General features: G+C 70.6%; 204 protein-coding genes, 5 tRNA genes and 3 pseudogenes (1 of these 212 cut by a window edge). 96 read left to right on the forward strand and 116 right to left on the reverse strand.

All coding sequences use genetic code 11. The features are described from left to right. Window positions 1-761, reverse strand: a 761-nt coding sequence (locus GA0070612_RS00005) for a PfkB family carbohydrate kinase (protein ID WP_088986021.1), incomplete at its 3' end; no start/stop codon positions are given. 24 nt (window positions 762-785) lie between these two features. After that, on the reverse strand, window positions 786-1,628 hold the full coding sequence (locus tag GA0070612_RS00010; RefSeq protein ID WP_088986022.1) for an ABC transporter ATP-binding protein: 843 nt from the start codon (window positions 1,626-1,628) through the stop codon (window positions 786-788). A gap of 131 nt (window positions 1,629-1,759) precedes the next feature. On the opposite strand from GA0070612_RS00010, the gene GA0070612_RS00015 reads away from it, so the two are divergent. Continuing rightward, window positions 1,760-2,767, forward strand: coding sequence for an ABC transporter ATP-binding protein (locus tag GA0070612_RS00015; RefSeq protein WP_088986023.1), 1,008 nt, complete (start codon window positions 1,760-1,762; stop codon window positions 2,765-2,767). Continuing rightward, window positions 2,764-3,774, forward strand: a complete 1,011-nt coding sequence (locus GA0070612_RS00020) for an ABC transporter permease subunit (RefSeq protein ID WP_088986024.1) — start codon at window positions 2,764-2,766, stop codon at window positions 3,772-3,774. Before GA0070612_RS00015 ends, GA0070612_RS00020 begins: the two co-directional genes overlap by 4 nt. Before the next feature lie 109 nt (window positions 3,775-3,883). Here the strand turns inward: GA0070612_RS00020 and GA0070612_RS00025 are convergent, their stop codons facing one another. Continuing rightward, complete coding sequence (locus tag GA0070612_RS00025; RefSeq protein WP_088986025.1) at window positions 3,884-5,059, reverse strand: ROK family transcriptional regulator; 1,176 nt, start codon at window positions 5,057-5,059, stop codon at window positions 3,884-3,886. A gap of 168 nt (window positions 5,060-5,227) precedes the next feature. On the opposite strand from GA0070612_RS00025, the gene GA0070612_RS00030 reads away from it, so the two are divergent. Further along, window positions 5,228-6,682, forward strand: a complete 1,455-nt coding sequence (locus GA0070612_RS00030) for a glycoside hydrolase family 3 N-terminal domain-containing protein (protein ID WP_088986026.1) — start codon at window positions 5,228-5,230, stop codon at window positions 6,680-6,682. Between the two features lie 268 nt (window positions 6,683-6,950). On the opposite strand, the gene GA0070612_RS00035 is transcribed toward GA0070612_RS00030, so the two are convergent. After that, window positions 6,951-7,613, reverse strand: coding sequence for a GNAT family N-acetyltransferase (locus tag GA0070612_RS00035; protein ID WP_088986027.1), 663 nt, complete (start codon window positions 7,611-7,613; stop codon window positions 6,951-6,953). A gap of 171 nt (window positions 7,614-7,784) precedes the next feature. Between GA0070612_RS00035 and GA0070612_RS00040 the strand changes: the two genes are divergently transcribed. From GA0070612_RS00040 to GA0070612_RS00055, 4 genes are all read left to right on the forward strand, one after another. Then, window positions 7,785-7,976 (forward strand): DNA repair protein, encoded by a 192-nt coding sequence (locus GA0070612_RS00040; RefSeq protein WP_088986028.1) that lies wholly within the window; start codon window positions 7,785-7,787, stop codon window positions 7,974-7,976. 63 nt (window positions 7,977-8,039) lie between these two features. Then, window positions 8,040-8,294 carry a type II toxin-antitoxin system VapB family antitoxin gene (locus tag GA0070612_RS00045; protein WP_088986029.1) on the forward strand — a complete coding sequence of 85 codons (255 nt, stop codon included), beginning with the start codon at window positions 8,040-8,042 and terminating at the stop codon, window positions 8,292-8,294. Continuing rightward, on the forward strand, window positions 8,294-8,713 hold the full coding sequence (locus GA0070612_RS00050; protein ID WP_088986030.1) for a PIN domain nuclease: 420 nt from the start codon (window positions 8,294-8,296) through the stop codon (window positions 8,711-8,713). Before GA0070612_RS00045 ends, GA0070612_RS00050 begins: the two co-directional genes overlap by 1 nt. A 110-nt stretch (window positions 8,714-8,823) precedes the next feature. Then, window positions 8,824-9,342: a hypothetical protein gene (locus GA0070612_RS00055; RefSeq protein ID WP_088986031.1), complete on the forward strand. Its 519-nt coding sequence runs from the start codon at window positions 8,824-8,826 to the stop codon at window positions 9,340-9,342. A gap of 4 nt (window positions 9,343-9,346) precedes the next feature. Here the strand turns inward: GA0070612_RS00055 and GA0070612_RS00060 are convergent, their stop codons facing one another. Beyond that, entirely contained in the window at window positions 9,347-9,661 is a 315-nt protein-coding gene (locus GA0070612_RS00060) for a hypothetical protein (RefSeq protein ID WP_088986032.1), read from the reverse strand. A 113-nt stretch (window positions 9,662-9,774) separates the two neighbouring features. Here GA0070612_RS00060 and GA0070612_RS00065 point away from each other — a divergent pair, with 113 nt between their 5' ends. Further along, window positions 9,775-10,002 (forward strand): hypothetical protein, encoded by a 228-nt coding sequence (locus GA0070612_RS00065; RefSeq protein WP_157742380.1) that lies wholly within the window; start codon window positions 9,775-9,777, stop codon window positions 10,000-10,002. A 93-nt stretch (window positions 10,003-10,095) separates the two neighbouring features. Here the strand turns inward: GA0070612_RS00065 and GA0070612_RS00070 are convergent, their stop codons facing one another. Then, a complete protein-coding gene (locus GA0070612_RS00070; RefSeq protein WP_088986034.1) occupies window positions 10,096-10,848 on the reverse strand; it encodes a Clp protease N-terminal domain-containing protein in 753 nt (250 codons plus the stop codon). Between the two features lie 59 nt (window positions 10,849-10,907). Continuing rightward, window positions 10,908-11,912: a glycosyltransferase gene (locus GA0070612_RS00075; protein ID WP_088986035.1), complete on the reverse strand. Its 1,005-nt coding sequence runs from the start codon at window positions 11,910-11,912 to the stop codon at window positions 10,908-10,910. Window positions 11,913-12,030: 118 nt separating this feature from the next. On the opposite strand from GA0070612_RS00075, the gene GA0070612_RS00080 reads away from it, so the two are divergent. Further along, the gene (locus GA0070612_RS00080; RefSeq protein ID WP_197699388.1) at window positions 12,031-12,846 is read left to right on the forward strand and encodes a DUF72 domain-containing protein; all 816 of its coding nucleotides are present in this window, start codon (window positions 12,031-12,033) and stop codon (window positions 12,844-12,846) included. Window positions 12,847-12,854: 8 nt separating this feature from the next. Here the strand turns inward: GA0070612_RS00080 and GA0070612_RS00085 are convergent, their stop codons facing one another. Beyond that, the gene (locus tag GA0070612_RS00085; RefSeq protein WP_088986037.1) at window positions 12,855-14,687 is read right to left on the reverse strand and encodes a glycoside hydrolase family 15 protein; all 1,833 of its coding nucleotides are present in this window, start codon (window positions 14,685-14,687) and stop codon (window positions 12,855-12,857) included. 306 nt (window positions 14,688-14,993) lie between these two features. Between GA0070612_RS00085 and GA0070612_RS00090 the strand changes: the two genes are divergently transcribed. Then, window positions 14,994-15,422 carry a VOC family protein gene (locus tag GA0070612_RS00090; RefSeq protein WP_088986038.1) on the forward strand — a complete coding sequence of 143 codons (429 nt, stop codon included), beginning with the start codon at window positions 14,994-14,996 and terminating at the stop codon, window positions 15,420-15,422. Between the two features lie 7 nt (window positions 15,423-15,429). Here GA0070612_RS00090 and GA0070612_RS00095 read toward each other — a convergent pair whose 3' ends face one another. Both GA0070612_RS00095 and GA0070612_RS00100 read right to left on the reverse strand, forming a co-directional pair. Beyond that, a complete protein-coding gene (locus GA0070612_RS00095; protein ID WP_088986039.1) occupies window positions 15,430-16,629 on the reverse strand; it encodes an FUSC family protein in 1,200 nt (399 codons plus the stop codon). A 63-nt stretch (window positions 16,630-16,692) separates the two neighbouring features. Further along, entirely contained in the window at window positions 16,693-16,989 is a 297-nt protein-coding gene (locus GA0070612_RS00100) for a DUF6582 domain-containing protein (protein WP_088986040.1), read from the reverse strand. A 138-nt stretch (window positions 16,990-17,127) separates the two neighbouring features. Here GA0070612_RS00100 and GA0070612_RS00105 point away from each other — a divergent pair, with 138 nt between their 5' ends. The 3 genes from GA0070612_RS00105 (at window position 17,128) to GA0070612_RS00115 (ending at window position 18,955) form a co-directional block, all read left to right on the forward strand. Further along, window positions 17,128-17,430, forward strand: coding sequence for an amphi-Trp domain-containing protein (locus GA0070612_RS00105; RefSeq protein ID WP_088986041.1), 303 nt, complete (start codon window positions 17,128-17,130; stop codon window positions 17,428-17,430). After that, entirely contained in the window at window positions 17,427-17,618 is a 192-nt protein-coding gene (locus tag GA0070612_RS32320) for a hypothetical protein (RefSeq protein WP_088986042.1), read from the forward strand. Before GA0070612_RS00105 ends, GA0070612_RS32320 begins: the two co-directional genes overlap by 4 nt. Window positions 17,619-17,743: 125 nt before the next feature. After that, entirely contained in the window at window positions 17,744-18,955 is a 1,212-nt protein-coding gene (locus GA0070612_RS00115; protein WP_088986043.1) for a DUF1996 domain-containing protein, read from the forward strand. A 45-nt stretch (window positions 18,956-19,000) separates the two neighbouring features. Here the strand turns inward: GA0070612_RS00115 and GA0070612_RS00120 are convergent, their stop codons facing one another. Together GA0070612_RS00120 and GA0070612_RS00125 are read right to left on the reverse strand one after the other, a co-directional pair. After that, window positions 19,001-21,697, reverse strand: a complete 2,697-nt coding sequence (locus tag GA0070612_RS00120; RefSeq protein WP_088986044.1) for an RICIN domain-containing protein — start codon at window positions 21,695-21,697, stop codon at window positions 19,001-19,003. A gap of 331 nt (window positions 21,698-22,028) precedes the next feature. Next, window positions 22,029-25,013: a glycoside hydrolase family 3 protein gene (locus tag GA0070612_RS00125; RefSeq protein WP_088986045.1), complete on the reverse strand. Its 2,985-nt coding sequence runs from the start codon at window positions 25,011-25,013 to the stop codon at window positions 22,029-22,031. 286 nt (window positions 25,014-25,299) lie between these two features. Between GA0070612_RS00125 and GA0070612_RS00130 the strand changes: the two genes are divergently transcribed. The 4 genes from GA0070612_RS00130 to GA0070612_RS00145 all read left to right on the forward strand — a co-directional run bounded on the left by GA0070612_RS00130 (window position 25,300) and on the right by GA0070612_RS00145 (window position 33,759). Further along, complete coding sequence (locus GA0070612_RS00130) at window positions 25,300-28,446, forward strand: NACHT domain-containing protein (RefSeq protein ID WP_088986046.1); 3,147 nt, start codon at window positions 25,300-25,302, stop codon at window positions 28,444-28,446. Between the two features lie 383 nt (window positions 28,447-28,829). Further along, a complete protein-coding gene (locus tag GA0070612_RS00135) occupies window positions 28,830-29,942 on the forward strand; it encodes a ricin-type beta-trefoil lectin domain protein (protein ID WP_088986047.1) in 1,113 nt (370 codons plus the stop codon). Between the two features lie 108 nt (window positions 29,943-30,050). Then, entirely contained in the window at window positions 30,051-33,173 is a 3,123-nt protein-coding gene (locus GA0070612_RS00140; RefSeq protein ID WP_157742381.1) for a hypothetical protein, read from the forward strand. Between the two features lie 217 nt (window positions 33,174-33,390). Continuing rightward, window positions 33,391-33,759 (forward strand): STAS domain-containing protein, encoded by a 369-nt coding sequence (locus GA0070612_RS00145; RefSeq protein WP_088986049.1) that lies wholly within the window; start codon window positions 33,391-33,393, stop codon window positions 33,757-33,759. Here the strand turns inward: GA0070612_RS00145 and GA0070612_RS00150 are convergent, their stop codons facing one another. After that, window positions 33,760-35,016, reverse strand: a complete 1,257-nt coding sequence (locus tag GA0070612_RS00150; RefSeq protein ID WP_088986050.1) for a PP2C family protein-serine/threonine phosphatase — start codon at window positions 35,014-35,016, stop codon at window positions 33,760-33,762. Between the two features lie 95 nt (window positions 35,017-35,111). Continuing rightward, the gene (locus tag GA0070612_RS00155; RefSeq protein WP_157742382.1) at window positions 35,112-35,627 is read right to left on the reverse strand and encodes a hypothetical protein; all 516 of its coding nucleotides are present in this window, start codon (window positions 35,625-35,627) and stop codon (window positions 35,112-35,114) included. A gap of 169 nt (window positions 35,628-35,796) precedes the next feature. Here GA0070612_RS00155 and GA0070612_RS00160 point away from each other — a divergent pair, with 169 nt between their 5' ends. Further along, the gene (locus tag GA0070612_RS00160; protein ID WP_088986052.1) at window positions 35,797-37,002 is read left to right on the forward strand and encodes a DUF418 domain-containing protein; all 1,206 of its coding nucleotides are present in this window, start codon (window positions 35,797-35,799) and stop codon (window positions 37,000-37,002) included. 46 nt (window positions 37,003-37,048) lie between these two features. Here GA0070612_RS00160 and GA0070612_RS00165 read toward each other — a convergent pair whose 3' ends face one another. From GA0070612_RS00165 to GA0070612_RS00195, 7 genes are all read right to left on the reverse strand, one after another. After that, a complete protein-coding gene (locus GA0070612_RS00165) occupies window positions 37,049-37,615 on the reverse strand; it encodes a kinase (protein WP_088986053.1) in 567 nt (188 codons plus the stop codon). A 15-nt stretch (window positions 37,616-37,630) separates the two neighbouring features. Next, a complete protein-coding gene (locus GA0070612_RS00170) occupies window positions 37,631-38,293 on the reverse strand; it encodes a pentapeptide repeat-containing protein (protein WP_088986054.1) in 663 nt (220 codons plus the stop codon). A 258-nt stretch (window positions 38,294-38,551) separates the two neighbouring features. Then, window positions 38,552-38,627 (reverse strand) — tRNA-Lys (locus GA0070612_RS00175). 56 nt (window positions 38,628-38,683) lie between these two features. Beyond that, window positions 38,684-39,646 carry an aldo/keto reductase gene (locus tag GA0070612_RS00180; RefSeq protein ID WP_088991169.1) on the reverse strand — a complete coding sequence of 321 codons (963 nt, stop codon included), beginning with the start codon at window positions 39,644-39,646 and terminating at the stop codon, window positions 38,684-38,686. A gap of 51 nt (window positions 39,647-39,697) precedes the next feature. Beyond that, on the reverse strand, window positions 39,698-40,846 hold the full coding sequence (locus GA0070612_RS00185; RefSeq protein ID WP_088986055.1) for a glycosyltransferase family 4 protein: 1,149 nt from the start codon (window positions 40,844-40,846) through the stop codon (window positions 39,698-39,700). A gap of 27 nt (window positions 40,847-40,873) precedes the next feature. After that, window positions 40,874-41,863 carry a UbiA prenyltransferase family protein gene (locus GA0070612_RS00190; RefSeq protein WP_088986056.1) on the reverse strand — a complete coding sequence of 330 codons (990 nt, stop codon included), beginning with the start codon at window positions 41,861-41,863 and terminating at the stop codon, window positions 40,874-40,876. Between the two features lie 28 nt (window positions 41,864-41,891). Continuing rightward, window positions 41,892-42,923, reverse strand: coding sequence for an NAD-dependent epimerase/dehydratase family protein (locus tag GA0070612_RS00195; protein WP_197699389.1), 1,032 nt, complete (start codon window positions 42,921-42,923; stop codon window positions 41,892-41,894). 444 nt (window positions 42,924-43,367) lie between these two features. Here GA0070612_RS00195 and GA0070612_RS00200 point away from each other — a divergent pair, with 444 nt between their 5' ends. From GA0070612_RS00200 to GA0070612_RS00230, 7 genes are all read left to right on the forward strand, one after another. Then, the gene (locus GA0070612_RS00200; protein WP_088986058.1) at window positions 43,368-44,537 is read left to right on the forward strand and encodes an endonuclease/exonuclease/phosphatase family protein; all 1,170 of its coding nucleotides are present in this window, start codon (window positions 43,368-43,370) and stop codon (window positions 44,535-44,537) included. A gap of 203 nt (window positions 44,538-44,740) precedes the next feature. Beyond that, entirely contained in the window at window positions 44,741-45,766 is a 1,026-nt protein-coding gene (locus tag GA0070612_RS00205) for a glycosyltransferase family 2 protein (RefSeq protein ID WP_157742383.1), read from the forward strand. A gap of 39 nt (window positions 45,767-45,805) precedes the next feature. Continuing rightward, complete coding sequence (locus GA0070612_RS00210; RefSeq protein WP_088986060.1) at window positions 45,806-47,680, forward strand: AfsR/SARP family transcriptional regulator; 1,875 nt, start codon at window positions 45,806-45,808, stop codon at window positions 47,678-47,680. 41 nt (window positions 47,681-47,721) lie between these two features. Continuing rightward, window positions 47,722-48,837, forward strand: a complete 1,116-nt coding sequence (locus GA0070612_RS00215) for a lysylphosphatidylglycerol synthase domain-containing protein (RefSeq protein ID WP_157742384.1) — start codon at window positions 47,722-47,724, stop codon at window positions 48,835-48,837. Window positions 48,838-48,892: 55 nt separating this feature from the next. Further along, window positions 48,893-50,035 carry a glycosyltransferase family 4 protein gene (locus tag GA0070612_RS00220; protein ID WP_088986062.1) on the forward strand — a complete coding sequence of 381 codons (1,143 nt, stop codon included), beginning with the start codon at window positions 48,893-48,895 and terminating at the stop codon, window positions 50,033-50,035. A gap of 22 nt (window positions 50,036-50,057) precedes the next feature. Beyond that, window positions 50,058-51,071 carry a glycosyltransferase family 2 protein gene (locus tag GA0070612_RS00225; protein WP_088986063.1) on the forward strand — a complete coding sequence of 338 codons (1,014 nt, stop codon included), beginning with the start codon at window positions 50,058-50,060 and terminating at the stop codon, window positions 51,069-51,071. Between the two features lie 43 nt (window positions 51,072-51,114). Next, the gene (locus tag GA0070612_RS00230; RefSeq protein ID WP_088986064.1) at window positions 51,115-52,053 is read left to right on the forward strand and encodes an oxidoreductase; all 939 of its coding nucleotides are present in this window, start codon (window positions 51,115-51,117) and stop codon (window positions 52,051-52,053) included. Between the two features lie 542 nt (window positions 52,054-52,595). Here GA0070612_RS00230 and GA0070612_RS00235 read toward each other — a convergent pair. The 11 genes from GA0070612_RS00235 to GA0070612_RS00285 form a co-directional block, all read right to left on the reverse strand. Then, complete coding sequence (locus GA0070612_RS00235; protein WP_197699277.1) at window positions 52,596-54,380, reverse strand: ABC transporter ATP-binding protein; 1,785 nt, start codon at window positions 54,378-54,380, stop codon at window positions 52,596-52,598. Continuing rightward, a complete protein-coding gene (locus tag GA0070612_RS00240) occupies window positions 54,373-56,205 on the reverse strand; it encodes an ABC transporter ATP-binding protein (protein WP_157742385.1) in 1,833 nt (610 codons plus the stop codon). Before GA0070612_RS00240 ends, GA0070612_RS00235 begins: the two co-directional genes overlap by 8 nt. Window positions 56,206-56,397: 192 nt before the next feature. Continuing rightward, window positions 56,398-57,342: a glycosyltransferase family 2 protein gene (locus GA0070612_RS00245; protein WP_088986066.1), complete on the reverse strand. Its 945-nt coding sequence runs from the start codon at window positions 57,340-57,342 to the stop codon at window positions 56,398-56,400. A 101-nt stretch (window positions 57,343-57,443) separates the two neighbouring features. Next, window positions 57,444-57,980 carry a hypothetical protein gene (locus GA0070612_RS00250; protein ID WP_088986067.1) on the reverse strand — a complete coding sequence of 179 codons (537 nt, stop codon included), beginning with the start codon at window positions 57,978-57,980 and terminating at the stop codon, window positions 57,444-57,446. Next, on the reverse strand, window positions 57,970-58,356 hold the full coding sequence (locus GA0070612_RS00255; RefSeq protein ID WP_088986068.1) for a carboxymuconolactone decarboxylase family protein: 387 nt from the start codon (window positions 58,354-58,356) through the stop codon (window positions 57,970-57,972). Before GA0070612_RS00255 ends, GA0070612_RS00250 begins: the two co-directional genes overlap by 11 nt. A gap of 239 nt (window positions 58,357-58,595) precedes the next feature. Beyond that, window positions 58,596-59,123, reverse strand: a complete 528-nt coding sequence (locus tag GA0070612_RS00260; protein WP_088986069.1) for an aromatic-ring-hydroxylating dioxygenase subunit beta — start codon at window positions 59,121-59,123, stop codon at window positions 58,596-58,598. Next, window positions 59,120-60,448 carry an aromatic ring-hydroxylating oxygenase subunit alpha gene (locus GA0070612_RS00265; protein WP_231924411.1) on the reverse strand — a complete coding sequence of 443 codons (1,329 nt, stop codon included), beginning with the start codon at window positions 60,446-60,448 and terminating at the stop codon, window positions 59,120-59,122. The genes GA0070612_RS00260 and GA0070612_RS00265 overlap by 4 nt, the downstream gene beginning before the upstream one ends. Further along, entirely contained in the window at window positions 60,445-61,611 is a 1,167-nt protein-coding gene (locus tag GA0070612_RS00270; protein ID WP_088986071.1) for a nucleotide disphospho-sugar-binding domain-containing protein, read from the reverse strand. The genes GA0070612_RS00265 and GA0070612_RS00270 overlap by 4 nt, the downstream gene beginning before the upstream one ends. 956 nt (window positions 61,612-62,567) lie before the next feature. Beyond that, window positions 62,568-62,643, reverse strand: a tRNA-Lys gene (locus tag GA0070612_RS00275). Window positions 62,644-62,708: 65 nt separating this feature from the next. Further along, complete coding sequence (locus tag GA0070612_RS00280; protein ID WP_088986072.1) at window positions 62,709-65,777, reverse strand: VWD domain-containing protein; 3,069 nt, start codon at window positions 65,775-65,777, stop codon at window positions 62,709-62,711. A gap of 150 nt (window positions 65,778-65,927) precedes the next feature. Next, window positions 65,928-66,003: transfer RNA gene (locus GA0070612_RS00285), tRNA-Lys, on the reverse strand. A 187-nt stretch (window positions 66,004-66,190) separates the two neighbouring features. On the opposite strand from GA0070612_RS00285, the gene GA0070612_RS00290 reads away from it, so the two are divergent. Both GA0070612_RS00290 and GA0070612_RS00295 read left to right on the forward strand, forming a co-directional pair. Then, the gene (locus GA0070612_RS00290; protein WP_088986073.1) at window positions 66,191-67,465 is read left to right on the forward strand and encodes a L,D-transpeptidase; all 1,275 of its coding nucleotides are present in this window, start codon (window positions 66,191-66,193) and stop codon (window positions 67,463-67,465) included. 250 nt (window positions 67,466-67,715) lie between these two features. Next, a complete protein-coding gene (locus GA0070612_RS00295; protein ID WP_088986074.1) occupies window positions 67,716-69,005 on the forward strand; it encodes a L,D-transpeptidase in 1,290 nt (429 codons plus the stop codon). A 164-nt stretch (window positions 69,006-69,169) separates the two neighbouring features. Here the strand turns inward: GA0070612_RS00295 and GA0070612_RS00300 are convergent. Both GA0070612_RS00300 and orn read right to left on the reverse strand, forming a co-directional pair. Next, window positions 69,170-69,245 (reverse strand) — tRNA-His (locus tag GA0070612_RS00300). Window positions 69,246-69,350: 105 nt separating this feature from the next. Then, window positions 69,351-69,947 (reverse strand): oligoribonuclease, encoded by a 597-nt coding sequence (gene orn / locus GA0070612_RS00305; RefSeq protein ID WP_088986075.1) that lies wholly within the window; start codon window positions 69,945-69,947, stop codon window positions 69,351-69,353. A gap of 66 nt (window positions 69,948-70,013) precedes the next feature. Between orn and GA0070612_RS00310 the strand changes: the two genes are divergently transcribed. Continuing rightward, entirely contained in the window at window positions 70,014-71,297 is a 1,284-nt protein-coding gene (locus GA0070612_RS00310) for a glycosyltransferase 87 family protein (protein WP_088986076.1), read from the forward strand. A gap of 174 nt (window positions 71,298-71,471) precedes the next feature. Here the strand turns inward: GA0070612_RS00310 and GA0070612_RS00315 are convergent, their stop codons facing one another. Next, on the reverse strand, window positions 71,472-72,209 hold the full coding sequence (locus GA0070612_RS00315) for a YcnI family copper-binding membrane protein (RefSeq protein WP_088986077.1): 738 nt from the start codon (window positions 72,207-72,209) through the stop codon (window positions 71,472-71,474). 17 nt (window positions 72,210-72,226) lie between these two features. Beyond that, entirely contained in the window at window positions 72,227-73,894 is a 1,668-nt protein-coding gene (locus GA0070612_RS00320) for a copper resistance CopC/CopD family protein (RefSeq protein WP_088986078.1), read from the reverse strand. Between the two features lie 202 nt (window positions 73,895-74,096). Between GA0070612_RS00320 and GA0070612_RS00325 the strand changes: the two genes are divergently transcribed. The 4 genes from GA0070612_RS00325 to GA0070612_RS00340 are packed head-to-tail and all read left to right on the forward strand — an operon-like array spanning window position 74,097 to window position 77,086. Next, window positions 74,097-74,720 carry a sigma-70 family RNA polymerase sigma factor gene (locus tag GA0070612_RS00325; protein WP_331716387.1) on the forward strand — a complete coding sequence of 208 codons (624 nt, stop codon included), beginning with the start codon at window positions 74,097-74,099 and terminating at the stop codon, window positions 74,718-74,720. A gap of 32 nt (window positions 74,721-74,752) precedes the next feature. Beyond that, window positions 74,753-75,268 (forward strand): MauE/DoxX family redox-associated membrane protein, encoded by a 516-nt coding sequence (locus GA0070612_RS00330; protein ID WP_088986079.1) that lies wholly within the window; start codon window positions 74,753-74,755, stop codon window positions 75,266-75,268. After that, the gene (locus GA0070612_RS00335; RefSeq protein WP_088986080.1) at window positions 75,261-75,977 is read left to right on the forward strand and encodes a DsbA family protein; all 717 of its coding nucleotides are present in this window, start codon (window positions 75,261-75,263) and stop codon (window positions 75,975-75,977) included. Before GA0070612_RS00330 ends, GA0070612_RS00335 begins: the two co-directional genes overlap by 8 nt. After that, window positions 75,974-77,086 carry a hypothetical protein gene (locus GA0070612_RS00340; RefSeq protein WP_231924412.1) on the forward strand — a complete coding sequence of 371 codons (1,113 nt, stop codon included), beginning with the start codon at window positions 75,974-75,976 and terminating at the stop codon, window positions 77,084-77,086. The genes GA0070612_RS00335 and GA0070612_RS00340 overlap by 4 nt, the downstream gene beginning before the upstream one ends. Here GA0070612_RS00340 and GA0070612_RS00345 read toward each other — a convergent pair. Genes GA0070612_RS00345 through GA0070612_RS00360 form a run of 4 tightly spaced genes read right to left on the reverse strand, consistent with a single transcriptional unit; the run spans window position 77,070 to window position 79,788 of the window. Continuing rightward, complete coding sequence (locus GA0070612_RS00345) at window positions 77,070-77,828, reverse strand: energy-coupling factor ABC transporter ATP-binding protein (RefSeq protein WP_088986081.1); 759 nt, start codon at window positions 77,826-77,828, stop codon at window positions 77,070-77,072. The genes GA0070612_RS00340 and GA0070612_RS00345 overlap by 17 nt on opposite strands. Then, window positions 77,825-78,595 (reverse strand): cobalt ECF transporter T component CbiQ, encoded by a 771-nt coding sequence (cbiQ, locus tag GA0070612_RS00350; RefSeq protein WP_088986082.1) that lies wholly within the window; start codon window positions 78,593-78,595, stop codon window positions 77,825-77,827. Before cbiQ ends, GA0070612_RS00345 begins: the two co-directional genes overlap by 4 nt. Window positions 78,596-78,613: 18 nt before the next feature. Then, a complete protein-coding gene (locus tag GA0070612_RS00355; protein WP_088986083.1) occupies window positions 78,614-79,075 on the reverse strand; it encodes a PDGLE domain-containing protein in 462 nt (153 codons plus the stop codon). Continuing rightward, window positions 79,072-79,788, reverse strand: a complete 717-nt coding sequence (locus tag GA0070612_RS00360) for an energy-coupling factor ABC transporter permease (RefSeq protein WP_088986084.1) — start codon at window positions 79,786-79,788, stop codon at window positions 79,072-79,074. The genes GA0070612_RS00355 and GA0070612_RS00360 overlap by 4 nt, the downstream gene beginning before the upstream one ends. Before the next feature lie 184 nt (window positions 79,789-79,972). On the opposite strand from GA0070612_RS00360, the gene bcp reads away from it, so the two are divergent. The 3 genes from bcp to GA0070612_RS00375 all read left to right on the forward strand — a co-directional run bounded on the left by bcp (window position 79,973) and on the right by GA0070612_RS00375 (window position 81,383). Continuing rightward, window positions 79,973-80,449 (forward strand): thioredoxin-dependent thiol peroxidase, encoded by a 477-nt coding sequence (gene bcp, locus GA0070612_RS00365; RefSeq protein ID WP_088986085.1) that lies wholly within the window; start codon window positions 79,973-79,975, stop codon window positions 80,447-80,449. 225 nt (window positions 80,450-80,674) lie between these two features. Next, window positions 80,675-80,748: transfer RNA gene (locus GA0070612_RS00370), tRNA-Leu, on the forward strand. A gap of 95 nt (window positions 80,749-80,843) precedes the next feature. Further along, window positions 80,844-81,383 (forward strand): GNAT family N-acetyltransferase, encoded by a 540-nt coding sequence (locus GA0070612_RS00375; protein WP_088986086.1) that lies wholly within the window; start codon window positions 80,844-80,846, stop codon window positions 81,381-81,383. 248 nt (window positions 81,384-81,631) lie between these two features. Here the strand turns inward: GA0070612_RS00375 and GA0070612_RS00380 are convergent, their stop codons facing one another. The 3 genes from GA0070612_RS00380 to GA0070612_RS00390 all read right to left on the reverse strand — a co-directional run bounded on the left by GA0070612_RS00380 (window position 81,632) and on the right by GA0070612_RS00390 (window position 84,389). Beyond that, entirely contained in the window at window positions 81,632-82,618 is a 987-nt protein-coding gene (locus GA0070612_RS00380) for an expansin EXLX1 family cellulose-binding protein (RefSeq protein ID WP_197699279.1), read from the reverse strand. Between the two features lie 114 nt (window positions 82,619-82,732). Beyond that, a complete protein-coding gene (locus tag GA0070612_RS00385) occupies window positions 82,733-83,551 on the reverse strand; it encodes an MOSC domain-containing protein (protein WP_088986088.1) in 819 nt (272 codons plus the stop codon). Between the two features lie 4 nt (window positions 83,552-83,555). Beyond that, window positions 83,556-84,389, reverse strand: coding sequence for a class I SAM-dependent methyltransferase (locus GA0070612_RS00390; RefSeq protein ID WP_088986089.1), 834 nt, complete (start codon window positions 84,387-84,389; stop codon window positions 83,556-83,558). A gap of 120 nt (window positions 84,390-84,509) precedes the next feature. Here GA0070612_RS00390 and GA0070612_RS00395 point away from each other — a divergent pair, with 120 nt between their 5' ends. Both GA0070612_RS00395 and GA0070612_RS00400 read left to right on the forward strand, forming a co-directional pair. Next, window positions 84,510-85,577, forward strand: a complete 1,068-nt coding sequence (locus tag GA0070612_RS00395) for an LCP family protein (RefSeq protein WP_088986090.1) — start codon at window positions 84,510-84,512, stop codon at window positions 85,575-85,577. 312 nt (window positions 85,578-85,889) lie between these two features. Continuing rightward, the gene (locus tag GA0070612_RS00400; protein ID WP_231924413.1) at window positions 85,890-87,191 is read left to right on the forward strand and encodes a sugar transferase; all 1,302 of its coding nucleotides are present in this window, start codon (window positions 85,890-85,892) and stop codon (window positions 87,189-87,191) included. A gap of 3 nt (window positions 87,192-87,194) precedes the next feature. On the opposite strand, the gene GA0070612_RS00405 is transcribed toward GA0070612_RS00400, so the two are convergent. Together GA0070612_RS00405 and GA0070612_RS00410 are read right to left on the reverse strand one after the other, a co-directional pair. Beyond that, on the reverse strand, window positions 87,195-88,463 hold the full coding sequence (locus GA0070612_RS00405; RefSeq protein WP_088986092.1) for a DUF1501 domain-containing protein: 1,269 nt from the start codon (window positions 88,461-88,463) through the stop codon (window positions 87,195-87,197). Window positions 88,464-88,482: 19 nt separating this feature from the next. After that, a complete protein-coding gene (locus tag GA0070612_RS00410; RefSeq protein WP_088986093.1) occupies window positions 88,483-89,751 on the reverse strand; it encodes a DUF1800 domain-containing protein in 1,269 nt (422 codons plus the stop codon). 426 nt (window positions 89,752-90,177) lie between these two features. Between GA0070612_RS00410 and GA0070612_RS00415 the strand changes: the two genes are divergently transcribed. The 7 genes from GA0070612_RS00415 to GA0070612_RS00440 all read left to right on the forward strand — a co-directional run bounded on the left by GA0070612_RS00415 (window position 90,178) and on the right by GA0070612_RS00440 (window position 99,064). Further along, a complete protein-coding gene (locus GA0070612_RS00415) occupies window positions 90,178-91,443 on the forward strand; it encodes a glycosyltransferase family protein (RefSeq protein WP_197699281.1) in 1,266 nt (421 codons plus the stop codon). A gap of 79 nt (window positions 91,444-91,522) precedes the next feature. Further along, window positions 91,523-92,944, forward strand: a complete 1,422-nt coding sequence (locus GA0070612_RS31740) for an O-antigen ligase family protein (protein ID WP_167393590.1) — start codon at window positions 91,523-91,525, stop codon at window positions 92,942-92,944. Continuing rightward, window positions 92,907-93,920 carry a glycosyltransferase gene (locus tag GA0070612_RS00420; protein WP_167393591.1) on the forward strand — a complete coding sequence of 338 codons (1,014 nt, stop codon included), beginning with the start codon at window positions 92,907-92,909 and terminating at the stop codon, window positions 93,918-93,920. The genes GA0070612_RS31740 and GA0070612_RS00420 overlap by 38 nt, the downstream gene beginning before the upstream one ends. After that, window positions 93,917-95,104, forward strand: a complete 1,188-nt coding sequence (locus tag GA0070612_RS00425; RefSeq protein WP_157742386.1) for a glycosyltransferase family 4 protein — start codon at window positions 93,917-93,919, stop codon at window positions 95,102-95,104. The genes GA0070612_RS00420 and GA0070612_RS00425 overlap by 4 nt, the downstream gene beginning before the upstream one ends. 1 nt (window position 95,105) lies before the next feature. Then, complete coding sequence (locus GA0070612_RS00430; RefSeq protein ID WP_088986096.1) at window positions 95,106-96,638, forward strand: lipid II flippase MurJ; 1,533 nt, start codon at window positions 95,106-95,108, stop codon at window positions 96,636-96,638. Between the two features lie 28 nt (window positions 96,639-96,666). Then, window positions 96,667-97,917: an acyltransferase family protein gene (locus tag GA0070612_RS00435; protein ID WP_157742387.1), complete on the forward strand. Its 1,251-nt coding sequence runs from the start codon at window positions 96,667-96,669 to the stop codon at window positions 97,915-97,917. A 10-nt stretch (window positions 97,918-97,927) separates the two neighbouring features. Continuing rightward, a complete protein-coding gene (locus GA0070612_RS00440; protein ID WP_231924414.1) occupies window positions 97,928-99,064 on the forward strand; it encodes a glycosyltransferase in 1,137 nt (378 codons plus the stop codon). 53 nt (window positions 99,065-99,117) lie between these two features. On the opposite strand, the gene GA0070612_RS31240 is transcribed toward GA0070612_RS00440, so the two are convergent. Further along, window positions 99,118-100,431, reverse strand: coding sequence for a hypothetical protein (locus GA0070612_RS31240; protein WP_157742388.1), 1,314 nt, complete (start codon window positions 100,429-100,431; stop codon window positions 99,118-99,120). A gap of 130 nt (window positions 100,432-100,561) precedes the next feature. Here GA0070612_RS31240 and GA0070612_RS00455 point away from each other — a divergent pair, with 130 nt between their 5' ends. The 6 genes from GA0070612_RS00455 (at window position 100,562) to hutH (ending at window position 108,682) form a co-directional block, all read left to right on the forward strand. Then, window positions 100,562-101,413, forward strand: coding sequence for a MurR/RpiR family transcriptional regulator (locus tag GA0070612_RS00455; protein ID WP_088986101.1), 852 nt, complete (start codon window positions 100,562-100,564; stop codon window positions 101,411-101,413). 17 nt (window positions 101,414-101,430) lie between these two features. Then, window positions 101,431-103,089 (forward strand): urocanate hydratase, encoded by a 1,659-nt coding sequence (hutU, locus tag GA0070612_RS00460; protein ID WP_088986102.1) that lies wholly within the window; start codon window positions 101,431-101,433, stop codon window positions 103,087-103,089. Further along, complete coding sequence (locus GA0070612_RS00465; protein ID WP_088986103.1) at window positions 103,086-104,288, forward strand: allantoate amidohydrolase; 1,203 nt, start codon at window positions 103,086-103,088, stop codon at window positions 104,286-104,288. The genes hutU and GA0070612_RS00465 overlap by 4 nt, the downstream gene beginning before the upstream one ends. A 316-nt stretch (window positions 104,289-104,604) precedes the next feature. Continuing rightward, on the forward strand, window positions 104,605-105,966 hold the full coding sequence (locus GA0070612_RS00475) for a formimidoylglutamate deiminase (RefSeq protein ID WP_088986105.1): 1,362 nt from the start codon (window positions 104,605-104,607) through the stop codon (window positions 105,964-105,966). Continuing rightward, window positions 105,963-107,147, forward strand: a complete 1,185-nt coding sequence (gene hutI / locus GA0070612_RS00480) for an imidazolonepropionase (protein ID WP_088986106.1) — start codon at window positions 105,963-105,965, stop codon at window positions 107,145-107,147. Before GA0070612_RS00475 ends, hutI begins: the two co-directional genes overlap by 4 nt. Then, entirely contained in the window at window positions 107,144-108,682 is a 1,539-nt protein-coding gene (gene hutH / locus GA0070612_RS00485; protein ID WP_088986107.1) for a histidine ammonia-lyase, read from the forward strand. The genes hutI and hutH overlap by 4 nt, the downstream gene beginning before the upstream one ends. Before the next feature lie 69 nt (window positions 108,683-108,751). Here the strand turns inward: hutH and GA0070612_RS00490 are convergent, their stop codons facing one another. From GA0070612_RS00490 to GA0070612_RS00535, 10 genes and pseudogenes are all read right to left on the reverse strand, one after another. Continuing rightward, window positions 108,752-108,958, reverse strand: coding sequence for a hypothetical protein (locus tag GA0070612_RS00490; RefSeq protein ID WP_088986108.1), 207 nt, complete (start codon window positions 108,956-108,958; stop codon window positions 108,752-108,754). A gap of 105 nt (window positions 108,959-109,063) precedes the next feature. Continuing rightward, complete coding sequence (rdgB, locus tag GA0070612_RS00495) at window positions 109,064-109,681, reverse strand: RdgB/HAM1 family non-canonical purine NTP pyrophosphatase (protein WP_088986109.1); 618 nt, start codon at window positions 109,679-109,681, stop codon at window positions 109,064-109,066. After that, on the reverse strand, window positions 109,678-110,406 hold the full coding sequence (gene rph, locus GA0070612_RS00500; protein ID WP_088986110.1) for a ribonuclease PH: 729 nt from the start codon (window positions 110,404-110,406) through the stop codon (window positions 109,678-109,680). The genes rdgB and rph overlap by 4 nt, the downstream gene beginning before the upstream one ends. 128 nt (window positions 110,407-110,534) lie before the next feature. After that, entirely contained in the window at window positions 110,535-111,278 is a 744-nt protein-coding gene (locus tag GA0070612_RS00505; RefSeq protein ID WP_088986111.1) for an MBL fold metallo-hydrolase, read from the reverse strand. A 223-nt stretch (window positions 111,279-111,501) separates the two neighbouring features. Then, the gene (locus GA0070612_RS00510) at window positions 111,502-112,467 is read right to left on the reverse strand and encodes a PLP-dependent cysteine synthase family protein (protein WP_088986112.1); all 966 of its coding nucleotides are present in this window, start codon (window positions 112,465-112,467) and stop codon (window positions 111,502-111,504) included. Window positions 112,468-112,655: 188 nt separating this feature from the next. After that, window positions 112,656-112,955 (reverse strand): annotated as a pseudogene (locus GA0070612_RS00515) (MoaD family protein); the annotation flags it as partial. A gap of 65 nt (window positions 112,956-113,020) precedes the next feature. Further along, entirely contained in the window at window positions 113,021-113,509 is a 489-nt protein-coding gene (locus GA0070612_RS00520; protein ID WP_088991173.1) for a Mov34/MPN/PAD-1 family protein, read from the reverse strand. Between the two features lie 52 nt (window positions 113,510-113,561). Beyond that, on the reverse strand, window positions 113,562-114,056 hold the full coding sequence (locus GA0070612_RS00525; protein WP_197699390.1) for a DUF2017 domain-containing protein: 495 nt from the start codon (window positions 114,054-114,056) through the stop codon (window positions 113,562-113,564). 2 nt (window positions 114,057-114,058) lie between these two features. Then, entirely contained in the window at window positions 114,059-114,349 is a 291-nt protein-coding gene (gene clpS, locus GA0070612_RS00530) for an ATP-dependent Clp protease adapter ClpS (protein ID WP_030487198.1), read from the reverse strand. Between the two features lie 148 nt (window positions 114,350-114,497). After that, window positions 114,498-116,048, reverse strand: a complete 1,551-nt coding sequence (locus GA0070612_RS00535) for a P-loop NTPase family protein (RefSeq protein ID WP_088986114.1) — start codon at window positions 116,046-116,048, stop codon at window positions 114,498-114,500. A gap of 196 nt (window positions 116,049-116,244) precedes the next feature. On the opposite strand from GA0070612_RS00535, the gene GA0070612_RS00540 reads away from it, so the two are divergent. From GA0070612_RS00540 to GA0070612_RS00555, 4 genes are read left to right on the forward strand one after another with little or no spacing between them, the layout of a single operon-like run. Then, a complete protein-coding gene (locus GA0070612_RS00540; protein ID WP_088986115.1) occupies window positions 116,245-118,923 on the forward strand; it encodes a LuxR C-terminal-related transcriptional regulator in 2,679 nt (892 codons plus the stop codon). Window positions 118,924-118,939: 16 nt separating this feature from the next. Then, window positions 118,940-120,226, forward strand: a complete 1,287-nt coding sequence (locus GA0070612_RS00545) for a nicotinate phosphoribosyltransferase (RefSeq protein ID WP_088986116.1) — start codon at window positions 118,940-118,942, stop codon at window positions 120,224-120,226. A gap of 34 nt (window positions 120,227-120,260) precedes the next feature. After that, window positions 120,261-120,842 carry an isochorismatase family protein gene (locus tag GA0070612_RS00550; RefSeq protein WP_088986117.1) on the forward strand — a complete coding sequence of 194 codons (582 nt, stop codon included), beginning with the start codon at window positions 120,261-120,263 and terminating at the stop codon, window positions 120,840-120,842. 40 nt (window positions 120,843-120,882) lie between these two features. Continuing rightward, complete coding sequence (locus GA0070612_RS00555) at window positions 120,883-122,130, forward strand: MFS transporter (protein WP_088986118.1); 1,248 nt, start codon at window positions 120,883-120,885, stop codon at window positions 122,128-122,130. 335 nt (window positions 122,131-122,465) lie between these two features. Here the strand turns inward: GA0070612_RS00555 and ctaD are convergent, their stop codons facing one another. Together ctaD and GA0070612_RS00565 are read right to left on the reverse strand one after the other, a co-directional pair. Further along, window positions 122,466-124,226, reverse strand: coding sequence for an aa3-type cytochrome oxidase subunit I (gene ctaD / locus GA0070612_RS00560; RefSeq protein ID WP_088986119.1), 1,761 nt, complete (start codon window positions 124,224-124,226; stop codon window positions 122,466-122,468). A gap of 130 nt (window positions 124,227-124,356) precedes the next feature. Beyond that, complete coding sequence (locus tag GA0070612_RS00565; protein ID WP_088986120.1) at window positions 124,357-125,463, reverse strand: FAD-dependent monooxygenase; 1,107 nt, start codon at window positions 125,461-125,463, stop codon at window positions 124,357-124,359. A gap of 300 nt (window positions 125,464-125,763) precedes the next feature. Here GA0070612_RS00565 and GA0070612_RS00570 point away from each other — a divergent pair, with 300 nt between their 5' ends. After that, entirely contained in the window at window positions 125,764-126,888 is a 1,125-nt protein-coding gene (locus GA0070612_RS00570; RefSeq protein ID WP_088986121.1) for a GH12 family glycosyl hydrolase domain-containing protein, read from the forward strand. Between the two features lie 176 nt (window positions 126,889-127,064). Next, window positions 127,065-128,630, forward strand: a complete 1,566-nt coding sequence (locus GA0070612_RS00575; RefSeq protein WP_088986122.1) for a SulP family inorganic anion transporter — start codon at window positions 127,065-127,067, stop codon at window positions 128,628-128,630. An 80-nt stretch (window positions 128,631-128,710) separates the two neighbouring features. Here the strand turns inward: GA0070612_RS00575 and GA0070612_RS00580 are convergent, their stop codons facing one another. From GA0070612_RS00580 to GA0070612_RS00590, 4 genes are all read right to left on the reverse strand, one after another. Beyond that, a complete protein-coding gene (locus GA0070612_RS00580) occupies window positions 128,711-129,304 on the reverse strand; it encodes a hypothetical protein (protein WP_088986123.1) in 594 nt (197 codons plus the stop codon). Between the two features lie 83 nt (window positions 129,305-129,387). Then, the gene (locus GA0070612_RS00585) at window positions 129,388-130,353 is read right to left on the reverse strand and encodes a golvesin C-terminal-like domain-containing protein (RefSeq protein ID WP_088986124.1); all 966 of its coding nucleotides are present in this window, start codon (window positions 130,351-130,353) and stop codon (window positions 129,388-129,390) included. After that, window positions 130,353-130,505 (reverse strand): hypothetical protein, encoded by a 153-nt coding sequence (locus tag GA0070612_RS31745; RefSeq protein ID WP_167393592.1) that lies wholly within the window; start codon window positions 130,503-130,505, stop codon window positions 130,353-130,355. The genes GA0070612_RS00585 and GA0070612_RS31745 overlap by 1 nt, the downstream gene beginning before the upstream one ends. Before the next feature lie 126 nt (window positions 130,506-130,631). Next, entirely contained in the window at window positions 130,632-131,420 is a 789-nt protein-coding gene (locus GA0070612_RS00590) for an aldo/keto reductase (protein WP_088986125.1), read from the reverse strand. 179 nt (window positions 131,421-131,599) lie between these two features. Between GA0070612_RS00590 and GA0070612_RS00595 the strand changes: the two are divergent. After that, window positions 131,600-131,863 (forward strand): annotated as a pseudogene (locus GA0070612_RS00595) (ATP-dependent DNA ligase); the annotation flags it as partial. A 13-nt stretch (window positions 131,864-131,876) separates the two neighbouring features. Continuing rightward, window positions 131,877-133,067 (forward strand): threonine synthase, encoded by a 1,191-nt coding sequence (locus GA0070612_RS00600; RefSeq protein ID WP_088986126.1) that lies wholly within the window; start codon window positions 131,877-131,879, stop codon window positions 133,065-133,067. Between the two features lie 14 nt (window positions 133,068-133,081). On the opposite strand, the gene GA0070612_RS00605 is transcribed toward GA0070612_RS00600, so the two are convergent. The 3 genes from GA0070612_RS00605 to GA0070612_RS00615 form a co-directional block, all read right to left on the reverse strand. Then, a complete protein-coding gene (locus GA0070612_RS00605) occupies window positions 133,082-134,881 on the reverse strand; it encodes a glycoside hydrolase family 15 protein (RefSeq protein WP_088986127.1) in 1,800 nt (599 codons plus the stop codon). Window positions 134,882-134,929: 48 nt separating this feature from the next. Next, entirely contained in the window at window positions 134,930-135,322 is a 393-nt protein-coding gene (locus GA0070612_RS00610; RefSeq protein WP_088986128.1) for a cupin domain-containing protein, read from the reverse strand. A gap of 410 nt (window positions 135,323-135,732) precedes the next feature. Beyond that, window positions 135,733-136,611, reverse strand: a complete 879-nt coding sequence (locus tag GA0070612_RS00615; protein ID WP_088986129.1) for a sulfotransferase domain-containing protein — start codon at window positions 136,609-136,611, stop codon at window positions 135,733-135,735. 91 nt (window positions 136,612-136,702) lie between these two features. Between GA0070612_RS00615 and GA0070612_RS00620 the strand changes: the two genes are divergently transcribed. Next, a complete protein-coding gene (locus tag GA0070612_RS00620) occupies window positions 136,703-137,770 on the forward strand; it encodes a beta family protein (RefSeq protein WP_197699282.1) in 1,068 nt (355 codons plus the stop codon). Window positions 137,771-137,779: 9 nt separating this feature from the next. On the opposite strand, the gene GA0070612_RS00625 is transcribed toward GA0070612_RS00620, so the two are convergent. Then, window positions 137,780-138,061: an adhesin gene (locus GA0070612_RS00625; RefSeq protein WP_088986130.1), complete on the reverse strand. Its 282-nt coding sequence runs from the start codon at window positions 138,059-138,061 to the stop codon at window positions 137,780-137,782. 570 nt (window positions 138,062-138,631) lie between these two features. On the opposite strand from GA0070612_RS00625, the gene GA0070612_RS00635 reads away from it, so the two are divergent. Continuing rightward, entirely contained in the window at window positions 138,632-139,348 is a 717-nt protein-coding gene (locus tag GA0070612_RS00635; protein WP_088986131.1) for an MIP/aquaporin family protein, read from the forward strand. Window positions 139,349-139,415: 67 nt separating this feature from the next. On the opposite strand, the gene GA0070612_RS00640 is transcribed toward GA0070612_RS00635, so the two are convergent. The 3 genes from GA0070612_RS00640 to GA0070612_RS00650 form a co-directional block, all read right to left on the reverse strand. Further along, entirely contained in the window at window positions 139,416-139,742 is a 327-nt protein-coding gene (locus GA0070612_RS00640; RefSeq protein ID WP_197699283.1) for a hypothetical protein, read from the reverse strand. Window positions 139,743-139,855: 113 nt separating this feature from the next. Continuing rightward, on the reverse strand, window positions 139,856-140,803 hold the full coding sequence (locus GA0070612_RS00645) for a hypothetical protein (RefSeq protein WP_197699284.1): 948 nt from the start codon (window positions 140,801-140,803) through the stop codon (window positions 139,856-139,858). 199 nt (window positions 140,804-141,002) lie between these two features. Continuing rightward, window positions 141,003-141,596, reverse strand: coding sequence for a pentapeptide repeat-containing protein (locus GA0070612_RS00650; protein WP_088986133.1), 594 nt, complete (start codon window positions 141,594-141,596; stop codon window positions 141,003-141,005). Between the two features lie 85 nt (window positions 141,597-141,681). Here GA0070612_RS00650 and GA0070612_RS00655 point away from each other — a divergent pair, with 85 nt between their 5' ends. Beyond that, the gene (locus GA0070612_RS00655; RefSeq protein ID WP_088986134.1) at window positions 141,682-142,914 is read left to right on the forward strand and encodes a serine hydrolase domain-containing protein; all 1,233 of its coding nucleotides are present in this window, start codon (window positions 141,682-141,684) and stop codon (window positions 142,912-142,914) included. A 24-nt stretch (window positions 142,915-142,938) separates the two neighbouring features. Here GA0070612_RS00655 and GA0070612_RS00660 read toward each other — a convergent pair whose 3' ends face one another. Both GA0070612_RS00660 and GA0070612_RS00665 read right to left on the reverse strand, forming a co-directional pair. Beyond that, entirely contained in the window at window positions 142,939-143,403 is a 465-nt protein-coding gene (locus tag GA0070612_RS00660) for a PPOX class F420-dependent oxidoreductase (protein ID WP_088986135.1), read from the reverse strand. A gap of 42 nt (window positions 143,404-143,445) precedes the next feature. Continuing rightward, on the reverse strand, window positions 143,446-144,084 hold the full coding sequence (locus GA0070612_RS00665; protein ID WP_088991176.1) for a DUF6642 family protein: 639 nt from the start codon (window positions 144,082-144,084) through the stop codon (window positions 143,446-143,448). Window positions 144,085-144,388: 304 nt separating this feature from the next. Here GA0070612_RS00665 and GA0070612_RS00670 point away from each other — a divergent pair, with 304 nt between their 5' ends. After that, entirely contained in the window at window positions 144,389-145,177 is a 789-nt protein-coding gene (locus tag GA0070612_RS00670) for a D-Ala-D-Ala carboxypeptidase family metallohydrolase (RefSeq protein ID WP_088986136.1), read from the forward strand. A 100-nt stretch (window positions 145,178-145,277) separates the two neighbouring features. Here the strand turns inward: GA0070612_RS00670 and GA0070612_RS00675 are convergent, their stop codons facing one another. The 3 genes from GA0070612_RS00675 to GA0070612_RS00685 form a co-directional block, all read right to left on the reverse strand. Continuing rightward, on the reverse strand, window positions 145,278-145,709 hold the full coding sequence (locus GA0070612_RS00675; protein WP_231924415.1) for a hypothetical protein: 432 nt from the start codon (window positions 145,707-145,709) through the stop codon (window positions 145,278-145,280). Window positions 145,710-145,950: 241 nt separating this feature from the next. After that, entirely contained in the window at window positions 145,951-146,751 is an 801-nt protein-coding gene (locus GA0070612_RS00680; RefSeq protein ID WP_088986138.1) for a response regulator, read from the reverse strand. Beyond that, on the reverse strand, window positions 146,739-147,989 hold the full coding sequence (locus GA0070612_RS00685) for a sensor histidine kinase (protein WP_088986139.1): 1,251 nt from the start codon (window positions 147,987-147,989) through the stop codon (window positions 146,739-146,741). The genes GA0070612_RS00680 and GA0070612_RS00685 overlap by 13 nt, the downstream gene beginning before the upstream one ends. Before the next feature lie 132 nt (window positions 147,990-148,121). Here GA0070612_RS00685 and GA0070612_RS00690 point away from each other — a divergent pair, with 132 nt between their 5' ends. The 4 genes from GA0070612_RS00690 to GA0070612_RS00705 are packed head-to-tail and all read left to right on the forward strand — an operon-like array spanning window position 148,122 to window position 151,157. After that, window positions 148,122-149,018: an ABC transporter ATP-binding protein gene (locus tag GA0070612_RS00690; RefSeq protein WP_088986140.1), complete on the forward strand. Its 897-nt coding sequence runs from the start codon at window positions 148,122-148,124 to the stop codon at window positions 149,016-149,018. Beyond that, complete coding sequence (locus tag GA0070612_RS00695) at window positions 149,015-149,809, forward strand: ABC transporter permease (protein ID WP_088986141.1); 795 nt, start codon at window positions 149,015-149,017, stop codon at window positions 149,807-149,809. Before GA0070612_RS00690 ends, GA0070612_RS00695 begins: the two co-directional genes overlap by 4 nt. A gap of 2 nt (window positions 149,810-149,811) precedes the next feature. Continuing rightward, a complete protein-coding gene (locus GA0070612_RS00700; protein ID WP_088986142.1) occupies window positions 149,812-150,561 on the forward strand; it encodes a YqeB family protein in 750 nt (249 codons plus the stop codon). A 32-nt stretch (window positions 150,562-150,593) separates the two neighbouring features. After that, window positions 150,594-151,157 (forward strand): SOUL family heme-binding protein, encoded by a 564-nt coding sequence (locus GA0070612_RS00705; protein ID WP_088986143.1) that lies wholly within the window; start codon window positions 150,594-150,596, stop codon window positions 151,155-151,157. Window positions 151,158-151,166: 9 nt separating this feature from the next. Here the strand turns inward: GA0070612_RS00705 and GA0070612_RS00710 are convergent, their stop codons facing one another. Further along, window positions 151,167-153,596 (reverse strand): ABC transporter permease, encoded by a 2,430-nt coding sequence (locus tag GA0070612_RS00710; protein ID WP_088986144.1) that lies wholly within the window; start codon window positions 153,594-153,596, stop codon window positions 151,167-151,169. After that, window positions 153,590-154,327: an ABC transporter ATP-binding protein gene (locus GA0070612_RS00715; protein WP_167393593.1), complete on the reverse strand. Its 738-nt coding sequence runs from the start codon at window positions 154,325-154,327 to the stop codon at window positions 153,590-153,592. The genes GA0070612_RS00710 and GA0070612_RS00715 overlap by 7 nt, the downstream gene beginning before the upstream one ends. 169 nt (window positions 154,328-154,496) lie before the next feature. Here GA0070612_RS00715 and GA0070612_RS00720 point away from each other — a divergent pair, with 169 nt between their 5' ends. From GA0070612_RS00720 to GA0070612_RS00730, 3 genes are read left to right on the forward strand one after another with little or no spacing between them, the layout of a single operon-like run. Continuing rightward, complete coding sequence (locus GA0070612_RS00720; protein WP_231924416.1) at window positions 154,497-155,654, forward strand: sensor histidine kinase; 1,158 nt, start codon at window positions 154,497-154,499, stop codon at window positions 155,652-155,654. Further along, entirely contained in the window at window positions 155,651-156,319 is a 669-nt protein-coding gene (locus GA0070612_RS00725) for a response regulator (protein ID WP_088986145.1), read from the forward strand. Before GA0070612_RS00720 ends, GA0070612_RS00725 begins: the two co-directional genes overlap by 4 nt. 29 nt (window positions 156,320-156,348) lie before the next feature. After that, window positions 156,349-156,891 (forward strand): DUF1697 domain-containing protein, encoded by a 543-nt coding sequence (locus tag GA0070612_RS00730; protein WP_088986146.1) that lies wholly within the window; start codon window positions 156,349-156,351, stop codon window positions 156,889-156,891. Between the two features lie 41 nt (window positions 156,892-156,932). Here the strand turns inward: GA0070612_RS00730 and GA0070612_RS00735 are convergent, their stop codons facing one another. After that, on the reverse strand, window positions 156,933-157,910 hold the full coding sequence (locus tag GA0070612_RS00735) for an MBL fold metallo-hydrolase (RefSeq protein WP_088986147.1): 978 nt from the start codon (window positions 157,908-157,910) through the stop codon (window positions 156,933-156,935). A gap of 153 nt (window positions 157,911-158,063) precedes the next feature. Then, complete coding sequence (locus tag GA0070612_RS00740) at window positions 158,064-158,969, reverse strand: serine hydrolase (RefSeq protein WP_088986148.1); 906 nt, start codon at window positions 158,967-158,969, stop codon at window positions 158,064-158,066. A gap of 52 nt (window positions 158,970-159,021) precedes the next feature. Here GA0070612_RS00740 and GA0070612_RS00745 point away from each other — a divergent pair, with 52 nt between their 5' ends. Together GA0070612_RS00745 and GA0070612_RS00750 are read left to right on the forward strand one after the other, a co-directional pair. Beyond that, entirely contained in the window at window positions 159,022-159,987 is a 966-nt protein-coding gene (locus GA0070612_RS00745; RefSeq protein WP_088986149.1) for a LysR family transcriptional regulator, read from the forward strand. A 100-nt stretch (window positions 159,988-160,087) separates the two neighbouring features. Further along, window positions 160,088-160,939 (forward strand): aldo/keto reductase, encoded by an 852-nt coding sequence (locus GA0070612_RS00750; RefSeq protein ID WP_088986150.1) that lies wholly within the window; start codon window positions 160,088-160,090, stop codon window positions 160,937-160,939. Here the strand turns inward: GA0070612_RS00750 and GA0070612_RS00755 are convergent. Continuing rightward, the gene (locus GA0070612_RS00755; RefSeq protein WP_167393594.1) at window positions 160,924-161,661 is read right to left on the reverse strand and encodes a helix-turn-helix transcriptional regulator; all 738 of its coding nucleotides are present in this window, start codon (window positions 161,659-161,661) and stop codon (window positions 160,924-160,926) included. The genes GA0070612_RS00750 and GA0070612_RS00755 overlap by 16 nt on opposite strands. A 102-nt stretch (window positions 161,662-161,763) precedes the next feature. On the opposite strand from GA0070612_RS00755, the gene GA0070612_RS00760 reads away from it, so the two are divergent. Next, the gene (locus GA0070612_RS00760) at window positions 161,764-162,516 is read left to right on the forward strand and encodes an SDR family oxidoreductase (RefSeq protein ID WP_088986151.1); all 753 of its coding nucleotides are present in this window, start codon (window positions 161,764-161,766) and stop codon (window positions 162,514-162,516) included. An 82-nt stretch (window positions 162,517-162,598) separates the two neighbouring features. Further along, a complete protein-coding gene (locus GA0070612_RS00765; RefSeq protein ID WP_088986152.1) occupies window positions 162,599-163,585 on the forward strand; it encodes an aldo/keto reductase in 987 nt (328 codons plus the stop codon). A 25-nt stretch (window positions 163,586-163,610) separates the two neighbouring features. Here the strand turns inward: GA0070612_RS00765 and GA0070612_RS00770 are convergent, their stop codons facing one another. Continuing rightward, window positions 163,611-164,126: a GNAT family N-acetyltransferase gene (locus tag GA0070612_RS00770; protein ID WP_088986153.1), complete on the reverse strand. Its 516-nt coding sequence runs from the start codon at window positions 164,124-164,126 to the stop codon at window positions 163,611-163,613. A gap of 131 nt (window positions 164,127-164,257) precedes the next feature. On the opposite strand from GA0070612_RS00770, the gene GA0070612_RS00775 reads away from it, so the two are divergent. From GA0070612_RS00775 to GA0070612_RS00785, 3 genes are read left to right on the forward strand one after another with little or no spacing between them, the layout of a single operon-like run. Next, window positions 164,258-164,812, forward strand: coding sequence for an NADPH-dependent FMN reductase (locus tag GA0070612_RS00775; protein ID WP_088986154.1), 555 nt, complete (start codon window positions 164,258-164,260; stop codon window positions 164,810-164,812). Between the two features lie 26 nt (window positions 164,813-164,838). After that, window positions 164,839-165,852 (forward strand): ATP-binding cassette domain-containing protein, encoded by a 1,014-nt coding sequence (locus GA0070612_RS00780; protein WP_088986155.1) that lies wholly within the window; start codon window positions 164,839-164,841, stop codon window positions 165,850-165,852. Further along, window positions 165,849-166,706, forward strand: coding sequence for an ABC transporter permease (locus GA0070612_RS00785; RefSeq protein ID WP_088986156.1), 858 nt, complete (start codon window positions 165,849-165,851; stop codon window positions 166,704-166,706). Before GA0070612_RS00780 ends, GA0070612_RS00785 begins: the two co-directional genes overlap by 4 nt. Before the next feature lie 53 nt (window positions 166,707-166,759). On the opposite strand, the gene GA0070612_RS00790 is transcribed toward GA0070612_RS00785, so the two are convergent. Continuing rightward, a complete protein-coding gene (locus tag GA0070612_RS00790; RefSeq protein ID WP_088986157.1) occupies window positions 166,760-170,026 on the reverse strand; it encodes an ATP-binding protein in 3,267 nt (1,088 codons plus the stop codon). A gap of 159 nt (window positions 170,027-170,185) precedes the next feature. On the opposite strand from GA0070612_RS00790, the gene GA0070612_RS00795 reads away from it, so the two are divergent. After that, complete coding sequence (locus GA0070612_RS00795) at window positions 170,186-170,659, forward strand: helix-turn-helix domain-containing protein (protein ID WP_197699285.1); 474 nt, start codon at window positions 170,186-170,188, stop codon at window positions 170,657-170,659. Next, window positions 170,652-171,020 carry a DUF4180 domain-containing protein gene (locus tag GA0070612_RS00800; RefSeq protein ID WP_088986158.1) on the forward strand — a complete coding sequence of 123 codons (369 nt, stop codon included), beginning with the start codon at window positions 170,652-170,654 and terminating at the stop codon, window positions 171,018-171,020. The genes GA0070612_RS00795 and GA0070612_RS00800 overlap by 8 nt, the downstream gene beginning before the upstream one ends. Here the strand turns inward: GA0070612_RS00800 and GA0070612_RS00805 are convergent. After that, window positions 171,003-171,647 (reverse strand): 8-oxoguanine DNA glycosylase OGG fold protein, encoded by a 645-nt coding sequence (locus GA0070612_RS00805; RefSeq protein WP_157742389.1) that lies wholly within the window; start codon window positions 171,645-171,647, stop codon window positions 171,003-171,005. The genes GA0070612_RS00800 and GA0070612_RS00805 overlap by 18 nt on opposite strands. A 146-nt stretch (window positions 171,648-171,793) precedes the next feature. Here GA0070612_RS00805 and GA0070612_RS00810 point away from each other — a divergent pair, with 146 nt between their 5' ends. Next, entirely contained in the window at window positions 171,794-172,885 is a 1,092-nt protein-coding gene (locus tag GA0070612_RS00810) for a helix-turn-helix domain-containing protein (protein WP_088986160.1), read from the forward strand. After that, window positions 172,882-173,496: a hypothetical protein gene (locus GA0070612_RS00815; protein WP_088986161.1), complete on the forward strand. Its 615-nt coding sequence runs from the start codon at window positions 172,882-172,884 to the stop codon at window positions 173,494-173,496. The genes GA0070612_RS00810 and GA0070612_RS00815 overlap by 4 nt, the downstream gene beginning before the upstream one ends. A 60-nt stretch (window positions 173,497-173,556) precedes the next feature. Here the strand turns inward: GA0070612_RS00815 and GA0070612_RS00820 are convergent, their stop codons facing one another. Continuing rightward, a complete protein-coding gene (locus GA0070612_RS00820) occupies window positions 173,557-174,447 on the reverse strand; it encodes a hypothetical protein (RefSeq protein ID WP_088986162.1) in 891 nt (296 codons plus the stop codon). Between the two features lie 207 nt (window positions 174,448-174,654). On the opposite strand from GA0070612_RS00820, the gene GA0070612_RS00825 reads away from it, so the two are divergent. Then, complete coding sequence (locus tag GA0070612_RS00825) at window positions 174,655-175,542, forward strand: fibronectin type III domain-containing protein (RefSeq protein WP_088986163.1); 888 nt, start codon at window positions 174,655-174,657, stop codon at window positions 175,540-175,542. A gap of 42 nt (window positions 175,543-175,584) precedes the next feature. On the opposite strand, the gene GA0070612_RS00830 is transcribed toward GA0070612_RS00825, so the two are convergent. Then, on the reverse strand, window positions 175,585-175,815 hold the full coding sequence (locus tag GA0070612_RS00830; RefSeq protein ID WP_088986164.1) for a hypothetical protein: 231 nt from the start codon (window positions 175,813-175,815) through the stop codon (window positions 175,585-175,587). A 97-nt stretch (window positions 175,816-175,912) separates the two neighbouring features. Between GA0070612_RS00830 and GA0070612_RS00835 the strand changes: the two genes are divergently transcribed. Continuing rightward, window positions 175,913-176,581, forward strand: a complete 669-nt coding sequence (locus GA0070612_RS00835) for a TetR/AcrR family transcriptional regulator (RefSeq protein ID WP_088986165.1) — start codon at window positions 175,913-175,915, stop codon at window positions 176,579-176,581. A 62-nt stretch (window positions 176,582-176,643) separates the two neighbouring features. Here the strand turns inward: GA0070612_RS00835 and GA0070612_RS00840 are convergent, their stop codons facing one another. Continuing rightward, window positions 176,644-177,717: an FAD-binding oxidoreductase gene (locus GA0070612_RS00840; protein ID WP_088986166.1), complete on the reverse strand. Its 1,074-nt coding sequence runs from the start codon at window positions 177,715-177,717 to the stop codon at window positions 176,644-176,646. A 223-nt stretch (window positions 177,718-177,940) separates the two neighbouring features. On the opposite strand from GA0070612_RS00840, the gene GA0070612_RS00845 reads away from it, so the two are divergent. After that, a complete protein-coding gene (locus GA0070612_RS00845; RefSeq protein WP_088986167.1) occupies window positions 177,941-178,459 on the forward strand; it encodes a flavoprotein in 519 nt (172 codons plus the stop codon). On the opposite strand, the gene GA0070612_RS00850 is transcribed toward GA0070612_RS00845, so the two are convergent. Both GA0070612_RS00850 and GA0070612_RS00855 read right to left on the reverse strand, forming a co-directional pair. Next, window positions 178,425-179,312: a hypothetical protein gene (locus tag GA0070612_RS00850; protein WP_197699286.1), complete on the reverse strand. Its 888-nt coding sequence runs from the start codon at window positions 179,310-179,312 to the stop codon at window positions 178,425-178,427. The two genes, GA0070612_RS00845 and GA0070612_RS00850, sit on opposite strands and share 35 nt — an antisense overlap. Window positions 179,313-179,378: 66 nt before the next feature. Next, entirely contained in the window at window positions 179,379-179,837 is a 459-nt protein-coding gene (locus GA0070612_RS00855) for a glycine-rich domain-containing protein (RefSeq protein ID WP_088986168.1), read from the reverse strand. Window positions 179,838-180,561: 724 nt separating this feature from the next. Between GA0070612_RS00855 and GA0070612_RS32325 the strand changes: the two genes are divergently transcribed. Both GA0070612_RS32325 and GA0070612_RS00865 read left to right on the forward strand, forming a co-directional pair. Further along, on the forward strand, window positions 180,562-181,446 hold the full coding sequence (locus tag GA0070612_RS32325) for a hypothetical protein (protein WP_231924417.1): 885 nt from the start codon (window positions 180,562-180,564) through the stop codon (window positions 181,444-181,446). A 23-nt stretch (window positions 181,447-181,469) separates the two neighbouring features. Next, window positions 181,470-182,384, forward strand: a complete 915-nt coding sequence (locus tag GA0070612_RS00865) for an aminoglycoside phosphotransferase family protein (RefSeq protein WP_231924418.1) — start codon at window positions 181,470-181,472, stop codon at window positions 182,382-182,384. 12 nt (window positions 182,385-182,396) lie between these two features. Here the strand turns inward: GA0070612_RS00865 and GA0070612_RS00870 are convergent, their stop codons facing one another. Then, the gene (locus GA0070612_RS00870; protein ID WP_157742390.1) at window positions 182,397-184,193 is read right to left on the reverse strand and encodes an AIPR family protein; all 1,797 of its coding nucleotides are present in this window, start codon (window positions 184,191-184,193) and stop codon (window positions 182,397-182,399) included. Between the two features lie 483 nt (window positions 184,194-184,676). On the opposite strand from GA0070612_RS00870, the gene GA0070612_RS00875 reads away from it, so the two are divergent. Beyond that, a complete protein-coding gene (locus GA0070612_RS00875) occupies window positions 184,677-187,760 on the forward strand; it encodes a DUF3427 domain-containing protein (protein WP_088986171.1) in 3,084 nt (1,027 codons plus the stop codon). Between the two features lie 26 nt (window positions 187,761-187,786). On the opposite strand, the gene GA0070612_RS00880 is transcribed toward GA0070612_RS00875, so the two are convergent. Continuing rightward, a complete protein-coding gene (locus GA0070612_RS00880; RefSeq protein WP_231924419.1) occupies window positions 187,787-189,907 on the reverse strand; it encodes an MMPL family transporter in 2,121 nt (706 codons plus the stop codon). Between the two features lie 453 nt (window positions 189,908-190,360). Between GA0070612_RS00880 and GA0070612_RS32770 the strand changes: the two genes are divergently transcribed. After that, a complete protein-coding gene (locus GA0070612_RS32770) occupies window positions 190,361-190,495 on the forward strand; it encodes a hypothetical protein (RefSeq protein ID WP_269458276.1) in 135 nt (44 codons plus the stop codon). Between the two features lie 4 nt (window positions 190,496-190,499). On the opposite strand, the gene GA0070612_RS00890 is transcribed toward GA0070612_RS32770, so the two are convergent. Continuing rightward, complete coding sequence (locus tag GA0070612_RS00890) at window positions 190,500-191,264, reverse strand: alpha/beta fold hydrolase (protein ID WP_088986173.1); 765 nt, start codon at window positions 191,262-191,264, stop codon at window positions 190,500-190,502. Between the two features lie 42 nt (window positions 191,265-191,306). Continuing rightward, complete coding sequence (locus GA0070612_RS00895; protein ID WP_088991181.1) at window positions 191,307-191,606, reverse strand: helix-turn-helix domain-containing protein; 300 nt, start codon at window positions 191,604-191,606, stop codon at window positions 191,307-191,309. Between the two features lie 73 nt (window positions 191,607-191,679). On the opposite strand from GA0070612_RS00895, the gene GA0070612_RS00900 reads away from it, so the two are divergent. Next, on the forward strand, window positions 191,680-192,117 hold the full coding sequence (locus GA0070612_RS00900) for a VOC family protein (protein ID WP_088986174.1): 438 nt from the start codon (window positions 191,680-191,682) through the stop codon (window positions 192,115-192,117). Between the two features lie 23 nt (window positions 192,118-192,140). Here GA0070612_RS00900 and GA0070612_RS00905 read toward each other — a convergent pair whose 3' ends face one another. From GA0070612_RS00905 to GA0070612_RS00915, 3 genes are all read right to left on the reverse strand, one after another. Next, window positions 192,141-193,352, reverse strand: a complete 1,212-nt coding sequence (locus GA0070612_RS00905) for a hypothetical protein (protein WP_157742391.1) — start codon at window positions 193,350-193,352, stop codon at window positions 192,141-192,143. Between the two features lie 94 nt (window positions 193,353-193,446). After that, on the reverse strand, window positions 193,447-193,980 hold the full coding sequence (locus GA0070612_RS00910; protein ID WP_088986176.1) for a WapI family immunity protein: 534 nt from the start codon (window positions 193,978-193,980) through the stop codon (window positions 193,447-193,449). Window positions 193,981-194,025: 45 nt separating this feature from the next. Next, on the reverse strand, window positions 194,026-195,171 hold the full coding sequence (locus GA0070612_RS00915; protein ID WP_088986177.1) for a hypothetical protein: 1,146 nt from the start codon (window positions 195,169-195,171) through the stop codon (window positions 194,026-194,028). Window positions 195,172-195,341: 170 nt separating this feature from the next. On the opposite strand from GA0070612_RS00915, the gene GA0070612_RS00920 reads away from it, so the two are divergent. Then, window positions 195,342-196,895 carry a gluconokinase gene (locus GA0070612_RS00920; RefSeq protein ID WP_088991182.1) on the forward strand — a complete coding sequence of 518 codons (1,554 nt, stop codon included), beginning with the start codon at window positions 195,342-195,344 and terminating at the stop codon, window positions 196,893-196,895. Between the two features lie 309 nt (window positions 196,896-197,204). On the opposite strand, the gene GA0070612_RS00925 is transcribed toward GA0070612_RS00920, so the two are convergent. The 6 genes from GA0070612_RS00925 to GA0070612_RS00945 form a co-directional block, all read right to left on the reverse strand. Next, complete coding sequence (locus tag GA0070612_RS00925; RefSeq protein WP_088986178.1) at window positions 197,205-197,978, reverse strand: hypothetical protein; 774 nt, start codon at window positions 197,976-197,978, stop codon at window positions 197,205-197,207. 74 nt (window positions 197,979-198,052) lie between these two features. Further along, on the reverse strand, window positions 198,053-198,811 hold the full coding sequence (locus GA0070612_RS00930) for a MerR family transcriptional regulator (RefSeq protein ID WP_088986179.1): 759 nt from the start codon (window positions 198,809-198,811) through the stop codon (window positions 198,053-198,055). A gap of 50 nt (window positions 198,812-198,861) precedes the next feature. After that, the gene (locus tag GA0070612_RS00935; RefSeq protein ID WP_231924420.1) at window positions 198,862-201,183 is read right to left on the reverse strand and encodes a putative bifunctional diguanylate cyclase/phosphodiesterase; all 2,322 of its coding nucleotides are present in this window, start codon (window positions 201,181-201,183) and stop codon (window positions 198,862-198,864) included. Window positions 201,184-201,372: 189 nt separating this feature from the next. Continuing rightward, window positions 201,373-203,562 (reverse strand): trypsin-like serine protease, encoded by a 2,190-nt coding sequence (locus tag GA0070612_RS00940; RefSeq protein WP_088986180.1) that lies wholly within the window; start codon window positions 203,560-203,562, stop codon window positions 201,373-201,375. Window positions 203,563-203,878: 316 nt separating this feature from the next. Further along, window positions 203,879-204,055, reverse strand: coding sequence for a hypothetical protein (locus tag GA0070612_RS31245; RefSeq protein ID WP_157742393.1), 177 nt, complete (start codon window positions 204,053-204,055; stop codon window positions 203,879-203,881). A gap of 7 nt (window positions 204,056-204,062) precedes the next feature. Further along, complete coding sequence (locus tag GA0070612_RS00945) at window positions 204,063-204,296, reverse strand: zinc-ribbon domain-containing protein (protein WP_088991184.1); 234 nt, start codon at window positions 204,294-204,296, stop codon at window positions 204,063-204,065. Between the two features lie 78 nt (window positions 204,297-204,374). Between GA0070612_RS00945 and GA0070612_RS31250 the strand changes: the two are divergent. Beyond that, window positions 204,375-204,464, forward strand: a pseudogene (locus GA0070612_RS31250) (helix-turn-helix domain-containing protein); the annotation flags it as partial. 110 nt (window positions 204,465-204,574) lie between these two features. Here the strand turns inward: GA0070612_RS31250 and GA0070612_RS00950 are convergent. The 4 genes from GA0070612_RS00950 to GA0070612_RS00965 form a co-directional block, all read right to left on the reverse strand. Further along, window positions 204,575-205,444: an SRPBCC family protein gene (locus tag GA0070612_RS00950; RefSeq protein WP_088986181.1), complete on the reverse strand. Its 870-nt coding sequence runs from the start codon at window positions 205,442-205,444 to the stop codon at window positions 204,575-204,577. Beyond that, a complete protein-coding gene (locus GA0070612_RS00955) occupies window positions 205,437-205,994 on the reverse strand; it encodes a winged helix-turn-helix domain-containing protein (RefSeq protein WP_088986182.1) in 558 nt (185 codons plus the stop codon). The genes GA0070612_RS00950 and GA0070612_RS00955 overlap by 8 nt, the downstream gene beginning before the upstream one ends. Before the next feature lie 100 nt (window positions 205,995-206,094). Continuing rightward, window positions 206,095-207,438 carry a class I SAM-dependent methyltransferase gene (locus tag GA0070612_RS00960; RefSeq protein WP_088986183.1) on the reverse strand — a complete coding sequence of 448 codons (1,344 nt, stop codon included), beginning with the start codon at window positions 207,436-207,438 and terminating at the stop codon, window positions 206,095-206,097. Beyond that, window positions 207,435-208,832 (reverse strand): FAD-binding oxidoreductase, encoded by a 1,398-nt coding sequence (locus GA0070612_RS00965; protein ID WP_088986184.1) that lies wholly within the window; start codon window positions 208,830-208,832, stop codon window positions 207,435-207,437. The genes GA0070612_RS00960 and GA0070612_RS00965 overlap by 4 nt, the downstream gene beginning before the upstream one ends. 93 nt (window positions 208,833-208,925) lie before the next feature. On the opposite strand from GA0070612_RS00965, the gene GA0070612_RS00970 reads away from it, so the two are divergent. Next, window positions 208,926-209,396 (forward strand): aminoacyl-tRNA deacylase, encoded by a 471-nt coding sequence (locus GA0070612_RS00970; RefSeq protein ID WP_197699287.1) that lies wholly within the window; start codon window positions 208,926-208,928, stop codon window positions 209,394-209,396. Window positions 209,397-209,455: 59 nt separating this feature from the next. After that, window positions 209,456-210,157, forward strand: a complete 702-nt coding sequence (locus GA0070612_RS00975) for an RICIN domain-containing protein (protein WP_088986186.1) — start codon at window positions 209,456-209,458, stop codon at window positions 210,155-210,157. Between the two features lie 10 nt (window positions 210,158-210,167). On the opposite strand, the gene GA0070612_RS00980 is transcribed toward GA0070612_RS00975, so the two are convergent. Next, on the reverse strand, window positions 210,168-211,523 hold the full coding sequence (locus GA0070612_RS00980; RefSeq protein ID WP_408630525.1) for an MFS transporter: 1,356 nt from the start codon (window positions 211,521-211,523) through the stop codon (window positions 210,168-210,170). Window positions 211,524-211,542: 19 nt separating this feature from the next. Between GA0070612_RS00980 and GA0070612_RS00985 the strand changes: the two genes are divergently transcribed. Continuing rightward, window positions 211,543-212,532, forward strand: coding sequence for a GlxA family transcriptional regulator (locus tag GA0070612_RS00985; protein ID WP_408630526.1), 990 nt, complete (start codon window positions 211,543-211,545; stop codon window positions 212,530-212,532). 157 nt (window positions 212,533-212,689) lie between these two features. Here GA0070612_RS00985 and GA0070612_RS00990 read toward each other — a convergent pair whose 3' ends face one another. The 3 genes from GA0070612_RS00990 to GA0070612_RS01000 are packed head-to-tail and all read right to left on the reverse strand — an operon-like array spanning window position 212,690 to window position 216,601. After that, window positions 212,690-213,157, reverse strand: coding sequence for a hypothetical protein (locus GA0070612_RS00990; protein ID WP_088986188.1), 468 nt, complete (start codon window positions 213,155-213,157; stop codon window positions 212,690-212,692). A 28-nt stretch (window positions 213,158-213,185) separates the two neighbouring features. Beyond that, a complete protein-coding gene (locus GA0070612_RS00995) occupies window positions 213,186-215,138 on the reverse strand; it encodes a vWA domain-containing protein (RefSeq protein WP_088986189.1) in 1,953 nt (650 codons plus the stop codon). A gap of 2 nt (window positions 215,139-215,140) precedes the next feature. After that, entirely contained in the window at window positions 215,141-216,601 is a 1,461-nt protein-coding gene (locus GA0070612_RS01000) for a MoxR family ATPase (protein ID WP_088986190.1), read from the reverse strand. A 208-nt stretch (window positions 216,602-216,809) separates the two neighbouring features. Between GA0070612_RS01000 and GA0070612_RS01005 the strand changes: the two genes are divergently transcribed. Both GA0070612_RS01005 and fxsT read left to right on the forward strand, forming a co-directional pair. After that, on the forward strand, window positions 216,810-218,090 hold the full coding sequence (locus tag GA0070612_RS01005; RefSeq protein WP_167393595.1) for a TIR-like protein FxsC: 1,281 nt from the start codon (window positions 216,810-216,812) through the stop codon (window positions 218,088-218,090). Continuing rightward, on the forward strand, window positions 218,074-222,117 hold the full coding sequence (gene fxsT, locus GA0070612_RS01010; protein ID WP_088986192.1) for an FxSxx-COOH system tetratricopeptide repeat protein: 4,044 nt from the start codon (window positions 218,074-218,076) through the stop codon (window positions 222,115-222,117). Before GA0070612_RS01005 ends, fxsT begins: the two co-directional genes overlap by 17 nt. Here fxsT and GA0070612_RS01015 read toward each other — a convergent pair. The 8 genes from GA0070612_RS01015 to GA0070612_RS01050 form a co-directional block, all read right to left on the reverse strand. Next, a complete protein-coding gene (locus tag GA0070612_RS01015; RefSeq protein WP_167393596.1) occupies window positions 222,086-223,996 on the reverse strand; it encodes an HEXXH motif domain-containing protein in 1,911 nt (636 codons plus the stop codon). The genes fxsT and GA0070612_RS01015 overlap by 32 nt on opposite strands. Continuing rightward, a complete protein-coding gene (locus GA0070612_RS01020; RefSeq protein WP_231924422.1) occupies window positions 223,993-225,213 on the reverse strand; it encodes an FxsB family cyclophane-forming radical SAM/SPASM peptide maturase in 1,221 nt (406 codons plus the stop codon). The genes GA0070612_RS01015 and GA0070612_RS01020 overlap by 4 nt, the downstream gene beginning before the upstream one ends. Then, window positions 225,195-225,365, reverse strand: a complete 171-nt coding sequence (gene fxsA, locus GA0070612_RS01025) for an FxSxx-COOH cyclophane-containing RiPP peptide (protein WP_231924423.1) — start codon at window positions 225,363-225,365, stop codon at window positions 225,195-225,197. Before fxsA ends, GA0070612_RS01020 begins: the two co-directional genes overlap by 19 nt. Before the next feature lie 275 nt (window positions 225,366-225,640). Beyond that, on the reverse strand, window positions 225,641-226,717 hold the full coding sequence (locus tag GA0070612_RS01030) for a hypothetical protein (RefSeq protein ID WP_088986196.1): 1,077 nt from the start codon (window positions 226,715-226,717) through the stop codon (window positions 225,641-225,643). Between the two features lie 76 nt (window positions 226,718-226,793). After that, window positions 226,794-227,444 (reverse strand): response regulator transcription factor, encoded by a 651-nt coding sequence (locus GA0070612_RS01035; RefSeq protein ID WP_088986197.1) that lies wholly within the window; start codon window positions 227,442-227,444, stop codon window positions 226,794-226,796. Beyond that, complete coding sequence (locus GA0070612_RS01040) at window positions 227,441-228,685, reverse strand: sensor histidine kinase (RefSeq protein WP_088986198.1); 1,245 nt, start codon at window positions 228,683-228,685, stop codon at window positions 227,441-227,443. The genes GA0070612_RS01035 and GA0070612_RS01040 overlap by 4 nt, the downstream gene beginning before the upstream one ends. 55 nt (window positions 228,686-228,740) lie before the next feature. Further along, a complete protein-coding gene (locus GA0070612_RS01045) occupies window positions 228,741-229,238 on the reverse strand; it encodes a hemerythrin domain-containing protein (protein ID WP_167393597.1) in 498 nt (165 codons plus the stop codon). Window positions 229,239-229,243: 5 nt separating this feature from the next. After that, the gene (locus GA0070612_RS01050; RefSeq protein ID WP_088986200.1) at window positions 229,244-230,224 is read right to left on the reverse strand and encodes an aldo/keto reductase; all 981 of its coding nucleotides are present in this window, start codon (window positions 230,222-230,224) and stop codon (window positions 229,244-229,246) included. A gap of 70 nt (window positions 230,225-230,294) precedes the next feature. On the opposite strand from GA0070612_RS01050, the gene mgrA reads away from it, so the two are divergent. Further along, window positions 230,295-230,686: the 5' end (the start) of an L-glyceraldehyde 3-phosphate reductase gene (gene mgrA / locus GA0070612_RS01055; RefSeq protein WP_088986201.1), read on the forward strand. The gene runs 604 nt beyond the window's last position; 392 of the gene's 996 nt are visible here — the first part of the coding sequence; it begins with the start codon at window positions 230,295-230,297; the stop codon falls past the right edge of the window.

Below are 230,686 nucleotides of genomic sequence, written 5' to 3' on the forward strand. Positions count from 1 at the left end.
CCGACGGCCAGCGCGGCGGTGAACGCGTCGCCCGCGGCGGTGGAGTCGACCACGTCGACGGGGACCGCCGGCACGTGCACCTCGGTGCCGTCCCGGTCGACGTACCAGGCGCCCTCACCACCGAGAGTGAGCACGGCCCTGGGGGTCAGGTCGAGCAGCGCCCGGGGGTCGTCCCGGCCTCGACCGGCCAACGTGCGCGCCTCGCCCTCGTTGACGACCAGCAGGTCCACCGATGCGAGCAGCTCGGGCGGAAGGTCGCGGGCCGGGGCGGCGTTGAGGATGACCCGGGTGCCGGCGGCGCGGGCGGCCACCGCGGCGGCCGTCACTGTCGACACCGGGATCTCCAGTTGGGCGACGAGGACGTCGGCCACGCCCACCGTGGCCAGCTCGTCCCCGGTGAGGTCGACCAGCGCGTCGTTGGCCCCGGGGGTGACCAGGATGGCGTTCTCGCCCTGCGCGTTCACCATCACCAGGGCCACGCCGGAGGTGCCGTAGGCCACCCGCAGGTGACTGGTGTCCACCCCGGCCGCCGTCATGCGGGCCTTGAGGGTGACGCCGAAGGCGTCCGAGCCGATCGCGCCGAGGAACGAGCAGGACGCGCCGGCCCGCGCCGCGGCGACGGCCTGGTTGGCCCCCTTACCCCCGGGCACCATCATGAAGTCGGTGCCGAGCATGGTCTCGCCACGTTTCGGCAACGCGGGCGCCATCCCGACCAGATCCATGTTGGCGCTGCCCACCACGGCGACCCGGGTCTGCGGCACTGTCGTCTCCGCCTGGCCCGTCGCTCAGGCGGCCCGAGCGGTGTACCGCTCGCCGGAGCGCTCGACCACCAGCGGCAGGCCGAAGGTCTTGGAGAGGTTGTCCCCGGTCAGGGTGTCGCCGAGCAGGCCCTGAGCGACCACGCCACCCTCGCGCAGCAACAGCGCGTGGGTGAACCCCGGCGGGATCTCCTCGACGTGGTGGGTGACCAGCACCATCGCCGGGGCGTCCGGGTCGTACGCCAGGTCGGCCAGTCGGGCGACCAGGTCCTCCCGACCGCCCAGGTCGAGCCCGGCGGCCGGCTCGTCGAGCAGCAGCAGCTCCGGGTCGGTCATCAGGGCCCGGGCGATCTGCACCCGCTTGCGCTCTCCCTCGGAGAGGGTGCCGTAGCGGCGTTCGGCGAGCCCGCCGACCCCGAGCTGGCTCAGCAGCGCTCGGGCCCGCGCCTCGTCGGCAGGGTCGTAGTTCTCCCGCCAGCGGCCGACCACCGACCAGGCGGCGGTCACCACGACGTCGCTGACCCGCTCGTCGGCGGGCAGTCGCTCGGCGACCGCGGCGGTGGTGAGCCCGATGCGGGTACGCAGCTCGTTGACGTCGGTGCGGCCGATCCGTTCGCCGAGCACGTGCGCGACACCCGTGGTGGGGTGCAGTCGGCCGGAGGCCAGGTTGAGGAGTGTCGTCTTGCCGGCACCGTTGGAGCCGAGCACCACCCACCGCTCGTCCAGCTCGACGCGCCAGGTCAGGTCCTGCAGGAGGGCGGTGCCGGAGCGGCGTACACCCACGCCGTCGAGGCTGACCACCAGATCCGGGTCGACGGGGGCGGCGGCAGGCGCGGCGCCGGCGGCGCCGGGGATCAGGTCACCAGTCACCGCTCCATCCAACCACGCAGCGACGCGGCGCCCCCCACGGGCGGCGCCCCGGCCATAGGGTGAAGCGCCGTGTCATTGATCACCAAACCTGAAGGACCGCCCATGCCCCGTCGAGGTAGGGAGCCGCGCGGATGAGCGCGGTCATTGAGATTGAGGGTCTGCGCAAGACCTTCCACAGCGTGCGCAACGGCCGACGGGTGGCGGTGGACGGGTTCGACCTGCTGGTCGAGGAGGGCCAGATCCACGGTTTCCTCGGCCCCAACGGTTCCGGCAAGACCACCACCCTGCGCGCCCTGCTCGGGCTGGTACGCGCCGACAGCGGACGGATGACGGTGCTGGGTGCGCCGTCGCCGGAGTCGCTGCCCCGGGTGGCGGGGCAGGTCGGCGCCATCGTGGAGAGTCCGCAGTTCTTCGGCAACTTCACCGGCTACCGCACCCTGCGGTTGTTGGCGCGTGCCGGCGGGGTGCCGCTCTCGCGGGTGGACGAGGCGCTGGAGACGGTGGGCCTACGCGACCGGGGCGACGAGCGGGTGAAGGGCTACTCGCTGGGCATGAGGCAGCGCCTGGCGGTGGCGTCCGCGCTGCTGAAGGACCCACGGTTGCTCATCCTGGACGAGCCGGCGAACGGGCTGGACCCGGCGGGTATCCGGGAGATGCGGGACCTGATGCGGTCGCTCGCGGCGGCCGGGGTGACAGTGCTGGTGTCCAGTCACATCCTGGGTGAGATCCAGCTGATCTGCGACCACGTCACGATCATTTCGCATGGGCGTCGGGTGGCTGCCGGTCGGGTGGACGAGGTGCTGGCGGGTTACGACAGGCACGAGTTCCTGGTGCGGGTCGCCGAGGCCGAGCGCGCTGTCGAGCTGCTGCACGCGGCCGGGCTGACGGCGGCGGTCGACGGCGAGGCGCTGGTGGTGAGCGGGGTGAGTGACCCGACGGTGGTCAGCCGGACGCTCGGCGAGCAGGATCTGTGGGTGGGCGAGCTGACCCCGCTCCGGCCGGATCTGGAGAGCGTCTTCCTGGAGTTGACGGGCGCGTACGAGCATCCGTCGGTGCCCCGGCAGGTCGACGACGCGGCGCTGTCGTACGCCGATCGGGGCGACGCTGTGATCAATCTTGATCGGGGAGTGGACGCGTGAACCTGGTCCGTGCCGAGGTGGAGCGGCTGTCGGCCCGTCGCTTCGTGCAGCTCATGGTCGTTCTGCTGGCGTTCGCCTTCGCTGTCACGGCGGCGACCACCCTGGCGGGTTCCCACAAGCCGAGCGCGGCCGAGATGAACTCGGCGCGGGCTCAGGCCGTCGAGGCGCGGCAGGGAATGGAGGTGGCTCACCAGCAGTGCCTGGCGCGACAGAACAGCACGCTTCCGCAGAGCGACATGGACCAGTACTTCCCCCAGGACTGCTCGGAGATCGATCCGATCCGGCAGGATCGGTTGCCGATCGCCGCCGACTTCCTGCCGGGGGTGTTCAGCTTCGCCAACCAGGCGCTGCCACTGCTCTATTTTCTCATCGCGTTCCTGGTGCTGTTCGGGTTCCTGGTCGGCGCCTCCTATATCGGCGCGGATCTGAACTCCGGTGGCGTGGTGAACCTGCTGCTCTGGCGACCGCGCCGGTTGACGGTGCTCGCGACCAAGTTGGGCACCCTGCTCGGCATGGTGCTGGTCCTGTCCCTGATCGCGTCGGTGGCCTACCTCGCCACGTTCTGGGTGATCGGGCAGGCCGCCGGACTACCCGGCCGGCTGGGCGGTGAGTTCTGGCGTTCGCTCGGCGCGGTGCACCTCCGTGGCGTGGTGCTGGTGCTGCTGGCCTCCGCGTTGGGCTTCGCCATCGCCACACTGGGTCGGCACACGTCGGCGGCGCTGGGGGCGGCGGCCGCGTATTTGGTGGTGTGGGAGTTGGGCGGCCGCCTGATCCTGGAGATCATCGACGCCCGGCGGCCGGACCGGTTCATGCTCTCCAGCCACATCCAGGCCTGGCTCACCGCGAAGGCGGATTTCTGGGACACCTGCCCGGGCAGCTCGGGCACGGCCTACTGCGACGGCTCCTACGCCCTGACCTGGGGTCCGGCCCTGGTGGTGCTGCTCGCGCTCACCGGCGGACTGACCGCGGCGGCGTTCGCCGTGTTCCGTCGCCGCGACCTGATCTGAGCCAGGACCCGTCGGGCCGACCCTCGGGGGTCGGCCCGACGGGTCGGCAAGGGCTTGCAACCTGCGGACCAGCGGTGAAATATTCCTTCACATGACCGCCGCAGCGGGCTCAGCCGACGGTGGAGCCGAACACCTCGTCGCGCACGGCGTCCAGCGCGGTGCGCAGCGCGCCGTGCAGGATCGGCTCCTCGGTCAGCCCGGTCGGCACCACCCGGGGCCGGACCAGGGTGATCGCCGCGACCTCCTGCTGCACCCGATCGGCGAGCGCCGCGCCACCGGCCTGACCCACCTCGCCGGCGAGCACCACGAGCGGCGGGTCGAGCACCACGCAGGTGCTGGCCACGCCGATCGCGAGCCGGCGGGCCAACTCGTCGAGCATCGGGCCGCCGTCGGCGCCGGCCGCGACGGCAGCGCGGACCGCCTCGGCGGCGTCGCTGTCCGGGTAGCCGTGCTCACCGGCCACCGCCCGCACCGAGTCCGCGCCGACGAGCTGCTGGAAGGCCGGCTTGGCGCGCCGGGAGACGTCGCGCGGGATGGGCGCGCCGGGCACCGGCAGGTAGCCGATCTCGCCGGCCGCGCCGCTGCTGCCGTGGTGCAGCCGCCCGCCCAGCATGATCGCCAGGCCGACACCCGCACCCACCCACACCAGCACGAAGTCCGAGAGCCCCTGCGCCGCGCCGGACTGCGCCTCGGCCACCGCGGCCAGGTTGACGTCGTTCTCGAAGACGACCGGGGTGTGCAGGTCCTCACGCAACGCGGCGAGCAGGCCGCTGTGCCAGCGCGGCAGGTTGAAGGCGAACGTGATGTCGCCAGTGCCCGGGTCGACCAGACCCGGAGTGCCGAGCACGATCCGCCGTACGCTGCTCAGCTGCGCCTGGGCACTGCTCGCAGCCTGCACCACGGCGTTGTGCACCACGCCCACCGGATCGTCGGTGTCCCGGGTCGACTGCTCCACCCGGCCGATGACCGCACCGGTGATGTCGGCACAGGCGGCCACCACCCGGTCCGGCCCGACGTCGACCCCGACCACGTGCGCGCTGCTCGGACGAACCGCGTAGAGCTGGGCGTTCGGCCCGCGCCCGCCGGCCTGCTCACCCACCCGCGTGACGAGGCCGCGCTCCTCCAGCCGCTCGACGAGCTGCGAGGCGGTGACCTTCGACAGCCCGGTCAGCTCGCCGAGCCGGGCCCTGGTCAGCGGGCCGCGTTCGAGGAGCAGTTCCAGCGCGGCACGGTCGTTGAGCGCCCGCAACAGGCGGGGGGTGCCGGGTAGCCGGGTCGCACTCATGACACGTCCTCTATTTTTAGTAAACTTTGCTAACTGTAAACCGACCTGCGAACGGGTAGCCGTAGCGTAACGGTCACCCGACGGTGGGACGCTCGGCCGACTCGGCAGGGCCAGGACCACCACAGGTATGACGTTTCATACCCGCCGGGCACCGAAGGGGGAGATCACGTGGGGTTGGATCCAGGACTGCGCCGGCTGGCGCTGGGCACGTTGCTGGCCGCGTACCCGGGACCCGTACCGCCGGACTGGGCGGTCGACCTGCTGGCCGACGGGCTGGCCGGGCACACCCTGTTCGGCACCAACGTGCACGACCCCGCACAACTGGCGGCGAGCACCGCCGCGCTGCGCGCGGGACGGCCGGACGTGCTGATCGCCATCGACGAGGAGGGTGGCGACGTGACCCGGCTGGCACACGCCACCGGCAGCCCGTACCCCGGCAACGCCGCCCTCGGCGCGATCGGTGACGTGGCGCTCACCCGCCGGGTCTACCAGGCGATCGGCGCCGAACTGGCCGCGCTCGGCATCACCGTCAACCTCGCCCCGACGGTGGACGTCAACACCGCCGACGACAACCCGGTGATCGGCACCCGGTCCTTCGGCGCGGATCCGGTGCGGGTCGCCGCCCACTCCGCGGCCGCCGTGACCGGCCTGCAGGCCGCCGGCGTGGCCGCCTGCGCCAAACACTTCCCCGGGCACGGCGCCACCGTCACCGACTCCCACCACGAGCTGCCCACCGTGGACGCCCCACTGGCCCTGCTGCGCCAGCGGGACCTCCCGCCGTTCGCCGCGGTCGTCGCCGCCGGGGCACGGGCCGTGATGACGGCGCACATCCGGGTTCCGGCGCTGACCGGAGACGACCCGGCCACCTTCAGCCGGGCCGTCCTGGTCGACCTGCTCCGCGCCGAGTTCGGCTTCACCGGCGTCGTCATCACCGACGCCCTGGAGATGAAGGGCGCAGCGGTGGCCGCCGGCGGGGTGGGTCCGGCCGCCGTCCGGGCCCTGGCTGCCGGTGCCGACCTGCTCTGCATCGGCGCCACTGTCGACGCCACACTGGTCGAGCTGGTGGCCGCCGAGATCGTCGACGCGCTCACCGACGGCCGCCTGGCGACCGCCCGGGTCGAGGAGGCCGCCGGTCGCACCGCCGACCTCGCCGCCTGGACCCGGGCCGCCGTCGGGTCGCCGACCACCGACGACACCGACCTGGGGTACGCGGCAGCCCGCCGCGCCGTCCGCGTCGACGGCGTGCTCACCGGCTTGGACCAGCCGCTCGTGGTGCACCTGCACACCGAGTCGACGATTGCGGAGGGGCGGGTGCCGTGGGGCCTCGGCCCACACCTCGACGGGGCGCAGGAGCTCCGGGTGATCGCCACCGACGCCGACCCGTCGCGCCTGCGCGGGCTGGCCGGTGACCGACCCATCGTGCTGGTCGGGCGGCACCTGCACCGGCTGCCCGGCGGTCCGGAGCTGATCAACGGACTGGCCGCCCAGCATGCCGTGACGGTGGTGGAGATGGGCTGGCCGGCCCAGTGGCGGCCAACCGGCGTACGCGCCTTCGTCACCACCTACGGCGCGAGCCACGCCAACGGGCGAGCGGCGGCAGAGGTGCTCGGTCTGACCCGATAGCTTGACCCGACAGCGGAACACCCACCCCGGTGCTGCACGCTACGTCACCGTTGGTCGGAGCCGGCGTGAACAGCTCAACCGCAGGTCAAGTCCGCTTTTCGACACTCCGAACCGACAGCCTAAGCCTTGCTCCACGCCTGTTCGATACGTAGCGTGATCGACATGCTCCGGTTCGCGCACAGCGTGACCGGCGCACCGGAACCGGGGCCTGGGGGGAGGTTGCGGACCGTGGATCCGGCCCGGGATCCACGGTCCGCGCCCATTACCCTCAGCGCGGATAGACCCCGTACGCCCGCCAGCCCCGATCCGGAAACCCGGCGGCTTCGGCCACCCGGGCCGAGGCGTGGTTGTCCCGCTCGTGCAGATAGGTCGGCACCGCCCCCTCGTCGAGGACCCGTCGTGCCGCCTGGGCCACGAGTCGGCGGGCGAGGCCACGCCCCTGGGCGGCCGGCACCGTGCCGACGGCCAACTCGTGCCCGTACGCGTCGTGCCGCTTGATGCCGGCACCCGCCAGGTAGGCGCCGTCCGGGTCGCGGACCACCAGCACCGGCTGGTCGAAGAGCCGTAACCAGGGCGGCAACCCGGGAGCCGTCGGGTCGGTCCACTCCCCCACGTCGGGAAGCGGGGCGGGAGCCAGGCTCCACCGGAAGGAGCCGTCGTGCACGCACCAGTCCGGCAGCCCCACGGCCTCCGGCAGGGCGGCGAGTAGCCGGTCCGGTGCACGCCGGACCAGCGAGCGGATCGCCGCCACCCGTTCCGGCGCGACGGAGAGGACACCGCTCTGCCCGGTGTCCACGGCGAGCGCGGGCCGCAGTCGACCGTCCCAGGCCGGTTGGGCCCGCCGGCGGGAGGCGACCACGTGCAACCCGGGCCCGGCCGGCCACTGGCCGAGCCAGCTGGCGAGGTGCAGTTGGAGCCGCCGGTCGAGCATGCAGACCTCCCCCCGTCCCCCGACCCGTCGTGGATCACCGTACGCCGCAGGGCGCGGTCGGGCGGACGAACCGTGCGGCCGGACCGGCAGCGGGCGAGCGGAACCAGACAAACAAATCGACCGTCATATCTATTTCCATACCTGGTCACCTTTGTTTGGAACGGTGAACGCATGCCGATGCAGCCGAACGACTACCAGCAGGACCCCGAGCGACTCTGGCAGACGGCGGAGACCGTCGGCGGCATCCCGCCCCAGCCCCGCTACCGCCACCCGCGAGCGGTGGGCGCAGGGGACCTCTCGTGGTGCGGGCTGAACAAACTGTCCGACGGCAACTCCACCCGGCATCGGCTGAACCGCCGTTGACGCACCATCGTATGAGCACTTCTGGTGCCACGCGAGAGCGTAAACTGGTGTATGTTTCGCCTCATGACTCGCATCACCGTGGACGTGAACGACGAGTGGTTGGACGCCGCCCGGGAGGTCCTCGGCACGGACACCAAGGTGGCCACCATCAATGCCGCCCTGCACGCGTTCGCCATCCGTCGGCAGGCTCGCGAGATCGTCGCCGCCTTCGACCAGGTGGAGATGGACTTCACCGGGTCCATCGACGCCTGGCGCCACGGCGGCGGCCGCGACCTGGGCTCACTCGCCGAGCAGGCGCGCGGCACCGAGGCAGCCTGATGGCGGGGCAGATCTACCTCGCCGACACCTCGGTCTACGTCCTACAGGGTCGCCACCCGTCGGTTCGGCGGCGCTTCGAGACACTATTGGCCGAGGGACGGCTGGCCGCCTGCCAGATGACCAGCCTCGAATATCTGAACAACGCACCCCACCCGAAGGGTTACGAAATCCTCTGGCAGGCACTGCGGGGGCATCGCTGGCTGGATGTGTCGACAGCAGCGATGGACCGAGCCCTGGCGGTCCACCGCGTCCTCGCGGCTGACAGCCAGCACCGCCACTTCCGGCTACCCGATCTGATCATCGCAGCGACCGCAGAACAGCACGGCGCTACGGTGCTGCACTACGACGCCGACTACGACCGGATCAGCGCCGTGACCGGCCAGCCCACCGAGTGGGTCGCGCCGAAGGGCAGCCTCTGAGCCTCCTGAGCGGGCGACACACCGGGGAGGTCCAGCGGCGGCTTTCGCACACCTGTCGGGTAATTTCTTGTGGTCCGGCATCCCGGCCTACGACAGGAGAAGCTCCGCGCATGGGCAAGAAGACGATCCACGTCTCCGACTTCACCGGCACGGTTCTGCAGCAGGACGACGAGGTGGTCCGCGTCGTGGTGCTGGAGCACCCGGACCTGGTCGCCGGGCCCGTGCAGTTGGACGCCACGCCGACCGAGGTGGAGAGCATCGACGACGCCGCCCTGGACGTGGCGGTGGTCGAGATCCACGATCGGCACGGCGGTGGCGAGCCCCGCCGGGTGGTGTTGACCGCCAGCGAGTTCGACGCGATGGCCACCGACGTGCCGATGGCTCAGCTGCTGAAGACGGCCGAGCGGGTCCGCCCACCCAAGGCCCGCAAGAGCGCCGAGAAGATCGACTACGGCACGTTGGAACACGCCGGCAAGCCGCACCGCGGTCGGGTCACCGAGGAGGAGGCCCGACTGGTACGCGAGCAGCTCGACGAGGTGAACAAGCGCCTCGCCGACGCGGGCGTGCGCCAGATCGACCCGACCGACCCGGAGCACGCTCTGCGCTACGGCTTTCCGGACGCCTCCTGACCGATCAGGTCAGCAGGCCTTCTTCGTCGCGGAAGGCGGTCTCGGTGACCGCCTTCCGCTCACCGGCCGACCCACCGGTCAGGACCTGCTCCGGCCCGAGCCCGGTCACCTCGCCGCCACCGTCGCGGTCGATGGTCCAACTCTTGGCGGGCGTGGCGTCCACGGTGTAGACGCTGATCCGATCCGCTGTGAAGTCGGCACACTCCGCTATGACCAGGGCCGGTTGCCCATCGGCCACACGTAGTGCGAGCACCGGCTTGGCCGCCGGGGAGCAGGCGGTCAGCCCCGCCAGGGCGGCGAGCGTCACCAGGACGCCCACCGCCCGAATCCGTCCTCTGGTCAACATCCTCCGCTGAGCACGAGACGATGATCCAACACTTGGACCAGTCAATGATCGGCTTGCCGTACTCCCAGCATTTGCCCTTGTACGGGTTGGCACCGACTTCCCACGGGTTGCGCCGTGGTGGTGGCAGCCGCAGTCTGCTCATCGACACCGCCGGGCACGTGGTCGTCGAACGGGATCGACTCGTGGCCCAGGGCCGGTGGGCGGTGTTGCGCGCGGACCTGCGCTCCTTCGTCGCCGACCGTGGGGTGACCGACGGCGACGGCGTCCGGTTAGGGCTCGACTATCTGCTCGTGACGGCAGCGCCGGTCGCCTGACGCGAGCCGGCGACGCCGCGCGAGGGTGGGCAGAGCGCGCCGTCCCGGAGCGGCGACATCACTCGCGGGACGGCTCGAACGGTTCCACAATGCCTAACCGGCGTCGCCACTCTTCCACGCGGCGCTGACCGCGGCGGCGAGCGCGGTGGCGAGATCGGCCTCCACCGCCGCCTTCTCCAGGCCGAGACTGGTGAGCACGCCGGCGCCGTCCTCCTGCTCCAGCAGGGCGAGCAGGATGTGCTCGGTGCCGATGTAGTTGTGCCCGAGGCGCAGCGCCTCCCGGAAGGTCAGCTCCAACGCCTTCTTGCCACGGGCGTCGTACGGGATCAGGTCCGGCACCTGCTCGACCCGGGGCGGAAGGGCGGCGGCGACCGCCTCCCGCACCACCTCGGGTGTGACGCCCAGGTCAGCCATCACCCGGGCGGCGAGCGCCTCCGGTTCCGCGAGCAGCCCCAGCACCAGGTGCTCGGGCCCGATCTCGGCGTTGCCGTTGGCGCGGGCCTCCTCCTGCGAGGCCATCACCACGTTGCGGGCGCGGGGGGTGAACCGGCTGAAGCCGGCGTTCGGGTCGAGCGCGGCGGCGTCGGTGGAGGCTTTCGGCACGAAGCGTTTCTGGGCGGCCTGCTTGCTGACGCCCATGCTGCGGCCGATGTCGGTCCAGGAGGCACCCGAGCGGCGGGCCTGGTCGACGAAGTGGCCGATCAGGTGATCGGCGACCTCACCGAGGTGGTCGGCGGCGATGACCGCGTCGGTGAGCTGGTCCAGGGCGTCGGTGTGCGCCGTCTTGATCGCCTGGATCAGGTCGTCGAGCTTGACCGTGTTGCTCATGGGGATGGGCTCCGTCATGCGTCAACCATAGGTTGACAAAGTCCCGGCGTCAACCTTGAGTTGACGCATGGACGCCCTCATCCGACGAACTCCGGCAGTCGCCGGGCGACGACCGCCGGTGACGGCATCCGGGCGATCTCCTCGGCGACGTCCCGGGCCGCCTCGCGCTGCGCGGCGTGCCGCGACAGCAGGTGGCGGGCCTGCTCGGCGACGGCGCTCGCGTCCACCTCCCCGGGGAGGATCCGCAGGGCGAGACCGGCGGCACTGAGCACGTCGGCGTTGGCGAACTGGTCAGCGCCCTGCGGCAGCATCACCTGCGGTACGCCGGCCGCGAGCGCGCCCAGGGTGGTGCCGCTGCCGCCGTGGTGCACCACCACGTCGACCAGCGGCAACAGTTCCGCCTGTGACACCCACCGACGCACGGTGACGTGGTCGGGGATCTCGCCGAGCTGCTCCGGTGGCACACGACCCGCCGCGACCACCACCTGCGCGTCCACTGTCGACAGACCGGCGATGGCCGTACGGAGCAGCTCGGCCGTGCCGAACGCGGTGCCGAGGGTCAGATAGATCAACGGTCGAGACGCCCGGCGGCTCAGTCGTTCGGGCAACGGGGCCGGTGTGGAGAAGGCGACCGGGCGCAGCTCGATCCGGCGTTCCGTGGCGAGGAAGGTCTCGTCCTGCAGGGAGGGCGGCCAGATGTCGAGGTGCGGCCGACCGACGACCTCGGCGTTCCTGGTGGGGAGTTCGAGGCCGATGCCCTCGGGGATCATTCGGCCGAACCCGTGCCAGATGCTCGGGATGCCGGCCCGGCGAGCGGCGACGCCGGCTCCCGGCAACCCCCACCCGTGCACCACCAGGTCGGGGCGCAGTCGCGCCAACTCCGGTTCGAGGTCCTCCGCGTACACCTCGTAGAAGGCGTCGGCGGGACGGAACGGCCGCAGCCCGTTGGCGGCGAGCGGCTCGTGTACGGCCTCACCGGCGGCGAAGTGCACCTCGTGACCGGCGTCCCGGGCGGCGACCGCCAGCGGGATCAGCGGGTAGGTGTGACCGACGGACGCGAGACTGGCGAACAGGACGCGCATGACGCCGGACCCTAGCGGCAGCACCGTCGCCCGGGCCCGGTGGCCCGTATACGGTGGGCAGCGTCGAGCACGGTCACCGGGGGGAGGGGCGGTCATGCGTCTCCACGTGGGGTGCGCGATGTGGAGTCACCGGTCGTGGCCGGGCCACCGGCTGCCGCCCGCCGAACGCCTGGCGCACTACGCCGGCTGGTGCGACGCCGTGGAGGGCAACACGACGTTCTATGCGACCCCGACCCGGGACACCGTGACGTCGTGGGCCACGCAGACCGATCCCACGTTCCGGTTCGTCCCCAAGCTGCCGAAGGTCGTCACGCACGAACGACGGCTCACCGACGTGGACGAGCCACTGCGCGCCTTCCTGGACGCGATCGAGCCGCTCGGTCCGCGCGCCCATGCTCTCTGGATCCAGTTGCCCGGCTCGTTCACACCCTCCGACCTGCCCACACTGGGGCGCTTCCTGACCCGGCTTCCCCGATCCCACCGGTACGCGGTGGAGGTCCGCCATCCGTCCTTCTTCAGCGACGACCGCGCGATCCGGCTGCTGGAGGCGACCCTCACCGGCGCGTCGGCCGAGTGGATCCCCTTCGACACGACCGTCTTCTTCGCGAGCCGGCCGACCAGCGACGCGGAGCGCGACGCCTGGACCAGGAAACCCCGCGTGCCGCTCCGGTCGACGGCCCTGACCGATCAGCCGATCGTGCGCTACCTCGGCCGTGACGACTCCGCGCGCACTGTCGAGGGGTGGCAGCGCTGGGTCGACGTGACCGCCACGTGGCTCCGGGAGGGTCGTTCACCGACGATGTTCGTCCACACCCCGGACAACGCCGACGCGCCCGCGCTCGCCCGCCGGTTCCACGACGAGGTACGGGCCCGGGTGCCCGACCTCGACCCGTTGCCCGAACCGATCCCGGTCGAACCGCTGACACTGTTCTGACCGAGCCATCAGGGCTGTTCCTTCAGCAGATCGTCGAGGTGGGCGGCCGTGCTGATCAGCGAGAGGTGACTGAACGCCTGCGGGAAGTTGCCGATCTGCTCACCGGTCGGCGCGATCTCCTCGGAGTAGAGACCGAGCCTGTTGCTGTAGGTGAGCATCTTCTCGAAGGTCAACCGGGCGTCGTCGAGCCGACCGGCCAGGGCCAACGCCTGCACGTACCAGAAGGTGCACATGTTGAAGGTGCCCTCGGTGCCGGCGAGGCCGTCCGGCGAGGCCTTCGGGTCGTAGCGGTAGACCAGACTGTCGGAGACCAGGTCGACGTCCATCGCCCGCAACGTCGACTCCCACATCGGGTCCGTCGGCGAGATGAAGTTCAGCCCGGGCATCGACAGGAGCGAGGCGTCCAGGATGTCGGAACGGTAGTGCTGCACGAACGCGCCGCGCCCCTTGTCGTACCCCCGGGTCATGACCTGCTCGTAGATGGCGTCGCGTTGCGTGGACCACCGGGCGATGTCGCCGGGACGTCCGCGGCGTCGGGCGATGCGGATGGCCCGGTCGAGCGCCACCCAAGACAGCACCCGACCGTAGGTGAAGTCCTCCCGGCCGGACCGGGTCTCCCAGATGCCGTCCTCGGGCTGGTCCCAGTGCTCGCAGAGCCAGTCCATCAGCCCGGCCGTCTTCCGCCAGCCCTCGTAGGGCGCGATCAGACCGTTGCGGTCCGCGAGTTCCAACGCGACGAGCGCCTCGCCGTAGATGTCGAGTTGCAGTTGGCCGGAGGCGCCGTTGCCGATCCGCACCGGCGCCGAGCCGCGGTACCCCTCCAGGTGGCCCAGCACCTCTTCGTCGAGGTCCGGTGAGCCGTCGATCCGGTACATGACCTGTAGCGGCGAGTTGTCGTCGCGGGCCTCGCGGATGCGCGAGTCGAGCCAGAACAGGTACTTCTGGGCTTCGTCGGTGAACCCCAGACGCAGCAGCGCGTGCACCGAGAACGACGCGTCCCGGACCCAGGTGTAGCGGTAGTCCCAGTTCCGCTGCCCACCGATCTGCTCCGGGAGACCCGCCGTGGGTGCCGCGACCAGGGCGCCGGTCGGGGCGTACGTCATCAGCTTGAGGGTCATCGCCGACCGCTCGACGACCTCTCTCCAGCGGCCCGTGTAGCGGGAACCGCCGACCCACTGCCGCCAGAAGTCGCGGGTCTCGGCGAGCAGGTCGCATGCCTCGTCGGTGGTGAGCGCCCGGGGTGCGTGCGGGCAGGCGGTCTCCAGGGCCACCCCGCCGATGTCACCCTCGTGCAGGTCGAACGACGCGGACACGCCCTCGGCATCGCGTCGGATGTCTCGCGCGTCGAACTCCCGTAGCGAGTTGCGGAAGGCGGCGAGGGTGAGGGTCATCGTGGGGCTCCGGAAGACCTCGCCCTCCGGGTGCACCTCGAGTTCGTACGGATCACGCCCGTAGTTGAACCGGGGGCGGCAGTCGAAACGGAACCGCATGCTCCCCCGGACCATCCGGACCAGCCGGATCAACCGGTGCCGGTCGGTGGCGTGTTCACCGGTGACGGGCATGAAGTCCAACAACTCACCCACACCGTCAGCGGTGTGGAAACGGGTGATGAGGATCGGCGTACCGGGCAGATAGAGCTGCTTGCTCGCGTAGTCGACGCCGTCGGGAGACAGTTGGAAGTGGCCGCCCCTGCGTCGGTCCAGCAGCGCGCCGAACAGGCTCGGTGAGTCGAAGCGTGGCGCGCAGAACCAGTCGACCGTGCCGTCCTCGCTGATCAGTGCTGCCGTCTGCAGGTCACCGATCAGACCGTGCTCCCCGATGGCTGGGTAGGTCGACTGCACGCGGCCCCCTCCCGCTCGTCGTGGCGACGGCGGCGACTACCCGCAAAGAGGCCGTGACACACCTGGTTCCGGGGCGGGACGGGGCCGCCGGCCCCGTCCCGCAACCACGGTCAGCGGGCGAGGAAGGTCTTCCCAGTTTCCGGCCGGGTAGGTGCGGAGCGTGCCCACACCCGTCGCTCGGACTCCTGCGCCGACACGGGAGAGGCCAGGACGCCGACATCTTCGGGCGCGACGGCCATTGCGGAAGGGATCCGTCCGCGATCGCCGATACCGTCGCCAGCGACGACAGCGACGAGAGGACCGCAGATGAGCCTGCGAGGATTTGCCACACTCACCATCTGGGCGGACGACGTGGAGGCGGCCACCGCGTGGTACGCGGACCTCCTCGGCGTCGAGGCGTACTTCACGCGCCCCGGGCCGGACGGACGCCTCGCGTACGCCGAGTTCCGCGTCGGCGACTACCAGGCTGAACTGGGCATCATCGACCGCCGGTACGCGCCGGCCGGGGCATCCGCGTCCGGGCCCGGAGGAGTGGTGATGCACTGGCACGTCGACGACCTGGAGGCCACCGTCGACCGACTGCTGGCGCTGGGCGCCACGGAGTACCAGCCGATCACCCCGCACGGCGACGGGGGGTTCGTCACCGCGTCGGTCGTCGACCCGTTCGGCAACGTGCTGGGCGTCATGCGCAACCCGCACTACCTCGACATCCTCGCCTCGCTCACGGCGACCTGAGGCGGGGTCAGGCCCACCCGTCCGGATCCGCTGTCCGCCGGACCAGGGCCGCCGCCTTGTCGGCGTCGAGCCCGCTGGCGATGAGCAGGTCGTTCGCCGCGGTACGGAACTCGCCGGCGGCGATCATTCCGGAGTATCCCAACCGGTGCGTGTGCGGACGGCTGGGATCGGGCGCGGCCTCCCCCTGCGCCCTGCCGATCAACTCGACGGCGGTCAGGATCTGCTGCCGCGCCTCCCGTGGATCGTCCCGCGTGCGGATCATGCACCTGAGGGTCTGCACGCTGACGGCGAGCAGATCGAGCGCTTCGGGAAACTCCTCGGGTATCGGCTCGTCGTCCCGGAGCGCCCTGGTGAGCCGCCTCGCGATGGACCGACAGCTGTGCAGGCTGCGCTCCATGTGGCGGACGGCTTCGGTGTAGAAGGCCAGCGACGGGCGGTCCCGCCACCGAAGTGGCGCGAGCCGTACCACCTCCTGGGCGGCGTCGAGCCCTTCGTCCAGCGCGGTCAGTCGGGGGGACAGGGCCCGCAACGCACCCAGACCCCGCTCGGTCGCGGCGAGATCGCGGCGGCGGAGCGCTGCGGCCAGGTCGTGCAGGGCGGTGATGGCCGGGTCGATGACCGGCTCGGCCAGCCGCTGCACAGTGCGCTGCGGGTGGATGGGCACCAGCAGCAGACCGACCGCCAGCCCGATCACCCCACCGATTGCGGCGTCGACGAAGCGGGGAATGGACAGGTCACGGACGGGCGGTTCCAGGGTGGCGATGAGCACCGCGGTGGCGCCCGCCTGGGTGAGCAGTGAACCACCGCCCTTGAGCAGCAGGGCGACGATGATCGCCAGCACGACGACCACACCGGTCTGCCACGCTCCGATGCCGAACAACGGCATGAGCGTGTCACCCACGGCAAGCCCGAGGACCACCCCGACCAGCAGTTCGATGGTGCGCCGCAGACGTGAGCCCATCGAGGCCGCGACGATGCCCACCGCGGTGGTGGGCGCGAAGACCGGGGCGGAGTTGTCCAGGAACTGGTACCCGACGAACCAGGCGAGTGCCGCCGCGACGCCGGCCTGCACGGCGAGCAGCCCGTTGAGGCGCAAGCGCCAGGCGCGGGAGCGTAGCGCGTACCGCGCCCGTTTCCGCAGGCCGGCAACTGCCCGATCGGTCGGGGACGGGGCGGGGTCGCCGGACGACTCCTGCTCTGCGGGCATCGCGCGGTCTACCCGGCGGTGTCGGATCTATCCCGTCAGCGACGCGGAACAGCGTCGCTCGCCTCAGTGGGCCGGATTCGGGGTGTGCGGCAGCTTGCCGAGCTGACGCCAGTTCGTCTCCGCCACCTCGACGTCGTAGTGCGCGGCGGCGGCGAGGATGTTCTGGAAGGCCTGGTCACGCTCCTTGTCGGTGACGCCCTGCACCTGGTCGAACCGGGCGATGGCGTTCCGGACGTGGCCGGCGTCGGTCATCGGTTCCTTGCGCTTGCCCGGGAACGCGAAGACGCTCTCCGGCAGCTCGCGCTTGTCCTTGTCCGTCAGGCCGCCGTGCTTCTCGTGGGGCTTCCAGGTCGACGTCATCTCTCACCAGTACCCGCGACCGCCGCGACAGCACCTCCCAGGACGAGTTTTTCGCCCGCGCTCACAAGATCCATATCATGCGCCCGACCCGCGTGCGGCCGAAGCCCGTACCGTCTCGGTCCTTTGTGGAATGCGAGCATGGCCGACATGGATATCTACGAGGACGCCCGCACGGTGTCACGGTCGGATCTGGCCGCCTGGTTGCGTCAGCTGGCGAGCCAGCTGGAGTCCGATGGGCGGATCTTCTACGGCGCGGCGGGCTCCGTGTCCGTGGCGGACACCGTGCGCTGCGAGCTGGAGATCGAACAGGAGAGCGAGACGGAGCTGTCCGTCGAGATCGAGTTCTCCTGGACCGTGCCGACGCCGTCCGGACCGGCGGCGGACGAGGTCGAGGAGTCGCCGAGCGGGGAGCAGCAGGACGAGGCCACCCCGGAGGCGTGACCCCGGGGCGACACCACGTCGCACGGCGGCCACCGACCCCGGTGGCCGCCACCACCGTCACCCCCGAACGGGCCGAGAACCTCCAGGCTGGCCGGGAGGTCACGCAGTGGGCGGTGCTGTACTACGTCTCGTACATGGTCGCCGCCTGCTACCTGCTGACGAACCTGCTGGTCGGGGTGGTCGGGTGAGCCGGAACGACCACCATCCTTTAAAGAAGCTTTAAGAAGCTGTCAGGGGTGATCGGGAAGCGCCTACCATACGGCGGCCGTGGCCGTCCGGGTCAGCGCCGTCGTCTGCTCGTTGGGAGTGACCCGTGTCGTACGCCTCGTTGCCCGAACCGGACGCGAGCCGACCGCCGTCCCGTCACCGCCCGCCGAGTTGGTTCGTCCGCAACAGGCTGGGCCTGGCCGCGGGCGCGGCGGTCGCGCTCGTCATCGCGACGGCCGGCGTGTACCTGGGCGGCGCTGACGTGACGCCCGAGCCGTCGAACGCGGCCAACGCCCTCGAATACCCGTCGCCGTCCGCCGGGCAGGCCGAGTCACCCGGCGCGGCGACGTCGACCTCCGCGACACCGGCGGTCTCCGCGACCCCGTCGGCGTCCACGACACCGTCGACGGCGGCCACCCCGAAGGTCCCCACGACCGGTTGGATACCCGTCGACCGGGCCGCCTGGAAGGCGCAGGCCGACGCGTACCAGAAGGTGAAGGTCGACCCTGTGCCGGCCGGTGTGGGCAACCTGCCGGAGTTCCGGGCGGACTGCCAGTACAGCCACCGGCTGCCGGACGACCCGATCGTCGCTCCCGGCCTCCCGGGCGCCTCCCACATGCACTCGTTCGTCGGGAACAAGGCGGTCGACGCCCACACCGTCGCCGGGGACCTGACGACGTTCACCGCCACCTCCTGCAAGCCCGTCCAGGACCACTCCGCCTACTGGGTGCCCACGCTCTACGACAACGCGACCGGCAAGCCGGTCGAGACGACCGGTTTCCGGGTCTACTACCGCTCGCTGGCGAAGACCTCGACAGGTCAGATGCCCATGCCCAACGGCCTGCGCATGATCTCCGGTGACGCCAAGAAGAAGAAGCCCACGCCACGCGGCGCGACCGGTCAGTTCTACTGCGCCTTCTACGGCCCCGGCGACCTCGACGGCATCGCCCGCAGCACCAACGGCAACTGGCCGATCTGCGGCGGGAACGCGACCCTGCACTTCATGATGCAGTTCCCCGACTGCTGGGACGGCAGGCACCTGGACAGCCCCAACCACAAGGACCATGTGGCGTACGGCAGCGGCAACGGCTGCCCGAGCAGCCACCCGGTGCGAATCCCAGCGATCACCTTCGACATCCAGTACCCGGCGAAGGGCACCCCGGCGGGCTACTACCTCTCCTCCGACAAGGAGGGCAAGAGCGCCTCGTCGATGCACGGGGACGCGTTCGTGATGTGGGACGTCGACACCATGAACAAGCGCACCAAGAACTGTGTGCTGCAACGTCGGACCTGCGACAACGACGGCTACCAGAAATAGCCGGGGCCAGGCCCGTGTCGGCCTGGCCCCGGGGTTCTGGGTGGGTCAGCTACGCAGCGTCCACTGCTGGTTCGTGCCACCGTTGCAGGACCAAAGAATGATCTTCGTGCCGTTGGCGGTGGCGGCGCCGTTCGCGTCGAGGCAGAGCCCCGACTGGACGTTCGTGACGGTGCCGTTGCTGTTGACGTTCCACTGCTGGTTCGTGCCGCCGTGGCAGTCCCAGATGATGACCTGGGTGCCGTTGGCCGTGCCGTTCCCGGAGGCGTCCAGGCACTTGTTGCCGTACACGGTCAGTTGCCTGCTGCTGGTGTGCGTCCACCGCTGGTTGGTGCCACTGCCGCAGTCGTAGAGCTGCGCCTGGGTGCCGTTGGTGGTCGACGAGTTGGGCACCTCGACGCAGCGGCCGGACTGACCACCCACGAGCTGTCCCTGCCCCGTACCGCTGCCGCCGCCCTGCTGCTGGCGGACGATCCACGTCGACTCCGCCGACCGGTTGCCCTGGGCGTCGACGACGTAGAGCCGGTACTCACCCTGGGTCGCCGGCACGGCGATGGTGGTGGCGTTGCCGGCCGCCCTGGTCATCGTCGCCCCGGCGGTGAAGTTGGTCGTGCCGGACGGCGCCAGCCAGATCGACCTGGTGGCGTCGCCGGTGCTCCGGATCGGGATCGACGCCGTGGTGCTGGTGACGAACGTGCTGGCCGGCAGCACGTAGTTCGGCGAGGAGAAGGTGCTCGCCGGGACGATGTCGCGGTAGGCGTCCTCGAGGCCGGAGTTCGCCGCGATGCTGTAGGCCGCCGCCGGCCAGACGTAGTCGGAGGAGACGAGGATGTCCGCGACGGTGCTGTTCGGCAGGTTCTTGTTCGAGACCTTGTTGATCGGGCCGTAGATCTGCGTGATGCTCAGGTCGTGCTTCCGACCGAAGTCGTCGGAGTTGATCATCCAGGTGACGTTCTTGTCGATGCTCAACACGTTGTCCCGGAAGGTGATGAACGCCGAGCCCTCATCCGGGTGCAGGCCGTACTTGTGACCCGACGGAACACCCTGGAGATAGTTGTTGGTGATCGTGGTGCCCGGCTGGCTGCCCAGCGTGTAGATCGGACCGGTGTCGCTGAGACGCTGCACCGTGTCGATGATGTGGTTGTGGCTGATCGTGTTGTTCCGCGCCGTCGTGGTGGGGCGGTTCGGCTGGATCGAGCCCGACGACCCGTCGAAGTTCCACCATCCCCACCCCATGGTGATGCCCGACCACGGGGCCTTCTCGATCCGGTTGCGCTGGATCGTCAGGGTGTCGACGAAGTACGCCGAGATGGGGCTGTGCCCGTTGAACAGGACGGCGCTGTCGTAGATGTAGTTGTTCTTGATGTCGATGTTCTTCGGCAGCCCCTCGACCTGCGGGAGGAACTTCTCCCGGTTGCTCGACGTGCCGTCACCGACGTAGACGTGCTGAGGATGGCCGACATTGATCGCCGACCCCGCGATGTCGTTGGTGGCGTTCCCGATCAACTGCGTGCCCTGCACGTCGTTGATCAGGCTGATGCCGTCGGCGCCGGTGTGCTCGATCCGGTTGCGTTGCAGCAGGAGGCCGTCGGCGTTCTGGATCTGGATGATGCCGGGAGTGAGGTCCACGTTGCGGTAGTGGTAGACGTGGAAGTTGCCCTTCGCGTACGCCTGCGCGCCGAGGTTGCCCTGCTGCGCCTGCTTGTAGGACGAACCGGCGACGTTGAACAGGTTCCAGTCCGAGTGCCGCACGGTCAGACCGGAGAACGTGATGTTGCGGGCGTGGTTGGTCGTCGAGGTGCCGGCGACCCGCAGCACGGTGGACACGTTGTTCGGCGCGTAGACCGTCGCGGTGGACATGTTCTCGGCGCTGGCCTTGTAGTAGTAGACCGTCTTCGCGCCCTTGTCGTAGTAGAACTCACCGGGCGCGTCCAGGAACTCGTACGCGTTCATGAGCTTGTGGGAGCCGCCCACCTGCGCGTTGCCGTTGAAGGCCCCCTGGGCGATGGCCGCGCCCGGCTGCTGGAACAGGGCGACCCGGCTCCCGCCGTCGGTGGTCACCTGCCGGACACCCACGATGGCCGTGGTCCAGGTCGTGCCGGTCTCGATCTCGATGTCGTCCTGGTTGCGGGCGATGGCGGGGAAGTCGTTCTGGTTGTACCGGGCGCCGTCGCACTGCGACCCCGACTCCCAGGCCCACGCGGCCTGACCGGCCGTGATGGTGTACGACCCGAAGCAGCCGCCCGAGCTGACCGTCTTCGTCGCCATGACCGCGCGCTTGTCGTTGACGTAGAGCGCCCGCAGCTTGTTGGCGCGGTCCAGTGGCGCCTTCCAGATGTTGCCGCTGTGCTGGGTCCAACCGGTCACCTGGACGCCGCCGTCGAGGATCGGCTTCTCGTTGGCGTACGCGCCGTAGATGACCCGGTAGCCGTTGGTGCCGGAGTCGCTCTGACCGAACTCGACGGTGCTGCTGATCGGATAACTTCCACCGCGCAGGAACACGTTGATGTCGCCGGTCATGTTCGTGTTCACCGTACGGACGACGTCCCGCGCGCGTTGCAGGGTGCGGAACGGGGACTGGAGAGTTCCCGCGTTCGCGTCGTTGCCGTCGGGGGCGACGTAGTAGGTGGCCTGGACCGCGGCCACGGCCGGTGTTTGAGCGCTCAGCACGGCCGGCAGCGTGGCGGCAACGAGGGCCGCCACCGCCAGCAACGACGTTCGAGCGGTGGACACGTTTGACCTCACGGACGTTCCTCTCACTTGCCGTCGACAGGGGGCCCCGTGCGTATCGAGCGACGAGCGCGGAGACAGCGACACCACTAAGGACCGGTGGGGCGTGTCACCCGACCGCACTCTCTTGTTAATCGCTACGAAATCTTCCCGAAGCGTAGGTCACACGTGTGATGAATGCAACCATGAATCGTAGTACATCTATGCGCTAATGCGTATTTTTCGGGCGAATAGTCCTTCACCGCATGGCACTGCTGATTGATCATCGGATGAATACGCACCGACGCCGGGTGCGCCGGCCCGGCGGGTCGGGGCGTGCCCTCCGCCCCGACCCGCCGGCCTCCGGTCACCTGATCGAGAAGTCCGCCAGTCGCAGCGCGGAGTCGAACACCAGGTACACGTCGTGGTCGCCGGCCGCCCGGGCCAACTCGACGCTGGTGCTCACGTACCGGTAGTCGTCACCGGTGCCGGGCACCGTGGCCGTGCCCAGCAGCCGTCCGGTCGGCGAGCCCAGCCGGACCTGGATCGCACCGGCGTCGGCGCCGGCCCTGGCGACCGTCGCCGTGAAGGTGCGCGCGTCAGGGCGCAGGGCGGATCCCGCGAAGGAGATCCACTGACCGGCCTCGGTGGCGCCGACGGCCGTACCCCTGACCTTCGTCTCGTCGACCAGCCGGACCCCCGCGTACCTGTCGAAGTTCTCCGCCCGGGTCGGCCGGGACAGGTCACGCGCCGGGATCGTCTCCCCGCGCACGCGCACCGCGGCCCGGGCCCGGATGTCTCCGGCGGACGCCCCGACCATCAGGTCGTAGGTGGACGACTCGACCACCCACCGAGCACGGGTGACATCCCAGTGCGCCAGGTCGGCGGCGGGCACCCGCAACGTCACGGTCCGGGTCTGCCCGGGCCTGAGCTCGACCCGCTCGAACGCCTTGAGCTGCTGGATCGGGGTCCGGTCCCGGGAGGTGCGCTGATGGGTGTACAGCTGCACCACCTCGGAGCCCGCCCGAGCGCCGACGTTCGTCACGTCCACGCTGACCCGCACCGTGCCGTCGGCCGCGACCGACCCGGCGGAGGTACGCAGGTCGCCGTACCGGAAGCGGGTGTACGACAGCCCGTGGCCGAACGGGTAGAGCGGCTTCGCGTTGCTGTAGAGGTACGTCTGCCCGGACGAGATGATGTCGTACTCCAGCAGGTCCGGAGGCAGTTGCCGGTCGGAGCGGTACCAGGTCTGGGTGAGCCGGCCGGACGGGTTGCGGTCGCCGAAGAGGACGTCGGCGACGGCGTGCCCGGTCTCCGCGCCCGCGTGGGTGGTCCACACCACGGCGGGAACGTTCTCCTGCTCCCAGTTGGTGCTGACCGGGTAGCTGGTCTGGAGCACCAGCACCGTCCGCGGGTTGGCAGTGGTCACGGCCTTGACCAGCGCCTCCTGACCGGCGCTCAGAGCGGTGGAGGACCTGTCGTGCGCCTCGCGCCCGTTGATGAACGGGTTGCTGCCGACCACCAGCACGGCGGTGTCGGCCGCCCGGGCCGCCGCCACGGCCCGGTCGATGCCACTGCTGACCAGCTCACGGCTGAAGTGGGTCGCGGCGTCGGGCGTGGACGCGCCGAGCGTGAGCGCCCCGTCGTCGCCGACCGTCACGTACCTCTCGGGGGCGAACCAGCTCTCCTTGGTCTCGTAGCCGACGTAGCGCAGCACCACGGTGCCGTCGGCCTGCGGCTCCAGCTTGAACTGCTGCTGCACGTACCAACCGTTCGGCTGCTCGTCGCGGGTGACGAACGGCCCCCAGTTGTAGCCGAGGTAGCGGCCGTTGGCGGCGTTGCGCAACGTCACCACGTCCTGGCCCCAGTCGACCACGTCGAACTGGGCGGCGAGTGACGCCGTCTCGCCGGTGGCGGCGACCGGGTCGGCGTCGGTGGTGCCGGTGGCCGTGACGTACCGGCCGGTCGCCGGGTCCTTCAACGCGATCCGGTCCGCACCGTCGAGCCCGTCCACGCTGGCGGCGGTGCCCAGCCGTTCGCGGATGCCGTCGAGCGCCGTCACCTGGTACGGCAGGTCACCGCCGTACCAGTCGGAGTAGAGGGTGTCGGCCAGCGGACCGAGCACGGCGACCCTGCGGGTCCGGGCCGGGTCCAGCGGCAGCGCCTGCCTAGAGTTCTTCAGCAGCACCATGGCCTCACCGGCGGCCTGCCGGGCGAGTCGCTGGTGTTGCGGACTGTTGATGACGTCCGGGGTGATGCCCCCGTACCGGCCACCGCCCGGGTCGAACTCGCCCAGTCGGAACCGGATGTTCAGGATGTCCCGGATCCGGGCGTCGATGTCCCGTTCGGTGATCAGACCGCTCGCCAACGCCTGCTTGACGGCGGTGACGGTCGGCTGGGCGTTGGTGTCGTCGGTGATGAAGCTGCTGAGGCCGGCCTTGATGATCGCCGCGTTGGCCTCTGCCTGGGTGCTGTAGTACTTCTGGGAGTTGACGAGGTTGTTCGGTGCCCAGGCGTCCGTGACGTGCATCAGGGACTGGTCGGTCCAGCCGCGTACCACCGTGTCCAGATCCGGGTCGACGGTCGCGGGACGTCCGTTGACCAGGTTGTACGCGGCCATCATCCCGGTCGCCGCGTCGGCGGCGATGGCCGGCTTGAAGGCGGCGCGGTCGTACTCGTTGAGCACCCGCGGCGGCACGTTGGACGAGGTGACGTCCCGTCGGACCTCGTTGTTGTAGGCCAGGTAGTGCTTCAGCGTCGGGGCGCTCTTCAGGTGGTCCGGGTCGCCGCCGGTCATGCCCGAGCCGTACGCGGTGGAGATCGCGCCGGTGAGCACCGGATCCTCCGAGTAGCCCTCCTCGTTGCGGCCCCACCGGGGGTCACGCAGCAGGTTGACCACCGGCGCCCAGAGGTTGAGCCCCCACACCCGGGGGTTCTGCGCGTGGTAGCCGCGCGCCTCGTCGCCGACGGCGGACCCCACCCGCTGGACCAGGTCGGTGTTCCAGGTGCTCGCCATGCCCACCGGCTGCGGGAAGACCGTGCCGCGGGCCTTCACCACCGCGCCGTTGTTGTCGATGTCCGTCGACCAGGCGACCCCGTGCAGAGCTTCGGTGCCGGTCTTGAACAGGCCGATGCCCAGTCGGGGTACGGCCGGTTGGTACTGGTGCAGCCAGGAGATCTTCTCGTCCAGTGTGAGCCGGCCGAGCAGGTCGTCGACCCGGGCGTCCACCGGCAGGTGGGGATCTCGGAACGGGTAGCTCGGTTCGGCGAGCGCGGTGCCGGGAACGGCGGGTAGGGCCAGCAGGGCGAGCGCGAGCGCGGTGATTCCGCGCCGGAGGCGCCACTTCCGCATGCGGTTCTCCTCATGTCGTACGACAGGCGCGATTCAGCGCCAAGACCGGCTTGGCCAGGCTCGACACCCGGCTGACGGGCCTGAACGACGAATCATCGAAGCGCTTCGACGACCCCACCGCGGCACCACGGTCAGGAAGGTGCGCGATTCGCGCAACTATAGGTGGGCATCTATTGATGAACAAGGCCGGCCCGGGCGGCGAGGGCCGCGTGTGTCTCATTGCCGACCGTCGCACCGACGCCGAGTCGATAGCGTGGACCTCCAGCCGCCGTCGGAGGGGTGACACGTGGGTCAGAGCGATCCGGATCCTGGCGGCTCGGCCAGCCTGTACCAGTACTTCCTCGTCCTCCTGTCCGGCCTGGGGCTCGGTCGGCCCACGTGGGCCCCCTGGCTGTTCGGGGCGCTGATGGTGACGGTGACGCTGCTGTCGCTGGCACCGATCCTGCGCGGCGCGGCTGTCGTCGTACGGCAGATCAAGGGATTGTGGGACCGGCGTCGCGATCCACGACGCGTGCGGCGGCGGGCCCTGTTCGCCGACCACGTCGAGAGCCAGCTACGTCGACTCGACGAGCGCGAGGAGTGGCGCGACCATCGGTTCGCCCGGCTGGAGGCCGAGGTGGAGACGGAGGGCAGCCGAAACGTCCTGCTACCCCGCTGGCTCCAGCATCGGCGCGACGGCCTCCGACGGGAGAAGTCGCTGTCCTCGGCGCTGCAACGCAGCAGCGAGCGATTGATCGTCCTACAGGGCGAACCGGGGTCGGGGAAGAGCGTCGCGATGCGCAACGCGGCGCGGGCGCTCGCCTACCGGGCCATGCGACGCCCTCGGCTCGACAGTCGGATCCCGCTCTACATCAACCTGAAGCACCTGCGCCCGGCGGATGGACGGCTGGACGCGGAGACCATCCGGTCGTTCGTGCTGGACCAGCTCAACCGGGCCAACAGCCGCGACGTCGAGCAGTTCCTGGACGACGAGTTCACCGCGGGCATGCGGGACGGCACGTGGCTGTTCCTGTTCGACTCCTTCGACGAGATCCCGGAGGTGCTCACCGCCACCGAACTCGACGCCACAGTCGGTCGCTACGCCGACGCCCTCTACGACTTCCTGCACGGGATGAACGTCAGCCCCGGAGTGATCGCGTCCCGCGAGTTCAAGGGCCCGCGCCGCTTCGGCTGGCCCCGGTTCACCGTCCAACGTCTGACCGACCGCCAGAAGCGCGAGCTGATCCACAAGGCGGACCTGGCACCCGACGCCGAGGGCCAGGTGTACGCCGCCCTGGCCGGCGCCGACCCGATGGTGAACCGACTGTCCGGAAACCCGATGCTGCTCGGCCTGCTCTGCGAGCACGTGCGGACGACCGGTGTCTTCCCGAACTCCTCGCACGCGATCTTCGAGACCTTCGTGAAGAGCCGGTTGGAGCGCGACCGGGAGCGTATCGACAAGCGGTTCTCGGTGGACCCGGACGACCTGCGGCAGGTCGCCGAGGAGATCGCGTTCCGGTTGACCGCCGAGTTCGGCGTCGGGTTGAGCCCTTCGCGCGCACAGGTGGCCGAACTGCTGGACGACACCGTGATCAGCGGTCGGCCGATCGACCCCGCCCGGTTGACCAGCCTGTTGGATGCCCTGGAGTACGTCAAACTGGCCCAGGCGCCGGAGGGCGGAAAGCCCGGCGACGACGTGCCGTTCACCTTCGCCCACCGTCGGTTCCAGGAGTACTTCGCCACCTGCGTGGTCATCCGAGAGCCGGACCGGGTGCCGACCGAGGCCCTGCTCCTCGACGGCCGGTGGCGGGAGACCGCCGTCGCACTGCTGCAGACCCAGGACGGCGACGCGGTGGACGCCCTGATCGCCGCAGCCGGCGAGACCCTCGCCCGCAGCGCGGAGACACTCGTCGCCCCGGCCGACCCGTCCGCCTTCCAGTGGCCCCTCAACAGCCTCCACCTGCTGGATCTCCTGGACACCGGCCTCGCCGGCCGGCCCGTGGACGTGCCCGCGTCGATTCGGGCCAGCGTCACGACACTGCTCGACGCCGCCTGGGCGTCCCAGCGTCGGCACTACCAGCTGTGGGCGGTGCAGGCCACGCTCCTCGCCGAACCGTCGACCGCCGAGACGATCCTGGAGGAGTCGTTCGCGTCGAAGAGCGTGCTGCTACGCGGGGCCGCCTACCGGTATGCCGGACGGCTACCCGTGGTGTCCGCTCGCCTGAGCCGCCATCTCCGCATGTCACTCTTCGACCAGGCCGGCCAGGGACGCCTGCTGGTCGACTGGCCCAGCGTTCGCGCGCAGTTGTCCCGGCTGTACGAGCCGCGCCCGCACATCCGGGCCGCACAGCTCCTGCGGTGGGAACCGTTGGTGACCGGCCTGCTCGTGGTCCTGACCTTCGTCTCCGGCGCGATCTTCCAGGCCGCGGAGCCCCGGTTGGGTTGGCTGGCCGGAGGGCTCGCCGCCGTGGGGATCATCGCCGGATTCTGGGCTGCCGAGGTGTTCGTGAACAGGGCGCAATCCCGGGCGGCGCCACCCGGCAACTGGGCGGCCAGCGCGTTCGTCAATGCCTGCGTACGGCTGATGGCGTTGTTCACCGGGCTGGGCCTCGCCCTGTACCGGGAATCCGGGCTGCCGGAACCGGCGGTCGGCCACGCGTTCTGGGGCGTACTCTTCCTTCTCGCGCTGTCCTACGCGGTCATCTGGCCGACGGCCGCGGTCGCGGCGGTGGCCTGGGGTGCGCCCACCCGGTTGCTGGCCTGGCCGTTCCTACCGCTGATCGTCGTGCCCGCGGCGGTCGTGGCGTTCGTCCGGCTCGGGTGGAGCAGGCGATTCAAGGGCATAGCCGGGACGCTCGCGTACCTGGTGGCCCTACCCCTGTTGCTGAAGGCAGCGCTGTGGACAGAGACCAGCCACCCACGGGTCGCGGCCACCATAGCGGTGGTCGGCTATGCCCTCGGCGGCCTGGTGGGGAGCTGGGTCATGGTGACGTACCTACGGCACGACTGGCGCGACCGTCGACGCCTGCTGGCGACGCCCGGGCACACCGTGCTGGACGCCGACGCGATGCGACAGGTCGTTCGACGGCTGCGCTCCGACCGGGGCCTGCGGCTGCTCGCGAGTCTGGTTCGCCGCCAGCGCATCCTCTGCACCGACGACGCCGTGCTCGTCCTGGACGAGACGGCCGTCAACGCCGAGCGTCGCCGGTGGGAGAACGAGAAGCTCCCGTTCTGGCCGAGACACCTGATCTGGTGGCGGACCCACTGGTGGTCCCGCCTGTCGACCGGCGACCTCTCGCAGCAGACTCTCGATGAGCTGGCTCGGCTCGTCGCCGAGCGCACCGAAAGCTCGCCCACCATCGGTCGGCCCTGGCCCAACCCCACCACGCAGCGAGGAGCAGCCGACGACCCGCGCCGGGCGCAGGATCCTGAGGTAGCGTCGGCGTCAGGTTGACCGGTCCGCACGGCGCTGATCGGAGACGACATGGACGACGACCTGCGATCGATCGCCCTGGTGAGCACAGTGCGGCCTTCGTCGCCACGCCCGTACTCGGAGCGCTGGTCGGTGACGGGGAGCAGACCGCCCGTTACGACACGGTCATCACGCCGCCGGACTACGCCTTCGCCGTCTGGGCGCCGTAATGGTCGCCACAGCCGCGGCAGCCACCCGAGGCCGCTAGCCCGAGCCACGCCGCACACCGCCCGCCGCGCCGCGCGCCGCGCCGCACACCGCCCGCCGCGCCGCGAGGCGCGAGGGTGGACCCAGCCGAATAGGCACATCTACAATCTTCGTTGTTAACGCTCACACTCGTCCCAGTGGTGAGGCAGGAGAGATCTATGCGAACGAGGGCAAGATGGCTCGCGACACTCGCCGCGCTCGGTGTCGTGGTCGCCGGTGCGCTGACCCCGACCGGCCCGGCCAGCGCGGAGTCCAACGGCGGGGTACGGGTGATGCCGCTCGGCGACTCCATCACCGAGGGCACCCAGGTGCCCGGCGGATACCGCATCGGGCTGTGGCAGCGCCTGGTCAGCGGCCGGTACACGGTGGACTTCGTCGGGTCGCAGTTCAACGGACCGGGCAGCCTGGGTGACCACGACCACCAGGGGCATCCCGGCTGGCGCATCGACCAGATCGACGCGAACATCGTCAACTGGCTCAACACCCAACGACCGCAGACCGTCCTGCTGCACATCGGCACCAACGACATCCTGCAGAACTACAACGTGAGCAGCGCGCCGAACCGGCTCTCCACGCTGATCGACCGCATCACCACCACCGCGCCCACCGCCGAGGTGTTCGTGGCGCAGCTCATCCCGATCTCCAACAGCAACCAGGGAGCCGCCGTCCGCACCTTCAACGCGGCGCTCCCGGGCATCGTGCAGAGCAAGGTGAACGCCGGCAAGCGGGTGCACCTGGTCGACATGCACAGCGCCCTCACCACCTCCGACCTGATCGACGGCGTCCACCCCACCGCCGGTGGTTACGACAAGATGGCCGCCCGCTGGTACAGCGCCCTGCAGTCGGTGCCCGGCAGCATCGGCAACCCGGGCAGCGGCGGCGGGCAGACCACCGCCATCGTGGGCACCCGGTCCGGGCGGTGCGTCGACGTCCCCGGGGCGTCCACCACCAACGGCCTCCAACTGCAACTGTGGGACTGCCACAGCGGCACCAACCAGCAGTGGACCTACACGAGCACCAAGACCCTGACGGTGTACGGCAACAAGTGCCTCGACGCCGCCGGCTACGGCACCTCCCCCGGCACCCTGGTCACCATCTACGACTGCCACGGCGGGACGAACCAGCAGTGGAACGTCAACGCGAACGGCACCATCACCGGGGTGCAGTCCGGCCTCTGCCTGGACCCGGTGAACCAGGGCACCGCCAACGGCACCAAGCTCGTCCTCTGGACCTGCACCGGACAGACCAACCAGCAGTGGACCCGCCGATAGCCGACACGACGTCGGTGACCTGCCGTGCCGCCGGACACCGTGTTCGGCGGCACGGCGCGGATCAGCGCGGTTTCAGCGCCCTTTCAGGCTGCTCCATACGTTCGCGGCATGACAATCAGACGTTCCACGCGTACGAGACGCGGGACCGCCGTGGTGGCGATGATCGCCGTCATCGCGGCGAGCGCGCTGTTCGGCGAACCCGCGTCGGCCGATCCCGTCCCCGTTCCCATCCCACAGGCAGCGCTCACCGACCGGGCCTTCGGCCAGGTTGCCGAGACCCACATCCAGGGCGCCGACCGGATCAAGGCCGTCGTGCTGTCGGCCGAGTTCGTCCAGTGGCACCGGCTGCACCCGAACGCCACCACCGAACAGGCGCAGACCCACCTGACGGCCCGCAAGCAGGCGCTCGACAGCTCGCTGACCGCCTACGACCACCTGGCGCCCGAGCAGGACCTGCTGCTCAGGTCCGTCGACATCCTGCTCGACACCCCCGGCGGTGACACCCGGACCTCACCGGAGATCACCGGCCTGGTCGGGGCGGTGATCGGCACGACGGTCGAACCGTGGGACACCCGCGAGGAACTCGCCTCCGGCGCGCTGCGTACCGCCCAGTGGTTGCGCGGTCGTGACGACGCCCTCGCCGCTGTGTGGTCCGCGGTCCGCCAGGCCGCGGCCGCCGACGCGCCGGTCGCCGGCGCGTGGAACGCCGTCCTCGGTGCGCCCTTCGGGGTGGACGTGACACGCACCTACGAGCAGCTCACGCAGGATCCCGGGCTGTCCCACGTGAACCTCGGGGCGATCCTGGCGCTGCAGGGAGACTCGGTGGCGTACGTCGCGGCGGCCAAACAGAAGCTCGCCTCCCTGCACGCGCAACTGCTCGGCCTGAGCGTGGAGATCCGTCTCGAGATCGGTGCGAACAACAGCAAGTGCCCACCCGAGGGCCCACCCAGCGCCGAGTGCACCGCGGCGGCCAAGAAGGCCGCCGAGGACCGGAACAAGGCGCGGCAGCAGACCATCTCCGACGTCAAGGCCGGGCTGGGCATGGTGTCCACAGTCATCGGGTTCGCCGACCCCGACGCCGGTAAGAAGGCCAAGGTGATCGGCGAGGCGGTCCTCACCACGATCAGCGCCATCTCCACGTACGCGGCGGCGATCACCGGCCGGGGCCTGGCCGGCTCGGTCTTCAACACCGCGACGTTGGCGATGACCGGCAACATCTTCGGCGCCGTGATGTCGATCGTCGGGCTCTTCGGCGGCGGCGCGCCGTCGCTGGACGCGCAGATCCTCGCCCAGGTCAAGGCACTGCGCGACGAGGTCCGCGCCCTCGGCGACGAGATGCGGGCCAGCTTCGCGCGGGTCGAGGCGCAGATCAACACGGTGTACGCGAACATGATGGCCCAGTTCGACAAGCTGAACGCGGCCATCGCCGGCAACACCGCGCAGCTCACCCTCGTCCAGCAGCAGGTCGCCCAGCTCGGGCTGCGACTGGAGGACATCGCCGCCACCGTCCTGGCCGCGATCGGCGACGCCACCCTGCACGACGCCCGCGCCGACATCAACAGGTACATCGGCTACCGGGAGAACTTCGGCCAACCGATCCCCACGTACGGCGAGTTCGTCGGGCCGGAGAACGAGTTCCACCTGACCGCCACGCAGTTGGCCGGCGGTGCCGCCTTCGTGGTGCCGAAGACCGACGCGGACAACCCCGCGCTCGACCCGACGACCGTCCTGAACAGCTTCGGCGAGGCCCGGTCGATCAACTACCTGGCTCGGGTGGCCAGCGGGCGCGACCCGTCGATGGTCGAACCGGCGACCCCGGTCGGCAACCCGACGGTCTGGAACCTCGGGGCGCAGGCGTACTCGATGTTGATGCTCCAGAACCCGACGTACGCCGCCCAGGTCAGCGCCAGTCGCGCGGCGCAGATCGAGGCCGAGGGCACCCGCATCGCCGACCTCGCGGCCAGCTTCGGCCGGCCGGTCGACGGCGACGCCAACAGCCTCATCACCGGGCTGATCGACGAGTACGTCGGCGCCACCAACGAGTTGTCGGCCGCGCTGCGGACGTTCCGGACCAACGAGGTCCAGGTCCGCTGGGAACCCGATGCCAACGGCGTGCAGGTCAGGACACTCAAGAACTACGACCTGTTCTGGGACACGGACCAGCAGCTCGCCCCGGCACCGGCGAAGGCCGACGAGGCGACAGTGCCCTCGTGCGACGGCAACCGGCAGATCGACCGACCGAGCAACGTCCGCTACGACCTGATGTCGAACGTCGTACGGACGCTCCAGTACGCGTACACGCCACGGCACGACGAACCGCCGGCCGGCGTACGGGAGTTGCCCGAGGTGGGCCACTGCTACACGCCGAGCTGGGTCTACACCCGCACGACGGGCTACGGCACCGGGGTGATCCGGCACTACGGCAAGCTGCGGTTGCAGATCCACAGCCGGTTCCGGCTGAACTCGACGCTGCCCTGGCAGAACTCGCGGACGGCCGACTTCACCTGGCCGGACGAGCAGGTCTACCAGGTCGACTGCGAGTTCTTCAACTGTGACAGCGAGACCAGCCCGGAACAGGCGCTGACCCAGAAGTGGCCGACCGGGCGGTCCACCTTCGCGGTGTCCGCGACGGCAGTGCCCAACACGGCGCTGGACACCTCGCTGACGCCGACACTGCGCGGCTTCCTCCAGGCTCGACAGAAGTCGATGTACGACCGGGTCCGGGACCTGAGCACCCAGGTCAGCGGGCCGGTGCCCGCCGCGCTGAAGAAGATGAACACGGCGGCGCGGCTGCTCCAGGCGTACACCAGGTTGGGTCTGCCCAACGCCCTCGACGCGGACGACGTGCTGTCGGCGAACCTGTTCGGGCAGTACCAGATCCCGGTGAACATGCCGACCGACGCCAAGATCGGCAATGCGTACGCGAAGGCCAGCGGGAACTACACGACGTGCGGGCCGGCGCCGTGCTCGCTCGACCCCAGCCGACCGCTGCGCGACCAGGTCAGCCTCAAGCTGCCCTGCGAGTCGGCTGTCGACTCGTCCCACCTGCCCGGTGACCCACTCGGCGACTGCCTGGTCACCAGCGCGCGGTCCCGCGCGACGGCGCTGACCCAGCGGTACGAGGTCTGGGCGGACCAGATGACCGCCGGTCTGCACCGCGAGCGGGTGCCGTGGCTGAACGACACCCTCACCGGGTTGCGCATCACCACGCGACTGACCCACGCCAACTGAGACGCGGCGGTGCCGGTGCCTTCGGGCGCCGGCACCGCTGTGTCGAGCCGAGCCGCGTCCGGTCACGGGGCACGATCGGGTGGGCCGCCCCGACAGCGTGACCCGGCGCGCGATGACGCCGTACCCCTGATCGGTCTGCTGGAAGTGCCGCCGCCTCATCTGCCGGTCGCCCGTCGAACGCATAGGGTGTATTGCGGACCCTCGCTGGGAGGCTGTTATGGATCTGCTGTTGTCGGCTCGACCGGGCCGCGGTTGCACAGTGGTCGAGGCGCGCGGTGAGCTCGACATGGCCACCGCCCCGCAGTTGCGCGACAACCTGCAGCAGCTCATCGACTCCGGCGACCGGCAGGTGGTGGTCGACATGGCCGGGGTGCGGTTCATCGACTCGAGCGCGCTGGGCACGCTGGTGGTGATGTTCAAGTCGCTGGGCGAGGTCGACGGGCGGCTGAGCCTGGCCGGGGTGCAGCCCGGGGTACGCCGCGTCCTGAGCATCACGTCGGTGGACCGCGTCATCGACATCTACGACGACGTCCACACGGCAGAGACCGACATTTCCACCTCCGGTGGCGTCACCCGGCGGCAGTAGTCACTCGGGCAGGGCCGCGCTGGCGCGCTCCAGGTCGGCACCCGCGCTGCTCCGCCGGTCCGCCCCGTGCCCGCCGTACCAATCGATGATCAAGAGGGTCGCGTCGTCGGCAAGAGTCGGACCACCCACCTCCAGCACCGCGTCGCCCAACGCCCGCACGGCCTCGCGGGGGTGCAGGTCGCTGATCGAGCCCAACACGACGGGCAGGTCCAGGTCGGCGGCGTTGCGTTCCACCATGCCGTCGGTGACCACGACCAGGCGATCACCGGGTTGCAGGGTGATCTCCTCGTGGAGGAACTCGGCCGCACCGAACATCCCCAACGGGAAATTACCCGGCAGCCGCAGCGGCTGGGCTTCCCCGCGGCGCACCAGCAGCGGCGGTACGTGGCCGGCGTTGAGCATCGCGCACACCCCGGTGCGCAGGTCGAGGCGGCCGAGGACCGCGGTGACGAAACTGCCGCGCACGCCGGCGTGCTCGGCCACCGCGGCGTTCGCGACATCGGCCTGTTCGACCAGGCCAGCGCCACGTCGGCGGGTGTTGCGGAGGCTTCCCACCCCCAGAGTCGCCGTCAGGGCGCTCGCCACCCCGTGGCCCATCGCGTCGGTGACGCTGAAGTGCAGCACGTCACGGGCCAGGCTGTAGTCGAACGTGTCCCCGCCGATGCTGGCAGCCGGCTCCAGCCAACCGGACAACGTGAACGCACTGGCCTCACACGTGAACGCGCCCGGCAGCAACCGGCGCTGGATCTCCGCGGACAGCGTGAACGGAGTCGTTCGTTGGCCCCACTCGAACAGGTCGGTGTGTCGCCGGTTCGCGATCACCACGAACGCCAACGCGTGCGCCGTGCGCGTGATCTCCCCCAGAGCCTGCGCGGTCGGCTCCTCCGGTAACACCATCTCCAACACGCCGATAGCCTCACCACGCTCCGTCACCGGCGCCAACACCACCCAGCGGGCCGAGCGCGCGACCACCTGCACCGTCTGGGTGCGCAGCGCCTGCTCGGCCACGCCCCCGTCGAACGGCAGCACGGTGGCGACCTCCTCACCGTGCTGGCGGCTCCCGCCCGCGTCGTCGATCGGCACATGCGCCAACCGCACCAGCGCCCGGCCACCGAAGTCGGCGATCAGGAACGAGACGGCCGACGCGCCGAGCGCCACACCGACCTCTCGGGTGACCGCCTCGACCGCCTCAACCGGCGAGGCCGCCTCGGCCGCGTCCAACACGCCGGCGAGGGCCCGCCCCTGACTGCTCTGCACCCCCAGAGTCTACGAACATCCCCGATGCCTCTGCCGCCTCCGAACGCCGGCAACGCCCTGTGCCAGTTCCAGTGCCGCTTTCGGTCTGCCAGGCTTCAGTGGCGTTCCAGGCCGCGCTGGATCAGTCGGCGGGTGGACCCCATCCCGAAATGATCAACCTCGCCCGAGAGGTCGGCGACCGCACGCAGGACGGGCTCGACGTCGACCCCGCTGTCGCGCGCCCACCCGCACAACTCCCAGATCTGCACAAGGTCGTCGCGTGGGTCGGCACACTGGTCCCGGGCGGAGACGTGGAGCAGCCGTCGACGAAACTCGGCGGCGGCCGAGGGGAACTCACCGCGAATACCGACCCCCCAGCTGAAAGCTTGGTGGGCGCGGAAGATGTGACGGACCTCGTCCCTGACCGCCTCGGCACCCGATTCGTAGCTGTCCAGCAGAGCGGTCAGGGCCGCTGCCGCCTCGGCCGCCACCCCGGCTTCCTCAACTGGCGGCCTGGCGGCGGACAGCTTCGCCTGCCAGTGCGGATCGGTCAGGTCCACCGGCCGGTCAGCGATGTCCCGGAGCAGGGCGTCGATGACGGCGACGGTCTCCCGAATCACGGCGAGATCCATGCCGGGAAAGCTACCCGCCCCTCTCGCGGAATGGCTGCGTCCTGGGGTAGGGCCTGCCCCACCAGCGACACTCCTGCTCACCGGCTGTCACCTGGATCTACCGCTTCGTAGGGTCGGAAAGGGGAGAAGCCATCGGGTTCGATGTCCTTTTCGTTACGGGGGTAGTCGCGTGAAGTTCTCCATCAAGGACCCACCAGTCGTCAATGAGGGATCGCCCGGGACGGGCTCCCGGATCGCCGACGTCGACGCGCTGCGCGCCGTGGCGCTGCTCCTCATCCTCGTTGTCAACATCGCCTTCTTCAGCTCCGGCTACTCCTTCCATCTGGTTCCGGATCCCGCCTACGACTCGTGGGGTGACCAGACGGTCCGGTGGTTGGTCGAGCTGCTCTTCGCGATGAAGGCGTACCTGCTCTTCTCCTTCCTGTTCGGCTACAGCTTCACGCTCCAACTCGACTCCGCCGCACGACGGGGCGTCGACTTCGCTCCCCGGTTCCGGCGACGGCTGGCCGGGCTCTTCGTGCTCGGCATCCTGCACGCGGTGCTGCTGTTCCAGGGCGACATCCTGGCCACGTACGCGTTGCTCGGCCTGGTCCTGCTCGGCATGCGACGAGTCACCGCCGGCACCGCTGTGCGCGCCGCCGTACTGCTGACCGGCGGGATCGGTTTCGTCGTCGCGCTCGCCGCCGTCGGCGGGGCCCAACTGGTCACCGACCCGGCGACGGCACTCACGGCGGGGCAACGGTCCACCGAGGCACTACAGGGCGGGATCGGGTCGGTGATCGCCGAGCACGTACGCCAACTGCCGGCGATGGTCGGCACGCTCCTCGTGCAGGGGCCGCTCGCCTTCTCGGCCTTCCTCTTCGGCTACGCGGCCGGGCGCCGCCGGCTGCTCACCGACGTCGTCGGAAACCGGCAGCTCCTGCGCCGGGTGCAGCAGCTGGGCTATCCGATCGGCCTGGCCGGTGCGGTGATCTTCGCCGCCGGTGGGGGCACCGCCAACCTGACCGGGCTGGCGGCGGGCGTACTCACCGCGCCGCTGCTCGCTGCCGCGTACGCCGCCACCCTTCTCCAGTTCTTCCAGACCCCCCGGGGACGCCGGGTGGTCGCCGCAGTCGCACCGGCCGGACGGATGTCCCTGTCGAACTACCTGGGCCAGTCGCTGCTCTGTGTGCTGGTCTTCACCGGCGTCGGACTCGGCCTCGCCGGCACCACCACACCTGCTGTCGTCCTCCTCATCGCGGTCGCCATCTACGCTGCGCAGCTCGCCGCGAGCGCGGCGTGGATGGCCCGGTTCCGGTACGGACCGATGGAATGGCTGCTGCGGGCCTGGACCGAGCAGCGGTGGCCACCGATCCGCACCGCCAACCGGGTCTGACGGGTCCGCCCGCGCCCGGATCCCCGATGCCGTCGGCTGAGCTGCTCTACGGGGACGCGTTCGATGGCCGGTCGTCGTCACGTCCGGTCTGAGGTAGCCCAGCAGCAGCCGCGATCGCCTCGACGGCCTCGTTCAGTCCGGTGGTCTCGGGCAGGACGAGTTCGTCGGGCCAGCCCAGGACGTCATGGGCGGCGTACCAGCCGCTCATCTGCTCGGCGCTAAACTCACTGACCTGCGGGCGCGTGAGGTGCCGACGCAGGGTCCCGGCCAGAGACACATCGAGATAGCAGAACAGCGACCGGCCCCGGTGGTCGTCCCGCAGGGCGGTCAGCATCTCCCGATAACGGCTGGTGTGCAGGATGCCCTCCAGCACGACGTGATAGCCGTGGTCCAGCGCGAACCGAACCGTCTGACCGATCAACGCCGGTGCCGCACCGCCGGGCTTGTCCCGCTCGCGCAGCAGGACGCGGCGCAGGTAGTCCTGCTCAACCAGGGCACAACCCCGGCCGTGCCGGCGCCGTAGCTCACGGGCGATGCTGCTCTTGCCCGAGCCGGAGTTGCCCCGGATGCAGACGAGAATCGTGTCCGGGCTGCCAGTGGGTTCAGCGAGCACGGTCCCTCCTCGGATTCACTCGTTGCGCACGGTGAGGTCGAGGGCGGCGACGGTCAGCCGGGTGAGGTCAGGGAGTTGGTCTTCGTCTACGGTGACGCCGCGCAGGTTGTCCAGCGGCGTCTTGAGGTCGTGGAGGCGGCTGCCCCGCAGGTCGGTGCCGTCGAGTTGGCAGGAGTCCAGTTCCAGACCGGCGAGGTCACACGACCGCAGCGCGATGCGCGGTAGTCGGCAGGATGACCACGCGCCGTTGGTGAGAGTGCAGTCGGTGAAGGCGACCGAGCCTGCGGCGGTGACGCGGTGGAAGGTGGCGTAGTCGAAGCGGCAGCCGTCGAACAGGACGTCCTTGAGGCGTACGTCGGTGAGTCTGGTGCCGGTGAACCGGGAACTGGTGATGGCGCACCGTTCGATGGTGATGCCGGTCAGGGTCGTGCCGGAGAAGTCGGTCCGGGTGATCTCGCAGCCGTAGAGGCTGCCGGCTTCCCACGTGCTCTCGCTCAGGTCCACACCGGTGATCAGGCTGCTGCGGATGCTGACTTCCTCAAGGTACGAGCCGCGCCACGCCGCGCCGTTGACGAGGGCCTCGGTGAGGCTGTCGGCCAAGTCCGTCGTGGTGTCGAGGTCGTCCGGTTCGAGGTCCGGCAGCAGGACCTTCACGTCGCCGATCGTGCTGGTGCGCATGTGTCCTCAACCTGTGCGGGCGCGGGGTGGGCACGCCACCCCGCGCGTCCCATGGTGGGGCTACTTCTTCTTGTTCCAGTTGTCCCAGCCGGGTCGACTGTCGAACTTCGTCCCATCAACCGACGCAGGACGTGGTGCGGTCAGGTTCCGCGCTCGACGAGGCGGCCCCTGTCGGGTTCGCCCGGCACCTGCCATACCTGCACGTCGCATGAAGAAGACCCTGCCCCGGTGTGAACCACCAGGTCAGGGCCTTCTCGTTGGTGCGCCGCCAGGGACTCGAACCCCGAACCCGCGGATTAAGAGTCCGCTGCTCTGCCAGTTGAGCCAGCGGCGCTCGTCGGCAACGGGAGCACCGTACCGGGTCGCCCCGACGACCGGACTGCCGTTCGCTCAGCTCCGCAGGTCGAGCAGGGCCTTCCGTTCGACCTCGGTCAGCGGACCACGGGCCTCGGCGGCGAGGCACTCGGCCAACTCGGTGCGGTTCTTCACCCCGAGCACCACGGTCGCCACGCCGGGGACGCTCAGGGCGTACCGGTGGGCCAACGAGGCGGGCGACTCGCCGAACTCGGCGGCGAGCGCACGGAACCGCTCCGCCCGGGCGAAGTCGACCGCGACCGGGGCGTCGTCCGCCACGGACCGGTCGATCTCCCCGGTGAGCGCTCCCGCCGCCACGGCACGGATCGCGATCACCGAGACGCCGTCATCGACCGCGGCTCGGCGGATCTCGTCGTTCCGAGGCTCGGCTGACGTGCCGAGCAGCCACATGTCGCCACTGAGATCAAGGGCGTTCACCACCGCCTGGACCGCATCCGGGCGCGGTTGCTGGTGCATGGCGTCGATCACGGTCTGCGGGTGGCCGACACCGGTCAACCCCCAGGCCCGGATCTTGCCCTCGTCCCGCAGCCGTTCGAAGGTCGGCACCACCTGGTCGCGGTACAGGTCCCAGCCGAGGGTCCGGGGAGTGGGACCGGTCCAGCCGTGCGGGTGCAGTTGGGAGTGGAGCAGGAAGAGATCCAGCTGCTCGCGGCCGAGCCGCTTCAGGGTGGCGTGCAGGCTGCGGATCATCTTCTCCGGGAGATCACCACCGTCCTGCTCGGGCAGCTCGATCTTGCTGGTGACGAGGACGTCCGAGGCCGGAATGGCACGCAGGGCGGCACCGGCGACGTTCTCGGCCGCGTAGCCGTCGCCGTAGGTCGGGGCTAGGTCGAGCATCGTGACACCACCGTCGATGGCCGCCCGCACGGTCGCCACCGCCTCGGCCTGGTCGGTCGCCCCCCAGACACCGCCGATCCCGCCACCGCCCAGGGTGAGCGCGCTGACCGTGCCGAGACGACCGAATTCCCTGCTGTGCATCTGCACCTCCGTAACGAAACGTGGTCGCCATTCTACTGACCGGAACACCACTCACATCAATGCGTTCGCCCGCGCACCGTGGAGCCGGAACAGCGCCGCGTACCGGTCCAGACACCCGTCCACACCGAACTCCTCCAGGGCCCGCTTGGCACCCTCGCGCCGGGTGTCGGCGTCCCAGCCGAGCACGTCCAGCAGCGCCACGCGTAGTCCAGCCGGATCCCGCGGCTGGACGACCCTTCCCATCCCGGTCGCCAGGACCGGATAGCGGCCACCGGGCAGGTCGGTGGTGACCGACGGGATACCGCACATCATCGCCTCGGCCTGCGCGATACCGAAGGACTCGGCGATGGAGGGCAGGGCGAACGCGTCGATGGACGCGTAGAAGTCGTTGATCTGCCGGCCGCGGAGCAGCCCGAGGATCCGGATCCGGGGATCCCGTTCGGCGGCCGTCCGGATCCGGTCGATCACACTGCCGCCCGCGACGGTCAGATAGTCGCCGCCAACCAGCAGCCGCGCCTCGGGATCCGGGATCTCGGCGAACGCGGCTACCAGGTAGTCCAGGCCCTTGTCCGGCACGATCCGGCCGAGGAAGCCGATGTGCGGGCCGGCGGTCTCCCGGTATGTCGCCTCCCCGCCGCGCCGGTCCAGGCAGGGCGCCGGGATCGCGGACCGCTGGCTGGACCGCAGGATCGACCAGAGCTCCGAGTACTGCGCCTGGTCGTCGCTGTTGACGACGACGGCGTCCGAGCGGCGCAGCGTGACCCGCGACGACACCCGTACCGCGGCCATCGCCGCCCGGGTCACCAGGGTGGGCGGCAGCCAGAGGTCGATGTGGTAGGTGGTCACCACCGGCACCCGCAGCGGCAGGGCGGTGATCAGCGCTCCCTCCAGCATCGGCAGGTGCAGGTTCACCACCCGCGAACGCCGGGCGATCCGGCGCACCAGGGACGGGAAACCGGGACTGACCGGGCCACGGCCGACCGAGGCGACCACCGGGCTGCGGTAGACGTCGACGCCGTTGCGGCTCTCCCGCAGCGGAAGCGCCGCGTCGTGCCGGACGGCGACCACCGCCACCCGCCAGCCCCGCCCGGCGAGGCCCTCGGCGAGCACCCGGGCCACCTCGGTCAGCCCGCTGACGTAGGGCGAGTAGTAGTTGACCGCGACGCAGAGGTCGTATTCGTGGGAGTTTTTGCTGCTCACCGGGCTTCTCCAAAGGGTGTCGAACGGTTACCGGACGGGCCAGGCGCTGGCCAGCATCGCCTGCGCCAGCACCGCGGCCCACAGGCCGAGATTGACCAGCAGCGCGCGGTCCCGGACGAGGTCCTCGACCGGATCGCCACCGGAGCCGCCAATGGCGATCATCTGCAGGTAGCGGTGAACCGCGAACGCGGCGAACGGGAAGGTCAGCCCCGCGGTGACCGGTCCGTACGGCGGTGTCTGGGTCCAGACGAAGGCGACGTAGCCGATCAGCGCCGCCACCAGGTTCACCACCACGACCTGGTCAAGGAAGTGGACCGAGTAGGCGCGCAGCGATGGCCGGTGCTCGCCGGCCTCACCACCCGTGGCCGAGAGGGCGGCGAGTTCGTGGCGTCGCTTGCCGAGGGAGAGCGCGAGGCACGCGCAGTAGACCCCGATCAGCAGCGCCGGATGAACGGCCGCGCCGACGGCAACGGTGCCGGCCAGCACCCGCAGGACGAATCCGATGGAGACGACCGACACGTCGACCAGGGGCTGATGCTTGAGCGCCAGGCAGTACCAGAGGTTGAGGGCGAGATAGCCGGCGACGACGACGCCGGTCAGGGCGGGTAACAGGGTGGTCAGGGCGGCGGTGCCGGCGAGCAGGGAGACGAGGAGGATGACCGCGGCGGTCGTGCTCACCCGCCCACTCGCCAGTGGACGGTTTCGTTTGACCGGGTGTACCCGGTCGCGCTCCCGATCCCTCAGGTCATTGAAGACGTACACGGCCGAGGCGGCGGCCAGAAAGCTCAGCAGGGTGCCGAGCAGCGGCACGATATGGGTCACCGCGGCGCCGGGTGCGGCCACGAGCGGCGCCGCCAGCACCAGGCCGCCCTTGACCCACTGGCGGGGCCGCAGCAGGACGAACAGTCCGGTGACGCGGGCCAGCGGTTTCAGCGCCTGTACGGCGACCGCCGGGTCGACGGAGACCACGGGCAGGTCCGAGGATGTGGGGTTCGGGACTTCCAGGGCGTGATTCATGGCGGACCTCTCCTTGCTCCGTGGAGTGTCAGAACAGCGCCTTCGCCAGGCTCAGAGCGCCCTGCTTCCAGGGGTCGCGGTGGGTACGTCCGGCGCTGCGCCGCGCCCCGGCGGCGTTCGCCCGCCACCACTCGTACGTCTTCAGCAACGCCTGTTCGTTGCTGAACCGCGGACTGAACCCGAGCTGCTGGGTGGCCCGGTCGATCGAGACGTACGAGTCCCGGGTGAGCTTGTGCACGAGTCGCTTGTAGACCGGGGAGAGCCGCGTCGCGGCGAGTACGCGCAGCGCGGCGACGGCGGGCCCGACCGGCATGGCCAGGACCCGCCTGCCGTGGCCGGCGGCGTCCAGGACCGCCTGGAAGTCCTCCCGCAGGGTGCGGAACTCGCGCGCGCCGATGTTGAACGTGTCGTTGGCCTTGTCGTCGGGCGCCTCGCAGACCAGCTGGATCGCCGCGCAAAGGTCGTCGACGTCGAGCATCTGGGTGGCGACGTCGCCGCCGCCGATCAGCGGGAAGTGCCGGCCCTCGTCGGCCCACTCGAAGAGCATGGCGAAGAGGCCGAGACGCTCCTCGCCGAGGAAGGTCTTGGGCCGCAGGATCGGGGCGCAGAGTCCCCGTTCGCGTTGCCGGAGCACGGCGGTCTCGGCGCCGAGCTTCGCAGCCGAGTAGGGGTCCACCGGTTCGCACGGGTAGTCCTCCGGCGTGGGGCAGTCCCGGGGCAGTCCGTAGACGGCGGTGGACGAGATGTGCACGAACCGGTCCACACCGGCCCGCCGCGCCGCGGCCAGCGCCGAGCCGGTGCCCTCCACGTCGACCGACCGGATCTCCGCCGCCCGGTGGCTGGGCAACGCGGCGGCGGAGTGGATGACCATGTCGGCGGAGCGGAAGGCGCGGGTCATCGCCTCGACGTCCCGGACGTCGGCCCGGACGAAGGTCGCCCGCCCTCGAACCCGGGGCGCGAGTGGACGGATGTCCACTCCGGTCCATGTCACTCCCGGCCAGGGGCGCGCCAGCAGCGCGGTGCCCAACATGCCGGCGGCTCCGGTCACCACAACGTGCACTTCCACCTCCCGTTTCGAAGAAATGCCGCGCTCTCGACGGCAGTGTCACGACTGCGCTGCGGCCACATTTCCGGCATTCGCCGTTATCGGATATTCACCGACCGACCATCCGCCGGTCACCGCTACCGACCAATCGGGCCGGCCCGCCAAATGCCGGGCAAGTCGCATATCGGACCGACCAGCCCCGGCCCGCAGACGCCAGCTCCGCTGTGGGCGTCGATAGCCTTCGCCTGCTCCATCCGGCGGCTCCTTCCTCGGTGGTGAATCCGGTATTGGCACTCGTGACGCTAGTGAGTGGCGATTGCCCCCTCCTTGGTGTCCGGAACAAGCTTCGAGCAAGGTGCCGATCGATACCTTTCTCCCGGCCAGTACCGACCTCGGCGGGAACCGGAGCCACGTAAAGGAGTTGCCATGACGGAAGCGGCGGCAAGAACGACCGCAATAATGGACGAAAAGGATCCGGAGTTGTCGCCGAAGCCTTCCGCCCGGTCCCGGCGGGCCCGCTGGGGGGTGCGCCTCGCGGCCGTGGCCTGCGTGGGCTGGCTGGTCGTCGTCGTGCTGCACCACCTGCTCAGCGCCAGGACGTACGTGTGGGGGCCGGTGGACCTGCTGCCGCCGATCGTCTGGGCGGCGGTCCCGGTGGTGCTGCTGCCCGTCGCCTGGCTGGCGCGGCCGATGCGCGGGCGGCTGGTCGGGGCGGCACTGCTCGCCCTCGTACTCGGCCTCGGCTACAGCGGGATCAACTTCGCGACGGTGTTCCACACCCCGCCACCGGCGCCCGCCGACGCCGTCAAGGTGGTGACCTGGAACACCGAGTACTGGGACCAGGACCGGCGCAACGGCGGGGAGCAGCGCACCACCACGGCGCAGTTCTACGACTTCCTGCGGGAGATGGACGCCGACGTCTACATGCTGCACGAGTACGCCAACGTCGACGACTCGCTGGTCGACATCTTCGCGCAGGCGTACGAGATCGACCAGACGGCGCAGTTGAAGGCCGCGTTCCCCGGCTACACGATCGTCCGCGAGGGGCGCAACGTCACGCTCACCCGGCTGCCGGTGGTCGGGCACGCGTGGCTCGACTCGCAGCCGTACCTGCCGGACGATCTGAAGCCGGTGCCGCCGGCCCTTGTCGACCGACCACTGTTCTACACGTCGCAGGCGCTGCGTACCGACATCCGGGTCAACGGCCAGGTCGTGTCGTTCTACAACTCGCACATCTTCCAGCCGCCGGTCCGGATCCTGCTGCTCCGCAGCGACGACGACCGGAACATGTTCGAGATCGACCGGTTCAACTTCGAGATCCGGCAGGCCAGCTACCAGGCCATCGCCGCCGACCTGGAGAAGAACCCGAACCGGGCGGTGATGGCCGGCGACCTGAACACCTCACCGTCGATGAATCTTCTCGACATGGTCTCCGACCGGCTCGTGGACCAGAGCAGTGCGCTCTCCTCGCTCTACCCGGTCACCTGGCCGGTGGGCGACAAGCCGCGAATGTGGCGTATCGATTGGCTCTTCACCACTCCGGACATCAAGGTGCACAAATACGACCTGACCCTCCCCAAGGGCCTGTCCGACCACAAGGCCCAGCAGTTCGTCATCTCGGCACCCTGACCGAGATGAGCGTCACATTGGCGCGAAACACGCGGTGGCAGGCCATCCCGAGCATTTAACGAGCATGAAACCGATCGATGGATGTCTACCGATGTCAATCAGGCACTAAGGTGGTCGACGGGTCTTCTCGACGACGAGAAAACCGACGAGTAGGTGCGTCGTCCACCTCCCAGCGCAGCCGAATACCTGCCCGAGGAGCATCAATGAAGCCCGCCAAGACGCCACTGGTGTCAGTGGTAATCCCCTGTCACAACAGCCGGAAGACCATCGCCCTGAGCGTGCTCTCGGCATTGCACCAGACCCACCCGTCGGTCGAGGTCATCGTCGTCGACGACGCCAGCACGGACGAGACGCCGGAGATCGTCAGAAAACTCGGTTGCACACTCATCGAACTGACCGAAAATGTCGGTGCCGGCCCCGCCCGCAACCGCGGCATAGCCGCAAGTAGCGGCGACATCCTCTTCTTCCTCGACTCCGATGTCGCCCTCGCCCCCGACGCGGTCGCCAACGCCGTGAAGATCTTCGAGGAGAACCCGTCCTACGGAGCCGTCTGGGGGGTCTACGGCGACCGCCCCCTGGTCGACGACGGCGTGGTGGAGTGGGTGCAGGTGCTCTACGGCCACTACCGCGCCACCCGCAAGCTCGGGCCGGCTCGGACCGGCCACTTCGCCAGCGGCGCCGTGCCCCGCTGGGTCATCGACGACATCGGGGCGTTCGACGAGCGGCTGCGCGGCCAGTACGCCAACGAGGACCACGAGTTCAGCCTCCGGATCGCGGAGCACCACCCGGTCACCCGCACCCTGTCCGTGGTCGGGTACCACGACGACGACGACCAGCTGTCCCTGATCCTGCGGAAGCTCTACCGGCGGGCCGGCTCACTGGTTCCCCTCGTCCTCAAGCAACGCGAGCTGAAGCCCGAGCGGGAGGCCACCCACCGGCCCGCCGAGGTCGCGGCCGCCTTCCTGGCCACCACCAGCCTCCCCCTGGTACTGGTCTCCCCCTACCTGGCGGCCGTTCCGGTCGCCTTCCTGACGTGGTTCATCGGCGTCGACCTCCCCCTGTTGAACTACGTCCGACGCACCGCGGGCTGGCGGCTGGTCCCGCCGAGCGCGCTCCTCAGTTTTCTGTACAGTCTCGCGATTTCCGCGGGCGCGTTGAGTGGTGGCATGCGCTACGTGCTCGACGCGCGCTTCCGACAGAGGTACCGGACACCGGCCGGCGTCCACTAGTACGCCGGCCGTCGTCAGACGTGATGACGGGGAGAGCATGTGAGGATCCGACTACTGGGCCCCATCGAGGTGGAGTCAGCAGGTGGCCCGCTGGATGTGGGGCCACGGCAGCGTCGCGCGGTCCTGGCGGCCCTGGCCGTGGACGCCGGTACGCCGGTGTCGATCGACACCCTGACCGAACGGGTGTGGGGGCCGGCGGCTCCGGAGGCGCCCCGCAGCGCCCTCTACGCCCACGTCGCTCGGCTGCGCCGGGCCCTGGCACAGGTCGACGACGGCTCCGGCAAGCCCATCGGACTGAGTCGCCACGGGGACGGCTACGTGCTGGACGTCGAGCGCCAACAGGTGGACCTGCACCGGTTGAACCGTCTCATCGACACCGGCCGCGCGGCGACGCGGATCAGCGACGAGAGGCGGATCGCCGCACTGCGCGAGGCGATGGACCTGTGGCGGGGGGATCCACTCGCCACCCTGGCCAGTGACTGGGCCAACCGGGTCAGGCGCAGCGTGGCATCGCAGTTGATCAGCTTGGCTGGTGCCTGGGGCGCCGAGGAGCTGCGACTCGGCAGCCCGGAGGCGGTGGCCGAGCGGTTGGCCCGGGTCCTCGGCTCGTACCCGCTCGCCGAGCCGCTCGTGTCGCTGCAGATGCGGGCGCTCTGCGCGATGGGACGTACCCCCGAGGCGTTGCAGTACTACGTCGACACCCGCGCGCAGGTCGTCGAGCAGTTCGGCGCCGAGCCCGGCCCCGAGTTGCGCAACCTGCACGTCGCCATACTCCGCGGCGAACTCGACGAGCCGTACCCGGGCAACGTCGGCCCGGTCTCCACCCCGATCCGGCACGTGCCGCGGCAGCTGCCCGCCGACATCGCCCGATTCTCCGGCCGGCACGACGACCTCGCACCGATCCTGAGCTGGCTGAACCCCCCCAGCACGGAGGACTCGGCCCCGGTCGTGTCGATCTACGGAACCGCCGGGGTGGGGAAGTCGACCCTGGCCATCCACGCCGCGCACAAGCTCACCAGCCGGTACCCGGACGGCCAGTTGTACATCGCCCTGCGTGGCACCAGCGCGGACGCCGAGCCACTGACGCCGGTCGACGCACTCGCCCGGCTGCTGCGCGCCCTCGGGGTCAGCATGAACTGCGACCAGGAGCAGGTTGACGAGGCCGCGGCCCTGTTCCGCTCGGTCGTCGCCGGCCGTCGGCTGCTGCTGGTCCTCGACAACGCCGTCGACGCCGCCCAGGTGCGCCCACTGCTGCCCAGCGGCGCCGGCTGCGCGACGCTGGTGACCAGCCGTCAGCCGCTGGCGGGGCTCAGCGACGTGCGCCAGCTGCGCGTCGGACCGCTCACCGTCCCGGACGCCATCGCGCTGCTGAGCCACTGGGTTGGGGCGGAACGGGTGGCGGCGGAGCCGGAGGCCGCGACCGCGATCGCCGAGTGGTGCGAGTGCCTGCCGCTGGCGCTGCGCATCGTCGGTGCCCGCCTCGTGGCCCGCCCCGGATGGCCGCTCGCCGAGCTGCGCGACCGACTCGCCGACGAGCGCCGCCGGCTGGACAATCTCGAGTTCGACGGGGTCGGCCTGCGGGCCAGCATGGCCGGCTCCTACGACCGTCTCTCCGGCAGCCCGGACCGCTCCGAGCGCGCCATCGCCGAGGCGTTCAAGTTGTTGGGCACGTCGCCGATGACGGAACTCAGCCGGTCGACCGCCGCCCGGGTGCTCGCCCGCTCGGAGGCACACACCGAACGCATCCTGGAGCGTCTGGTCGACGCGCAGCTGTTGGAGACCTCGACGCCGGGCAGTTACCGAATGGGTGAACTGCTGCGGCTGTACGCCCGGGAACGCTTCGCCGGGCCGGAGGGAGAAATGACCGGCGAACTGTCGGACAAGGAAGAAGCAAGCGGTTCGCGGTTAACGTGAGCCACCAGCTCGATTCCTTTCACGATCGGAGAAGGTGCCGCGTGTCAACAAAGGAACTGGACGCACCGCAGGCCTTCCCGGGAATCGCCGCAACAGTGACCGCCATGCCCCGGAAGCGTTGGCGCTCGGTGGCCCGCCGGGTCCTCATGGGCCTGCTGCTGGTGGTGACCGTGGTCTTCATCGTGCTCGCGCTGCGCGGTCAGGACTGGTCCACGGTCGCCGGCACGCTACGCGGGCAACGGCCCGGCTTCGTCGTGACGATGGCGGCGTTGGCCGTCCTGGCCAATGCCGCCGGTCTGGTCGCCACGATGGTCTCCTGGCGGGCCATGCTCGCCGGCGTCGGGGAGCGGGTCGCCGCCGTGGACGCGGCCCGGATCTTCTACTTCGGACAGTTCGTCAAGTACGTGCCCGGCAAGGTGATGGGTTTCCTGGTCAGCGTCGAGATGGGCAGGGCCGTCGGCGTACCGGCGGGCCGGATGAGCGCGGCCTGGCTGCTGGCCCTGGTGGTGAGCCTGCTGACCGGCGCCACCGTGGGGCTGGCCGCCGGACCGGAGGTGTTCGGCGCGTCGTCCGGCTGGCTCCTGCTGGCCGTTCTGCCGGTGGCCGCGGTCCTGGTCCGCCCCGGTCTGGTGGGCGGGGCCGCGACCCTGCTCGGCCGGCTGCGCCGCCGTCCGGAGCCGTCGACGGCGATCTGCGGCACCGGCATCCGGCAGGCGGTCGTCGCCCAGCTGCTGGCGTGGGTGATCGGGGGCGCCCACCTGTGGGTCCTCGCCGTGGCGATGGGGGCGCCGCCGCTGCGTGCGCTGCCGCTCTGCCTCGGCGCGTTCGGCCTTGGCGCGGTCGCCGGGGTGATCGCCGTCTTCGCTCCCGACGGCATCGGCGTCCGGGAGGTGGTGGTCACGGCCGCGCTCAGTGTCATCCTGCCGGTTCCGGTGGCCGGGGTGGTGGCGCTGGTCAGCCGGGTCGTGGTGACGCTGAGCGAACTCGCCACCGCGGGGGTCGGTCTGCTGGTGACCGCGGCGATCATCCGGCGGCGACGGACGGCGGCACCTCCTGCCGTGCCCACGGTGGCGGTGGCGATGGGTCCGGAGCACACGAATGCCGGTTCACCGGCCCCCAAGAAATCGCCAAGAAAATGGTCACAGGCGAACCACTAATGTCCTCAGGTATTAGGCAGTCGGCCGTAGCGATACCTCAGAGAATGCGGTACCCATGCCGGACAGGAAATACGATCTGACGCTAGCGGCCACCCACTACGAGCCGTACGTCAGCGGATTCACGCAGACCGCACGCAGCATCGCCGAGGGAATGGCCAATCGGGGTTGGCGGGTCGCCGTCGTCACCGCCCAGCACGATCCCGAGCTGCCGCTGCGGGACACCGTCGGCGGGGTGGACATCTACCGCTCCCCGGTGCTGATGCGGGCGAGCCGGGCGATCGTCGCCCCTCGCTACCCGATCCTGGCCGGCCAGCTGGCGCGCAAGTCGTCGCTGCTGCACCTCAACCTGCCGATGCCGGCGGCGGCCCTGCTGATACCGCTGGCCCGCCGCGTACCGGTGGTGAGCATGCTGCACAGCGACCCGCACCTGCCGGCGGGCTGGTCGGGCCGGGCCTTCGCGCGCGCCTCGGACGTCTCCTCCCGAGCGGCCATCCGCCGCTCCGCCGCCGTGGTGGCGAGCAGCCACGACCAGGCACACGCCTCGCGGTTCTGGCCGGTCATCCGCAACCGCAACTTCACCCCGATCGCGCCGCCGTGCCTGGACCGGCGGGGCGGTGAGCCCCGATACCGGGAGACCGGCGGCCTGCACGTCGGTTTCCTGGGCCGGATCGTGGCGGACATGGGCATCGGCTACCTGGTCCGGGCCTTCCAGCGGATCGCCGACCCCGACGCCCGGCTGTTGATCGCGGGCAACTACCACGAGGTGACCGGTGGCGATCTGACGGCGGTGCAGTCCGAGATCGATCGGGACAGTCGGGTTCGGATCCTCGGCGAGCTGCGCGGCCGAGAGGTCAACGACTTCTATGCCTCGGTCGACGTGTTCGCGCTGCCGGCGGTCGCCAGTTCGTTCGGCACCGTACTGGCCGAGGCGATGATGAGCGGCATCCCGTCGGTGACGACCGATCTTCCCGGCAACCGTTACCCCGTGGCCGCGACCGGATTCGGCCGAGTGGTTCCGCCCCGGGATCCACAAGCGCTGGAACGGGCCATCTCCGAACTGGCGGCGGTACCGCGGCCCTGGAAGGAGCAGAAGGCCCGGGCGGCACGGGCGCGCTTCTCCGTGGCGGCGTCGCTGGACGCGTACGAGGTTCTCTTCACCACCCTTCGCGGACGCACCGCGACACGGCAACACCGATGAAACAAAGAAAGGTTGGAGCCCGATGAATGAACAGCCACTCGTCTCCGTGATCATTCCGAACTACAACTACGCCAGCACCATCGGCGAGTGCATCAGAGCGGCGAAGAACCAGACCTACCCGGCCGTCGAGGTGATCGTGGCCGACGACGCGAGCACGGACGACTCGGTGGCGATCGCCAGGGCGCTCGACGTCACGGTGCTGCAGGTGCCGGTCAACAGCGGCGTCTCCACTGCGCGGAACCTCGGCGCCCGGCACGCCAAGGGTGAGGTCCTGTTCTTTGTGGACTCCGACGTCGCGCTCGATCCCGACGCGGTCGAGCGGGCGGTCGACCACCTGCGGGAAGAGCCGCGACTCGGTGCGATCTGCGGCATGTACCGGGCCGAGCCGATGTTTCCCGACAGCCTGGTCAAGCGCTACCGCGCCATCCAGCAGTACGTCTGGTTCTGCGAGGTCGAGGGCGCCATCCCGGGTCTGCACTCGGCTCTCTTCGCGATAAAGAAGGAGACGTTCCTGGAGATCGGCGAGTTCAACGACCGACTCCGCTGGACCGAGGAGCAGGACTACGGCTTCCGGCTCAACGCCCGGTACGAGGTCAAAGCCGTACCCACCATCCGGGGACGACACGACCACGACGGCACGATGCGGGTGATGCTGACCAAGGTGTTCAACCGCACCCGGCTCGGCGCGCCGAACTGGCTGCGACTGAACAAGCTTCCGGGCGGTGCCGGAACCGGATATCGGGCACTGGGCAGCGCCTTCCTTCTCGCGGCGGTGATCACGCTGGTCTCGTCGGTGCTCCTCGGTCCCTGGGCCCTCCTCGCCGCCGCGGTGCTGACCGGGATCAGCATCGGGCTCGACAAGCGCACCTACGGCTACGCCTATCGTCACCACGGAATCCTTTTTGGACTACAATTCACGGTGCTTCACCTATTGGTGACGCTCACCTCGGCGGTGGCAGCCAGCATCGGCATTCTGCAGGGTCTGCTGTTCCCCCGCATGACGCAGCGGCTCTACCGCGTCGAGAACCCCGCCTGACCCCACGCGCCAGCAGTAACGGTGCCCGACCGGAAAGTTGAACATGACTCTTTCTGATCAGCCTGACGACCTGGGTTTCGGGATCGACAGCACAGCGACCGAGGTACTCGCCGGCATGGATCTCTCCGGCAGGTTCGCCATCGTCACCGGCGGATACTCCGGCCTGGGCCTGGCGACCACCCGCGCCCTCGCCGCCGCCGGCGCCCGGGTCCTCGTTCCGGCCCGCCGTACGGACGTCGCGCGGGAGGCGGTCGCGGGAATCGCCGGCGTGGAGGTCGACGAACTCGACCTCGCCGACCTCGGCAGCGTCCGGAACTTCGCCGACCGCGTCCTCGACGCGGGTCGCCCCATCGACATCCTGATCAACAATGCGGGCATCATGGCCACCCCGCTGACCCGAGTGGGCGAGGGCTGGGAGGCTCAGTTCGCGACCAACCACCTGGGGCACTACGCCCTGGTCAACCGGCTCTGGCCGGCGCTGACCGCAAACGGCGGCGCGCGCGTCGTCGTCGTCGCCTCGGGCGCCGGGGAGACCCCGCGCATCAACTGGGACGACGTGCACTTCGAGAACGGCTACGACAAGTGGGCGGCGTACAGCCAGTCGAAGTCGGCCAACATCCTCTTCGCCGCCGAACTCGACAGGCTGGGCCGGGCAGCCGGGGTGCGGGCCTTCTCGGTGAACCCCGGCTACATCCTCACCCCGTTGCAGCGGCACCTCTCCAAGGAGGAGATGGTCGGCGCCGGCTGGATCGACGAGAACGGCACCGCACTGCTGCCCGAGTTCCGGGCACCCGAGCAGGGCGCCGCGACCCAGGTCTGGGCCGCGACGTCACCGCGCCTGGCGGACGCGGGCGGTGGTTACTGCCAGGCGTGCACGGTGGTCAAGACCTTCGACGGCCCCGCCGACCGCGAGGCGGCCGAGCGGCTCTGGGCGTTGTCGGCCGAGTTGACCGGCGTGGACGCGTTCGGCAAGTCCGAGTAGTCGGAACGGCGGGCCGGTTGCCAGCCCGCCGGGACGTGACACGCGGGGTGGACCCGGCCGGCCGGGTCCACCCCCACTCGACCCGCCACCCGCCGCCACACCACCAGCCGGGCCGGCGACCGATGACACGGCCGGCGTAGCGGCGATTTCCCGGTGGCCTGTGCCGCACGTACGCATCGATGATGCCGTTACCGTCGCCGCGGAATCGCCCTTGGATCACCTGGACGATCTGCTTCGGATCGTCGACCGACCGATCGCCGGGCGGGGCGCACGTCGCCAACTGGCGTCCCTGCCAGGAACCCAGGCCAGCACCCCATGGCGGCGAGCGCTGCGCGGAGTCGACGAACACATCCGCCGGCTCCGGTGATCTGGGTCCGGCTTGCGGGGACGACCCGGCAAGCCGGACCGATCCGCCCGCGGCGTCGGGCGACGAGAGGCCCCGCCTGCTCACCGACCATCGCGGTGGCCGTACCGACCCTCGACACGTCTCGAAATGACGGAGAATGACGACCACCGCCGCCGATCTGACGAAGCCTCGATGATCAGCGATATGCGTCCGCCTGCAGGCTGAAGAACTCGGCGTACATCCCGCTGAGCGCCAGCAGCTCGTCGTGGCTGCCGGACTCTGCGATCCGTCCGTTCGACACGACCAGGATCAAGTCAGCCATCCGAACGGTCGAGAACCGGTGTGACACGAAGACGGTGACGCCGCCGGTACGGATCCCCACGTCACGCGCCGCGTCGGAGTACCGCGCGAACAAGGCGTGCTCGGTCAGTGGGTCCAAGGCGGCGGCGGGCTCGTCGAGCAACAGCAGCAGCGGATCGTCGCGCATCATCGACCGGCTCAACGCGATGCGCTGCCACTGCCCGCCCGACAGTTCAGCGCCGTTGTCGTAGGACTTGCCAAGGTAGGTCTCCAGGCCGATCGGCAGCCGGTCGATCACCCCCTCCGCGTCTGCTCGCCGGATTGCCCGCTCCACCGCGCCCGGTTCGTCGAGTCGAGGCAGGTCACCGAGGCCGATGCTGCTTCTGGCCCGCAGCTCCAGCCGGATGTAGTCCTGGAAGCTGGCGGAGATCCGCTGGCGCCAGCCCAGCGGGTCGAGCCGTCGCAGGTCGGCGCCGTCTATGGTGATCTCGCCTGCGGTCGGCCGGTAGAACTGGCAGAGCAGCTTGACCAGGGTGGACTTGCCGGAACCGTTGTCGCCGACGATAGCGACGATCGTGCCGGAAGGGATGCGCATGCTGAGGCCCTGCAGCACGTCGGTGTCGGTGCCCGGGTAGCGGAACGCGACGTCACGCAACTCGATGCCGTCGGTGAGGACGGCGGGCGGTGTCTGGTCAGCCGGCGGGCCGGGTTCCGGCGGCGTGGCATCGCGGATCCAACTCAACCAGCCGAAGGCGCGGGCGTTGCGTTGCAGCGCCTGGGCGAGCGCGACGGCGCCGGCAGCCTGCGCGTTGGTCTGCACGGCCAGCGTGATGGCGAGGACAACGTCGCCGACGGTGCGCTCGCCGCTGATAGCGGCGCGGACGACCAGGACGATGGAGCCGATGTATCCGAGAGCGAAGATCAGCTGACCGGTGAGCCGCAGGGCAGCGCCGGCGAGTTCAGCCCGGCGCAATCGGCTGTCCACCTCACGGCGGACCGCCCCATGGCGGCGGCGGAGCTCTCCGCCGAGCCCGAAGAGCCGAATCTCCTTGGCGGCGGTCGAGCTGAGGGCCAGATCGAAGAGGTGCCAGCTCATGCGGGTCGACTCGGCGGTCGCGAGTTCGGCACGTTCCAGTCGCTTCTCGGCCAGCCGCCCGGCGATCAGCGGGGGGACGCCGAAGATCGGCAGCAGGAGCAGCCACGGCTCGATGCGGGCAAGCAGCAGGGCGGTCAGGGCGATCTGGGTGAGTAGCACCCCGATCGTCAGGACGGTCTGCACGCTCTGGCCCAGCGTCCACGACTGCTGTCGGAGCAGTTCGAAGCGATCTGCGGCGTCCCGCCGTTCGTGCAGCGCCAGCCCGACCGGTCCGTGCGCCAGGTCTCCGAGCTGACGTTCGGTGTCCTGCTTGTGCAGATCACCGAGCTCGAAGAAGAAGATGTGGGCGAAGTGCTCCATCGTCAAGCTGAGCAGGACACTCACGGCGGCCACCGCCGCCGTCCAGACCGCGACATCGGTCCGCCGGTCGAGGGCCGCGTCGACCGCCACACCCAGAAAAAGCGCCAGTAGGGGTCCACTCACGGCGCCGAGCATCATCAACAGGGCGGCGGTGATCAGCCTTCCCGGGCTGAGCCGCCACGCCGAGGCCAGCGTCGCGCCGACACTGCGCAGTACCTTATTCACCGCTTCCTACCTCTTCCTCGGTGAACCGTGCGGCCTGCAGCCGAAACAGCTCCGCATAGCGACCGTCGAGGGCGAGCAGCTCTTCGTGAGTGCCCTGCTCGACGACGCGACCGTGTTCCAGCACGACGATCCGGTCGGCACGGCGCACCGTGGAGAACCGATGCGATATGACAACGCTGGTGACTCCCCGGGTAAGGTCGAGGAACCGCTCGAAGAACGCCACCTCCGACCGCACGTCCAGGTTGGCTGTCGGCTCGTCGAGGACGAGAATGCTGGCGCCACCCTCGACGGCGACGAGAGCACGGGCGATCGCGATGCGCTGCCACTGCCCGCCGGACAGTTCGGCGCCGCCGGCGTATCGCCGCGACAGTGGAGTCTCCAGGCCGCGGGGGAGATGGTCGACGAAATCCGCCGCCCCGGCCTTCTCCAGGGCGGCCCGGACCGCCTTGTCGGCACGCTTCGGCTCCGCGAGCATCTCGATCGCGCCGAAAGCGATGTTGTCGCGCACCGGCAACTCGAAGTGGGTGAAGTCCTGGAAGATCGCGGCAACCCGGCGCTGCCACGCCGTGGTGGGAAAGGTCCGAATGTCGACGCCGTCAGCGGTGATCGCTCCGGCCGTCGGTTCGTAGAGCCGGGCCAACAGTTTCACGAGGGTCGTCTTGCCTGTGCCGTTGAGGCCGACGATCGCCAGCGACCGGCCTGCCTCGATGGTGAGATCGAGGTCGGTCAACACCGGCAGGCCGCCCGGGTAGGCGAAGGACACCTTGTCGAATCGCAGCACCGTCCTGGGCAGTCCAGCCGGATCACCCCGGCCGCTCTCGGTGGTGCGGGCGTCGGCTTCGCTCATCCTCTCGATCCGCTCCACCGACCGGTAGGCATTGAGGCCCTGCTCGGTCGCCACATCGGACTCGGCGATGAACCCGCCGATCCTCATGGCGGCCAGGGACGCCTGGAATACGAGTATCAACCCGCCCAAGCCGAGCAGTCCGGCCGCCGTTGCCTGAGCCGCTCCCGTCAGCAGCGCGCCCAGCAGCACGAAGGCGACAAACACGTAGAGTATGTAGGGGCCGTAGAACAGCCGGCGCCGGGCCCGCCAGACCGGGAGCACGGCGTCCATGGCGGCCGTCGTATATTCCTGCTTCAACCAGGGCAGAAGGCCGAAGACCCGCAACTCCTTCGCCGCTGCGGGCTGGAGCAGCATGGTGCGGAGGTATTCGCTGCGGCGCCGCAGCCGAGCGGTGCTCCGAAAGACCTCGGTGAACACCGACAGGCCGAGTCGGTAGCCGAAACGGATCGTCAGGGCCGCGACGAGCAGAGCCGGCCCGGCCCACCACACGAAGACGACCGACGTGACCCCGGCGGCGAGCACGGTCTGCAGGTACCGCGAGATCAGCGCGATCTGACCGGCACCAGCGGCACCCGGCGACCACATCTCGGTCCGCAGCCGGTCCTTGGCGTCGGCGACGTGATCGAGCAGCTCCGGATCCTCCATGACAGCCACACCGCTGCTCGCCTGGGAGGCCGCCATCAACCGGTCACGGACGAGATCGTCGAGGCGGCGGCGGATCAGGTTGCCGAGCAGTTCCTGTACCGGCAGCAGCAGCTGCACTCCGAAGAACGCGGTCGCCGCGAGGATCAGGTTGGTCCGAAGGTCGCTCCAGGCCGCCGACCCGAGCCCGCCGGCTACCGCGTCCGGCACCCGGGCGACCACGGCCGAGGTGGCGAGGATGAACGCGACCGGCAGGACCCCCGCGGCGATCTGGATCATCACGGCGGACGAGACCAGCGACCAGCCGGCCTTGGGCACCAGGTGCAGAATTCTCATTCGCCCGCCGAGGCGCGATCTGTGACCGTGCACAAGCTCCGCCCACACAGACCTGTCGTGCATCGTCATCACCAGGCGCCTTCCGTGCGGCTGTGAACCCTGTCGGCGCATGGCAGAGCCCTGCGCACGACGTGCTGAGATGTAGGCGAACACGTTGATGGATGAGTATCGGAACCGTCCGCCCCACTTCGCCTAGGCGACAGGAACGGAGAACTCGCCGTCCGCAACCTCCACACGCGCCCCGGGAGAGGCCGCGGGGGTGGACCTCGTGCACATCTCGAACTGCTCGTAGAGATCGATCCAGTTGGCGCCGACGGCGGGGTTGAAGATTGGCGCAAGCATGGCCTGCAAGATCACCTCGGGAGCCTCCCTGTGCAGAGCGATGAATAGGCTCAAGTTCTTCAGCCAGCCCTCGTAGACAGGCTTGCTGGGGCGCAGAGGTGGCCCTTGATGGTAGGCGAAGCTTTCTTCGTCGAAGACGAGCTGCGTGCCGGAGCGCTCCAGCCTGTACCCCAACTCGGAATCCTCCAGGCCCCATCCCCGAAATTCCTCGTTGAATCCACCGACGCGCTTGTAGTCGACGCTTGGAACAGAGACGTTGCAGGTGAAGAACAGATGCCAGGATGTCTTCAGACCGCCGCCGGTGCCGCTCAGTCGACTCAGCAGGTCCAGCCTGATGTCGCTCTTTATTATGCCGCCAAGAAATTCCTCGCTTCCGTCTTCCACAAAACGATCGTTGAACGCTCCCGGAAACCGCAGATACTTCCGGAAGCCGATGGCGGCCTTCTTCGCGGAGATAACTCGGTAGTGACGGAGATGCCGATCGACAAAGGTGGGCGGAACCAGTTGATCGCCGTCGACGAAAATCAGGATTTCGCCGGTCGCTTCTTCTGCACCGCGATTTCTTGCGGCACTTCTGGAGGATGTTGCGGAACGAGGCAGATGCAGGTAGCGGAACCGGGAGTCCGCGCTCACGTGACGCTGCACCGTCTCTGCGGTCGAATCGGTCGATCCATCATCGACGACGAGCACTTCGAGGGAGTCGGAGACAGCCAGAATCTGTGCACGGAACGTGCGAAGGCACCTGTCCAGCAACACGGACGAGTTGAATGTCGGCACAATCACTGAGGCCTTCATCTACGGGCTCCATCTCAGAGCAGAAACCGGAATCCCCCACGCGGGAAGTTCGATGGTGAACCGCCGGCCGACAGCCGACGACCGACGGCGCTGCTGTCGGTCTAGTCCGCTGTTCCACCGCGGTCAGGTGACCCGGCTGCGCCGTTCTCTGAAGCGTGGAGGGATTCCGCGCGCCAGGTGCATCCGTCACCTGCCTGTTCGCACGACACGGTGACGTCCGATTCGACGTAGCGGGCGGCAATGGCGGTGTTGAGTTCCTGACAGTACGGGCACGGTGATGTGAAAGTCAGTTTGACGCCGGCACCGGCGGCCTGTTTGCGGTACCGCAGGATCCCACACTCGGCGTTGCGCAGGACGGTGCCATCCGGCTGAGGCTCACTGGTCACTGCCGAGTCGTACAGCAGCAGTTGGCGCTGGAGCCGGGTCATGAAGTGAACGGCGGCCGACTCTCCGGCGGGCCGCTGCGATTGCAGTAGGTCCGCAGTGATCCGCGAGTTCGCCTGGATCCACGCGGACACGCCCTCATCGCCGTGCATGCCCAGAATGAACTCTTCGGCGGCCGCCTGGGCCTCGAAGAACCGCTGCCGCCAGAGATCGACCTTGACGGCGGGGTCGAGGGGAGCAGGGTCACTGGTCATGGTCGGTGTCCGTGCTGGTGTCGAGCTCGGCGAATACCTCCTGAGCGATGCGCAGCCCGTTGTTCGCCACCGGCCATCCCCCGTAGTAGGCGAGCTGGATGATGATCTCGACGATCTTCTCTCGTGGCATCCCGAGGTTCAGGGCGGCACCGATGTGGCCGCGCAGCTCCCAGTCGGTCCGGGCCAGGGTGACCGCGGTCAGCGCGATCAATTCGCGATCCTCGACGCTCAGGTGCGGGCGGGTCCAGATCTCACCGAACAGGTGGTCGATGGTGAGTTGCAGGAAATCGGGGTAGGAGCCTGGGCGGGGTTCGCGGCCGAAGACGTGCTTGAACATGGCCTCACCCCGCTCATGTCGGGCAAGCGGCTGGTTCATCGATCACTCCTTCGTGTTGCCAGGTGGCCGGTCGGACAGTGGCGAATTCCCACGACGCCACGACGGCGACGAGCAGTGGCGCGGGCGCAGATGTCGGTATACATCGAGGAGGGTCACTACGGCACAGCCGACCCCGCCGCCACCGACGGCACCGGTCAGCGCGGCAGGTGCGGCGCAGCCTGATGCGGACCCACCCCTGCGCCGAAGCTGTGTGCGGAGGGCCGTGTCTCTGTCCGACCTCAGAGGATGATGCTCAGCTTCCCGTGTTCGTAGAGACTCTCGTGGTCGAGCACCACGACACGTCTCCGGACCCGGAACGATTCCCCCTCAACGGCGAGTTCGAGCCGGCATTTTCCGACGTAGGAGTCAGAGCGCCCGTGCCCGAACCGGTACACGACGATATTCGCCGCCACATCGAGGTGCGTGCCCCGATCGGCCAGAATCTCCACGTTGCTGATCATCCGATTCGTCCGCGACAGGGGATTCTCGCACCACACCTCGCCGTTGAGGATCTGCTCGATCCGCTGGCGTAGCCGGGCGGCGTTGTCGTCGATGAGCCCGAGCGCATCGGCCGACTCGCCCCGGACGTCGGTGGCCGGCACGGTGTAGCGGATGTCGTCGGTCAGCATCTCGTCGTACCACTCGCGCAGGCGCCACTCGTCGAGCAGCCGCGCCTCACGGAAGAGAAACTGGCTCACCCGGTGCCACAACCGCATCTGGGCCGTCGCGTCGACCGCCGGCTCGGTATTGATCGTGTCGGTGGTCATCGCCGTTGCGCCCCTTGCCTCGCGGCCCGCTGAGTGACGTGTTGAGCTTCCTCGTGATCGTCGTCGTCGTGCATCAGCCGGTCCCACTGCCGCCAGAACTCGCGGGCGGGGAGTTCGTCGGTGGTCTCGGGGACCTCCTTGGCCATACCGCGTGACAGGTCCGAGTAGCGGAGCGTGCGATTGAGGTAGCCCCGCTGGCAGGACTCGATGATCTCGATGTCGTCGGGGGTGGCGAAGCCGGCGGGACCGAGAAAGGTCAGGTAGTGACTCTTACGCAGTTCCCGGATATCCGGATCCTCGTCCTTGGGGGCCAGCGCGACTGAGGTGATGGACATCTGGCCGGCACCGACCGGGTCGATCTTGCGGATGGTGATCCCGATCGCGTCGATGATCATCAGATTGGGGAAGATCATCAACGCCCGGTTGGCGCCGGTGATCCGTTGGGCGCGTTCGGCGCCGAACCGTTCGACGAACCGTGCGGCCGTCGCCTCCATCCGTGACCTGACCTCGGGGGGAAACATCGGCGTCCAGTAGGCGAGCGGTCGGGCTGCCGCCGGTACCAACTCATTGGCGCCATGCCCCCGTCCGAGAGCGCGGGCGAATCCGCCTCGTCGTCGCGGTGCCATTGTCCCGAGCGACTCGATGTAGCTCACGTAACGCTTGTGCAGGGCACGGAAGTGGTAGATGTCGACGCTATTTTCCATCATGAGCTTCCAGTTGGCCCGAGCCCCGTGCAATTGCGCACCCTGGATCACCTCCATTCCCACTGCGGACTGGTCGGCGATCAGATCGAGGTACTCCGTCGCGCCCGCCAAATATTCGGTCAAGGTGCGTGGCTGCTCAGGATCGAAGGTCGCGAACACAAAACCCCGGTAACTGTCGCTACGGTGCCGCGCCAGGCTGAAGTCGGACTTGCGGAAGCCTGGCCCGTACCCGTCCGGAAGCGGAACTCCGACCAGGTCGCCCTGGTTGGAGAATGTCCAGTCGTGGTACGGGCACCGGAACGATCTGGCCTGCCCGGCTGACTGCGAGCAGATCAGGGCCCCGCGGTGCGGGCAGCTGTTGGCGAACACTCGAATCACCCCGTCGGAGCCGCGCGCCATGACCACCGGGCGCCCCCCGACGTCACGGGACACGTAGGAGCCCGGCGCGGGCACCTCTGATTCGTGCCCGACGTACAACCAGCAGCGATCGAAGATTTTGGCCATCTCCCGTGCGGCCACGTCGTCGTCGGTGTAGGCCCGGCGGTCCACCCGGAATGAGAGACTCTCAAGATCATCGAAAACGATCCGGTCGTCCACCTGCCGTTGCAGTTCTATCGTCACTGCTCCCCCTTTCGCTGTAGCTTCTCGCCCGCGCTGATGACCAGTTCCGCCGTGCGCGCGGCGGAATCGCCGCACTCGGGCTGCGCCGCGCGCAGCCGCGCCCGGTAGTCCCGGCCGGGATCGAGCAGATCGGTGACAGCGTCAGCGACCGCCTGTTCGGAGACGTCGGCCGGCTCCAATGCCGTCCCGAAGCCCGCGGTTTCCACGAAGTACGCCTGGATCGGCTGATCCACGGCTAGCGGGATCACCAGCATCGGTGTCGCCGCCCGGATCGACTCCGCCACCGAGTTGTAGCCGCCATGGGTGATGAACACATCGGCGCGCTCAAGGACCTCACGTTGTGGCACGTACGGGGCGGTAAGCACGTCAGCGGGCAGCGCGAGTTCCTCGGCGAGATCCCCCACCGCGGCAATCACCTGCGCACCGGTCTTCACCGCCCCCGTGATGACCGTGCGGAGGAGGTCGGGCCGCCGGAAAAAGATCGTGCCGAAGGAGACGAACACCAGCGGACGGCCGCGGTCGATCTCCTCCAGGCCGGGAAAGACGACCTCGTCGCCGCGTTTGCCTGCCGCACCCGGCAACCCGACCAGCTGCACGCCGTCGTCGGTGACCGCCTCATCCCCGACGAGCGAGGGAATCGTCGGCATCACATTGAGAATCGGCGAACGCGCCGAATGAGTCCGGGTCGACCACAACACCCCGCGCCTGGTCAGATAGTCGCCAACCTGTTCGTCGTACAGCCAGCGACCTTGCCGACGCTCCTTCGGGCATACTCCGCCTAGGTTTGCCCAGATCATTCCGTACGGCACACCGGACGCCTGCGCCCCGGCCATCGCTGCCGCCAGTACCGGCAGCGAATCGAGCAGCGCGAAGTCCGGCGCCGTGGCCCGCAGCGCATCAGCCACCTGGTCCGCCACCGGTGACGATTCGAGCATCGGACCGATCTTTGCCGGATCGTCGCTCCACGGCGCCATGTGGACCTGCCCGACCATGCGGATCTCCGCCGCGCCCAGGGCCTGGCGACGCTGCTCGCCGAGCGCGCCACCGTCCGCCGACACCAACAGCAGCACCACCTCATTGCCGGCGGCTTGGAGCGCATTGACCACCGGAATGTACGGATTGAGGTGACCATGCTGAGTTGTGGTGAGGAAGGCGATGCGCACTAGCTCTCCGATCCATGGGAAAACGAATGGGCCGACCCACCATCTGGGCCGGGATCAACCGTATCGGCCACGATTACGACACCCGACCTTCAGAGGCGAGTCGAGACCGGGACGCACGAGCGGAAGAAAACCGCCGGCAGGCACGCGGGAACGCCTGGCAGGCAAAAGAACCGTCGATGTCCAGATATTGATACGCGGATCTACGCATTCCCCACCACCGTTGTGGGGATGCGGACTCAGCTACGTCTACTACTCAGAAACAAACCTGCAACAATGGGCCACCGTCTACGCCGAGGCGACTGCGGAAAGTGTGCCCGAAGGCCCAATCCATGTCAATGCCTTGATGTTCTCCGCACACCCATAACGCCGCCGCGGGCTCACCACCATTCCGGCCGAGTCGCCGGATTTCATGCGATGGCGTCGACGAAGTTTGATATGTCACCTTGGTCGAGCTCCGAGCCGTGGTCGCCGGCTAACCGATCCCGGGTCGCAAACGAGGCCCTACCTGAGCTCACCGTTCTTCGGTAGGGGCCTTTCCTGTCTTATTTCAATACGGCGACCCGATCGGCCCGCAGAGCAGATGGTCTGCGGGCCGAACAAAAGGAGGCTGACCATGACACTCATCTGTCACGGGCGCAGCGCGCCGCCCACGATGCCGAACCCCGCGTATGGCTGATCCAGCAAGCCTGAATGCGGCGCGTGTCGTACCAGCCGTCAACTCAGGCGAAGACCGCCTCCTCGGCCTCGTCGCGGGTTCGCCAGGCGGTCATCTCCACCACCCGCCGCGGGTCGCCGATGCTGCCCGCTGAGCGCAGGCATCCACGGAACAACCACATGTCCCGGCAACGCCGCCCCGGTGCACCAGCTCCCGAGCACCCACCGAGCGACCGCCATCCGACCCGACAACGAAGAAGGCTCCGACCCGGTGTGAACCGCCAGGTCAGAGCCTTGATCGTTGGTGCGCCGCCAGGGACTCGAACCCCGAACCCGCGGATTAAGAGTCCGCTGCTCTGCCAGTTGAGCTAGCGGCGCTCGCCGGCAACGGGACGAGACGCTAGCACGTCGCGCACGTCGCCCCGAACAGGCAGGGGTCCACCTCACGTCAGCGTCAGCGCGACCTGCCCGGTCGCGCCCCCGGACGGGTCCACCACCACCGTGTACGTGCCGGAGGTCGGCAGCACCGTCGGCTCGATGTCGCCGGCCCCGTTGATCACGCAGCCGCTGGTGATCGGGCTGCCGTCGGGGGCGCGTAGCTCCAGGACACCGCACTGGTCGGGTAGGTCGGAGGCGGTCGCGGTCAGACTCACCGACGTACCGGCGCTGGCGGTGAACCGGACGGTGGTGACCGCGCCGGGTCGCTCGACGGTGGCGACGACCGGCGGACCGCCGACGGTGATCGTCGCCGCCTGGTCGCGGCTGCTGACCAGGCGCAGTGTGGTGGCGCCGGTGGTGCGTCCGGTCGGGTCGACCACCACTGTGTACGTCCCGTCGGTGGGCAGCAGCGTGCCGTCGATCTCGCCGACGCCGTTGATCACGCAGCCGCTGCTGAGCAGCCGGTCCTCGGCGTCGCGTAGTTCCAGCGGCGAGCACTGGTGGGGAAGTGTGCTCGTGGGCACCTCAACGAAGACGCGTTCACCCTGCTGACCGGTGAACCGGTAACGGGCCCGCGCGCCGGGATGATCCAGTGTCGCGGTGACCTCCGGGCCGTTCGCTTGCAGCGTGCCGTCGACGTCCCGGGCCACGTACACCCGGACGGCTGCCCGTCCGGTGTCGCCGGGGGCTGCGGTGACCCGCACGGCGTACGTGCCGGTGGTGGTGAGGTCGACGCGGTCGACGTACCCGACGCCGTTGATGGCGCAGCCACCCCCGATGTCCTGCCCGGTCGGGTCGGTGAGCGCGAACGGCGAGCAGCGGTTGACCATTCCGGGCGCGGTGACGTCGACGAAGACGGCGTCCCCGGCCCGGCCGGGGAACGTCAGTGGCGCTCCGCCGGGGGTGAGGCTGGCGGTTGCGACGGGTACGGCCGTGATCGGTGTGGCGGCGGGCGGGACGACCTGCTCGGTGGTGGCGCCGGCCACCGCGAACTCGGGGCGGCCGCTGACCGCGACGTCGAAGACGCACTCGGCGAGCTGGGCGGGGGCGGTGATGCCGGCCCACCGGCAGATCTGCTCGGCGGTGGCGCGGCGGGCCGGGTCGAGGTCGTCGACGGTGACCTCCCGTTCGGGGAAGGCACGGTCGGTGAACGTGCCGGTGTCCTGCCCGTCGTCGTAGTGCAGCAACGAGCGGTCCGGGGTGATCCGCCAGCTGTCCGCGTACGCGGGGTAGAGCTGCGTGAACGGCACCGGCTGGGTGAGCGCGGTCCCGGCGGAGGGCGCGATGTCGTCGGCCGGGTCACCGTCGAAGTCGCCGAGCAGGCCACGGACCTTCCCGGCCCGGCCGTCGGCGAGCTTGACCAACACCCGGTAGCCGTAGTGGCCGATCTGGTCCACCGCCGCCGCGGAGCCGTCCGGCCACGTCACGTCGTACCCGTCGGCGGGTGCGGTGTCGGAGGGGCGGCGGGTGAGGGTGCCGCCGCCGGGCAGGTCGGTGCGTTCCGGCGGCGCGGCCACCGGCGTGCCGTCGACGTGTACGCGGGTGCCGCCGTCGGTGAGCGTGAGCGCCACCCGGTGCGTGCCGACCCGGAACGCGACAGCCGAGTTGACCGAGGCGGTCCGGGTGCCCGCCATCGGCGCCTGCCGGACCTGCACCTCCAGCGGGTCGTTGCCGGTGGCGGTGACCAGCGTGAACTCGCCCACGGCCTGGAAGTCGTAGGCCACCCGGTCGAACGTGACGAGGTGCGGGTCACCGTTGCTGCCGCCGCAGTTCGCGCCCTCCTCACAGAGCTTCACCGGCCCCTTCTGCGGAGGCTTCTTCTTCGCCGGTTTCTTGCACTCGTCGAGGTTCTTCGGCAGCGTCTTCCCGTCGTACTCGGTGCGCGGTGGCAGGCCCTTCGCCGCCCGGTAGCGGTTCTCCGCGAGGGTCGCCCTCACCTCGGCCGTACGGCTTTCGGTGCTGCCGCAGTCGCCCTGCGGAACCTTGTTCTGGGAGATGTCGTCGGCGTGGTTCAGCTCGTGGTACAGCGCGGCGCAGGGGTCCCGGGCCACGCCGTCGCCGTACGGCTCGACGGAGGTCGGGTTCCAGGTGACCGTCGAGGAGCCCTTCCCGTCGGGGCTGTCCGGGGTCTCGAACGCGCCCGAGCCGCCGGTGGTCGGGATGATCCGCACCCGGGGAGACTTCGTGTCCCGCAGTCGCGGGAGCAGGCCGGACGGGTCGCCGCCGGGCGCGGCGAACCCCTTGAGGCAGGCGTCGACAGCGCCCTGGAAGTCGACGCCGCTGACCGGTACGCCACCGGTCGGGTCCACCGCGTAGTCGGCCCGGGCCGGTCGGGGCCCACCGACGACCAGCGCGCCGACGGTCGCCAGCAGCAGCGCCAGCGCGGCGGCGGTCGGCCGGCGGCTTCTGCGCCTCAGGACCACCACCACAGCGACGGCGAGCAGCGCCAGCAGCAGCGCTCCGCCGGCAAGCCACACCCAGCGCCGATCGGCCATGCCGTCGCCGTCAGCGACGGTGAACGTGGTCGTCCGCAGCGTGGTTCCGCCCGCGCAGAGGCCGGTCGCGCCGGTCACCGGCAGGGGCAGGTAGCCGGCGGTCACCTCGTACCGGCCGGGGGCGCCGACCGGCCACAACGTGTCGAGGCCGCCGCCGTCCGGGGTCGCCGCCACCGAGCGGAGCAGCACCGCGCCGTCGTGCAGGCGTACGCCGGTCAGGCTCACCGTGGTGGTCGCACCGGGTTTCACAGTGGTGAGCCCTGCGGTGGCGGCGGCACCGATGCCGTCGTCGTGGAAGCTGCGGGCCAGCGTCGGCGTGAGTTCGCGCCCGTCGAGGTGTACCCCGGTCACCTGGACGGTGCCGACGGCGCTGGTCGGCAGCGCGCACGCCGCGCCGGTGGTGTTCGTGACAGTGAGGTCGAGGCGGACCTGGTCGCCGGACCGGTAGTCGGCCTGGCCGGGCCGCAGGGCCAGGCCGAGACCGCCGTCGGCGGACGCCGCGGCGGCGCTCACCGCGCCGGTCGCCAGGGCGGTGAGCAGTACGGAAATTGTGGCCGCGAGTCGCACCGTCCACCTCATGGTGCGGACTGTAGGGGCGCGGGGGCCGATCGTCGGACGCTCTGTCGGGGACCGGTCCCAGCGAGTCCGGGCAGCAACCAGGCCGAACCACGGTCCGTACCCGAAAAAGGCCCTGACCAGGTGGGAACCACCGGTCAGAGCCTTGATCTTTGGTGCGCCGCCAGGGACTCGAACCCCGAACCCGCGGATTAAGAGTCCGCTGCTCTGCCAGTTGAGCTAGCGGCGCTCGTCGGCAACGGAGAGAACATTAGCACCCCTCCAACCCGGGCTCCAATTCGGTTACCCGGCTCCCCCCTTCGGTCGAGCTTTGCCGACAAAATGCACCAAACTGCCGCACCGGCTGAAGCCGGGGGCGTGGGTTGCGGCGTCGATGCGGCACGATGTCCGCCAGGTACGCGAGAACAGAGGTGGGAATGGCACGGTTCACGCGAGCCGGAGCGGTGGTGGGCGCTCTGACTCTGGCGGCGTCGCTGGCACTGACCGGATGTGGCGACGAGCAGAAGAAGCCGGCATTCGTCGGCGGGACGTCGGCGGCCGACCCGGGCGCCGCGCCGGGCTCGTCGACGAGTCCGGACCCGAACACGCCGAGCACACCGAGCGGGCCGACGCTCGCCCTGAGCCCGGCCGACGGCACGAAGAACCGGCCGGTGAGCACCGAGATCAGCGCGAAGCTCCCGGACGGCGGGAAGGTGTCCGCCGTCACCCTGACGGCGGACGGCGGGGGCACGGTAGAGGGCAAGCTGCGCACCGACGGTTCGGCCTGGGTGCCGTCCACCCCGCTGAAATGGGGCACCCGCTACACCGCCACGCTGACGGCGAGCGGGGCCGACGGCACGAGCAGCCAGGGCACCAGCAGCTTCACCACGATGGCGAAGCCCAAGTCGATGATCGGCTCGGGCCTGTACCTCTTCGACGACAAGAGCTACGGGGTGGCCATGCCGGTGGTCACCGAGTTCCACCCGGGCATCCCGAAGAAGGACCGGGCGGCGGTGCAGAAGCGGATGTTCGTCCGCACCGACCCGCCGCAGCCGGGAGCGTGGCACTGGGTCGACAACGGCACGCAGGCCTACTACCGGGCCCCGGAGTACTGGAAACCGGGCACGACCATCAGCGTGCGGATCGCCATCGCGGGCATGCCGCTGAGCAACGGCAAGTACGGGGACGTGGACCGCAAGGCCACCGCGAAGATCGGCCGGTCGTTCGAGATGAAGGTCGACAACGCCAGCAAGAAGATGACGGTGTACGAGAACGGCGCGGTCGTCCGCACCATCCCGGTGAGCCTGGGCAAGAAGAGCACCCCGTCGTCCAGCGGCACCATGGTCGTGATGGAGAAGAAGGAGGCCACGGTCTTCGACACCCGGGACGACCCGGACCCGGCCAACCGCTACGTCACCGACATCCAGTTCGCCCAACGGCTCACCTGGGGTGGCGAGTACATCCACGCCGCACCCTGGTCGGAGCACGTGCAGGGACGGCAGAACGTCTCGCACGGCTGCGTGAACGTGTCGATGGTCAACGCCAGGTGGCTGTTCGAGAAGACCCGGATCGGTGACCCGATCACCATCAAGGGCACCGAGCGCAAGATCGCCGCCGGCAACGGCTGGACGGCGTGGAGCCTGAGCTGGTCGGCGTTCGTCAAGGGCAGCGCGCTACCCGTACCCAGTGGTGGGGCCGGCCCGGCGCTCTGAGTCGCCCGACGTCTCTGCGCCGGTCCGGCCGATGGCCGGGCCGGCGCGTACTCTTGCAGTCCCGCGCCGCGACGGCGCCGCAGCGACCCCTCAGTCCCGGCACGGAGACGAATCCCGCTCACGAAACGCCGGATAGTAGCAGGAATCCGGCACCATGGACGGCGTGTTTCGGTTCACCCTCGGCAACCGGGGCCGGCTCTGGCGCGTCATTAGGAGACGATGGGGCAGCGACCACGACTGTGAGGGAATCATGCGAGCTAGCCAGGATCGACTGATCAGGGGCGGTGGGCGGCGCCGCGTCTTCGCGGCAGGGCTCCTCGCCGTGGCGCTGGCCTTCACGTCCGCGTGCACCGACGGCGACGGCGGCAAGCCATCCTCGTGGCACGGGGGCGGTGGGGCACCGGCGCCGAAGGCGGCCGCGACCATCAGCGAGCCGGCTGCCGACGCCAAGGACGTGCCGGCCTCCACCGGCATCACCTTCACCACGAAGGACGCCCAGAAGACCACCGTCGAGCTCAAGGACGCGGCCGGCAAGGCGGTCGAGGGCACCCTCGCCAAGGACGGCACGTCATGGCTGCCGGCCGGGGCGCTGGAGTACGGCACCGCCTACACGGCGACCGTGACCGCCACCGGTGACGACGGTCGTCCGGCGACCGCGACCAGCACCTTCACCACGATGGCCAAGCCGGGCAACCAGGTACGCGTGACCAGCTTCCTCGGTGACAACCAGGTCGTCGGGGTCGGCATGCCGTTGATCGTGAAGTTCAGCCGGGGCATCCCGGAGGATTACCGGGACGACGTGCAGCGCCGCATGACGGTGACGTCGACGCCCGCGCAGGAGGGCATCTGGCACTGGGTCAGCCCCACCGAGATCCGCTACCGGCCCAAGGAGTTCTGGAAGACCGACAGCAAGGTCTCCTACCGGGTGCAGACCGGCGGTCTGCCGATGGGTGACGGTTGGTACGGCCGTGCCGACCTGACCGTGGACATCACAATCGGCCCGGCGGTGGTCATGACGGTGGACAACAAGACCAAGCGGATGACCGTCACCCGCAACGGCTCGGTGATCAAGACGATTCCGGTCAGCCTCGGCAAGAAGAGCACCCCGTCGTCCAGCGGCACCATGGTCGTGATCGAGAAGCTGCGCAAGACGGTCTTCGACACGTTCGAGGAGCTGGGCCCGGAGGAGGGCTACCGCACCAAGATTGACTTCGCGCAGCGCCTCACCTGGGGCGGGGAGTTCATCCACGCGGCACCCTGGTCGGAGGGTCAGCAGGGCACCACGAACGTCTCACACGGTTGCGTGAACGTGTCCATGGCCAACGGCGACTGGCTGTTCAAGAACACCCAGATCGGTGACCCGATCACGGTCAAGGGCACCGAGCGCAAGCTGCAGAACGGCAACGGCTGGACCGACTGGAACATGAGCTGGGACGAGTACGTCAAGGGCAGCGCCCTGCCGTACGAGCCTCCGGCCGACCCGGACACCACCCCGACGACCCCGGACGGCGCGACCCCGTCCGCGACGCCGACCGCCTGAGCGAAGGTCGACTCGCGTCACCGGAAACCGGGGCATCCCGCTCGACCGGATGCCCCGGTTTCACGAAGCCGGAGTCGATCACGGGTCTGCTGGCAGCAGGCCCGTCCGCTGGCCAGCAGACCCGACCAACGACGAAGGCCCCCTCCGAAGAGGGGGCCTTCTCGTGGGGTGACTGATGGGAATTGAACCCACGACAACCGGGACCACAACCCGGTGCTCTGCCAACTGAGCTACAGCCACCACGCCTCCGCACCCGGTCGATCGCCCCGGGCGGGGTGCGGACCAATAATAGCGGCACCGTGGCCGGGCACGTCCAGCGGGTTCCCCGCCGGACGCGAGCGGGGGTCAGAGCTCGGCGGCGATCGCCTTGGCGGTCTCCACGTCCGGGCCGGGGAGCGGGACGAAGAGCGTCCGCCGGTAGTACTCCAACTCCCGGATGCTCTCCCGGATGTCGGCCAGCGCCCGGTGGGCGAGGCCCTTCTGTGGCTGGCCGAAGTACACGCGCGGGTACCAGCGACGGCAGAGTTCCTTGATCGACGACACGTCGATCATGCGGTAGTGCAGGTGCGCGTCGAGGCGGGGCATGTCCCGGGCGATGAAGCCCCGGTCGGTGGCGATCGAGTTGCCGCACAGCGGCGCGGTGCGCGGATCCTTGACGAAGCTGGTGACGTACTCCATCACCCGGTCCTCGGCCTCGGCCAGGGTGACCGCCGACCGGCGGACCTCGTCGGTGAGACCGGACTTGGCGTGCATCGTCTGGACGACCTCCGGCATCGCCTCCAACGCCGCCTCGTCGGCGTGGATCACCACGTCGACACCGTCACCCAGCACGTTGAGCTCGGGATCGGTGACCAGTGCCGCAACCTCGATCAGTTTGTCCCTGCCGAGGTCCAACCCGGTCATCTCACAGTCGATCCAGACAAGGAGATCAGCCACCGGCACAGCCTACGCGCAGCCCACGCCCCGCGGCTGCGCGCTCTCGGCGGACCGGCCCGCTAGGGTTTCGGGGTGCCAGCAGAACCCGTCGCACCGCCCGCCGTCACAGACGACGATCCCGGCGGCCGTCTGGTCCGTCGCCTGGTGGCGGTGGTGGCCCTGCTCGCCGTGCTGCCGGCGCTCTACCTGCCCGGCCTCGTGCACAACTTCTTTGACCTCAAGATCTACATGTCCGCCATGGACTGGTGGCGCGTCGGCCACCCGCTCTACGACTACGTCCAACCGGACCGGGTGCAGGGCGAGCTGTACTTCACCTACCCGCCGTTCAGCGCGCTGCTGCTGTGGCCGTTCGGTCTGCTGAGGCTGGGCGTCACCGTGGCGATCTTCACGGTGCTCACCGTGCTCGCCGTGGTGCTCACCACCCGCTGGCTGGTGCTGCCGGTGATCGCCCGGCACGGCCTGCCGCGCACGTTCACACTGGTCGCCGCCGTGCTGCTGGTGCTGGCCGTGGAGAGCATCCGCGAGACGATCACCTTCGGCCAGATCAACATGCTGCTGGTCGTGCTGATCCTGGCCGACCTGCTGTTCGCCGTGCCGCAGGCGCGACGGTGGGCCGGGGTGGGTGTGGGGCTGGCGACGGCCCTCAAGCTCTTCCCCGGCATCTTCATCGTGTACCTGCTGGCCACCCGGCGGTGGCGGGCCGCAGCGGTGGCCGGCGCGACCGCGGCGGCGGCGACGCTGCTCGCGGCCGCGATCGCCCCCGGCGACTCGTGGCGGTTCTGGACGCAGGAGCTGTGGGACACCGAGCGGGTCGGACGCACCGACATCGTCGGCAACCAGTCGCTGTTCGGTCTGCTCAGCAGGTTCACCGCACCGGAGAAGCCGGACCGGCTGCTCTGGCTGCTGCTGGTCGCCGCGGTCGCCGCCTACGGGCTGTGGCGGGCCACCCGCGCCGCCCGGGCCGGTGACGCGTTGACGGGCCTGACGCTGACCGGTCTGGTGGGGGCTTTGGCGAGCCCGATCACCTGGACCCACCACATCTACTGGTTCGTGCCGGCGGTGGTGCTGCTCGTCGACGCGGCGCTGAGCGCCGATCGGCCGGACGAGGCGGGTCGGCGCTGGTGGTCGGCCACACTCGCGCTGGTCACCACCGTCGTGATCGTCTACGGGGTGGTGACGTTCCAGAAATGGGGAGCGGGTGTGATCCGTACCCACGACCCGGTGGACTTCGTCGCGCAGAACACCTACGTGCTGCTCAGCCTGCTGCTGCTGGCGGCTCTGCCGATCCGGTCGACGCCCGCGACGGAAAATCGCACCAAATGGACAGATCTCTCGACTAGCCGCGATCAGCGCTAATCTGACCTCATCTACCTCAAGCGTCGCTCGGGTAGCACCGCTCCCCCGGTGAAGGTGGCCCTCCGCGTCGGCAGCGCGGAGGGCCACCTGCCCGTCGAGGCGCAGCACCGCGGGCCCCGGAAACACGCCGGCCCGCCCGGTGGTGTCCGGACGGGCCAGCGGGTCGCGGTGGGGTCAGGCCTTGGCGACCGGCTCCCGGCGGGTCCGCGTGAACGACAGACCGCCCAGCACCAGGCCGGCCAGCCCGGCGACGAGACCCGCCACGCCGAGGCCGACAGCGAGGCCGTTGCCGTCGTCGTCATCGTCGTCGTCGGGGGTCGCGACGGCGGCAGCGGTCGGCGTGGCCGCGCCCCCCTGCGGGGCGGCAGCCGCCAGGGTGAGCACCGGCGCCGGGTGCTCCGGCTCCTCACCACCCGGGGTCGGATCGTCGATCCACCGCGAGATGGTGCCGTCCGAGTAGGTCTGCAGGACCTTGAAGACCATCGTGTCGACCTTCGGCAGCGGCCCCATCGAGACGGGGAACTCCTGGAACTGCCCCGGCTTCACCGCCGCGTCACCGGTGGCCGTCCAGGTGATCTTGGAGACCGCCTCGGTGAGCTGGCTGCCGTGCACCTCGATCGGCGGGTCCACCTTGCGCTTCTCCGTCGCCACCGTCCAGCCCGGCACCGGCATCGTCGACACCGAGCCGACCGGGGCGTTCTCCGGCAGCACCACCTCCAGCTTGTTGGTCGAGGCGGTGTCGCTCTCGTTGGGCACCCGGAACGCCACCCGCGCGTAGCCGCCCTGGGTCGCCTCCTTCGGGTTCACCGTGACGTGGGCGGACGCCGGTCCGGCGAAGCCGAGCACAGCGGTGGCGGCGGCGGTGATCGCCAGGGCGGCAGCGGCGGTTGCGGTACGCCGGAATCGGGTCATGGGTTTCGCGGACCTCTCTAACGGATGGGCACGGTGGCGGTCACCGTGGCCTGGTCGATGTCGGTCGTACGGGCGGTGATCTTCAATTGCCACTCGCCGGCGGCCGGCAGGCTGATGTCGCCGTAGGCGTGGTTGTCGGTCAACGGCAGCAACGGGACCTCGATCGGCTCGATCCCGGCCGAGGGCAGTGCCGCTGTCGCCCGCCACTCCTTGACCGGCAGCGGCAGGTTGTCCTTGCTGTACGCGTACAGGTGGATCGAGTTGTTGCCCCGCTCGGCCGGGCTCAGCTCGACCTGCATGGTGAAGAGCGTGCTGGTCAACGAGGTGGTGAACTGACCGGCCGAGACGTCGGACGACTCGGCGGAGGCGGTCCGCGCGGGCGGCGTCTGCACCAGCGTCGCGGACAGGCCCAGCACCACCGCCGTGACCGCCAACTCCACCCAGACCGCCCGCCGGACCGGGACGGGGCGCTGTGCCGCGACCCGGCTGCGCACCAACTGCCGGGAGTACGCGGCCACGCCGATCACCACCGCGAACAGCGCGATCTTGGCCAGCAGCAGCCGACCGTAGGTGGTGCTGACCAGCGCCTGCGGGGTGGCCACCTCGATCAGCGCCTGGACGGTGCCGCCGAGCAGCAGGGCCGAGACGGCGAGCGCCGCCCAGCGGGACCAGATCGGCAGGATCGCGCTCAACTCCCGCTCGTCGGCCTGACGTAGCAGGAACACGGCGAGCATGAGCAGGCCGCCCAGCCATACCGCCATGCTGCCGAGGTGGACCGCGTCGACCACGACGGAGACCGCCGGCGCCGGGGAGGCCGCCGGGTGCCCGGCCAGCGGCCAGGTCAGCAGGGCGGCGACGCCGAGCACAGCCAGGATGATCGCGTCGGTGCGGCCGGCCGGGCGGGCCAGCAGCGGCCGGAGCAGGAAGACGGAGGCCGCCAGCAGACCGAGCCGGACCAGGTGGGCGGCCCCGAACGGGCTGCCGAAGACGGTGCCGAACCCCTCGCCGGTCACCTCGAAGAGACCACCGCCGCCCGTGTACGGCACCTGCAACCACAGGTCGGCGAGGGTGGCGACGGTGACCAGGCCGAGGCCGGTCCAGGCCAGCCGGGTCGGTCCGCGCCGGGACAGCCGCTGCGGCCACAGCGCGGCGAGCACCAGCACCGGCCCGACCAGCAGCACCAGGCCCGCGTAGCCGAGGAACCGGGCCACCTTCACGGCGGCGCTCACCACCGGGTCGGCGCGACTGTCGTCCCCACCGGAGTCGGTCGGCGGCGTCGACGGCGCACCCACCGAGTAGGTGAACGCGCCGGACACCGGGTGGCTGTCGGCGGAGATCACCCGGAAGCTCACCAGGTAGGTGCCACGACCGGCGTCCGGGCTCACCGGGATCGTCACGACGGTGTTGTCGAAGGCCGGCTCACCCCGGTCGGCCCGGGAGCCGTCCGGAGCGATGATCCTGATCTTGCCGGGCACCTTCCGGACCGACTCGCTGAATGTGAGGACCACCTCGGACGGCCCGCTCGGCACGACCGAGGAGGCAGCCGGGCTGCTGCTCTGCAGCACCGCGTGGGCGCTCGCGGAGGTGGCCGGCGCGATCAGCAGAGCGCCGACGGTGACCAGCAGGCCGGCGGCGACAGCCAGCCGGGCGAGCCAGCGGCGGGGGGCGACAGTCATGGCAGCCATGGTCGCCGACAGGTGTGGATCTCGGCGACCCGAGTCGGGCGGAGGGCTCAACTCTGCTCAGCCGCCAGCGCCGCGCGTGAGGGATCGCGTGTCATGAGGAGGTAGTCGGTCCGCGATGGGGAAAAGTTCCCGGCGTGGCGCAGACCATCCACGGGCCGAAGGGCCCTGTCGCTCGGCCGAGCGGCGCGTATCGTGGTTTGTCGTGATCCCCGTCCCGCGTGACACCGGTTCCGCCGGTCCGGCCGAGCCGGCCGACGACGTCGCCCGGGACCGGTCCACGGAGCCGGTCGGTGTCGCCCGGGACCAGGCCACCGAGTGGGCGCTCAGCGCGCGACACGGCGACCCGACCGCCCAGGCCGCGTTCGTCCGGCTGACCCAGGCCGAGGTCTGGCGTTTCGCCGCCGCCCTGATCGACCCGGACAGCGCCGACGACCTGACCCAGGAGACATACCTGCGGGCGTTCCGGGCGCTGCCCGCGTTCGAGGGCCGCTCCAGCGCCCGCACCTGGCTGCTCGGCATCGCGCGCCGGGCCTGCGCCGACCACCTGCGCACGGTGATCCGCCGCCGTCGGCTCGACGAGCGGCTGATGGCGAACGCGTACACCGACCGTCCGCACCCGGACCCGTCCGGGCAGCTCGGCGCCACCGACCTGGTCCGCCGGCTCAGCGCCGAGCGGCGCTCCGCGTTCGTGCTCACCCAACTACTCGGTCTGTCGTACGCCGAGGCGGCAGCCGTCGAGGGGGTGCCGGTGGGCACCATCCGGTCCCGGGTGGCCCGGGCCCGTGACGAGCTGGTCGAGGCGGTCGGCGACGCCCTGGCCGGCTGATCCCGGAACTTCCGGCGGAGACGGAACGACACATGAGCGTGACTGCACCTCCCGGCCGTTGGCCTGTGCTCCGGCCCTGGCTCGGCACTGCGGCCCGGCTCGGCCTCGCCGCCGTCTGGCTCGTCGCCGGCGCGTCGAAGGTCGGTGACCTGGCCGCCTCCGGGCGGGCGGTGAACGCGTACCAGGTGATGCCGTACGACGTGGCGACGGTGATCGGCGCGGCCCTGCCCTTCGTCGAACTGGCGCTGGGCGTGCTGCTGCTGGTGGGGCTGGCCACCCGGCTCGTCGCCGGGGTGTCCGCCGCGCTGCTGGTGGTCTTCATCGCGGGGATCGCGTCGGCCTGGGCGCGCGGGCTGGCCATCGACTGCGGCTGCTTCGGCAGCGGCGGGCAGTTGGCCGAGGGACAGGCCCCCAGTTATCTCCCGGAGATCCTCCGGGACCTGGGATTCTTGGTATTGGCCGGATTTCTGCTGATCTGGCCACGTACGCCGGTGTCGGTGGACGGGTGGTTGGCCGGCGAGCCCGCTGTGGAGGACGAGGATGAGTAGTCGCAAGGGGCAGCGGGACGCCGCCCGGGTGGTCCGCGAGCAGCTCGCCCGCGAGCGGCGGCGTCGGCGCACGATCTGGGTCTCCGCCGCCGCGGTCGTCGTCCTGGTCATCGCCGGAGTCGCCGGATGGGCCATCTGGTCCAGCCAGCGCTCGGACACCTTCACCACCCCGCCCGGCGCGAACGCCGACGGCACCGGCATCGTCACCGGCCGCGGCCCGGTCACCGTCGACGTCTACGAGGACTTCCTCTGCCCGGCCTGCAACCAGTTCGAGCAGACCAGCGGCGCGACACTCACCCAGCTGGCGACCGAGAACAAGGCCACTGTCGTCTACCACCCGGTGGCGTACCTCAACCGCTTCTCCACCACCGAGTACTCCAGCCGCTCCTCGGCCGCCTCCGGCTGCGCGGCGGCCGGCGGCAAGTTCCGGGAGTACGCGTCGGCGCTCTTCGCCAAGCAACCGCCGGAGGGCAGCGCCGGTCTCGACAACGACGAGCTGATCGACATCGGCGTCGGGGTGGGACTCGACCGGGGCTCGTTCGCCGGCTGCGTCAAGGACGGCACGTACCGGACGTGGACCGAGCACGTCACCGACGAGGCCAGCCGGAGCAACGTCACCAGCACGCCGACCATCCTGGTCAACGGCCAGCCGCTCGAAGACCGCAGCCCACAGGGCCTCAGCGCAGCCGTGGCGGCGGCCGGCAAGTGATCCGTACCCTGCTGACCCGCGCCGCGGTGGTCGTCGCCGCAGCCGGCGCGGCCACGGTGCTCACGGCGGCGCCGGCCGCCGCGCACGGCGCGGACGCCCCGGACGGCACCGACTACCGGACCACGACCGCCGGGGTCGCGCCGGCGCGACAGGGGCTGGAGGTACGCGTCGTCGAGGCTGGCGCCCGACTGGAGCTGACCAACCGCACCGGCCGTGCCGTCGAGGTGATCGGCTACTCCGGCGAGCCGTACCTGCGGGTCGGCCCGGACGGGGTCTTCGAGAACACCCGCTCCCCCGCCACCTACCTGAACCGCACCCTGGCCGGAGACACCGCGCTGCCGCCGGAGGCCGACCCGGCCGCACCGCCGTCCTGGCGGCGGGTCGCCGACGGGCCCACGGTGCGCTGGCACGACCAACGGGCACTGTGGCAGGAGGCGGGCCCTCCGGCGGCGGTACGCGCCGCGCCCGACCGCGAACACCGGGTACGGGACTGGACGGTCCCGCTACGCGACGGCGCGGACCCGGCGGTGATCAGCGGCACGCTCGACTGGGTGCCGCCACCGGACGCGTACACCTGGTGGGCGGTGACCATCGTCAGCGCCCTCGCGGTGGGGGCGCTCGGGCTGGTCGCCGCCGCCTCGGCGACCGGCGGTCGGGCGCTGTCCGCGCTGGGTGCGCTGCTGGTCGTCGGCGGCGCGGTAGCCGTGGTGTACCCGGTGGGGCGGGAGCTGGACGCCGGCGCCCAGGGGGTCGGCGGGGTGGTGCTCGGGCTGCTGTCCGGGCAGATCTGGTCGCTGCTCACCGGGCTCGGCGCGATCGCCGCCGGGTGGTACGCGTTGGCCCGCCGCACGGCCGCCGACTTCCCGGTGGCGCTGGCCGGGGCCTGCCTGGCGCTCTTCGCCGGCGCGGCGAACGCCGCCGTGTTCGCCCGGTCCATCGCGCCGGTGCCGTGGTCGCCCGGGATCGCCCGCCTCATGGTGGCGACGGTGCTGATCACCGGCGCCGGAGCGACGGCCGCCGGTGTCCTGCGCCTGCACGCCGCCTCGCGGGCCGCCACCCGTACGCCGCGCGGCGAGGACGCCGAGGAGCGGGCTACGGCCGCGGGGTGAAGCCGTAGGGCAGTTCGAGACGGTGACGGGCCAGCAGGGCCGGGTCGGTCAGCAGGTCCAGGGTGGGTGCGTCGGCGACGATCCGGCCGCCGTCGAGGATCACCGACCGTTCGCACAGCTCCGCCGCGTACGGCAGGTCGTGCGTCACCATCAACAGGGTCACCGGCAGGTCGCGCAGGATCTCGGCCAGCTCACGGCGGGCCGCCGGGTCCAGGTTCGAGGACGGCTCGTCGAGCACCAGGATCTCCGGGTGCATGGCGAGCACGGTGGCCACCGCCACCCGGCGGCGCTGCCCGAACGAAAGGTGCTGCGGCGACCGGTCCCGGTGCTCGCCCATCCCCACCGCGGCGAGCGCCTCGTCCACCCGGGCGGTCAACTCCGCCCCGCGCAGGCCCAGGTTCGCCGGACCGAACGCCACGTCCTCCGCCACCGTGGGCAGGAACAACTGGTCGTCCGGGTCCTGAAAGACGATGCCCACCCGGCGACGCACCTCGGCCAGGGTGGCCCGATCGGGCGTGACGGTCAGCCCGCCGACGCTCACGCTGCCCTCGGCCGGGGCGAGGATGCCGTTGAGGTGCAGCACCAGCGTGGTCTTGCCGGCGCCGTTGGGCCCGAGCAGCGCCACCCGGTCGCCGCGCGGCACGGTCAGGTCCACCCCGTGCAGGGCGACATGCCCGTCCGGGTACGCGTACCGGACGCCACGAACGTCCAGCGAGACAGCGGTCTGCACGACACCGATCATGACAGTACGACGGCGGTGGCGGCGATGGAGGCCGCAAGCACCGGCACTGTCGCCGCCACCAACCACTGACCGACGCTCGCCGCGCCCTCGCCCTGCCACACGACCGGCATCCGCCCGTTGTAGCCCCGGGACAGCATCGCCAGATAGACGCGCTCGCCGCGCTCGAAGGCGCGCAGGAACAGTGCCCCGATCCCGGCGGCGAAGCCGCGCAACTGCCACACGAAGCGCGGGTCGTCACCCCGGGACATCCGGGCCACCCGCATCCGCCGCGCCTCGCCGACCAGCACGTCCAGGTAGCGCAGCATGAACGTGGCGATCTGGGTGAGCACCTGCGGGCAGTGCAGCCGGTCCAGCCCCACGATCAGGTCGCGCGTGGTGGTGGTCGCCGCGAGCAGCAGCGAGGCGAGCACACCCAGGGTGCCCTTGGCCAGGATGTTCCACGCCCCGTGCAGCCCGTCCTCGGACAACCGCAGACCCAGCACCTCGACCCGGTCACCACTGCCGAGGAACGGCAGCGCGATGGCGAACAGCACGAACGGCACCTCGATCAGCGCCCGGCTGAGCAACCACCGCGGACCGACCCGGGCCAGCGCCGCCACCACGGCCACCAGCACCGCGTACGCGCCGAAGGCCCAGAACGCCTCGCGTGGGGTGGCCACCACGGCGATGGTGAAGACCACCATCGCCGCGATCTTGACCTCGGGCGGGAGCCGGTGCACCGGCGAGCCGGACTCGCGGTACAGCACATGCCCGTGACCGGCACCCATCTCCGCGTACTCCCTGGTTCAGCTGGCCGCGTCGGCGCGGCGTCGGACGTCGCCGTCGGACGACGCGGGCTCGGTGGTCGTGGTCTCATCCGGATCGGTCGGCGTGCCGCCCGCGACCGTCGTCCCGTCACCGTCGGTCGCCGTGCCGCCCCGGCGGCGCAGCAGCCAGAAGCCGCCGGCGCCGACCGCGAAGGTGACCAGGACGCCGAGCACCCCGGACAGGCCGGTGGAGACGAAGCTGTTCTCGATGCCGCGCACGCCGTAGTCGGCGAGCGGGCTGTCCCCCAACTCGTGGTCCTTCGCCTGCTGGGCCGGGCAGCTGCCGCCGACGATGGTGTCGTCGGCGTCGACGGTGCAGCCCTTCAGCAGCGAGGAGTCCAACCCGTCCGGGTGGGACGAGGCGTAGTTGCTGACCACACCGGCGAGCAGCAGCGCGACCAGCAGACCGCCGGCCAGGAAGGCCCAGGAACGGTTCTTCATCGGACACCTCCGGCGACCGGGACAGCGGGGGTGGCGGGGGTACGCAGGGAGCGCAGCGCGTACACCAGGTCAGGTCGCACCTTCGCGACGGTGAGCACGGTGGTCGCGGTGATCAGGCCCTCGCCGATGCCGATGAGCAGGTGGGTTCCGGCCATCGTGCCGGCCAGGCCGGCCAGGTTGCCGCCCAGGTCGGTGGTGCCGCCCAGCCAGTACTGGACGACGAAGCCCTGGGAGGCGACCACCACGCTGAGCATCGCGGCGACGAACGCGGTCACCGACAGACCGGCGCGCGTCCGGGGCAGCACCCGCAGGAGCAGAGCGATCAGCAGGTACGCCGCGGCGGTGCCGAGCAGCGCCATGTTGGTGATGTTCAGGCCGAGCATCGCCACGCCGCCGTCGCCGAAGACCAGCGCCTGCACGACCAGCACCACCGACACGCAGAGCGCGCCGACCCACGGGCCGACGAGCATGGCGGCGAGCGCGCCACCGAGCAGGTGACCGCTCACACCGGCCGTGAAGATCGGAAAGTTGAGCATCTGGACGGCGAAGATGAACGCCGCCACGAGGCCGGCCATCGGGGCCAGCCGGTCGTCCAGGTCACGCCGGCCGCGCAGGACGCAGGCGGTCAGCCCGGCCAGTGCGAGCGCAGCGAAGATCGCTGCGACGGGACCGTCGATGATCCCGTTCGAGATGTGCATCGCCAGTGTCTCCACGCGACCTCCCCACGCGTCAGCGGGCCCGTGCGGACCGGCGTGGGTCAGCCTATTTCCCAGGCATCGTTGTTGCCATAGCCTGGCAACAACGCGAGGTGTTGATCACCTTTCGCCAGGTGACGAATGCCCAGCTCAGGCGCACCGGCGGCGGCAGCGCGTCCCACCTCGGCGGTAGGGTCGGGCCATGACCACGCCCGACCGCCTCTCCCCCGGCGACGCCGCACCCGAGTTCACCCTCCCCACCGACACCGGCGACCAGCTCTCCCTCACCGACCTGCGCGGTCGCAAGGTCGTCCTGTACGCCTACCCGGCCGCGATGACCCCCGGCTGCACCAAGCAGGCCTGCGACTTCCGTGACTCGCTCGCCTCGCTCCAGGCCGCCGGCTACGAGGTCGTCGGCATCTCCCCGGACAAGCCCGAGAAGCTGGCGACGTTCCGCGAGCGCGACGCGATCACCTTCCCGCTCGTGTCGGACCAGGACCGGTCGGTGCTGACCGCCTACGGCGCGTACGGCGAGAAGCAGTCGTACGGCAAGACCGTCACCGGCGTGATCCGCTCCACGTTCGTGATCGACGCCGACGGCAAGATCGAGCGGGCGTTCTACAACGTCAAGGCCACCGGTCACGTCGCCAAGCTCCGCCGCGACCTCGGCCTGGGCTGAGTTGTCACATCCGACCATCACGTTCGGTTAGTGGTCCGATGCAAATGCACGCCTGAGCCCGAGCTGTCACAGCCGGACCGCGGCCTTCGCTGGTCAACGGCGGCCTGCTCGCGTCGAGCCGGATGTGGTCTACGATCCTGATGCGGCTACTCCGAGCGGCTTCCCGACAGGCAGGCGACCACCTCGGCAGGAGTGGCCGTGGATGCTGGTGGAGTTCAGCTTCAAGGGGCCGTAGCCCAACGGCAGGAGGCATGCGGTTTAGGTCCGCACCAGTGCGGGTTCGAATCCCGTCGGCCCTACCTCGATACTGGCCCGGCACAGTGGCGCAGCCCGACAGGCGACAACTGTCGGGCGCGTCACTGTCGCGGGTCGCGGGCCTGGTCGTCGGGTCAGGATGGCGGGCGTGAGTCTGCGCTTCATTCTCGACCCCGACCTGACCCCACGACTGCGCGCCGAGATCGTCGACCTCTGGGCGGCCGTCAGCAACGCCGGCGGCGCTGTCGGGTTCGTGCCGCCGGTCACGGCGGCAGACGTCCACGTCCTCGCCGATCCGACCTTCGCCGGGATCACCGACGGGCCGGACCGCCTGTTGGCGGCCTATTCGGGCGACCGACTCGTGGGGATGCTGGTCTTCGGTGACACTCGCTTCCCGCTCAAGGCGCACTGGTGTGTCCTGCAACGGGTGATGGTCCACCCGGACACCCAGGGCACCGGCTACGGCTCGGCGCTGATGACGGAGGCAGCCCGGTTGGGCCGGGAGTTCGGCCACGAGGCGTTGCACGTCACCGTGCGCGGCGGGCTGGGGTTGGAGAAGTTCTACGACCGTCTCGGCTACCGGGAGATCGGCCGCCTACCGGGCGCGTTGCGGGTGGCACCCGGCGACGACCGGGACGAGATCCTCATGTGGCTGGACCTGAAGCCGCAACGGCAGTAGCACCCGGAGCACCGCCCAGCGACACCGCCCAGCCGCACCGCCGGGCCGCACCCGCGCGTCTTTCACCAAGATCCGCGCAACATCAGGGATGCTGCTGCCTCCCGCCCGCCCGGAAGCAGCAACATCAGCGAAGCTGCGCGGATCGTGGCCGCGTGGGCGCGGCGCGCGGGGCGTGGGGCGTGGGCGGGGCGTAGGGCGTGGGCGCGACGCGGCGCGCGGGCGCGCGGGCGCGTGGGCGTCGGGCTCGGTCAGCCGCACCAGCGGGCGTTCGCCACAGCGGGTTGGGCGGCCGGCGTGCCGGTGGCCGGGGCGCTCGCCTGCGCCACCTCGACCGGCCGGCGTACCGGTGTCGGCGTGACGGCGGGCCGGGCGGCCGGTGGGCGGGGCGACGCGGACGCGCGCGGGGTCGCCGCGACGGCGCCGCGCCCGTACATCCGGACCGTGCTGTTCTGCACCTGACCTGGTGCCATCCGGATGCCGCCGACGGTGACCCGGTTGCCGTACACGTCGCTGACGCGGATGGTGAACGGACCGGCTCCGGCCCCCGAGGCGATCAGCCAGTAGTTGTAGTCCTGCCGGGCGGCCGACCGGAACGTGCCACTGTCACCCTGCCGCACCTCGACGGACCGCAGCGGGTTGCCGTGGTTTCCGACGCGGACGGCGAACCACCACTGCGACGAGCCCTCCTTCATGCGGAAGGTGAGCGGTCCGGGCAGCGGCGGGTTGACCACCGCGCGGTAGGTGACGGGGACGAGGCCCTGGACGGGGTCGGCGATCCGGGCGAACGCCTCGCGGGACAGGTCGAGGTGCCCGGGCGCGCACTCCGGGCACTGATCCATGATCAGCACACGGACGGTGCCCTTCGGGCCGGTCACGTCGAGGAATCCGCCGCAGGCGGCGCCGGCGGAGTATTCGGTCGGGCCGAGGGCGACGTAGAGCCGATTGGCGGGTGCCGCCGGGTTCGAGCAGTTGCCGCCGGCGCCCTTCGAGTCGTAGAAGGTCGCCTTGCCGTTGTGTGTGGCGGTGCCGGTGGGTGGCGCGGCGGCGCTGGCCGGGCCGGCGGCGCAGGCCGGGGCGGCGCCGGACCGCAGGGTCAGGGTGAGCCCGAGTGCCGCCGCGACGACTGTGACGCCGGTGGCGACCAGCCAGGGCGTCGAGCGGGACGACGACGCCTGCTGCTCCTGGGGAGCGTGGTCCAGGTCGATGTCGATGTCGACCGCGTTGACGTCCGTCACGACGGCGATGCTGCCGGACCCGGGCGCGCAGGGACAAGCCGGCTAAGCCAAAGCTAAGACAGCATCGACGGACGGTGATCGGCGCGTGTCGGCAGCGGTTTCGGCGGGCCCGGGTCAGGGGGCGATGACGACGGCGTCTCCCACGGTCAGCTGTCCACTGTCGACCGGCACCAGGTTGAGGCCGAAGAGGAGCTTCTGCTTGACGTTGCGGTGTCGTCCGAGTGTGCGCAGCGGCTCCTTCGTGCGTACCCCGGTCTCCTGGTCGGTCGTGGTCACCACGCACCTGTCGCACGGCCCGGCGGCCCGGAAGCGCAGGTCGCCGACGCGCAGCGACCGGCCCACCCAGTCGTCCTCGGCCCAGGCCGGTGCCCCGTCGACCACCAGGTTGGGCCGGAACCGGGTCATCGGCACCGGGTCCTCGCCCGCTTCGGCGAGCCAGTCGTTCAGGGCGTCGAGGGACGCGGTGTTCGTCAGCAGCAGCGGGTAGGCGTCGGCGAAGCTGACCTGGTCGCCGGTGTCGTGTTCGCGGGAGCCGGCGGCCAGGTGGCGGGTCGGTCGGGCCAGCCAAACCAGCCGCACCGGTCGGCCGAGCAGCGCGCCGAGCCAGTCGTCGGCCGCCGGGCCGGCCGGCAGCGCCGGGACCGGGAACGCGCGGCTGCGGAAGGTCCGCACCGGGACCGGTTCACCGCCGCCCGGTTCGGGCACGTCGAGGTCGGGCTGCCCGTCGGCGCGCAGCGTCAGACCACCGGCCCGCACGGTGGCCCGCAGCCCGACCAGCCGGGTGGTGTCGCGCTGGGTGACGCCGACGCCGTCGGCGTCCACGACCATCCACCGCCGGTCGCCGGCCAGGCCCCACGGCTGCACGAACGCGCCGTCGTGGTCGAGCCGGTGACAGCCCTTGACGGGGTACGTGTGGATCGCGGTCAGCCGCACCCGGTCACCATGCCACGCCGATGCCGTCGCCCGGGTACCAGTGGTTGGCGGGGCTCTCCCGGTAGGCGAGGAACCGGCGGCCGGTGCGTTCGGCGTGCTCGGCGAGCACGTTGGTGCTGGTGACGTTGTCGGTGAGCAGGAGCGCGCCGGGGGCGAGCTTCGGCTCGACGGCGTCGAACTCGCGCTTCTCGTGGGCGCGGCTGTGGTCGCTGTCGTGCAGGAACAGGTCGACCGGGCGGTCAAGTGCGCCGATCGAGGCGATCGAGTCACCGATCACCAGGTCGACGACCTCCGACCAGGGCTCGACCCGGGCGAGGTAGCCGGCCTCGGGGTTGATGTCCAGCGAGGTGACCCGACCGGGGTGCCCCTCCTGCGCGTTGCGCAGCAGGGCGGAGGCCAGGACGCAGGTGCCCAGCCCCTTGTCGACGCCGGTCTCCACGATGTGCGCGGGGCGGGTGGCCCGAACGATCGCGTACCAGCCGACGCGCCGGGCGTAGTGCACCTTCTTGTCGGCGAGACCGCGGCGGGCCGCGCCGGCGGTGGTCTGTTCGATGTGGTCGCGCAGCGCCTGGTCGGACTCGATCTCGTCGAGCCATCCCCGGACCTGTTGGACCGGGCGGTCGCAGACCACGCTGACGAACCAGGCCAGGTGGTGACGGCTCAGTTTCGTCAGCTCGTACGTGTAGTTGTGATGCTCTCGGGAGGTGACCAGCCACCGGGCCGAGATGCGCAGCACCTTGGCGTCGTGGCGGGCGACCCGGGCCAGCCGCTTGGGAAACGCGGCGACGGGTGCGAGTGGGGTACGGGCGATGGCTCGGCGCAACTGCGTAGCGTCCACCGCTGCTTCATACCAGGTTCAGGCGATCGTCCGGGCGAAAAGTTTTTTTGGTCAGGATGTGAAACCGTACGGCCCAGACGGGGGCACGTGAGCGTAACCCGCAATCAGTAGCATCGCGGCATGCAGTATCGCCAGGAGTACGCGGAGCCCGAAACCCAGTTCATTGCAGCACAGCAACCACCGGAGCCGACTCAGCCGACGCGTCCGCGGCGTCGCCGGTGGCGGAAGATCGCGCTGATCACCTTCGTGGTCGTCGCGTTGCTCGCTGGCGGTGGCATGGTCGCCGGAGGTCTCTACTTCCGTTCGATCAACTCGGGCATCGAACGCGTCGACGCCTTCAAGGACGTGCCGGAGGAGTCCCGGCCCCAGGTCGTCGCCAAGGGCGCCCTGAACATCATGATCCTCGGCAGCGACTCCCGCGATCCGGAGAACAGCTCCGGCTCCCGGACCGACACCATCATCCTGGCCCACCTTCCGAAGGACCGGCAGAGCGCACAGCTCATCTCGATCCCCCGGGACAGCTGGGTCAGCGTGCCGGAGTCGCCGCAGGGCCGGGGCGGTCGGGACGCGAAGATCAACGCAGCGTTCGCGTGGGGTGGCGTTCCGCTCATGGTGCAGACCGTGGAGAAGTTCACCGGCGTCCGCATCGACAACGTGGCGATGGTCGACTTCGCCGGCTTCAAGGAGATCGTGGACGCCCTGGGCGGCATCGACATCACCGTGGACAAGGGCTTCACGTCGAAGCACTCGCTGAACCCGGACGGCCGGCGGGAGTTCGTCGCGGGCCGGCAGACCATGGACGGTGGCGCCGCACTGGACTACGCCCGCGAGCGCTACGCGTTCGCCGAGGGCGACTTCACCCGGATCAAGCACCAGCAGCAGGTCATCAAGGCGATCCTGGACAAGGCCGCCTCCGGTGGCACGCTGGGCAGCCCCACCAAGCTGAACTCGTTCGTCCGTGCCACCGCCGACGCTGTCGCCGTCGACGAATCGATGTCCCTGGTGGACCTGGCGACGCAGTTGCGACACCTGCGCAGCGGGCAACTCAGCTTCTTGACCTGCCCCACCACGGGCACCGGCCGGATGGGCAGCGAGAGCGTCGTTCTCGTGGACAAGCCGAAGGCGGAGCGGGTCTTCGACGCAGTTCGTCGCGATGCCGTTGGGGAGATTGCATCAGCGGCGAAATAGCCAGCGGATATCGGCCCTTCGTCTAATACCGGCCGACCTGACCTGGCCGTAACCTTCCTTCGCCCTTCGGGTCGAAGCCTGATTTCCGAAGGACTAACGGGGGAAAGGTTGACCATGTCGGGTCATTCGACGACAAGCCGATCAGACATACCACCACAATGGACCGGGGAACGGCCCGGTCCGACCCAGCGCCCGGTCTCACCCGCGCCGAAGAGCACGCCAACACCGCAGCCGGGCCTGGAGACCACTGCGGTCCTGCCGTACGCAGGATCCCGCACGTCGACCCGGACGCGCCTGCTGCGGGCCTGGATGATGACGGTTCCGATCGACGTCGTGGCGCTGCTCTTCCCACTGGCGATCTCGCAGAACTACTGGCGCGGCACGCTCGTCAACGCCGGCCTCACCATGGCGATCTTCGCGGCCGGCGGGCTCTACCAGGCCCGCCGGCACGTGAGCATCCTGGACGAGCTGCCGAGCATCGTCGGGCGTCTGCTGGCGTCGGCAGCGGTGGTGGCCATCATCGCCGCGGAACGCCACGCCTCGGTCGAGTACGTCGGTGGTTTCATGCGTGGCGTCGCCATCTCCGCCGGTCTGGTGATCGTCGGTCGGGCGCTCAGCCGGGCACTCACCATCCTGGTGCGCAAGCGTCGCTGGGTGGAGCACAACGCGATCATCATCGGCAGCGGACCGGTCGCCCTGGAACTGGCCCGGTTGCTGCGCCGCTATCCGCAGTACGGGCTGCGCTTCGTCGGTTGCGTGGACGTGACCGCGCAGCAGGACCCCGCGGTGCTCCCCCTCCTCGGCAGCCTCAACGACCTGGAGAAGCTCGTCCGGGTGCTGAAGGTCGAGGTCCTGGTCATCGCCGACCCCGACTGCCCGGAAGCTCAACTGATGGACAGCCTGCTGCTGCCCGGCAGCTCGCGCTGCGACCTGTGGGAGGTGCCGCGCCTGTGGGGGTCCCGCTCGCAGGGCGGATACCCCGACCACATCGGCGCGATCCCGATCGTGAAGGTCGGCGACATCTCGCTGTCCGGTCCGCGTTGGGCGATCAAGCGGGCCTCCGACGTGGTGTTCTCCGGCCTCGCCCTGCTCCTGCTCAGCCCGGTGCTGCTGCTGTGCGCGATCGCGACCTTCATCGACGGCGGGCGGGGCATCTTCTTCTACCAGGAGCGGATCGGCCGCTTCGGCAAGCCGTTCAACGTGGTCAAGTTCCGGTCGATGCGCCCGGTCGACGAAACCGAGTCGCAGACGAACTGGTCGATCGCGAACGACCGGCGGGTCGGGCCGATCGGTCGGTTCATGCGCCGCACCTCCCTGGACGAGCTTCCCCAGCTGTGGAACATCCTGCGCGGTGACATGAGCGTGGTCGGGCCGCGCCCGGAGCGCCCGTACTTCGTGGAGAAGTTCTCAGCGGAATACCCGAACTACGCGATGCGGCACCGCGTTCCGGTTGGCCTCACCGGGCTAGCCCAGGTCAGTGGCCTGCGCGGTGACACGCCGATCTCCGACCGGGCGCGGTTCGACAACTACTACATCGAGAACTGGTCGCTCTGGCTGGACGTCAAGGTCGTGCTGCGTACGGTCGCCGAAGTCTTCCGGGGCGGCGGACGATGACCGTCAGCGGCCCCGTGAGCTGAGCAGAGGCAGGAGTTGGGCCCGGTAACCGCCGAGGTAGCGGTCCGGGTCCCCAGCCAGGACGTGGGCGAGAACGGTGCCGAAGACGTCCCGGAAGTCCGTCGTCGCCTTGAGGTCGCCGTCGTCCAGATCGGTCAGGCTCGGCTGCTCGCCATAGAACCCACCGGCCACGCTGTGACCCAACACGAAAACCGGGCCGGCCGTACCGTGGTCGGTGCCGTCGGAGGCGTTCGCCCGGACCCTCCGGCCGAACTCGCTGTAGACGACGACGGTGACCCGACGGCCGGCCTCGGTACGTCCCATCCGGTCCACGAAGCCGCTCAGCGCCTCATCCAGGTGCCGCAACAGCGTCTCCTGCCACACACGCTCCCCGGCGTGAGTGTCGAAGCCGCCGAGACTCACTGAGTAGACCCGTGTGGGGACCCGGGACTCGACGCACCGGGCGACGAGCGCCAACTGGGCCGTCAACGCGTTGTCACCCCCCGTCCCGGTGGCCGGGACGGCCTCCCCACCGCTGTGACTCTGCTCGTCGGAGCCGCTGCCTGCGGACTTCGTCACCACCCGGTTCATGGTGATGAGGTCGGCGTAGGAGGCCGCCGCTCGTGCCTGCATCTCCGACTCACCGGGCTCGGCCTGGCCGAGGGCCGAGACCACATCGGGAGTGACGCCCGGCGGCAGGACGAGCCCGCGGTAGCTCACGCAGGCGCCGATGCGGGACTTGCCCACCAGCATCGGCGGCAGGGCCGGCTCGAAGCTCACGGCCGTCTCGGTCGCGGCCTTCGTGCCGTCCAGCCACCGCCCCACCCACCCGGTCGGAGCAGGAGTGCCGGGGGACGCGGTCTGCCATATGTCCATCGACTTGAAGTGACTCCGGTCCGGCTTGGGGTAGCCGGCCCCCAGGACGATCGCCATGTGCTTCGCGTCCCACAGTCGCTTCAATCCGCGCAACATCGGATTGAGACCCAGCGCCTGGTCGATTCGCAGCACCCGCTCCGGCGCGTACGCCAGCTCCGGCCGCGCGCGGTGGTAGGCCGGATCCGCGTACGGCACGACAGTGTTGAGCCCGTCGTTACCGCCGTAGAGAGTGACCAGGACGAGCGTGGGCAGGCCGTCCTCGACGTCGCCGGCGGCAACCTTCTCGGCAGTCCGGAGCAGTTCCTGAAAGCCCAGCACGCCCGCGCCGGCCGCCAACGCGCTCCCGCCGATCACCCCGGAGGAGATGAGGAAGCGCCGTCGAGTCAATGCATCCATGTCCACACACCCACTCGGGTCAGGTGACCAGGTATTCGGGGCTGACCAGTCCGAGGATCAGCTTCAGGCGGTCGTTGCGGGCATCGCGCAGCACGGCGTACGTCCGATCGGTCCACGTGTCGACGCAGAGCAGATGCGCGACGGCCTCGGGAGTCAGCGGACCGGGTCGCAGCAGGTCGACGAGCATGCCGGCGATCGTCAGCCGGGTCTGGGCGGCGGCCGATGTCAACCAGGCCGTGCCCGCCGGCCACCCACCGACGCTGGGTGGGGCGAACGGGCGCTGGCCCAACGCTTCCATCGCCCAGTACATCTGCGTGAACACCTTGTCGGGCATCGCAGCCGGCCGGAGCCCCAGATGTCGCATGGCGCCGACGAGCCACTCGACCGGCTGTTGGACCAGCGTCCCACGGGTCTGTTGGAACGCCTCGTCGGCGAAGAGCGCCTTGAGCATCGCCATCGGCGCCGGGAACGCCGCAACCATCGCCTCCCGGGTGCGTTCCGGGATCGGTCGGGTGCTGGACGCGTACCGGAACCACAGCCGGGATGCGATGAACCGGCCGCAGGCAGGCTGCCGGAGCAGAAGCTCGACGAGGCTGTCGGCGTCGAAGGTGTCGGTGACGCCGAGGATCGTCTTTCGGCCGGTGTCCCGGTGCTGGGGATCGCTGACCGGCGATTCCCGGTCCAGGATGACCCGCCAGCCCGCCAAAGCCCGCCCGGCTTCCTTGATGTCCCGTTCCGTGTACTGCCCGACGCCGAGCATGAACAGCTCGAACAGCTCCCGGGCGAGGTTCTCGTTCGGTGCTGCCTTCTTGTTGTGCTGCCCGTCCAGCCAGTAGACCAACGCGCGGTCGAGCACCATCCGGTGCGCCAGGTCGGCGAAGTCGCGCGCCTCCCGGAACGCGCGCAACTGCCCGAGCATCAGCTGGGCACTGCGAACCTTCGCCACCGATGTCGCCCAGTGGCCGTGCCAGAAGAACACGAGCTTCTCGACCGCCTGGTGGTCCGCCACGGTCATCCGATCGAGCCACCACCGGGCCAGGGAGATGGTCTGCTCGGTGCGACGACGGTCACCCTCGGCCCGCTGCGCGTCGGTGGCCCTGGGTAGGAGCGTGAACGGATCCGGCCCCAGGTCGGGTGTGGGCGCGCTGGTCGCACCGACGTCCGGGCCAGTCGGAGTCAACACACCAGACAGTGTCGATGCGTAGCCGAGCTGACGAGCGGCACCTACCTCCGCGACGGTGGGACCGAAGCCGGCCCGCCGAAGCAGGAGGACGGTGTCGTCGGTCATGCGTCCACAGTAAGGGAGCAGAGGTGTTCCTCGCAGACGGGCCGTAATCGGTCCCTCGTCGGCACAGTCTGACCGAAAAGCCATTTCCTCCGCGTTACCCCGCCTCCCACACGCCCCCAAATCTGCATATTCCGTCCGGCCTTTCGTGGCCCGCAGCGGTGCCCGTCCAGCCCAGCACCGGGCCACCATTGACAGGAGGGTCGGCGTTGAGGTCTATTAACCCGGGCTTGACGGGCAGCCTTCGCTGCTGCGCGTCTACGGGTGCGCCCGATACAGCCCCGTTGGGCTGGCGAAGCGCGCCACACCGAACGGGGATCGTAAGGCAACGGGGGTGCGTCCCGTCATGCACGCACCAACGCTGCCCCGCGGTCTGCAGACCTGCGGCCGCAGCGGAAACACGCGGCCGGACGAATCCGGAAGAGATACGTGACGACACCACCTTCGCCCTCGGAGCCCCTCTCCGGGAACGGGTCGACAGCACCGACGATCCTGGTTCTGGGCACCGCCGAGTGGAACTCTCCGATCGCCACGAACCAGCACTACGTCGTACGGGAACTCGCCCGTGACTTCGACACCTACTTCGTGGAGTCCCTGGGCCTGCGGCGGGTGCGGCTCGACGCGAAAGACGTCACCCGAATCGCGAAGCGGCTGCGCCACTCGGTTGTCGGCCACGAGAAGACGGCGACCTACCGACCCATTCCGGATCGGGTCACGGTCATCTCGCCACTCATCGTGCCGATCCACCAGGCACCCACGCGGCTGCCGAACCGGCTGCTGCTGGAACGGGCGGTTGCCGAATGGCGACGCAGCCCGAGCCCACGGGTCCTCTGGACCTTCACGCCCGTCACGTACGGCCTCGAACAGTACTCGGACTACACGCTCTACCACTGCGTGGACATCTTCCAGGCGTTCCCCGGCATCGATGGCTCGGCCGTGTCCGCTGGTGAGCGGATCCTGGCGAACCGTGCCGACCTGACGATCGGCACCAGCGGCGCCGTCACGGCCCACCTCAACGACGTCGGGTTCACCGACGTCGTGACCCTGCCGAACGTCGCCGAGGTCGACGTCTTCGCCGCCGACAGTCAACCGGTGGCCCAGCGGCGGCCCGCCGCGCTCTTCGCCGGCAACCTCACGCCACACAAGCTGGACTTCGAGCTGCTGCGCACGCTGGCCACCGCGCTGAACGGCCGCGGCGAGCTGCTTCTCGCCGGCCCGATCGCGGCAGGCGGGGGCGGATACGACCGGGAGTTGGCCGAACTCGAACGGCTCGGGGCCCGATACCTCGGGATGCTTCCGCTCAACGAACTCGCCGCCACGGCGGGCACCTGCACCGTGGGACTGATCCCGTACGCGCTGAACGACTACACCGCGGGCGTCAGTCCACTCAAGTGCTACGAATACCTCTCCTCGGGCCTGAAGGTGGTCAGCACCCCCATCCCCGACGTCGTGCAGGCGGCTCGGGCGACCGACCACATCACGGCCGCGACCTCGACCGACGACTTCGTCGACCACGTCCTGGCCGCGATCAACCCCGCGTCGGACGACGTACTCGCGGCCCGTGTGCGGTACGCCGGCGACTTCGGCTGGAACTCCCGGGGCGTCCTCCTGCGCGACATCGCGACCCGGATGCCACGGCGCGCCGACGAGGCGGTGACGCGGCCGGCGGGCGGTGCTGGAAGACCTCGTGGCTAGGGCCAGCTCAGCCGGGGCCTGGGCGACCGCGATCGGATCGGCGCCCTGGGCTGCGGCGTGCCTCGTACTGTTCCTCGCGGTGCCGCAGTTCTACCTGTTGCCCGAGGGCAGCACCGACGTCGCGGCATCGACGGTGGTGACCATACTGCTGGTGCCGGGCGTGCTGCTGGCGGCCCGGCGCGGCTCCGGTGTCGAACTGTTCCGCCTCGGCCTGTTCCGCGTCCTGATCGCCCTGCTGGTGGTGCGGCTGGTCGCGCTGGCCTGGTCCCCGGACCCGCGAGCCGGCCTGCCACTGATCGCCCTGCTCGGCCAGTTCGTCGTCACGCTGACGCTGATGGTCCAGGCGGTCCGTCAGGACGGCGGCCTGCTGCGCCGGATCGAACCCTGGTACTGGCCCTGGATCGTGGCCGAAGCGCTGCTCGTACTCGTGTTCCGCGTTCTACCCGGGGTGGAGGACGCCTTCCTGCGGTCGATCGCCGGGCTCGTCAGCGGGCAGAACACCGTCGCCGCCCTCTTCAACGGAAGTCCGAACAACGTCTTCGACGAGGCCAAGTCCGGTGGGGTGTTCGTCAACGCGAACGTCGCCGGGCTCTTCCTCGGGGTGAACGCGATCGCCGCGTTCGCCATCGCCACGATCACCGGAAGCCGCTGGACGCGCATGGTGGGCTTCGTCGCGCTGGCGGCGGTGCCGGTCACCGGTTCCAAATCGGCCACGCTCCTCGCGGTCGCCCTGCCCGCGTCAGTACTAGCCGTCCGGCGGTTCACTCGGGCCCGCCGGACGGAGGCGGGAGAGTCAGGCCCGTCCCGGCACGGCAGCCACCGACGCCCGGTGGGGCGCAGACTGACGTTCTGGCTCGTGGGCGCCGGTCTACTCGGCGTCGTCGGTGCGGTGGTGCTCGCCGCCGAGCTCGGCTTCACCCAGGCGTTGGCGAAGTCCTTCGGTGACCGGACAGCCATCTGGGGCTTCGGTGCCGAGGCGTTCCTGCGGGACCCCCTCCTCGGACTCGGTTACGGCGGCTGGGATGCCGGCTTCGCGGCGTACGCGCGTGAACACGGCATCTACCGCAGCTTCCCGCCCCACAACGTCCTCCTCGCGGGATGGGCCGCGACCGGCCTGGCCGGCCTGGTGCTGATCGCGGTGTTCTTCGCGCTGACCCTGCGGCTCACCGTCCGGGCCGTGAACACCGGTGGGGACCGGCATCGGACCTTCGCACTCTGGGCCACCGCCGCGGTCGCATGGACGCTGATCCACGGCTTGGGCGACAACACCGAGATCTTCGGCGACATCCATCTCATTCCTATTCTTTCGCTGCTGGTCGCCTACCTCGTCGTGGGCGACCGCGAGGAGTCGAACCACCATGCAACTCCCCACCGTCGGGATCCTGCGACATCAACAGTTCCTGCCGTCCGAGACCTTCATTCCGAACCAGGCCTTGGCGATGCGCAGCTTCCACCCCTTGTTCGTGGGCCGCGACCCGGTCCCGACCCGACCGGGAACTGATTCGGTAAGCGTCGCCGAGTTCGGCAAACCCGCGGTCCTGTCGTACACGTTCACCCGCCGCTCGGAGGCCCTTGTCGGAGCCCTCGCGAAGCGTGGCACGGCACTGCTGCACGCCCACTTCGGTGTCGAGGGGGTGTACGCCGTCCCCACCGCGAAGGCACTCGGAGTTCCGCTGGTCACGACCCTGCACGGCTTCGACGTGACGGTCAGTCGGACGAAGATGGTGACGTCGAAGAAGCCGTCGTGGTTGAACTACGTGACCTGGCGTCAGTCCCTCTTCGCCGAGGGCGCGGTGTTCATCTGTGTGTCCGAACACATCCGTCGACGCGCGGTGGAGTGGGGCTACCCCGCCGAGAGGTGTCAGGTGCTGCCCATCGGGGTGGACGTGGATGCCATCGAACCGTCCGGCCCCGTCGCGACGCCCCGGATCCTGCACGTCGCACGGTTGGTGGAGAAGAAGGGGACGCAGTACCTGCTGCGGGCGTTCGCGGAGGTACGCAAGGCTGTTCCCGCCGCCGAGCTGGTACTGATCGGCGAGGGGCCGCTGCGCGATTCCCTCGGTGCACTCGCCCGGGAGCTCGGGGTTGAGACCGGTGTGCGTTTCCTGGGTGCGCAGAAACACAGCGACACCCTCCGCTGGCTGAGCCAGTCGACGCTGCTGTGTCTGCCGAGCGTGACGGCCCAGGACGGTGACCAGGAAGGCCTGGGAATGGTCCTGCTGGAGGCGGCCGCCTCCGGCAAACCGGTGGTCGGAACCCACCACGGCGGCATCCCCGAGGCGGTCACGGACGGGGCGAACGGCTTCCTGGTGCCCGAACGGGACGCCACCGCGCTCGCGGACCGGCTGATCGCGCTGCTGCGCGACCAGGACCTCTGCGACAGGTTCGGCAAGGTGGGACGGCAGAACGTCGAAGACCGGTTCAACCTGAGCCGACAGACCGGCAAACTCGAATCGTTGTATAGGGATCTGCTGTGATCGAGTCGATTCTCATCCATTCCCGGTCGACGCCACATCACCACACCGGCGGCATGGAGACCCTCGCCTGGCGGCTGGCCGCCGAATGGGCATTGCACGTGCCGCGGGTGCACATCGTCACCACCGCGATTCCGGGCCGTTCCGGCACCTTCACCGAGGACGGCGTGCAGGTGACGCCCTTGGCCGGCACCCGCCCCGGCCGTTACTCCCATGCCTGGTGGGAGGAGTCCCGAGCGCACTGGGTGGCGTCGAGCGTGGCCCCGAGCGTGGTCTTCTCGGTGAGCGCCGGCTCCTACTCGGTGGTCCGCGAGCGGGCCCAGCACCCTCGTACGCCGTTCGTGCTCCAGGTACACGGCACGTCCGCCATGGAGTTGGGCTCGAAGCTGCGGGCACCGACCGCGCGCTCCCTGGCGGGCACGCCCAAGAACGCCCTCGGCCTGGTGCGCGACCTGGCCCGCTACCGCGACTTCGACCGCCTCGTCGCGGTCGGCGAGAACGTGGTCGAGTCACTGACGGCAGCGCCCCAGAACTGGTCCGCCTCGCCCGACAAGGTGCGCCTGATCCCCAACGGCGTCCGAGCCGAGGACCATGCGTTCGACGGCGTTGCCCGGGACCGGATCCGACGCGAGCTGGGAGTCGACGAGGAGACCGTGCTGGTCGGATGCGTCGGCCGCCTGCACGTGCAGAAGAGGGTCGACCGGGCGCTGCAGGCAGCGGCGATCCTGCGCGACCGTGGGCTTGGCAGCCGGTTCCGGTTCGTGGTCGTCGGCGACGGCCCGGACGAGGGGCGGTTGCAGGGTCTGGTCCGCAAGCTCCAGTTGGAGGAGATGGTTCGGTTCACCGGACGCGTCGAGGCGGACGTGGTGCGCGACTACTACTCGGCGGCGGACGTGTCACTGCTCACCACGGCACGTCTGGAAGGGCTTCCGATGGCGGTACTGGAGGCGTTGGCGTCCGGCCTGCCGTGCGTCGTCACCGCCGGTTCGATCCGATCCGAGGCGCTGAGCAGGGTGTTGCACGAAGTCGACACAGCGGACTCCGACGCGCTCGCGGACGTGGTGCAGAAGGTGACGGCGGAGCGGGGGCTGCGCGTCAACCTGCTTCCCCCCACCTTCCTTCTCGACCACTGCGCACGGGACTACCTGGCCGACTTCGCGCAGCTGATCACACAGCGCCAGGCCTGACATGGGCAAGGTCTTCTTCCGTCTGGTTCTCGGCGGCATCGCCGGGAAGATCCTCGGCCTGCTCCGCGAGGTCCTGTTGGCCGCGCTCTTCGGAGCGGGGCGGGTGGTCGCCGCCAACCGCATCGCGTTGACGGCGACGTTGATCCCGATCAACTTCTTCACCGCCGACGCGCTCTCCGCCGGGTTCCTGCCGCTCTACGTGCAGTACCGCCAAGAGCGGCCCTCGATGGCGCAGGTGCTCTACCGCGCCGTACACCTGCTGCTGGGTGTGTTCTCCGTGGTCCTGGCCGCGGCGCTCATCTTCGGTCGGGATCTGTGGGTGGGGCTGCTCGGGCCGGGCCTCGACCCCCATACGGCGGACATCGCCGCGACCATGCTCGGCATCGCCGCGCTGGGCGTGCCGTTCTACGTTCTCTACAACCTGTACACGCTGGTCGGCCTCGCTAACGACGACGTCAGACTGATCAACCTGCGCCCGTCGTGCCAGAGCATCGGGCTGATCCTGGCCACGGTGGTCGCGTGGATGACCGGTCACGTGTCGGTGCTGGCCTGGGGCTTCACTCTCCCGTACATCGTGCTGTGGTGTGTGGGCACCTACTGGCTTCGACGTCAGGGTTATCTGCATGAGGGTGACGGGTCGGTTCCCCATCGCCCGGACCGGGCCACCACCAAGCTGGCCCTCCGGATGTTCTGGCGACGGCTGCGGCCGCTGCTGCTGATTCCGGTGATCCTCCAGGGGTCGATCGGCGTCGAGCGGGCCGTCGGCTCGCTGCTGGGTGTGGAGGTGGTCGCGGCCACCGAGTACGCACGTTTCGTGGTCGACTCGGTCATGGCCCTGCTCGCCGCGCCGCTGGGCCTGGCCGGCCTTGCCTCGTTCGCCCGCATGAAGGGCCACGAGGTGGGTGACGGGCTCCGCCGCCTGATCCCGCCGGTGATCCTGGTGGCCATCCCTCTCGCCCTGGTCCTCTCCCTGAACAGCAGGGGAATCGTCACCCTGCTGTATGCCCGCGGCGAGTTCGACAGCCGCGCGGTGGATGTCTCATCGGTGCTGCTGCTGGGCTTCGCGCTCGGGATCTGGGCGCACGTGCTCGGTTACACCTTCGTGAAGGTGTTGAACGCCCGGGGGGCGAACGTCAAGGTAGCGATCGTGATGGCGGTCTCGTTCGGCGTTCCGATCGCCTTCAACCTGCTGCTGTACAAGCACTGGGGCGCCTTCACGATCGGCGCCGCCTCCTCTCTCAGCGGCATCCTGATGTTCCTCATCTCGGCCCGGTTGCTGTCCGTATTGGGCTTCAGCATGCGTCTGCTCGCGATCGCGCTGCCCGGCGCGGCCGCCGCAGCTGCCGCCGGATACCTGTTGGCCGGCTCCGGGCTGCTGCACCTCGTCGCATCCTGCGTGGCGATCGTGCTGATCTGGATCGGCTACGTGGCGGCCGTGCCCTCGCTGCGCCGTACGTTCCTGTCGTTCGTCCTGAAGAAGCTCGGTCGCGGCGTCGACGAAACTTCGCAGGACGATCTGGTCGCGATCAAGTGAGGAAGCCATGACTGTGCAGGCTGCCCCGGTGACCGGGGTGGAGGACACACCGGACCGCCCGGCCGTACCGCCCGCAGCGACCCCGCGCGAGACGCCCTCCGCGCCCTCGCGCCGCTCACGCAGCGACCGCCTCTACATCCTCGACCTGCTGCGCTTCTGCGCCGCCGTCGCGGTACTCGGCTTTCACGTGTTCGTCGACAACGACAACCGCGGAGCCTGGGGCAAGAGTGCGGTCGACCTCTTCGGTGAGCCCATCGTCAGCGTGTTCCGGTACGGCTGGATGGGCGTGGAGTTCTTCTTCGTCATCAGCGGGTTCGTGATCTGCATGAGCTGCTGGGGTCGGTCGGTTGCCGACTTCGCGATCTCCAGGGTGACCCGCCTGATGCCCGCATATGTCTTCGCGGTGCTGGCCACCTCGGCGGCTCTCACTTTTTGGCCGCTCGACAGCGGCCCCCCGCAGCCGTCACACGTCCTCATCAACGCGACGATGCTGCAGACCTTCGTCGGCATACCGAACATCGACTCGGTCTACTGGACCCTCTTCGTCGAGCTGAAGTTCTATCTTCTGTTTGCTGTCGTCGTGTGGTTCGGGCTGACCTACAAGCGGGTCGTGCTCTTCTGCGTGTTGTGGATGACCGCCGCCCTGTACGCCGAATACTCACAGGTAAAGCCGCTGATCCAGTTTGTCGAGGCAGGCTTCGCCCCGTATTTCGTGGCCGGTATCGCGCTGTACCTGATCTACCGTTTCGGTCCGAACCTGGTGGCCTGGGGAATCTTTGGCACGTCGATGGTGATCGGTCTGATCACCCTCGGTCGCCGGGTGGATGGACAGAACGCCGACAAGCCCGTCGTGTCGTTCGAGGTCGCGCTTCCGGTGATGTTCCTGTTCTTCGCCCTGATGGCCGGGGTGGCGCTGGGCTGGTTCTCCTGGTTCAAGTGGCGTGGTCTGACTGTCATCGGGGCGCTGACCTATCCGGTGTACCTGCTGCACATGCAGTTCAGCCGGATCGTCGTTATCCGGTTCCACGACTCGGTGTCACCATGGCTGTTGGTTGCCGCTTTCGCGGCCGGGGTGCTCCTGCTCGCGTATCTGACGAACCGGTTCGTGGAGCGGCCACTCGCCAAGATGCTCCGCCGACAGTTGCGCAAGGGCTTCGCGGAGATCAGTGCGAAATCGGCGAGCGGCAGCGGCAGCGACACCTCCACCGGACCCCGGACGGCGAACAGTGATCAATATGGCGGCTCGGTTTCATCGGGCGCCGCAAGTCCCGTGGCATGAGGAGCAACCAGTGGTAGACAACCTTCCCGCGATTCCCCGAGCCGGCGCGACAGGCCCGCTCGACGCCTTGGCGAGCGCCCGTGTTGCGCTCGTTCACGAGTGGTTCGGGGCCACCGGCGGTTCGGAGAACGTCTTCCGGCAGATCAGCAACCTGCTGCCGGACGCGGAGCGTTTCGTGCTCTGGAAGGACCACGACGCCGTCGAGCCCAACCTACGGGAGTCGTGGATGGCGCGGACTCCGCTGCGCCGGACGAAGGCGGGGGCACTGCCGGTGATGCCATTGGTGTGGCGGACCCTCAGCCAGGAGCGGTTCGACCTGGTGATCTCGTCCAGTCACGCGTTCGCGCACACCGTCCGGCTCGGGTCGTCGGAGGACACCCGTTACCTCAGCTACGTGCACTCCCCCGCGCGGTACATCTGGAGCCCGGACTTCGACGGGCGCGGCTCCAACCCGATGCTGACGTTGCCGCGGCGGGTGTTGCAGACCGCCGACGTCCGGCTCAGCCGCCATGTGAACAGCTATGCCGCCAACTCGGAGGAGGTGCGCGCCCGCATCGCCCGTTTCTGGCGGAGAGACGCGGTCGTCATCAACCCCCCGGTGGACGTCGACTACTTCGCGGCCGCGCCCGCGGCGGACCAGAGCCAGCCGCGCGACTACCTGCTCGGGGTTGGACGCTGGATCCCGTACAAGAACTTCGACCTGATCATCCAGATCGCCGAGGAGGCCGGTCTGCCGGTGGTGATCGCCGGTTCCGGTCCGGAGGAGACCGCTCTGCGACGTGCAGCCGAGCGGGTCAGGGTGCCGGTGACGTTCGAGGTGCGTCCTTCGAAGGAGCGTCTGCGCCAACTCTACTGGGGGGCGAGGGCCCTGTTGTTTCCCGTGCACGAGGATTTCGGCATCATCCCGGTCGAGGCTCAGGCCTGCGGGACCCCGGTCGTGGGTCTGCGCCGAGGTGGCCTGCTGGAGACCGTGGTCGACGGGGAGACCGGCTTCCTCATCGACTCCCAGGAGCCGCGTAGCTTCGCTCCGCTGGTGCACCGGCTGACGGAGCTGTCGCAGGACCGTGTCCGGTCACACGCCAGCGGGTTCTCGGAACAGCAGTTCGCGGCGCGGATGACGGCCTGGATCGCCGACGCCGGAGTCTGAGTGCCACCGGCGACGGATGTGCGTGCCGCGGGGCACGCACATCCGTGCCGAGGCTAGAAGACGAGCACGTCCCGCAGGTAGGTGGCGATCCGGCGTAGCTGATTCGCCTCCTGCATCGGACCGGTCAGCCGCAGGACGATCTGTCGATCGACGACGCCGTCCGGGCCGCCACGGTAGTAGGCGACGACGACCAGACCGTGTCGCTGCTCGCCGTCGACGTTGAGCAGCGCCTCACCGAAGGTCGCGGACTGACCGCTTCGAATCCACCGCGTGCCCCATGCCTCCTCGGCCATTCGCATGGCGGTCTGCCGGCGCTCGTCACACGGCTGAGGACAGTTCCGGACGATCAACTCACCGCCCATCGTCGACTCTCCGGATGCCGCCCGGCCGCAGTTGTACTTGACGAAGCCCTCGGCCTGGCCCGCGATCGTGCAGTTCCAGTCCAGTGGAACCTTGACCGGGAAGCCGAGCCCTTCAAGGTTCGCCAACGTGCGTACGTTGTCCCGCTCGGTGAACGTCGGCCACTGGGCCGGCCACTTGCCGCCCTGCGGCGGCTCGGTGCCTGGCGACTGCGGTGGCGTGGCGGGCATCGGTGGCGGCACGGGGCTGCTGCTGGTGGCCACGTCCGTGGGCTTGTCGTCCGAGCCCCTCATGAACGCCAGAGCGCCGGCACCGGCGAGTACCACCAGGACCAGCGCGGCGATCCCGATCCAGAGGCCGGTGCGCTGGGGCTTCGGCGCGGACGGGGCGATGCGGCGGGTGGGTGAGGAGAACGCGTCGCCGCCCGGCCCGCTCGTCGGCATCGGGAACGCCGGCGGCGCGGAGGTCACGCCGGCCGGCGAGGTGGGTGCGCCGGAGACGGGGTGCGGGGACGCGGACACCAGTTGGCTCGGGATCGGCGCGGCCTGCACGGCCCACGGTGCGGGCGGCCCACCGGAGACGGGCTGCGGCGGGGCGGACACGGGGGGCGCGGACACCGCAGGCGGCGCGGAGAACGGGGGCGCGGACGACGGCGGGGCGGACGACGGGGGCGCGGAGGTCGGTGGGGCGCTCGTCGGCGCGGGGGTGTAGTCGACACCGAGGGCCCGGAACAGTTTCTCCGCGCCGGGGCCGACCTCCGCCGCGTAGGCCACCCAGGGCGCGGCGGCGGAGAAGTCGGCGTACGTGTAGGGGGTGGGGTCGGCCGACTGGGCCAGCAGGTCGGCGGCTCCGGAGAAGGCCTCGCGCCATCCGGCGGTGGCGGCGACGGTGGCGTCGAGCACTGCCACCGTGACGAAGCGGCCCTGCTCGTCGATGGCTGCCCAGGCCTTGCCCACCGGTGACCCGCCGAGAGCGTGCGTGAACCTGTAGGGGCCTTCCGGCTGCATGCGCACTCCTCCGTTGAACCGCCGTGCGGATAGTACCGACCGCCGTCCAGCCGGACCGGCCCCGGTTGGTCCGCTTCGATGAACGGGCCTGTGCTTGCTTCGTGAAAGTTTCTATGCATAGAGTCAGCTCATGAATGAAGGAGCTGTCGAGGCGCCCGCTGACCGGGTGCTCGACCTGTTCCAAGGGGTACGACTCACCCCCACCCAGCGACGGATCGCGCACTGCCTGGTGCAGCACGCACCCGCCGTGGCGTATCTGTCCGCCGCCGAGGTCGCCGACCTCGCCGGGGTCAGTCAGCCGTCGGTCACCCGGTTCGCCGTCGCGCTCGGGCACGACGGTTATCCGGCGCTGCGCCGCCGGCTGCGCGACCTCACCGCCGGCACACCGGGCGGGTCGACGGACGCCGGCAACGAACTCCAGCAGGCGGTACGCGCGGAGATGGGCAACCTGGACCGGCTCGCCGGTCAGCTCGCCGACCGGGACCGGATCGCCGAGACCGGGCGGCTGCTCGCCGAGAGCCGTCCGCTGCCGGTGCTGGGACTGCGCGCCGCCGCGCCGCTGGCCGCGTACTTCGCCTACTTCGCGGCGAAGGTGCACCCGGACGTACGGGTGCTCGACGACGGCGGGAGCCTGCTCACCGATCGGCTGGAGCAGGCGGCCGAGGCCGGCGCGTCCGCGCTGCTCGCCTTCGTCCTGCCCCGCTATCCCCGGGAGACCCTGGACGCGCTGCGCGACGCGCGCGCCGCCGGGCTGACCGTGGTGGCGATCACCGACTCACCGGTCAGCCCGGCCACCGAGCACGCCCACGTGGTGCTGCCCGCCGCGGTCGGCGCGCAGCTCGTGTTCGACCTGCACACCGCACCGATGACCCTGGCCATGGTGCTGTTGCAGGCGATCTGCGACGCCGCGCCGGCCGACACCCAGCGCCGACTGGAGGCGTTCGAAGCCTCCGCGGCCCGCCGACAGTTGTTCCTCGGATGACCGGAGGAGAGCCAGAGATGACCAAAACCATCCGTGCCGCACGGGGCAGCCGGCTCACCACCCGCGGGTGGCAGCAGGAGGCCGCCCTGCGGATGTTGATGAACAACCTCGATCCCGAGGTGGCCGAACGCCCCGACGACCTGGTGGTCTACGGCGGCACGGGGAAGGCGGCGCGGGACTGGCCGTCGTACCACGCTCTGGTCCGCACGCTCACCGACCTGCGCGAGGACGAGACGATGCTGGTGCAGTCGGGCCGCCCGGTCGGCGTGATGCGCACCCACGAGTGGGCACCCCGGGTGCTGCTGGCCAACTCCAACCTGGTCGGCGACTGGGCGACCTGGCCGGAGTTCCGCCGCCTGGAGCAGCTCGGCCTGACCATGTACGGGCAGATGACCGCCGGTTCGTGGATCTACATCGGCACGCAGGGCATCCTCCAGGGCACCTACGAGACGTTCGCGGCGGTGGCCGCCAAGCGGTTCGGGGGCACCCTCGCCGGCACGTTGACGTTGACCGCCGGCTGCGGCGGGATGGGCGGCGCACAGCCCCTCGCGGTCACCATGAACGACGGCGTCTGCCTGATCGTGGACGTCGACCGCACCCGGCTCGACCGTCGGGTGCACGACCGCTACCTCGACGAGGTCGCCGACTCCCTGGACGACGCGGTCGCGCGGGTCCTCGCCGCGAAGCGGGACCGCTGGGCGCTGAGCGTCGGGGTGGTCGGCAATGCCGCGGAGGTCTTCCCGGAGCTGCTCCGTCGGGGCGTCGAGATCGACATCGTCACCGACCAGACCAGCGCGCACGACCCGCTGGCGTACCTGCCGGTGGGGGTCGAGCTGGCCGAAGCCCGGGACTACGCCACGGCGAAGCCGGTCGAGTTCACCGATCGGGCCCGGGCGTCGATGGCGAGGCACGTCGAGGCGATGGTCGGCTTCCTCGACGCCGGTGCCGAGGTGTTCGACTACGGCAACTCGATCCGGGGCGAGGCGCAGCTCGGCGGCTACCAGCGCGCCTTCGACTTCCCCGGCTTCGTGCCGGCGTACATCAGGCCGTTGTTCTGTGAGGGCAGGGGCCCGTTCCGGTGGGCGGCGCTCTCCGGCGACCCGGCCGACATCGCGGCCACCGACCGGGCGATCCTGGACCTGTTCCCGGAGAACGAATCGCTGGCCCGTTGGATCAGGCTGGCCGGTGAGCGGGTCGCCTTCCAGGGCCTGCCGGCCCGGATCTGCTGGCTCGGCCAGGGCGAACGGGACCGGGCGGGCGTGCGGTTCAACGACATGGTCGCCTCCGGTGAACTCTCCGCGCCGGTGGTGATCGGCCGGGACCACCTGGACACCGGCAGCGTCGCCAGCCCGTACCGGGAGACCGAGGGCATGGCCGACGGCTCCGACGCGATCGCCGACTGGCCGCTGCTCAACGCCCTGGTGAACACCGCCAGCGGCGCGTCCTGGGTGTCGATCCACCACGGCGGTGGCGTCGGCATCGGCCGGTCGATCCACGCCGGGCAGGTCTGCGTGGCGGACGGCACCGCCCTGGCCGGTCAGAAGATCGAGCGGGTGCTCACCAACGACCCGGCCATGGGCGTGATCCGGCACGTCGACGCCGGCTACGACAGCGCCCGCGAGGTCGCCGACCGTACCGGCGTCCGCATCCCGATGACCGAGGGCGGCGACTCGTGACCGGCGACCTCTCCGCCCGGTTCCGGGCCCTGTGGGACGAGATCGCGCCGATCGGCCGGGACGCCGACAGTGGCGGCTACCTGCGGTACGCGCTGACCGCGCCGGAGCTGGAGCTGCGCACCTGGTTCCGCGCTCAGGCCGAGCGTCGCGCCATGCCGGTCACCGAGGACGGCAACGGCAACCTCTTCGCCCACTGGGGTGACCCGGAGGGCTCCGACGCCGTGCTGACCGGCAGCCACTTCGACTCGGTGCCGCACGGCGGCGCGTACGACGGGCCACTCGGCATCGTCAGCGCCTTCCTCGCCGTGGACGAGCTACGCGCCGCTGGGGTCACCCCGGTCCGGCCGCTGATGCTGGGCGCGTTCGTGGAGGAGGAGGGTGCGCGCTTCGGCGTACCCTGCCTGGGGTCGCGGCTGCTCACCGGGGCGCTGCCGCCCGACCGCGCGGCCGGCCTGCGCGACGCGGCCGGGGTGAGCTTCGCCGACGCGCTCGGCGACCGGCCGGCGGGCGCCCGCCCGGAGGTGCTGGGCCGGATCGGCGTCTTCGTCGAACTGCACGTCGAGCAGGGCCGCGCGCTCGTCGACGCCGACGCGCCGGTCGCGGTGGCCAGCGCGATCTGGCCGCACGGCCGGTGGCGCTTCGACGTGGTCGGGGAGGGCAACCACGCGGGTACCACAGTCATGGCCGACCGCCGTGACCCGATGCTCACCTACGCGTTCACCGTGCTGGCGGCCAACAAGGAGGCCCGGCTGCGCGGCGCGCACGCCACGGTGGGTCGGGTCGCCGTCGAACCCAACGCCACCAACGCCATCCCGTCGAAGGTGACGGGTTGGCTGGACGCCCGGGCCGCCGACCAGGAGACGCTCGCCGGCCTGGTCGACGCGGTACGCGGCAAGCTCGCCGAACGGGCCCGCCGCGACGGCACGGCGGTGACCGTCACCGAGGAGTCGGCCACCGAGCTGGTCGCCTTCGACGGTGGGCTGGCCAAGCGCCTCGCCACGCTGCTGGACGCGCCGGTGCTGCCCACCGGCGCGGGGCACGACGCCGGGGTGCTCGCCGGGCACCTGCCCACCGCGATGCTCTTCGTGCGCAACCCGACCGGGGTGTCGCACTCCCCCGCCGAGTCCGCGACCGACGACGACTGCGCCGCCGGGGTGCGGGCGCTGGCCCGGGTGCTGGAGGAGCTGACATGCCGGTAGGCGAGGTACGGCGGCTCCGACACGGCGGGGGTCGACACCTGGTGGTGTCGTCCTATGGAGCTGATGTCGCAAACGAATCAGACCGACGCGCGGCACCGACGCCCGGACCGGCACCCACGCGCGGACCGGCACCCACGCCCGCGCTGGCACCCACGCCCGCGCTGGCACCGACGTCCGCACTGGCGGTGCCGCCCGCACTGGCACCGACGTCCGCACTGGCGGTGCCGCTGCCGCCCGCGTTGACACCGACGCCCGCGTTGGCGCTGCCGCCCGCATTGATGTCGCAGACGATTCAGCTCCAAAGGAGGCGAGCGGCATGACCACCACCCGCTGGCTGGCGGAGTACGCCTGGCTGCCCGAGCACGCCGAGCCCACGCCCGACGTGCTGATCGAGGTCGCCGAGGGCCGGATCACCGCGGTGACGCCGCTGCTGGGAGCGCACGGGCCGGACGCCGGGGTCGATGTGTACGCCGACGCCGTGCCACTGCCCGGCCTGACCCTGCCCGGCCTGGCCAACGTGCACTCGCACGCCTTCCACCGCGCGCTGCGGGGGCGTACCCACGGTGGTCGGGGTGACTTCTGGACCTGGCGAAACCAGATGTACGGCGTCGCGGACCGCCTGGACCCGGACACGTACCTGGCCCTGGCCCGCGCGGTGTACGCGGAGATGGCGCTCGCCGGGGTCACCTGCGTGGGCGAGTTCCACTACCTGCACCACCGGCCCGACGGCGGCGCGTACGACGACCCGAACGAGATGGGCGCGGCGCTGGTCGAGGCCGCTGCACACGCCGGGATCCGGCTCACCCTGCTGGACACCTGCTATCTGACCTCCACCGTGGACGGTCAGGCCCTCGCCGGCCCGCAGCGGCGCTTCGGCGACGGGGACGCCTCCCGCTGGGCGCAGCGGGCGGGAGCGTTCCAGCCGACGGACGCTCACGTCCGCGTCGGCGCTGCCGTGCACTCGGTGCGGGCGGTCCCGGCCGACCAGCTTGCCACCGTCGCCGAGTGGGCCGCGGAGCGGCAGGCACCGCTGCACGTACACCTCTCCGAACAGCCCGCCGAGAACGACGAGTGCCGGGCCGTGCACGGGCGCTCGCCCACCGCGCTGCTCGCCGAGCACGGCGTGCTCGGGCCGAACACCACAGCCGTGCACACCACCCACCCGACCAGCGCCGACCTGACCCTGCTCGCCGACAGTCGGACCGGGGTCTGCCTCTGCCCGACCACCGAGCGGGACCTCGCCGACGGCATCGGGCCGGCCCGGCTGATGGCCGAGGCGGGGATCCGGCTGAGCCTCGGCAGCGACAGTCACGCCGTCATCGACCTGTTCGAGGAAGCCCGGGCGGTGGAGTTGAACGAGCGGCTGCGCACCCGTCGACGCGGCCACTTCACACCGGTGGACCTGGTGACGGCGGCCAGCTCCGCCGGGCACGCCGCGCTGGGCTGGGCCGACGCCGGGAGGATCGCCGTCGGCGCGCGCGCCGACCTGGTCACGGTACGGCTGGACAGCGCCCGTACCGCCGGGGTGCCGCCGGTGGGCGCGTTCTTCGCCGCCACCGCCGCCGACGTCGAACAGGTCATGGTGGACGGTCGGCTGGTGGTGGCCGAGGGCCGACACCTGAGCGTCGACGTGCCAGCCGAGTTGTCGGCGGCCGTCGAGGCGGTGACGCCCTCGTGAGCAGTCTGCTCGTCGACAACATCGGTGAGTTGGTCACCAACGGTGCCGGCGAGGGTCCGCTGGGCATCCGCCGCGACGCGGCCGTGCTGGTCGAAGAGGGCCGGGTGGTCTGGGTCGGACCGTCCGGGTACGCGCCGGCCGCCGACCGGAGGTTCGACGCCGGTGGGGCGGCGGTGCTGCCCGGTTTCGTGGACAGCCACGCCCACCTGGTCTTCGCCGGGGACCGCGCCGCCGAGTTCGCCGCCCGGATGGCCGGTGAGCCCTACACCGGCGGTGGCATCCGGACCACTGTCGGCGCCACCCGGGCCGCCACCGACAATGAGCTACGGGCCACGGTGCGCCGGCTGCGCGGGGAGGCGCTGCGTCAGGGCACCACGACCATGGAGATCAAGAGTGGGTACGGGCTGACCGTCGCCGACGAGGCCCGCTCGCTGCGGATCGCCGCCGAGAGCAGCACCGAGACCACCTTCCTCGGCGCCCACGTGGTGCCCGCCGAGTACGCCGACCGCCCCGACGACTACGTGAGCCTGGTCTGCGGTCCGATGCTCGCCGCCGCCACGCCGTACGCGAAGTGGGTCGACGTGTTCTGCGAGCGGGGCGCCTTCGACGTCGACCACGCCCGGGCCATCCTGGCCTGCGGCCAGGCCGCCGGGCTGGGCGTCCGTGTCCACGCCAACCAGCTCGGCCCCGGGGCGGGGGTGCGGCTCGGTGTGGAGCTGGACGCGGCCAGCGTCGACCACTGCACCCACCTGAGCGACGCCGACGTGGACGCGCTGGCCGGCACGGCCCACAGCGACGGGTCGGGGACCCGCACGGTGGCGACCCTGCTGCCGGGAGCGGAGTTCTCCACCCGATCGCCGTACCCGGATGCCCGTCGGCTGCTCGACGCTGGTGTGACAGTGGCGCTCGCCACCGACTGCAACCCCGGCTCGTCGTACACCTCCTCGATGCCGTTCTGTGTGGCGCTCGCGGTCCGCGAGATGCGGATGACCCCGGCGGAGGCGGTCTGGGCCGCAACCGCCGGGGGCGCGCGGGCGCTGCGCCGCGACGACATCGGCGTGCTCACCCCCGGCGCGCGGGCCGACCTGGTCGTCCTGGACGCGCCGTCGTACCTCCACCTGGCCTACCGGCCCGGTGTCCCCTTGATCCGCCAGGTAATGCGCAACGGAGTAACGCCATGACGACAGTGACCATCCAGCCCACCGGAATCTCCGCCGACGACGTCCTCGCGGTGGCCCGCGGCACCGCCACTGTCGTCCTCGACCCCGCCACCGTCGACGCGATGGCGACGAGTCGGGCCATCGTGGACGGCATCGAGTCGTCCGGCCGTCCCGTGTACGGGGTGTCCACCGGGTTCGGGGCGCTGGCCAACACGTTCGTCGCGCCGGAGCGGCGGGCCGAGCTGCAACACGCGTTGATCCGTTCGCACGCCGCCGGGGTGGGCGCCCCGATGCCCCGCGAGGTGGTCCGGGCGATGATGCTGCTGCGGGTCCGGTCCCTCGCCCTGGGCCGTTCCGGGGTCCGGCCGCTGGTCGCCGAGGCCCTGGTCGACCTGCTCAACAACGACATCACCCCGTGGGTGCCGGAGCACGGCTCGCTGGGCGCCTCCGGTGACCTGGCCCCGTTGGCGCACTGCGCGCTGGCGCTGCTCGGTGAGGGCTGGGTTCTCGGGCCGGCCGGCGAGCGGCAGGACGCCGCCGACGCCCTGACCGCCGCCGGGCTCAAGCCGATCGAGTTGGCCGCCAAGGAAGGGCTGGCGCTGATCAACGGCACCGACGGCATGCTCGGCATGCTGCTGCTGGCGATCGACGACGCGGCGCACCTGTTCGCCATGGCCGACGTGACGGCCGCACTGGCCATCGAGGCGATGCTCGGCTCCGAGCGGCCGTTCCTGCCCGAGCTGCACGCGATCCGGCCGCACCCCGGTCAGGCGGCCTCGGCGGCGAACATCCACCGGCTGTTGCAGGACTCGCGGGTGATGGACTCGCACCGCGACGACCTCGCGCACGCCGTGCAGGACGCGTACTCGATGCGGTGCGCACCGCAGGTGGCCGGCGCGGCCCGCGACACCCTGGACTTCGTCCGCACCGTCGCGGCGCGGGAACTCGTGTCGGTGGTGGACAACCCGGTGGTGCTGCCGGACGGTCGGGTCGAGTCGACGGGCAACTTCCACGGCGCGCCGCTCGGCTTCGCCGCGGACTTCCTCGCCATCGCCGCCGCCGAGGTGGGCGCGATCGCCGAGCGGCGGGTGGACCGGCTGCTCGACGTCACCCGCTCGCGGGAACTGCCGGCGTTCCTCTCCCCCGACGCCGGGGTCAACTCCGGCCTGATGATCGCCCAGTACACGGCGGCGGGCATCGTCGCCGAGAACCGTCGCCTGGCCGCCCCCGCCTCGGTGGACTCCCTGCCCACCAGCGGCATGCAGGAGGACCACGTGTCGATGGGCTGGGCGGCGGCGAAGAAGCTGCGCACGGTCCTGGACAACCTGACCAGCCTGCTCGCGGTGGAGCTGCTGGCCGGCGTACGCGGTCTGCAGCTGCGCGCGCCGCTGGAGCCGTCACCGGCCGGCCGCGCCGCCGTCGCCGCGCTCGGTCCGGCGGCCGGCGAGCCCGGCCCGGACGTGTTCCTCGCCCCCGTGATGGAGGCGGCCCGTGCGGTCGTCGCCGGAGCTGAGTTGCGCGCCGCCATCGAGCGTGCGGTCGGCCCGCTGGGCTGACCCTGGGTCGGGTCGCTGTCGCCCGCCACGGGTCAGGTGGCGGGCGACAGCACCTGTCGGCCGGCGCTGCTAGCGTTCGCCGCCGTGGACATCGAGAAGCAGATCCGGGACTTCGTCCGCCGCCAGGTGGCGCTGGCCGAGTTGCCGGCCGCCGCGATCGTCGCCGAGACGGTGGAGTACCTGGCCGACGAGGCGGACCCGGCGCTGGTCGAGGCCCGAGCGTGGCCGATCGTCGCCGACGAGTTGGGCGCGCACCTCGACGGGCCGGCTCGCCACTGTGGCCGAGGCCGAGCGGATGCTCACGGTGCTGGCGACCGAGGACCGCGTCCCGCTCGACGAACTGGGCGGGGACCTGGTGACGAAACGCTGGTGACCGTCGGCTCAGGGCGCCGGCGGCAGCACCTTTGCCACCAGCTTCGCCAGCTCGCGCAGCGCCTTGCCACGGTGGCTGATCGCGTCCTTCTCGGCCGGCGTCAGCTCGGCGTTGGTCCGCTCCTGCCCGTCGCCCAGGAAGATCGGGTCGTAACCGAACCCGCCGTCACCGCGCGGAGCGCGCAGCACCTGCCCGGACTGCCGGCCGTCGACCAGGTGCTCCTTGCCGCCGGGCAGCACCAGCGCCACGGTGCAGACGAACGAGGCGGCCCGCTGCTCGTCCGGCACGTCGGCGATCTGGTTCAGCACCAACTGGAGGTTGGCCTGGTCGTCGCCGTGCTGACCGGACCAGCGGGCGCTGAACACCCCCGGCATCCCGTTGAGCGCGTCCACAGCGAGCCCGGAGTCGTCGGCGATGGTCGGCAGACCCGTCTGCCGGCATCCCTCGCGCGCCTTGATCAGGGCGTTCTCACCGAAGGTCAGGCCGGTCTCCGGCAGCTCCGCGTACTGCTCGACGTCGTCCAGGCCGAGCAGGGCGATCCGGTGCGCGCCGAGCGCGCCGTCCAGGATCCGCTGAAGCTCCACCAGCTTCTTCCGGTTGCGGGTGGCGAGCAGGACCTTGTTCATGAGAGAAGTGCCTTCCGCTGGGCTTCGGCCAATTCGGTGCAACCCGCGACGGCCAGGTCGAGCAGACTGTCGAGCTGGTCCCGGGCGAACACGCCCGCCTCACCGGTGCCCTGCACCTCGACGAAGTCGCCCGCGCCGGTGCACACCACGTTCATGTCGACCTCGGCGGCCACGTCCTCCTCGTAGCAGAGGTCCAGACGGGCCTCGCCGGCGATGATCCCGACGCTGACCGCGGCCACCGACCGGTGCATCACCTTCTCCGGCTTGCCGGCCAACGCCTTGCGGGCGGCGAGCCAGCCCACGGCGTCGTGCAGGGCGACGTACGCGCCGGTGATCGCGGCGGTGCGGGTGCCACCGTCGGCCTGCAGCACGTCGCAGTCGAGCACGATCGAGTTCTCGCCGAGCGCCTTGAGGTCGATGCTGGCCCGCAGGCTACGGCCGATCAGCCGGGAGATCTCGTGGGTGCGTCCACCGACACGACCCTTGACGCTCTCGCGGTCGGAACGGGTGTTGGTGGCCCGGGGCAGCATCGCGTACTCGGCGGTCACCCAGCCGAGCCCGGAGCCTTTGCGCCAGCGGGGCACCCCCTCGGTGACGCTCGCCGTGCAGAGCACCCGGGTGCCACCGAATTCGACGAGCACCGAGCCCTCCGGATGGGTGCTCCAGCCTCGGGTCAGAGTCACCGGTCGGAGTTGAGAGGGCCCTCGCCCGTCAGGTCGCGCCATGCCTGCACCCTATGCGGTGCGGGGATCCACCTTCCTCGGGGTGCCCACGGGCGCGTCCGCGTCGTGCCCGCGGCGCACCGGTGAGCCCGCGCCACGGCCCGGCACACCCCGACCCGGACGGGGTGTGGTCAGACGTCGTAACTGGCGCCGGGACGGACCACGTCGATCGGTCCGGTGTACGCGGAGGCCGCCGACTCCAAGGTGTGGGCCTCGCTGCCCCAGGCCGCGACCAGGTGGGTGAGCAGCAACCGACCCACCACGGCCTTGGTCGCCGTCTCGCCGGCCTCCCGGCCGGTCAGGTGCAGGTCCGGTGGGTTGTCCACCCCGTCGAGGTAGCTGGCCTCGCAGAGGAAGACGTCGGCGTTCTGGGCCAGCCGCAGCAGCGCGTCGCAGGGCGCGGTGTCCGACGAGTAACACAACGAGCGGCCGTCGTGCTCCAGCCGCACCCCGTACGTCTCGACCGGGTGGTTGACCCGGTCGACGGTGACGGTGAACGGGCCGATCGGGAAGGTGCCGGGCTGGAGTGCGTAGAACTGGTACACGTCCTCGACGGTGCCGTCGTCGCCGTAGGCGGCGCTGAGCCGGTCCGGCGCACCGGACGGCGCGTACACGGGCAGCGCCGGGTAGGGGCCCTCCGGGGCGTACCGGCGGACCACCACGTAGGTCACGGCGTCGAGGATGTGGTCGCAGTGCAGGTGGGTCAGCAGGATCGCGTCCGGGGCGTGCAGGCCCGCGTACCGCTGGAGGCTGGACAGCGACCCGGAACCGAAGTCCACCAGGAGCCGGAAACCGTCGGCCTCGACGAGGTATGCCGAACAGGGCGCCTCGGGGCCGGGGAAGCTGCCGGCGCAGCCAAGGACCGTCAGTCGCATCGAGTGGTCTCGCTGTCACTGTCAGTAGCATCCATGTCGGCCGTCGCTCCAGCCATGATCTCTACCGACGCGTGCGTCACGCTGCGCAGCCTACGCCCGGGTACCCGGCAGCAAGAATGATCCAACGGAACTTGTCACGAACGTGACACCCGCTCACGGAGCGGCGGGCAGCACACGGGCCGCCGACACACGTCGACGGCCCGTAACGACCAACCCCAACCGGTCAGGCCCAGAGCTGCCCCTCCAGGGCGTCCTCGGCGTCGGCGAGCGTGCCGCCGTACGCACCGGTGGACAGGTACTTCCATCCACCGTCGCAGACCACGAAGGCCACGTCGGCACGCCGGCCGTCGCGGACCGCCTCGTGCGCCACCGCGAGCGCGGCGTGCAGGATGGCGCCCGTGGAGAAGCCGGCGAAGATGCCCTCCACCTCCACGAGCTGCCGGGTACGCAGCACCGCGTCCCGGGTGCCGACCGAGAACCGCCGGGAGAGCACCGAGGCGTCGTACAGCTCCGGCACGTACCCCTCGTCGATGTTGCGCAGCCCGTAGACCAGCTCGCCGTACCGAGGCTCGGCGGCCACGACCTGGATGCCGTCGACCTTCTCCCGCAGGTAACGACCGGTGCCCATCAACGTGCCGGTGGTGCCCAGCCCGGCCACGAAGTGCGTGATGCCGGGCAGGTCGTGCAGCAGCTCCGGCCCGGTCGTCTCGTAGTGCGCCCGAGCGTTCGCCTCGTTGCCGTACTGGTAGAGCATCACCCAGTCGGGGTGCTCCGCCGCGATCTGCTTGGCCGTGGCGACCGCCTGGTTGGAACCGCCCGCCGCCGGCGAGAAGATGATCTCGGCCCCGTACATCCGGAGCAGCTGGACCCGCTCGGTGGAGACGTTCTCCGGCATCACGCAGACCAACCGGTAGCCGCGCAGCTTGGCCACCATCGCCAACGAGATGCCGGTGTTGCCACTCGTCGGTTCGAGGATGGTGTCACCCGCCCGCAGCCGGCCGGCCTCCTCCGCCGCCCGCACCATGAACAGCGCCGCGCGATCCTTGATGCTGCCGGTGGGGTTCCGGTCCTCCAGCTTGGCCCAGAGCCGCACCGGCGGTGCCCCGTCGGGCACCGTCGGGGAGAGCCGGGGCAGACCGACCAGCGGCGTGCCCCCGCACGCGTCGAGCAGACTGTCGTACCGCGCCATGGCGGCCGACCTCAGCGAACCGCGACGGCGTCGCGCACCGCCGCGGCGGCGGCACCGTGCGAGCTGATCGCCGCGGCGGCGGCACCGTGCGAGCTGATCGCCGCGGCGGCGGCACCGTGCGAGCTGATCGCCGCGGCGGCGGCACCGTGCGAGCTGATCGCCGCGGCGGCGGCACCGTGCGAGCTGATCGCCGCGGCGGCGGCGAAGCCGAACGCGCCGCCGGCGACGGCCGGCAGGATGGTGACGCTGTCGCCGTCGGAGAGCTTGGCGTCCAGTGCGCCGAGGAAGCGGACGTCCTCGTCGTTGACGTAGACGTTGACGAAGCGGTGCAACGCGCCCGTCTCGGTGATCAGCCGGCCGCGCAGGCCGCCGTGCCGGGAGTCCAGGTCGTTGAGCAGGTCGGCGAGGGTGTCGCCGGTGCCTTCGACGACCTTGGCGCCGCCGGTGTAGCTACGCAGGATGGTGGGGATGCGAACCTCAATGGCCATGATGTCGAGCTCCTCGATCGGGTGTGCCTACGGTGACGGGACGAGACGGGTCGGACGCTGACGGATCAGCGGCCGGAACACTCGTAGTCGACCGTCGCCGGGCTCTGCCCGAACATGTAGGACTGGACGGCGTGGGGGTCGACGCCGGCCTCCACGACCTGAACCGGCTCCTCGGTGACCACGCCGTCGACGATCCGGAACGACCGGATCTCCTCCGAGTCGGGCTCACGGGTCGAGACGAGCAGGTAGTGCGCGCCGGGCTCGCCCGCGAAGGAGACATCCGTCCGCGACGGGTACGCCTCGGTGGCGGTGTGCGAGTGGTAGATGACGACGGGCTCCTCGTCCCGGTCGTCCATCTCCCGCCACACCCGCAGGTGCTCCATCGAGTCGAACTCGTAGAAGGTCATCGACCGCGCGGCGTTGTCCATCGGGATGTGCCGGGTCGGGGTGTCGCTGCCGACGGGCCCGGCGACCACGCCGCACGCCTCGTCGGGGTGATCCCGGCGCGCGTGGGCGACGATCGCGTCGATGATCGACCGGTCGATGCTCAGCACGAGCACCAGCCTAACGCCTGACGACCACGGGCCGAAGTGGTGCCGGTCACGCCTAGTCGATCAAGGCGTTGAGCAGCGACTCCTGCAAATATCCGAGGTACGCGTAGACCGAAAGCTGGAACACCCGGCTGGATGCCGGGTCCTCGGCGACCGCGTCGTCCAACTCCTCGCCCAGATCCGTGCCGTCCTTGATCTCCAGCCGGACACCCATCGCGAGCCGGGCGTCGTTGAGCGCCCGCAGCCACGCCTCGGCCGCCTCGGCGTCCAGCCGGACCTCGCCGCCCGCCTCGTCGGGAAGCGCGGCCAGGATCGCCCCCGCCTGATCGATCTTCGCGGTCTTCAGGTCGCCCTCGGTGTAGCGGCGAAACTCGGCGGTGCCCGAAGCGTCCTGCGGATAGACCGCCGGGAAGAGCCGACCGACGACCGGGTCGGTGTGGTCGAAGCCATCGGTGAGGAGGCCGACCACCTCGGAGGCGACCTTGCGCAACACCCGCGCCTCGTCCACGGCGAAGGTGGCGACGTAACAGCCGGCCTGACGACGGAACATGCTCACGACTTGTCCACCGTCGCCCACAGGCCGTACGCGTGCAACTGTGACGCGTCGTGCTCCATCCGCTCCCGGGCACCGGTGGAGACCACAGCCCGGCCCTTGTGGTGCACGTCAAGCATCAGCTGCTCGGCCCTCTCCCGGCTGTAGCCGAAAAGCTTCTGGAAGACCCAGGTCACGTACGTCATCAGATTGACCGGGTCGTCCCACACGATCGTCACCCACTGCCGGTCGGACGCCGGCACCTCGTCAGTGGCCGGCGTCTCGACCGGTGCAACCTGCGGAGCCGCCATGCCCCCCATCGTGCCACCGGTTTCCCGGAACCGAGGAACCGGAACGCCGGACCGTCGTGGATCGCCCACCCCGGGCACCCGTGAGGCATCCCGCCCGCCGTCTGACGCGCGGTGCGGCACGAACCCGGGCCGAGGTGCCACCGCGCGGTCAGGCGAGCAGGGTGCCGTGGTCGACCGCATCGGAGAGCACCGCGCCCAGCGAGAGGCGGATCACCTCGAACCGCCGGGAGATCTCCCGGGACAACCCCAGCTCGACCTCCCGCACCGCCCGCTGGGACCAGGCCCGCGCCGCGCTGTGGTCGTCTTTGCCGGGCCTACGCCACTGCTGCCAGCACCCGCCGGAGAGCGCCACCGCGACGGGCGGGAGCACCTCGGCGCGGGCCGCCGCCGGATAGCTGGCGAGGGCGTCGATCGCCTCCGACCCGGTCAACGTCGTGACCCCGGCTGTGCTGGTGATCAGCAGCACCTTGTCCAACTCGTGACCGGGCTGGTCGTCGACCAGGCCGTACTGCACGGCAGTGGCGATCCGCCGCCGTACGCCCTCGGCGGGAGGCGCGGCGAGCACCCGGCCCACGACGTCGGCCGTGATGCCGCGCACCGCCTGGTCGCACTGCGCCGTGGCCAACAACGACAACGCCGCCATCTCCCGGTCCAGGAGATCCGGTAGGCCCGCGCAGCCGACCCCGAAGACGATCTCCTGGACCGCCCGCAGGTGGATGTTCGCCAGCTCCAGGGCGAGGTGCTGGCGGATCCGCTGGGCGCACGAACGGGTGTGGCGGTCGAGTCGTTCGGACCAGTCGCCCGGGTCGGCGGCCACCGGGATGCGGCCCTGCCCGCCCGGCAGCACGGGCGGGTCGACGCTGGCCCGTTGCAGGCCCTCTCGGGACGACCAACCCACCAGCGCGCGCCGCAGATCGGCGGCGGAGTCGGCGTCACCGACCGGGAACCACCGTGCGCCGGCCAGCGCGGGCACCGCGGCCAGCAGCGCCGCGCGATGTGCCGCCACGGTGACCGAGGCCGAGTCGACCTCCGTCGCCGCGCCCTCGGCCGGCGGGACGGACGCCCCCGCGCCCTCCGTAGTCGCCGTGCCGTCCGCCGGTGGGGCCCAACCCGCCGCGCCAGGGGTCACCGCGAAGACGACCTCCACCGAGGTGGGGGCGACCTCGGTGAGCAGGTTCAGCTCCGCGGCGGTGAACGCCTGGTCGGCGGCGATCACGAAGAGCAGCGCGCCGGCCCGGCCCACCGCGTCGACCAACACCCGGGTGCCGGCCACGCCGAGCGTGGCGGTGTCCGGACTGTCGATCAGGGTGAAGTGGCGCAGCAGCGGCTCGGGCACGCTCAACTCGACACGCCGGGGAGGACGGGCCAACGCGGGCCCGGCGGCGTTGCGGTCGGCGCCGTAGGAGTGCGGCTGGCGGTAGCCGGGCACGAACGCGGCCCGAGTGGGCACCTTGGCGTTGCGCACCACCAGCCAACTGCCGGACGGCACGGTGAGCATGACCGGGTCGAGCCCGAGCAGGGTGGCGAGCACGGCACGCCGGTCGGCGCCGGCCGGGCCGACGGCGACCACGCCGAGCGGCTCGTCAGGGGCAGGGCCGGTCACACCGACCCGAGTGGGCAGCGGGCCGCAGGTGGGCAGGTCGGCTGGGCCGGCCATGTCGTCCGGCGAGTCGACCGAGGGGAGAGGGCCCTGCTTCATCAGGTGACCTCCCGTGGCAGGTGACCGGTTGCCCGGTCGCGTGGAAGATCCGGTGCACCACCCGGATGCCCGAACAGTACGTGCGGGCCGGCGACCGGGCGGAACACATCGGATACTCATCGGTAATTGTGCGACTACTCAACTTCGTTCGGTGACGGTGCGGGCGCGGACGGATTCCGGTCGATATGCTGCGCAGATGAGTCGGTGGGAGTTCGTCGGCCGGACAGATGAGCTGAACCGCCTGCTGGCGGCGGTGACCGGTGAGGCCGGCCGAGGGCTCTTCTTCAGCGGCAGCGCGGGCATCGGCAAGAGCCGACTGCTACGCGAGGGCGTCAACGCGTTGCCCACCGACCGGTTCGCGATCTGGTCCATCGCGGCCAGCGCCACCACCGCCGCGTTGCCGTTCGGCGGTCTGGTGCAGGTCCTCCCCGCCGAGCAGCCCCAGGGCCTCTCCCCCGCCGGCATCCTGCGCTGGGCGCTCAACGTGCTGCAACAGCAGGCGGCCGGCCGACGCATCGTGCTCGCCATCGACGACGCCCACCTGCTCGACCCGCCCTCGGCGGCGCTGGTGCACCTGGTGGCCCGCGCGGAGAACGCCACAGTGCTCGGCACCCTGCGCGACGGCGAGCAGATCCCGCTGCCGATCCGCGCACTCTGGACCGACGACCTGGTCGAGCACGTCGAACTGAGCCCGATGCCGCAGGAGGAGACGGCGGGCCTGCTGGCGGCGATCCTCGGTGGCCCGGTGGACCCCGGCTCCGCCGACCGGCTCGGGGAGCTGTCGGCCGGCAACCCGCTGCTGCTCCGCGAGCTGGTGCACGCCGCGAGCGGCAGCGCGGAGTTGAAGCGCACCTACGGGATCTGGAAGTGGACCGGGCGACTGGAGTTGGCACCCAACCTCACCGACCTGATCGACACCCGGGTCGGCAAGCTCACCGACGGCGTCCGTGCGGTCGTCGAGCTGGTGGCCTTCGGCGAGCCACTCGGTCTGCACCTGCTCAAACAGGCCGCCGACCAGGCGGACGTGGAGACCGCCGAGGAACGCGGCCTGATCACCGTGCTCCAGCACGACCGGCGGACCGACGTCCGGCTGGCCCACCCGCTCTACGGCGAGGTGATGCGCCGCCGCTGCCCGGTCAGCCGCACCCGCCGTCTCCAGGCGAACCTCGCGGAACTACTCGAACAGGTGGGCAAGCGCCGCCGCGACGACCTGCTGCGCGTGGCGGTCTGGCGACTCGACTCGGGCACCGCACAGGACCCTTCGCTCCTGGTCGATGCCGCGATCCAGGCGTTCACCCGCTACGACGTGCCGTTGGCCACCCGCCTGGCACGGGCCGCGCTCAACGCCGACGGCGGCTCCGACGCGGCAGAGCTGCTGGCCACCATCCTGATGTTCGCCGACCGGCCCGAGGAGGCGATCGACGTCCTCGACACGGTCACCCCCGAGCCCGGCGACGAGCGGCGGCTCTGCCGCTGGCTGACGGTGCGCGGAATGGTCAGCTACTGGGGGTTGAGTCGAGAGTCCACGGTGGAGGAGATCGCCAGCCGCGTCGAGCAACTCAGCGACTCCGCGGACCGGTCCCGGGTGCACGCCTTCGAGGCGATCATGCGCCTGCACGGCATGGACACGGCAACCGCCGTGCGGCTCAGCCAACGCGTACTGGACCGGCCGGCCGCCGGCGTCGCCGCCCGCGAGCTGGCGCGTTCCACCATCGCGTACGTGCAGGCCGTGGAGGGCCAGCTCAACCGCAGCGGTACGGCCATCGCCCAGGTGCACTCCGCTGCCGCCAGCTGGCGCACCGACATGCCGTACCTCCAGTTGGCCCTGGAGCTGGCCCGGGGCACCAAGCTCATGCTGACCGGCGACCTGGCCGGCATCGACGCGATCGTCGCCGACGAGTTCGCCGACCTCGCCGGCGCCGGTGACTTCCGGCTCGGCACCGGCTACCTCGCCATCCTCCAGGCGTACGCGGCCCGGATGCGCGGGCAGAGCGACGCGGCCATGCGGACGGCCCTGGGCGCCTGCGCGGTGCTGGCCACCAGCCGGGTCTACGCCGGCCTGGCCCAGGCCGAGCGCGCCCAGTCGGCGGCACTGCGCGGTGACACCGCGCAGGCGACGGCGGCGATGGCCGAGGCGGACCGCACCCACGCGCCGGGCATGGCGGTGCTGTACCCGTGGTTGGAGCAGGCCCGGGGCGCGGCCCTCGCCGCGTCAGGCGACCTGCCGGGCGCGGTCAAGCACCTCGGCGACCTGGTGGACCGGCTGCGCGCGGACGGCTTCGCCGGGCACGAGGTGCACGTCCTGCACGACCTGGTGCGGCTGGAGCAGGCGAGCATGCCGGTCGGCCCCACCTGCTCCGACGGTGGCCGCCGGACGGTCGCCCAGCGCCTCGCCGAGCTGTCCGAACGGGTCGACGGGGTGCTTCCGCCACTGCTGGCCCGACACGCCCGCGCCGCGGTGACCGACTCCGCCACCGACCTGCTCGCGGTCGCCGACGACTATGCCGCCCTGGAGTTGACCGTGTACGCGGCCGAGGCCACCTCCCAGGCCGTGCAGCGGTTGCGCCGGCAGCACTCGGCGGCGGCCAACGACGCGCGGGAGCGCCTGGCCGGGTTGCTCGGGCGTTGTGACCTGATCCGGACGCCGGCGCTGCACGCCGGGGCGCCGGTGCTCACCGAGCGGGAATGGCAGGTGGCCCGTCTCGCCGCGCACGGCGCTCCCAGCCGGGCCATCGCCGAACGGCTGTACCTCTCGGCCCGCACCGTGGAGAACCACCTCCAGCGGATCTACGCCAAGCTCGGTGTGACCGGCCGCACCGAACTGTGGGCCGCGTTGCGCTCGATCCCGGGCCACGAGGGCGGCGACGCGGGCTGAACCTTAGGCTGGGGCGGTGAGCAATAACCGCCCCGCGCTGCTGACCGACCACTACGAGCTGACCATGGTCAGCGCGGCACTGAGGGACGGCACCGCCGACCGCCGGTGTGTCTTCGAGGTGTTCAGCCGCCGGCTGCCCAGTGGTCGCCGCTACGGCGTGGTCGCCGGCACCGCCCGGCTGGTTGAGCTGATCCGCGACTTCCGGTTCGACCCCACCGAGGTCGACTTCCTGCGCCGGACCGGCGTGGTCGACGAGGCGGCCGCCGCGTGGCTCACCGACTACCGCTTCACCGGCGACATCGACGGGTACGCCGAGGGTGAGCTGTTCTTCCCCGGCTCACCGATCCTCACCGTCTCCGGGGGCTTCGCCGAGTGCGTGGTGCTCGAGACGCTGGTGCTCTCCGTGCTCAACCACGACAGCGCGGTGGCCGCGGCGGCGGCACGGATGGTGACCGCGGCGCGGGGCCGGGCGCTCATCGAGATGGGCTCGCGTCGGGCGCACGAGGAGGCCGCGGTCGCCGCGGCCCGGGCCGCGTACCTGGCCGGGTTCCGGTTCACGTCCAACCTCGCCGCCGGCGCCCGCTACGGCATCCCGACGGCGGGCACGGCGGCACACGCGTTCACCCTGCTGCACGACGACGAGCGGGCGGCGTTCGCCTCGCAGGTCGCCACGCTGGGCAAGGACACCACGCTGCTGGTCGACACGTACGACATCAGCCAGGGCATCCGCAACGCGATCGCGGTGGCCGGGCCGGAGCTGCGAGCCGTACGGATCGACTCGGGTGATCTGGCGGTGATCGCCCAGCAGTCCCGCGAGCTGCTCGACTCGCTGGGTGCCACCGAAACGAAGATCATCGTGTCCGGCGACCTCGACGAGTACGCGATTGCCGCGCTGGCCGCCGAACCGGTGGACATGTACGGCGCCGGGACGGCGGTCGTCACCGGCTCCGGAGCGCCGACCGCCGGGCTGGTCTACAAGCTCGTCGAGGTCGAGGGGCGGCCGGTGGTGAAACGCTCCGAGCACAAGGCGACGATCGGCGGTCGAAAGGTCGCGGTCCGCCGGCACAAGCCGACCGGCACCGCCACCGAGGAGATCATCGTCCCGCAGGGTGTGCCGGACCGGAAGCCCAACGACCGCATGCTCCAGCACGCGTACGTGGTCGGCGGCGAGCCGGTGTCGCTGCCCACCCTCGACCAGTCCCGGGAGCACCTGCGGGAGTGCCTGATCTCCATCCCCTGGGAGGGGTTGAAGCTGTCGGCCGGTGACCCGGCCGTGCCGGTCACCGTCGTACCCGCTGACTAAGCCCTCCTGCCGACCCGATCCGGAAAGGAACCCGATGGCCAACGCGCTGATCATCGTGGACGTGCAGAACGACTTCTGCGAGGGCGGCTCGTTGGCCGTCGCGGGCGGCGCGGGGGTGGCCGCGGGCATCTCCCGGCTGCTCGCCAACGAGCCGGACCGGTGGACACACGTCGTCGCCACCAAGGACTACCACGTCGACCCGGGCGCTCACTTCGGCGATCCGCCGGACTTCGTGGAGTCCTGGCCCCGGCACTGCGTGGTCGGCACCAGCGGCTCGGAGTTCCACAGCGAGCTGGACACCGCCCGGGTCGAGGCGATCTTCCACAAGGGCGAGCACGCGGCCGCGTACTCCGGGTTCGAGGGGCACGCCGACGACGGCGAGTGCCTGGCCGACTGGCTGCGCCGGCACGACGTGGACCGGGTCGACGTGGTCGGCATCGCCACCGACCACTGCGTGCGGGCGACGGCGCTGGACGCCGCCCGGGAGGGGTTCGCCACGACCGTGCTGCTGGAGCTGACCGCGGCCGTCGCCCCGGCGACCACCGACGTGGCACTGCGCGCGATGGAGGGCGCCGGGGTGACGCTGCACGGGGATCCTGTGATCACTGCCGCATGAGGGCGTAAATGGTTGGCCATCGGGCCGTCCCCCGTCCAGGATGTCGCCGGAGGTACGGACCCACGTGAACATGAAGCCTTACCGGCAGGCGCTCGCACTGCCCGGCCTGCGGTCGCTGCTGGTGGTGGCCGTCCTCGCCCGCATCCCGCTCACCGCGACCGGGGTGACGCTGACCTTCCACGTGGTGTTCGACCTCGGTCGAGGTTACGGGGCCGCCGGCCTGGTGGGCACGGCCGTCACCGTGGGCGCGGCGATCGGCGGGCCGGTCCTCGGCCGACTGGTGGACCGGCGGGGCCTCCGCCCGGTGCTGGTGCTCACCGGCATCGCCGAGGCCGTCTTCTGGTCGATCGCGCCGTCGCTGTCGTACCCCCTGCTGTTGCCGCTCGCCTTCGTGGCCGGCTCGCTGGCCCTGCCGATCTTCTCCGTGGTCCGTCAGTCGATCGCCGCGCTGGTCCCGGAGGACCAACGCCGCCCGGCGTACGCGTTGGACTCCATGTCGGTGGAGCTGTCGTTCATGATCGGCCCGGCGTTGGCCGTCGCCCTGGTCACCGCGATCTCCGCGCAGACCACCATGTACCTGGTCGGCGGCGGCATCGTCGCCGCCGGGATCGCCCTGTGGGTGGTCAACCCGCCGATCCGGGAGGCCACCGCCGAGCCGAGCGGCCCACCCCAGCCGGTACGTCGCCGGGAGTGGCTGACTCCCCGACTGCTCGCCGTGCTGGCGCTCAGCGCCGCGGCGACCCTGGTGCTCGGCGGCACCGACGTGGCGGTGGTCGCGGTGCTGCGGGCCAGCGGCGAGGTGGGCTGGACCGGCGCGGTGCTGGCCATCTGGGCGGTCGCCTCACTCGCCGGCGGGTTCGCCTACGGAGCTGTACACCGCTCGTTCTCCCCACTGGCGTTGACCGCCGCGCTGGCGCTGTGCACCATCCCGGTCGGGCTGGGTGGTGCGCACTGGTGGCTGCTGTCCCTGGCGCTGATCCCGGCCGGGGCGCTCTGCGCACCGACCATCGCGGCCGGCTCCGACGCGGTGAGCCGACTGGTCCCGGCCCAGGTACGCGGTGAGGCGATGGGTCTGCACGGGTCGGCGGTCACCGTGGGCATCGCGATCGGCGCGCCGCTCGCCGGCGCGGTGATCGACGCCAGCTCGCCGGTCTGGGGTTTCGTGGTCACCGGGGCACTGGGCGCGTTGGTCACCCTGGTGGTGCTCCCGATCGAGCTGCGCCGCCGCCGCGCCACCGCAACCACCCCACCACCGGTCGAGGCGGACCTCACCCCCACCACCCGCTGACAGCCCGTTCGTTGCCGCTGGCAGGCCGACTCGGCGTCGCCCGACGGGTGTGTGTCCCCGAAGACGGGCACCCTCGTCTCTAAGCCTGATGCCGCTGTGGCATCTAGATGCCACAGCGGCATCAGGCTTCACAGGGCATGACCCGGGGCCGACCGTTGCTGCCGACCCCGTGCCACCCGGCGCATTCCCCGACAGGTGCCCCGCTGCGCCTGGCGGCGCGCCCGCGGCCGAGCGACATCGACCCGAACCGGGCACCCGCCGACCCGGCAGACGGCGACGGGCGCCGCTCCCGGTAGTTCAGGAGAGGCGCCCGTCGTGCTGCTGAGCGTGGAGCGTCAGTGCCGATCGATGTCGCTGGCGGTGTCCTCGCGGTAGCTCGCGCCGCCGTCCGACTCGCTGGTGAGCGGCTTGGCGCCACCCTCCGGCGGGCCGGCCAGGCTCTGGCCGCCGGCGGCCAGCTCCGGGAACTTCGCGTCGAACGCCGGCCGCTCCGAGCGGATGCGGGGCATCCTGTCGAAGTTGCGCAGCGGCGGCGGGCTGCTGGTCGCCCACTCCAGCGAGTTGCCGTGCCCCCAGGGGTCGTTCACCTCGACCACCGGGCCGGTCTTGTACGACTTCCAGCAGTTGTAGATGAACGGCAGCGTGGAGATACCGGTGATGAACGCGCCGATCGTGGAGATCATGTTCAGCGTGGTGAAGCCGTCATCGGGCAGGTAGTCGGCGTACCGGCGGGGCATGCCCTCGTTGCCGAGCCAGTGCTGCACCAGGAACGTGGTGTGGAAACCGATCATGGTGAGCCAGAAGTGCACCTTGCCCAGGCGCTCGTCGAGCATCCGGCCGAACATCTTCGGGAACCAGAAGTAGATGCCCGCGAAGACCGCGAACACGATGGTGCCGAAGAGCACGTAGTGGAAGTGCGCCACCACGAAGTACGAGTCCGACACGTGGAAGTCGATCGGCGGGCTGGCCAGCAGCACACCGGTGAGACCACCGAAGAGGAAGGTGACCAGGAAGCCGACCGCCCAGAGCATGGGCGTCTCGAAGCTGATCTGGCCCCGCCACATGGTGCCGATCCAGTTGAAGAACTTCATACCGGTCGGCACGGCGATCAGGTAGCTCAGGAAGCTGAAGAACGGCAGCAGCACCTGGCCGGTGGCGAACATGTGGTGCGCCCAGACGCTCATGGAGAGCGCGGCGATCGCGACGGTCGCGGCGACCAGACCCTTGTAGCCGAAGATCGGCTTGCGGGAGAAGACCGGGATGATCTCACTGATGATGCCGAAGAACGGCAACGCCACGATGTAGACCTCGGGGTGCCCGAAGAACCAGAACAGGTGCTGCCAGAGCATCGGCCCACCGGTTGCCGGGTCGTAGACGTGCGCGCCGAGGATCCGGTCCGCGGCGAGCGCGAACAGCGCGGCGGCCAGCAGCGGGAAGACCAGGATCACCAGGAGGCTGGTGACCAGGATGTTCCACGTGAAGATCGGCATCCGGAACATGGTCATGCCGGGCGCGCGGAGCGTCAGCACGGTGGTGATCATGTTCACCGCACCGAGGATGGTGCCCAGGCCGGAGATGGCCAGCCCCATGATCCACATGTTGGCGCCGACGCCGGGCGAGTGCTCGACGCTGCTCAGCGGCGCGTACGCGAACCAGCCGAAGTCGGCGGCGCCACCCGGGGTGATGAACCCGGCGGTCGCCATCGTGCCGCCGAACAGGTACAGCCAGTAGGCGAAGCTGTTCAGCCGGGGGAAGGAGACGTCGGGTGCGCCGATCTGGATCGGCACGATGTAGTTCGCGAAGGCGAACACGATCGGCGTCGCGAAGAACAGCAACATGATCGTGCCGTGCATCGTGAAGAGCTGGTTGTACTGCTCCGGCGACAGGAACTGCAGCCCGGGTCGGGCCAGCTCAGCCCGCATGATCAGGGCCATCAGGCCACCGATCATGAAGAACACGAACGCGGTGATCATGTACATGATCCCGATCTGCTTCGCGTCCGTGGTTCGCAGCAGCCGCGCGAAGGCCGACCCCTTGACCGGCTCCCGGACCGGCCAGGGCCGGGTCACGACCGGCTTGGGTGCGACGGTGGTCACGAGTGGCCTCCGGTTCTCGGTTGTCCCGCTCGGCACACGCTGGTTATCGGCGGGCCGTCATCCGCAAGGAGGATAGTCCCCGGCAGGTCGCAGCGCCGCGTGGGGTGGCGTGACACGATCTACTACGGGCCTACAGCGGGCCGAGCAGGAGCCGGTAGTGCTCGCCGAAGATCCGGCCGCCGCGTCCGCGCAGCAGGGGGTCGCGCAGCGCCGGCGGCACGTCCCTGGTCCGGTTGCGGTCCCGGGTCCGGTCCCGCACCCATCGGGTACGCGGGCGGCGACGACTCTCGTACGCGACCAGGGCCGCGTCGACACTGTTGGCGGCCCGCAGCGACTCGGCCAGCACCACCGCATCCTCCAGCGCCATCGCCGCACCCTGGGAGAGCGTCGGCGCGGTGGCGTGCGCGGCGTCGCCGACCAGCAGCACCCGCCCCCGGTGCCAGCGGCCCAGCTCCACCTCGTCGGTGATCCCGACGTGCACCTCGTCGAGCGCGGCCAGCACCTCGGGCACCGGGCCCCGGTAGTCGGCGAAGAGTTCCCGCAGCCGCGCGAGGGGCTCGGCGGGCTTCTCGGTGCCGGCCTCGTCGGCGTACAGGTGCAGTCGCCCGGCGCCGATCGGCACCATCAGGAAACCGGAGCGCTGGCCGAGCAGGGCGGTCCACTCGGCGACCGGCGGGCCGTCCCGCAGCACCGCCCGGTAGACCACCTGCCCGACCGGCCGGGGCGGCCCTCCGAGCGCGGCCAACGCCCGCACCGAGGAGCGTGGCCCGTCGGCACCGATGACCAGGTCGTACTCAGTGGTGGTGCCGTCGGTGAAGGTGACGCCGACCGCGCCCGGCAGCAGGTCCAGGGTGCGGACCTCGGCGCCGTGCCGCACGGCCCCGCCGGCGCCGCTGAGCAGCACCCGGTGCAGGTCGGCCCGGGGCAACGCACGACACTCCCCGACCCCCGCCCAGAGGGTGTCGAGGTCGACCTCGCAGAGGTGCGCGCCTGCGGCGTCGAAGAAGTGCTGCCGGTGGATCACCTGCCCGAGCGGGCGGACCGGGTCGTGCAGGCCGAGCCGGTGCAGCGCCCGGGCGGCGTTGCCGGGCAGGTAGAGGCCGGTCTCGGTGGACTCCCCCGGCGGCAGCTTGTCGGTGACGTCCGGCCGGAAGCCCGCCAGGCGTAGCGCCCGGGCCACGGCGAGGCCAGCGATGCCCGCGCCGACGACGAGGATGCGCAGGGGGGAGCCACCCATGGTGGTGTACGCCTCCGGAGGGGGAGCGGAACGCGTTGGAGGCAACACGCTACTCGGAGCTATTGCCCCACACCAGGCCCCAATCGGCCGTCTCGGTGGCTCCCGTCGGCGGTTCGCGGCGCTTAGCTGGCTGTCGGGTGACAGCCGTCCGGCGGGGGCGTGGCAATCCTCACAATTCGCCAGTTTGACGCATGCAGTTGCGCCTTAGTTTCAAGCATGTAAATGTGTCGTTGAGCGTGGGAGCGCTCCCGCACCATCCCACCACATCCGCGCCCGGCACGCGCCGAGTCAAGGAGCATCATGAAACGTCAACTTCGGGCCCTGGCCGCCGCCGGGCTCCTCCTCACCAGCTCGCTGGTGGCCGTGACCCTCGGCGGCACCGCCTCCGCCGACACCCTGATCTGTGAGCAGTACGGCTCGACCACCATCCAGGGCCGCTACGTGGTGCAGAACAACCGCTGGGGCACCACCGCCCAACAGTGCATCAACGTCACCAACAACGGGTTCGAGATCCGAACGCTGAACGGCAGCAGCCCCACCAACGGGGCACCCACGGCGTACCCCTCGGTGTTCTTCGGTTGTCATTACACCAACTGCTCCCCCGGCACGAACCTGCCGATGCAGGTGAGTCAGATCAGCAGCGCCACCAGCAGCATCTCCTACCGGTACGTCAGCGGCGCCACCTACAACGCGTCGTACGACATCTGGCTGGACCCGTCGCCCAAGCGGGACGGGGTGAACCAGATGGAGATCATGATCTGGCTCAATCGGCAGGGCTCGATCCAGCCCATCGGCTCGGTGGTCGGCACCACCAACCTCGCCGGCCGCACCTGGGAGGTCTGGCGGGGCAGCAACGGCTCCAACAACGTCATCTCCTACGTCGCGCAGTCGGCGATCTCCAGCCTGAACTTCAGCGTGCTGGACTTCATCAACGACACCCGCAACCGTGGCGCGATCACCAACTCCTGGTACCTGACCAGCATCCAGGCCGGCTTCGAGCCGTGGCAGGGTGGCGTCGGCCTCGCGGTGACGTCGTTCTCGGCCAACGTCAACGGCGGTGGCGGCCCCACCAACCCGCCGCCGACCACCCCGCCGCCGGGCGGCGGCGCGAGCTGCGCGGTGAAGTACACGGCGAACTCGTGGAACAACGGCTTCACCGCCGACGTGCTTGTCACCAACACCGGGTCCAGTGCCATCAACGGCTGGGCGCTGAACTACAACCTGCCCAGCGGGCAGACCGTCACCAACGCCTGGAACGCCACGGTCAGCCAGAGCGGCTCTGCGGTGACCGCCCGAAACGTCGGCCACAACGGGTCCATCGCACCCGGTGGCACGGCGAGCTTCGGCTACCAGGGGACGCTGAACGGGTCGTACTCGTCGCCGAGCAGCTTCTCGCTCAACGGGGCAACCTGCTCCCGTAACTGACCCGACCCCACCACCACGTGCGGGGGCGCGACCGTCCAGGTCGCGCCCCCGCTCGTCGGTGGTCAGCCGCCTGCCCAGGTTGACGGCGCGGCAATCCGCACGGCAGACCGGCGATGAGAAGGGTGAAAGAATCACGCTTAACTATGCATTAATATTATCTAAGTACCTTTCGGCAGATGTCGACTTTCGCGTCATTTCGGCACGATGTTCCCTCGTCGATCGTCGTCTTCCTGATCGCCATCCCGCTGTCCCTGGGCATCGCTGCCGCCTCCGGAGCACCGCTGCTGGCCGGGTTGGTCGCCGCCGTCGTGGGCGGAATAGTCGCCGGCGCGCTCAGTGGCGCACCGCTCCAGGTGAGCGGGCCGGCGGCCGGGCTCACCGTGATCGTCGCGGGCACCATCGCCGAGTTCGGCTTCGCCGGCACCGCCGCGATCGTGACCGTCGCCGGCCTGCTACAGATCCTGCTGGGCGTCACCCGCCTCGGGCGGGCCGCGCTCGCCCTGTCGCCAACGGTCGTCCACGGGATGCTGGCCGGCATCGGCCTGGTCATCGCGCTGAGCCAGGTCCACGTCGCGCTCGGCGGCGCGCCCCAGAGCTCGGCGTGGGCGAACCTCCGTGACCTACCCGGCCAGATCGCCGACCACCACAGCGTGTCGGTGCTGCTCGGCGCGCTGACTATGATCCTGCTGCTGGTCTGGTCGCGTCTGGTCAAGACCACGATGCTGCCGGCGACCCTGGTCGCGGTGGTGGTCACCACAGTGGTCGCGACAATCCTCGACGCCGACGTGGAGCGGGTGGACCTGCCCGCCGACCCCCTGGGCGCGCTCACCTTCGCCCGCTGGCCCGACGCACCGCCGTGGGAGGTCCTCCCGGCAGTCCTCACCATCGCCCTGGTGGCAAGTGTGGAATCTCTTCTCTCCGCGGTGGCCGTCGACCGGATGCACCACGGCCCACGGGCGAACCTCGATCGTGAACTCATCGCCCAGGGCGCCGCGAACGCCGTGTCCGGAGGGCTCGGCGGCCTCCCGGTCACCGGCGTCATCGTGCGCAGCTCGGCCAACGTCGCAGCCGGGGCACGCACCCGCGCCTCTGCCGTCCTGCACGGAGTCTGGATCGCCGGGTTCGTGATGGCCGGCGCCGTACTGCTGGAGATGATCCCGATGGCCGCGCTCGCCGCCGTCCTCGTGGTGGTCGGCGTACGCCTGGTGAGCCTCGCCCAGATCCGCACCTACGCCCGACACCGGGAGCTGCCCATCTATGTCGTCACAGCGGTCGGCGTGGCCGCGACGGACCTGCTCATCGGGGTCGGGTTGGGCATGGCGACAGCGGTGCTCTTCATGTTGTGGCGGTTGGCCCGCTGCGAGATCCACGTCACCCAGCCGAGATCCGGCGCATGGCTCGTCTCGATCATCGGAACACTCGCCTTCGTCGCCTCCGGACGCCTCACCCGCCGACTCGCCGCCCTGCCCCCGGGACAGCACGTCGAACTCGAACTGCACCTGGACTACCTCGACCATGGCGCATACGAGACGATCCGCGACTGGCAGGCGTCCTACACCCGGGCCGGCGGCACCGTCCATGTCGACGAGGTGCACGGCTCGTGGCTACATCGTGCGGGCACCGACGGGCTCGGCACCGGCAAACGCACCTCCCCGTGCGTGACCCGGGGCCGCCAGCCTTCGGGTGCGCAGGGACCGGTGCGTCACGAGTTGCCGCCCCCGCGATCCACTCCGATCCCGTGATGTCGAGTCCATGAGCGGGGACCGTGCGGTGGTGACCAGGTGGTCAGCACCGCACGGCCCCGGTGTGGTCAGCGGTCCGCTCAGGCGGCCGGCGGGATGCTCCGCGACCGGGACAGCTTGCCGAAGCTGGACGCGGGGTCGTCGTAGGCGCTGCCGAACCCGCTGCCCGAGACTGTCGTCCAGGTGGACGTGCTGATGTGGACGGTGCCGTCCTCAGCCGTCCACCGCTCGCGCTCGAGCGGCTCGCCGTTCGGCACCCAGGTGACCTTGAGGACGGTGCTGCCCGTGCTCTCCTGCCGCTCACCGCAGATCTCGTCCCCGTCGACAACGTCGCAGTGCTGCCGAGACTCCCGGTAGGGCACGGTGGCGGTGAGCTTCGCGCCGTCGGTCAGCGAGAACGAGAAGCGGGTGACCGGCACGTCGTACGCGCTGCGGGAGACGCTGTCGCAGCCGTACACGCCGTCGGTGACGCCACAGGCGCTCTTGTGCCACTCGACGTCGACGACCGTGTCGCCGACCGCGGGCCGGGTCACGTCGACGAACATGCTGCCGTCGCCGTCGAAGTGGGCGTGCGCGTGGCGGCTGACGCTGTCGGCCTGCGCCGGGCCGGCGAACAGGGTGACCGTCGCGGCGGCGGTCAGGCCGGTCGCCAGGATGGTGCGGAAGCGGATCACGTTGCTCCTTCTAGAGGTGGAGCGATGACCTTAGATCAACGCACCGACATCCGCCGCCCGGTTTCGCCCGACGGCGGGGTCGGTCAGACCCGGGTGAGGCGTACGGCGTCGGCGATGACCAGACCGGTGGCGTTGCTCCACCGGCTCACCGCCACCCGGTTGGCGTCACCCGCCGGCAGCGCGAACGTGCCGAGGACCCGCCACTGCCCGCCGGTCACCCGCTGGTCGACGTAGACGGTCCGGTTGCCGGAGCTGGTGGCGACGATGTACGGGGTGGCGCTGTTGTAGCCGCTGTTCGTCGGCCACCAGGCCTCGACCCGGTAGTTGCCGGCCGCCGGCACGTTGAACCGGTACCAGGCGGGGTCGCTGGCGGCGACCGGATCGGCGTACCGGTAGTCGGCGCCGTACCGCTGGCTGGAGTACGTCGAGACACCCCAGCTGGCGCTGGCGGTGAACCGGCCGGCCGTGGTGTTGTCCACAGTGGAAGACCACGCGGTGCCGCTGCCGGCCATCTTCGCCGCGACGTCGGCCCTCATCACGGTGAGGTCGATGAAGGACGGGTCGATCTTGCCGGTGGTGCTGGTCTCCCGGTGACCGCGGGCGTAGCTGCTGTCGCGGCCGAGGCGGGTGAGCACGGCGGCGGTGGCGGCGATCGACGCGTTGTACTGCGCGGCGGTCATCTCCTGGTTGACGCCGTTGTAGTCGATCTCCCACCCGATCATCAGGGTGTTGCCGTCCCCGGACGGGATCGGCCCGCTGCCACCGCTGACCCCCGCGTGGTTGCAGCGGCCGGCGGAGATGACGTGGAAGACACCGTTGTAGTCGACGAGCGCCTGACAGAGCGGCCCGGGCAGGTCGGACCGGCCGTTGATGCAGATGCCGAGCGCCGGGTGCGGGTTGCCGGCGCTGCTGGTGGAGGCGGTGTGGTGCCAGAGCACACCGATCGGGTCGAAGGAGCCGGGTCGCATCCGGTTGAGCCAGTCGCCCTCGACGACGACCTGGACCCCGGCGCCGCGCAGCACGTCGACGAGCCAGGGAATGGTCGCCATCAGGCGTCCTGGAACAGGTCGGCGAGGCACTCGGCCTGCGGTGCGGCGTTCGCCGGCCGGGGGCGGGCGACGACTGTCAACGCGGCGACCACCAGGGCGGGGATGCCGAGCACCCCGCGGCGGCGCAGACGGATGGATGGTGATCGGGTCATGGCGATCCTCCAGCGACGGCGGGCACGAACGGATCGACGATCGTGCTGACGGGCACGCTATACCGTCACGGACGTCGATGTCGATACCCTTCACCGCCGGAGCGATGATTGAAGGAAACCGCCGTGTCAGGTGTCGCCGAGCGCGTCGATGTCGCGCATCTCCTCCGCCGTCAGCGAGAAGTGGAACACGTCGAAGTTGGCGGTGATCCGCTCCGGCGTCACCGACTTCGGGATCGCCACGATCTCGTGGTCGATGTGCCAGCGCAGCACCACCTGCGCCGGGGAGACGTCGTGCGCCGCCGCGATCCTGGTCAGCACCGGGTCGCTGAGGTCACTGGTCTTGAACGGGCTGTACCCCTCCAACACCACCCCCCGGTCCCGGTGCTCGGCGTGCCGCTGCCGGTCGTACAGCGCCGGACTCCACTCGATCTGGTTGACCGCCGGGTTCTCCTCGGTCGACTGGATCAACTCGTCGATCTGCCCGGTGCTGTAGTTGCTGACGCCGATCGCCCGGGTCAGGTTCTCGTCCCGGGCGGCGATCAGCTCCCGCCAGAGCGGGATGCTGTCCGTCGGTGACGACGGCGGCCAGTGGATCAACCACAGGTCCAGGTGGTCGACGCCGAGCGCCTCCAGGCTGGCCTCCAACGTCGCGCGCTCCTGGCCCACCCGGTTCGGCGGGAGCTTCGTGGTGATGAAGACGTCATCCCGGCGCAGCCCGCTCTCCCGCACCGCCCGGCCGACCTCCCGCTCGTTGCCGTACACGGTGGCGGTGTCGATGTGCCGGTAGCCGGTGTCGAGCGCGGCCAGCACCGCGTCGTAGCCGGCCTGGCCGGTGGCCTGCCAGGTGCCGAAGCCGAGCAGGGGCATCCGCACGTCACCGGGGAGCAGGGCGGCGGGCTGGTCGGTGAGGTCCATGAGGTCCGTTCTACCCCGCCGAGCCCGCTGCCGCCGAGTGAACCGGACACTCCGGCGTCCAGCGCGACGGTTCGCCATGGCGGAGAATGCGGAGTGTGACGGACCGGTTGGAGGAGTACCGGCGACGACGGGACGCGGCCCGGACACCGGAGCCCGTGCCGGAGCGGAGCCCCACGGGCGCCCAGCACCTGGTGGTCGACCTGCTGCGGCTGGAGGGCGTGAGCAGCGTCGACGTGCCGTACGCGCAACGCCGGGAGCTGCTCGATGGGCTGGCCTTGGCGGGTACGCACTGGCAGACTCCGCCGTGGTTCCCCGGCGCGGGCGACGAGGCCCTGCGCGCCGGGCAGGAGCAAGGCCTGCCGGGCGTGGTCGCCAAGCGGCTGGACTCGGTCTACGAGCCGGGGCGGCGCAGTCGGCACTGGCTGAGCGTCGACGCGGTCTGACGCGAGGAGCGACGTGTACCTGACCCACCTGGACTGTCCGCGCTGCGGACGCGAGCACCCCGCCGACCGGTTGCAGAACCTCTGCGGGTGCGGCTCGCCGCTGCTGGCCCGCTACGACCTGCCGGCGGTGGCGAAGGCGGTCACCCCGGAACGCTTCCCGCTGCGCCCGGCCGACCTGTGGCGCTACCGGGAGCTGCTGCCGGTCGGCGACCCACGGCACGTCACGACGCTCGGTGAGGGCTGGACGCCGCTGCTGCGCGCTCCCGCGTACGGCACCGAGATCGGCATCACCGACCTGTTGGTGAAGGACGAGGGGTTGATCCCGACCGGCTCGTTCAAGGCACGGGGCGCCGCGGTCGGCGTGAGCCGCGCCCGTGAGCTGGGCGTCGAGCGGATCGCCATGCCCACCAACGGCAACGCCGGGTCGGCCTGGGCCACGTACGCCGCGCGGGCCGGGATCGGCGCGACCATCGTCATGCCGCTGGAGGCGCCGGGCATCTGTCGACGCGAGTGCGTCGCCGCCGGCGCGGATCTGCGCCTGGTCGACGGGCTGATCAGCGACGCCGGTCGGCGGGTGGCCGAGTTGATCGCGGAGTCGAAGGGAACGATCTTCGACGCCGGCACGCTGCGCGAGCCCTACCGGCTCGAGGGCAAGAAGACGATGGGGTACGAGATCGTCGAGCAGCTCGGCTGGCAGATCCCCGACGTGATCATCTATCCGACGGGCGGCGGTGTCGGCCTGATCGGCATCCACAAGGCCATGCACGAGCTACGCGAGCTGGGCTGGATCGGCGACAAGCTGCCCCGACTGGTGGCCGTGCAGTCGACCGGCTGCGCGCCGATCGTGCGGGCGTTCGCCGCCGGTGCGGACCGGGCGGAGCCGTGGGAGGACGCGCACACCGTGGCGTTCGGCATCACCGTGCCGGCTCCGCTGGCCGACGAGCTGATCCTGGCGGCGTTGCGGGAGTCGTCCGGCACGGCAGTTGCCGTCGACGACGCGGACCTGCTGGCCGACCTTCGGGAGTTCGCCGGCCGGGAGGGATTGCTGCTCTGCCCGGAGGGCGCGGCCTGCCTGACGGCGGCCCGGCACCTGCGCGCCGGCGGGTGGATCCGGGCCGGCGAACGGGTGGTGGTGCTCAACACCGGCGCGGGACTGAAGTATCCGGACACCGTCGACGTGTCCGGCGTACCCGTGCTGAGCTGAGCCGCGCCCGCGGCTCAGAAACTGTTCGGCTCGGTCAACCGCCAGGCGGCGTTGATCAACCCGATGTGCGAGAGCGCCTGCGGGGTGTTGCCGAGCTGCATCCCGGTGGTCAGGTCGATCTGCTCGCTGAACAGCCCCACGTCGTTGGAGAACCCGATCACCCGCTCGAACAGCGCCTCGGCCCGCTTCGGCTCCCCCGCCATCACAAGGCACTCCACCAGCCAGAACGAGCACAGCAGGAAGCCGGCCGGGTCGGTCGTCCACCGACGCAGCAATCCGTTCTCGGTGCCCAGGTCCCGCTCGACCATCTCGATCGTGGAGCGCATCCGCGGGTCGGTGGCCGGCAGAAAACGCGCCACCGGCATGGCGAGCACCGAGGCGTCCAGCTCCGGCGACCCGAACGCCCCGGTGAACGCCCCGATCCGCTCGTTCCACCCCTCGCGCAGCACGGTGTCGCGGATCTCGTCGCGTACCGCCGCCCAACGGTGCGGGTCGGCCCGGTCGCCGAGCCGGTCGGCGAGCCCCACCGCCCGGTCCAACGCCAACCAGCAGGACACCTTGGACGACACGTAGTGCCGCTCCTCGTCCCGGGTCTCCCAGATGCCCCGATCCGGCAGATGCCAGGTCGCGGCCACCTGCTCGGCCAACCCGAGCACCATCTCCTGCAACTCACCGTCGAACCTCGCCCCGAGGTAGTCGCGCAGCCGCCACACCGCCGACATCACCTCCCCGGGCACGTCGAGCTGCCGCTGCCGCCAGGCGTCGTTGCCGACCCGGACCGGCCTGCTGTCGCGGTACCCGCGCAGGTGGTCGCAGTGGTGCTCGGAGATGTCCCGCTCACCCTCCAACCCGAAGAGCACCGGCACGGGTTCGTCGCCGAACCGGCCGATCGAGCGGGTCGCCCAGGCGAACAGCCGCGACGTCTCGTCGGGACATGCCGCCACCCAGAGCGCGCGCATCGTCAACGAGAAGTCCCGCAACCAGGAGTAGCGGTAGTCGTAGTTGCGGTCGCCGCCGATTTGCTCGGGCAGCGAACTGGTCAGCGCCGCGGCGACCGCGCCACTGCGGGCGTACGTGAGACCGGTCAGGACCGTCGCGCTGTGCCGGACGAGTTCGGGGTACCGCCCCTTGTAGATGTGCGTGTCGCGGAACGCCTGCCACGCCTGCGTCGTCTCGTCGAGAGCGGTCAACGGTTTGATCCGGGCCGGCGGGGTGCCGTACGCCTCACCGTACGCCGCGTCCATCCCGATCACCTGACCGGCGGAGATCTCGAACTCGTGGCTGACCCGGTCGACGCCCGCCCGCAGGTCCAGACCGTCGGCGCGCAACACCAGCACCACCGGGCCCGCGCCGGCCAGCACACTCCCGTCGGACTGCTCGTGCAGGTACGGAGTGAGCAGCCCGTACTCGGGTCGGGGCGCGAAGTCCAGCGCCATCCGCACCCGCCCGGACAACCCATGCACCACCCGGATCAGTACGGCGGGTGAGTTCTTGCCCAGCTCGTGCGCACGGGCTCCGGCCTCGGCGGCGAGGGCGTCGGTGACCGCCACACTGCCCTCCGGCGTGTGGTGCACCGTCCGGAGCACCAGGGAGTCCGGCAGGTACGCCCGCTCCATCCGATGCCCCGGTCCGCCGACGCCCACCGGCGCCAGTGTGAAGTGCCCGGCGCCCGGGTCGAGTAGCCGCCCGAACACGGACGTCCCGTCGAACCGGTGCGGGCACCACCAGTCGACCGACCCGTCCTTGCCGACCAGGGCACCGGATCGAGAGTCCGAGAGGAATGCGTAGTCGGAGATCGCCGGCTGCTGCTCCACCCGCCGCGGGTACCCACATCGGGCCGGATCACGCAGCCGGCGGCCGGATCACTCGGTGGGCGGCTCGTCCTCGCCCGCCGCCTCCGCCGCGTCGGCCTCCTCCTTGGTCCGGTGCACCGCCTGGTCGGCGTGCTCCGGCGGGCCGTAGACGGTGTACAGCACCAGCGGGTTGGGACCGGTGTTGACGAAGTTGTGCTTGGTGCCGGACGGCACCACGACCAGGTCGCCCGCGGCGACCTTCTTCTTCTCACCGGCGACCCGGGCCTCGCCGACGCCGCTGACGAACGTCAGGATCTGGTCGATGCCCTCGTGGACCTCCTCGCCGATCTCACCACCGGCGGGGATGGTCATGATGACCAGCTGGGTGCGCTCACCGGTCCACAGCACCCGCCGGAAATCCGGGCTCTTCTCGGCGACGGTAGCGATCGTGAAATGCTCCATGCCCCCGCTCATACCCCGTTCGGCGGTGCACCACGCCGGGACTCGCAGATGGTGGAATTCCCCACGTTCGGCGGGTTTGGATCCGCACGTACCGGGGATCGACAACCCCGACCGGCACGAGCGGCCGGTCGAGCCAGGTCCCCGCTGGCGTACCGCCGAACGGCTGCGGTGGTGGGAGACGGCCAGAGCGCGGCGACGTTGCGACCACGGTCCAACGGCGCCGCGCGCTCGTGTCCACCCCCACCCCCACCCCACCCCACCCCACCCCACCCACCCCCACCTATGTCGATCATGGAGTTGTGGTGGGTGACAAAGTAGCTGCTATGGCATCAGACTGGGCACCACAACTCCATGATCGACGCAGCCGGGGCGGGGCGCGGCGGGGCGGGGCGGGGCGGGGCGGGGTTGGGTTAGTGGTGTAGCCAGGTGAGGAGGTCGGGGGCGGCCAGCGTCGCTGCGCGCTTTTCGTAGGTGGCCTGTGCGGTGGCGTCCAGCATGTTCCGGCCCTGGCCTGAGCCGCCCTGGCGGAAGAAGGCCCGGCGGTCGCGCAGCACACCGAGCGTGTCCGGAGCGAGCCGGTCGGCCCGCTCGCGCATCCGGCCGAAGGTCGCCGCCTCCACCAGCTCCGGCCCCGGGCGCGGCAGCTCCCACCGGTCGGCGAGCCGGCGCATCTCACCGCCCAGGTCGGCCAACAGGTCGTCGTAGTGCACCAGCGCGACGTTCGGTTCGTGTCGACGGGCCCAGGCGTCGGTCAGGTGCAGCATCACCCCGGGCAGCGAGTCCAGCTCGGCGCGCGGGTCGACCTCCTGGTCGACCCAGCTGCGCAGCCACTGCTCCACCGGCACGCGCTCCCGGGCCGGCCCGGACGGGGCCGGCTGGCCGGTCAGCTCCGCGAGGCGCGCCCGATCCAGGTTGCTCGCCTGGTGGTAGAGGGAGACCGCCATGTCCAGCGGGTGCCGGGCCACCACCACGTAGTGCGCCCGGGGGTCGAGAGGCACCCCGTCCAGCGGGGTGTGCGTCTTGATGAACCGCCGGTGCGGCTGCGCGGCCAGCCTGTCGAACACCACGTCACGGGGTTCGGCGAGCCAGTCCAGCCAGGGCGACAGCACGTTCAGCGGCGCCGGCAGCTCGGGAGTGCCCAGCACCAGCAACGCACAGATCATCTGCATCCAGGTGGTGCCGCTCTTGGAACGGGTGCTGATCACGATGTCCCCGTCACGGAACGGGAATCCGGCCCACCGGCCGCTGTCCTCGTCGTCGGAGCGGTATCGGTGCGCGGGCTCAGGCATCGGAGGAGCGTAGTCGCCGAGGCGACAGTCGAGCAGCCGAATTCCGACTCCACCAGCTGTGACATATGCGCATGCCTGGCTAGATTGAAGTATGGTGCCCGCCCCCGGGAGCCGGGCGGCGGAACCGGTCTACCGCCCGATCCTCGCCTGCCGGCGCGGTGAGCTGGATGCCCTCAGCCACCTCGACGACACGGCCACCGCCCTTGTCGCCCCGGTCCTGGAGATCGGCGCCGTCGACCGGACCACAGTGGACGTTCTGCGCCGACTGCCACCCCGGCTCCGGCCGGCCGTGGACGTCAGCGCCCTCCCCGACAGCCGCGCAGCGGAGCTGAGCCGCTGGGGCGTACCCCTGGTGCCGGTCATCGGCCTCGCGGAGAGCGACCACCGGTTGGTCGTGCACGGCGCGGCGGCACGGGCGTGCGGCCGGCGGGCGCTGATCCGCCTGCGGGCCGGACAGGACCGGGCCGGGCCGGACGGCAGCACCGCCGCCGCCGAACGGGTCTGGAGGTCCACCGACCTCGTTCCGGAGGAGTGCGACCTGCTGGTGGACGCCGGGGACGTGTGCTGCCCGGCGGATGTGCGGGCGGCCGAACCTCGGGTGCGCCGCCTGCTCGACTGGGCACGCCGGCACGCCTGGCGGTCGGTGACCGTGGCAGCGGGTGGGATGCCACCGACGTTGTCCCGGCTGCCCACCGACGAGCCGATCCGGTTGGACCGCTGGGACTGGCAGCTCTGGCAACGATTGGCCGACACCGGGGTCGACTACGGCGACTACGGAGTCCACCCGGCCGTGTCCGGCAGCGGTGATCCTGGTGACCGGCTACCGACGGTGCGGTACACCGACGACGGCAGCTGGTGGATCTACCGCTGGGCGCGGCGAGGTGGCCGGGGCGACGAGCGGTTCGCCGACCTGTGCCGCACGCTGGTGTCGGCGCCGCACTGGCCGAGCACCGGGGCGGCGTTCTCCTGGGGCGACCACGAACTGCTCCGCCGGGCCCGCCGGGGCGCCGGCGCCGGTTCGGCCGCCAACTGGGCGGCCTGGAGCACCTCGCACCACCTGGCGTACGTGCTCGCCACGCTGTTGCGCCCGGACGGCGACACCGCGCCGAGGTGGAATCCCCGGCCCGGTCCGCCACAGCGCGGACGTTCGCTGCGGTGAGACGGCTGGCTACTGCTTCTCGGTGAAGCCGAACTGGATGACGCCCTCGTCGTCGACGGTGGCGTCCACCGAGGCGTCGCCGAGCAGTTCGGCCGCGTCCTCGTCGAGGAAGATGCGGGCACCCTGGTTGTCGACCACGCGGTCGCCCTGCGCCGGCTCGGGCACCAACTCCACCGAGAGCGAGCCGGCCTCGGCGTCGGCGGCGATGCGCACTCCGCCGCCCTCGGCGACGTCCTGCTGGTTGGCCAGGTCACGGATGACGAGCACGGCATTGTCGGTCATGGTGAGCATGAGTGGAACTCCTCGTGGAATCTCGGCTCCCGGTCGGAACCCTCGCAGACCGGCTGATCGGTCCGCGTACGAGCGCATCGGGGAGGCGACAGAAAGGGCGAACGGTCATTGCCGTCGCGTCGAATCGGGGCAGCTGAGGGCCCCGCCACCTCCACCGTGCCCGCTGACCGGCGATCCGTCAAATAGAGCCAGGTCAGTCGAGAGCGGGGGCCGGGGCCAGCCAGGCGAATCTCGTTGACCGCCGCGCGGCCGGCCCGGTTGGCACCGATCGTGCTGGCCGAGGGGCCGTAACCGACCAGGTGTCCGCCGGTACGAACCGCCCGTCCGCCCAGGCCACCCCGTCGGGTGTGATCCGGTCGAACACGGGTAGCCGGTCCAGGACGCCCCGCTCGCGCAGCCGGCGTACCTCCGGCGTGCGGCCAGAACCGGCCCCGATCACCACGACGTCCGCTGAGCGGGTGTCCACCTGGTGTGCAACACCCTGGTCGGCAACGGTGTGCCCGCGCTCGGCCGTCGCACCGATCACAGACTTTCGCCAATGACCCCCTGACCTGCGCCTACGCTGAGTGGATGAGCGATTTCCGTCGGTACGCGTCCGAGTTCCTCGGCACCCTGCTGCTCGTCTTCTTCGGAGTGGGCAGCGCCGTCGCGGCACGGGTTCAGGGCGGCGTGGTGGTGGTCGCGCTGACCTTCGGGTTCGTGATGCTCGCTCTCGTCTACACGATCGGCCCACTGTCCGGCAGTCACGTCAACCCGGCGGTGACACTCGGCGTGCTGCTCTCCGGAAAGATCTCGGTGCTCGGCGCGGTGGCGTACTGGATCGCCCAGTTCGTGGGAGCGACGGTGGCCGCCTTCGTGCTCTGGGCGCTGACCCGCTGGGGCGACGTCGCGGACCAGACCGGTGCGCTGGGCACCAACGGTTACGGCGCCCACATCAACCGGGGCGGCGCGGCGGTGCTGGAGGTCGTGCTGACCTTCCTGTTCGTCCTCGTCGTCCTGGTGGTGACCAGCCGGAGTGAGAACCCTGGCACCGCCGGCGTGGCCATCGGGTTGGCCCTCGCCGCGACCCAGCTGGTCGGTCTGACGCTGACCGGCGCGGCGGTCAACCCGGCCCGCGCGTTCGGCCCGGCGGTCTTCGAGGGTGGCGTGGCCCTGCGGCAGCTCTGGGTGTTCATCGTCTTCCCACTGCTCGGCGGGGCGCTCGCCGCCCTGGTCGCGCCGTTGGTCATGGGGGCGCAGCGGCACTACTGGGGTGGACACGAGAAGTCGGTGGGACGACCGACGTAGTCCACGTGGCAGCATCTGTCGAGGGGGCCGGGAGGCGCAGGCCCGCGTCTCCCGACCGGGCACGGGCTCAGGCGGGACGCTTCGGCGGGGGGACCACCGCCGTCGGGTCGCCACGCTCGATGAGGGCGGCGATCTCGGCGGCCCGCAGCCCGCGCAGTGCCAGCACCCGGGTGCCCCAACGGTGCAGGCGACACGGGTGCGGGCTGGCGTCGTTGCGGCAGATCACTCCCCCGGACCACCGCCGGGGGGCGTGCACCACCACCGCCCGTACCGCGAACTGGGTGTCCTCGCCCGTCACGTACGGCGGCAGGGGGATGTCGCGGAGCACCTCCCCGGACGCTTCGGCGGCACCGGACGAAGCGGCGCGACGGACGCGGTGGGCGGTACTACTCATCTCCGCTGCCTCCACACTGGATGGTCGGATGGGGACAGCAGAAAGTTACGACCTCCTCGACCGTCGGCGACGGACAAACTGTCCCGCTGTGTGGCCGCGCAGCGGTTGGTCGGTCAGCGGACCGCCACTGCCTGGAGGCCGACGTTGCCGCAGTGCGGCGTGAAGACCTTCTCGACCTTCCAGTTCAGCAGCAGTCGGGCGCCCTTCGGGGCGGTGAACTTGATGGTGAACTGGGCACTCTGACTCGTGTACGGGTCCTCCAGCACCACGCTGCTGGCGGGCCCGCCGGTGGACAGTCGCGCCTCCAGGCGCCCCCGGGCCATCCAGGTGCCGCCGTAGAGCTGGACCGTGCGTGACTCACCGCTGCCGGCGACGGCGAGGGAGAACCCGTTTCCGGTGCCGCAGGTGTAGACGCCCTGTGCACTGTCCCGTGCCGACCGCTGCGACGAGCCGTCGGACCACCGGACGTGCTCCTGGTTGCCGTCCCAGGCGACCCGCGTGCCGGCGCCACCCTCGTCGGCGATCTCCCCGGAACCCGCCCGCTTGCGGACCGTCGAACCGCCCCCGCGCTGCCCCCAGTGCATCCAGTCCCGGGCACCCACGGCGGTCAGGTTGACCTCGGCGGGCATCTCCCCCCGGGTCACCGACAGCTCCGGCGACTGCGACGGCGGCGGGGCCGGCGCGGTCACCGACGGCGTCGGGTCGGGCGAGGGCGGGCGCTGGCGCGGACGCAGGCCCGGCTCGGCCAGCCCCGCGTCACCGGTGCGCCCGTCGGTGGCCGGGAAGCCGGGAGAACGGGCGACGACCCCGGTCACGCCGCCCGAGCCATCCGCCTGGTCGTCGTCGGGCGCCGGTTCCGACCGGAGGCTCAGGTACGAGATCAACGCCGCCAGGCAGGCGAGTACGGCGACCCCCTCCACCGCCCAGCGCCGGCGCTTCCGGGCACGGGCGACCCGGCGCAGCGCGGCGCGGGTCTGCCCGGAGGTGACGGCACCCGAGCGGTGCTTCGCCGATGCGTCCTCGGCACCCGAACCAGTCCGCGTGCGGTCTTCGTCCGCCACCGACCCCTCCAACTCCACCACCCGGCCGCCGCCGGCCGCAGCGGATCACACCGTCCACTGTGGGCCGTTTCGCGTTCGTACCGGTGTGGACGACACGCTAGATCCGGACTGCCGGACGTGTCCAGCCCGCAGCCGCACGATGCCCGCCCGTCCCGCCCGCGCGGGTGGGCACTTCGGCAGGCCACCGACGCCGCGCGGGTCAGCCGATCCGAAAACCGAGCAACTGCGCGATGACCACGGCCTGCCCGACGTCGACGATCGCGCCGGCCCGCTCGACGACCGTCGGATCGAGCGCGGTGAGGTCGCTGCCCCGCAGGTCGGCGCCACCGAGCCGAACGTTGAGCAACTGGGCGCCGGACAGGTCGACGCCGGTGACGGTGGCGCCGGTCAGGTTGGCCCGGGTCAGGTCCACCTCCCGCATCCGCACCCCGGTCAGCCGGACACCCCGCAGGTCGGCGCCGGGCAACGCGACGAAGGACCAGTCACCGCCGTCGACAGTCAACGGGCGCAGGTCGCAGTCGACGAACGTGCTGCCGACCAGTTTGCAGCCGGTGAACTCGGCCTCGAAGAAGTTGCACCGGCGGAAGACGCACCGGGTGAACGCCGAGTCGACATGCCGGGACGTGTTGAACCGGACGTTGCCGAACGTGCACCCGGTGAAGACCGCTCCCCGACTCACCGCCTCGGTCAGGTCCACGTCGAAGAACTCACAACTCACGAAGTGGCGGTCGGTCAGCTCCTCGCCGTACCAGTCCTCGTTGCGGAAGGTCACATCCTCGGTCAGCACCGGCATCCGGCCAGGTTAGTGGGCAGCGGCGCCGGCCGAGCCGGGACGACCCCCTTCCCGCACCGGCGTACCGCCGAGTAGGTTCGGCGACGTGAGCGTGGCGCGGAGCAAGGACCCGGATCAGATCGGCCTCGACCCGGCGCGGTTGGCGCGGATCGACGAGCACTTCGGCCGGTACGTGGACGACGGCCGCCTGGCCGGCTGGCAGGTGGTGGTCACCCGCCGCGGCGAGGTGGCGCACTCCTCGACGTACGGGCTGCGGGACCGGGAGTCGGGTGCCCCGGTGGAGGCGGACACGCTCTGGCGGATCTACTCGATGACCAAGCCGGTCACCTCGGTCGCGGCGATGATGCTCTGGGAGGAGGGCCGGTTCGAGCTGACCGACGAGATCAGCCGCTGGCTGCCGGAGTTCGCCGACCTGCGGGTCTACTCGAAGGGGTCGGTGCTCAAGCCGTACACGGTGCCGGCGACCGAGCCGATCCGGGTCTGTCACCTGCTCACCCACACGGCCGGCCTGACGTACGGCTTCATGCAGACCTCGGTGGTCGACGGCCTGTACCGGGCCGCCGGTTACGACCTGTACCCGCCGGCGGACGTCGACCTGGCCGCTGCCTGCGCGGTCTTCGGCGAGCTGCCGCTGCTGTTCCAGCCCGGCTCCGCCTGGGGCTACTCGGTCGCCACCGACGTGCTCGGCCGGCTCGTCGAGGTCGTCTCCGGGCAGAGCCTCGACACGTTCTTCGCCGACCGGATCTTCGGACCGCTGGGCATGACCGACACCCGCTGGTGGGTGGACGGCGACGAGGCCGACCGGATGGCCGCCCTCTACGTGCCGGAGCCGCGCAGCGGGAAGGCCGTCCGTTACGACAGCCTCGGCGCACTCGCGTTGCGCAAGCCCGCCCTGCTGTCCGGCGGCGGCGGTCTGATCTCCAGCGCGGCCGACTACCACCGCTTCACCCAGATGCTGCTGCGCGGCGGCGAGCTGGACGGCGTCCGGCTGCTCGGGCCGCGCACGGTGCGGTTCATGACCCGCAACCACCTGCCCGGGGGTCAGGACCTGGGCACCCTGTCCACCGGCGGCTTCGCCGAGACGACCCTGGACGGGATCGGCTTCGGCCTCGGCTTCGCGGTCGTCGACGACCCGGTCCCCAGCCGGGTGCCGAGCAGCGTCGGCGAGTACTACTGGGGTGGGGTGGCCAGCACCGCCTTCTGGGTGGACCCGGTCGAGGAGATCACCGCGTTGCTGTTCACCCAGCTGATGCCGTCGAGCACCTACCCGCTGCGCTCCCAGCTGCGCCAGTTGGTCTACGCGGCCCAGACCGACTGACGGCTGCGGGGCCGCGAGGAGCGGTCAGTCGGCGAGGCGGGCGGGGAAGCCGCCGGTGGCGATCGGGCCCCACGAGTCGATGGTGACCCGGATCAGCGACTTGCCCTGGCGCACCATCGCCGCCCGGTAGTCGTCCCAGTCCGGGTGCTCGCCGGAGATGCTGCGGAAGTAGTCGACCAGCGGCTCCAGCGCCTCGGGCAGGTCGAGCACCTCGGCGGTGCCGTCGATCTGCACCCAGGGGCCGTTCCAGTCGTCGCTGAGCACGCACGCCGACACCCGGGGGTCCCGGCGGATGTTGGTCACCTTGGCCCGCTCGGGGTAGGTCGAGACGACCAGCCGGCCCTGCCCGTCGATCCCGGCGGAGACCGGGGAGGACTGCGGTCGCCCGTCGGCCCGGGTGGTCATCAGCACGACGCGGTGTCGCGTCCGGAGGAAGTCGAGCAGGTCGGCCCGGTCGACCCGGGTGTTCCGTGCGATGCTGCGCGCCATTCGTCGTTCCTACCAGGGCGCGCGTGCGGGGGCGGCGGCGGGTCAGCGCGGTCGGGCCGTGGAGCGGTGCACCGTCTGGGTGGGCACCCGGGGGCGGCCGGACGGGCGCCAGGCTCGCCCGTTGGCGTAGATCACCCGGAAGCCGAGGTACGACGCGAGGGGCGCCCAGTGGGCCGAGCCCATCCGCAGCTCGGCGGCGTTGTGTCGCTGGCCGTTGGCGAGCACGTCGAGGAGGACGGTCTCGAACGCCGCCGATTCGACCCAGTCGACCTCGCGGGTGAAACCGCAGATCAGGGCGGCTCCGGTGACCTCCAGGAACTCGCGCAGCACGGCGTCGGAGGCCCGCAGGACCGAGCAGCTGCCGAAATAGAGTCGTCGCCCCTCGGCGCGGCCGGCCATCAGGTCGGCCACCTCGTTCAGCTCCACCGACTGCCAGTCGGTGAGGCAGAGTCGGCTCGGTTCGCCGTGCATGGCGAAGAAGCCCACCCGGTGGTCGGCGTACTGCTTGAGCAGCCAGCGGTCCAGGAAGTAGAACAGCTCGTCGCGGGTGGCCGCGTCCTTGTGGATGAAGCGGATCTTGCCCAGCCGCTCCAGCAGCTCCAGGGTGGGCAGCACGGAGCCTCGCTCGTTGAGGTCGCGGTGCCACTGACCCTCGACACAGAAGACGCCACCGCGTGCCACGTGCACCTCCGCCAGTCCGCAGCCCGGGGCTGACGTTACCGGCCGCCGCCGGTCAGGGAACATCACCCTCGGTGTGGCTGATTGCGACGTTCGGTGTGCTTGACCGGAACAGGACCGATCGGCGGGGAATGGCTGTTTCGCAAATCAGTCGAATTCCCAGCCAATACCCAGGAGCGAGGGTTTGTGAGGACGATTCTCGTTAATCGCCTCCAACAGTCTCGATCAGTGCCAGGGTGGAAATCGCGGGACTTCTTGGTCGATGTCCCGTGGCCACCCCAATCGCTCTCCTATCGGGAGGACTTCTGTGCGCGTAAACACCTTGAAGCGTGCTGCCATCGCATTCGCCCTGGCACTGCCCGGGGCAGCGATCGCCGCGGTGGTCGCCGCACCGGCGGCACATGCGGACGGCTGCTACACGTGGAACCGCACCCTGACCCAGGGACGTTCCGGCGACGACGTCCGCCAGCTGCAGATCCGGGTCGCCGGGTGGGCCGGCAACCGGGACATCGTGGAGAACGACGGCCGCTACGGACCCAAGACCGCCGCCGCCGTCAAACGGTTCCAGCAGGCGTACGGACTGCGCGCCGACGGCATCGCCGGCCCGCAGACCTACGCCAAGCTGTACCAACTCCAGGACAACGACTGCACCCCCGCGCACTTCAGCTACAGCGAGCTGGACAACGGCTGCGGTGGCAGCGGGTGGAGCGGCGGGCCGCTGTCGGCGGCGCAGACCAAGCAGAACGCGTTGCGCACCATGTGGAAGTTGGAGGCGCTGCGCAAGAACCTCGGCGACAAGCCGCTCTACGTGTCCAGTGGCTTCCGCAGTCGGGCCTGCAACAACCAGGTCGGCGGCGCGTCGGACAGCCAGCACCTCTACGGCAACGCGGCCGACGTCACCTCACGGACGTCGTCCCTGTGCGACGTCGCCCGCGCCGCCCGTAACAACGGATTCAGCGGAATCTACGGGCCGGGCTACCCCGACCACGACGACCACGTACACGTCGACTCGCGTCGGGAGAACAACAGCGACAGCAGTTCGAACACGACGAACTGGTCGGCGCCGGACTGCGGCATCGGAGCCGGCAACGACTGAGCCACCTGTCGGAGCGACGTCGGCCCGACGCGGAGAGGGAATCTCCGCGCCGGGCCGGCGTCGTGTCGGCCCCGGGTCTGCGGGCGGAGGGGTAGCGCGCTCAGCTCGCCCGGGGCCAGCGCGGCGCGGTGACGGGGGCAGTCACCGGCCGGCCGGCAGCGGCGGGTCGTCCACCCGGTGGCACGGCCCGCGCGGCCTGCTGCCGCCCCGGCAACCCGCCGGTACGCCCGGCCGGCGCCGGGTATCCGGTGGTCGCCGGCCGGCCACCGGCGGTACGCGCGGAGGACGGCCCGGTCGCCGTGAACGGGAAGGGTACGTGCACGAACGGGTTGCCGTGCCGGATCAACGCCTCGATCTGCCGTTCGTTGAGCCCGTGTGCCTCCAACACGCGCCGCCCCCAACGGTGCAGGCGGCACGGGTAGGAGGCGCCGTCGTTGCGGCACAGCGGCCCCGTGGGCCACTCCTCGGCGGTGTGCACGACCACCGCCCGGACCGCGAGCCGAACATCCTCCGGGGTCAGTGGTGCCGGCATTGGCACCTCCCCCAGTACCTGGTCGATGGGATCCGTCGACTGCTCACCAACTCGCACGGCAGGCCTCCCGCAGCTCGGCAGCGGTACGGCGGACTCACCGCACCGACATCCTCGGCCATGGGTACGGGAGACGTCGGACGAAAGTTCAATTCCGGTACCGAATCGGATTCCTTGATGTCGGGGCATCTCGACGGCGGGACACCGCGACTTCTACGAAGCCGAGTCGATCAACCGGCCTGCGTCAGACGAGGCCGGCGTCGTGGACGAGCAGTGCCACCTGAACCCGGTTGTTGAGGTCCAGGCGGGTCAACAGCCGGGAGACGTACGCCTTGACCGTCGCCACACTCATGAACAACTCCCCGGCGATCTCCGCGTTGGTGTGCCCCCGCCCCAACGCGACAGCCACCTGCCGCTCCCGCTCGCTGAGACCGGCGAGCAACCGCACCGCCCGCTCCCGGCGCGGGTCGGGTCCGACCGCACCGGGGACAGCGCCGGTCACGTGGGCGATCAGCGTCCGGGTGACGGTCGGGGAGAGCGTCGCCTCGCCGGCCGCGACCCGGCGTACGGCGTGCACGAGCTCCGCCGGCGGGGTGTCCTTGAGCAGGAAGCCGGCCGCCCCCGCGCGCAGCGCCCGCAGCACCTGCTCGTCGGCGTCGAACGTGGTGAGCACCAGCACCTCCGGCGGGTGCGGCTGGGCGCGCAGCGCCTCGGTGGCGGTCAGCCCGTCCACCCGGGGCATCCGGATGTCCATCAGCACCACGTCCGGGGCGTACGCGGCGACGGCCGCGGGCACCTCACCACCATCGGCCGCCTCACCGACCACGGTCAGGTCCGGCAGGCCGCCGAGGATCATCGAGAGCCCGGCCCGGACCAGCGCGTCGTCGTCCACGATCAGCACGCGTACCGACGGCACGACCGAATCCGGGCCCGAAGCACCGGACGTGCCGACCTCCTCGGAAGGCCGGGCCGCGTCGACCGGGCCAGCCGCCCCGGAAGGCCCGGTCCCGCCCGAAGGGCCGGGCAGGCCGGTCACGCCGGCCACGGCAGCCAGGCCGCCAGCCGGAAGTCACCGCTGTCGTCCCGGCCGTAGGCGAGCCGGCCGCCGGCCAGGGTGACGCGCTCGCTGATGCCGACCAGGCCGGTGCCCGCACCCGGCAGGGTGCCGCCGGCCGGCGCGCCGACCGGCCACCGGTTGACGATCGCCACGGTCAGGCCGGCGCCCGGCCCCCCGGCCACGTCCACTGTCACCGCCGCCCCGGCCGCGTGCTTGCGGGCGTTGGTCAACCCCTCCTGCACGATCCGGTACGCGGCCCGACCCAGCGCCGCCGGCACCTTCTCCGCGTCGGCGACGGTGTCGCTGACGTTGACGCGTACCCCGGCCGACCGCGACTCGGCGATCAGGGCCGGCAGGTCGGCGAGGGTCGGCTGGGGCGGCTCCGGGGCGTCGTCGCCACCGTCCTCGGCCCGGAGCACCCCGATGACCTCGCGCAGGTCCTGAAGGGCCGCGTGGGCGCTGCCCCGGATCACCCCGGCGGCGCGGGCAACCTCGTCCGGCGGCGCGTCCGGGCGGAACTCGAGCGCACCGGCGTGCAGGCTGAGCAGCGAGATCCGGTGGGCCAGCACGTCGTGCATCTCCCGGGCGATCCGGGTGCGTTCGAGGTGGCGGGCCTGGGCGACCCGGAGTTGCTGCTCCGCCTCGGCCCGTTCGGCCCGCTCGCGCAGTGACACGATCAACTGCCGGCGGGCCCGGACGAACATCCCCCAGGCCAGCACCGCCAGGGTGATCACCACACCCCAGGTGACGGTGAGCCAGTACGACATCGCGGGATCTGGACGGGTCCAACTGAAGACCAGGTTGGTGAGGAACCCGACACCGGTGATCGCGATCGCGACGGCGGTCCGCCGGTGCACCACGACGGTGAAGTAGATGATCAGCAGCGGGATGGCGGCGGCCATCGAGAACAGGTTCAGCGGCAGGGTTGCCACTGCCAGCCCGAGGGGCCACCGCCGACGTACCCAGAGCAGCCCGCAGCAGACCAGCCCGAGCACCGTGTCGACGCCGAGCATCCAGTCGTGCGGCAGCGGGATGGCTATCTCCGGGGTGGGCGACATTGCGTCCCCGAAGGTCAACAGCACCCAGAGCAGCCCGAGCAGGAAGGCGAGGCTGTCCACCAACCAGTCCCGGGTGGTGCGGCGCGGCCGGGCCCGCACGCGCTCGGCCGGCACCACCAGCTCCCCCGGCAGCAGCCAGGGGTGCTCCGGAACGGCGAGGGTGCTCACCCGCCCATGCTAGGCAGCATCGGGGGCCGACAACCAGCTACCAAAGTCGAGACCCGCCGACCGACCAAGGTCGACGCGGCACCGACCGGTGGCCGCAGCGGATGGCCGGGCGGCCCCGGCACGCTCGGCGACATGATCGTCGTAGAGAACCTCACCAAGCGATACGGGCCACACCCGGCCGTGGACGACGTGTCGTTCCGGTGCGAGCCGGGCACCGTCACCGGCTTCCTCGGCCCCAACGGCGCCGGCAAGTCGACCACCATGCGCATGATCTGCGGGCTCACCGCGCCGACCGCCGGCCGCGCCACCGTCTCCGGGCACCCGTACCGGGAGCTGCCCAACCCGGGGCGGGAGGTCGGCGTGCTGCTGGACGCCTCCGCCCAGCACTCCGGGCGCACCGGCCGCGAGGCGTTGACGCTGTCCGCGTACACGATGGGTCTGGACAAGCGCGAGGTCGCCGCGAAGCTCGACCTGGTCGGGTTGAACGCGGTGGCCGCGAAACGGCGGGTGAAGGCGTACTCGCTGGGCATGCGTCAGCGACTCGGCCTGGCCCAGGCGATGCTCGGTGACCCCCGGGTGTTGATCCTCGACGAGCCGGCCAACGGCCTGGACCCGGAGGGGATCTTCTGGATGCGGGGCCTGCTGCGCGACTTCGCCGACCGGGGCGGCACCGTGCTGCTCTCCTCCCACCTGCTGCGCGAGGTGGAGGCGGTAGCGGACCGGCTGGTGGTGATCGGGGGCGGCCGGATCGTGGCCCAGGGCGACAAGGACGAGCTGCTGGCCGGCGGCGGCACTGTGGTCCGGGCCCGCGACGGCGCGGCGCTGCGTCGGGCGCTGGAGGCGGCCGACCTGACGGCGGCCGACAGCGCGGACGGGCTCCTCGTGCAGGCCGACGCCGAGGCGGTCGGCCAGGCCGCCGCCGACGCCGGTGTCGCGCTGGCCGAGTTGCGCCCCGCCGGCAGCGGTGGTCTCGAACAGCTCTTCCTCACCCTGACCGCCGGCGAATCCACCAAGGAGGCCGTCCGATGACCACCACCACCGCGCCCGCCACCACCGTCGCGCCCCAGCACCGCGCCCCGGTACGCCGACCGTCGCTGCTCCGGCTCACCGGTGTGGAGCTACGCAAGCTCGTCGACACCCGGGCCGGCCGTTGGCTGCTGATCACCATCGGCCTGGTCGTCGTCGCGATCGTCACCCTCCTGCTGATCTACGCCGAGGACTCCGAACAGGCCTTCTTCACCTTCTTCGTCACCTCGCTGCTGCCGGTGTCGCTGCTGCTGCCGGTGCTCGGCATCCTGTCGATCACCAGCGAGTGGTCGCAGCGCACCGCGCTCACCACGTACGCCCTGGTGCCCCGCCGGGAGCGGGTGGTGGCCGCGAAGCTGATCGCCGTGACGCTTGCCGCGCTCGCCTCGGTGCTGGCCAGCCTCGCCGTCGCCGCCGCCGGCACGCTCGTGGCGTCCGCCACCGGCGGGGCGGGAACCTGGCAGTTCGACTGGTCGCTGGTCCTGAACGCGGCGATCCTCCAGGTCACCAGCGTGTTGATGGGCGCCGCCTTCGGTCTGCTGCTGCTCAACCCGCCGTTGGCGATCGTCGGCTACCTGCTGTTGCCCACCCTGTGGGGAGTGCTCGGCGAAATGGTCAAGCCGCTGCGCGGCCCGTCCGAGTGGTTGGACACCAGCAAGACCATGGAACCGTTGTTCGGCAGCGACGCCGTCACCGGCGAGCAGTGGGGGCGGGTGGCTGTCTCCCTGCTGGTCTGGATGGTTCTCCCGCTGGCCGCCGGCCTGTTCCGGACGCTGCGCCGCGAGGTGTCCTGACCATGGACGTCGCCGGCAACCGTCCCCGCACCACGGTCAGCGGCGGCCCGCTGGAGCTGGCGGTCCTGTGGGGTGGTTTCCCACTCCTCGGCGCGGGCGCCGGCTGGCTCCTCGCGGCGGCGACGGGCTGGCTCACCCGGCTGCCCTGGGTGCCGTTCAGCGACCTGATCGAGTGGCTGGACCGGCTGCCCGAGCCGCAGGCCACCCTCGGCACCGTCGCGGTGGGCGTCGCCGCCGGTCTGGTCGTCGCCGGGATCGGCACCGCCGAACGGCTGATCGTCACCGTCGACCCGGCCCAGGTCCGGCTACGCCGCTCCGACCAGGACCGGACCGTCGCCCGGGTCGACACCCGGGTCGTCTTCCTCGCCGACAAGCACCTGGTGCTGCTCGACGGCGACGGCGCGGAACTGGTCCGGGAACCGACCGACCATTCGGCCACGCAGCTGGCGGCGGCGTTCCGGGCGCACGGCTGGGGTTGGGCGGACGACGACCCGCACCGGTCGGCGTACCGGCTGTGGGTGCCCGACCTGCCCGGGTTGCCGGCCGGCGCGGACGCGCTGCTGCGGGCCCGCGAGCGGGCTGTCGAGCGGGACCGCCGCGACGACGCCCGCGAGTTGCGCAGGGAGTTGGGCCTGCTCGGGGTGGTGCTGCGCGACGAGGGCAAGCGGCAGTACTGGCGGCTGACCGCGCGCGCGGTCACCGGACGACCCGAGCAGTCGACTTCGGCCGAGCGGGAGCCGGACGGGCGGTAGCGTCTGTTTCAACAGACCCTGGGAGCCGCTCGATGACCGAACAGCAGCCGTACCGGGTGGTGTCCCGACACCCCGGGTTCGAGCTGCGTCGGTACCCGGCCCACCTGGTGGCCGAGATGCAGGTCCAGGCCCCGTTCACCAGGGCGCTGATCGAGGCGTTCCGACCGCTGGCCGGCTACCTCGGCGGCGCCAACCGGGCTCGACACCCGGTTGGCGCGGCCGAGCCGACGACGTCGGCGGCCGGTGGGTCGGAGAAGATCGCCATGACCGTGCCGGTGGTCCAGATCGAGGGCGAGCGGCCGGGCGCGTACCTGATCCAGGTCGTCCTGCCGGCGGCCCTCACCGCGGCGACCGCGCCCGAGCCGGTGGACGCCCGGGTGCGGGTCCGCGAGGTCAGGGCACAACTGGCGGCGGCGATGCGTTTCTCGGGGCGGTGGACGGAGCAGACGTTCAGCCGGCGGGCCACCATGCTCGGCCGGTCGGTGACCGCGGCCGGGCTGCAACCCACCGGAGCCGTCCGGTACGCGCGCTTCGACCTGCCGTGGAAGCCGTGGTTCCTGCGGCGCAACGAGGTAGTGCTGCCGGTCGCCGAATAGGCGGGCCGATCATCCGACGACGCTGACCGGGGTCCGCGCGGGGCGGTGTCGCAGTGACCGCCACGTCGGCAGCACACTGGACAGCACGGCGAGCAGCAGGCACAGCCCCACCACGCCGGCGATCACCGACCAGGGCACCACCAGGTCGACGGACGCGCCGACCTGCTCGGCCAGGCCGGCACGGATGCTGAGCAGGCCGACGAACGCGACCGCGCCGCCGAGCAGCGCGCCGATGAGCACCACCACAGCGGACTCGGCGGTGACCAGCCAGAGGACCTGCCGCCGGGTAGCCCCGGCCAACCGGATCAGCCGCAGGTCCGCGACCCGACCGGCGGCGGCCAGCAGCAACGTGTTGGCCACGGCGATGGCTCCGTAGCCGGCCGACACACCGATCAGCAGCAGCGTGAACGACCAGACGAGACGGTCCTCGGCGGCGTCCGCCTCGGCCGCCCAGGTGGCCACGTCGACGATCCGCGCGCCCACCGGTGGGGCGATCCGGTCCTGGACGTACACCGTGGAGGTCAACGCCGACGGGTCGTGCGCCCGCACCACGGCCCGGGGCACGAGCAGGTCGCCGGGGAGCGAGGTGTCGGTGACGACCGCGACGACGCGCAACGACACCGCTGTCCCGTCGGCGAAGACCAGCTCGTACGGGGCGGACGGCGGCAGGTTCGCCGAGGCGGTGACCACCACGGTGTCGTCCCCGCGCAGGTCCTCCAGGGAACCGGCGACGACGGTGAGCAGCCGGTTCGCGGCGGCGAAGCCCGCCGGGTCCACACCGAGCGCGGTCAGTGGCCGGTTCTCCGGCAGCGTTCCGGGGTCGGTGCGGAAGACGGTGGTCGGCAGGAGGGCGGTGCCTCCGGTCGCGGCGACGGCCGCGTCCGACAGACCGGGCGCCCGGTCCGGCAGGACGATCCAACCGGCGTTCACCTTGTCCGCCCGACCCGCCGCGTACGCGGCGGTGCTGGTCCGCACCATCCCGGACACCAGCACCGCGAAGGCGACAGTGAGCAGCACCGGCGCGGCGATGGAGGCGGTCCGCCGGGTGGCGGTCAACGCACCACCACGGACCAGCATCCCGATCGCGCCACCGGGCCGCCGCACCGGGAACCGCAGCAGCCGCACCACCGGCCCGACCACTACCGGGGCGAGCACCGTGGCACCGGCCACCAGCGCCATCACCGCGTACAGGGCGTAGGACGCCGCCACCCGGGCCTCGTCCGCGGTGGCCGTTCCTACGCTGAGCGCGATCCCCGCCGCGACGAGCAGCGCCCCGGTGGCGATCCGGGCCCGTCCGATCGGTCGCTGCTCGATCGCTGCCTCGCGCAACGCCTCCAGCGGACGCACCCGCGCGGCCCGACGGGACGCCGACCAGACCGCCAGCACCGCGATCACCGGCCCGGCCGCGAGCGAGACCGCGATCGGCCAGGGGGCGTAGTGGACCCGGAAGGTCGCCGGCTCGAACCCGACATCGACGAGCAGTCGACCCAGCGGCGGGGTGAGCGCCGCGCCGATCAGCAGACCGACCAGCCCGGCGCTGACGCCGACGACGAGAGCCTCGGCGTACACCATGCGGCGGACCTGCCGTCCGGTGGCGCCGACGGCGCGCAGCAGGCCCAACTCGCGGCGGCGCTGCGCGACGGTGAACGCGAAGGTGGAGGAGACCACGAACACCGTGACGAAGCCGGCGAGAGCCGCCGTGGCGGTGAGCACCTGCATACCGATCCACCGGGTCCGGGCGTCGTCGCGCGGCTCCAACGCGCTGCGCGCGTCGCCGGTCAGCACCCGTCCGTCGCCGCCGACGACACCGCGAGCCGACGCGGCGACCCGGTCCGGGTCGGCCCTCGGCGCGAGGACCAACCCGATGGCCCGGACGCCGGGCGCGAGCGCGGCGGCGACCTCGTCCGCGACGTGCACGCCGGGCCCGTCCACCAGACCGGTGACGGTGTACGCCTGCGGCCCGGCCGCCGTCAGCAGGGTGACCGGCGCACCGGTACGCAGTCCCAGCGCACTGTCGATGACCACCTCGCCGGGCCTGGCGGGCGGCTCACCCGCGGTGAGGCGCAGACCACCCAGCCGGGCGCTGGACCACCCGTGCCCCTGGTACGCGTCCTCCCGCCGGGTGTCGGCTGCGGCGGGTCGGCCGTCGACGAGCGGTTGGGCGTAGAAGGTGCGGTCCGGTACCGCCGCGACGACACCCGGCAGACCGGCCAACCGGTCGACCAGCCCCGCCGCCGTGGTGGCGGACCACGGTCGGGTCGGCACGAACTGGTCGGCCGACGCGCCCGCCTCGGGGCTCTGCACCACGACTGCCGCCCGAGCCAGTCGGTCCGGCACCTGCGGGCGCCCGGAGGCGAGCAGCAGGGTGGCCGTCGCGACCAGCGCGACCCCGATGGCGACAGCCACGAACGCGCTGGTCGACCGGCGGATGCTCAGCATGACCGCTCCCGCTCGGCGATCCGCGCGGCGACTGTCGCCGCCGAGATGTCGCCGTCCACCTCGTCGACCACGCGCCCGTCGGCGAGCAGGAGGACCCGATCGGCGTACGCGGCGGCGTCGGGATCGTGGGTCACCATCACCACTGTCTGGCCGTGGTCGTCGACCAGCGCCCGCAGCAGCCGGAGCACCTGCCGGGACGCCGCGCTGTCCAACGCCCCGGTCGGCTCGTCGGCGAAGACCACCGCCGGTCGGGTGATCAACGCTCGGGCCACGGCGACGCGCTGCTGCTCACCGCCGGACAACTCACTCGGCCGGTGCCCGGCCCGGTCGGCCAGTCCCACCGCGTCGAGGGCGGCGGTGACGTCCCGCGCCGGTGGGCGGCGGCCGGCCAGCCGCAACGGCAACTCGACGTTCTGCCCGGCCGTCAGCGTGGACACCAGGTTGAACGCCTGGAACACGAACCCGATCCGGTCACGCCGCAGCCGGGTCACCTCGTCCTCGCCGAGCTGGTCGAGGCGGATGCCGTCGATCGTTACGGTCCCCTCGGTCGGGCTGTCCAGCCCCGCCGCGCAGTGCAGCAGGGTGGACTTTCCCGAGCCGGAGGGGCCCATCACCGCCGTGAACGTCCCGCTCGCGAAGCTCGTCGTCACGCCGTCGAGCGCCGTCACCCGCCGGGTTCCGGTGCCGTACACCGCGCGCAGCCCCGTCAGGGTCACCGTGTGTGTGGTCATGGTCGACACAGTGCCGGCTGCGGTGGGTGCCGCGCGTCGTGCTGGCGCGGACAGTTTCCGCCCCTCCCGCGGGTGGAGCCGGAGGCCCGCAACGGCCGGTACGTCGTCCTCGGGGATGACCGCCCGTGGGTGGACGCGGACCGGCCAGCCGGCCGATACGGTCGGACGGGTGACCCCTCCCCTGCTGACCCGACGGCTACGGCCAGTGGATCTGTACGTCGTGGACGCCCTGCTGGCCGTGGCGGTCGGCGGGCTGCTCTGCCCGTACGCGGCGTTGGAGTCACCGCTGCACGGCGGCGTACGCGAGCCGCTCTGGGTGTCGGTGCTCGTCGGACTGGCTATCGGGCTGCCGCTGGCCGTACGCCGTCGGTGGCCGATGACGGTGGCCGCCGTGATCAGCGCCGTCACCACCGTCGCCCTGGTCACCGGGGTGATCCCGAACTTCGCCGCCGCCGCGCCGGCGCTCGCCATCGGCCTGTCCTTCTACACGGTCGCGGTGTCGACGGCCACCCGCCGCTCGATCCTCTGCGCGGCGGGTTGTCTCGCGCTGGTGAGCGTCGCGCTGGTGCTGACGGCGGGTGACCTGTGGTCGCGTGCGGGTGGGGTCGTCTACGCCTCCGTCATGATCGCGCCCGCCTGGGTGATCGGGTGGCTGGTCCGGGAACGACGTGCCCTCGCCGCCCGGCAGAGTGACCACCTGGTCCGTCAGGCCACGGCGGAGGAGCGACTGCGGGTGGCACGCGAGCTGCACGACGTGGTCGCCCACACGCTGAGTCTCATCGTGGTGAAGGCATCCGTCGCGAACCACGTCGCCGAGTCGGATCCCCGCGAGGCGGGCGCCGCCCTCCGGGTGATCGAGGAGACCGGCCGCAACGCCCTGGCCGACGTCCGGCGGGTGCTGGGCGTCCTGCGGGACGACACCTCGTACGCCCCGACACCCGGGCTGGACGAGTTGCCCACGCTGGCGCGGCAGGCGGCGATCGGCGGTGTCGACGTACGGCTCGACGTCCGACGGGAGGCGCCGGGCAGCGTGGTCCCCGAGTCGGTGGGCCTGGCGGTGTACCGCATCGTGCAGGAGGCGGTGACCAACGTGGTCAAGCACGCGGCCCCGGCCGCCTGCCGGGCTACGGTGACCGTCACACCCGGTGAGGTACGGGTGGAGGTGACCGACGACGGTCGACGTCCGGTCCTGACCGGCGGGGAGGGGCACGGGTTGATCGGCATGCGGGAACGGGTGGCGTTGCACGGCGGGGATTTCAGCGCCGGGCCACGCTCGGACGGCGGCTTCGCGGTGACCGCCAGCCTGCCCTACCGGGTGGCCGCGTGATCCGCGTACTGATCGCCGACGACCAGGCGTTGCTGCGCGGCAGCTTCCGGCTGCTGGTCGACCTCGCCCCGGACTGCACCGTTGTCGGCGAGGCGGGCACCGGTGTCGAGGCCGTCGCGTTGACCGGGCAGCACCGGCCCGACGTGGTGCTGATGGACGTCCGGATGCCGGAGATGGACGGCATCGAGGCGACCCGACGGATCTGCGCCGACCCGGCGACCGCCGGCACCCGGGTCATCATCCTGACCACGTTCGACCTGGACGAGTACGTCTACGGCGCGTTGCGCGCCGGCGCCAGTGGTTTCCTGCTCAAGGACACCCCACCGGCGGACCTGCTGACCGCCGTCCGGGTGGTCGCCGCCGGTGAGGGGCTGCTCGCGCCGACGGTGACCCGCCGGCTGATCGACGAGTTCGCCAGGCGACCGGAGCCGGCCCGGCCGCTGCCCCGTGACCTGGACGGGGTGACCGAACGGGAGCGGGAGGTGCTCGCGTTGATCGCCCGGGGTCTGTCCAACGCGGAGTTGGCCACGCACCTCAGTCTCAGCCAGGCCACCGTCAAGACCCACGTCGGTCGGCTACTGACCAAGCTGGGCGTCCGGGACCGCGCGCAACTGGTCATCGTCGCCTACGAGACGGGTCTGGTGGGGCCGGGCGGCCTACGCTGAGCCGGTCGGCCGTCACCCGAGGAGGAGCAATGACCCGGTACGTCGCCCTGCTGCGTGGGGTCAACGTCGGCGGCGCCACCCGGCTGGCGATGGCCGACCTGCGCCGGATCGTCACCGGGCTCGGGCACGAGGACGTGAAGACGTACCTGCAGAGCGGCAACGTCGCCTTCAGCAGCACGGTGCGCGACGCGGAGGAGCTGGCGGCCGGGATCAGGCAGGCGCTCACCGACGAGGTGGCGTTGACGGTGCCGGTGCTGGTGCGCAGCGGCCGGGAGTTGGCGGCGATCGCCGGCGGCAACCCGTACGCCGACCGGGAGGACGACCCGACGAGGCTGATGGTCGCCTTCCTGGCCACCGCGCCGGAGAAGTCCACAGCGGATGCGCTGAGCGTGCCCGGTGGGGAGAACGTGTCGTTCACGGTGACCGGCCGGGAGGTCTTCCTGCACTACGTCGACGGCGGCTACGGGCGGTCGAAGTTCACCAACGCGTACCTGGAGAAGAAGCTGGGCGTGGTGGCGACCACCCGCAACTGGAAGTCGGTGCGGGCTCTGGCCGAGCTGGCCGCCGGCTGATCCGGTGGGGGCCGCTGCCGGGCGACCCCCACCAGCACCGGTCAGAAGTGGTACGCGGTCTCGTACTCGGGCACCAGCACGCGGCTGCGCGGCGAGATCCGGCGGATCGCCGCGATCATGTCGTTCAGCCGGGCACGGTCGGTCTCGGCGACCGGCGGCGGGTTCCGCAGCTCCGTCTCGAAGTTGTCGTAGTGCACCGGCACCACGACCTTCGGATAGTCCAGCCCCTCCAGCAGTCGGGGCAGGTAGTCCCCGGTCGTGGTGGCGTTCTGCATGGCCACCATCGCCACGTCGGGCGCGAGCCCGGTGAGGTTCCGCTCGGCGACGTCGCTGGCCCCGGTGAAGTAGACCGACGGGCCGCCGTCGACCCGCAGCAGGTAGCCGAGCGTGTCGCCCTCCGGCAGGTCCGCGATGGTCGCCGGCTGCGCGGGCCGGCTGACCCGCACCCCGGGGAAAGCCACCGAGTACGACGGGTTGCGGCTGTGCAGCGAGCCGACCACCTCGACGGAGTGGTCGCCGAAGTCCAGCACCTCGCCGCCCTTCACGGCGCTGAGCTGCGTCGACGGCAGTTCGTAGGCCAACCCCAGGTGGTACGCGGTCAGCGTGCCGAAGACCCGCGCGCCGGTGCGCTTCGCGATGTACGGCACGTCCATGAAGTGGTCCCAGTGGGTGTGCGTGACGAACACCGTCATGGCCCGGTCGACGCGCGGGTCGATCACGTCGGTGCGCACCGTCAACGCCTTCTCCGGGTTGAACGCGTTCCTGAACAGCCCGGTGTCGATCCGGCTGAGGAACGGGTCGACGAGGACCGTGCGATCGGAGATGTCGACGCGCCAGCCGGCCGTACCCCACCAACGGAAGCTGACCGCGCCCTTGCGGCGGGCGGACGGGGTGGGTGTGGCGGCGGGCGGCGCGGCCTGGGCCGGGGTGATCGGGCCGGCGGCGAGCCCGGCGGTGGTGACCAGGGCGGTGGTGGCGGCGGTGTCGCGCAGGAAGCGTCGGCGGTCGAGGCTGGGCATGCGGGTCTACTCCCCGTGGTCGAGCGATTGGTCGGCACGAGCCAACCAGCGCGACCCGGCCCCGGTCCAAGATCAGAGGCGATCAGCTCCGATACGCCACCGCATATCGGGCCTGCTCAGTGGTCGTGCGCCGGCGCGCCGACGGGCACGAAATCAGTCGCCGCGCAGCGCCTCCACGGCCGTGCGGGCGGCCTCCCCCATCGCCAGGTCCACGTCGATCCGCCGCGACGCCAACTGGTCGGCGCGGGCGAACACGGCGATCGCGTACCGGCCGCCGTCGGGGTATTCCGCGACCCCGGCCTCCAGGTGCAGCCCGGGCAGGGTGCCGGTCTTACCGGCGACCCGCACGCCGGGCGGGAAGCCGGCGGCCAGCCGGGTCCAGAAGAGTTGCCGGGCCATCCAGGTACGGACCATCGCGCAGGCGGCCGCCGGTCCGGCCTCGTCCCGCCAGATCATGGTGAGTAGCCGGGTGATCTCCCGGGCGGTACTGGAGGTGGTGTGCGCCGGGTCGAACACCCGCATCGCCCGGATCCGGTCCGCCGGCAACGTGGGGAAGATCCGGGCGAAGTCCGCCTCGGTGCGCGCGCCCACGTCGGCGAGCATCAGCTCTACCAGCTCCCGGGGACCGCCCCGGATGCGGGTACGGGTCAACCCCAGCTCGGCGGCGAGCATTGGGAGCAGGTCCGGGCCGACCCGACGCAGCAGCAGGTCGGCGGCAGTGTTGTCACTGACGGACATGGCGAAGTACGCGAGGTCGCGCAGCGACACCTCGGCGTCGTCGACGCAGCCGGCCAGGCCCCAGCCGCCGAGCCGGTCGGCGGCGGTGACCAGAACCCGTTCGGTCGGGTCGAGTTGACCGGCCTCGACCTGCCGGGCGAACTCCAGCACCAGCAGGACCTTGAAGATCGAGGCGATCACCACCTGCTCGTCGGCCCGCACCCCGACCTCCCGGGCAGCGCCGGCCGCGTCCAGGTCCACGGCGTCCAGGTCCACGGCGTGCAGGCTGGCGGTCACCCCGGCGGCGGCGAAGATCACCTCGATGCGTTCGTCCACGTCCACGCCAGCACGCTATCCAGCGGGCCGGGGTCGGGGCTGGCGTAGGGTCCGGGCAGTGGATCTGCTCCGACACCTGCGGCACTTCGTGGTCGTCGCACACGAGTTGCACTTCGGCCGGGCCGCCGACCTGCTCGGGATGGCCCAACCGCCCCTGAGCCAGTCGATCCAGCGGCTGGAACGGGAGCTGACGGTGGAGTTGTTCGACAGATCCCGCCGCCAGGTACGCCTCACCACCGCCGGTGAGCTGCTGCTCGGCGAGGCGGAGGAGTTGCTCGCCGGCGAGGGGCGGCTGCGCAACCTGATGGGACAGATCCGCGCCGGTGAGCTGGGCGTACTCCGGGCCGGGGTGCCGCCGGAGACACCCGCCGTGACGCTGCGGGCGCTGCTGGACGGACTCACCACCCGGGCACCCGGCCTGGACGTGGAGCTGCACGAGCTGACCACCGCCGAGCAGGTACGCATGCTCGCCGAGCGGACCCTGGACGTGGGGCTCGTGCACCACCCGGTCGCGGCGGACGGGCTGCGCTTCGGCGCCCCGGTGGACGTACCCCTGGGGGTGTTGCTGCCGCGCACCTCGCCGCTGGCCCGCGGCCGGGAGGTGGCGCTCGCGTCGCTGGCCGGTCTGGATCTGGTGGCCGCGCCCCGGGCCACCGCGCCCGGCTGGCACGACCACCTGTTGGCGGTGTGCCGACAGCACGGTTGGCGGCCGACCCGGGTACGCCCGGCCCGCAACCCGGAGTTCCTGTTCGGGTTGGTGCTGGCCGGGGGCGGGGTGGCCGTGGAACCGGCGACGGTGGCCCGTCGCGAGCCCCGGATCGCCTGGCGGCCGATCGTCGACGCGCCGCTGGCGAAGCGGACCTCGGCGGCCTGGCCGGACCGGTCGGCGCACCCGGCGGCCTCGATGTTCGGGCAGCTCGCCGCCGACGTGTTGGCCGACGCGGAGCCCACGCCCCCCACCTCGGCCGCGACGTCGGTGCCGGCCGCACGGCCCTGGCCGGTGCTCTTCGACACGACCGGGTGAACCATACCGACGTTGCGCTCGTCACCTCGCGTTGTGCGGTGATTCGACCGGCCGTCCGGGTATGGATGACAGGCAACGACGATGACGCGAAGGAGCCGTAGTGGCCAACACCATTCCCGACATCAGCCTGAACGACGGCACCACCATTCCGCAGCTCGGCTTCGGGGTGTTCCAGATCGAGCCGAAGGACACCGTCGCCGCGGTGACCACCGCCCTGGAGACCGGCTACCGGCACATCGACACCGCCGAGATGTACGGCAACGAGGCCGAGGTCGGCGAGGCGGTACGCATGTCCGGTCTCGACCGGAGCACGGTCTACGTGACCAGCAAGCTGAACAACGGCTTCCACCGCCCCGACGACGCCCGCCGGGCGTTCGACTCGACGCTCGCGGCGCTGAAGATGGACTACATCGACCTGTTCCTCATCCACTGGCCGCTGCCGACCCTGTACGACGGCGACTACGTGTCGACGTGGAAGACGCTGGAGGAGTTCCAGCGCGACGGCCGGGCCCGTTCGATCGGCGTGTCGAACTTCCAGGTCGCGCACCTGGAGCGGCTGGCCGACGAGGCGAACATCGTGCCGGCGGTGAACCAGATCGAGGCGCACCCGTACTTCACCAACGACGAGGTCCGCGCCTACGGTCGCGCGCACAACATCCTCACCGAGGCCTGGTCGCCGATCGCGCAGGGCAAGGTGCTCGACGACCCGACGATCGTCGACCTCGCCGAGCAGGTCGGCCGGACCCCGGCGCAGGTGGTGCTCCGCTGGCACGTGCAGCGCGGCGACATCATCTTCCCGAAGTCGACCACCCCGAAGCGGATCGAGGAGAACACCAGGATCTTCGACTTCGAGCTGGACGACACCGCCATGGAGCGGATCACCGGGCTGCACCAGGGCGAGGCCGGGCGGCAGGGCCCGAACCCGGACACCTTCGCCTACCTGCCCAACTGAGCCGAGCCCGCCGTCCGGCGGGTCATGTCTCGGCGAGCGTTATGCCTCAGAGTCATAGTTTTGACTCTGAGGCATAGCGCTTTCAGCGAGGTCAGGAGCCGACGCGCTCGGCGATCCGGTGGAACACCGCCTGCGTCGGCCGGGTAGCGGCCGTAGGCCGCCCGCAGGTCCGCCACCGTGCTGTGCACGAACCGTCGGGCGTCGGCATCGGTCCAGTGACCCTCGGTGACCGGCTGCCGGAACGTCCAGCGGATCATGTTGCGCTCCGCCTCCGGAACGGCCGCGAGGTCGCCCAGGAAGTACGTGGCCATGCGGTTCCAGGCCAGCACGTGGTACGCGGCGTCGACCAGGTACGCCGGGGTCTCGGTCATGGCGTCGAGCAGGTGCCGCAGCCCGGGAGTCACCTCCCGGCTCGGGCCGGCGGTCGGCGGTGGGTTCTCCCCGGCGAGTCGGAACAGGTACTCGCGCTCGTCCCGGCTCAACAGCAGCGCCCGGGCCATCGAGGCGAGCACCTGCCGGGACGGGTGTGGCCCTCGGCCCTGCTCCAGCCGGATGTAGTAGTCGATCGACATCCCGGCGAGTTGGGCCACCTCCTGCCGGCGCAGCCCGGGGGTGCGTCGGCGTTCGCCCTCGGGCAGCCCGACCTCGGCGGGACGCAGCCGGGCCCGGCGGGTGCGCAGGAACGCCGCCAGTTCGTCACGCCGCAGGCCGCCGCTCGTCATATCCCCAGCATGCCCCGGGCGGGGCCGGTGAGGGTGGTACCGCCGATCCCAGCCTCAGCCCGTCTCTCCCGGCACGTCACCGGCCCGGACAGGCTCGACGGCATGACGAACGCGATCGCCCTGATCACCGGGGCCAACAAAGGGATCGGCCTCGCCACCGCCCGGCAGCTCGGCGCCCTCGGAATGACAGTGCTGGTGGGCGCGCGGGACGCCGAACGGGGTCGAGCAGCGGAGCGGGAGCTGCGCGACGGCGGTGCGGATGCGGTCTTCGTGCCGCTCGACATCACCGACGTCGAATCCGTGACGGCCGCCGCGAAGCGGGTGGAAGCGGAGTACGGCCGGCTGGACGTGCTGGTCAACAACGCCGGCATCGTCCTCGCCGACGGCGCGCGAGGGCTACCCAGTGAAACCACTGTGGCGACGATGCGCCGGCTGTACGAGACCAACGTCTTCGGAGTGGTGACAGTGACGAACACGCTGCTGCCGCTGCTTCGCCGGGCACCTGCGGCACGGATCGTCAACGTCTCCAGCGAGGTCGGCTCGATCACCGTGATGACCGACCCGGACGGCGCGCTGTTCGAGCTGACCTCGGTGCCGTACCCGTCGTCGAAGGCGGCGCTGAACATGCTCACCGCCATGTACGCCAAGGAGTTGCGGGACACCCCGATCAAGGTCAACGCGGCGAACCCGGGCTACTGCGCCACCGACCTGAACGGCAACAGCGGCTTCCGCTCCGCCGAGCAGGGCGCCGAGGTGAGCGTGCACCTGGCGACGCTGCCCGCCGACGGGCCGAGCGGCCTGCTCTGGGGCTTCCAGATGGATGCCGGCGGCGGCTACGGAGTGCTCCCCTGGTGACGACAAGGGCTTGACCTGGAGCGCGCTCCAGCTTGCAGGGTGATCTGTGCGCCCACCGGTAGGGCGCGCGAGAGGAGATCCCATGCGGTACCGCACGATCGGCACCGACCCGGCGACCCGGCGCGAGGTCAGCGTCCTCAGCCTCGGCGCGATGCTCTTCGGCAGCGCCACCGACGAGGCCACCTCGTACGCGATCCTCGACCGGTACGTCGAGGCCGGCGGCACGTTCATCGACACGTCCGACAACTACGCGTTCTGGGTGGACGGCGGGCAGGGCGGGCAGAGTGAGGAACTGCTGGGCCGGTGGCGGCGCAGCCGGGGCGTCGGCGCCGAGATCGTCATCGCCACGAAGCTGGGCGCCCGGCCGTTGGCTCCTGGGACGAGCTACCTGGACAACGCGGAGGGCTTGCCCGCCACGGTGATCCGTGAGTCGGCGGAGCGCAGCCGGGACCGGCTCGGCGTGGAGCGGCTGGACCTGCTCTACGCGCACATCGAGGACCGGGCCGTGCCGCTTCAGGAGACCGTGGAGGGCTTCGCCGAGCTGGTCACCGAGGGCACTGTGGGTCTGCTGGGCGCGAGCAACCACCGGGCCTGGCGGGTGGAGCGTGCCCGGGCGTTGGCCGCCGCCGCCGGCCTGCCCGGGTACGAGGTGCTCCAGTACCACCGCAGTTACCTGCCGAACCGCACGGACCTCCCCAGCGACCTGGACCCCGACGGCGAGCCGGGCGGGGTCAGCGGTGACCTGCTCAGTTACCTGCGTGCCGAGCCCGAGCTGACCCTCGTGGCGTACTCGCCGCTACTCAAGGGGGCGTTCACCAGGGCGGACAAGCCGCTCAGCCCGGCGTACGACCTGCCGAGCGCGCCCCGACGACTCAAGGCCCTGGGGGACGTGGCCGGGCAGTGCGGCGCGACTGTCAACCAGGTGGTGCTCGCCTGGTTGCTCGGCGGCGAGCTGCCGTCCATTCCGCTGGTGGGCGCCTCGTCCGTGGCGCAGCTGGAGGAGAGCCTGGCAGCGGTGGACCTGGAACTGACCGCCGAGCAGCGGCACCGCCTCGACACCGCCTGGTGACCTGTCACCAGCCGCCCCGCCGACCTCAGCTCCCGGTCGGCGGGGCGGTCAGGTCGAGCTGCCAGTCGTTGGCGCGCATCATCCGCCCCGGCGGGTATTCGAACCCCGTCTCGCCGAGCAGCGTGAACCCGGCCTTGCGGCAGACCGCGTTGGAGGCGGGATTGTCAACCGACGGATAGGCGTGCGCGTAGCGCCGGTCCCGTCGCCCGCGGGCCACCTCGAGGGCCGCGAGCACCGCGACGGTGGCCAGGCCCTTTCCCCGGTACGCGGGCAGCACCGCCCAGCCCAGCTCGTACACCTGTTGCTCGCGCCACTCGCGGGCCCAGTAGCCGACGCTGCCGGCCCGCGCGCCGTCCGGCAGCACCACAGTGAACATGCAACCCTGCCCGCTGTCGGCGAAGCGCACGTAGCGGTCGTGCCGGGCGAGCACCTGCTCGTCGGTCTCCGGACCACCGGTGTGCCTGCGCGTCTCCGGTGAGTTGAGCTGTCGCAGCAGGTCGAGGTCGCGCTCGTGCCACGGTTCGAGGTGTGCCTGTGCCATTCCGATCCCCTGTTCGTCGGCACCAGTCAAGCCGACCCGTGCGACATCCCGCTCCGAAACGCCGCCCGCTAGATCGGATCTAGCGGGCGGCTGGCCGTGACCTCGCGCCTTCAGAGTGGAAGGGGGTGGCGATGACACAGTTGCGGATCGCCGTGATCGTCGGCAGCACCCGGGAGGGGCGGGCCGGAGACCGGGTCGCCGGTTGGTTCGTCGACCAGGCCACGCGGCACGACGACCTGGCGGTCACTGTCGTTGACCTGTCCGACTACGACTTCCCGGCCAGCTATCCCGCCGAGCCGACAGCGTCCATCCGGGCGTTCGTCAGCGAGGTGGACCGGGCGGACGCGTTCGTCGTGGTCACCCCCGAGTACAACCACAGTTTTCCGGCACCCTTGAAACAGGCGATCGACTACGCGTACGACGAGTGGCAGGCGAAACCGGTCGGCTTCGTGTCGTACGGCTGTCGGTCCACCGGCCTGCACGCCGTCGACCAGTTGCGCACCGTCTTCACCGCGCTGCACGCGATGACGGTGCGTGACGTCGTCGGGATCGACCTGCTCGCCGGAGAGTCGATTCCGCAGTGCACCGACGAGCTGCGCCGCGACGCCGGCGTCCTGCTCGACCAGCTCCGCTGGTGGGGCCTGGCCCTGCGCGACGGCCGGGCGGCCCGGCCGTACGTCGCCTGAACACGCCCGACGGAAGGAAGAGAACCATGAATAGACGCACCACCGGACCGGCCATCGAGGCCGAGGGGTTGACCCGCTCGTTCGGGGACACCCGGGCGCTGGCCGGGATCGACCTACAGGTGCCCGCCGGCACCGTCTACGGCCTGCTCGGGCCGAACGGGGCGGGCAAGACCACAGCGGTCCGGGTGCTCGCGACGTTGCTGCGTCCGGACGGCGGCTCGGCCCGGGTCTTCGGCCACGACGTGGTCACCGAGGCCGACAAGGTCCGCTCCCGGGTCAGCCTCACCGGCCAGTACGCCTCGGTCGACGAGGACCTGACCGGCACGGAGAACCTGGTGCTCCTCGCCCGCCTGCTCGGTCTGCGCAAGCCGGCCGCCCGGGAACGCGCGGCGGCCCTGCTCGCCGCGTTCGGTCTGACCGACGCGAGCGACCGCCAGGTGAAGAAGTATTCGGGTGGGATGCGGCGGCGCATCGACATCGCCGCAAGCATCCTCAGCACCCCCGACCTGCTGTTCCTCGACGAACCGACGACCGGTCTCGACCCGCGCAGCCGCAACCAGGTGTGGGAGATCGTCCGGGCGGTGGTGTCGCACGGCACGACGGTCCTGCTGACCACCCAGTACCTGGACGAGGCCGACCAGCTCGCCGGGCGGATCGCGGTCGTCGACCACGGCCGGGTGATCGCGGAGGGCACCCCGGGTGAGTTGAAGTCGTCCATCGGCTCGGGCACCGTCCACCTGCGACTGCGCGATCCCGGGCAGCGCCCCGAGGCGGAGCGGGTGCTCCGGGAGGCGCTCGACGTGCCGGTGCAGCTCGCCGCCGACCCGGTGGCGTTGACGGCCCGCGTCGGTGAGGCCGGTACCGACCTCGACGCCAGCGCCCAGGCCGCCCGGGTGCTGAGCGACCTGGCCCGCGCCGGCATCGTCGTGGACAACTTCTCGCTCGGCCAGCCGAGTCTGGACGAGGTCTTCCTGGCCCTGACCGACCATCCCGCCGTGCCGGCCGGCGACCGCGACGACGAGCTGGAGGCAGCCCGATGAGCGACACCACGACCACCACCACCGAACGGGCACCGTCCGTCTACGTCCCGTCCGCCGAGGCGCTGGCGACGGTGCTCGCGCCCAATGCCCGACCGCCCCGGCCCAGCGCGCTGAGCGCGTCGCTCACCTTCGGCTGGCGCGCCATGCTGAAGATCAAGCACGTGCCGGAGCAGCTCTTCGACGTGACCGCGTTCCCGATCATCATGGTGCTGATGTTCACGTACCTGTTCGGTGGCGCACTCGCCGGCAGCCCGCGCGAATACCTGCAGTTCTTCCTGCCCGGCATCATGGTGACCAGCGTCGTGATGATCACCATGTACACCGGTATCGGCCTCAACTCCGACATCGAGAAGGGCATCTTCGACCGGTTCCGCACGCTGCCCGTCTGGCGCCCGTCCGCCCTGGTCGGCATGATCTTCGGCGACGTGCTGCGCTACGTCCTCGCCGCCCTGGTGATCCTGGGCCTGGGTCTGGTGCTCGGTTTCCGCCCGCAGGGCGGTGTGGTCGGCGTCGCCGTCGGGATCGGCCTGCTGGTCGTCTTCTCGTTCGCGTTCTCCTGGGTGTGGACGTTCTTCGGGCTGATCCTGCGCAGCGAGAAGTCGGTGATGGGGGTCAGCATGATGGTGCTGTTCCCGCTGACGTTCCTCAGCAACGTCTTCGTCGACCCGAGCACCATGCCCGGCTGGCTCCAGGCGTTCGTGAAGGTCAACCCGGTGACGCAGTTGGTCGCGGCGATCCGCGGGGCGATGAGCGGCGACTCCGACCCGTCGGCCACCATGTGGTTGCTGGTGTGGAGCGCCGGCTTCCTGCTCGTCTTCGGCACCCTGACCATGTACCGGTACAACCGCCGCTGACAGTGATCGAAACGACGGGCGTCGCCACGGCTGTGGCGGCGCCCGTCGCCGTGTCAGAGCCGCCAGCGCAGCGGCTCGGGCGGCAGGTAACGGCACGTGCTGCCGGTCGAGACGGAGTCGCGCAGGTGGCCGGCGAGGGCCGGGTGCCGCCCGTCGAGCTTGCGCAGCGTGTCCCGGATCCGGGCGGTCACCGTCTTGCGGGCCCGCTCGGCCTCGTCGCCCAGCCGCCGGCTCCGACCGGCCAGCCCCGCAGCGGCACGCAGCTCGTCGAGCAACGCACCCCGCTCGGCGTCCAGCGCGGCCACCTTCCGGCCGTCGTCGCGCGCGGCGGCCCGGTCGATCTCCTCGTCGAGGCGGGCCAGGTGCCGCCGGTAGCGGGCCTTCGCCTCGTCGTCGAGGACCGCGTCGGCACCCAACTGCCGGGCCGCCACCAACTCCGGCCCGGCGGCCGGGTCGAGCAACTCCACGGCGGGTACGTCGCTGCCCGGTCGACTGAGCAGCAGATGCAGGTCGTGTAGGCCCTTGGCGTCGGGCAGGTGCACCACGACACCCGCGTACGCGAGTTGCCAGACCGGCCCGTCGCGCCGAAACTCGTACCCCTCGATGGCCGGTGCGACCTGGACCGACGCACCGGCCTGGCCTGCACCGACAGCCTGGCCTGCACCGAGAGCCTGGCCCACGCCGACGGTCCCCGCGTTGCCGGGGAGTTGGTGGAGCACCTGCGTCATACCGAGGGCGGTTGCCTCCGACGCGGTGGTCGCGTGCAGCGCGGCGGCCGCCGCGGCGTCGCCCGGGTGGCCTCGGCCGGTCAGAGCGTTCACCAGCCCGGCGCGGGCGATGAGCGACCAGGGCCGGGAGCCCAGCCGCTCGGCGGAGGCAATGGCGGCAGTGAAGCCGGCGATGGCGTCGTCCCACCGTTCCTGCGCGCAGTCGACCAGCGCCAACCAGTGGTCGACGGGGCCGCTGATGTCACAACCGAAGAGCCCGACCATCCATTCGCCACGGTGCGGGGCGAGCGCGGCTCGGGCCGCGTCGCAGCGCCGCGGGTCGGCGGACGCGGCTGCTACCTGCGCGCGTAACCGCAGCCAGAGCGGCGACACCGGACGCGGGTAACGGATGTCGGCGGCTTCGATGCCGGCGGTCAACCGGGTCGCCGTCTCGCCGTCGCCCCGCTCGGCGGCGGTGATCGCCCGCAGCAACTCCTGGTAGGGGTAGTCGATCGGGGCCAGCCCGTCCAGCAGGGTGTCGGCTTCCGCGAACCGGCCCTGAAGCAGCAGTCGGGACCAGCGCAGGTGGTGGCCCATGAAGCCGAACTCGGCATGGCTCGGATCGGTGACGTCTATGACGTCGGCGTACCGCGCGTCGGCCTCGGCGAAGTCGCCCCGGAAGGCGGCGATGATCCCGCTGTCGACGGCTGCTGCCATCTGGTGTCGGCTGCGGTCGTCGCCCGGCCGGTCCGCGCCGACGAAGGTCGTGAACTCCTCGTTGAAGTGCGGGTCGCCCAACTCGAGCAGCGCCACCCAGCGCAGCGCGGTGGCCCACAGCTCGGTTTCCCGGTCTCCCGTGCGGCGGGCCACGTCCCGGATCTCGGCGGTCAGTGCGACGCGGGCCATCGCGGTGCCCAGGCCCCAGGTGGTGTCGTGGCGGGCCCAGAGGCTGAAGGTGAGCGCCTCGTCGTCCTGCCCTCGTCGGGCGATCGTCTCGGTGGCGGTGATCAGGTCGGCGACCAGCGTGCCGACCGACGCGTCGACGGCCGGCTCGCCGATCAGCCGCCGGTACGCCTCGCGGACCAACTCGGCGGCCTCGACCGAGTTGACGGTCTCCACCTGCCGGGCGCGGTTCACGATGAGGGCGACCCGCGCCAACAGGACCGGATCGTCGAGTGTGCGGGCCAGCGCACCCGCCTCGGTGAGCAGGCGGGTGGCCTCCTCCCGGCCGGCGTGATGGTATTGCGCCTCGCCGAACTCGACGAGGATCCGCACTCGCTGCACGGGGTCCTCGACCACCTCCAGCGCCCGACGGAAGTGCACCGCCGCCTCGTCGGCGGCCAGCCGGATGAACGCGTCCCGCCCGGCGGCGACCAGCAGGGTGGCCGCCTGGGCCCGGTCGAGCGCGGGGCCGGCCAGGTAGGCGTGGCGGGCCAGGTCGGCGGGGACCAACTGGTCGCTGAGCTCCCGCAGGTGGTCGACCGCCCGGACGACCGCCGCGTGCCGGGCCTGCCGGTCGTCGTCGGACAACCCGTCGTAGAGGGTTTCGCGGACCAGGTCGTGGGCGAAGGCGAACCGGCCACCGCCCCGGGCGACCATCAGCCGCGCCGTCACCGCCCGGTCGAGCAACCGGTCGACCTGTGCCACCGGGGCCGCCACGCAGGCCGCCAGGACCTGACGGTGCAGTTCACGCCCGAGCACGGCGGCGACGGTGAGCGCCTCGACCACGGCCGGAGGCAGTTGGGCCAGGCGGCGTCGCACCGCCTCCCGGACGCCGGGGGCGATGGTGCCGGCCGCGTCGTCGGCGTGCCACAGCCGCGCGGTCTGCTCGATGAAGAACGGGTTGCCGCCGGTGCGGCGATGCACCTCGTCGACGAGACCGGCGTCGGGTTGCCGCCCGGCGGTCCGTGCCATCAACGCGGCGACCTCGTCGCGGGAGAGGCCGGTGAGGGTGATGCTGGTGGCCTTCGCGACGAGGGGCATCAGCAGGGGGCGCAGCGGGTGCTCGCCCGACTCGACCTCGGCGTCACGGTAGGTGCCGATCAGCAGTAACCGTTCGAACCAGGTGTGCTGGGCGGCGAAGCTCAGCAGCCGTAGGGATGCCGGGTCGGCCCAGTGCAGGTCGTCGAGGACCACCAGGACCGGTCGGTGCTCGGAGACGGCGACCAGCGCGGCGGTCACCGCGTCGAACAACGCGAACGCCTCACGGTCGGCGGCGTCTCCGCCGGTGTCGACGCCGGCCCAACTGGCGATGCGGCCGGCCTGCTCGCCGGTGGTGTCGGTCTCGCCGAGCAGGGCCGCGAGGGCCGGCTCGGCGGTGGGGCGGGCCACCGCCCAGTCGTCGGCGGAGCGCCGCAGGCCGCGCAGCACCTGCACCCACGGCCAGTAGCCGGGGGCGCTGTCGGAATCCCAGCAGGCCGCGCCGAGCACCAGCGCGCCGCGCTGCCGAGCCTCTCGCGCCGCCGCCGTGACGAGTGTCGTCTTGCCGATCCCCGGCTCACCGGTGACCAGGACAAGGCCGCCGTGGCTGGTCGTCGCCCTGTCCATCTCGGCGCGCAGCAGACCCACGGGGTGGTCCCGCCCGATGATCGCGTCGCCGCGCCGCGCGTCCATGGTTTCCAGACGGTACTGGAACCCTCCGACAAGGCGGGCGGGTTATTCGAGCAGTCGCCAGGTGAGGCACCCGTGTCGGGCGTCCTTTGGAGCTGATGCCGTAAACGAATCAGACCGCATTCTTACCTCTCCGGCTCACTGAGGGTAGTTTAGGGAGTGATGAAGGACAACATGTATTCGGTCGAGCAGGTCGCCGACCGGCTGGGGCTGCACGTGCGCACCGTGCGGGGTTACATCCGCTCCGGCCGGCTGCGGGCGGTGCGGATCGGCAAGCAGTACCGGATCGCCGCCGGGGATCTCGACGCGCTCACCGGTCAGGCTCCGGCCGCCCCCCGCGTGAGCGGGCACGCGGAGGTGTCGAGCATCGTGCAGGTCGACGGCGTCGACTCGGCCGCCGCCGACCGGCTCGGCACGCTCGTGCTCGCCGGCGCCAACACCGGCCACGACCAGGCCCACCCGCTGCGGGTGCAGACCGTGCACGACGAGGAACGTCGCCGCCTGAAGATCATCATCCTGGGCGGCCCGGCCGCCACCGCCGAACTGCTCAACCTGCTCGACGCCGTCCTCAACGCCGACAACGGCCTGCTCGACGCCGACAACGGCCTGCTCGACCGGCAGACCCTGGATGCCTGACGAGATCCAGGAACGCGCGGGAGTGCCGGTGCTGGTCTGCGACCCGGCCGGCCCGCCGGTGGTCACCGAGCAGGACGCGCTGGACCTGGTCGGCGCGGCGTTCCTCGGCGCCCAGGTGGTGGCCGTGCCCGCCAGCCGGCTCGATCCACGCTTCTTCTCGCTCGGCACCCGCTTCGCCGGCGACGTCATGCAGAAGTTCGTCAACTACCGGGTGCGGCTGGCAGTCGTCGGTGACATCTCGGCGCACCTCGCGGAGAGTTCGGCGCTACGCGCCCTGGTGCACGAGGCCAATCAGGGCGGGCAGATCTGGTTCGTCCCCGACCTCGACGCGCTCGACACCCGGCTACGCGCCGCGCGGTAGCGCCATCTCCACCGCATCCGGCTCGACCTCTCTGACCTGGGCCCGCTCCGCCGCCCACCGCAGGTAGGCCAGCCACTCCTCGGACGACCACCCGCCCCGGCGGGCGACCCCAGCCTCGGCGGGCAGCCCGCCGGCCACCACGCGGTCCAGGATCAACGGCTGCACGCCACCCACACCGCGCCGGTAACCGGCGAAGTAGAGCACCTTCGTGAACAGGCCCGGCCCCAACCACGGCAGCCGCGCCTGGTCGGGGTCGAGGAAGCGGCGGTACGCCGACCGCAGCTGGGCCTCGTCGGGTGCCGACATCTCCTCCAGCGCGTACGCCAGGCGCTTGCCGTCCGGATCGGCGTCGAGCGACCTGGCCGCACGCCACGGGCCGTACCCGATGGGCCCGTAAGCCCAGGCCAGGACGGCGGTCAGCAGCTGCCGTGGACTCGCATCGCCAGCCCGGTGGGCCTCGGCGACAGCGAAGACGTCCCGCCGCCACATCTCGCCGCTCACCGGGAGCATGTCGGGCCACGCGTCCGGCGGCAGCCCCGCCCGCCACCGGTCGACGTTGACAATCACCGGACACTGCTCACCCACCGCCGCTCCGCGCATGGTCAGCTCCCCTCGTATCGCGTCCATCGTCCGGACGCTATGGCCGAGTGCTTCCCGCGACTGCCCGGTACCGACATGTCGGGGTATCGACGAGCAGAAACCAATCATCGAATTCGTCATGCCGATCCGCTCTGGTCGAGACGCACGGCAGGAGGGCGTGCGATTATCGCACCATGACCGAAACCGGCGACTGGACGACAGTCGGCGAGCAGGTACGCCAGACGCGGCTCGGGGCTGGACTTTCTCAGGCCGAGCTGGGGGCGCAACTCGGCCTCGATCGCACGATGATCGCAAAGATCGAGTCAGGTGTTCGACGCGTGGATGCGCTGGAACTGATCCGGCTCGCGACAGCGCTCGACGTACCCATCGATCATCTGCTGCACCGCCGACCAGCAGTGATCTCGCACCGCGCGGAGGTCATCGCCGAGGACACCGACACAGACGCGGCAAGACGTTCTCAACGCCTGGAGATCGCGCTTGCCTCCTGGCTCAGGGACGTCCGCCAACTCCTGGACATCGGCACGCTCACTCTCGTTCCTCCTGTCCGCTACCAAGGCGCTGTTACCTCCGACGATGACGCCCGCACTGCCGCGCGCTGGTTGCGCAACGGGCGGGGCATCGGCACCGAGCCGATCGACACCCTGATGGAGTTCTGCGAGCGCAGCGGCCAGTACGTCCTGATCAGCGACCTGCAGGGCGAAGGCGCATCGATGGTGGACGGCGACCTGGCGGTGTCGGTCGTCAGCGTCGAGGGAGACCCCGGCCGACGGCGAGCCACCGCCGCGCACGAGCTGGGCCACATGGTGTTGGGCGACGAATATTCCAGCGATCTGGCGGTACACGTGTCCCGCGCGGATCGGGAAAGCCTGATCAACGCTTTTGCCGCCGAGTTGCTCCTCCCGGTCGCCGCGTTCGACGACGTCATCGGCCGCCCGGCGTCTCGGGAAGAACTGATCCGCCTCACGGCGCGCTACCGCACGTCGTGGTCGCTTGCGGTACGCCAGGCGGAACGTGCTGGCTGGCTCGACGTGTCGTCGGCACGCTGGTGCCGAACCACGCCAACCCGGGCGGAGATCATGGATGCGGTCGGCTGGGCGCCGCAACCTGACTTGGACGCGATTCGCGTACCGCCGGGTTACTCGCACGCAGTCATGGAGTCGTGGCGCCGCTACCTGGTATCGGATGCCCGCGCGGTCGAACTCCTCCATGGCCAGATTGGCCTGGACGATCTACCAACACGCGACGAGACAGATCTCGCACCGTGACTGCGACAGCTCACGACTCGCTTCTCGTCTTCGACACGACAGTGCTTCACCACTTCGCCCTGGCTGACCGGCTCGATGTGCTGGCCGACCTGGTTGCCGGACAGCGCGTGGCGACAACGGCTGTGGTGCTGGACGAGCTTCGCACGAACTCGGAGCGGGAGCGCGCTCTGACCGCGGCACTGGAACTTGACTGGGTCGACGTCATCGCGCTCGACACGATCACCGAACTCACTTGCTTCGCAGCCTGGGTTCGTCGGATTGGCGCTGGCAGACGGGACCTGGGTGAGGCGTCTGTCTTCGCGGCGGCGGAAATTCACCAGGGCACGGCCGTCACTGACGACCGCACGGCAACCAAGGTCGGTCGCCGATACGGTCTTGAGGTCCACGGCACGATCTGGTTGTTGGCAGAGAGATGCCGATCCGGCAGGCTCACCGAGGTCAACGCCGGCGCAATCATCGACGCCCTACGAGAGACGCAGCATCGGCTCCCCTGCACCGGGGCTGAATTCTCCTCGTACGCCCGGAAGGCTGGCATCCTCCCACTCCCATCCGCACACATACCAGGCCCGACGCGACCGCCGAACGGCGCGTCCGTTCGTGTCCAGAATTAATACCTCCAACGGTGTGGCCGCCCCACGCGGTCGCGGGGCGGCCACACGCATCGCGCGTTGCTACGCCGTGGCGCAGATGGCGTACGCCGTGTCGGACCAGTTGCCCGCGAACGCGTCCTCCTCGTACGCGCCGGAGGCGACCGATGTCGGGGCGGTGGCCGGGCCGCCGTTGGGGCGGAAGTCGTCCACGATGCCCTCGCCGGTCACCCCGTTCAGCTCGTAGCCGGCACCGGTCAGCACCTTCCCGACCGGGCAGGTGGCCGTGACGCTGCGGAAGTCGACGGAGTTGCTGGCCCCCACCGTTGACGCCCGCACCAGGCCGAGGAGCGGGTTGGCGCAGATCGCGTACGCGGTCACCGACCAGTTGAGAGCTGTCGCGTCCGACTCGTACGCGCCCACGGTGACGGCGGTCGGTGCCGCGGCGACGCCACCGTTGGGGCGGAAGTCGTCGACGACGCCTTCGCCGGTGACGCCGTTCAGCTCGTAGCCCGTGCCGGTCAGCACCTTGCCGGCCGGGCAGGTCGCCGAGGTGGAGTGGTAGTCGGCCGAGCTGCTCGCGCCGACGGTGGAGACGCGCACCAGGCCGGGCACCGGGTTGGCGCAGATCGCGTACGCCGTGACCGACCAGTTCCCGGCGAACGCCTCCGTCTCGTACGCGCCGACGGTGACTGCCGTCGGAGCGGTGGCCGGGCCGCCGTTGGGGCGCAGGTCGTCGACGACGCCTTCGCCGGTGACGCCGTTCAGCTCGTAGCCGGTGCCGGTCAGCACCTTGCCGGCCGGGCAGGTCGCCGTGGCGCTGTGGAAGTCGGCCGAGTCGCTGACGCTGGTCGCGGCGATCCGCACCAGGCCGGGGACCGCGGCGGACGCCGGGCTCGCCGGGGCGACCACCGCCGCGACCACGACGAGACCCAGCACGAGTACGGCAGCGCGGGCTTGTTTCTGGGTACGCATATGTTTCTCCCGTCTGAGGCCCGATCAGCGGGTGTCGTACCGCCGACATCAGGGCCGTTCGTGATGACGGGTCGACGTTAGGTAGCCGTCTGACCAGGCATTATCCCCAAACTGACTACGTCGAGTAGCGGACCGGCAGCGTGAACCCGAGCCCACATATTGACTGTTAGCTATCAGTTCTGCGCGTGCGGCCCTAGCATTCGCCTCATGTCCCCTCGCCGCGCCATCGCCGTCGTAGCCGTCGCCGCGCTGGCGAGCCTGCTCGCCGTCAGCGTCGCCCATGCCGACGACGGCCCGGCGATCAGCACCCCCGGCAGCCCGACCGTGGTGGCCAACGAACCACACCAGCTCACGCTCACCTGGACGCCGTCCGCCTGGGTCGACGGGCAGGGCACCGGGCAGCCCATCAACTACGAGGTGCAGGTGCCGCTGGGCCCCAACACGTACCGCTGGCTCGGCACCACGGAGGACACCACGATCACGCTGACCGACCTGTCGCCCGGCACGACGTACCGCATCGCGGTTGCCGCCCGCGCGCTCGGCGGCTACTCCGACTCCTCGGCCGCCACCACCGTGCGCACGGTCAGCGGTCGCGCGACGGTCAGCTACCTCAATCTCGACTGGTCCCCGACGAACAACCAGATCCAGTACCTCCTGCGGGTCACCAACACGGGCACCGGGCCGCTCGACCTGAGCACTGTGCAGGTGCGCTACCACCTGCGGTTCGAGGGCGGCAACACCTCGCTGGTGCCGAACTGCGACTGGGCGGTGCTGGGCTGCGCCCGGATCCGGCAGACCGTGCAGTTCTTCGTCCCACCGGGTGGGCCGCCGTCGGCGATGTCGACGCCGGCCCCGCCGAATCCCCCGCCGGGCACTCCCGTCCCCGGCTGGGTGGAGCTGACCTTCACCGGTGGGACGCTCGCGCCGGGCCAGTCGACCGGGCCGATCCAGCTACGGCACCACCGGCACAGCTGGAGCGCCATCGACGAGCGGGACGACCCGAGCTGGCTCGCCGCCACCGGTCAGTGGACCGAGAACGGGCGGATCACGCTGGACGTGGACGGGGTACGCGAGTTCGGCGACACGAACACCTGACCTCACCCTCGGACGGCGAGCGCCAGCCGAATCGGCGGGCGCTCAGGGGACCGTGTCGGAGTAGACCTCCACGTCGTAGAGCAGCTGCACGTCCCGGCGGCCGTTCGTGACGCCGACGAAGATCGGGTCACCGGTTGGGGTGTGGCCCCGACGCCACACCTGTTCGCGCGCGGCCTCCCGCGACTCGTGATGGATCTTGCCCTGCTGATGCAGTTGGAGGACGCGACGGGAGGTGCTCCGGTCGCTGTCCAGGTGGACTCGCAGCAGAGGCATGGGCCGCTCTCCTCACCAACCGCCAAGGCTAACTTTCCCTCGTTCCACTACCTTACCGATGTTAAGTTGCCTGTCCACTGGTCTAGAGTTGGCTTCTATGAGCTCACCGCCCATCTGGCTGCGCGCGGAGCCCTCGCGACCACGACGCAAACAGCCGCTCACCCTCGACCGCATCGTGGACACAGCAGTGACAGTGCTGGACGAGCAGAGCATCGAAGGTCTGACGATGCGCAGCCTCGCCCAACACCTCGACGTGACAGCGACGGCGTTGTACTGGCACGTGCGGACGAAGGACGACGTCCTGGACCTGGCCGTCGACCGGATCTTCGGCCACGTACCGATGCCGGACGTGAGCGACAACTGGCTGGAGGACATCCGCGTCCTCGTCCGAGGCTGGCGCGCCGCGATGCTGGGCCACCCCTGGGCACCGAGGCTGATCGGACGCCCGATGCTCGGACCCAACGTCCTGGCCCGTACCGAATTCCTGCAATCGGCGCTGGTGCGCGGCGGCTGCTCCGGGCTCCAACTGGCGCTGGCCACGCGAATGCTGGCCAACTACGTCATCGGCGCCGCGCTCACCGAAGCCACGTGGCACCAGACCGCGGACCCCGACGCGAGAGCCGCAGCCCGCGCCCACGTCGCCGCGAACGCCGACGCCTACCCGACTCTCCACGCCACGGGTCACCTCGACCCCGCCCAATGGGACGACGACCTGCTGTTCGAGGAGGGCCTCAACGGCATTCTCCGAACCGCGACGGCGGGATGACGGTGCCGCTGGGTTGGCGTGGCGCGGATAGCAGGTGCCGTTTCGGCCGCGGGGAACAGCCGTCACCGAGCGAAGCTCCCGGCCACGTGGATGCGGGCGGCGGGGATGCCGAGCGCGAGCAACCGTGACCGCCCGGCGGCCAGCATCGTGGGCGGGCCGCACAGGTAGATCTCCTGGCCCGGCTCGTAATGGCGGAGGGCGATGGTCAGGGCGTCGCCCCGTTCGGCCGGCTCCGCGCAGGGGTCGGCGGAGAAGGCCGGCACGATGGTCAGCCAGTCGTGGGCGCATTGCAGCTTGTCGAGGGCGATCGCGTCGTACAGGTCGGTGAAGGTGCGCGCGCCGACGACCAGCGTCACCCGTCGACCGTCCGGGGCAGCGGTGACCTGTTCGACCAGGGCGCGCAGTGGGGCCAGGCCGGTGCCGCCGGCGACGAGCAGCAGATCGTCGGCACGCGCCGGGTCGAGGCGCAGACCAGCATCGCCGGGTGGGCCGAGCCAGAGCAGCTCGCCGGGGCGTACCCGATGGACCAGCTCATGGGAGACGGTGCCGCCGGGCACGGCGCGGACGTGCAACTCGACGGTGCCGTCCGCGCGTGGGGCGTTGGCCGGTGAGAGCCAGCGCCAGTGCCCGGGCCGGCGGGGTGTGCAGACCGGCACGGCCTGACCTGGCTGGAAGGGCAGTCGCCGCCAGGGACGTACCGTCAGGATGGCGATGTCGGGCGACGGCCGGTCGTGGCCGATCACCTGGACGTGCCACCAGGCCCGGCCGTCGCCGGCCCGGCCGGCGGCGCGGCGCACGGCGTCGGTGGCGCGGCGCACCGCAGGGTTGGCGACGACGGTGAGCTGTGGCGTCCACAGTGGGTGCGCGTGGCGGGCGACTGTCGCGAGCAGCGCGTCGCCGATGGTGGTGGCGTGCGGGAGCAGGTCGAAGTGACGGTACGCGCGGCCGAGCACCGTGAGCAGCGCCGCCTGATTGGCCGGGTCGTCACCGCCGACCGCGAGGCGGCCCAGCGCGGTGAAGAACAACAGCGCGTCCCGGCGCGGAAGCAGGCCCGGCCGGCGGTCTTCGAGTGTGCACCAGAAGTCGCCGGCAGCCAGGTAGTCGACCGAAGCCCAGGCGGCGGTCAGGGTGGGCATGGCGGCTCCAAGATGTCGACGAGTCGAGTGGCGCCGGGGCGGGCGGGGACGAGGCTGCGCCGATGGGGGTCGGCGCAGCCCTGGGGACGCGAGCACCCGCCCCGGGCCATGCGTCGACCCTGGTGTTTGACCAGGCGATACGGCATGTCACGGTGATCGTTGGCGGCATGCGCAATGGGTATGCGCTCGACTGAGCCCCCGCCGAGTCGGGCAGACTGCGGGCATGACGGAACGTCCGGTGCTGTATCTGGTCGTCTGCGCCGCGGGTCCGGCGGAACACATCCACGAGCTGGTCGACCTGCTGATCGCCGACGGGTGGCAGGTGTGCATGATCGTCAGCCCGACCGCCGCGCCGTGGCTCGACCGGCAGGCGTTGCAGGACAAAACCGGTTATCTGGTACGCGTCGAGTGGCGCATGCCCGGCGACCCCGAGCCCCACCCGCCGGCCGATGTGGTGGTGGCCGCGCCCGTCACGTTCAACACGGTGACGAAGTGGGCGCTGGGCATCAACGACACGCTGGCGCTCGGCGTCCTCAACGAGTCACTGGGGGCGGGATTGCCGATCATCGCGTTCCCGCACACCAAGGACGAGTTGGCGGCGCATCCGGCTTATGCGGGTCACCTGGCGGTGCTGCGCGCTGCCGGAGTGGTCGTGGCGGACGGGAAGCCGCTGAGCCCGATGAACGGGCCGGAGCGATGGGACGTGGTCATCGAGGCGCTGCGCTCGACTCGATCGTCTTAACGCCTGAGTCTCTCGACGTTGCCAGGCCGCCGACACGCTTCGGGCGTCCTCGGTAGGCGGCCCACCGTTGAGCTGCGGCGCGAAGTGGACCGTGATGGGGCGCAGGCGCGGCGAGCTGTTTGCGTTGCCAAAGCCGCACCAGAGCATCCGCAAACCCGGTCACGGCATGCTCGGGTGCCGAGGCGTAAGCGGGGATCTGTACCGCCCAAGCCTCGGCGGCGGACGGCGTGTGGCCAGCGCGAACAAGTCGGAGCAGCAGGAACGCGGTGTCGATCCAGGCGGCACCCCGAGCAGGGCTGGACCAGTCGACCAAACGGATCCTCACCGTCGATCCTGCTCCCTGCTCAGGGACCAGAAAGTTCCGGGGCGTCATGTCGGTGTGCAGGAGAGTGTCACCGTCGACCAACTCAGGGGCGATGAGGGAATGCCACCGATCAGCGAAAGGGTGCACGGCCAGCGGCGGGCACGGCGTGAGTTGCCCGCTCAGCTCGGAGAGCAGTGCCGCCAGCAACGGCAGATCGGGTGATCCGGGCGCCAGATCGGGGTGCCGGCCCGCGACATGCTCGAAGCCCAAGAGCAGCCATCCGTCGCGCTCAACGGTCCAAAGCAGCCGGGGAGCCACCTCTGGCAGCCACGGGTTGACGCGAGCCTCATTGCGATAGAGCCATGCGGAAGGGCTGTCCGCGTTTCCGCCCTTGCAGAAGACTCGACCGGCGGCCGTGTCGAGGGTGACTGCCACGTCGCAGGAGGCCCCGGTGGGGATCGTCGCGACCGAATTGACCTTGCCGGTGTGCCGCTCGATCTCTGTCCGTACCGACTCGGGCAGCTCGTGCCAGTGGCGACGGCGTGACATGCGGCGGCCCCTAGGAACGACGAGCGGTCCCAGGCAGTCTATGTCCGGGACCGCTGGTCAGCCGCTCTATCCGGTCGGGCTGTCGGTGCACCCGGCATGGCACTGGGTGCACTCGGCCGCGCCCTCACCCGCCCAGAGCGAGGCGTCGACAACGAAACCGGCCCCTCGGATCGCATTGACCGTCCGCGAGATCGGAGCGCCGATTGGCTGCGGGATGTCGTCGTCGGGTGTGGGCTCAGGCTCGTGGTGGATGAAGCGGCCAGCGACGCGGTGGCAGAACTCGGCGTAGTCGTGGGTGTGCAGGATGAACGTGTGCCAGCCAATGTCGACCAGGGCGCTTGGACCGATCGGCGCGGCCGTGACGGCACAAGCGGCGAGGAAGGCGAGCGCCTGGTCCAGGATCCGGGGCGGCAGGTCGGCATCCAGCTCGGGGTGATCGTGGGCGATGCGGGCGGACAGCCGGGCGAAGAGTTCGTCGGAGACGAGTGCTTTGCCCGTACGTGGTGGGGATATGGCCAGCAGCATGGTGCTCCTTCCGATGGGGTTTTACCGACCGTGCGGCCCAGCAGCCCGGCGACGTATGACAGTGCGGGCATCAGCGATATGCGCGCTGCGTATACCACTCCCCCACCCAACGGGTTCAATGGATAGGCTCGATGAAGCTGGATGGACGGAGCCGCGGGTGACCCACTCGAACTGCCCCCGATGCGGCGGACGGCTGGCCCGGGACAACGACAGCGGACGGTGCACGCCATGCCAGGCCGCCGAACGGGACCGGTTGAGCGCGCCGCCGGTGGTGCCGGCGAGTTTCTGGGACCACGAACCTGTGCGACGGGCCCTCGCCGAAAGACATCTGGGGCGCGTGATCAGGGCCTACCGCTGCCATCCGTACCACGGGCGGGTCGCGTTGCCGCAGACCGTCGTGGCGGGGTGGCTGGGAATAACGCAGGCGCAGCTGAGTCGGGTGGAGAACGGGCCAGCGCTCGTGCACCTGGACCGACTGACGCACTGGGCCATGCTGCTCGCCATACCCGCTGCGTGTCTCTGGTTCGCCCTTCCCGGGCAGCCTCACCAACCGGTCCGGACAGCCACCCCCTCAACTGGTCGCGAGGACGCTGGGCCGGACCAAAGCCGACGGGCGTTGTTGGCCGGAATCGCTGCTGTTGCTGCTGGGGCGGGCCTACTTGGTGGTAACGAACTCGTCCAGCCCCGGCGAATCGGCACGTCGGACATCGCACGGCTGAACGCAGTGCTGGAGCTGTACCGGTCGGTGGACCGAGAATCTGGCGGCGGTCTCCTGTACGGGGAGGTGGCCCGGTTCGCTGAGTCGGTGTACCGGATGCTTGATTGGGGGCACCCAGCAAGGCTCACACCGCCGCTCATCGCAGCGGTGGCAACAGCTCGACAACTGGCGGGCTGGACAGCCCTTGATGCGGGAAGGCACGACGACGCGCAGCGGCACTTCGTCGCCGGGGAACGAGCCGCGCTGGCTGCTGACAACGCGCCGCTGGTCGCGTTGATGAGGTACGCGCAGGCCAAGCAGCTCCAACATCTCAGACACAACCGCGATGCACTCGCGACGCTGCAACTTACGCACGCGCAGCTCGGTTCACACTCGACGCCGGCGGCCAAAGCCCTCCTCTGGGGGGCGGAGGCAGCCTCACTCGCGGCGCTCGGCGACCACCAGACTGCGGTGAAGACCCTCGGCGAAGCGAGCGACCAGTTCGAGCGCATCGACAAGGAGCGCGAACCGGACGGTATGGGCTTCTACGACCGCGGTGAGTTGTTCGCTCAGTACGGGCGGGTGTACCGGGACATGGCGCGGCAAGACCGTAAGCACGCGTCCGAGGCGGTGCGTTGGGGCAGAGATGCCATTGCGGCGTTCGGGGCGGCGAACGTGCGCAGCACCGTACTCAACGGGGTCGGGCTGTGCAGCGCCCTGTTCTTGGCCGATGAACCCGAGCAGGCGCTCGCCGTCGGAGGCCGTGTGCTTGAGCAGGTACAGGCAATGAGTTCCAGGCGGGTTATTGATCGGGTTGTCAATCTGCGTCGCGACCTCGTTCGGCACCGAGAGTTACCAGAGGTCGCTGCGTTCGAAGCAACCCTGAACGCTCAGGCTTCGACAGCCGCATGAGTGCCCGGTTCTCCGAGGAGACGATGACGGCAGCGATGCGGGAAATCGCTGCCATCCTGGACGTCTCCCCGGAGGGCGGCCGGCTGCTCCAGCTGACAAACAACGCGGTCTACGCATTGCCCCGGGCTGGAATCGTCATCCGGATCGCACGGACTCATCAGCTCCGGGACCGGGTGACCAAGGTCGTTCAGCTTGGGCGCTGGTTCGCCGAAGTCGACGCACCAACGATTCGACTAGCACCCGAAGTCGAACAACCAGTCAACTTCGGCGGTCTGGCTGCATCAGTCTGGCAATTCGTCCCACCTCATCCACCCGCCATGAATGTCGAGGACCTCGCCACAGCGCTCCGAGCGTTCCATGCCATCGGCGTGCCCACCTTTCCGTTGCCTGCGTGGGACCCTATTGGGGATGCTCGGCGACGGTTGACTGACGCCGACGGGCTCAGCAAGCCGGACAGGAACTTCTTGATCGGCTGGTGCGACCGCCTGGAACTAGAGGTAACAGCCCTCAACGGCCGTCGACCGCAGACGCTCATCCATGGAGACGCTCACATCGGAAATCTTCTTCGAGAACCGTTAGGCCGAGCATTAATGTGCGACTTCGACGCCACATGCGTCGGGCCGTGGCAGGTTGATCTAGCAGCCGCTGCGGTCGGTGAGGCGAGGTTCGGGCCGCCAACGGGAGGCCGATCCTTGGCCGCCACTTACGGCTACGATGTCACCTCCGACTCGTCATGGCCTGTCCTGCGAGAGGCTCGCGAGTTAAAAATGATCGCAGCCGCCGCGCCCTTTTTAGTTACATCGCAAGCCGTTGCAGAGGAGTTCGCAAACCGCCTTCGTTCGGTGCGTGAGGGTGATCAAGAAGCCCACTGGAAACCCTTTGCTGCTCTCAGCGTTCCTCAAAGGCAATACCGAACGCATCCTTGGACGACCCACTAACCCATGCGTTATTCAGGACCGCTGATTGGGGAAACCCCTAGAACGGCTCGGTCGAGAAGATTTACCTCTAGAACCCCGGCCAACCCCTGACGGCGCTGCGGCTTTCTGAACCCAACAGTCACCCCGCAGATACTCTTTTCCCCTATCGCGAACCTGCTCAGTAATAAGTTCGTCCTTCGCTAGACGATCGAGCATCAGGATACGCTTCGACCGATGCGCTTTTTCGTATTCGTATTGTATCACCTTCACTAAGTCCCTTGCTGTAGCGGTCGTGAAATCAGCCTCCTCAAGTCTTGCTATTGCCACAGTTGTCGGACGCTCCTGACCAGTCAACACCATACCCAAAAGCATTGCTAGATGGTACTGATAGTCCTCAACGATACCAATGCCCCCATCGATTGTCAGATGGTCCGCAGCGGCCCGCAGAGTTTTGACGCACGAATAGTACATGGCCAGTTCGAATTTGTTGTCGAAAACAACCTCGTACACACCCCTATCAAAGATGGTGCTTGGGTTTGCCCTCGCAACGTGCGGGGTCTGAACCAGCACACTGAGCACGGCCTGTCCCATCTGATCGATGGACACAATGCGCTCGACAGGCATTCCAAGGTTGAAGTAGTACCGCCGCCGACGCTCGTAGTACAAACCTCGCTCTGATAGGTATTCCTCAATTTGTCGCTGCACGCGATCCGTCGCCCTCAGGGCACTCGGACCGAATTCAGTCTGGCTATTCGTGGCGCGAATTATTCTATCTCGAACAACATTATCCTTGGCTTCAATGACCTTAATCAAGACGCTTCTATTGTCACCTCTGTAACTGGTTGGCTTCCGCTTGTATATCTCCGTGGAGGTTTGGAGTCCGTTAACGATCTGAGGCGACTCAAGCTCAAGCATTTTGTTGGCAGGCCGCACTTTCGACGCCACCACGGTCACCCCGTTGTTCAGCCACCAGAAGTCCTCAGCAGCGTCCACCGTTTCGAGGGTTTCTTGGATGCTTTTGTTGACATCCGTAGAACCTTCATAGTCTCGTACGTTCGCCTCGAAAAGGGTGCCATCCAGCTCACCATTAGCTCCGGTGATGAAGCGTTCATAATCAGCGAGTCGCACGACTGCCACATATCCGCCAGCCGTGTCAGTAGAAATTGGATTTTCGGCTAACTGCAACTTTCGCGTGACCCGGAGGGGCTCGCGCGAAAGATCCGCCACTGCTGCCGCATCAAGGAAGGTTACCGATGGTTCCGCCGCCCCAAAAAGGGCGGATAGACATTCTCTGAGTTCATTCGCCTTACGCTCCACCCCCGGGTGAAGATATTGAGCTTTCAGTGATGCAAAAACGACAAAGATTCTCAATTCAGGCAGATCTAGGGTTCTATAGGTGTCAAGGAACCTACGAGATATCTCGATGAGCCTTGAATTTACGGTCTCCGCCAGACGCTCCTCGTCCCTGCCGAAAACTAAGATCTTTGGCAAACTCAGCATCAACTTTTCAATTGGTGCCTCTGTAAATCCGGACGTGTTCTTTACTTGAAGAATGTAGAGATCGAGGCGAGCCCGCCTGCCCAGCACCTTTAGGGGAGTTTCATCACGGACGCAGAGAGAATTGGCGAACAGATACATGCCATCAACACCACAGTCCTTCTCGCCGTCCACGATCCCACTTAACAAGTCATCGTGGCCGGGATTGAGTTTCTTGAGAAGCTGCTTCGCCACGAAGAAGGTCTGATGCCTCGCTGCCGCCATATTGGGAGCAGACCGTTTCTGGTCCCGATCAATCATTGACTGAAGCAAGAAGACGTCATTAGCGTTCACGATACCTCCAGAACCGCAGACAAAGACGAACAGTTATCGTTGAATAGCTAAATGCATCAGCATGCGTTTCGCATTGAAACTGCCCGCCCACTATCGAGGATTGACGCGAAGGATGTACCAGCAGCCTTCGGCAGAAACATGCAATCCCAACCTCCCCACAAGGCGTATCGGGGAGATTACCCGCTGGAGTCCTGTTTGCGGGAGACTGCGTCTTCGGCCGTCCAGCCGGCTTCGACGAGCGTTCATCCACTGTCAATTGCCTCGAAGGCTCAGACCAGCGCGGGTGACAGGCCACGTCCCTGGACGTTGGTGCAGGTAAAACCCAAGTAACCAGGCGTCGCAAAACCCGCAGATGCGCGTACGGGCAACAACGGCGGGGTGAACTCCTCGAACTTACGAAGACGAATCTGTCTAGCATCCGACACACGAATTGGCGAACACGTGAGGCGTGTTGAGTCCCCGTGTTGCGCTATCTTGCTTCGGATGACGGATCTTGAGCGAGGGCTTTACGAGCATCTGATCACTCGTGAGCTGGCCGATCGTCTTCAGCACGTCGATCCCGCCCTGATCCAGCGCCACAAGCTCGACCCCGCCGACGCGCACACCACCCTCGCGCGGCACATCGCCGCCTTGGCTGCACGCGCCCTGCAGTCCGTCCCCGGCGGCGACGACAAGCTCCACCACCAGGTCGAGATGGCGAACCGAATCGCCGAGGCCATCGCCAAGCTGAGCCCGAAGGCCGCAACGGATCAGGACCAGGTGACCGACGCGAAGCACCTGCTCCACGCCATCGCCGCCCCGCCAACACCACCGGCACTACCAGCCTTCCCGCAACGCCCGACCACCCCGCTATCCACCGGCGCGCTGCTGGTCAACGGCCGTCACCAGCCCCGCATCGGCCACGAGGTCAACCACGAGATGGCGTCGGCCGAGAGCGTCGACCTGCTCTGCGCGTTCATCAAGTGGTACGGCCTGCGCATCGTGGAGAAGCCCATCCGCGAGCTGATCGCCCGAGGCGGCACGGTCCGGGTCATCACCACGACCTACCTCGGCGCAACCGATCAGCGGGCGCTCGACCGGCTGAAGGAGCTCGGCGCGGAGGTCAAGGTGTCCTACGAGACACGGACCACCCGGTTGCATGCCAAGGCGTGGCTGTTCCGTCGTAAGAACGGCACCACCACCGCGTACGTCGGCTCGTCCAACCTGTCGAAGACCGCGCTTGTCGACGGCGTGGAGTGGAACGTTCGCGTCTCGAACATCGAGCAGCCGCACGTCATCGACACGTTCACGGCGACGTTCGAGGACTACTGGAACGATCCGGCGTTCGAGGCGTACGACGCGGCCAGGGACGCCGAGCGGCTACGGCAGGCACTGACCGGGGAGCGCCGCGACCAGACGCCCACCGAGATCTCGAACCTGGACGTGCGCCCGTACCCGTACCAGGCCGAGATCCTGGCCGACCTGGACGCCGAGCGGCTGGTCCACGGACGCTGGCGCAACCTCGTCGTGATGGCGACCGGCACCGGCAAGACCGTCGTCGCGGCCCTCGACTACCGCCGGCTACACAGGGCGGGGCGAACAGACTCGCTGCTCTTCGTCGCTCATCAGGAGCAGATCCTGCGGCAGAGCCTGTCGACGTTCCGGCAGGTCATGGGCGACGCTAGCTTCGGCGAGACGCTTGTCGCGGGCGAGAAACCGAACGGCTGGAAGCATGTCTTCGCCTCCATCCAGTCGCTGCACCGGCGGGAGGTCGACCCCGAGGCGTACGACATGGTGATCGTGGACGAGTTCCACCACGCGGAGGCGCCGACGTACACGCGGCTGTTGGAGCGGCTGCGTCCCCGCGTACTCCTGGGCCTGACGGCGACCCCCGACCGCGCCGACGGCGGCGACGTGCGCCGGTGGTTCGACGGCCGCGCGGCGGTTGAGCTGCATTTGTGGGACGCGTTGGAGCGGCAGTTGTTGTCGCCGTTCCAGTACTTCGGGCTGCACGACGACGTGGACCTGTCGCACCTCGCCTGGAAGCGCGGCCAGGGCTACGACCCGGCGGAGTTGGACGTCGTCTACACCGGCAACCACGCCCGGGCGCGATCGGTGTTGCGTGCGGTCAGCGACACTGTCGACGTCGGGCGGATGCGGGCGCTCGGGTTCTGCGTGAGCATCGGGCATGCCGAGTTCATGGCCAAGTGGTTCAACGACCACGGCGTACCGTCTGCGGCGGTGACCTCGCGGGCCGGCACCGACCGGGCCGGGTTGCTGCGGGACTTCAAGGCCGGCAAGCTGCGGGTGCTCTTCACAGTGGACCTGTTCAACGAGGGCGTCGACCTGCCGATGGTCGACACGATCCTGATGCTACGGCCCACCGAGAGCGCCACGATCTTCCTGCAACAGCTCGGCCGTGGTCTGCGCCTGGACGACGACAAGCCCTGTCTCACTGTGCTCGACTTCATCGGCGGGCAGAACGCCAACTTCCGCTTCGACCTGCGCTGGCGTGCGCTGACCGGGGTAAGCCGACGGGCGATTACCGAGGCGGTTCGGGATGACTTCCCGAGCCTTCCGAGCGGCTGTCACGTCGAGCTGGACCGGGTGGCCAAGGAGGTCGTGCTCGCCAACCTCAAAAGCGCGCTGCCGACCTCGAAGGCCGGCCTGGTGTCCGAGCTGCGGCAACTCGGCGACGTCCGCCTGGCCACGTTCCTCCGCGAGACCGGCCTGGAGATCGAGGACGTGTACCGATCGGCAAGCATCGGCGGCTGGACCGGCCTACGGCGGCTCGCCGGCATCGAGACGTCCGCGCCCGGCCCGGACGACCGGGAGTTGGGCCGGGCCATCGGTCGCATGCTGCACACCGACGACGTCGACCGGCTAGAGCTGCTGACCCGGGTCGCGGCCGGACCGCCCGCGCCAGGTCAGCAGGTGTACGCGGGCAGCGGCCGACTGCTCGACATGCTGCACTTCAGCCTCTGGGGGCCGAGCGCGCCCCTCGCCACGCGGGACGAACGGCTGGCACGGCTGTGGAAGGAACCGGCGCGTTGTGCCGAGTTGCGGCAGGTCGCCGAGGTGTTGCGGGACCGCATCCACCGGGTCACACCCACCCTCACGCCGGGGGTGGTGCCGTTGCGGGTGCACGCCCGGTACAGCCGCAACGAGGCATGTGCCGCCTTCGGGATGACCAACCCCGGGTCACTGCGCGAGGGGGTGAAGTGGCTGCCCGACGCCCAGGCCGACCTGTTCTTCGTCACCCTGGTCAAGTCCGAGGCGCACTACTCCCCCACCACCATGTACGCCGACCGGGCCATCACCGACACCCTCTTCCAGTGGGAGTCGCAGAGCACCACCTCGGCGGCGTCGGCGACCGGGCAGCGCTATACGTCGGGCGGCTCGACAGTGCACCTCTTCGTCCGGGAAACCCGGATTCCCGACCGCGACCTGGGCGCGCCGCCGTACCTCTACGCCGGGCCGATGACGTACCAGGAGCACACCGGCGACCGGCCCATGCGCATCCTCTGGAAGCTGCACCACGCACTGCCCGCCGACATGTACGCCGCAGCTCGGGCCATCGCCGCCTGATATCGGCCGTCCGTCCGCTCGCTCGGCTACCCCTTCGCCACGGCCTCCGGCGGGACGTGCGGCCCGCCGGCCGGTCGCTCGTCGCCGTGGCCCGGCCACCACGCTTTGTGCCCGATCAGCGCGGTCAGCGCCGGCACGAAGAACATTGACATGACGAACGCCGACAGTACGATGCCGATCGCCACCGCGAAGCCCATCTGCTGCAGGAACGAGATCGGAGCAAGCAGCAGCACCGCGAACGTCCCGGCCAGGATCAAGCCTGCTGCCGCGACCGTCGGGCCGGCGTGTTCGACCCCGATGGCGGCGGCCTGGTGCGGCTCGTTGCCCTCCCGCGCCTCCTCACGCAGTCGGGCGATCATCAGGATGTTGTAGTCAGTCCCGATCGCCACCACGAAGAGGTAGAGGATGATCGGCAGCTGGAAGGTGACACCGGGCTCGCCCTGCAGCCCTTGGAAGAGGTAGACAGTGGCGCCCAGCGTGGCGGCGAAGTTGAGCAGCACCGCTATCACGAGGTAGATCGGCGCGACCAGGCTGCGCAGCAGCAGCGCGAGGATCAGCGCGATCAGGCCGGCCGCGACCGGCAGGATCACCGACAGGTCGCGGTTGTTGGCCGAGTTGATGTCCGCGAAGATCGCGGTGGTCCCGCCGACCAGCGCGCGGGTGCCCGGCGGGGCCGCCGCGTGCACGGCACCGCGCAGGTCGTCGCGGACGAGGGTGATCGCCTCGTTGGAGACCGGGTTCTCGTTGAGCAGCAGGTTGACCCGGGCCACACTCGGGTCGGTGCTGCGCTCCGGGGGCTGCGCCTGGCCCACACCGGGGGCTTTCGCCACGGCCGCCGCGAAGTCGTTGACCTGCTGCTCGTTCAGCGGCGACCCGTTGCTGGTGGTCAGGTAGACCTCGGTAGGGGCGAGCGCACCGGCGGCGAACCCGCGCTGTAGGTCCTGTGCGGCCTTCGCCGACTCGGTGTCCTGCGGGAAGCCGGCGCTGAAGTCGTAGTCGGCCTTGTAGCCGAGCACGCCTGCGGCGAGCGCGACCAGGAGGACGCCGGAGGCCGCCGCGACAAGCGCCGGCCGGCGCCCGACGGTGTTGCCGAGCCGGTGCCAGATGGTGGCCTTGGGCGCACGCTGCCACGCCTTCGAGGGCCAGAAGACGTAGCGGCCGAGCAGGGAGACGACCGCCGGGATAAGGGTGAGCGAGGTGACCAGCATGACGCCGACCGCGATGGCGAGCGCCGGACCGAGGGAGCCGAAGAAGCCCAGCGAGGCGAGGAGCAGCACGAGGAACGCGACGATGACCGCTCCGGCGGCCGAGGTGATGACCTCGCCGACCCGCTGGACGGTGACGATCATCGCGGTGCGCTTGTCGTCGCCGGCGCGCAGCCGCTCCCGGTAGCGGAAGAGCAGGAACAGGATGTAGTCGGTGCCGATGCCGAACAGCACGATCAGCAGGATCGTCTGCAGGTCCTGGCTGACACTGAGGTCGAATGCCTTGCCCGCGGCGGCGACGAGACCCGTCGTGATGCTCAGGACGACGCCGACGACCACCACGGGCAGCAGCGCCGCGATGGGGCTGCGGAAGATGACGAGGATCAGTCCGATGATCAGGATGATCGTCGCGACGCCGACCACGGCGAAGGCGTTGTTGAAGGTGTCCTCGTTGTCGACGAAGCTCGCCACGTCACCGGCCACGCCCGCGGTCAGCCCACTGTCCGCCAGCTCCGGGCCGATGTCCGCGCGCAGGTCGCGCACGGCGTCGAGCAGTGCCGGGTCGTCGGGGGTGGGGGCGTCGAGCCCGACGTTGATGATCTGCACAGACTTGTCCGGCGCGACCGCGGGCGGGCCGGTCAGGTAACCGGACGTGTGCGGGATGTTCTTGGCCTTGAGCGACTGGGCGAGCTGACCCACCTTCGCCTCGTCCGCCGACGTGAGTTTCTGCCCGTCGGCGCGCTTGACCACGATGGTCGCCGTAGCGGTGGCCTGCTGCGGGAACGCCTTCTGCCCTAGCTCGGTGGCCTGCACCGACTCGTAGGAGCGAGGCAGGAAGCTCTCCTGGTCGGCGGAGGTGATGTCGCTCAGGGACGGTGTGGTGAGGATGATGGCGGCTGCCGCGACCACCCACCCGGCGATCACCCACCACGCTCTGCCCACGACGAATCTGCCCAGCCGCTCGAACATGGTTCCCCCGTGTGTCCGGCACAACCGACGTCTGGTGGCCGAGGCGCCCACGAACGCCCCGATCGCCACCCTGTGCTATCGATAAGTAGCGTACCGTCACGCCCTCATCCTTTTCGGACGCACGGGAGTGTCGGGCGCGTGCCTTTCAGCCTCGCCGCCGTCGACCGGGCGACGGTCCGGGTACCACACCCCGAGACTGATCACGCACTAGGTTGGGGGCACGGAGCAGCGGATCAGCCTGATCACCCTCGGCGTCAGCGACCTGGCGCGGGCCAAGGCGTTCTACGAGGAGCTTGGCTGGCGTGGCCAGGAGGTCGAGGAGACGGTCTTCATCCAGGCCGGCGGCCTGGCGTCGTCCTCTGGGGCCGCGACAATCTCGCCGACGACGCCGGCATCGCTGATCCAGGCACGGACGGCTTCGGCGGGATGGCCCTCGCCCAGAACGTCCGATCCCGCGAAGAGGTCGACGAGGTCATCGCCACGGCGACCCGCGTCCTGTGGCAGCTCCGCCACACCCTCCCCGCCGACGTGTACGCCACCGCCCGAACGATCGCCGCCTAAGGATTCACTCGGTGTCCAACAGAAAGGCGCTGACCACAGCGGCGAACTCCGCTTGGGCATCGTGATGCACGACATGACCTGCTGGCAGCTCGACAAGCGTCGCTCGATCGTCGCGACGGGTGATCATCTCGCGCGCGTGAGCGGCCGTCATCTCGTCACTGCGCGTTCCGTGGATCAGGAGGGTCGGGCAGGTCACCGACACCCAGTCGTTCCAGTGGTCGCCGTTGAGCGCTTTCTGGGACGCCACCGTGTCTCCGATGTCGAACGAGAAGCCCCAGCCGCCCTTCGACTGACGGAAAGAGCACTCCAGATAGGGAGCCGCCGCACCCACTGCCGAGGCCAACGCTTCGCGTGAAGGCGCATCGCGAGGGAGTCGGGTGGTGAACGACCAGTCGCAGTCCACGACCGCGCCGATGTCCTCGACGATCAGTGCGGTGACCCGATCCGGGTGCCGGCCGGCGTACTGGTAGGCGTTCACTCCGCCGAGTGAGTGACCCAGCACCACAGCCGGGCCGACATTCAGATGCTGGTGGAACGCGGCGAGGTCGGCAACGTAGTCGTCCCGTTCATAGCTCCGCGCACGGTCGGACGCGCCGTGCCCACGCTGATCGAGCGCGATCACCCGCCACCGCGGCGCCAACGCCTCCGCCAGCGGCGCGAAGGCCGACGCTTCGTTGTAGTGCCCGTGCAGAGCCAGGAGCGGAGTGCCCGGACCGCCGAAGTCCAGGTACGAGAGCTTCAGACCGCCGACCGTGAAGAACCCACGCATGAACTGGAATGCTAGATCAACGACCGTTTCGTAGGCGGCCAGTCAGGCGGCGTCCGCGTTGGAACTGAACCTGACGTCCAGCCTCCGGTCCAAGGCACGGGCCAGGCGCTCCAGCACCGGCAGGGTCGGCACCGTCCCGCCAGCCTCGAAACGAGCCACCGCTGATTGAGTCATGCCGGCCGCTTGGGCCAACTGGCTCTGACTCCAGCCATGCCCTTCGCGCAGGTGGCGCACCTCCTGCCCGAGCTCGAAGGCGATCCGGGTGGCGTCGTAGGTCTCCGATGCTCCCGGCTCCGCCATCCGGCGCTCACGCAGGTCGTTCCAATCCAAGCGATCACTCATCACACGTCCCCTCATAGCATCGATGCTATGGGATCGAGCTGCGGAAGAGGTCAGACGCGTTAGGTTGAGGCCCATGGAGCAGCGGATCAGTCTCGTCACCCTGGGAGTCGCGGACGTAGCCCGCGCGAAGGCGTTCTACGAGCAGCTCGGCTGGCGGGGCCAGGAGGTCGAGGAGACGGTCTTCATCCAGGCCGGCGGCCTGGCGGTCGTCCTCTGGGGCCGCGACAAGCTCGCCGACGACGCTGGCATCGCCGACCCGGGCACCAACGGCTTCGGCGGGGTGACCCTCGCCCAGAACGTCCGATCCCGCGAGGAGGTGGACGAGGTCATCGCCACGGCGACCAAGGCTGGTGCCACGGTGACCAAGCCGGCCCGGGAGACCTTCTACGGCGGCTACGCGGGCTACTTCGCAGACCTCGACGGCCACGTCTGGGAGATCGCGTGGAATCCCGGCTTCGCCCTCGCGGACGACGGCACCCTCACCGTTCCTGACTTCAGCGCCATGGGCTGAGCTGACGCAGGCACGAACACGGATCAGGGCGTCGGCGGCGGGCAGAGCAGCGGGTCCAGCAACGGCAGTTGCAGCGGATCCAGGCAGACCGCCAGCAAAGAGTTCGGCGAAGGCGTCGCAGTGGGTGTCGGAGTCGGGGAGGTCGACGCGACGGGCGGCGTCGGGACGGCTGACGTGGACGGTTCCGTGGTGGGCCCAGGGGTCGGCACCGAGGTGGGCGACACAGCAGGGACGGCCGACGGGGTAACGGCTGGCGCTACCGCCACCGTAACGGCAGGCGACACCACTCTGGAGATAGCTGCCGCAGTCGACGGCCGGACAGCCGGGGCCTGCGGCGGGCTCCAGACGGCACTGTCGGCTGATCCGACCCGCGACCGGGGTGCCACCGGTCCGACGGGAACGGTCGGAACGAGGACGACCCCGGCCCTCGGCACGTCCAGGGCAATGGTCTGCGCCTGCGGCACGGGCTCGGATGCCAACAGGTGCGGATTCGGGCCGAGCGCGCCGGGGCCGACCGTCGCGAACACCACAGCCGCGATGGCGGCGGCACCGAGCGCCCGCCGGTCGGGGCGTACCGCGGTCAGGGGCGCGTCGTCGGGATCCGCCGGCATGACAGGGGCAGGCCGGGCCGCCCGGTGTGCGGCGAGCAGCGCGTCGACCTGCGTCAGGACGGCAGCGCGATCCGTAGCGACAGCGAGCGTGAGGTAGAAGCGGAAGTTCACCACGGCGCTGGCGGGGACGAGCAGCCCGGCGAGTCGACTGTGGTCGGGCAGCAGGGTGAACGGGGTGTCGGGGTGGTGGGCGGGGCCGACCAGGTTCGCGTACCGCCACTCGCGCCGGTGCTCACGCCCGCCGAAGGCGACCCGGTGGCTGGTCACGACGGCCATACCGGTGTCGACGGCCCGCAGGCCCGGCGGCAGGGCCTCGGACCAGGCTTCGGCGAAGGAGCAGGAGCCGCCCGGGGTGGGTAGGCCGGGGACGTGCCGCGCCTCGGCCTCGACCAGCGTGGCGACGGGAAGGACGCGGAAGACGAGTTCGTCGTCGGCGAGGTCCACCGGAAGGCCGGTGCGGGGCTGCGTACACCCGAGGAAGCTGGCGGCTTCGACGCGGAGCCGGGCCAGGTGGTCGTCGCGGCGTCGCCAGGCGTCGGTGGCGTCGCGGTATGCGCGCTGCCGGCGCTCGTTCTCGCGCTCGGCCCAGGCGATCCGCCAGGGGACGCAGGCCACAGAGGTCACGGTCACATGCGTTACAACCGCTCACGTACGTGACAGGCAACGCGACCGGGATCGATGTATCCCGTTGCGCCCGAAAGGAGAGAATTGCAGGTGATCAGCCGGCGCGGCGGCGGTCGGTCATCGGGTCGCGGGCCGGGAACCGCGACTGGGCCCTCGGCGGGTACGCCTCGCAGTGCTCCGCCCAGTGTTCGGCGGCGGTGGCGAGGGCGTCCGCGGAGACGGTGAGGATCAGCGGGTAGATGGCGCTGGAGGGGCGGCGCATCCACGGCGGCAGTGACTCGGCGGAGAACTCAACGACGAGTTCCAGCCGGCGGCGGCGGAGCACGCGGGTGCGTAGGGCCAGGTTGGGTTCGGTGAAACGGACCAGCGCCGGTGGCGCGCTCAGCCCGAGGGCGGCGGTGGCCTGCCCGTGCAGCCAGCCGCCGAGCGCGCGGGCCTCCTCGACCATCAGGCTCGGATAGTGGTGGGACCAGGTCTGACCGTCGGAGGTGCGGGCGTCCACCTCGATGAGCAGCCAGTCGTGCCAGCCGGGCGTGGCCCCTTCGAGGTCGTCGGGCGGGTCGATGCCGGGCTGGTAGCCGACGGGGCGTATCCGCACCCGGGCACCATCGTCAGACCGGATCTCCACTCGATCATTCTGGCCGACCGAAGGGGATGCCGGATGACAAACAGGTCATTTCGCGACGGTCCGCCGCACGCCCTGGTGGTCCGCGCAGGCCTTGGGCTGACCGCCGGCCAGGCTGACCGAACCGTCGCGGCACTGCACCAGGTATCCCCGACCCGCCCAGAACTGGGGTACGCAGTCGAACCAGTCGCACACCTCGGCTGCCGGCTTGCGGATCCGCGTGCCGCCGCAGAAGTCGTACCCCAGCGGGTTCTCCGGCGCCCCGCAGCGCGGCCCCCGGGGGGTGGTGCTGGGCGACGGGCGCGTCGACGTCGTCGGCTTCGGCGACGGGGGTTTGAGCGCGAGCCCCGGAGTCGCCGGGCGCTTCGGTGACGGCGTTCCGCTGGCCGTGGGCGCGGGGGTGGCGGCGACGGCCACCTCCGCCGGGTCGGACGGGTCCGACTCGATCAGCGCGGCCGGCACCAGCAGCGCGATGGCCGCCGCCACCGCGAGGGTCCGCCGACCGCCGGGCACGAACGACGACAGCCGGGCCTGCCCGGGAGTGGCCGCCGCCGGGCGGAACGGCTTGAGCTGGGCGTGCTCGGCGATCAGCTCGTCGAGCTGGGCGAGCACCGCCGCGCGTTGTTCGATCGCGTCGGCGAAGGCCAGGGTCAGCTTGAACCGGAAGTCCGCCGCGGCGTCGACGGGCAACAGCAACCCGGAGGTGTGCCGCCGGTCGAGCACCTGGATCAGGGTGACCGGCGCCGCCGGGTCGTGGGCCAGGCCGGTCATCCGGCCGTACGCCCAGTCGCGCCGGCCGCGTCCGCCGAGCAGCACCAGTCGACGGCTGGTGATCACGGCCGTGCCGGCGTCGGTGACGCGTACGCCGTCGGGGCGGCGCGGGCGCAGCGGCCCGGCCGGTCGGGCGATCGTGAGATCCGGCGCGGGAAGGACCGTGGTGTGGCGTACCTCGATCAGTTGCGCGGCGGGCAGCACCCAGAGCACCACCTCGTCGACAGCCAACTCCAGGGGCAGGCCGGCACCGGCCGCCGCCGAGCCCTGGAAGTCGGCGGCCAGGGCGCGTAGTCGCCGTAACTCGTCGGCGCGGCGGCGCCATGCCGCCTCGGCACCGCGGTACGTGCTGACCCGCCGCACGTTCTGCCGGTGCGCCCACCGGTAGCGCCATGTGGAACCCGTCGAATCAGTTTTTGCCACGCCGACTCCTTCGCCGCGCAGACCACCAATCTGGGTTGTCACGGGGTCTAACGGGAGCGGAGCGGCACTCGGACACGTTGAAACAGGCAAAATATCCGATCGGCGGAGCATCCGGCACGATAGGGCGATACTGGTTGCCGGCGTTCACGTTCTCCGAGGGGGTGACGGTCGTGCCGCCAGTCACCGTGCCGAAGGTCGTGATCGGCGTGGACATCGGCACCACCAGCACCAAGGCCGTGGCGTACGACACCCACGGGAAGCAGCTGGGCAGCCACTCGCTCGGCTACCCGCTGGACAACCCGCTACCCGGCTACGCCGAGCAGGACCCGCGACTCATCCTCGACGCGGTGCTCAGGTCGATCAGCATCGTCGTGGCCGAGCTGGTCCAGCCGGTGGCCGGGCTGTCGTTCAGCTCGGCCATGCACAGCCTGATCGGGCTGGATTCGGACGGCAACCCGATCACCCCGTCGGTGACCTGGGCCGACTCACGCTCGACGCGGCAGGCCGAGCGGTTGCGGGCGGTGCCGTCCGGGTTGGCCCTGCACCGGCGCACCGGCACGCCCATGCACCCGATGTCACCGCTGCCCAAGCTGCTCTGGTTCGCCGAGCAGGAGCCGAAGCTCTTCGAGAAGGTCACGCACTGGGTGGGCATCAAGGACTGGGTGCTGCTGCGACTCTGCGGCACGCTGGTCACCGACCACTCGATCGCGTCGGCCACCGGCCTGCTGGACATCCACAGGTTGGAGTGGGACAGCGAGGCGCTGAGCATCGCCGGCATCACCGCTGACAAACTCCCCCGACTGGTCGCCACCACCGCCGTGCTGCCCGACCTCACGCCACAGGCCGCTTCCGAGACCGGCCTGCCGCAGCGCACGCCGGTGGTGGTCGGCGCCGGCGACGGGCCGCTGGCCAACCTGGGTCTGGGCGCGGTGCACCCCGGCATGGTGGCCTGCTCGATCGGCACCAGCGGCGCGATGCGGGTGATGGTCGAGCGACCCGGCGTGGACCCGCTCGGTGGGGTGTTCTGCTACGCGCTGACCGAGCAACGCTGGGCGGTCGGAGGTGCCATCAACAACGGCGGCATCGTGCTCAAGTGGGCCGGCGCGGCGCTCGCCCCGGATCTGGGCGAGCACTCCGAGGAGGACCTGGTGGCCCTCGCCGCCCGCGCGCCGGCCGGTTCGGGCGGGCTCATCATGCTGCCGTACCTGCACAGCGAACGGGCACCACACTGGAGCGCCCTGCCGCGCGGCGCGTACGTGGGGCTGACCCACGGGCACCGCCGTGAACATCTGGTCCGCGCCGCCCTGGAGGGGGTCTGCCAGCAGCTCGCGTTGGTGCTCAGCTCGGTGCGGGCCGCCGGCAACGAGGTCCGGGAGATCCGGGCCGGTGGTGGGTTCGCCCGCAGCGGCCTGTGGCGGCAGATGCTCGCCGATGTGCTCGGCATGCCGGTGAGCTTCCCGGCGGCACACGAGGGGTCGAGCTTCGGGGCGGCGCTGCTCGGGATGGAGGCGCTCGGGCTGATCTCCAGCATCGACGTCGCCGTCGACCTGGTGCGGATCGAGGAGACCATCCGCCCCGACCCGGCCGCCTCCGCCACCTACGCGTCGCTGCTGCCGCTCTTCGCCGAGCTGTACGACGCCCTGGTGCCCGCCTTCACCTCGATCCGCCGGATGGCGCCCGGCCTGCCCGCCGAACCCGAACCGTCGGACGGGAAGCCGAGGTGAGGTCGGGGAGGTGTCACCACTGACACTGATTCCGCTGTGGCATCGTGATTCCGCTGTGGCATCACGCTCGCGGGGACATCGCCGCCCGGACGGATGACACCCCGTCCCAGCGACCCCACCCGCCCCCGCGGGTTCATATCGTGCGAACGTGAGAAAAAGCGACACGGGCAGCGAGGGCACCCTTGAGGTGATCCCCCGGCACCGCCCGCCGGTGGAGTTGAGGCGACGAGACGGTCCGCCGGATCGCCCGCACCGTCTACGACTTCCTGGTCACCCCCGTCAAGGGGGCGGTCGAGGAATGAGCCGGCGTCACGCGCCGGGAATGTTCGCCGGCGGGTCCTCACCCACCAGGTCGGCGGCCGGCGGGTCCGCCGACACCGCCAGCCCGAAGTCCGAGTACGTCAGGTCGAGCTGGGCGGTCTGCGACTCCTTGCTCGCCAACTCGATGCGGTAGCGGACCAGGCGCCCCTGCTCGTCGACGGCAGCGGTGAACGGCACCGCCGCCGCCCGGTCACCGAGCACCTTGCCGATCCCTTCGCCCAGCACCGCGCTGCTCTGGCGCAGGTCCAGAGTCCCGGCGTACTCCCGAGCGGCGGTCTGCCGCACGCCGCTCGCCGTGCTGAGCGTGCCGGCCAGCCTGGTGTTGTCCAGGCCCTGCTTGGCAGGGGGTGAACCCGGAGCGCTGATGTGCCACCAGGTCTTGCCGTCCCACACCGGCACACGCCGGTCCGGGGCGGTGACCCGCACGTAGACGTCCGGCCCGGTGGTGAGCCGTTCGATCTTCACCTCACCGGTGGGCACCTTCAGGGAGGTGGTCTCCAGACCACGCTTCGCCCCCGGGTCCCAGAGCACCACGGTGCCGTCCGCGCCCGCCGTTCCGCCGCTGCTCAACGTCAGCTTGTAGGTCTGCTGGTCGACCTTCCCGGCGGCAGCCTTGAGCACACCGACCGGGTCGGTCGGACCCGCCGACGCCACCGGACGCCCCGCGTCGGGCTCGTCCCCGGTGGCCCCACATGCCGAAACCCCGGCGGCCACGGCCACCGCGAGGACGGCACCAGCGGCGATCAGCTTCGGCTTCTGCACTGTCATCTCCCCCGGGGCGGCGCGGTCCGGCCAGACTAGCCGGACCGCCCTCCGCTGTGCTCCGGGTCGGCCGATCAGGCGCGGCTGATCGCGTTGGCGTGGATCGCCTCGTTCAGGTACGCGGCCAACCCCGGGGCGATGTTCTCGTAGTGCGCGGTGAACCGCTCGTCGGCCAGGTACATGTCGGCCAGCCCGGTGTGGATCTCATACGAGCACTCGTAGAACCAGCGGCTGATGAGCTGCCGGTGCTCCTCGGCCAGGTCCATCGCCTCCGGGCTGTCCGCCGGTGCGCCCGAGGCCAGCAGCGCGACGATCCGTCGGCCCCAGTCCTCGTTCTCCGCCTTGTTCCGCAGCCAGTCTTCCTTGGTGTAGCGGGCGACCCGCCGGTTCGACTCCCGGTACGCGTCGGTGTCGCCCCAGCGCTGCTCCGCCTCGGCCTCGTACTTCTCCGGCGTGAAGTCACCGAAGACCTCGAACCGCTCCTCGGGAGTGAGTTGGATATTCAACTTGCTCGCCTCCATCGCGAACTCGATCGCCGTGACCATCTCCTGCAACCGCTTGATCCGTACCGTCAGCAGCTCGTGCTGCCGGCGCAGGTGCGCGGCCGGGTCGGCCGCCGGGTCGTCGATGATCGCGGTGATCTCCTCAAGCGGGAAACCCAGCTCCCGGTAGTACAGGACGAGGTGCAGCCGTTGCAGGTCCGCGTCGTCGTAGCGGCGGTAACCGGCCGAGGTCCGCCCGCTCGGCGAGAGCAGCCCGACCTCGTCGTAGTGGTGCAACGTCCGGACCGTCACGCCGGCCAGCTTCGCCACCTGACCCACCGTGTACGCCATGGTTCCCCTCCCTTCCGGGAACCAGGCTGCCGCCTGCCGCTACGTCAGGGTCAAGCTCGATTCTGACCCACCATCGCGGGGCCGTCCGGCCGCCCGTACAGATAGCCCTGACCGCGCGGGCAGCCGATCGCGGCGACCGCCTCGTGCTGGCGTTCGGTCTCCACCCCCTCGGCGACCACCGCCAGGTCGAACGCGCCGGCCAGTCGGGTGACCATCTCCACCGTGGCGTACGCCCTGTCGTCCGACCCCAGCCGGGACACGAACGAACGGTCGATCTTCAGCTCGGTGGCCGGGATGCGGTGCAGGTAGCTCAGCGACGAGTAGCCGGTGCCGAAGTCGTCGATCGCGATCTTGATGCCCAGCTCGCGGAGCTGGTGCAGCCGTTCCAACACCGTCTCGGTGCCCTCGATCAACGCCGACTCGGTCAACTCCAGGGTCAACGCCCGCGGAGCCAGCCCGGCGGCGCTGACCGCCGAGGTGACAGTGGCGATCAGATCCGGGCGACGCAGGTGCGCCGCCGCGATGTTCACCGCGACGGTCGCCTCCGGCGCACGGCCCCGCCAGGTGGCGGCGGCCCGGCACGCCTCGTGGATCACCCACCTGTCGATCGGCAGGATCAACCCGGTCTCCTCGGCCAACGGCAGGAACTTCGACGGCGGCAGCATCCCCAGGCGGGGATGCCGCCACCGCACCAACGCCTCGGCGCTGCGGACCGCGCCCGTGCCCAGGTCGACGATCGGTTGGAACTCCAGGTGCAGCTGGTCCTCGTCCACCACCCGGCGCAGGTCGGCGATCAGCTCGGCGCGGGACACGGCCGACTCGCGCAGCGCCGGGGTGCACGTCCGGTACGCGGACTTCCCGGCCGCCTTCGCCGCGTACATGGCGATGTCGGCGTCGCGCAGCAGGTCGGTGTGGGAGGCGTGCTGCGGACCGAACTCCGCGATGCCGATGCTCGCGGACGGGTGCACCCCGACGTCCTCCTCGTCGTCGGAGGGCCGCAGCGCGTCCAGCAGCCGTTCGGCGAGGCGCTCCGGTGGGACCGGACGGTCGCCGTCGACCAGCACGGCGAACTCGTCTCCGCCCAGCCGGGCGATCGTCCCGTCGCCGTCGACGGCATCCCGCATCCGGGCCGCCAACCCGGTCAACAGGGTGTCCCCGGTGGCGTGCCCGAACCGGTCGTTGACCTGCTTGAACCCGTCCAGGTCGAGCAGCAGCACGGCCACCGGCCGGTCGTCGCGCAGGGCCAGGCGCAGCCGCCTGTTGAACAGCAGCCGGTTGGGCAGCCCGGTGAGCTGGTCGCCGTACGCGAGGCGGCGCAGCCGGGCCACCAGCCGCAGGTTCTCGTTGGCGGCCAACCCCTGCCGTACGGCCAGCGCCGCCAGCAGCACCATCATCGTCACGAAGACCAGGTGGGGGGTCTGCCCGGTGGGCCGACGGGCCAACACCACCGCGATGATCGCCCCGCCCACCGGCAGGTACGGCAACGCCGCGCGCCACCAGGGCGGCAGGGGTGCCTCGGCGGTGTCGTCGGTGCCGTCGCAGTCCGGCGGCGGTGGCTTCCGGGTGGCCAGGCCGATCAGCAGGTAGCTCAGCGGCCAGCACAGGTCGATCGGGTGACCGGCGGCGTAGTCGGCGCGGGCGACCAGCGACACGTAGACGACGTCGGCGACGACCCGCAGGGCGAGGCTCCCCGCGAGCAGGCTCATCGGCTGCCACATCGGCCGGGCCGGGCCGGACACCGCGACCAGGATGGTGAGCTGCATCAGGTCGAACATCGGGTAGAGCAGCCCCATCGTGCGCGCCGTGTCGGCCAACTCGGCGGCGGCCACCCCCTGGTAGACCAGCACCCAGGCGATCGGCACCAGGGCCAGGGCGACGATGATCCCGTCCAAGAGGGTGCGGGCCCGCCCCACTGCCGAGCGGGGCGCCGACGGTGAGCTGAGCAGCGCGGCCGTACCGGTGAGGATGCCGGCGGTGAAGACCACCCCGACGATCGGCGTGTGCGGCAGGTCGCCGCCGACGAGCCGCTGCACCGTCCAGATCGCCCGGCCCACGGCGGCTAACGCCATGGTGACGGCGAGCAGAGCCCAGAACCTGCGCAGCGGCGCCGGATGCCGACGGGCCACCCCGATGCACGCGAGCGTCGCCCAACCGGCGACCACCATCGCGCCCAGGTCGCTGACGAGCGCGGCACCCGGCAGGGCGGCGACCAGCCAGGCCGCCTCCACGACCAGAACCGCGCCGGCGACGAGCAGGCCGACACGGCCCGCCCTGGACGTCGCCGGAGCCCGCCGGTCGGCGGGGTCGGGACGCGTGGGCGGTGCCGACGCGGTCGACACCACGACGGCCTGGCTCACGTCCTGCGGTGACACGGCGAACGCTTCGGCTCTCTCTCGTGGTGCACCCTCGACGCTGAGGACCGGTCCCGGCAAACCTCGCAAAGCCTAGCCAGCACCCGGATGACCCGCCAGAGCCGAACGGCAGGCCTGTCGATGACGAACGGTGCGGACCACCCGTCACCGGGTGGTCCGCACCGTCACCACGGTTCGACTGTCAGCGCCTCACCATCGGCGGGTGCTGTCCGGCCACGAGTCGTACGGGCGGGCCGACAGGATCGGGTCCCAACCCGTGCTGTTGACGTTTGCGAGATGGGGCTTGATGTCGCTGCCGTTGCCGTCGAACGGGCTGGCATCCAGGTAGGTGAAGACCTGACCGGAGGCCACTCGCTTGTGGTAGAGACCCCCACCTGGGGAGAAGAGCGAGGTCGTGTCGGCCCAGCCGCTCGCGCCGATCTCTGCGGCGGTCCAGGTGCCAGCCGCGTCGATGAGATACATCAGCAGCTTGCCAGTGCTTGTCGTACCGAGGATCCGACCAGGCCCGGGCGCGGCGAGGGAGGTCAAAGTGAAGTTGCCAGTGATCGTCTTCGCGTTGGTGATGTCGGCGTAGACGGGCTTCGGCTTGGTCACCGTGTAGCGGCGCAGCGTCGCGCTGTTGGCGATGCCGTAGAGCGAACCGTTGCCGTCGTACGCGAGCCGGTCGTGCGTCCACCCGCCAGAGAGCGGACCGGTCTTGTCGAAGGTGAGCGGGTCGCTGCCGGTGATGTCCACCCGGTAGAGCTGCCCGTCGGTACTGGTAACGAGGAGCGTGTCCGCATTGAGGACCGCCATCGCCTTCGGGCTGAAGCCGAGAGTCCCAGCCGACAGGATGGTGCGTCGGCTGCCGGTTACCGGATCGACGGCCGTGTACGAGAGGCGTCCGTCCGGGCGGGTGCCGAAGACCGACACAACCCCCACCCAGGGGCGCGCGGAGACCTGCTGGTGGTAGCGCCACCGGCCCCGGATCGAGTCGGTCCCGATGACGGTGATGTCGGCGCTCTCGCCGTCGAACGGGTTGGCGTCCCGGTAGCGGGTCAGGCCGTCGATGGGGTCGAAGGTGAGGTAGAGGCCGCCACCGGGAGACACGAGGCTGCCCGACCCGCCCCAGCCGCTGGTGTAGAGGTCCGACCGACTCCATGAGTTGACGCCGTTGATCTTGTAGGAGATCAGGTAGCCGGCGGAGGTGGTGCCTAGGATCCGGCCGGGGCCCGGCGAGGTGAGTTCCGTCAAGCTGAACCCGCTGCCGACTGTGGTGTAAGCCGTGAGGTTCTCCTTGACCGGCTTCGAGCTGGTCACCGTGTACCGGCGCAGGGTCGAGCCGGCGAAGATGCCGTACAACGAGCCATATCCGTCGTAGACCAACTTGTCGTGAGTCCAGCCGGTGTCGATCGGCGTCACGGCGTAGGTGAACGGCGACATGCTGGTCACGTCCACCCGGTACAGCTGCCCGGCGCCGTCGTTCATGAGGATGGTGTCGGCGTTCAGCGTCGCCATGGCTTTGGGACTGAAGGGAAGCGGTTCGGCGGCGGTACGCGTGGCCCGTACACCGCCGGTGGCCGAGTCGATGGCGTGATAGGTCAGCCGTAGCACGAACGTGCCCGGCTCCAGCACAACGCCGAAGACCTGCACGTCGGTAAGCTGCTCACGGAACCAGGCACCAATGTCGTCGACGCGGGTCGCGGTGGCTCCGTCGCGGGTCTCGGTCTCAGTCAGGCAGCCCTTCTGCCACGAGGTGCTCGCGATGGCGACCAACTCGACGGTGCCCGCATTGTCGCGGAATGCCGGCCCGCCGGCGTCACCCTTGCAGAGGGTAGCGCCAGCGGAGGCGCCGAGCAGGCCGACCGAGCCGGCAGTGACGTCCTGGACGGCGAAGGCGCCCTGGTGTAGCCGGTCGGGGACCCACTCGGTGGCGGTCCGGCCGTAGCCGGTCACGGTGAGCGTCTCGGTGGGAGCCGGCGCGGTGGTGGCCAGCGTGACAGGCGGTACGTCCGTTACCGGCGCAGAGAGGCGGGCCAGCACGAGATCGCGGTCCGGATGCGGCGCAACCGAGGCTATCCCCCGCTGCTGGCCGGCGGTGCTGGTGAGGTCGGTGCGGCCGACCAGCACAGTGCTCGGCCGGCTGGGCGGACCTGCGGCGACGGATGCGGTGCCGTCGGCGAAACAGCTCTTCGCCGTCACCACCCAATTCGGGTCGACGAGCGCGCCGGAGCAGGCACGCAGGTCACCAAAGGTGACCTTCGCACTGAAGCGGTAGCTGCCGTCGGGAACCACCTGCGCACCGGCGACGGCTTGGGCGGAGGCTCCGCCCAACAGTCCGGCCGCGATCGTAGCGCCGAGAAGGGCGGCGCCCCACCGGCGTGAGCGTTGTGCTGACACGTTATCCCCCGTCTGAATCGATCGCCCTCCCGGCAGACGCCGGTTCGATCGACGTGAATGCTATCCGCCGAAACGAAGGGGAACCGACCCAACGCCCAGAGCGAGAATTTCATCCCAAAGCGACAGCAGGCGGGCGACCGGAGGCCCCCTCCAACCTGGACGGTCTGGGGATTCAGCTCCGCTCTTTCAAGGGTTCAGGCGAGCGCCACCACCCCGGCCAGCGCCCGGGGGAGGGCATTTCCTTGTCTGAACGAGGGCCCCAACCTAGACAGCGCCGGTACACAGCGGTGTGACGAGGTCGACGTTCAGGATGGGGTCAGCGGCCGGCGGAACGGTTCCAGGGTGAGCGGGGCAGAGTGGTGCCGGCCAGCGGGCGGCGCGCCCGACGGCGCTTGCGCCGCCCGGGGGTGCAGGGCGGACGGGCCACAGTGTGCACGACCACGTCGACCGGGGGCGTCGGTCGACCGATCAGCCAGCAGAGGAAGCGTTCCATCGACGGATCAGCCGACCGGGAGGCGCCGGGCATCGGCCTTGGCGATCTCGTACTCGGCACCGCAGAACGTGCACTGCTGCGCGTACCGGGTGCGGACGGGGATGAGCGGAACGAAGAAGAGGGTGAATTTCGTCGCCCGTCGGGTGATCACCTGCGCGGCGTGGTTGCCGCAGTGTCGGCACACCTGCTGCACGACACCGGACCGGTCGACCTTGGTACGTAGACCAAAGATGAAGAACATCGCCCGGCAGTACCCACTCGAACCCGAGAATTCACCGAATCCCACCCCCTCCTTCATCGGACCGCGGAGGAGGTATAGGAGGTGGTCGTTCGCTACGCCGTCGCCCTCGGTGGCCGACTGCACCAGGCGATCTACTTCGACGACGGCGACATCGCCGCCATCGCGTGAGATCGCGAGATCCGCGCAAGTACGGGGAAACTGCTGTCTCCGCGCGGCTGGAGGCAGCAGTTTCCCCGATGTTGCTCGGATCTCGGGCCATCGAGCACGATCAAGCAGGCTCAGTAGTTCGGCTGGGGCTCCAGGCCGGGGATCTCGGCGGCGAGCCAGATCGGCTGCCAGTCGGGCACCTCGTGGAAGCGGCGCAGCTCGTACAGCCCGGCGACCGACCCGCTCCAGGCCCCGTACGGGGGGTTGGTCTCGTCGAAGCCGCTCTGCACGAAGGTCAGCGTGGTCCGGCCGTCGGATTCGGCCAGCTCCCAGTTCGTGACGCCGGTCGGCCCCCAGTCGACGGACATCCGCCGGCCGGGCTCCAGGTCGACGATCTTGGCCGCGTAGCCGGTCTCGAAGCCGCCCATGGCGTACCGGCCGCCGACCCAGGGCTCGATCCCGATCGGGTAACCGAACCAGGCGGTGGCCTGCTCCGAGTCGGTCAGCGACTCCCACACCTTGTCGGCGGGGGCGGCGATGACCAGCTCACCGCGCAGGTCGGCGGAGGTGAAGTCGGTGCGGGGCAGCAGCGGCTTGCCCTCCAGGTGGGCGGCCAGGTTGGCGATGGCCAGCGACCAGTACGTCTGGAGCACGCCCCGGATGCTGGAGCCGCTCATCGCCTCGGCGAAGTCGAAGTGGCTCTGGGTCAGCGTCAGCACGGTGCTGTCGGCGCCCTCGGCGGTCAACTGGAACTCGGTGGTGGTCTCCACCCCGTCGAGCAGCCAGCCGAAGCGCAGCGTGTCGTCGTCGGCGTGCAGCAGCCGCTGATGCGGGGCGTCGCCCTCGGGCGTGTAGCGGCCCCAGAACTCGTACCGCTGGGGCAGCTCGACCTCGGCGTGCTCGGCCAGCCACTGCCGCAGCTCGGCCGGGTCGGTGAGGGCCTCGCGGACGCGCCCGACGGGCGCGGAGAGACGGGCCTTGAGCGTCATCGGCTCACTCATTGTCGTTCCCTTTCGGATAGCAGGCGACGGCCAGCTTGAAGGCATCTCCCTCGCTGCCGCCGTAGCGGGTGAACAGGTCCTGAAGTGCGGCTTGCAGGTCGTGCAGGAACTGCGGGCGGAGCTCGGCCGGCACCCGGATCTCGCCGGAGACGCCGATCGAGGGCAGCTCGGGTGCGGCCCGGTCCAGGGCCGCGACGTCGGCCTGGACCTCCTCCATCAGGTCCAGCAGGTAGCCCAGGCTCAGCTCGTCGCGGGCCCGACGCAGCCCGATCCGGCCGACGAGCCGTGGGGACAGCCAGTAGGACCGGGCGGCGGCCTGGTAGATGCCCTCGGTGATCCCGCGGACCTTGCGCTCGTTGACCAGCTCGACCAGGCCGGCCGCGACGAGCTGCTTGACGTGGTAATAGACGCGCTGTGGCGTCTGGTCGAGTCGGGCCGCGACCTCGGTGCAGGTGCGCGGTTCGGCCAGTTGCCGCAGCACCTCGACGCGTTGCGGCTTGAGCAGGACTTCGGCCTGCTCGATCTGCTCCAGGTACAGGACATCTCTCATGGCAAAATCAGTTTGTACGTACAAAACTTGTTTGTCAATCGCTTCGGGAAAAGCCGCGCCGACGTTCTCGACGCGGCTTCCCGCGGCACTCAGCGGATGGTCAGGGCAACCAGTCGGGTCGCAGCGGGTAGCCGTTCACCCCGTCCGGGCCGTTGTGCGTGGCCAGCACCTGGTGCAGCTGGATGCCGTTGCGCTCGAACGCCATCCGCGACCCGGCCATGTACAGCCCCCACACCCGAGCGGTGCCCGCGCCCACCTCGGACACGCAGAAGTCCCAGTGCTCAACCAGGTTGCGACACCAGGCGGCCAGCGTCAGCGCGTAGTGCTGGCGCAGGTTCTCCTCGTGGTGCACCTCGAACCCGGCGTCGTGGATCTCGCTGACCAGCCGACCCGGGCCGGCCAACTCACCGTCCGGGAAGACGTACCTGTCGATGAACGCGCCCGAGCGGTGCGGCGCCCGGTTGTCCGCGCGGGTGATGCAGTGGTTGAGCAGCCGCCCACCCTGCCGCAGCCGACTGCGCAGCGCCCCGAAGTAGCTCGGGTAGTTGCGCACCCCGATGTGCTCGGTCAACCCGATCGACGAGACAGCGTCGAACTGCTCCGCCGGCGCGTCCCGGTAGTCCATGTGCCGCACCTCGGCCAGCCCGGTCAACCCCTCCCGCTCGATCGCCGCCTGCGCCCACTGCGCCTGCTCCTTCGACAGGGTCACCCCGAGCGCCTTGACGCCGTACTCGCGCGCGGCGTGCCGCACCATGCCACCCCAGCCGCAGCCCACATCCAGCAGCCGCATCCCCTTCTTCAACGCCAGCTTGCCGGCGACCAGGTCATACTTCGCCGCCTGGGCCTGCTCCAACGTGTCGTCCGGGGAACGGAAAACCGCGCAGGTGTACGTCATCGACGGGCCGAGCACCTTCTCGTAGAAGGCGTTGGAGACGTCGTAGTGGTGCGAGATCGCCGTGCTGTCGCGAACCCGGGAGTGCCGTAGTCCGTTCATCACCCGCTTCCACCGTGGCTGCGCCTCCTGCGGCGGCGCCGGCGGCGGCATCAGCCGCTCCCACCCCAGCGCACGGACCAACGTCAGCCCCTCGGTCAGCGACGGTGGGCGCAACCGCAGCTCGTCCTTGAGCACCCGCAACGCCTCGTACGGGTCGCCCGGATGCACCCCCTGCAACGCCAGGTCGCCACTGACGTAGGCCCGGGCCATGCCCAGGTCGCCAGGGGCAGTGAGCAGGTACGACAGGCCACGCTCGGAACGGATCGCCAGGGTGATGCCGGCGTCGGACGGGCCGACGGCGCTGCCGTCGTACCCCGTGATCCGCACCGGCAGCGGTCCCGTGGTGACCGCACGGACGATGTCCGCGACGGTCGGACCCGTGTGCCGGCCCCCCGCCGGCGGGGTGGCGGGAACGCTCGCCGCCCCTTGATCTCTGTCGGTCAGGCTCATGCTCGTGCTACCGCCTTTTCGTACAGTCCCGTCAGCCGGTGGTCCGGGTCGTAGCGGTCTTTCACCGCCCGCCACGTGTCGCCGCCGTACAGGCGGTCGAAGGCGTCCCGGTCGTAGTACGCGTCCGAGTAGAGCGACTTGTGCCCGCCCGACTCCGACACCCTGCGTTCGATCGTGCGGTTGACGTCGCCGTCGGCGGCGCCCGGCGCGATCGGCACGCTCCCCCAGAACCCGATGTTGACGTAGTCGTGCCCCGGCCGGAGTGGATACAGCGGCCAGGACCGCGCCGAACCGGGCCCCGCCGGCTCACGCAGTCGCAGCGGACACAGCCACACCGGGTTCATCCCCACTGTGCTGGCGAACCAGCGCAGGAAGTCCGCCGTCTCGTTCAACGGGATCTCCACGTCCTGCACGACCCGCTCCCGGGCCGGCTGGCCGCGCAGCCGGTCGATCCGGGCCGCCACCTGGTGTCGGTGTTCGAGTCGCACGAGCCGGTGGTAGAAGTCGCTGCGCCGGTAACGGGCCGGCCAGAGCCGACGGACGACCGGGTGCTGCGCCCCGAACGCCGCCGAGCACCAGAACCAGTCGGTGTCCCAGCGCCACAGGTAGTCGTACGCGGTGAGCACGTCACGGGTGCGCTGACGCAGCGACCGGTAGTAGATCGCCTGGCCGGTGTAGTCGCTGGGCGGGTCGGCGGCGTCGGTGAACGTGGCGAACACCAGGTACGCCTCGCCGGGGCTGAACATCACCCCGTCCATCGCGTCGACCGGCTCGCCGGCCCAGGATCGGGTCGCGGTCACCTCCGCTATCGCGTCGGTGAGTGCCTCCAGTCGGGTGAACCGGACGTTGCGCAGTGCCACGTACCGGCCGACCGGTTGCAGCTCGATGCGCAGCCGGGTGGCGTAGCCGAGGCTGCCCAGCGAGTTGGGGAACGCGGTGAACAGCTCCGCGTGCTCCCCGTCGGGTCGGGCGGTGACGATCTCGCCGGAGCCGGTGAGGACGTCCAACTCGCGGACCGACTCGTGCGGCAGGCCGTTGCGGAACGAGGTCGACTCGATCCCGAGGCCGGTGACCGCGCCGCCCAGCGTGATGGTGCGCAGCTGCGGCACCACCAGTGGCATCAGCCCGTGCGGCAGCGTCGCGTCGACCAGGTCCTCGTACGTGCACATGCCCTGCACGTCGGCGGTGCGGCCGGTCGGGTCGACCGACAGCACCCCGTTCAGGGCGCTCACGTCGAGGCCCGGGGTCCGGGGAGCGGACCGGGGGCGGAACAGGTTGGAGGTGCGTTTGGCCAGCCGGACAGGCTCGCCCGTGGGCACCGCGGCGTACGACCGCCGCAGCGTGTCCACCGCTTGATCATGGTCAATGGGGTGATCCACACGCTCAGCGCGCATGTGATCACCTTACGCTCACGTTTCGGAAACCGTGGGATGTCGCGGATGGCAGTTTCCCGTCCGGCACCGTGCCCGACGGTTACCGTGGCGGGCATGCCGTCGCCCGCGATCACCGCCCTGGACGCCGCCGGACTCCCGTATCGGCTGTTCAGCCGCGGTGAGGTCGGCAGCCTCGCGGAGGCCGCCGCCGCCCAGGGCGTGGCCGTCTCCGATGTGGTGAAGACCATCGTGGTCCGTCGCGCCGCCGACGATCACCTGTTCGTACTCACCCCCGGTGACCGGGTCATCTCCTGGCCCAAGCTACGCGCGCTGCTCGGGGTGCAGCGGCTCTCCATGCCCGACGCGGCGGGCGCACGGGCCGCCACCGGCTACGAACGCGGCACCATCACCCCGTTCGGCGCGAGCACCGCCTGGCCGGTGATCGCCGACGAGCGGCTGCGCGGCCGGGAGATCAGCCTGGGGGCCGGCGTTCGTGGCCTCGCCGTCACTGTCGACGCCGACGCCGCGATCGTCGCGCTCGACGCCACGGTGGCCGACGTCACCGACCCGCAGCCCGCCCGCTGAGCGCTGCACGTCGCCGTCGGGTTGGCTCCGGCGTGCCGCCGTGAGCGAGGATGACGCGTATGTCCGCGCCCCACGAACGCCCCGACCCCGCCGGCACCGTCTACGGCGGTCGACAGGCACCCCGTCCCGGGCCGCTGGCCGATCCGCTGCTGCGGGTCGCGTTGGCGGTCGGGGTCGTCGGCGCGCTCCTGGGGGTGGTCTTCGCGACCGGATTGTTCGACGGGGACGCCGAGCAGCCCGTCCCGGCGGCGGTCGGCACGCCGTCCACCCCGGCGGAGCCGACCGAACCGGCAGCCGAACCCAGCCCGACCGCGCCCGCCGAGCCGTCACCCACCACCCCGGCCGGGCCGCCGAACGGGCCGACGGTGTTCCGGGTCGCCTCCGGGCTCTGCCTCGGGCTCGACGGCGACGGCAAGGAGGCCGAGGCCCAGGTGGCCGCGTGCAGTGGCGGCCCGGAACAGCAGTGGGTCGTCAACCCGATCGGCGCGGACGTGGTGACGCTCACCAACTCAGCCCACGGGCAGTGCCTCGACGTCGAGGGCGGCAGCCGGGACGACGGCGCGAAGATCATGCAGTACCCCTGCCACGGCCAGGCCAACCAGCAGTGGCGGCTCTCCGCGACCGGCACCGGCCCGGTGCTGCTGGTCGCGGTGCACAGCGGCAGGTGCGCGCAGGCCGACGACGACGGTGTCGAGGCGGGTGACGAGGTACGGCAGCGGTCCTGCGACGGCCGACCGGCCCAGCAGTGGACCCTCGGCTGACGGCCCGGCCTCAGCCTCGGAAGTTCCACGCCCTGGGCGCGGTCGCGGCGGCGAGGACGGCCTCCGACACCGGACGACCGGGTCGCCGCCGCAGCAGCAACGACAGTCCGGCGGCGCCGATCGACAGCGCGCCCGCCACGTACCAGGCCGTCGCGTAGTCGCCGAGCCGGTCCCGGACCAGTCCCGCGCCGGTCGCGGCGAGCGCCGCGCCGAACTGGTGCGCGGCGAACACCCATCCGAACACCACAGCTCCGGCCCCACCGAAGTACTCCCGGCACAACGCCACGGTCGGCGGCACGGTGGCCACCCAGTCCAACCCGTAGAAGACGATGAAGACCAGCATGCTCGGCTGGGCCGTGCCGGAGAACAGGCTCGGCAACACCAGCAGGGACAGCCCGCGCAGCGCGTAGTACAGGCCGAGCAGCAACCGGCTGTCCACCCGGTCGGTGAGCCAGCCCGACGCGATGGTGCCGACGATGTCGAAGAGACCCACCAGGGCGAGCAGCCCGGCGGCGGTGGTCTGCGGCATGCCGTGGTCGTGCGCGGCCGGCACGAAGTGCGTACCGACGAGGCCGTTGGTCGTCGCCCCGCAGATCGCGAACCCGCCGGCCAGCAGCCAGAACGGCCGGGTCCGGGCCGCGGCCGCCAGCGCGCCGAGCGCGCGGGTGGCCGCGCCGCCGGTCGCCGCCGGGGCCGCGACGACATCGGTCGCGCCGTAGGCGGGCAGACCGAGATCCGCCGGGTGCTCGCGCAGGAACCACACCACCAGGGGTACGACCGCGAGCGCTGCTCCGGCCACGACGAGCGCCGCCGTCCGCCAGCCGTGGTCGCGTACCAGGATGGCGATCAGTGGCAGGAACACCAACTGCCCGGCGGCCCCGCCTGCGGTCAGCACCCCGGTGACCAGGCCCCTGCGGTGGACGAACCAGCGCCCGGTGACGGTGGCCACGAACGCCAGCGCCATCGAGCCGGTGCCCAGCCCGACCAGCACCCCCCAGCAGAGCAGGAGCTGCCAGCTCGCGTTCATGAAGACGGTCAGCCCGCTGCCGGCGGCGACCAGCAGCAGCGCCGCCGAGACCACCCGGCGGATACCGAAGCGGTCCATCAGGGCGGCGGCGAACGGCGCGGTCAACCCGTAGAGCAGCAGGTTGACCGAGACGGCAGCGGAGATCGTGGCCAGTGGCCAGCCGAACTCCTCGTGCAGGGGGTGCAGCAGCACCGAGGGCGTGGCGCGGAACCCGGCCGCGCCGACCAGCGCCACGAAGGCGACGGCGGCGACCAGCCAGGCGGGGTGCAGACGGCGGTTCTTGGTCACCGGACCAGTCTGTGCGGGGTGCACCGGAGCGACGAGTGGCCGGAAAGCCATCATGCGCAATAATCGGGCCATGACCGTTCGCCCGCACCGGATCGCCGTACTCGCCCTGGACCAGGTCGTCAGCCTGGACCTCGGCACCCCGTCCCAGGTCTTCAGCACCGCCCGGGCCGTCGACCAGACGCACTTCTACGACGTGCGGGTGTGCACCCCGGGCGGGCTACCGGTCCGCAGCACCGCCGGTTTCCAGGTGCTCCCCGACCATGGTCTGGAGCTGCTCGACACCGCCGACACGGTGATCGTCCCCGGCATCCACGACGACGCCGTGCTGTCCTCGGGCACCGTCGAGCCGGAGGTGATCACGGCGCTGCGCGCGGCGCACGAGCGCGGGGGCCGGATCGTGTCGATCTGCACCGGAGCGTTCGTGCTGGCCGCCGCCGGGCTGCTCGACGGTCGTCGGGCGACGACCCACTGGGCGTTCGCCGAGCAGTTCCGCCTCCTGCACCCCCGGGTGGACCTCGACCCGGGGGTGCTCTTCATCGCCGACGGCCCGGTGCTCACCTCGGCCGGGGTCGCCGCCGGGATCGACCTCTGCCTGCACGTCATTCGCCTCGACCACGGCAGCGAGGTGGCCAACCGGGCGGCCCGCCGCTGCGTGATGCCTCCGTGGCGGGACGGCGGCCAGGCGCAGTACATCGAACGGCCGGTGCCGAAGGTCACCGACACCAGCACCGCCGGCGTCCGGGAGTGGGCGCGGCAGCGACTGCACGAGCCGATCGCCCTGCGGGACCTGGCCGGGCAGGCGCGGATGAGCGTACGCACCTTCACCAGGCGCTTCCGGTCGGAGACCGGCCTGAGCCCCGCGCAGTGGCTGCTGCAACAACGCACCGACCACGCGAGGCTGCTGCTGGAGACGACCGACCTCACCGTCGACCAGATCGCCCACCGCTGCGGCTTCGGCACCACCGCCGCCCTGCGCCAGCAGCTGCACCAACGCATCGGCGTGGCGCCCTCGACCTACCGCCGCACCTTCCACCCCCGCGCCGAGCTGGTCGAAACCTGAGCCGAGCCCGGCCGCGCCCCTCCCGGGCCCGACGGGGTGCGGCCCTCCACGAGCGTGATTCCGCTGCGGCATCGTGATGCCACAGCGGAATCAGGCTCAACCGAGCGGGACGCTCGGTGCTGCGACACGCCGGGCCACCGGCGGTCGCCACCACCGCTCAGGCGCGGAGCATCTGGAGTTGGGCCTGGTGTTTGGGCAGGTGCACGCGGGTGTGCAGGTCCAGGGTGCGGGACCAGGGCAGCGACTCGTCCACGATGAGGTCGAAGCCCTCCCGCAGGTGCGTCTCGACCGGGGTCTCCGCCGCCAGGCCGAGCTGGTCGACGAGCCCGCAGAGGCGGTCACTGGTGGTGTGCAGCAGGGCGGTCAGGCCCCGCAGGCCCCCCTGCTCGGCGGCCAGCGCGTCGAGCTGCGGACGGTGAATGTCCTCCTCCACCTCGTAGTAGGCGAACGGCGACCCGGCCAGCAACGCCTCGGTGGCCTGGATCATCAACTCGTCGTTGGCGACCAGGTGGGCGACGATCTGCTCAGCGCTGAGCTGCCCCTCCGGCGCCGGACCGAACCCACCGGCATCCACCTCGGCCAACAGGGCCCCGTAGGCCCGCCGCAACCCCCCGCTCTCCGCCATTCCCCCAGTCAACCCGCCCCGCAGGGAGTTAGCGGCGGGATTGGCGGGAGCGGAGGTAGTCGGAGACCACGTACTCGCCGAGGTCATCGGTGTCCGGCGTGAACATGCGGCCCCGACTGCGGCGGGCCACCGCGTCGACGAAGCGCCGCAGACCCGGGTCGTCGCCGAGCATGAACAGGTTGAGTGTCGCGCCGTAGCGACTCAGCCGGTCCACCTCACGGACCGTCGCCTCGATCGTCTCCGGAAGCGGCGGCCAGTGGAACAGCGCCTCCCCGTCGTCCGGGTCCAGGTGCGCGGTGGGCTCCCCGTCGGTGACCACCAGCACCACCGGCTCGGCGTCCGGGTGCCGACGCAGGTGCCGTCCCGCCAGCCGCAACGCGTGCTGGAGGTTGGTGCCCTGCTCCAGGTCCGGCTCGACGGCGGCCAACTCCTGCTGGGTGAGCGTCATCGCCTCCCGGCCGAACCCCACGATCTGCAGGGCGTCCTGCGGGAAGCGCGTCTCCATCAGGTGCGCCAGCGCCAACGCCGTCTGCTTCATCGGGCCCCACCGACCCTGCGAGATCATCGAGTACGACAGGTCGACACAGAGCACCACCGCCGCCGACGCCCGCTTCTCGGTCTCCACCACCTCGAAGTCGTCCACCGCGAGCTGCACCGGGACCGTCGGCCCGCCTCGGCTGACCGCCCGGGTCAACGTCCGCACCACGTCCAACGGCTGCTCGTCGCCGTACTCCCAGGGTCTGGACGCGCCGCTGACCTCGCCGGCGGCCCCCGCGGACCGCAGGTCGTGCTGGCCCCGCGGCCCGGCGGTCAGGTCGGCGAAGACCCGTCGCAGCGCCGTCCCGCCGAGCCTGCGCAGCGCTTTCGGGCTCAACGTGAGCCCTTCCGCGTCCCGACTCACCCAGCCCTGCCGGCGTAGCTCCCGCTCCAGCTCGCGCAACCGGCGGACGTCGTCGGCCGCGTCCCGCCCCAGCGTGCGGGCCACCGCTTCGACGTCCACGTCGTCCAGGGTCGCCCCCGGGTGCTCCTGGTCGAGCTGGTCCAACAGGTCGTCCAACTCGCCGATCTCACCCAACGCCCCGGCCGCGTCGGCGTAGCCCAGCGGTTGCTCACCCCGGACCCGCTCACCGCGCCCCCACCGCAGGTCGGGGCGCAGCGCCCGCAGGTTCTCGTCGAGCGCTGACAACTCCCCCGCGAGGCGGTCGCCCAGCGACTGCCGCATCAGACCGGCCAACTCGGCGCGCTGCCGGTCGGACAGCGAGTTCATCAGGCGCTCACCCGCCGCCGAACGACGGGCCAACACGTCGATCAACTCGTCGACGGTCTCCGGGTTCTCCGGGAAGAAGTCGCCGTGTCGACGCATGAACTCGGCGAACGCGTCGGTGGTGTCCTCCGCGCGAGCGTGCCGGGCCAGCAGGTCGTTCAGGTCACCCATCATCTCGGCGAGCCGTTGCTGCGCGGCCGGTCCGGCGGACGCCCGCACGGCGTCGCGCAGCCCGGCGAAGCGCTGACCGAGCACGTCGTCGCGGAGTTGGTCGAGAATCTGCTGGTACGAGCGGCGGGCGTCGTCGCTGGCCCACTGGTAGCCGGACAGCTCCTCCACCGCCCGTGCTGTCGAGCGGGGCAGGTTGTCCAGCACCGACTCGGCGAACCGCGCGGCGTCGTCGTCGCGGCCACGAAGCTCGTCCCGTTCGGCGGCGAGCGCCTGGTCGAGCAGGGCCTGGGCCCTGGTCACCGCGCCGTCCAGGTCACCGCGACGCAGCGCCTCCCGGCGGAGCCGACGGGCCCGCGCGGCCAGGTCGTCCAGGCCGCCCCGCCCCTTGGGGCCACGACGGAGCAGGTTGCGCAGCGCTTCCCGCAGACTGCCGCCGGCCAGCACCTCGGCACCGACCGCGTCCACCGCCTCGCGCACGTCGTACGGGGGTGCCAGCGGGTCGGGCCCGCCGGTCCACTGCCCGTACCGGAACCGGTTGCCGGCCACGGTCAGCCCCGGCCGCCGTAGACGGTACGCCCGGAGTCGGTGACGTCCTTGCCCAGCCGACGGGTCAGGTGCAGCCCTTCCAGCACGAACTCGACGGCAGCCGCCGCCTCCTCCGGGGTGGGCGCGTCGCCCAGGCCGAGCCGGTCGAGGACCTTCGCCAACCCGGGCACGGTGCCGACCTGCCGCAGCAGTTCGGCGGCGCCGACCAGCTCACCGGTCTCGATCGCCGCCCCCTCTGCGACGAGCGCCGTGAAACCGGACAGGTCCAGCCCGGACAGGTGCGCCCGGAACGTCTCGGCGGTCGCGGTCCGCAGCAGGTGCGCGAGGATCTCGATCTCCCGCCCCTCCTCGCCGCTCTCGAACTCCACCTTGCCGCGCAGGGTGCTGGTCACCGACACGGCGTCGCCGACCCGGGCCACCGCCGCCTCGGGGCGGCCGTCCTGGTCACCGATGGCGGCGAGCAGGCCGGAGCGGCGCAGCGCGGCACCGGCGACGGTCTCGGCGGCGGCGATCGCGAACCGCGCGGAGACGCCGGAGCGTGGGTCCACCGACGGCGACTCGCGCACCGCCCGGGCGAACCGGGCGAGGACCTCCAGCACGTGCTCCGGCACCTCGGCGACCAGGTCGGCCTCCTGCCGGATCAACGCCAACTCGAGGTCCAGGTCGACCGGGTAGTGGGTGCGGATCTCCGCGCCGAACCGGTCCTTGAGCGGAGTGATGATCCGACCCCGGTTGGTGTAGTCCTCCGGGTTGGCGCTGGCGACCAGCAGCAGGTCCAGTGGAAGCCGCAACTGGTAGCCGCGGACCTGGATGTCCCGCTCCTCCAGCACGTTGAGCAGGGCCACCTGGATCCGCTCGGCCAGGTCCGGCAGCTCGTTGACGGCGAAGATGCCGCGGTTGGTGCGGGGTACCAACCCGAAGTGGATGGTGTCCGGGTCGCCGAGGGTGCGGCCCTGCGCGATCCGGATCGGGTCGACGTCACCGATCAGGTCGCCGACGCTGGTGTCCGGGGTGGCGAGCTTCTCGCCGTACCGCATCGAGCGGTGCAGCCAGCCGACCGGCTGGTCGTCACCGGCCTCGGCGACCTGGGCGCGCGACGCGGGCGTGAGCGGGTGCATCGGGTGCTCGTTGAGCACCGAGCCGGGGATGACCGGCGTCCACTCGTCGAGGAGCGCGCCGAGCGAGCGGATCAGTCGGGTCTTGCCCTGACCGCGCTCGCCGAGCAGCACCATGTCGTGCCCGGCGAGCAGTGCCCGCTCGACCTCGGGCAGCACGCTGTCGTCGTAACCGACGATGCCGGGGAAACGGGCGTCGCCGGAGCGCATCCGGGCGAGAAGGTTGTCGCGGAGTTCCTGCTTGACGGTGCGGTAGTGGTGACCGGCCGCCCGTAGCGCGCCGAGCGTACTGGGCAGGTCGGCCGGTGGAACCGGGATTACCTGGTTAGGCGCAGTCACCCGACCCACGCTAGCTCACCTCGGAGTCGACCCACGCCAATACGGAAAGTGATATCCGAGACGCCCTCTGGATACGCCGATCGGTGGGCTGTGGCACGTGGTCTCCACCCCTATACTCACGGTTAGCTCCGCCGCCACGGCCGCCGCACAACGGTCGTGACCGACGGGGTCACGGCCCGGCCATCCGATGGTCAACCTCTCCCGGCGCGGAGGTGCGGTGCTGTACTTCTTCCTCAGTTACGCGAGGGGCGACGAGGACGCACTGGTCCAACGTCTTTACGAGGATCTCAGCGCAGAGGTACGGCTGATCGCGGGTCTACCCCGCGACGAGCGGGTCGGTTTCGTGGATCGGACCATCCTGCTGGGCGAGCGGTGGCCGCAGCGGCTGGTCGAGGCGTTGAGCACCTGCCGGTCGTTCCTCGCCCTGATGACCCCGAGGTATTTCCAGAGCGAGGCCTGCGGTCAGGAATGGCAGATCTTCGCCGACCGCACCGCCCGCTTCGACCAGCAGAACGGCGTGGACAGCTCGCTCCTCAAGCCCCTGATGTGGATCCCGGCCCGGCCCGGTCGCATCCATCCGGTCGCGTCCCCATTGCAATACTCATCCCACAGCCTCGGTGATCTCTACCAGCGGCTGGGGGTTCGGCAGTTGATGCGGCTCCAGCGGCACAGCGACGACTACCGCACGTTCCTCTTCGAGCTGGCCAACCAGATCGTGTCCAGTGTGGAGGAACATCCGCTGCCGGACGTCCAACGCTCCATCGACCTCCGGTCCGTCGTCAGCGCCTTCCACCGCCCCGCCGGCGCCGGGCAACTCACCGCGGACGTCGACCAGTTCGCGCCGATGCTGGTCCACTTCATCGTCGCGGCGTCACACCGGGACGAGATGAGCACGGTACGCCAACGCGTGAACACCTACGGCGACCGCGCGTTGGCCTGGGCACCGTACGGGCCGCCGTTCCCCGACCCGGTCGTCGACTACGCGCGCGAGATCGCCGCCGACCACAGCTACCGGTCGACGGTCGTGGACCTGACCGAGCTGGCCCGCCGCGCCGAGCAGGCGGCCCGCTACAACCAGATCATGGTGCTGATCGTCGACGCCTGGCTGACCCGCCTGCCCGAGCAGCGGCAGTCGCTGACCGCCCACGCCACGGCCGCCCTGCGCGACGGCGGCACCACGGCGGTGCTGATCCCGAGCAGCCGGGACGACATCGAGACCCGAGAGCACTGGCAGTCGCTGTCCCGCGCCTGTCGGGAGATCTTCGACGAGTTGGCCTCGGACGACGAGCTGTACCGATCCAACATCCTCACCCACCGCGCCTTCCAGGAGGAGCTGCCGGAGGTGCTGGAGGTCGCCCGTAACCGGGTGTTCAGCCGAGGAGCGGTGCACCGGCCTCCGGGCCCCGCCACCGACTCCCGACCACCACGCATCGACGGGCCCTGGAGGGCGGAAGGCGACGACACCGCAGCGGAGGACGGCCGTGACGACGAGCGCTGACCCGGGCATCACCGGCGACGGTGTCGAGGGTCGAATCATCACGTTCTACTCGTACAAGGGCGGCACCGGTCGCACCATGGCGCTCGCCAACGTGGCCTGGATCCTGGCGTCCAACGGCTACCGGGTGCTCGCCGTCGACTGGGACCTGGAGTCCCCCGGTCTGCACAAGTATTTTCACCCGTTCCTCCTCGACAAGGACCTGCGGACCTCGACCGGGGTCATCGACATGGTCCGTGACTACGCCGAGGCTGTCGTTCGACCGTTGGAGGAGACCGAGGACGAGGACTGGCTGGGCAGCGCGGCCGACGTGCTGCACCACGCCGTCTCGCTGCACTGGGACTTCCTCGCTCCCACCTCGGCCGTCCGACCAACCGCGGGTCCGGTTCCCCAGGGCAGTCTGGACCTCCTGCCGGCCGGCAGACAGGACACGGCGTACACCAAGGCCGTGAGCACGTTCGACTGGCAGGCGTTCTTCGAGAAGTTGGGCGGCAACAGCTTCCTCGACGCGCTGGCCGCCAGCATGCGCGAGCACTACGACTACGTGCTGATCGACAGTCGCACCGGTGTCAGCGACGGCGCCGGCATCTGCACCGTGCGACTGCCCGATGCCGTGGTGACGTCGTTCACGCTCAACGACCAGAGCATCGACGGAGCTGCCGGCGTCACCCGGTCCATCATCCGGCAGCGCGGCGACCGGCCGGTCCGGATCCTGCCGGTGCCGATGCGGGTCGACAACGCCGAGCAGCTCAAGTTGGAAGCGGGGCGTGACCACGCGCGCCGCCGCTTCGCACCGCTGCTGCCGCGCACCTCAGCCGAGGAGAGCGACAGATACTGGGGCGAGATCGAGATCCCCTACCAGCCCTACTACGCGTACGAGGAGATCCTGGCGGGGTTCGGCGACCGGGCGCACCACGAGGGCACCCTGCTCGCCGCCTACGAGCGACTCGCCAGGGCGATCACCGAGAACGCCGTCGACAGCCTGCCGCCCATGGAGGATCGGCTGCGCCGCCAGTGGTTGGCCAAGTTCGAGCGGCAGCGCATCTCCGGTGCGACACCCGACGTGTTCATCAGCTATGTCTCCCTCGACCGGTCCTGGGCCGAGTGGGTCCGCGACGAGCTCCGGTCGGCGGGCCTGCACACGGTGATGCGGGAGGTCGACTTCCCGGCCAGCCCTGGTGGCGGGGCGGCGACGGCCGTCGGTTTCAAGGACGCCGCCCGGCTGGTGGTGCTGCTGTCCCAGGAATACATGCAGTCGCCGAACGCCGGCGAGTTGTGGGCCCAGGCCACCACCTTCGAGGCGGGCAGCGGCGGCACCTTCCTGGTGCCCGTCCGGCTGGACAATTCCCGCGCGCCGGCGGTGTTCCTGGAGCGGGTTCCGGTGGACCTGGTGGGCGCCAGCGAGGAGGAGGCCGCCAGCCGGTTGCTCGAAGCGCTGGACCATCCCGCCCGTCCGGCGACCGACCCGGAGGGCGCCGGGCAACGCCGCCGGTTCCCGGGCAACGAACCGCCGGTCTGGAGGGTGCCGCTGCCGCGTAACGTCCAGTTCGTCGGCCGCAGCCCGCTCCTGGAGGAGATGCGCGACTGGCTGTCGTCGGCCGAGGCCCGGCACACCCCGCTCGCGCTGCACGGTCTGGGCGGCGTCGGCAAGAGCCAGATCGCTTTGGAGTACGCCTACCGCTTCCGCGCCGAGTACGACGTCGTCTGGTGGATCTCCGCACAGCAGCCGAGCGTGATGCGGCTCGCCCTGGCCTCGCTCGCCGACCGGCTGGCCGCCAAGGCGGACACGCCGCTCGGGGGCAACGTCGCCGAGCGGGTCCAGTGGGTGCTGGACGCCCTGCGTCGGGGCGACCCGTACCGGCGGTGGCTGTTGGTGCTGGACAACGCCGACGACCCGGCCGATTTGCACGACCTCATGCCGCAGGGCGCCGGGCACGTCCTCGTCACCACGCGCAACCACGTCTGGGCGCGGCATGCCCGCAACTTCGAGGTGGGCGCCTTCGACCGGGCGGAGAGCACCACGTTGCTCCGTCGGCGGATCCCCCGCCTGCCCCTGGCCGACGCGGAGATGGTCGCCGCGCGCCTGGGCGACCTGCCGCTCGCCGTGGAACAGGCCGGGGCGTGGTTGGCGACCACCGGCGAGTCGGCCACGCAGTACCTGCGGCGGCTGCGGCGTTACCTGCCCGGCATGCTCTCCGACGAGTTGCCCACCGACTACCGGCAGACCGGCGCGGAGCCGTGGCTCGTCTCGCTGGAGAGCCTGCGGGAGCGCAACCCGGCGGCGGCGAAGCTGCTGGAGGTCTGCGCGTTCTTCGCCGCCGAGCCGATCCCGATGTCCCTGCTCTACGACGACAGCTTCGTCAACGTGCTGCTCCCCTACGACCCGTCGGTACGCGATCCCCTGCTCATGGGTCGCGCGTTGCGGGACGTCGGCCGCTACTCGTTGGCCCGCATCGACAACGTCCGCGGACGCACCCCGGACGGCGGTGACGACGGCAACCAGGCCAGCCTGCGTATGCACCCACTTGTGCAGGAGCTGATCCGGGAGTCGCTGTCCGACGAGGCCAAGGCGGAGAACCGGCGGCACGTGCACGCGATCCTCGCCGCCGCCAACCCGAAGGACCCCGACCAGCCCCGCAACTGGCCGGTCTACGCCGATCTCTGGCCGCACCTGCTGCCGTCGAAGACCCTCAACTCACCGCAGCCGGAGGTTCGGCAACTGTTGCTGGACGTGGCCCGTTACATGTGGACCCGGGTCGACTTCGCCACCTGCTCGGAGCTGGCCGAGAAGGCGATCGAGGCGTGGCGGGCGGAGCACGGCGCGGACGACCCGCCGACCCAGATGATGCGCTTCCACCTCGCCAACGCGCTGCGCCTCGAAGCGCAGTACAAGGCCGCGTACGAGATCGATCGGGACGTGTACCAGCGGCTCTCCGACACTCTCGGCGAGAACCACGAGTACACGGTGATCGTGGCCGGCAGTCTCGCCGCGGACCTGCGCGCGCTGGGGTTCTTCGAACGGGCGCGCGAGTTGGACACCCGGACGGAGGAGTTGGCCCGCGAGGTGTTCGGCGAGGAGCACTCGCGGGCGCTGATCGCCGCGCACAACCTGGCCCTGTCGCTGCGCCTGGTCGGTGACCTGCGGGGGGCGTTGCGGCTCAACGAGCGCACGTTGACGCGCCGCCGCGACACCCTCGGGCCGATGCACCCGTTCACCCTCTTCTCCGAGGGGCAGTACGGCCGGGACCTCCGCGACACCGGCGACCTCACCGAGTCCCGACGGGTGCTGGAGGCGGCCGTGCAGGCGGACCGGCAGGTGCTCGGGGAGGAGGACAGCGAGACCCTCCGGGCGAGCAAGAGCTACGCGGTGACCCTACGGAAGCTGGGCGAGTTCGAGCGGGCGCACGCGTTGAGCGCGGACGTGCTGGTCCGTTCCCGCCGCCGGCACGGCCCCGACCATCCGGACGTGCAGGCGGCGGCGATGAATCTGGCCTGTGACGAGTCCGCCCTGGAGGACGACGCGGGCGCGCTCCGCCGGGCGCGCCCGGTGTACCGCTGGTATCGGGACGCGATGGGCGAGGACCATCTGTTCACCCTGGCGTACGGCAACAACCTGGCCATCTTCCTGCGGAAGGCGGGGGACCTGGACGCGGCGTTCGCGTTGTCCGACGAGGTCGTCAACCGGTTCACCGAACAGATCGGCGCCGACCACCCGTACACGTTGGCGGCGAACATCAACCTCGCCAACTGTTGGTACGGGCGTCGGGAGTTCGCGGCGGCCCTCGCCACCGACCAGGACTGCTACGAGCGGGCCCAGCGCATCCTCGGCCCGTCGCACCCGGACACTCTGGCGGTGGCGAACAACCTGGCCACGAGTTTGAGTGTCGCCGGGGACCACCGGGGTGCCCGCGCCCTGCGTGACTCGGTGATGCCACTCTTCCGCCGGGTCCTGGGTGAGCACCACCCGAACACCATCGCACTGGTCGAGGCGAACCGCCTCAACTGCGATCTGGAACCGCCACCGACGTGACCGACGGTTCGCCGTCGGGTTCGATGCCCGGTGCCGCCACGCAGGTCGCCGGCGCGAGCCAGCGGGACAGCTCCAACGGGTCCTCCGGGTGCCCGTCCGTACGCAGTTGCCGGTACACCGCGCGGCACAGCTCCGGGTCGGCCCCGCCGGTCTTCCGCGCCGCCGTCAACCGCTGCTCGGCGAGGGCCAGTCCGACCCAGGCGGACAGCAGTTCCGGGTCGGCGCACACCTGCCGGCGGTAGCTCTCGCGCGCGGCGAGGTCGTCCCCGGCGGCGAGGGCAAGGTCCCCGTCGGACGCCGTGGGCAGTGCGTCCACGAGGGGTTCCGCGCCGGTACGCAGCCGCCGGAACCGTTCCGGATCGGTCAGCCGCAGCCGGACCAGGTCGAGCCGCGGGCTGAGGCTCAGCCATCGGCCGTCGGCCGGCTCCACCCGCAGCACGACGGTGACGGCGGGGCACGGCAGTCCGGCCGCGCGGGCGGCGGCGAGCCGGCGTACGACGTGTGGGTCCGGGCGACGGTTCCGCAGCCGCCAGACCGTCCAGTGGTCCTCGGCGGCCTCCCGGGCGAGCTCGGCAGCTCCCTGATCCACCGGGTCCCGCCAGTCGTCGATGACCCGCCGCAGGCCGGCGACGAATTCGCGGCCGGCGGCGGTCAGGCGGCCGAACGACTCGATGTCGGCGCAGGTGCGCGACACGCGGTCACGCCAACGGGCGAACTCCACCTCGGCCATCCGGGCCGGGCCGCCGGTGAGCAGCGCGCGACGCCCCCGCCAGAACTCGGTCACCGCGATGAACGCGTACACGCCCTGGAGGGCGGCCCCGAGGGGGCGCGGGTCGTCGCGCCAGGGGGCGTAGTAGTAACGGTTGTCGTCGCGCTCGTAGAGGGGTTCGACGTCGAGCGTCGCACCGAGCTTGGCGTGCTGGAACTCGTGCAGCAGGCCGAGCGCGAACGCCTGCCCGTCGATCGGACGGGTCATCGAGACCGAACCGAACGCATCCATGCTGGTGACGTTGACCCCGGCGCTGACCGAGTCGGCGACCAGCGGCACGAGCCAGCCCAGCCCTTCGGCGATCGCCTCGGCGTGCCGGCGGTGGTGGCGTACCAGGATCGGCCACGCGTCGTCGAGCAGCCGTTGCCACTCGGCGACCTCGGCGGGTGTGAGTCGCTCGGCGGCGCAGAGCCGGTGCCGGTCCCGGTACGGGTCGAGGTCGTCGAGGGTGATCCGCAGCGTCAGCCCGTCGGCGGTGCTACGCAGTCGGTGCAGGCCGGACCAGCCGGCGCTCTCCGCGCCCGGCCCCACGTCCGACGGCGAGGCCGGTGACACCTCGACCGGCCCGATCAGGAGCCGCGACCCCACCCGCGAGATGGTCACCCGCTGCGTGTCCCCGACCCGCGCCAGCCCGAGCGTGGGCAGGTAGACGGCACCGCCGCGCGGCGCGACGCTGATCTCGAAGTCCATTCCGGCGCGGAGCGCCGCCACTGCGGCGAGCGACCCGAGCGCCGTCAACTCGGCTTCGACGGGCGATTCGGGTGCCGCCCGCACCACCAACCCGCCGGTCGTACGGCCGGCTGCCGCATCGGACGTCGGAGTGGACGACACGGGTGTGCGCAGTCGCCGGAGCGCGCTGGCCAACCAGGCACCGGTGTGCGGCAGGGCCAACACCGCCGGCCCCGCCTCGGGTGACCGGCCCGCCGCCGTCGCCCAGAGCCCGAAGTGCCGGCGGATCTCCGCCGAATCCACCGTGTCGAGCAGGACGCGCAGCTGGAGCATGCGTTTGCTCACCTGGCCGTCGCGCAGCAGTCGGATGGTCCGCTGGTCACCGAGGCCGGCCGCGAGAGCCGCGAGGTCGTCGCGGGTGAGCCGGTGGTATCCCGTCACGACCGCCCCCGGGGCATGGCTGCCAGATCCGCTCGGAGGCGTCGCTCGACGTGGGCGATGAGGTGCAGGAGGTCGGGACAGTAGACGGACGGGTTGGTGAAGCTTCCCGCCCGGTACCGGTGCGGATAGTTGCCGGCACCGCAGACCCGGTGCACCGGGCACGTACGGCAGGTGGCGGCGAGCGCGTCCACCCCGATCTGGCGGGCGATGACGGCGGGGTGGCGCAGCACGTCGTCGAAGGTGTCGGTGAAGACGGTCAAATCGGTGCCGACCGCGCCGGGGTAGGTGGAGCGCAACGTGTCGACCTGCTCGTACGCCCCGTCGGTGTTGATCACCACGGCGGCCACGGGGCTCAGCCCGAGGGACTCCGTCCGGCTGCGCCCGCCGAACAGCAGGTTGATGAGTTCCTCGAAGAGGCGCACCCGGGTCAGCCGGGGTGAGGTGTCGTACCAGGCGTCGAAGGCTGTCGCCAACCAGGTGCCGTAGGGGCTCGGGTCGGCACCTCGCCGGGGCGGCGGCGCCTCCCAGTTGGCGTGCGGGAGCAGGAAGTCCACCATCGGCGGCCGGTACGACAGCAACGCCTCGTAGGTCTGTCCGGGGTCGGCGGCAAGGTCCACGACGCAGAGCACACCGGCGTACGCGTCGGGCCGCTCGGCGAGCAGGCGCAGGGCCCTGTCGACCTCGTCGTAGCTGCTGCGGCCCGACGCGTACCGCCGGTGCCTGTCGTTCGCCGTCCGGTCGCCGTCGAGGCTCACGCCGATCCGCACCCGGGCGTCGGCCAGCAGGGTGAGGGCGTGTCGGGTCAGGAGGGTGCCGTTGGTCTGCACGGTGATCTGAGCCTGTGCCGGGGCGATCGCCTCCCGGAGTCGGCTCGCCATCCGGACCAGGTTGGGAGCACCGACGAGGAGCGGTTCGCCGCCGTGCAGGACGATCCGTACGGCGCTCTGCCGGTGGTCGTGGACGTGGTCGCGGATCCGCCGGCAGGCGTGGTCGAAGACGTCCGGGGCCATCAGCAGCGGGTCGGCGAGGGCGCTGCGGTCCGCCAGTTCGTACATGTAGCAGTAGTCGCAGGCCAGGTTGCAGCGGCTGTGGACCTTGAGAATGAACTCCGAGAACGGGACGGGCCGTGGGCGGGTGGACACGCCGCCCTCGGCCACCGTGGCGGCCCCCGTCGAGCCGCGCCCGCCGACCGGCATCCTCACATCGCCGAGTTCCACCCGGCGACCGCCTCCTGCGGGCGATCGATCTCGTCGAGAATTCGGCGTAGCGAGTGGGCGAACACCGACTGGTCCAGCTCCTGAAGGTCGGCGAGGCTCACCTCGCTGAGATCAACGAGGGTGCCCTGAGGTGCGCCATCGGTCGTATCCATCATGATCCGTCCACCCGCGAAAAGGACTCGCGCCCGAGTGAGCAATGAATTGTGCGGAAGCCGCCGGGCCGAGACCCGTCACAACGCCGACCCCGCCGACGAACCGGGTCATCCTAGCGGCCGCACGCTGTTTGCGCGGTGGGTCAGGCGGGTCATCCGGTTCAACGCCACAGTGCGGCCCGCAGACATTGTTCTCGGCCATCCGTCCATGGAAAATCCGGCGTCCGGACGGGAAGGACCATCGATCCGGCAGCCGGCTACGTCGACACGTGTGATCAGCCCCGACCGCAGCGTCGGCAGGTTCCACGCCGGCGCAGGTGGTACGCGTAGGTGGCCGCGCCGAGCGCCACGCCCCAGAGCGGCCAGAGCAACATCGGCGCCCCGGTCAGGCTGAGCCCGCCGGTGAGTTCCCAGAACTTCGGGTTGCTGAGCAGCCCCAGCGAGGCGGCGGTCACGGACAGGGCCACCACTGTGGCGGGCAGCACGGCCAGCTTCACCGGCACCCGCCGGCCGGCGAGGCCGACCACCCAGCGCGGGAACCGCTCGCCCCAGCGCTGCACCAGCCCAAGGGTGAGGATCGCGCCGACGGTGGCGAACGCGGCCAGCCCGAACCCGGCCCAGACCAGCCCGGTGTCCCGCATCTCGGTGAGGAATTCGCGGGAGATGCCGAGCGGGATGCCGGCCGCCCAGGCGAACCGGGTCACCGCGTACGTCAGCGGGATGGCCGCGGCGATGCCGGCGGCCCACCGACCCCAGCGGGTGGCGGCGGCCGGGGTGGTCCACCGCCGGCCGGTGTCGGCGCGACCGCAGCCGACGCAGGCCCCGGTGGTACGGCGCTGCCAGGTGAGCACCGCACCGGCCAGCAGCAACCCGCCGGCCAGCGCCGCGAACCGGGCGAACAGCGCCCAGGTGAAGACGTCGGCGTAGTCGACCGGCGGCCAGCCGAACGGCGCCCCGACGATCAGTATCGGCAGGTAGCCGAGGACGATCAGTACGCGGACGTCCGGCACGACCAGGACGAGCGCTAACGCCACCGCCCAGCCGTAGCCGGCGAGCATCGCCCGCAGCGGCCCGCGCGGGCGTGCCGCCGGGCGGCTCATCGCCAGGGCGGCCACCGCGGCGGTGAGCAGCACGCCGGCGAAGAGCGGGGTGGCCACCTCGACCGGCACCAGGCGCAGCAGGCTGACGTCGCCGCCGTTGCTGTCGTTCGGGCCGAGCGGGTAGCCGGCGTCGGTGAGCATGCTGACCAGGGCCAGCACGCCCCACAGACCGAGCCAACCGGCGGCCAGTGGGGCGAGCCGGTCCGGCCGGCGGGAGCCGGCCCGGGACGGGAAGACATCGTTTTTCGTCATGCTCCCAGCGTCGACGGACAGCCGCCGGATTCCCTCCCGGCAGGCGGTGAACCCGCTCCCCCGGGCGAGGGAACCGTCAACCGGACGGGGTGACGAAGCCGGACTCGTAGGCGGCGATCACCGCCTGGGTGCGGTCGCGGGCGCCCAGCTTGGCCAGCACGTTGCCGACGTGCGTCTTGACCGTCTCCACGCCGACCACCAGGTGCGCGGCGATCTCCGGGTTGGACCGGCCGGTGGTCATCAACCGGAGCACCTCGGCCTCCCGTTCGGTGAGCCGCGCGGCGCGCAGCCGGTCGCCGCCCGCCGGCCCGTACGCGCCGACCAGCTGACGGATCGCGGCCGGGAAGAGCAGCGACTCCCCCGCCGCGACCACCCGGACGGCCTCCACCACCTCGGCGGGCCGGGCCCGTTTGAGCAGGAAGCCGGAGGCGCCGGCGCGCAGCGCCTCGTAGACGTACTCGTCGTTGGCGAACGTGGTGACGACCAGCACCCGGGGCGGGTCGGCGGAGGTGGTCAGCAGGTGTCGGGTGGCCTGGATGCCGTCGATGCCGGGCATCCGCACGTCCATCAGCACCACGTCGGGCCGGTGCCGGGCCACCAGCGGCGGCACCTCGGCGCCGTCGGCGGCTTCGGCGAGGACGCGCAGGTCGGGTTGGGCGTCGATGATGGCCCGCAGTCCGATCCGGATCAGTTCGTCGTCGTCGACGATGAGCACGCCGGTGGTCATCGGGTCTCCTCGTAGGGCAGTCGGGCCCGGATCAGCCACCGGTCGCCGTCCGGGCCCACGGTGATCCGGCCGCCGAGCAGCAGCACCCGCTCCCGCATGCCGTCCAGACCGCGACCGCCGTGGCCCAGCGGGGTCCGACCGGGTCTGCTCATCGCGTTGACCAGCTCCAACTCCAGTGCCTCCGGGTGCAGGTCCAGCCGCAGCGTCACCGGCCCGTCGCCGTAACGGGCGGCGTTGGTCAGTCCCTCCTGCACGATGCGGTAGCCCTCCCGGGAGACCGCCGCGGGGACCCGCGCCGCGTCGCCGACGCGATGCGCGTGCACCGCCAGCCCGGCAGCGCGGGCGTCGGTGACCAACCGGTCCAGGTCGGCGAGGGTACGCTGCGGCGCCACCACCGGGCGTTCGGTGCCGCTCTCCCGGAGTAGCCCGAGCACGTGGTCCAGCTCGTCCATGGCGGTCCGTCCGGTCTCCTCGATGGCGGTGAGCGCCCGTCGGACGAACTCCGGGTCGGTGTGCAGGACCTCGCGGGCGGCTCCGGCCTGGAGGGTGGCGACGGTCAACGCGTGGCCGATGGAGTCGTGCAGCTCCCGGGCCAGCCGGTTGCGTTCGGCGAGCCGGACGGCCTCCCTCTCCAGGGCGGCGATCCGTTCCGCCGGGGCCGGCCCGAGCAGCACCGGCGCCATCGAGCCGGCGAGCGCGCCGAGCCCGGCGACCGCGTAGCCGAGGCCGACCAGCAGGAGCACCCCGCTCGCTGTCAGCCAGCCGCCGTCGCGCCCGTCCAACGGCCCGAACCGTTCGCGGCTGATCAGTTCGGTGCCGATGCCGAACTGCTGGGCGATGAAGGCGAGCGCCATCGGCAGGGCGCTGAACAGCGCGATCATCACCAGCGCGCCGACGACGAGATGGGTGGCGATCCAGAGCGCGCTGCGCAGCCGGGTCTCCCGGTCGCCGGGATGCCCGGGCACCGGTTCGGGGAGGTCCACGCCGAGCAGGGCCCGTACGGCGGCGATCTCCAGTGCCCGACTGCCGTCCAGCAGCAACGGCGTCCCGGCGATCAGCGCCGCGATCACCAGCAGGGCGTAGACCAGTGGTCGGGGGATCGCCGAGTCGGCGAACAGCTGGGCGAAGGTCACCGCGAGGACCCCGTACGGCAGTGCCAGCACTCCGCCGAGCAGCAGGAAGACGCCGCGTCGCCAGGTCGTGCCGGCGACCAGCGGGGTCAGCGCCGCCCGGACTGTCACCTCGTCATTCTGCTGCCGGGGTGGGCCTGGGCGACTCCCCCGTGCCGGGGAGATCTCAGCGGTGGTCGGCGACGTACTGCTGCGGGTCCTTGTCGCGGAACGGCAGGTTGCGGCCGAACTTGTGCTCGCCGTAGAAGGTGAGCCAGCGTTGCCCCAGCTCGGCGCGGAGTTCGACGCTGGCGTGCCGGCGGAAGTCGGGCAGCGCCTCGTCCTCCTCCTCGGCGAGGTGCTCGCTGTTCTCCCGGCGGGCCGTGCCGACCGCCGCCCACCACTCGTCCGAGCCGACCGGGTGCAGCTTCGCCTCGGCGATGGCGTCCCGGATCTTGTTGTGGTCGCCGATCGCGTCGGCGGTCTCGTCCTCGCCGTCGTCGCCGTGCTTGACCAGGTGCGGGTAGAGGATCGCCTCCTCCGCCTCGGCGTGGATGTCCAGGTGCAGGGCGAGGGCGTCCCAGACGGCGAGCATCTCCTGCTCGTCGCGGGCGTCGTCGAGGCGGGCGAAGCCGCGCCGGAAGGCGGCGTGGTCGTCCAGGATCAGTGCGGTGATGTCGTCCACTGTGCTCACTTTCCCGTTGGGCCGGCGAACCGGGCACGCACCATCGCCGGCATCGCGGCGAGGCCGGTGACGGGCCGGAAGCGTTTCGCGGCCTCGACCAGCGCGGCGTACTCGTCGTCGGCGAGGTCGATGTCCGCGGCGGCGGCGTTGCGTTCCATCTGTTCCACCCCCGACGCGCCGGGAATGGCGAGCACGTTCGGGTGACGCAGGAGGTAGGCCAGCGCGATCTGGCTGGGGGTGGCGTCGTGCGCGTCGGCCACCTGGCGCACTGTGTCGATCAGGACCGCGCCGCGTTCCAGGTTTTCCGGCAGGAAGTACGGGTTGGCCCGCCGGACCGCTCCGCTCGGCGGGTTCTTCGCGTCGTACCGGCCGGAGAGGAAGCCCTGCGCCAGCGGGCTGTACGCGATGACCACCCGGCCGGCCTCCCGCGCGTACGGCAGCAGATCCTGTTCGGGCGCGCGGTCCAGCATGCTGTAGCGGACCTGGTTGCTGAGCACCCGGCGGCCCAGCGCCGCCTCGGCGACCTGCCAGCGGCGCAGCCCGTAGTTGCTCACGCCGACCTCGCCGACCAGCCCGACGTCCTGCAGGACGCGCATGCCGCGCATGGTGGTGTGGTCGGCGACGAGCGGGTTGGGCGAGTGCACCTGGTAGAGGTCGATGCTGGTGACGCCGAGCCGGGCCGCCGAGGCGACAGCCCGTTGCTGCACCACCGCCGCCACCGGCAGCACGGGCAGGATCTTGGACGCGATCACCACCTTCGGCCGGTCGTCGCCGAGGGCCGCGCCGAGGATGCGCTCGCTGCGCCCGAAGCCGTAGATCTCCGCGCTGTCGAAGACGGTGACGCCCAGCTCGACGGCCCGTCGGACGATCCGCGCCGCCTGCTGCTCGAACTCCCGGCCGTAGCCCCATTCGCGAGAACCGAACTGCCAGGTGCCCAGCCCGATCTTCGACAGCGGTTTGGGGGTGTCGAGCGCAATGAAACGCATGGCGTCGAAACTACCCCGATGTCCTGGTTCACACGCCCGATCCCCGGCAGGACCTGCCGGAGCTAGGCTCATGATCGTGACCTACCTCGCCGCGGATGACCGCTACGACTCCATGACCTACCGGCGCAGCGGGCGCAGTGGCCTGCGTCTGCCCGCCGTGTCCCTCGGTCTCTGGCACAACTTCGGCCCGGACCGCCCGTTCGATCGGCAGCGCGACATCGTCCGACGCGCCTTCGACCTGGGTGTGACCCACTTCGACCTGGCCAACAACTACGGCCCGCCGCCCGGCTCGGCGGAGGAGAACTTCGGCCGGATGCTCGCCACCGACCTGAAGGCGTACCGGGACGAGCTGGTCATCTCCAGCAAGGCCGGATACCTCATGTGGCCCGGCCCGTACGGCGAGTGGGGTTCGCGCAAGAACCTCATCTCGTCGTTGGACCAGTCGCTGGGCCGCATGGGGTT

The organism is Micromonospora chokoriensis (assembly GCF_900091505.1).
Lineage (GTDB): Bacteria > Actinomycetota > Actinomycetes > Mycobacteriales > Micromonosporaceae > Micromonospora > Micromonospora chokoriensis.

Coding starts and splice junctions, on each gene's coding strand:
- GA0070612_RS00990 (WP_088986188.1), bottom strand. CDS start 213,157: ATGGCGGAGAGCGGGGGGTTGCGGCGGGCCTACGGGGCCCTGTTGGCC.
- GA0070612_RS00700 (WP_088986142.1), top strand. CDS start 149,812: ATGGACGTCGCCGGCAACCGTCCCCGCACCACGGTCAGCGGCGGCCCG.
- GA0070612_RS00865 (WP_231924418.1), top strand. CDS start 181,470: ATGACGGCAGCGATGCGGGAAATCGCTGCCATCCTGGACGTCTCCCCG.
- GA0070612_RS00955 (WP_088986182.1), bottom strand. CDS start 205,994: ATGAGAGATGTCCTGTACCTGGAGCAGATCGAGCAGGCCGAAGTCCTG.
- GA0070612_RS00705 (WP_088986143.1), top strand. CDS start 150,594: ATGACCGAACAGCAGCCGTACCGGGTGGTGTCCCGACACCCCGGGTTC.
- GA0070612_RS00690 (WP_088986140.1), top strand. CDS start 148,122: ATGATCGTCGTAGAGAACCTCACCAAGCGATACGGGCCACACCCGGCC.
- fxsA (WP_231924423.1), bottom strand. CDS start 225,365: ATGGATACGACCGATGGCGCACCTCAGGGCACCCTCGTTGATCTCAGC.
- GA0070612_RS01035 (WP_088986197.1), bottom strand. CDS start 227,444: ATGACCACCGGCGTGCTCATCGTCGACGACGACGAACTGATCCGGATC.
- GA0070612_RS00090 (WP_088986038.1), top strand. CDS start 14,994: ATGAGCCTGCGAGGATTTGCCACACTCACCATCTGGGCGGACGACGTG.
- GA0070612_RS00220 (WP_088986062.1), top strand. CDS start 48,893: ATGCCGGACAGGAAATACGATCTGACGCTAGCGGCCACCCACTACGAG.
- GA0070612_RS00375 (WP_088986086.1), top strand. CDS start 80,844: ATGGCGGGCGTGAGTCTGCGCTTCATTCTCGACCCCGACCTGACCCCA.
- GA0070612_RS00775 (WP_088986154.1), top strand. CDS start 164,258: ATGACACAGTTGCGGATCGCCGTGATCGTCGGCAGCACCCGGGAGGGG.
- GA0070612_RS00950 (WP_088986181.1), bottom strand. CDS start 205,444: ATGAGTGAGCCGATGACGCTCAAGGCCCGTCTCTCCGCGCCCGTCGGG.
- GA0070612_RS00835 (WP_088986165.1), top strand. CDS start 175,913: ATGAGCTCACCGCCCATCTGGCTGCGCGCGGAGCCCTCGCGACCACGA.
- GA0070612_RS00205 (WP_157742383.1), top strand. CDS start 44,741: ATGAAGCCCGCCAAGACGCCACTGGTGTCAGTGGTAATCCCCTGTCAC.
- GA0070612_RS00510 (WP_088986112.1), bottom strand. CDS start 112,467: ATGGCGCGGTACGACAGTCTGCTCGACGCGTGCGGGGGCACGCCGCTG.
- GA0070612_RS00930 (WP_088986179.1), bottom strand. CDS start 198,811: ATGGCGTACACGGTGGGTCAGGTGGCGAAGCTGGCCGGCGTGACGGTC.
- clpS (WP_030487198.1), bottom strand. CDS start 114,349: ATGGCGGCTCCGCAGGTTGCACCGGTCGAGACGCCGGCCACTGACGAG.
- hutU (WP_088986102.1), top strand. CDS start 101,431: ATGACCAAAACCATCCGTGCCGCACGGGGCAGCCGGCTCACCACCCGC.
- GA0070612_RS31745 (WP_167393592.1), bottom strand. CDS start 130,505: ATGACCCGATCACCATCCATCCGTCTGCGCCGCCGCGGGGTGCTCGGC.
- GA0070612_RS00525 (WP_197699390.1), bottom strand. CDS start 114,056: ATGTTCCGTCGTCAGGCCGGCTGTTACGTCGCCACCTTCGCCGTGGAC.
- GA0070612_RS00785 (WP_088986156.1), top strand. CDS start 165,849: ATGAGCGACACCACGACCACCACCACCGAACGGGCACCGTCCGTCTAC.
- GA0070612_RS00615 (WP_088986129.1), bottom strand. CDS start 136,611: ATGCCTGAGCCCGCGCACCGATACCGCTCCGACGACGAGGACAGCGGC.
- hutH (WP_088986107.1), top strand. CDS start 107,144: ATGACGACAGTGACCATCCAGCCCACCGGAATCTCCGCCGACGACGTC.
- GA0070612_RS00850 (WP_197699286.1), bottom strand. CDS start 179,312: ATGTCACGCCGTCGCCACTGGCACGAGCTGCCCGAGTCGGTACGGACA.
- GA0070612_RS00710 (WP_088986144.1), bottom strand. CDS start 153,596: ATGCTGAGCATCCGCCGGTCGACCAGCGCGTTCGTGGCTGTCGCCATC.
- GA0070612_RS00330 (WP_088986079.1), top strand. CDS start 74,753: ATGAGCGTGACTGCACCTCCCGGCCGTTGGCCTGTGCTCCGGCCCTGG.
- GA0070612_RS00855 (WP_088986168.1), bottom strand. CDS start 179,837: ATGCTGCTGGCCATATCCCCACCACGTACGGGCAAAGCACTCGTCTCC.
- GA0070612_RS00105 (WP_088986041.1), top strand. CDS start 17,128: ATGGCCGACATGGATATCTACGAGGACGCCCGCACGGTGTCACGGTCG.
- GA0070612_RS32770 (WP_269458276.1), top strand. CDS start 190,361: ATGGCCCTCGCCCAGAACGTCCGATCCCGCGAAGAGGTCGACGAGGTC.
- GA0070612_RS00945 (WP_088991184.1), bottom strand. CDS start 204,296: ATGTTCTTCATCTTTGGTCTACGTACCAAGGTCGACCGGTCCGGTGTC.
- GA0070612_RS31240 (WP_157742388.1), bottom strand. CDS start 100,431: ATGCAGCCGGAAGGCCCCTACAGGTTCACGCACGCTCTCGGCGGGTCA.
- GA0070612_RS00170 (WP_088986054.1), bottom strand. CDS start 38,293: ATGCGCACCAGCACGATCGGCGACGTGAAGGTCCTGCTGCCGGACCTC.
- GA0070612_RS00820 (WP_088986162.1), bottom strand. CDS start 174,447: ATGCGTACCCAGAAACAAGCCCGCGCTGCCGTACTCGTGCTGGGTCTC.
- GA0070612_RS00410 (WP_088986093.1), bottom strand. CDS start 89,751: ATGACCGACGACACCGTCCTCCTGCTTCGGCGGGCCGGCTTCGGTCCC.
- GA0070612_RS00295 (WP_088986074.1), top strand. CDS start 67,716: ATGCGAGCTAGCCAGGATCGACTGATCAGGGGCGGTGGGCGGCGCCGC.
- GA0070612_RS00650 (WP_088986133.1), bottom strand. CDS start 141,596: ATGCCGGTGCTGACCGAGGATGTGACCTTCCGCAACGAGGACTGGTAC.
- GA0070612_RS00315 (WP_088986077.1), bottom strand. CDS start 72,209: ATGACCCGATTCCGGCGTACCGCAACCGCCGCTGCCGCCCTGGCGATC.
- GA0070612_RS00335 (WP_088986080.1), top strand. CDS start 75,261: ATGAGTAGTCGCAAGGGGCAGCGGGACGCCGCCCGGGTGGTCCGCGAG.
- GA0070612_RS00890 (WP_088986173.1), bottom strand. CDS start 191,264: ATGCGTGGGTTCTTCACGGTCGGCGGTCTGAAGCTCTCGTACCTGGAC.
- GA0070612_RS00075 (WP_088986035.1), bottom strand. CDS start 11,912: ATGCGCGTCCTGTTCGCCAGTCTCGCGTCCGTCGGTCACACCTACCCG.
- GA0070612_RS00250 (WP_088986067.1), bottom strand. CDS start 57,980: ATGACCAGTGACCCTGCTCCCCTCGACCCCGCCGTCAAGGTCGATCTC.
- GA0070612_RS00565 (WP_088986120.1), bottom strand. CDS start 125,463: ATGGGTGGCTCCCCCCTGCGCATCCTCGTCGTCGGCGCGGGCATCGCT.
- GA0070612_RS00200 (WP_088986058.1), top strand. CDS start 43,368: ATGGACGAAAAGGATCCGGAGTTGTCGCCGAAGCCTTCCGCCCGGTCC.
- GA0070612_RS00225 (WP_088986063.1), top strand. CDS start 50,058: ATGAATGAACAGCCACTCGTCTCCGTGATCATTCCGAACTACAACTAC.
- GA0070612_RS00635 (WP_088986131.1), top strand. CDS start 138,632: ATGAGCGATTTCCGTCGGTACGCGTCCGAGTTCCTCGGCACCCTGCTG.
- GA0070612_RS00100 (WP_088986040.1), bottom strand. CDS start 16,989: ATGACGTCGACCTGGAAGCCCCACGAGAAGCACGGCGGCCTGACGGAC.
- GA0070612_RS00840 (WP_088986166.1), bottom strand. CDS start 177,717: ATGCCCACCCTGACCGCCGCCTGGGCTTCGGTCGACTACCTGGCTGCC.
- GA0070612_RS00125 (WP_088986045.1), bottom strand. CDS start 25,013: ATGCGGAAGTGGCGCCTCCGGCGCGGAATCACCGCGCTCGCGCTCGCC.
- GA0070612_RS00475 (WP_088986105.1), top strand. CDS start 104,605: ATGACCACCACCCGCTGGCTGGCGGAGTACGCCTGGCTGCCCGAGCAC.
- rph (WP_088986110.1), bottom strand. CDS start 110,406: ATGGCGCGACCTGACGGGCGAGGGCCCTCTCAACTCCGACCGGTGACT.
- GA0070612_RS00610 (WP_088986128.1), bottom strand. CDS start 135,322: ATGGAGCATTTCACGATCGCTACCGTCGCCGAGAAGAGCCCGGATTTC.
- GA0070612_RS00080 (WP_197699388.1), top strand. CDS start 12,031: ATGTGGAGTCACCGGTCGTGGCCGGGCCACCGGCTGCCGCCCGCCGAA.
- GA0070612_RS00585 (WP_088986124.1), bottom strand. CDS start 130,353: ATGGCGACCATTCCCTGGCTCGTCGACGTGCTGCGCGGCGCCGGGGTC.
- GA0070612_RS00570 (WP_088986121.1), top strand. CDS start 125,764: ATGAAACGTCAACTTCGGGCCCTGGCCGCCGCCGGGCTCCTCCTCACC.
- GA0070612_RS00960 (WP_088986183.1), bottom strand. CDS start 207,438: ATGAGCCTGACCGACAGAGATCAAGGGGCGGCGAGCGTTCCCGCCACC.
- GA0070612_RS00790 (WP_088986157.1), bottom strand. CDS start 170,026: ATGGACGCGCGGCGCGGCGACGCGATCATCGGGCGGGACCACCCCGTG.
- GA0070612_RS00675 (WP_231924415.1), bottom strand. CDS start 145,709: ATGCCGGCACCACTGACCCCGGAGGATGTTCGGCTCGCGGTCCGGGCG.
- GA0070612_RS00900 (WP_088986174.1), top strand. CDS start 191,680: ATGGAGCAGCGGATCAGTCTCGTCACCCTGGGAGTCGCGGACGTAGCC.
- GA0070612_RS01050 (WP_088986200.1), bottom strand. CDS start 230,224: ATGCGTTTCATTGCGCTCGACACCCCCAAACCGCTGTCGAAGATCGGG.
- GA0070612_RS00400 (WP_231924413.1), top strand. CDS start 85,890: ATGACGGTTCCGATCGACGTCGTGGCGCTGCTCTTCCCACTGGCGATC.
- GA0070612_RS00660 (WP_088986135.1), bottom strand. CDS start 143,403: ATGGCGCGCAGCATCGCACGGAACACCCGGGTCGACCGGGCCGACCTG.
- GA0070612_RS00240 (WP_157742385.1), bottom strand. CDS start 56,205: ATGAGAATTCTGCACCTGGTGCCCAAGGCCGGCTGGTCGCTGGTCTCG.
- GA0070612_RS00965 (WP_088986184.1), bottom strand. CDS start 208,832: ATGCGCGCTGAGCGTGTGGATCACCCCATTGACCATGATCAAGCGGTG.
- GA0070612_RS00810 (WP_088986160.1), top strand. CDS start 171,794: ATGACCGAAACCGGCGACTGGACGACAGTCGGCGAGCAGGTACGCCAG.
- rdgB (WP_088986109.1), bottom strand. CDS start 109,681: ATGAACAAGGTCCTGCTCGCCACCCGCAACCGGAAGAAGCTGGTGGAG.
- GA0070612_RS00155 (WP_157742382.1), bottom strand. CDS start 35,627: ATGGATCTCGCCGTGATTCGGGAGACCGTCGCCGTCATCGACGCCCTG.
- GA0070612_RS00145 (WP_088986049.1), top strand. CDS start 33,391: ATGGATCTGCTGTTGTCGGCTCGACCGGGCCGCGGTTGCACAGTGGTC.
- GA0070612_RS00135 (WP_088986047.1), top strand. CDS start 28,830: ATGCGAACGAGGGCAAGATGGCTCGCGACACTCGCCGCGCTCGGTGTC.
- GA0070612_RS00730 (WP_088986146.1), top strand. CDS start 156,349: ATGACCCGGTACGTCGCCCTGCTGCGTGGGGTCAACGTCGGCGGCGCC.
- GA0070612_RS00715 (WP_167393593.1), bottom strand. CDS start 154,327: ATGACCACACACACGGTGACCCTGACGGGGCTGCGCGCGGTGTACGGC.
- GA0070612_RS00800 (WP_088986158.1), top strand. CDS start 170,652: ATGCCTGACGAGATCCAGGAACGCGCGGGAGTGCCGGTGCTGGTCTGC.
- GA0070612_RS00550 (WP_088986117.1), top strand. CDS start 120,261: ATGGCCAACGCGCTGATCATCGTGGACGTGCAGAACGACTTCTGCGAG.
- GA0070612_RS00180 (WP_088991169.1), bottom strand. CDS start 39,646: ATGCACAGCAGGGAATTCGGTCGTCTCGGCACGGTCAGCGCGCTCACC.
- GA0070612_RS00405 (WP_088986092.1), bottom strand. CDS start 88,463: ATGGATGCATTGACTCGACGGCGCTTCCTCATCTCCTCCGGGGTGATC.
- GA0070612_RS00320 (WP_088986078.1), bottom strand. CDS start 73,894: ATGGCTGCCATGACTGTCGCCCCCCGCCGCTGGCTCGCCCGGCTGGCT.
- GA0070612_RS00430 (WP_088986096.1), top strand. CDS start 95,106: ATGGGCAAGGTCTTCTTCCGTCTGGTTCTCGGCGGCATCGCCGGGAAG.
- GA0070612_RS00190 (WP_088986056.1), bottom strand. CDS start 41,863: ATGAATCACGCCCTGGAAGTCCCGAACCCCACATCCTCGGACCTGCCC.
- GA0070612_RS00575 (WP_088986122.1), top strand. CDS start 127,065: ATGTCGACTTTCGCGTCATTTCGGCACGATGTTCCCTCGTCGATCGTC.
- GA0070612_RS00455 (WP_088986101.1), top strand. CDS start 100,562: ATGAATGAAGGAGCTGTCGAGGCGCCCGCTGACCGGGTGCTCGACCTG.
- GA0070612_RS00830 (WP_088986164.1), bottom strand. CDS start 175,815: ATGCCTCTGCTGCGAGTCCACCTGGACAGCGACCGGAGCACCTCCCGT.
- GA0070612_RS00825 (WP_088986163.1), top strand. CDS start 174,655: ATGTCCCCTCGCCGCGCCATCGCCGTCGTAGCCGTCGCCGCGCTGGCG.
- GA0070612_RS00640 (WP_197699283.1), bottom strand. CDS start 139,742: ATGAGTAGTACCGCCCACCGCGTCCGTCGCGCCGCTTCGTCCGGTGCC.
- GA0070612_RS00625 (WP_088986130.1), bottom strand. CDS start 138,061: ATGCTCACCATGACCGACAATGCCGTGCTCGTCATCCGTGACCTGGCC.
- GA0070612_RS00765 (WP_088986152.1), top strand. CDS start 162,599: ATGCGGTACCGCACGATCGGCACCGACCCGGCGACCCGGCGCGAGGTC.
- GA0070612_RS00050 (WP_088986030.1), top strand. CDS start 8,294: ATGGCGGGGCAGATCTACCTCGCCGACACCTCGGTCTACGTCCTACAG.
- GA0070612_RS00695 (WP_088986141.1), top strand. CDS start 149,015: ATGACCACCACCACCGCGCCCGCCACCACCGTCGCGCCCCAGCACCGC.
- GA0070612_RS00735 (WP_088986147.1), bottom strand. CDS start 157,910: ATGCCCAGCCTCGACCGCCGACGCTTCCTGCGCGACACCGCCGCCACC.
- GA0070612_RS00540 (WP_088986115.1), top strand. CDS start 116,245: ATGAGTCGGTGGGAGTTCGTCGGCCGGACAGATGAGCTGAACCGCCTG.
- cbiQ (WP_088986082.1), bottom strand. CDS start 78,595: ATGGGTGCCGGTCACGGGCATGTGCTGTACCGCGAGTCCGGCTCGCCG.
- GA0070612_RS00590 (WP_088986125.1), bottom strand. CDS start 131,420: ATGGACCTCACCGACCAGCCCGCCGCCCTGCTCCCCGGTGACGTGCGG.
- GA0070612_RS00035 (WP_088986027.1), bottom strand. CDS start 7,613: ATGCTCGACCGGCGGCTCCAACTGCACCTCGCCAGCTGGCTCGGCCAG.
- GA0070612_RS31245 (WP_157742393.1), bottom strand. CDS start 204,055: ATGGAACGCTTCCTCTGCTGGCTGATCGGTCGACCGACGCCCCCGGTC.
- bcp (WP_088986085.1), top strand. CDS start 79,973: ATGACCACGCCCGACCGCCTCTCCCCCGGCGACGCCGCACCCGAGTTC.
- GA0070612_RS00095 (WP_088986039.1), bottom strand. CDS start 16,629: ATGCCCGCAGAGCAGGAGTCGTCCGGCGACCCCGCCCCGTCCCCGACC.
- GA0070612_RS00245 (WP_088986066.1), bottom strand. CDS start 57,342: ATGAAGGCCTCAGTGATTGTGCCGACATTCAACTCGTCCGTGTTGCTG.
- GA0070612_RS00355 (WP_088986083.1), bottom strand. CDS start 79,075: ATGAAGAACCGTTCCTGGGCCTTCCTGGCCGGCGGTCTGCTGGTCGCG.
- GA0070612_RS00555 (WP_088986118.1), top strand. CDS start 120,883: ATGTCGCCGGAGGTACGGACCCACGTGAACATGAAGCCTTACCGGCAG.
- GA0070612_RS00755 (WP_167393594.1), bottom strand. CDS start 161,661: ATGACGAGCGGCGGCCTGCGGCGTGACGAACTGGCGGCGTTCCTGCGC.
- GA0070612_RS00760 (WP_088986151.1), top strand. CDS start 161,764: ATGACGAACGCGATCGCCCTGATCACCGGGGCCAACAAAGGGATCGGC.
- GA0070612_RS00985 (WP_408630526.1), top strand. CDS start 211,543: ATGACCGTTCGCCCGCACCGGATCGCCGTACTCGCCCTGGACCAGGTC.
- GA0070612_RS00395 (WP_088986090.1), top strand. CDS start 84,510: ATGCAGTATCGCCAGGAGTACGCGGAGCCCGAAACCCAGTTCATTGCA.
- GA0070612_RS00040 (WP_088986028.1), top strand. CDS start 7,785: ATGCCGATGCAGCCGAACGACTACCAGCAGGACCCCGAGCGACTCTGG.
- GA0070612_RS00980 (WP_408630525.1), bottom strand. CDS start 211,523: ATGGCTTTCCGGCCACTCGTCGCTCCGGTGCACCCCGCACAGACTGGT.
- GA0070612_RS00290 (WP_088986073.1), top strand. CDS start 66,191: ATGGCACGGTTCACGCGAGCCGGAGCGGTGGTGGGCGCTCTGACTCTG.
- GA0070612_RS00895 (WP_088991181.1), bottom strand. CDS start 191,606: ATGAGTGATCGCTTGGATTGGAACGACCTGCGTGAGCGCCGGATGGCG.
- GA0070612_RS00070 (WP_088986034.1), bottom strand. CDS start 10,848: ATGACGGAGCCCATCCCCATGAGCAACACGGTCAAGCTCGACGACCTG.
- GA0070612_RS00795 (WP_197699285.1), top strand. CDS start 170,186: ATGAAGGACAACATGTATTCGGTCGAGCAGGTCGCCGACCGGCTGGGG.
- GA0070612_RS00845 (WP_088986167.1), top strand. CDS start 177,941: ATGACGGAACGTCCGGTGCTGTATCTGGTCGTCTGCGCCGCGGGTCCG.
- GA0070612_RS00230 (WP_088986064.1), top strand. CDS start 51,115: ATGACTCTTTCTGATCAGCCTGACGACCTGGGTTTCGGGATCGACAGC.
- GA0070612_RS00875 (WP_088986171.1), top strand. CDS start 184,677: ATGACGGATCTTGAGCGAGGGCTTTACGAGCATCTGATCACTCGTGAG.
- GA0070612_RS00025 (WP_088986025.1), bottom strand. CDS start 5,059: ATGAGTGCGACCCGGCTACCCGGCACCCCCCGCCTGTTGCGGGCGCTC.
- GA0070612_RS00055 (WP_088986031.1), top strand. CDS start 8,824: ATGGGCAAGAAGACGATCCACGTCTCCGACTTCACCGGCACGGTTCTG.
- GA0070612_RS00015 (WP_088986023.1), top strand. CDS start 1,760: ATGAGCGCGGTCATTGAGATTGAGGGTCTGCGCAAGACCTTCCACAGC.
- GA0070612_RS00505 (WP_088986111.1), bottom strand. CDS start 111,278: ATGCGACTGACGGTCCTTGGCTGCGCCGGCAGCTTCCCCGGCCCCGAG.
- GA0070612_RS00260 (WP_088986069.1), bottom strand. CDS start 59,123: ATGACCACCGACACGATCAATACCGAGCCGGCGGTCGACGCGACGGCC.
- GA0070612_RS01030 (WP_088986196.1), bottom strand. CDS start 226,717: ATGACGAAAAACGATGTCTTCCCGTCCCGGGCCGGCTCCCGCCGGCCG.
- GA0070612_RS00535 (WP_088986114.1), bottom strand. CDS start 116,048: ATGAAGCAGGGCCCTCTCCCCTCGGTCGACTCGCCGGACGACATGGCC.
- GA0070612_RS00970 (WP_197699287.1), top strand. CDS start 208,926: ATGCCGTCGCCCGCGATCACCGCCCTGGACGCCGCCGGACTCCCGTAT.
- GA0070612_RS00345 (WP_088986081.1), bottom strand. CDS start 77,828: ATGATCGGTGTCGTGCAGACCGCTGTCTCGCTGGACGTTCGTGGCGTC.
- GA0070612_RS00805 (WP_157742389.1), bottom strand. CDS start 171,647: ATGGACGCGATACGAGGGGAGCTGACCATGCGCGGAGCGGCGGTGGGT.
- GA0070612_RS00975 (WP_088986186.1), top strand. CDS start 209,456: ATGTCCGCGCCCCACGAACGCCCCGACCCCGCCGGCACCGTCTACGGC.
- GA0070612_RS00140 (WP_157742381.1), top strand. CDS start 30,051: ATGACAATCAGACGTTCCACGCGTACGAGACGCGGGACCGCCGTGGTG.
- GA0070612_RS00770 (WP_088986153.1), bottom strand. CDS start 164,126: ATGGCACAGGCACACCTCGAACCGTGGCACGAGCGCGACCTCGACCTG.
- GA0070612_RS00780 (WP_088986155.1), top strand. CDS start 164,839: ATGAATAGACGCACCACCGGACCGGCCATCGAGGCCGAGGGGTTGACC.
- GA0070612_RS00620 (WP_197699282.1), top strand. CDS start 136,703: ATGGTGCCCGCCCCCGGGAGCCGGGCGGCGGAACCGGTCTACCGCCCG.
- GA0070612_RS00255 (WP_088986068.1), bottom strand. CDS start 58,356: ATGAACCAGCCGCTTGCCCGACATGAGCGGGGTGAGGCCATGTTCAAG.
- GA0070612_RS00045 (WP_088986029.1), top strand. CDS start 8,040: ATGACTCGCATCACCGTGGACGTGAACGACGAGTGGTTGGACGCCGCC.
- GA0070612_RS00280 (WP_088986072.1), bottom strand. CDS start 65,777: ATGAGGTGGACGGTGCGACTCGCGGCCACAATTTCCGTACTGCTCACC.